Here is a 230,686-nt window from a genome sequence, read left to right on the forward strand (position 1 = left end):
AATTGCTTGAAAAATTTACTTGCAGTTTAATTTAAGGATTATTCAGGTGTTTTCTTACTCAGCTCTTGACCCCCTCCCTATTCAAGGGCAACATAAACTCAAATATGACGCAAAAAGCAGCATTATGACTTACCAATATCACGATGAAAGCATTGTTAAAACATTACCTGAAGATACGGTATTTGTGTTTGGTAGCAACCTCGCTGGCAAACATCATGGCGGTGCCGCCGCGATTGCAGTAGAACATTTTGGTGCACTTTTGGGTGTCGGGCGAGGCTGGTCTGGGCAGAGCTTTGCCATTCCCACCATGAATGAACATTTGCAGCAAATGCCTTTATCACAAATTCAACACTATGTGGATGACTTCAAGATTTACACCAAAAATCATCCTAAACAAAAATATTTTTTAACAGCAGTGGGCTGCGGGATTGCCGGTTATACCGTAGAAGAAATTGCACCGATGTTTAAAGGCATTTCACGTAATGTGATTTTCCCTCTCTCCTTCCGCCCTTTTGTCGAAAAAGCCTTACCCAAACTGAGCCAGCAATTCTTACAAACTATTTTCCGCGATGGAATTATCTTTTCTGAAAATAGCGAGCATGTCATTGAAGTATTGGCCCTCTCTGAAAATGAAAAAAGTTTGGCGCGGATTATTTTAAACACTCAAATGTACCCAACTGACAGTAATGGACGCGATCGTGTTTTTGAAATTGCTGATATTCTGCATAATCTAAACAATAAAGTTTTTGATTTTGACCGTAAAACTGAAGCACCTATGGTATTTGGCGGTGTCATTTTGGCTTTACTCGAACTCTATGGCATCAATGAGCAAGATTTTGCGGATGTTTGGCATGGACGTCGCGAAATTGCACCACCAAAAGCAGCGCACAGAGCAAAATGTTAATCTTCAACGTTTTGCTTTGTAGCCCTAGTCTAGATATCTGTAAAATAAATTTTATATAACAACAATAGCACTGGAACTTTCATGGAACGCTTTGATTCAGTGATTTTTGCGCTTGCACCAGTCCCCATGTGGCTTGAAGATTTTAGCCCAGTACTGGCACGGCTGGATCAATTACGCGCTCAAGGGATTAACGATTTAGCGGCTTACTTGGCACAGCACCCCGATGAAGTCTTGCACTGCGCTCGTGCAGTGAAAATTCTAGACGTTAATCAAAAAACCTTAGATTTATTTGCAGCTCAAGATATTCATCAGCTGCAAAACAATTTAACTCAAATTTTTCGTGAAGATATTGTGCCTTGGCATAGCGCACAGCTGCTGGCCCTCTGGCAACGACAGCTAGAATTTATTGGCGACACGATTCACTATACCTTAGAGGGCCAACGTTTAAATTTACAAGTCCGGGGTTGCGTTTTACCCGAACATCAGCATGACTTCTCAAAAGTTTTTTTTATTACAGAAGATATTAGTGCCTATCAACAGAGTTTAAGTTTAGAAGCAAAAAATCGTGAGCTTGCCGAAACCTTATTTCAAAGCTCGCCAGCAGCCTTATTGCTATACGACCTCACTGCCATTAAACAGTGCCTAGAACAACTCGATTTACAACAGCACACCTTAGCCGAGTGTACAACTCAGATTAGTAGCTGTTTAGATCAGCTTGAATTAATCAAGGCCAATCAGGCTGCTTTAGACCTCATACAGGTGCATCATATTGAACACCTTAAACAAAATTTAAATGTGATTTTTTGGCAGGAGGCATTAAAACAGTTTTTTTGCCAGTCATTATGGGCACTTTGGCAAGGTGCCGAACAACAACAAGGAGAAAGTTATTTTATTCGATTAGATGGCAGTTCATGCCACGTTTATATGCAATTTAATATTTTCCCAAGCCACCCTAAATGGCAACTATTACAAATTGCGCTAACGGATATTAGCGCACAAAAACAGGCGGAACATATTTTGGAACACTTAAGTCAACATGATAGTTTAACAGGCGTGTATAACCGCGGTTATTATACGCAAGAAGTAGAGCGACTTGAGCGCCAACCTCCTCAAGATTTGTCTTGCATTTACTTGGATTTAAACCATTTAAAACCCATTAATGACCAATATGGTCATGCGGTAGGTGACCAATTATTACAACGTGCCGGTCAATTATTACAGCGGTTTATCGCGGGCTATCCGTACCTTGCGGCCCGTTTAGGCGGTGATGAGTTTATTGTATTAATGCCAGAAGTCAACCAAGCGCAGTTGGCTCAACACTTAGCCCAGCTCACGCAACTGTTACAACGCGACCAACAACAATATCAGCATGGTTTAAATGTCTCTTTAGGGGCTGCCACCCTCTACCCCAACGAGAGCATTCACAGCATGCTACAACGCGCTGATCAAAATATGTATTTACACAAAAAACACTACTATCAACAAAATCCGAGTTATGAAAGACGTCAAAATGGCTAAAAAAAAAGCGCTCAATCGAGCGCTTTTTTTAACGTTTGCCCATTGAACGACGTGTACCACGTGGTGGCATCCACGTACGGTCAGCATATTGTTCAGGTTTAGGGCGCACATCATTATGTGCTTTTTCTAATTTGGCTTTTTCTTCCGCAGTTTGTGTCGGAAATGGGAGATTTACCAACGGCTTTTTTACAGCAGTTTGCTTAGTCATGACAACAGCTCATATCAAATTAAGCGTTATTTTAAGGTTTTTTTACTTTTGATGCGAGTGACTTAAACTTTTTCAAAAGAAAAGCTTGATATATCGAATTAAATTTCATTTTTTCTCTTTTTTTTCAGCACAAGCAATATTTTTGGGCTAAGATAGTATGCTTTTTATTTTTTAATCCCTATAAGAAGGAATACTGCCGTGGACGTACGTCTCTCTGATCGTGTAAATAGTATCAAACCGTCCCCTACTCTTGCTGTGACCAATAAAGCAGCAGAATTAAAAGCTGCGGGTAAAAACGTGATTGGTTTGGGCGCTGGCGAACCTGATTTCGACACACCACAACACATCAAAGATGCCGCAATTGCAGCAATCAACAATGGTTTTACAAAATATACAGCTGTTGACGGTACGCCAGGTCTCAAAAAAGCAATTATTGCCAAATTAAAACGTGACAACAACTTAGAATACGCTGCAAACCAAATCTTGGTATCTTGCGGTGGTAAGCAATCTTTCTTTAACTTGGCTTTAGCTTTGTTAAACAAAGGTGACGAAGTGATTATTCCTGCACCGTACTGGGTAAGCTATCCAGATATGGTGATCATCGCTGAAGGTACACCTGTTATTGTTAAATGCGGTGAAGAACAGCGTTTTAAAATCACCCCTGCACAATTAGAAGCGGCAATCACTGACAAAACACGTTTAGTGGTACTCAACAGCCCATCTAACCCAACAGGTATGATCTACACCAAAGAAGAACTAGAAGCCTTAGCTGAGGTTCTGCGTAAATACCCAGAAGTCTTTGTTGCCTCTGATGATATGTACGAACCAATCCGTTGGGATGATGAGTTCTACAACATCGCAACCGTTGCACCTGACCTTTACGACCGCGTTATCGTGTTAAACGGTGTATCTAAAGCTTATGCAATGACTGGCTGGCGTATTGGCTATGCAGCGGGCCCTGCAAAACTTATCGGTGCGATGAAGAAAATTCAATCTCAATCAACTTCAAACCCAACTTCAATTTCGCAAGTTGCTGCTGAAGCTGCATTAAATGGCCCTCAAGACGTGCTTGAGCCAATGATTGAAGCATTCAAACGTCGTCACGACTTAGTGGTTAACGGTTTAAATGCCATCAATGGTATTTCTTGCCTACCTGCTGACGGTGCATTCTATGCATACGCAAACATCCGTCCGTTAATTCGTGCTAAAGGTTTAAAATCTTGCACAGAATTCTCTGAATGGTTATTAGAAGAAACTGGCGTTGCTGTGGTACCTGGCGATGCATTTGGTTTAGGCGGTTTCATGCGTATCTCTTATGCAACAGCTGACGAAGTATTAGTTGATGCGCTTGCACGTATCAAAAAAGCAGCTGATTCAATCGAAGGCGTAGACGCTGCGATTGCTTCAATTGCTGCTGAAAAATAATTTAAATATAAAAAACCCGCGCCAGTCGCGGGTTTTTTATATTTTGGCTAGCTTCAATTGATTTCATTTAGATTAACTGCTTATTTTTTAACTGAGTTTTTAAAAAATAAATACTTAAATTTACCAAGCCTACATATTTTGCAACGTAATTTCGCTGTTCAGCTCAGCCACATCAGCCTAAGATAGCCCCATCTTTCCCATAACGAGCCTTTTATGCGTTATCAGGTTATTGATGTTTATCACAAACATAATCTTAAACACTATATTGCCAAGTGTTTAAAACCGCATTCCCCGCAATTTATTATTGTGCAAAGTCCAAGGATCTTATGCCTCGACTTAGATATCTTAGATGTCAGTGACGATAATCAACATGCCTCGTCTGCGATGGGTGAACACATTGGCATGAAAGTATTAAGTCATTTTGATAGCTTTGACAAAACTTATATGTCACGCCATTAACACTTGACCAAAGCTGCTTATTTTCATTAAGTTAAAAGCATAATAAAAATCATGAGTATAAAAATGAATATCAAGCAAATGACAGGCCTTGAGATGCTGACCGCGATGTGTCTGGGAAAACTACCTCGTGCCAGCATCAGTCAAACCATTCCCATGCAATTGTTTGCAGTCACAGAGGGTGTGGTGCGCTTTAAGGTCAAAGCAGATGAACGGCATTTAAACCCTTTGGGCGGAGTACATGGTGGCTTTGCCGCAACTGTACTTGATTCAGCCACAGGATGCGCCATCCATACCATGTTAGATGCAGGCGTGGGTTATGGTACCATTGACCTGAATGTCAAAATGTGTCGCCCTATTCCAAAAAATACCGAACTCCTTGCCACAGGCACAGTGCTAAATATGAGCAAAAACCTAGGTATTTCGGAAGCAAAAATCGTCGACCAAGATGGTAAAATTTATGCTTATGCCACAGCAACTTGTATGCTAATTCACCCTTAAGCCAAATTGGCTAAAAAATCCTGAATGGTTTTCAGGACATAATCGGGTTGTTCTTTATGCGGCACATGATGACAACCCGCCACAATTTTAACTGTGGCTTGTTCACCCATATTGAGAGCTAAACGCTGTGGATGTGCATTTGAGCCATATTCATCATGCTCACCATGCAAAATTAAGCTCGGTGCTTGAACCTTTTGAGCGTGTTCATCTAAATGCCAATCACTAAAGCCTGCACTTAACCATGTATTGACCCATGCATCTAATACCCACTGTGCTTTATCAGCATGATATTTGGCTAAACGCGCCAATTGCTCAGGGTCTTGAAAAATCTTTGCAGCAGCTTGAATGCCTTGCTTGGTTTGATCTTCATTAAAAGCTTGGGCAGCTTCGGTGATTAAAGCCACGCATTGGCTTGGATAAGCTGCAGCACAAGCGACCACCATCCCTCCACCCACACTATGACCAAGTACCACAAACTCTTGAAGATTAAAGGCCTTTAAAACAGCACTAAAATCTTGTGTTGCTTCAGCCACCACAAAGTCTAATGCTAAGGACTTGGGATGCGCACTCGATTGACCAAACCCCAAACGATCATAAGCAATCACGCTACGCTGGGTGACTTGTGCAAGTTGGGCTGGAAAATCCCGCCAAAGTGCCACACAGCCCAGTGAATCATGCAGTAAAATAATTGGGGCTTTTAAGCTGCCTTCAACTTGCCAACATTTGCTATACAGTTGGCCATGTTGAGTTTGAATATATTGTTCATGACTGATGGGCGTCATCGTTGCTTGGCTCTTGTTATTCTTGAGCAAACACCATAATCGAGCAGTTCTCGCTTGTAAAGCGTGCAGAAACCATGCGTCACGCCGCTTGCGGTGCGCTTAAACTCTTATAGATACTGTAATACTGAACTGCACTTTCGACTTCTACTTTAACGGCTTGATTTTGGCTGACTGACCACGCCCAAGCTTCATATTTTCCGTTTAAAATATTGCCATGAATATCATATAAATATAAATCTTGCTGCTGGGACAAATGGCGTTTTAATACAGGATCGGCATCAAAAATTTGTGCAGCAGGCTGAATCACCCACTTATTACCCAACCACAACTGTAACAATTCACCTAAACACAATTCAGCACGATTAAATGGCCATAGGTCGAGACTGGCCTGTTGCACAGGAGTAGCATATTGGGCTGGAGTATTTAAAATATTGAGATATTCGGCTTGATAAAAAGCAAATTGAGAGAAAATTTCTGAAATGGTAAGCGTCTGCATGCGCTGTCTCCGATTTAGCCATTTTAGTGCTGGCAAGTTGGTTTAAATCCACACTGTTTAGGTTAAACCTAAACGCTGTTGTTATTTTTAGACTAACAAGCAGCTTCACTTTTGACAAGTAGTCATACCCAAAAAATATGATATTTTTCAATATTGTTTAAATACTATACATTCACATGATTTTTCGTAGATTTATCTTGACCACTTGAAAAATCTCTCTATAATCGCACTCAGATTCTCCAATAGCTCAGTCGGTAGAGCGACGGACTGTTAATCCGCAGGTCCCTGGTTCGAGCCCAGGTTGGAGAGCCAAATATTAAAAAGCCCAAGCATTTAAGACTTGGGCTTTTTTTATGCCTAATCTTTTAAACAATCTGCTTCATGCAAAGGCAAGGCAACTTTTTCACCCTGCTCAATTTTATAATGTTCAATAGCAATATGACGTTGCTGCTGTTGATCATATTGACACATACTGCCAATACTGCCCTCATTATAATTGCCCCAGTACATCGAACAATAATTCAATAGTAACAATACGATGATTGCCAAAGCTGTGAGGAATAATATTTTGCTCAACCAAAGCAGATATGCCAATTCCTATCTCCAAAGCATAAAAAACCTGCCACAGCAGGTTTAGATTTTACTCAGTCACATTAAATGCCAAAGTATATTTATAACGCTTAAGCTGATCACCTTTTTGAGTCAAAGCTTGTTGATAATCAATGGTGAGTAAATATTGCCCTGTCTGCTCTACATTAAAATGTAGCTCACCTTTGGCATTCGATTTGAGTGTTTTTAACACTTTTTGCTCACGGCTAAAATCTGTGGTTTGCGCCAAGATTTTCGCTTCTACATTGGCCACGCCTTTTTTATTGTCTAAGACATTAAATTGCACCGCTTGGCCAGCTTTAATCGCATTTGGATGGCTGATAAACTGCACATCAAAACCATCATGAATATGATGAATCACATGGTTGGACTTTGCTCGACGCGATACAAAAGTTTCAATGATTTCAAATGTTTGAACAGTTTTTACTTGAGTGTTTTTCTTTAAATGTTCTGCATAAAACACTTTATCATTGGCTTTAGCAGGATCAAACTTGGCAGCAATAAGTGGCTTCCATGTTTTGCCATCTAAAGCAAAACGGCTAGTCGAACCTTGCTTTTCAGCGCGAATACGGTAAGTACCATCGATTTTATTTTCAAGACTAAAACTCGTCACAGTTTGGGTTTGGCTTAAGGCGTCATCTTGTAAGTAAATCTTTTTACCTTCTGGAGTATGGTAATGAAATTTAAAGTTTTTAATCGCCACTTCTGAAGCAAATGGATTGTCATAAAAGCCTGCAAGAACTGCCGTGTGATTATTAAAAGTTTGATAGCTTAATGGGGCTACAAAAGGATAATGCGCATGGCTATAAGTAGCGGCTAGTGTCGCCATAATAGCTAAAGAACGTGTGAAAATTTTCATAAAGTTTAAACTAAAATATCATTTAAACATTATGCTACGTGGCTTGCTTTAATTTTGCAAATAATTATTATTCTCAAATCTATACATTAAAAAATCCCCCACACGGAGGGATTTTGTATTAGGCTGCTTGTACTGGCACACCACTATGGAAACGGAAGGTATCATCTGGCGTTAATATCAGATTTTTTTCCACTTCACGGATATGATCAATACGATCTTGAATGGTTTCTTGCGGATTCTTGAGCTTGTAATTTTTGGCCACATCCACCGCAAGAGTCAAATAGTCTTCATAATGACGTGATTCAGATTTAAGTAGGTAACGGTAGTAACGCCCTAACTCTTCATCGACATGCGGTGCGAGCGCATAAAAACGCTCACAAGAACGCGCTTCTACAAAAGCACCAATGACTAAAATATCAATTAAGGCTTCAGGCTCATAGGTACGTACTTCTTTACGTAAGCCACCCGCATAACGTCCTGCGCTTAAAGAAATCCATGCTTGACCGCGCTTTTTCATCAGTTCCAGAACTTGCTCATAATGCAACATTTCTTCACGTACTAGCTGCGCTAAACGTACTTGTAAGTCCGAGAAGAAGTTATAACGGAACATGAGGTTCATAGCGGTGCTCGCGGCTTTTTTCTCACAGTTGGCGTGATCTTGCATTAAAATATCAAGATTATTCACTGCTTCATCAAGCCATGCTTTTGGGGTTTCACAGCCTAAGAAGCCAATGACTGGCTTCATTAGATCATCATAATCAATGTTTGACATAACAACTCTTAACGTGCCGCTTTAATCGCAGCTTTCATTTGCTGTACAGCTTGTGGTAGACCAATAAACACGGCATCCGCAATAATAGAATGACCAATATTTAATTCGTGGATTTGTGGAATAGCTGCAATTGGCGTCACATTGTCTAGGTTTAAACCATGACCAGCATTGACCACTAAACCTTTGGCTGCTGCGTATTCTGCGCCTTTAATAATGCGCTCAAGCTCAGCTTGTTGTGCCTCACCAGTTTCTGCATCAGCATAGGCACCTGTATGGATTTCAATGGTTTGTGCACCACAAGCCACTGCTGCATCAATTTGCGCGAAATCTGCATCAATAAATAACGACACATCACAGCCCAAAGCCACCAATTCTTGCGTGGCTTTTTTCACATCTTCAAAATGACCAACAACATCTAAACCACCTTCAGTGGTGACTTCTTGACGTTTTTCTGGCACAAAACACACATGCTGCGGTAAGATTTCTTTGGCAAAGGCAACCATTTCATCAGTCACTGCCATTTCAAGGTTCATATGCGTTTTGAGCAATGGACGCATACGACGTACATCATCATCTTGAATATGACGACGATCTTCACGTAAATGTAAGGTAATCCCTTCTGCGCCTGCTTGTTCACACATCAATGCAGCATTGACTGGATCTGGATAAGTCGTGCCACGCGCTTGGCGTAATGTTGCGACATGGTCAATGTTAACACCCAATAATGCAGCCATAATCTGTTCCTATTTATCCTGCGTTTGCGTATTTTGAATCCATAATTGACGACTCTTTAATGGACGGTCGCCAAGTAAGGCACTCAAGATTTGCCGATATAATTTCGACACCAATTGTAACTGCTGTGGACTAAAATCCCTACCTTTTTCATAAACACACAGGCTGAGTAAGTCCCGCCCTAAAAAACTATTTTGTGCTGAATGCGTCACCAAAAAACCATCACCCAGCTGAAAAATATAATAGTGTTCTGGCATAAGCGCCTGACCGTTGCTATCGACATTAAAATCGATGGCATAGCCGAGTTCTTCTAATAAAATATGCTCAAATTGGCGTAAGATTTGTTTTAAATAGTGCTTGGCATCGCTTTGACTAGCCAAATTTTGCAAGGCATTTAAGGTGATCCCATACTGAATAAACGTATTGGGCATTGGCTCTTCGAGTGGACAAAGTCTTAAAATCAGTTCGTTTAAATAAAAGCCAGCAAAGAAAGCATCACCAAAGAAAAAAATTGGCTGATGAATAATTTCGAGTTTAGAAAAATTTTTAAGTTCGGATTTTCCTGAGGCTTGTAAGCTAATAGGCTGATATTGTGGTGGTGGAGTTTGTCTAAGTACCCCATCGACACGGCCGTATTCTTGGGTAAATAAATGCACAATATGACTGCGTTCACGGTATTTACGGTGATGAATTAAATAACCATGCAATACTTGATTGCGCATGACCGTTTAGTCTCGCTGCTTATTTTTTTTATCGTCTTCGTCGTCATCCCCATCTGGGATAACAGCACCCACCACGGCCGCTGTGCCTTTGACAACGCCCTTGGTGGTTTTGTAGGCCACTTTCACGGGCACAGTGACCACTTTATGAATACAGCCTTGTAATAATCCCACAGACAATACAATTGCAATTATTCTTAACATCACTCTGCCTCGTTTAAGGTTTAGATATCGCTATAGCCCAAGCTCTTTAAAGCACGTTCGTCATCTGACCAACCGCCTTTGACTTTCACCCAAAGCGTTAGCATGATTTTTTGTTCGAACATTTTTTCCATGTCGACACGTGCATCCATACCAATCTTTTTCAGCTTCGAACCTTTTTCACCAATCACGATGGCTTTTTGCCCCGGACGGTCAACAAAGATGGTGGCATCAATATAGGTACACGGTGCTTTCATACGACCCGTTTTTTCATTTAAAGCTGCTTCTTCAGTTTTAAATGATTCGATCTGTACGGTTAAATCGTATGGCAGTTCTTCACCCAATTGACGCATGATCTTTTCACGAATAATTTCAGAGGCTAAGAAACGTTCTGAACGATCGGTTAATTGATCTAATGAGTAAAGGGGTGGCTGGAACGGTAAGTATTTGGCGATCGTGTCACGTAAGTGATCAAGATTAGCACCACGTAATGCCGATACCGGTACGATTTCTGCAAAATTCATGAGTTTTGCGCGTTCTTGGATCAGCGGTAAAGCATGGTTTTTGTTTTCTAGTGTATCAATTTTATTGATCACTAAAATCACAGGCATATCTGCATTTTTAAGTTTTTCCAAAACGAGCTCGTCATTTTGTGTCCACTTATCTGCATCTAAAACAAACAACACCACATTGACGTCACGCAGCGCAGAATGTGCGGCACGGTTCATCATTTTATTGATGGCACGGACTTCTTTTTTGTGCATACCTGGGGTATCCACAAACACCGCTTGCGATTTTTCGCGTGAATCAATCCCCACAATTTTATGACGTGTGGTTTGCGGTTTACGTGAAGTAATAGAGAGCTTTTGACCCAAAATATGGTTCATCAGCGTCGATTTACCTACGTTTGGACGACCCACAATGGCAACAAAGCCACTGCGGTAGTCTGACGGAATATCGGTACCTTGCTCGCTAAAAAATTGACTAATTAAGTCGTTCGAGCTGTCTTGCGACTCGTGATCAGCATCAATGTGATCGGAAGAATGTGTCATGGCAGATTACTGCTCCAATAATTTTAAAATATCCGCCGCTACTGCTTGCTCAGCAAAGCGACGACTTGCGCCCTCACCCATCATGAGGCCAAGACCCTGAACCTGACATTGCACTTTAAAATGCTGGTTTGGGGCATCGCCTTGAATATCCACCACTTCGTATACAGGGAGAGGTTTTTTACGGGCTTGTAGATATTCTTGTAAACGTGATTTTGGATCTTTGAGTTGATCAGTTGGCTCAATGTGATCTAAATACGGTTCATACCATTTTAGCACAATTGGACGTAGTACATTCAGGTCGTTACAATCAATGTAAATTGCGCCAATAATTGCTTCAACAGTATCGGCTAAAATGGATTCACGGTGATGACCACCCGATTTTAACTCACCCGTGCTTAAAATTAACTGTTGGCTTAGCTTTAAATCGTTAGCGATTTTACCCAAAGCTTCTTGGCGTACCAAGGTCGCACGCATACGGGTTAAACGACCTTCATTTTCAGTCGGATAAGCATGATACAAATAATTGGCAATGATCATGCCTAACAACGCATCACCTAAAAACTCTAGGCGTTCATAGTTGTATTTATGACTAACCGATCGGTGCGTCAGCGCCAGTTGCAGCAATTCAGGCTGTTTAAACTGATAACCGATACGACTTGCGAAGCGCATATCACTAATTTTTGACTGAGCTTTGATCAAAACTTTTCTCGAACTTTAATACCAAATCAACATTCAGTAAGAATGGTTTTCTTACTTCATAATTGGTTTTTACTTTTAAACCATCAGCATTCATTACACGAAGAATGTCGTCTGTTTGCACATCACGAACATTGTTCATGTCTAAACGTTGTTCCAACTGCGATTTAAATTGAGCAGGACTGGTGCGTGGATTAGACGTAGCTAAGACTTGCTCAATTTGTGAGTTAATTACGTGGTTGTCCCAATATGGACTCCACACCGCCACCAACACTTTTACAATAAACGCAAAAGCAATAATGACCAATAAAACTGCAATATAAGAGGTGCCCTGTTGTGCGCGACGCATGTTTTTATCCTAAAGTATTAATCAATACTCCCGTTACGACTAAATGACGGCAGCTTGAAACCTGGTTCTTTATGCATCCAAATATAAAATGCGCGACCAGTTAAATTTTCTTCTGGTACAAAGCCCCAAAAACGACTGTCAGCACTTTGATCGCGGTTGTCCCCCATCGCGAAGTAATGACCTTCGGGTACTTTGACTTCCCAATATAAACCTTGCATGTCCACATACTTACCATTTTCAACATAGTTGATAAAGGGTGCTTGACGTGCCACGTTTACGCCTTCAAGTTCACGCATAGTAAAGGTATGCGTGCCTAAAGTTTCTTGATGATAAATCGAATTTGGTGTGTCTTGAATATCTTTTTCACGGCTAAACTCAAATGGCACTTTTGCCACTTTTTCACCGTTAATGCTTAGTTGCCCATGATCATAAACAATATGATCACCTGGTAAACCCACAATACGTTTGATATAGCTAATACTTGGTTGGGGTGGATAACGGAACACCGCAACATCGCCACGCTCAGGTTCGCCCGTATCAATAATTTTTTGATTGATAATCGGCAAACGTACGCCATATTCAAATTTATTGACCAAAATAAAATCACCTGTTTCTAAGGTAGGTACCATAGAATCGGATGGAATATTAAACGGCTCGTATAAAAATGAGCGCAGTACCAGCACTACCGCCAGTACTGGCCAAAAGTCATATGCCCAGGTAATGATAAAATTTTCATTGCCTCGACCTTTAAGCTCGCGCTGTTTAAAGACAAACTTGTCGAGCAACCACACCACAATAAACAGTAATGTGACTGGAACGAGGATTAAATTAAAATCAAAATCCATGGGCAATACGACTCCTTTATGTTTTAGCGTTCTACTTTAAGCACAGCAAGGAACGCTTCTTGTGGGATTTCAACGCTACCCACTTGTTTCATACGTTTCTTACCTTCTTTTTGTTTGGCAAGAAGTTTCTTCTTACGCGACACGTCGCCGCCATAACATTTTGCCAATACGTTTTTACGCATTGCTTTTACAGTAGAACGGGCAATAATTTGCGCACCAATGGCCGCTTGAATCGCGACATCAAACATTTGACGTGGAATCAAATCTTTCATTTTTTCAACTAAAGCAATACCACGGTGACGTGCATCTTGACGGTGGCAAATCATCGCTAAAGCATCGACTTTATCACCATTGATCAGTACATCGACTTTCACCAATGATGATGATTCAAAACGCACAAAGTTATAATCGAGTGAGGCAAAACCGCGTGAACATGACTTTAACTTGTCAAAGAAGTCCATGACCACTTCTGCCATTGGAATTTCAAAGGTAATCGCTACTTGGTTACTCACAAACTTCATGTCTTTTTGCACACCACGGCGCTCAACACATAAAGTCATCACGTTACCCAAGTACTCTTGCGGCACCAAGATATTACATTCAGCAATCGGTTCACGTAGATCTTCAACAGTTGAACCATCTGGCATTTTTGATGGGCTATCGATGTAAATGGTGTCACCATTTTTCATCACTGCTTCATAAATTACCGTTGGTGCAGATGAAATTAAGTCTAAGTCGTACTCACGCTCTAAACGTTCTTGTACGATTTCCATGTGTAGCATGCCTAAGAAGCCACAGCGGAAACCAAAACCTAAGGCATCTGAACTTTCAGGTTCAAAGAACAATGCAGAATCGTTAATTTGAAGTTTTTGTAGTGCTTCACGGAACGGTTCGAAGTCGCTGGCATCAATTGGGAATAAACCAGCATAAACCTGTGGTTTCACTTTCTTAAAGCCGGGTAAAGTCGCCACATCTGGCGTACTGGCTAAGGTAATGGTATCACCCACTGGCGCACCAAAAATGTCTTTAATGCCGGCAATTACAAAGCCCACTTCACCTGCTTCTAAGATATCGGTTTCGGTGTGTTTTGGATTAAAGATACCTACAGAGGTAATAATGTGCGTTTGACCGGTTGATTTCATCAACATCTTGTCGCCTTTACGCACACGACCTTGTTTAATACGCACTAAAGACACCACGCCTAAGTAGTTATCAAACCATGAGTCAATGATCAAGGCTTGTAATGGCGCATCACGATCACCTGTAGGCGCAGGAATGGTATCCACCAGTGTCTCTAATACACCTTCAATACCTAAACCAGTTTTTGCCGAGCAAGTTGGCGCATGGGTGGCTTCTACCCCAATAATGTCTTCAATTTCTTGAATGACACGCTCAGGTTCAGCTTGTGGTAAATCAATTTTATTTAAAACCGGTAAAACTTCTAAACCTTGCTCAATCGCGGTATAGCAGTTAGCAACTGATTGGGCTTCTACACCCTGTGCCGCATCTACGACAAGGAGTGCACCTTCACAAGCTGCCAATGAACGTGATACCTCGTACGAGAAATCCACGTGTCCCGGCGTATCAATGAAGTTCAGCTGATATTCTTCACCATTTGGGTGAGTGTAATATAAGGTTACAGATGCCGCTTTAATGGTAATGCCACGCTCACGTTCTAGCTCCATAGAGTCTAAAACTTGAGCTTGCATTTCGCGATCTTGCAAACCACCACAGGTTTGAATAAAACGATCCGCTAGGGTCGACTTACCATGATCGATATGCGCGATGATGGAGAAGTTACGTATGTTTTTGATATTTACAGACTTTTTAGCAACTGCCATAAACTACTCTAAAAATGTGTACACATTCAGATCACAAGACTACATCAGCAATCGTAAGGTGCAAAAAGGATATTCCGAAGATGCTGCACAGTATAAGCAGGCGCGCGTTAAAAATACATAGAGCTAAACAAATATCGCTCGAAATCGTTCAGAAAATTGGCAGTCACGCATTTATACAGCAGTAACAAAGTGCATTAAAAACATACAATCATAGACAGGTGAAAATAAGACAGCGCTTATTTTTAAGTCTATGCCAAGCGAGAAGAGGGATGCTTGGCATAGACTTAAGGCTATTATAGATGATTAATTTTACTAACATCTATATTTAATCTAGCTAAATCATGCTCATTTGTTAATAAATGGGTAGTTTTTAAGCAGAATGTTGTTTTATGCCAAAGTCGTATGGATTTTCATCACCACTCAGCGGTTGGTAGGCTTGTAAAAACGTCGGTGACATCCGTTTTGGTCGACCTGTGGCCAGCTCAATACATGCCCATTTGGTTGATCCAGTAAAAAGAAGACTTTGATCTTTTTGACGATAAAATGCATATTGGCGAAATGAATATAAGCTGTTTAGATCGTTGAGCCATGTTCTTAAAATAATTTCATCGGCTAAAAATGCTGCCTTGCGATATTGCACATGATGCTCAACCGCAACCATGGCATGCTTAAGCTGTTGGTATTCTGTTAAGCCTAAACCTAAAGCTTCGATATGTGCTGTTGCCACATCTTGCATCCAATGCATATACACCACGTTGTTGACGTGACCTAAACTATCAATATGTTCAGGTTGCACCTGAATGGTTAAATCAAAAATATCACTCATTTGTGCCACTTCCTTTTTTTTGCTGCAGTGTAACGCGGTTGATAAAAAAAGCCATGTTTAACATGGCTTTTGATTTTAGCGAATCCGCATGCCTAAAATCATGGCTTGACCTTTACGTAATAAAGACACACGTACCACTTGTCCTGATTTTAATTGAGCAACTCTTTCAATAAAGGCTTGGCTATTTTGAATCGGCTGATTATTGAAAGCGGTAATAATATCACCCGCTTGAATTCTCGCCTCAGCTGCTATCCCACTGCGACTCACCTCTTGAACAAAAACACCGCCTTTTACGCCACTGCGACCTAACTCATCCACAGTTAAATTACGAATCGCAATGCCTAATACTGGACCTTTATGGCTGGTTTGACTGCTGCTTTGTTGCTTAGCAGGCGTATTATCAGGGGCTGTGCTTAATGTAGCCGATAAAGTTTGGCGCTTATCATTACGTAAGACTTGTAGTTGAATCACTTGCTGCGGTGCAGTGCGATTGAGCAGATTTAATAATTGTGAGGTTTCACGAATAGGATTGCCATTCAGCTGTAAAATCACATCACCCGCTTTAAGACCTGCCCGTGCAGCTGGTGAGTTGGGCGCAACTTGGGTAATTAAAGCCCCTTCAGGTTTATCTAGTTGGTAAGATTCAGCCAAAGTACGGTCTATATCTTGCAGTTGCACGCCTAAATAAGAACGAATCACGCGGCCATTTTTCTTAAGCTGTTCTGCCACATCCATGGCTACATCGATGGGAATCGAAAAAGATAGGCCCATATAACCACCAGTACCACTAAAGATCCGAGAGTTGACCCCAACTACTTCACCGCGTTGGTTAAACAGTGGCCCACCTGAGTTACCCGGGTTCATCGCCACATCAGTTTGAATAAACGGTACTGCATTTTCACCCGTCACATTGCGCATTTTGGCACTGACAATTCCAGCCGAGGCGGAGTAGTCAAAACCAAAAGGTGAACCAATGGCCAATACCGCCTCACCGACTCTGAGTTGATCAACATTGCCCATTTTAAGTTGTGGATAATGGCTGCCGGTCACCTTCAGCAAAGCAACATCGGTACGTTCATCACTCCCGACCACAGTGGCATCAATTTCACGCCGATCATTTAAGGTAATAGTGACTTTAGATGCATCTTCAATGACATGATGATTGGTTAATAAATAACCATCTTTGTCGATAAAAAATGCGGTGCCATAACTATTTTTTTCCTGTGGTATCGCCTGTTGCGGCACTACAATATTGGGACCAAAGAAACGACGCAGTAATTCAGGTACTTGCTGCTGCAACACTTCTTGCTCAGTCATTTTTTTAGTGACGCTTACACTGACCACAGCTGGGCTCACCTGAGCCACCAAGTCAGAAAAATCCACTGTTGCTGCTGAGGTTGTCATTGCTGCTGAGGTGACCAGCACGCCATAGAAACTTTGTTTTAACACGCGATTATTCATAGCAAGATCACAAATGTTTTTATCAGTTTGGGAGGAATAATTAAGGTTTTAACATAAACCAAGTCTTTATTTAGTAACAATATGTTGAATTAGTTATGAAGAAACAAGTAGTTATTTTTTATGTGACTACAGTCACATTTTCATGATTTTTCTTTTCGCCGCTGTATTTTTGTACTTGCCTTTTGTTTAAAAAAGCGCTGAGATGATCGGACTTTTTTTAAATTAGCGGATGGACATGTCTAATTTACCTACAACCCATCATTTTGATGTCATTATTGTCGGTAGCGGCGGTGCCGGTTTAAGTCTGGCCTTATCACTCCCCAACAGCATGCAAATTGCAGTTTTAGCCAAATCAGATTTGACTGATGCGAGTACCTTTTATGCCCAAGGTGGTGTCGCTGCCGTGCTTGATCAAACCGACTCGATTGAACAACACATTAATGACACCATGATTGCTGGTTCACAACTGTGTGAGCAAAATGCAGTGCGCCAAACCGTTGAAGGGGGCAAACCATCTGTTGATTTCTTATTAGATCAAGGTGTTCAATTTACTTTAGATGAACAGCAGCAATTACATTTAACTCGTGAAGGGGGGCACTCACAGCGCCGTATTATCCATGCAGCGGATGCAACAGGACGTGCTATTTCCACCACCTTGGTTGAACGCGCGCGCGAACAAGCCAATATTCACATTTTTGAAAATTTTATTGCCATTGATTTAATTACCACACAAAAACTTGGGCAAGCAGGTGAAAACCGTGCCTTAGGATTATATGCACTCGATGACAAAACCGAACAAGTACATAGCTTTTTAGCACCCTTTACTGCCCTTGCCTGTGGTGGTGCGATGAAGGCTTATTTATATACCTCCAATCCTGATATTGCCACAGGCGACGGCATCGCTATGGCGTATCGCGCGGGTTGCCGCGTGGCCAATATGGAATTTAATCAATTCCATCCGACTTGTCTTTACCATCCCCAAGCGCGTTCGTTTTTAATTACTGAAGCCATGCGTGGTGAAGGGGCTTATTTACGTTTACCTGATGGTGAGCGTTTTATGTTACGTTTTGATGAACGTGCCGAATTAGCTCCACGTGATATTGTAGCACGCACCATTGACCATGAAATCAAACGCTTAGGGATTCGTCATGTGTGGTTAGACATTACCCATAAACCTGCTGAATTTATCATTGAGCATTTCCCAACGCTATATGCACGTTTAATGGAACTGGGCATTGATATCACCAAGGAGATGATTCCTGTGGTGCCTGCGGCGCACTATACCTGTGGGGGTGTGGTCGTGGATGAGCATAGCCAAACTGATCTTGCAGGCTTGTATGCCATTGGGGAAACCTCTTATACAGGCTTACATGGTGCCAACCGTATGGCAAGTAACTCGTTATTAGAGTGTTTTGTCTATGGCATGGCGGCAGCACAACATATTCAAGCGAAATTTACCAGACCTGTTACTCTGCCCCAAGTACCAGCTTGGGATGACTCTCAAGTCATTGACCCAGATGAAGATGTGGTGATTTTACAAAACTGGGATGAATTACGGCAGACCATGTGGAACTATGTGGGCATTGTACGCTCCACTAAGCGCTTGCAACGTGCCCTACATCGTATCGAAATGCTCAAAAAAGAAATTGCAGAGTATTATCAAGATTATCAAGTCAGTAAGAATCTGATTGAACTACGTAATTTGGTGTTGGTATCAGAAATGATTGTACGTTGTGCTTTGGCGCGTAAAGAATCGCGCGGCCTACATTACACGCTTGATTATCCAGACCTTGCGCCTGAATTGCGTAAAACCGTACTCAATCCACCTGATTTTCAGGTCGATCAGCCTTTGGTGAATGTTGAACTGACGGCTTAAAGCCCACCAAAACGGATGCGCAAAGCATCCGTTTTTTTATTCATCTGGATAATAAACCGCTTGTGCAATCTCAAAGGTGCGTACATGCAGTGGGATCAGCTGAGCGAGTTGCTGATAGCCCCCTGCTAAGACAAACATCATTGGAATTTGACTGTTTTTCGCTAGACCAAAGACCAACTGTTCACGTTGTTCAATCAGATCGCGGCTAAACCACGTTGAGCCATGCGGATCATCCTGATGACAGTCCATACCTGCTTGATAAATGATTAAATCTGCACCCCATGCTTTGGCGGCTGCAAAACCTTCATGAATTGCCTGTTGATATTCAGTAAAGCTCCCTTGAGTTTGGTGAATATGCCGTGTCTCAGCACGCGTATAACTCCCACAGCCAAAGGCCTGACCATAGATGCTAAAGTTATATAAATTGGGCATTTTGAGCACAAATTCGGCAGTACCATTGCCACCATGTTGATCACAATCTAAGACAAAAATACGTTTATCTGGAAATTGCTGCGCAACCAAGGCAAGACCATTGAAAGTACAATAAGCACAGCCAAAATCAGGACTAGCATGGTGAAAACCTTGTGCAATATTGGCTGCCAAGCCATGTTTAAAGGCCAATTCAGCTGCTTTGAGTTGACCGGCATTTACTGCAAGCACTGCGTCTTTTAGCTGTGCATTCCAAGGTTTAAAGCCTTGAATAGTGGCTAATTTGCGTGGCTCTCCGGTTAAAAACGCCTCGACATAGCTTGCTTCATGCAATTGTTTAAGCATTGCAACATCTAGTTCTTCAGGCTCATAAAAGCGCACATAGTCATATTGGCTTAATGCCTCAGCCACTAAAGCCAATTTTTCCATACTATTGCTTGGAGTATGAGCAAAATACTGCGCTGAATAACACACATGAAGCACGGCGATTTCCCTATTGCGCTTGAGCGACCTGTAAAATTTGTGATAATTGCGTGGTTTCAGGACTATATAAACCATTTTGAACTTGCTGCTCAAAATGGCTACTAAACGCACGACGACGATTTTGTGATGAAATGGCCAACGTGGTCAAACGCAAAAAATGAAATCCTGGCATTTCATTCACAGGGGCTACAAAGCCGTTATAGCCTTTATTGCTGCGTTTATTGTCAATCGCGTCTGCATCGTAACGCACTGAAAAGAGCGAACCTTGTGGCAAACGCACGCCATTCATTAATACAGGCTGTAAACTAATACAAGAATGGTTATCGCCCATATTGAGCTTTTCCATTAATACCGGTTGTTGCTGATGATCGACAAAAATATTAATTTCACCACGACGTAACACTTGATTATGGGCAATTTTTAAAAAGAATTTCTCTGCCATTGGACAAGAACCGACTTTAGGCTTATCCATTAAGGTCTCGAGTTCGATATAACCCGTGTCCTGTGCTGTTTTGGGTAAAATAATATCTTCAATTAAATTGGCTAAAACTTTACTTTCTTCAAATTCAAGCAAGGCACTCATGTTACGTAATTTTTTTTGCCATTCTACCTGCTCGCTTAAGGCTTGTGCATAGTCATTTTGATGCTGAGCAAGATAAGCCAAGACATGAGGGTTTTGATCTAGGTTACGCCATGAATCTAAAATTAAACCCTGACTGGCCGCTTGTGAGATTAATTGCTTGAACGGCTTGCTATCAACATCTTGAAAAATGCGTAAATCTTTATATTCATCTGGATAACGTGGCACATTGACTGATTCTGCAATAACACGTGTGGCTTGCGTATACCCACAGCCGCGACGTTCGGTTTGATGGCTGTAATGTTCATTTAACATTTCAACCAGCGTTTCTGATAATGAGTAGCCCTGCTCGCGATAGCAGCGTACTAACTCATGATCTACATTTGACATGCTCGTCCTCAAATTCCCACATTAAAGCAGCGTGCTTGGTGATAGTGTTTCTGCCCAATCAGCACAGCAATTAGGCATGCACCTTAACATAGTGTAACTTTCAACTAAATCGCATATTCTGCCAATTATACGGCCTGAATATGCTGCATTGCCGCTGCAAATACTGCATCGGCGGTTTGTGTTGCATCTAAACGTTTGATTCTATTTGGCTCATTTTGACAAAGCGTGGCATAACCTGAACGCACTTTTTCAAAAAAAACTGCTTTTTCTTGCTCAAAACGATCCAATTCACCACGGGCACGGGCACGTGACATCCCCACTTCAATTGGTGCATCTAACCAAAAGGTTAAAGTTGGCATTTTGGCGACAAAGTTTTGGTTTAATAAAGCTAATTTTTCTGCACTTAAACCGCGGCCCGCACATTGATAAGCGAAACTAGCATCGCTAAATCGGTCGCACAACACGGTTTTACCGGCAGCTAAGGCAGGTAAAATCACCTGTGCGAGATGCTGTGCACGTGCAGCATACATCAGTAATAATTCAGTGTCATGGCTCATGGCTTCATCGTGATTGACACTCAGCAGTAGACTACGAATCTGCTCTGCCATAGGTGTGCCACCCGGCTCACGGGTTAAAATCACCTCTTGACCTTGTGCCTGCAAAGTATCAAAGATGCGACGAATGAGTGTGCTTTTTCCGACACCTTCGGTGCCTTCAAAACTAATAAACATGCTTATTCCTTTTTGGCGCGTAAGACTTGCAAATATTCTTGCACGGCACGATTGTGCTCTGCCAATGTAGCGCTAAATTTATGTCCACCATTGCCGGTGGCGACAAAGTACAGCGCATCAGAGTTATCTGGATGCATGGTTGCCTCAATGGCTTTTTTACTTGGTAAAGCAATTGGCGTTGGTGGTAAGCCATTGATAGTATAGGTGTTATATGCAGTTGGCGTGCGTAAATCTTTACGCGTGATATTGCCATTATAATTGTCACCCATGCCGTAAATCACGGTTGGATCAGTTTGTAAGCGCATCCCTATTTTTAAACGACGCGCAAACACGCCAGATACTTGTTGCAACTCACTGTCAATACTCGTTTCTTTTTCGATAATTGACGCCATAATTAAGGCTTCATACGGCGTTTTATACGGCAAGCCTTCAGCACGATTTTGCCATGCTGCATCTAAAGCCTTCATTTGGCGTTGATATAAATCGATTAAGATTTTTCGATCACTTTCGCCTTTGGCAAAAAAGTAGGTATCAGGGGCAAATAAACCTTCAGGATGAGCATAAGGAATATTTAAAGCGTGTAGCAGTTGATCATAGGGTAAATGCGATACTTCTTGCTTAACCAAATCGTCTTTTTTCAAACGCTCAATCAATTGCTTAAAGGTGGTGCCTTCAATCACTAAAATACGGTTCATTTGCGCATTTTTGGCATCTGAAATCATACCAAGTACATCACGCACACTCATTTGATCCGTGATTTCATACACCCCAGCTTTTAAAGAGTCTTTAATCACAAACTTTTGATAAAGTTTAAGCAGCACTGGAAAACTCACTTTGTCTTCTTTGGCCAATTGATCGATAAAGCCTGAGTAGGTATCCCCTTGATTAATCGCCAGCATTTGTTTTTTCCCCTCCAGTGGATAGGCTTTAAACAAACTTGACCATATCATCCCCAGTACAATCATCAACATAGCCAAGGCCAGCACAACAAACGCTTTTAAGCCAATATAAGATGATTTTTTTTTCGCTTTTGACGCCATAATTTAAGCAATTTGATTGAGTTGAAGTTGTGCGAATAAGGTCTGACAACTGTCGATCTGTAACTGTTGATCGGCAAATTGTGTCACCATTTTCATCGCGCTTAAGGCGTTACAGAAAAATAAACTTTGTAACTGCTGTAATTCGTCGTGATGCACCGAGCGCACTTCACAGGCAATGCCTTGTTGTTGCATCCGCGCTAGAATTTCAGCACGCATTACACCTTGGACGCCATTATAGCGAAGTTCTGGCGTCACCCAAGTATTGTTTAACTTTAAAAAACAGTTACTGCTCACCCCTTCAACAATTTGATCTTGATGATCTAAAACCAAAGCTTCACTGAAACCACGTTCATCAGCTTCGGCTTTGAGCATGACTTGTTCTAAACGGTTTAAACTTTTAATGCCGACTAAAGCTGGCATGGTCTGTCCCAGTCTTAGATTCAACACGTCGCTTTGAATAGTTTCAGGGGCAAAAGGCTGTACCTGTTTAGGATAAAAAAACAGCCACACATCCGCATCTTGATCAGGCAAGCTATAACCACGCTGTCCCACACCACGACTAATCACAATTTTTAAGGTACCAGTGGCTTTGGGTAAATGAGCCAAACTCACAGGTAAAGAGACTAAATTGGCGCGCAGCTGTAAGGCTTGGCAGGCTTGCTCTAGCCGTGCAATATGCCGTACTTGTAGTTCAATTTGACCGTCAATCATACGTGCGGTGCTAAAACAACCATCCCCATAATGAAAGGCACGGTCATTTAAATCGAGCTGTGTAACTGCTTTGCCGTTTTTAAAACATTGCATTGTGGAAGCTCCCTCTTCTTTAAGTTTTATTGTAAAACGGCTTGGATTTAATCGAGTGCAGATTCTATTTCTTTTTTACTTATATAAAATTCATTTTTTATTATTTTTTATGCAAAAACACTCGCGCTATGCTGCATCCACTTCAACAGCACCAACTTTTTTTGAGGAAGACTATGCGCTTAGCTACATTAAAATTAGGAATTATCGCCGCGCTTGTATCTGTTTCTAGCCTTGCTGCAGCCAAAGACTTCCTCAATGTGTCATATGACCCCACACGTGAGTTATATGAAGACGTCAATAAACAATTTGGTCAATACTGGCAACAGCGTACCGGTCAAAAAATTAACTTTAAGCAATCACATGGTGGCTCAGGTAAACAAGCCCGTTCTGTGATTGACGGTTTATCTGCCGATGTGGTGATTTTGGCTTTGGCTGCTGATATTGATGTCTTAGCACAAAAAGCCCAGCTATTACCGCAAGATTGGCAAAAAAAATTACCGCATAACTCGACGCCTTATACCTCAACTATCGTGTTTTTAGTACGTAAAGGCAACCCGAAAAATATTCAGGATTGGGGCGATTTAGTTAAAAATAATGTGGGGATTATCACGCCTAACCCAAAAACTTCAGGGGGCGCACGCTGGAACTATTTAGCGGCATGGGCTTGGGCTAAACACCAAGCGGGTGGCAATGAGCAAACTGCACAAGAATTTGTACGTAAAATTTATAAAAATACCAAAGTATTGGATTCTGGCGCGCGTGGTGCCACCACGACCTTTGCTGAACGTGGCATTGGGGATGTTTTATTGGCTTGGGAAAACGAAGCATATTTAGCGGTACGTGAGCAACCGGGTAAATTTGAAATTATTACTCCAAGTTTATCGATCTTGGCAGAGCCGCCAGTGGCCATTGTTGAGAAAAACGTGGTTAAACACGGCACCCAGCATTTAGCCAAAGGTTATTTAAACTTCTTGTATTCACCTTATGGTCAATATTTAGCAGCCAAACATTATTACCGTCCGCGTGATGTCGCCACCTTAGAAAAAAATAAGCATATCTTTAAGCCATTAAAGCTGGTCACCATTGACCAAGAATTTGGCGGATGGAATAAAGTACAACAAGCTCATTTTGAAAATGGCGGCATCTTCGACCAAATCGTGAAAGCCAACAGCGCTAAATAAACGCTGAGATTGAATAAGGAGCATCCGCATGATTCATACCGTGATCGTCCCTGGCGTTGCAGGTAGCGAAGCCCAGCATTGGCAAACATGGTTAGAAAATCAATTGCCAAGATGCTCCCGCGTTCAACAAAATGACTGGAATCATCCTGTGTTACATGAATGGGTTCAACAGTTTGTCAACACAGTGGTACCGCTTCAAGCACCGCTTCAAATTGTGGCGCATAGCTTCGGCTGTTTAACCACTATGGCCGCGCTGCATATGTTTCCTGAGCTGAATGCCAAGATTCAACATGTCGTGTTGGTGGCGCCTGCCAATCCTACCCGTTTTGGTGACAATGGTTTTGCTCGCGATAGCCTTAATCATTATGCGGATTTTTTCCATAATATTTCGCCACAAGCGCCGACCAGCATGCTGATCAGTGAAAATGATCCATGGTTACAATTTGATGATGCCAAACAGTTGGCCAAATCATGGCAAATCAAGCCTGTGAATCTCGGTCAAGTCGGTCATATTAATGTTGCTTCAGGCTTTGGACCTTTTCCGCAGATTTTTGATTATCTGATCTCAGAAAACGAGATGTCTCATATCAGCATTACTGATGATGGCAAGTATTTTTTTAAATTTGCAATTTAAGCATGGCTCTCTATGCTTATGACAAAGTTCGATTTTTATTTTGCGTTGATTGATTTGGGTCAACATTCTCTCTTTGAGGAGTAATCATGTCGCAGCGATCCCGAGTGCTGCCAGGATTTGGTCTTTCCCTAGGCTTTACCCTAGCGTATCTATCCTTAATCGTTTTGATTCCTTTGTCTGCAGTGTTTATTAAATCACTGGGCATTGGTTGGGACGGTTTTATTGAAATTATTAGTTCAGAGCGAATTTTAAAGTCGCTGCAACTCAGCTTTACCACTGCGCTATTGGCCGCGTTTATTAACGTGGTGTTTGGTTTATTACTGGCGTGGTGTTTAGTACGTTACCGTTTTCCAGGCAAACGTATTGTCGATGCTTTAGTCGATTTACCCTTTGCACTCCCTACTGCGGTTGCAGGTATTGCCCTAACTTCTTTATATGCGCCAACCGGCTGGATTGGTCAATATTTAGAACCGATTGGTATTCAAGTGGCGTATACCCCAATTGGTATTACGTTAGCCTTAATTTTTATTGGTATTCCATTTGTGGTGCGTACCGTCCAACCGGTACTGGCAGATTTAGAAACCGAGCTTGAAGAAGCAGCTTCAGCACTCGGTGCCACGCGTTTTCAAACCATCACTAAAGTGATTTTACCCATTTTATTCCCAGCGCTGTTAACCGGCTTTGCTTTGGCCTTTGCACGTGGTGTGGGTGAATACGGTTCGGTGATCTTTATTGCCGGTAACCAACCGTTTGAAACTGAAATTGCGCCGTTAATGATTATTTCGCGTTTAGAAGAATATGACTATGCCGGTGCCACCACCATTGCAGTGGTCATGCTTGTGATTTCTTTTGCGATTTTGTTCTTGATTAACTTAGTACAAGCATGGGCCAGCCGTCGTACTGGGAGAACTGCACGATGAATATCAATGCCAATGCTTTGGCCGACAAGTTGCAATCGCGTGATGCGACCCGAGAACCGCTTTGGGTACGTTATACCTTAATTAGCATTGCCTTAATTTTCTTTGTCAGCTGCTTATTATTGCCACTGGTTTTGGTATTTGTAGAAGCATTTAAACAAGGTCTTGGTGTATATACTCAAGCCTTGGTGCATCCGGATACCTTATCGGCAGTGAAACTGACTTTACTCACTGCAGCAATTGCGGTACCACTCAACGTGGTGTTTGGTGTGGCCGCAGCATGGTCTGTAGCCAAATTTAACTTCCGTGGTAAATCGATCTTAACCACCATTATTGATATGCCGTTTTCGGTATCACCTGTGATTGCAGGTTTAATGCTGGTGCTCATGTTTGGTACTCAAGGTTGGTTTGGCGGTTGGCTGATGGACAACGACATTAAAATTTTATATGCCGTACCTGCCATTGTCTTAGCCACTATTTTTATTACTGTACCTTTTGTAGCGCGTGAATTGATTCCTTTAATGGAAGCACAAGGCACTGAAGAAGAAGAAGCAGCGATTGTTTTAGGTGCTTCAGGTTGGCAAACTTTTTGGAAAGTCACCTTACCCAATATTAAATGGGGTTTGATCTATGGCGTGATTTTGTGTAATGCGCGTGCCATGGGTGAATTTGGTGCAGTATCGGTGGTGTCAGGACACATCCGCGGTGAAACCAATACTTTGCCTTTACATGTAGAGATTCTCTACAACGAATATACCTTTAGTGCCGCATTTGCCGTATCTTCGCTGTTGGCTTTATTGGCGATTGTGACCTTAATTTTAAAAAGTTGGGTTGAAATTCGCCAAGAAAAACAAAGCCAAAAAAATGACGATTCAGCTTCTTAAGGAATGACCTCATGAGTATTCAAGTTAAAAATATTGAAAAACACTTTGGTGCATTCCATGCACTCAACAACATCTCTTTAGATTTTCCAGACGGTCAATTGGTGGCGCTACTTGGCCCATCGGGCTGTGGTAAAACAACATTGCTGCGTATTATTGCCGGTCTTGAATCTGCGGATTCTGGTCAAGTGATTTTGGAGGGCGAAGACGCCACCAACGTACATGTACGTGAACGTGAAGTCGGCTTTGTGTTTCAACATTATGCATTGTTCCGCCATATGACGGTCTTTGACAACATTGCTTTTGGTTTACGGGTACGTCCGCGTGCAACACGTCCAAATGAAGCTGAAATTAAAAAACGCGTAACGCGTTTGCTTGATTTAGTCCAACTCGGCTTTCTCGCAGATCGTTATCCAGCGCAGCTCTCGGGTGGTCAGCGTCAACGTATTGCACTCGCACGTGCCTTAGCGGTTGAACCACGTGTCTTGTTACTTGATGAACCGTTTGGTGCCTTAGACGCCAAAGTACGTAAAGAATTACGTCGTTGGTTACGCACACTACATGATGAATTACATATTACGTCTATCTTTGTGACTCATGACCAAGAAGAAGCTTTAGAAGTAGCTGATCAAATTGTGGTCATGAACAAAGGAAATGTCGAACAAATTGGTTCGCCGCGTGAGGTCTATGAGCGCCCTGCAACACCGTTTGTATTTGACTTCTTAGGTCAAGCCAACCGTTTTGAAGGCACGAATCAAGGCGGCAGTATTCAATTTGGCGCAGACCGTATTCAATTGGCGAGCGCTAAAAATGGACCACAAGGCGATGTGATTGCCTTTGCGCGTCCAGATGAGCTAAAAATCCATGCTCAACCTCAAGACAATGCCATTCAAGCCACATTTATTCGTGAATTGTGGATTGCAGGCAAAGTTGTGGCAGAACTTGAAGGTCGTGAAGGTAATCTGATTGAGATTTCTTTGACCCCTGATGAAGCTAGACTGCATCAGTTCCGCCCAAATCAAACTGTATGGCTCACTGCATCGGCCTTACACTTATTTGCAAATCAAGTCGCATAAAACCAAAAAAGATGGGGCAATTTTAGCCCCATGTATCAAAGGGTAAACAACATATGAATTTCCAGCAATTACGGATTATTCGCGAAACCGTCAGACAAAACTTTAATCTGACTGAAGCTTCGGCTGCGTTGTATACCTCGCAATCAGGCGTTAGTAAGCATATTAAAGATTTAGAAGATGAACTTGGCGTACAACTTTTTATTCGTAAAGGTAAACGCTTACTGGGTTTAACTGAACCCGGTCAGGCGCTGCTGGGAATCGTAGAACGAATGTTGGTGGATGCAGATAACATCAAACGCTTAGCCGACGATTTTAACAAGGTCGATGAAGGCACCTTAACCATTGCCACCACACATACCCAAGCGCGTTATGTGTTACCCCCAATTGTGAATAAGTTTAAAAAGGAATTTCCAAAGGTTCACTTGATTTTGCAACAAGCGAGTCCAGTGGAAATTACCGATATGTTGTTACAAGGTGAGGCGGATATTGGTATTGCCACCGAGTCTTTAACCACAGAAGATAACTTAGCCAGTGTGCCGTTTTATAATTGGCAGCACAGCATCATCACCCCACAAAATCACCCACTGGCGCAAAAAAGCAATATTGGCATTCGCGAACTAGCGCAATATCCAATTATTACTTACCATGGGGGCTTTACCGGGCGTTCTAAAATTGACAAAGCGTTTGAAGAATCAGGTTTAGATTTTGATATTGTGATGTCAGCCCTGGATGCCGACGTGATTAAAACTTATGTGGAACTCGGTATGGGGATTGGGATTGTGAACGACGTGGCTTACGACCAAGAACGTGACTATCGTTTAAAACAAATCCCAACCGACATTTTTGGGGTGAATACCACTTGGCTTGCAGTACGTAAAGGTCACTTGCTGCGTGGCTATGGTTATGAGTTTATTTCACTGTGTTCACCAGAAGCTGATATTCGCGCCTTAAAACGTGTCGCTTACCCTGAAGATTAAATCTTAAAAAGAGCAGCGTTCAGCTGCTCTTTTTTTTAATGTGATACGGCTTGTTTAGCATCCAACACGCTATTTTTTGCCCCACGATTTAATAATAAATTCAGTAAAATTGCCGCCAAAGTTGCGGTTCCAATCCCACCCAAATCAAAACTGCCAATTTTAAGACTTAAATTACCTGCACCCATAATTAAACTCACCGCTGCAATAATTAACGTGCTGTTTTGCGTAAAATCAACTTTATGATCAATCCAAATTTTCGCCCCAGCAATGGTAATCAACCCAAACACCACAATTGAAGCACCGCCTAATAATGCCACAGGAATGGTGCTAATCACGGCGCCAAATTTAGGCGATAAACCGAGTAATATGGCAAAACAACCTGCAATCACGAAAATGGTGGTGCCATACACTTTGGTGACAGCCATCACCCCGATGTTTTCCGCATAGGTGGTCATACCTGTACCCCCCACCGAACCTGACAATGAGGTACATACGCCATCGGCAAAAAAAGCCCGTCCCATATAAGGATCCAAGTTTTTACCCGTCATGGCAGACACCGCTTTAAAGTGACCTAAATTTTCTGCCACTAAAATGAGAGCCACAGGTGCAATCAGTAAAATAGCATTGGCTTCAAACACAGGACTGTAAAAGTTAGGCAAACCAAACCACGCAGCATTGGCAATTGGTGCAAAATCAATAGGCTTACCTAGCCCTAGAAGATTAGTTAACACAAAGTACAGCACATAAGCCGTCACTAAACCGACCAAAAGCAGTAAACGTCGTAACATGCCACGGGTAAACACTGCAACAAGGCTAATACATAAGATGGTCACGACAGCCATCCAACTATCAAAGCTATTACTCGATACACTTTGAATGGTCACAGGCGCTAGATTTAAGCCAATAATCATCACAATGGCGCCAGTGACTAAAGGTGGCATCAGTTTTTCAATCCATGCCGTGCCTATTTTCATCACCACTAAACCTATTGCCGCATAAATTAAGCCACAGACAATGGTACCGCCTAAGGCTAAGGCAATATTGGGGTTAGAACCTGCGCCAGCATAACCTGTTGCCGCAGCCACTGCGCCAATAAAGGCAAAGCTTGAGCCAAGATAACTTGGCATACGCCCACCCGTCATGAGGAAAAATAAGATGGTGCCGATCCCAGTAATTAAGATCGTCAGATTCGGGTCAAAACCCATCAGTAATGGTGCCAGCACTGTGGCACCAAACATAGCAAAGGCATGCTGCAAGCCAAGCACGATGCTTTTGCCTGCGGGTAAATATTCATCCATTTGCACAGGCGTAGTATCTAAATTGCCTTGATAGGGTTTAAATTTTGCAAACCAAGCTTCTTTTGACATCGGCTGCCCTCCTAATGTGGCATTGCAATGGGCGCACAATATTGACGATTAAAATACACTAAAGCATTCGTGTCTTTGGGGCTTTGCATGGCCTGTACTTCACAGATGAGAAGCAGATGACTGCCTACTGCATGTCGCTCTCGAATGAGACAATCAAAGGCCACTAAAGCCTCTTGCAGTACGGGTGCACCTGTTTGCAGTGTGCCCCATACATGTGAGTTAAAACGTTGGGCTTGTGCGGTCTTGCTGGCAAATAAATTGGCCAGTGCTTGCTGCTCATGGCTTAAGGTATTGACACATAACACGTCGCTATTTTGAAAATATTCAAACACCGAAGAATTCTGATTTATACAGACCAATAAGGTGGCAGGTTGGTCAGTCACACTACAGACTGCCGATGCGGTAAAGCCTGCCTGACCGTGTGCTGTACGTGTGCTAATAATATTCACAGCCGCAGCTAAATGTGCCATACCCTGTCGAAAACTTAAAGCATCTAGGCTGTTCTTGAATTGCAGTTTACTGTTCATGACTGACCTCTGTTTTTTATTTTATAAATGTGCAGTTGAGGCAATTTCAACCAAAGCTTCAGGTTTGACTAAACCCACTTGAATGCAATAACGTGCTGGCTTATCTTCGGGGAAATATTCGGCATAAACTGCATTTATCGCAGCATAATCGGCCCAATCTTTGACAAAAATATGATTAAAGGTGATGTCCTCCATGCTGCCGCCCGCCGCCGCAAGCACACCTTTAATGGTGTCTAAAATATGGCGCGTTTGTGCTGCGGCATCGCCGACATGCAGTACGTTGTTATTTTCATCAAAAGCCAAGGTTCCTGACACATACACAATATTGTCGGCTTGGGTGGCAGGCACATAAGGCGCTAGCGGCTTGGCAGTTCCTGCGGGAATAATCACTTGTTTTGGCATGTTGTCCTCGTTATGCAGATTATTTTAAGTTATTGTTTTGAAAGGTGTTGCAGAATTTTTCGGTAGTACTAACCCACCCAAAAAAGGTTTCAATATTATAAATACTGGCAGCATGTGCTTCGCTTGGCCCTGCTTGATGGCAGGCGTCGTCTAACACCACACCAAAATATTCTAAAAAGAAACCATCACGTAAGGTCGATTCCACACAAACATTGGTGGCAATACCCACAAAGACCAGATTACGAATACCACGGCAACGTAACATGCTGTCTAAAGCCGTATTAAAGAAGCCACTGTAACGCGGTTTTTCAATAACTAAATCCTGTGGCTGTGGCTTAAGTTGATCAATCAGTTCAAAATCCCACTCCCCTTTGGCCAATAACTTGCCATACAGCTTTGGATTTTGGCGCATGGTTTTGAGGGCATTGGATTTATGAAAGTTAGGCGAATTGATTCCGCCTGCTTCACGGTAGTCTTTGTCCCAACCATTTTTAAAATAAATCACTTGCATGCCTGCACTGTGTGCTGCATCCACCGCTTTTTGAATATTGGCCACTACGGGTGCCGTTTGTGATACATCAAAACCCGCCAAATCTAAATAGCCGCCTCGCGAGGTATAGGCATTTTGCATATCAACCACAATCAATGCGGTTTGCTCAGGCGCGAGTTGAATCGCTTCAGGACGTGCACTTAACACTTTGCCTGTGCCAATGGCTTGGGTAAATTCACTACAAATAATACTCATGCGGTTTTCTCCAAAGTTTGACCTTCCACTACAACATGCTGACGGCATTGCATTAAGGGCTGGATGCGTTGTCCAAAATCTTCCACCCCCTGAATAAAGTCATCAAAGGTGAGTAGGATGCCTTCTGTGCCCTGAATCTCCCCAATTTCATCCAACATTTTTGCGACATTGGCATAAGAGCCGACTAAGGTGCCCATATTGATATTCACCGGCGAGACACTCGATGCCATTTGGCGAATATTGGTGTCACTGCCAGATTTAGTGTCTTTACCACCTTGGTTCATCAGCCAATTAATCGCTTCTACATCGGCACCCTCGTTATAGTGCTGCCATTTCGCAAAGGCTTCAGCATCGGTTTCGGCTGCAATCACCATAAACAACACATAAGTTTGTACATCACGACCGGTTTGATCGGTATGGGTTTTTAAACGCTCGTTAATTTCGGCATAAGCCGTTGGGGTATTTAAACCTTTGCCAAATACAAAGTTATAGTCGGCATATTGCGCGGAAAACGCCAAACCTGCATCCGATTGTCCTGCGCAAATAATTTTCATATCGGCTTGTGGTTTGGGACTGACGCGGCAATCGTTCATCGTGAAATGTTCACCTTTAAAATCTGAACGTCCATCGGCCCACAGTTCACGTAAAATTTGCACGTATTCAGACAAATATTCATAGCGTTTGCCAAAATACTCATCGCCCGGCCACATGCCCATTTGGCTATATTCTGGTGCTTGCCAACCAGTCACCACATTTAAACCAAAACGACCATTGGAAATTGAATCAATGGTGGATGCCATACGCGCTACAATCGCAGGTGGCATGACTAAGGTTGCTGCAGTGGCATAAATTTGAATTTTTGAGGTCACAGCGGCAAGGCCCGCCATTAAAGTAAAACTTTCTAAATTATGATCCCAAAATTCTGTTTTACCACCAAAGCCGCGCAGCTTAATCATGGATAAAGCAAAGTCAAAACCGTAATGTTCTGCACGTTGCACAATCTGTTTATTGAGTTCAAAACTCGGCTGATATTGCGGTGCATTTTCCGAGAGTAACCAACCATTATTTCCAATAGGACAAAAAACGCCAACTTTCATCACACACCTCACTGTTTATTCTGCTTTTAATTTTTGACTGCAATTGCAGTTTTATTTTTCATAGTAGATTTAGCAAAGGCTGTGCCAACATATATTTAGTATATTTAAATCAATCAATTAGAAGATATTTTTTTGACTATTAAGTAAAATATACGATTTTCATCGCAAGGTGCTTTATGAAGCACAGATTTAAAGTGGTGCGTTTTTTGAACTTTTGGTAAAAAATGCGCCATAAAAAAACCGCCCATTGAGGACGGTATTAATCAAAAAGACCATCAAGCAAAACTGGGTTGTAAAAAGTTTAAAATCGCTTGATTGATCTGCTCTGTTTCTGTCACGGTGCAGGCATGTCCGCCATGATTAAAAATACTGAGCTTACCATGCGCTAAAATTTGTTTTAAATCCTCACTTTTTTGATATGGCACTAAAAAATCATCGCGATTGGCAATAAAATGCAGGCGAGTTTTAGCCAATGCAGCACGATGCTCGGCATTGACTTGAAAAGCACTTAAAGCCCGAATTCGTGCCAAAACATTGGCAGGCGGTGGAAAATCTTGTAACTGCTTTTGTTCTTGTTTGGCAATCGTTTGATGATGCGCAGAAATCCATGCCGGTGGATATAAAAACAAAGCTTGTGCTTCGACATAAGCTGTAGTCCCTGCATATTGTAAGAGTCGGGTTCTGGCTTGAAAACACTTGAGCGTATGTGGATCAGGGCGATCCCATGCATTAATTGCCGTTAAGCTTAAAACATCAATATTTAAACTTTGTGCTAAGCGTGCTAGTTCAATGCCTATTAAAGCGCCCAAAGCATGTCCAATAAAATGCAAACGCTGAATTTTTTCTTGTTGGATTAAATCCAATAACTCTTGTGCCATATCAGTCATGCTATAGCCATCTTTTAACACAGCGCTATTTGCATGACAGCCGGCTTGGTCATAGACCAACACATGAAAATATTGCTGTAGCGCAGCAATTTGCGGCTGCCAAAATGTGCCATGCCCGCCTAGCCCTGCGGACAATAAAATATATTCTGCCTGTGTGCGGTGGCAAGGATAAAGTCGTGTGTTCATATCTGTCCTGATTGTGATGCTAAGCAAGCTATTTGCAAGATATATGCCGCAGAATCGCATCTGCTTAGGCTTTCAAGATAAAAGAGTATGAATTTTTTAAGTTTTATTGGTAAAAACAGATAGGAAACATAAATAATAATTGTTATCATTTCGCAAATTTTATTCAGTGTCAGATTAAAGCCCCATGAACAATCCAGCCCAATTGGATTCATTTGACCCAATGAGTAGTCCACGCGTGAATGTCAAAAAGAAAACCAAGCCCGCAACTCCTTTAAGTTATCGCCTCATGATCCTCTATCGCTTTGTTTTAGCTTTAGTGGGGGGATATATTCTGGCTGCCTTAAGTGCAATGTGCATTGCCGATTTATTTTCTGCTACGCCTGCCAACGCTGCCATGAGTGCCACCTTAATTGCATTTTGTGTGTATTGCGGTGCATTTATTTGGGTGTTTATGGTGCAAAAAACCGTAAAAGCCAGTCTTGGCATTATTGTACCCAGCATGTTGCTGTGGATTTTAATTCAGTTTTTAGGGAACTAAAATGCGTGTAGATGGAAAAGCAGAAGGCCCACGCCAGTCAATGTCTTGGTTGCATACATGGGCCAGCCTTATTTTAGGTTGGCTGCTGTATGCGATTTTTGTGACCGGCACACTCAGTTTCTTCCAAAATGAAATTAGTGTGTGGATGAAGCCTGAGCTGCATCAGTCAGTACCAAGTCAATCGCAAATTCAGCAAACTCAAGTTGCCTTAAATTATTTACAAAAAAACCATCCTCAGGCAGGCAGTTGGTCGATTCAATTGCCGACATCACGGCAAAATACTACGGTTTTAAGTATTCGTGGTGCGAATGAAGACCCGCGCGCGCGTCGTGGTGGTCAACGCATTACTTTAGATAGTGCAACGGGTGAAGTTTTAGAAGCACGCGAAACCCGTGGTGGTGGCTTCTTATATCGTTTCCATTTTGAGCTGTACGGTTTAGATCGAATTTGGGCACGTTGGATTGTCGGCATCGCCACCATGCTGATGTTTGTGGCCATCATTAGTGGTATTATTACCCATAAAAAAATCTTTACAGATTTCTTTACCTTCCGCCCAGGTAAAGGTCAACGCTCTTGGTTAGATGCGCATAATGCCACTGCGGTATTTGCCCTACCGTTTCATTTAATGATTACCTTTAGTGGTTTGTTACTGCTGTTATTTACCCTCATGCCATGGGGTGTAGAACGAATTTATGAAAACCGCGGCGCATTTTTACAAGAACAACGTAAAGCATTAATTGAAACACCTGAACAAGCGCGTCCTGAAGGTCAACAAGCACGCGGTGAAAATCGCGGTGAACGTGCTGAAGGTCAACAAGCGCGTGGCGAAGGTCGCGGTGAACGTCGTCCTAAGGCCGAACCCAAACCTGCACCACTTACTGATCTTGCCCCAATCATTGCTGATGCACAGCAACAATGGCCAAACAATCGTGTCGGCACAATTACCATCGTGGCACCTAATACCACGAAAGCCGAAATTGAACTACGTGCTTTACATGGTGAAAGTGTTGCCCATCGTAATATTTACCAAACTTTAAGCTATAACGGGGTTACTGGCCTTGAAAATCCAGATGATGGTTCTAAGCTAAAAAATCCAACCATTCCTGCAGCAATTTATAACGTCACCACCACTTTGCATGAAGCACGCGGTGTAGATTTATCGTTACGTTGGATTCTGTTCTTATCCGGTATTTTAGGCACTATGATGGTCGCTACTGGCTTGTTATTGTGGTGTGTAAAACGTGCCCCGCAACAAGAAAAACAAGGTTATAAATCTTTTGGCTACCGTACAGTAGAAGTATTAAACGTCACTGCGATTATTGGTTTACCGATTGCCTGTGCAGTGTATTTTTATGCCAACCGTTTCATTGATGCTGAACTTGAAAAACGCAGTGCCTTAGAGATTCGAGCTTTCTTTATCGCTTGGGGCTTGGTGTTTGTCTATGCCTTAGTGCGTCAGCATCGTCAAGCATGGCTAGAAATGCTGACCCTTGCCACTGCTCTATTTGCATTATTACCCGTACTCAACGTTATCACTGGTGGTGCGCCACTCTGGAGCAGTATTGCCAATGGTCAATGGGTGATTGCATCGTTTGATTTAGCCATGTGGGTGTTGGCAGTCGTATTTGGATTTAGCTTCATCAAAGTTAAAAATCACCAAAGTCTAGCGGCAAAAAAAGCCAAAGCGGGCAAAGCACCACAGGAGAATAACGAATGAGTTGGTTTATTTTCATTTGGGCGCTATGTAACTTAGGTTTTATTGGCTTAGCCACTTCGATGTCCAAGCATCAAAAACAGATTTTTGGCAAAGAATTGAATGCCAAGCAAACCAAACTTGCGACCATCATGGGTTGGTTATTACTGATTGCGGGCTTAGTGGCTTGTATCATTCATGGCGATAGTATCAGTAATATGATCAGCTATTGGATTGGGGTACTGAGTTTTTCTGCGCTGATGGTCGGCCTAACGCTGAGCTATTTTGCCAATAAAGTAAAATTACTGGCTATTGTTTCGATTATCTTAAGTGGCTTAGCCTTGCTCATCCATTTGCTTTAATTGCTTAAGTCTAACAAAGCTCGCCTAGTGCGGGCTTTTTTGTTGTCTAGATTTTAATTTGCAGCGCATTGGTAAAAATTTATCTCACGATGATTGCTTTTTTTATAAAGCAGCTTAGGCTTAGTAGGTTTTCTATTGAGATCTTCCCATGACTACTCCAATTTCTGTGCCTAAAGCGCTATTAAACCGTGCCACTGCTGGTAACTTAGAAGCGCAATTTGATTTAGCTCAACTATATATGAGCAGCGAACACGATGAAGATATTGAACGTGCTGAAGAATGGGCGCTAAAAGCTGCCTCTTTAGGTCATGTTGAATCGATGTATTGGCTAGGCGAAGGTTATACCGTGTATGCCAAAGAAGTCGCAGAAGAAGATCCTGAAGAAGCGAAAACTTATTTTGAACATGCCCATAATTGGCTCAAACAAGCTGCAGAACGCAAGCACGCTGCTGCGATTTTAGAATTGGCAGGTTTTTACCGCCGTGGCGATGTGGTTGAAAAAGATGTAGTTAAATCTGTGGAATTGGTTGAACAAGCTGCAAACTTAGGCGAATTACAAGCGATGCGTGATTTAGCCTTTATTTATGCCAATGCTTTAGGTGTAGATGCCGATGAAGAAAAAGCCGACTTTTGGACCCAAAAAGCCGATGCTTTAGAAGCCAAAGATGCATAAAAATAAAGCCCTCAATTGAGGGCTTTTTGTTGCTCATGCACTTTACTCATCAAATATTGATAGATATGTTGCGCTTTCAGTTCATTCAAAATTTGACTCGCAGCTGTATTAGTTCGATTCAATGAAGGTTCAACTTCATAAGTATGTAGCTTAATACGCTTGCGTTTTGTTTTTTGAGCAAAGTCTTGAATTGCATCATATGTTTCACCCCGTGTACGACACGCACAAATAATGTAATCACAGCTATCTAATTCACTTATGCGCTCGAATAATTTGGTATCGGGATCACCCTTGGTATCCACAGCAACTTTGATATCACCTATTGCTACAATCAAACGCATATCTGCATTTTCCATCTTTAAACATTTGACCAAAGTATCAGGCTGTGCAAAAGCATCCTTGACCAACATCTCAATCAATAAAGTTAAAGTTTGTGTCTTTCCTGTATTCTCAGCACCAGCCAAGCTAATAATTAGTTTTTTCATTATATAAAATAGTTAAGTTACCCTACGCATAGAATAACTTAAACCTAAGTAATTAAAAACTAGATCTTATTTCTCCAAGCATTTTGTACTTGGCTTGCCACTTTTGGATAATCCAAAACAAAACGTATATGGCTTTCTACACCCGTTTTTAAAGTCGCATCATCCACCAAAAAGTAAGGGCTATGGTTTGGCGCGGCTTTTTTCATATCTTGATGGGCAGGCGTTGCCCCTAAAAACACAAATAAAGATGGCATCAGCTTGCCATAATAAGCAAAGTCCTCACTGGCACTGGCATTATTGGCTAAAATTTTCACATTGCCATTGGCTGCTTGTTTTAAAGTGGCTGTCATGGCTTCTGTTAAAGTTGCGTCATTCATGGTCACAGGTGCATAGGCGGCAATCTCAACCTGAGCCTTTACCTCATGTGCAGCCGCAGTATGTTCCACCACTTGTGGGATCGTTTTTAAAATATTCTCGCGAATACTTTCATTATTGGAGCGAATCGTACCCAGCATCGACACTTGCTCAGGAATAATATTGCCTGCGGTACCCGCTTGAATCTGTCCAATACTCACCACGCCCATGCCTTGGGTTAAATCTGTGCGACGACTAATAATACTCTGCAAATTGTTAATCATCTGCGCAGATGCAACAATTGGGTCACGCCCTGCCCATGGCATCGAACCATGTACTTGTTGTCCATTGACGCTAATTCTTAAATTATCAGCACTATTTAAAATCGCCCCCGACTTATAATGTAAATGTCCGCTTGGAATACCCGCAATCACATGCAAGCCAAAAATCACCTCTGGCTTCACTTGCTTAAATGCACCATCAGCAATCATTTTACGTGAACCAATTTGATCACCTTGACTAAAGTTATCAATATCAGCCCCGCCTTCTTCTGCAGGTTGGAACACAAACACCACTGTGCCTGCGATATTGGCTTTATTTTCCGCCAATACTTTGGCTGCACCTAACAACATTGCAGTATGTGCATCATGCCCACAGGCATGCATAACATGGCTTTCTTTGCCTTGATATATCGCTTTAACTTGACTTGCAAAACTTAAATTGGTTTTTTCTTGCATAGGCAATGCGTCCATATCGGCACGCAATGCCATCACAGGGCCGGGTTTAGCGCCTTTTAAGATACCAATCACCCCTGTTTTAGCAAAACCAGTCTTGACCTCAATACCATAAGATTTAAGTTCTTTTTGTACTAATTTTGAGGTTTCAAATTCCATATTGCCCAGTTCAGGGTGTTGATGAATATGCTGACGTAGCTGAATAGTTTTGCCTTCTACCGATTGTGCGGCATCTTTCACCCAATCCGCCAAAGCCAATGGGCTACTGGCAAATGTAAGTCCCATCACAGCATACTGGACAATTTTTCGCATTATGATCTTGTTCCTGTTGTTTTCGATCACTTAGCATAAGCGAAGTGAAGATCGGCCTGCGCCACTATTTAAGTATAGATTTAATACCTTAAAGATATAAAACAAAGCCCATTTAGTGCTTAAATATTCAACCAAAACTGAGGCACATAGCTTTCCCCTTGGCAGTTTTCCAAGTACAATACTTCGCTAGTCGAGGGATGCTGCGACTTATTTTACAGGCACTAAATGTAAGATTTGCCAGGCTCGACGATCGGTTAAACTTTTCTGGCTTAACCAACAACGGCATCCGCGAACTGAATGATCAATTTTTCTATGAATATTAAGGAGATCGTGATGAACGCGGTTAATGCTTCATTTACAGATTATAAAGTAGCGGATATCACTTTAGCGGACTACGGCCGCAAAGAAATCAAACTTGCAGAAGCTGAAATGCCAGCCCTTATGGGTTTACGTAAGCGTTATGCTGCGGCGAAGCCACTTGCAGGTGCAAAAATTTTGGGTTGTATTCACATGACAATCCAAACTGCGGTTTTAATTGAAACTTTGGTAGAACTCGGCGCAGAAGTTCGTTGGACATCTTGTAACATCTTCTCAACGCAAGATCATGCTGCTGCTGCAATTGCTGCTGCGGGTATTCCTGTTTTTGCTTGGAAAGGCGAAACTGAAGAAGAATACATGTGGTGCCTTGAGCAACAAATCAATGTAAACGGCACACCTTGGGATGCCAACATGATTCTTGATGATGGTGGTGATTTAACTCTCCTTGTTCATGAAAAATACCCGGAAGTGATTGCGAAAATCCACGGTGTAACTGAAGAAACAACCACTGGTGTGCAACGTCTGTATGAAATGTTACGTGACGGTACTTTAAAAGTGCCTGCAATCAACGTCAACGATTCTGTGACTAAATCTAAAAACGACAACAAATACGGTTGCCGCCACTCTCTAAACGATGCCATCAAACGCGGTACAGATATGTTGTTATCTGGCCGTCGTGCGCTTGTGATCGGTTACGGTGACGTAGGTAAAGGTTCTGCACAATCACTTCGTCAAGAAGGCATGATTGTACGTGTGACTGAAGTTGATCCAATCTGTGCAATGCAAGCATGTATGGATGGTTACGAAGTTGTATCTCCATACAAAAATGGCGTACAAACAGGTAAAAAAGAAGACGTCAATCTTGATCTTTTGCAAAACACTGACCTTATCGTAACCACAACAGGTAACTACCACGTTTGTGATGCTGCAATGCTTGATTCATTAAAAGCAGGTGCGGTTGTGTGTAACATCGGTCACTTTGATACTGAAATCGACACCAACTACTTACGTGGTTACAAGTGGGTTGAAGTAAAACCTCAAGTTCACCAAGTCTATCGTTCAGAAAACGAAAATGATTATTTAATCCTTTTATCTGAAGGTCGTTTAGTGAATCTTGGTAATGCAACTGGTCACCCATCACGTATTATGGATGGTTCGTTTGCTAACCAAGTACTCGGTCAAATGCACTTATTTGCTGAAAAATTTGCTGATCTTCCTGAAGAAGAAAAAGCGGCTAAAATCCGTGTAGAGCTTATTCCTAAGAAATTAGACGAAGAAGTTGCTGCGGCAATGGTTGCAGGTTTTGGCGGTGTGTTAACTCAATTGACTCAAGAACAAGCAGACTACTTAGGTGTAGCTGTTGAAGGTCCGTTTAAGTCTGACGCTTATAAATACTAAGTTTTTTTCACCTCTCCTAACCTCTCCTGTTAGGAGAGGGACTTCCTTACTTCTCTTAATGGAGTAGTGACCCCTCTTCTCCCTCTGGGAGAAGGCCGGGATGAGGGCAAACATAAAAAGTATTTATAAAAATAGGATTTAAAATATGTCTAAACAGATTCCAATTTCTTTCGAGTTTTTCCCCACCAAAACTGATGCAGGTGCGGAAAAATTAAAAGTTGTGCATCAAGAACTACAACTGCTCAATCCAGAGTTTTTTTCTGTGACTTACGGTGCAGGTGGTTCTACCCGTGAACGTACTTTGTCTACCTTAGCGGATTTTAACGGTAAAGGCACACCTGTTGCCCCGCATCTGTCTTGTATTGGTGATAGCAAAGCACGTATTGCCGAATTACTTGATTTGTACAAGTCACAAGGCATTGACCGTATTGTGGCACTGCGTGGTGACTTACCCTCAGGTCAAGTCGGTTTAGGTGAACTGCCTTATGCTACGGATTTAGTGCGTTTTATCCGTGAACATTCAGGTGATCATTTCCATATTGAAGTGGCGGCTTATCCTGAAATGCACCCACAAGCAGACAGCTTTGATTTAGATATCCAACGTTTCTGCGATAAAGCCAATGCCGGCGCTAATGCTGCATTAACACAATTCTTCTTTAATCCAGATGCGTATTTCTATTTTGTAGAACGTATTCAAAAAGAAGGTGTCAATATTCCTGTTGCGCCCGGCATTATGCCAATCACCAACGCCAGCAATTTAATTCGTTTTGCTGATGGTACAGGTGCTGAGATTCCACGTTGGATTCGTAAGCAATTGGCCACTTATGGTGATGACACAGCTTCGATTAAAGCCTTTGGTCATGAAGTGATTGTGAAACTATGTGAACGCCTGATTGCTGGCGGCGCACCAAGTTTGCATTTTTACACCATGAACACCACCGACCCAACGCGTCAGTTAGTTAAAGACTTAGGTCTCGCGTAATTTTATTGTTTTTAAAGTGAGTATTTTATGCCACGTTTTTATATGGAAGCGACGTTAACGGTTGATACGTCTGCCGATTTAACCGAGACCGTGTTTCATCATTGGTGTAAAGTACTCCGCGCTCAAGTGGGCGAAACAGCCACTTTGTTTAATGGACAAGGCGGTGAATACCAAGTCGAGCTGATTGAAGTCAATAAAAAAACCGCTGTTGTACAGGTAATGAGCTTTGATCCCGACAATCGTACCCCTGCGTTTACTGCCCTCTTAGGTCAAGTGATGAGTAAAGGCGATCGTATGGATTATGCTATTCAAAAAGCGGTGGAACTGGGTGTAAGCAAAATTCAGCTTTTAACCTCGGAACGCTGTGAAATGCGCTTAAAATATGATCGCGACCAAAAAAAGCTTGATCATTGGCAAGGGGTCGCGATTGCAGCATGTGAACAATGTGGCTTAAATCTTGTCCCTCAAATTCTAGCGCCAATGCCTTTAGAAAAATGGTTGGACAGCGCATTACCAGCCACCAAATTGGTGCTTGCACCCAATAAAGACCAATCAAATGTGCTGAACAAAGCCACTCCTGATTTAGCCTTACTGATTGGACCTGAAGGCGGTTTAAGCGAGGCAGAAATTGCGGTGGCCAATCAGAAGGGCTTTATCAATTGGTGTATTGGTCGTCGTGTTTTGCGTACCGAAACAGCGCCTGTGGTGGCACTCTCAATTCTTAATTATCATTTTGTCGCTTAAACACAGCAACAAGAAATTAGCAGCCTCAGGGCTGCTTTTTTTATTGGGCGTTTTGCAGCTCTTATTGCATATGATGAGATTCGCTTAAGACTTATTTTGACTTAAAGGGCTGACTTCGACTTGATCATTTCAGCAGTTTTCTCAACAACTGAATCCTGATTCAGTCAAATTCCAGCGCTGATCTCATTGCACTGAATGTTAGACTTTGCGCTAAAGTAATCAATCGCTGTGTTGGCATAGACTTGATAAATCTTAAACCACAAAGGTACTTTAGTCTAAGATCTCTACGCTTAGGCACTAAAACTGTTTATACTCCGTGCAATTCTGCATAAAGCAAGCTTATAATCTAGAAAAAAAATTTATAAAAATAATAACTTAGATTTATACAATTCTTTTAATACCATTTAACTATTAATTCATAGATCTACAATCTAAGTTTGTCTATAAAAGCAGCAAGCGTGTCTATTAGAACACTGTCACTAATGTTATATTCGATCAAATTTGGTCAAACACCACCAGTACGCTGGTCGGCAACTTTAAGGTAAAACGAGATTCAAATGGACGATCAATCATTAAAACAGCAAGCACTTTATTATCATGAATTCCCAACACCAGGGAAAATTAGCGTCACCCCAAGTAAGCAACTGATCAACCAACACGATTTAGCTTTAGCTTATTCTCCAGGTGTGGCTGCACCATGTTTAGAGATTGAACGTGATCCATCAACAGCCGCTTTGTATACTGCACGCGGTAATTTGGTGGCTGTGGTCAGTAATGGTACTGCGGTACTGGGTCTGGGCAATATTGGTCCACTGGCGTCAAAACCAGTCATGGAAGGTAAAGGCGTTTTATTTAAAAAGTTTGCTGGTGTTGACGTATTTGACATCGAAATTGCTGAAAATGATCCAGACAAAATTGTGGATATTGTGGCTGCACTAGAGCCAACTTTTGGTGGCATTAACTTAGAAGACATTAAAGCACCAGAATGTTTCTATATTGAACAAAAACTGCGTGAACGCATGAACATTCCAGTGTTTCATGATGACCAACACGGTACCTCAATTATTGTCGGTTCGGCATTACTCAATGCATTGCAATTAAACGGCAAAAAAATTGACGAAATCAAAATTGTTGCCTCAGGTGCTGGTGCTGCTGCCTTATCTTGTTTAGATTTGCTCTGTGCATTAGGTGCTAAAAAAGAAAATATTATTGTGGCGGACTCACGCGGTCTACTCACTACGCAGCGTACCGGCTTAGACGAATCAAAAAAACGCTATGTTCAAGACATTCAAGGCACGCAACTTGCTGATGTTATGACAGGTGCAGATATGTTCTTAGGCTTATCTGCTGCCGGCATTTTAAGTCAAGATATGGTCAAGCAAATGGCCAAAGATCCAATTATCTTTGCGCTTGCGAACCCAGATCCAGAAATCCTGCCTGAACATGCCCATGCTGCACGTGATGATGTGATTATGGCAACTGGTCGTTCGGATTATCCAAACCAAGTCAACAATGCCCTGTGCTTCCCCTATATCTTCCGTGGTGCGCTAGATGTCGGCGCTACCACCATTAATGAAGATATGAAGATTGCCTGTGTACATGCGATTGCACGTATGGCACATGTGGAAGCAGATGCCGCCTCTTATGGTGAAAAATCTGCCTCATTTGGTCGTGATTACTTAATTCCACGCCCACTTGATCAACGCTTAATTTTGGAAATCGCGCCAGCTGTTGCCAAAGCGGCCATGGATTCAGGTGTAGCCACTCGTCCAATTCAAGATTTCTCGGTCTATCGTCAACGTTTATCTGAGTTTGTGTATAACTCAGCATTTATGATGAAACCAATTTTTGCCCAAGCCAAAACTGATCCTAAACGTATTGCTTATGCTGAAGGTGAAGACCTACGCGTATTGCGTGCCGTACAAATTGCAGTCGATGAAGACTTAGCCAAACCAATCTTGGTCGGTCGTACTGCAGTCATTGAAGCCAACATTAAAAAATTAGGCTTACGTTTAGAAAATGGCGTCAATATTCACATTGTTGATCAAGAGAAAAATGCAGATTACGAGAAATTTGCGGATGACTATTACAGCATCATGCAGCGTAAAGGCGTTACACCCGAATATGCGCAGCGTGAAGCACGTCGTCGTTCAACCTTAATTGCCTCAATGTTGGTACGTCACGGTTTAGCTGACGGTATGTTATGTGGTACCTATTCAAGCTATGACATTCATTTAGACTTCGTGAAAAACATTATCGGTCTAAAACAAGGTCACAATACCTTCTTTACTTTAAATGCGTTGATGCTTGAAGATCGTAACTTGTTTATTGCTGATACTTACATTAACCGTAACCCAAGTGCTGAACAGCTGGCAGAAATGACTATTTTAGCCGCGGAAGAAGTGCGTCGTTTTGGTATGACACCACGTGTGGCTTTGGTTTCACATTCAAGCTTTGGTTCAGATCAAAATGATGCCAGCGCACAAAAAATGCGTAAAGTGTTTGATATCTTAAGTGAAATTGCGCCTGAACTTGAAGTGGAAGGTGAAATGCATGCCGATGCTGCTTTGGATGAGAATATTCGTCAGTTTGCTTTCCCGAACTCACGTTTTAAAGGTTCGGCCAACTTATTGATTATGCCAAATCTAGATGCAGCCAATATTTCGTTTAACTTACTCAAAGCCACTTCGGGTAATAACGTCACCATTGGTCCAATTTTATTGGGTGCGGCAAAACCTGTACATATTTTAACACCAACTGCCACGACGCGTCGTGTAGTGAATATGACTGCATTAACCGTGGCTGAAATTCAGCAAGCCGAGCAAGACGCGCTCTAAGCAAAATCTTGCAAAAGCGTATTTCTTGACTTGAGAAAACCTCTATTCTGTTGCATGATTGCCTCAAGAATAGAGGTTTTTTCATGCAAGTTTATTTAGTAGGCGGCGCAGTACGAGATCACTTACTCGGACACCCCTATCACGAAAAAGATTATGTGGTTGTTGGTGCGACACCACAACAAATGCTTGCGGATGGTTTTCAGCCCGTAGGCAAAGACTTTCCGGTTTTTTTACATCCAGAGACAAAAGAAGAATATGCACTAGCACGTACCGAACGTAAAGCAGGTCACGGCTATCATGGCTTTGAATTTTACACGGACCCTAGCGTTAGTTTAGAACAGGATTTAATCCGTCGTGATTTAACCATTAATGCCATGGCCATGGATGATCAAGGTCAGCTGTATGATCCTTACCAAGGCCAGCAAGATCTAGAACTTAGGCTATTAAGACATGTCTCGGATGCGTTTGTCGAAGATCCACTCCGGGTGTTACGTATTGCACGTTTTGCTGCGCGTTATCATGGCTTAGGCTTTAAGGTTGCCCCTGAAACGCTTACTCTCATGCACACTTTAGCAGCCTCTGGTGAGCTTGAAGCCCTGACACCTGAACGGGTTTGGAAAGAAACTTCGCGTGCCTTAATGGAACCACATGCCGATGTATATTTTGAAGTCCTGCGTGAATGCGGTGCTTTAAAAGTGCTGTTCCCTGAAATTGATGCCCTATTTGGCATTCCACAGCGCCCTGAATATCACCCAGAAATTGACTGTGGTATTCACACCATGATGTCATTACAGCAAGCCTGTAAAGCCGGTTACGATTTAGATGTCCGTTTTGCAGTATTGGTACATGATTTAGGTAAAGCACTCACTCCGAAGGATGAGTTACCACGACATATCATGCATGAAGAACGCGGTATTCAACCGGTTACCGAAGTCTGTGAACGTTTAAAAGTCCCGACCAATACTAAGCAATTGGCTTTGGCAGTCTGTAAAGAACATCTTAAATGCCATCAAGCTTTAAATTTAAAGCCAGGCACCTTATGGCGTTTATTACAGCGTTTAGATGTGCTACGTCGTCCTGAACGGGTCGAAGCTTTTGTACAAGCCTGTGAATGTGATTCGCGTGGTCGCTTAGGCTTAGAAGATCGGGCTTATCCGCAAGCGCAGTATTTATTAGATGCCATGCAGGTGGTGCGCAGTATTAAAGCACAAGATTTACCTGCTGATATTAAAGGCCCTGATATTGGAGAAATGCTGATTCAGCGTCGGATTGAAGCGCTAGATGGACTTAAAGCCCAGCAAACTATTCAGTCATAAAAAAAGCACCCTCGGGTGCTTTTTTTGTTTTAGGCGCGATCCGCAGGAAAACTTATCACCTGCTCTAAACGCATTTTTTGCGTGGCAATCATCAGTAAACGATCAATGCCTAAGGCAATGCCTGAACATTCTGGCATATGCGGTAAAGCTGCCAATAAATATTCATCAATCGGCATGATAGGTAAACCGAGTTTGTTACGCTCAAGATTATCCGCCTCAAAACGGCTACGCAGAACTTCGGCATCAATCAGTTCATCATAAGCATTGGCGAGTTCTAAACCTTCAATATAAAGCTCAAAACGCGCTGCCACTAACTCACCGTCTTCATCAATACGCGTTTTGGCCAATGATGCTAATTCTGGTGGAAAATCGGTTAAAAAGACTGGGGTATCAAAACCTAAACTTGGCTCGACCATATGCGAGAATAAAAGGTCGATATAACCTAAACGATCATCGCCTAAATCTAAATTTGAACCCACACGGCGCGCAGCATCTTTAAGCTCTTGTAAGGTGGCCTGCAACGGATTGAGATCTAAACGATCCATAAAGGCATGTTTATAGCTTAAAATGGTCGGACGTACTTCTCCAAAGCGTTGTTTTAACACTACATTGAGTAAATCAGTCACTTCTAGCATTAAATCTTTGAGACTAAAACCGGGACGATACCATTCCAGCATGGTAAATTCGCTGTTGTGTTTCCGACCATGCTCATCATCACGGAAGACTTTACAGATTTGGTAAATTGGCCCGCTGCCACTGGCCAATAAACGCTTCATGGCAAATTCAGGCGAAGTTTGTAAATAATGAGTGCGTGCTTTACCTTGTAGATGACGCTTAGCTTGCACCGAAGCTAAATACACATCAGTCACACCCGCCTGTGATAAAACAGGCGTTTCAACTTCTAATACATCACGTTCAGCAAAAAACTGGCGTAACTGAGCATACATATTGGAACGCGCACGTAAGGCATTTAAATCGCAAGTGGGTTGATAATCAATACTCATGCTTGTGGTCCTGCATGGGCTGCCCATTCACGGCGCAGCGGATAGGTTTTACGTAAATAATCAAAGGCTTTTTGTTCAACTTTGCCGTCTTTGACACAAGCACGTAAATTGGCATCATCACGCGCAATATCATAGATTTGGCGCAAATGCTGTGCTAAAACAGCTGTTAAATCTTGATCTTTAAAGTATTGGTCACACACTGGCAATTGGCTTTCAAAGCGTTTATTTGAACTAAAGCCAAAGGTTTGACAAAAGGCATCGTAAATCATTTTTGTACCACGCGCTTTGCCTTCTAAGCTATAGCCTGCAATATGTGGCGTAACAAGTGTGATTAAATCTAGGACTTCAGCCGTAATTTCAGGTTCGTGCTCAAACACATCTAGTACGACCTTACGCCCTGTTTTTTGAATATCTGCAATTAAATCAGCTTCTGCAACCACAGGCCCACGTGCTGAGTTCACTAAAATCGTATCTGCTGGCATCTTGGCCAAGGCTTTAGCATCAATTAAATGATAAGTTGGATGCATGCCTGTTTTGGTTAAAGGCACATGAATCGAAATGGCATTGGCACGTTTTAATAGGCTATCAAAATCAACTTGTTCTACCCCATCTAATTGTACAAATGGGTCATAGCCAAGCACTTGCCAACCCAAAAGTTTTGCCATTTTCACCAAACGCGAGCCAACATTACCTAAGCCAATAATGCCTAAAGTAAAGTTGTGCTTGGCATGTAAGAGTTGTGGTTGCACATGGAGGAGCGCCGTAATGACATATTCGGCAACGGCCTGGGCATTACAACCTGCGGCATTTGACCATGCAATATGATGAGCGTCTAAAGTTTGAAGATCTAAATGGTCAGTACCAATGGTGGCACTGCCCACAAATTTAACTTGGCTGTCTTTGAGTAACTTCGCATTGACTTGAGTCACTGAACGTACCAAGAGTGCATCGACATCTTGTACGTCTTGAGCTGTTAAAGTCCGTCCAGCTTTATGGCTGATCTCGCCAAATTCAGCAAAGAAATAATCAGTAAAGGCCAAATTCTCATCGGCAATAATTTTCATGCATGTCATCCAAAGCATATTTACGTCTATGATAACGCTTTGTCACAACCTCTGACTATTTGATTTCTCCGCGCCTATATTTAGCATGTACAGAAGCGTAATTTTTTAAAATATGTTCAAAACTCGGCAATTAAGGAAATAATGACTTTAACCTACGTTTTTCTTTTTTCTCTTTATATAAGTCTGGGTCAGTCACAATCAGTTTTTCTCGCAATTTTTTATAGTCTTCCCAATCAAATGGACAAATTGCATTTGCAGGTAATTTTTCCTTATCTAAAGTTTTATGATAAGAATCATTCCCGCAAATAAACTCATAGGCGGCTTGTGCACCCAAGGCAAACAGTGCCGCCTTTTTGGGATTCGACATGTTAAAATCTAAAGAACTAAATGTCTCACTCTCAGGCTGCTTAAATTTAGCCAAAATTTTCTTCAAAAAAGTGCCTTTTTTATCTTGCTCTTTTGCTTTATAAGGAGTGGATGTATCAATATAAGCAATTAATTTACTATAGTCTTCATTATGAAATAAAAAGCTGTAATCACTATTATTGGTCACTGTATCGAGCAATGCTGCTCCAAAATCCTTTATATCTTTAATCTTCAATGCGTGTTTTCTATCAATGCCTAATTTCACCCCAAAGGTCGGACATAGCGGAATCACATCATTGGCGTGAAAAACATCGATTGGGAAATTAGAAATAACTCCACCATCTACAAGATAAGCTGTTTCGGGTACTGCCCCCTGATAGCCAGTTAATATACGCCAATGGTCTCTTCTATCTTGAGGTAAATCTTTTATTCGTACCGGTTCAAAAAGTAATGGAATTGACATTGATGCGCGTACGTACTTTTTAGGATGGGTTTTTAACGGCTCATCCCAATATAAATACGCCATTTCTGGAAATATAATTTTGCTTTCTGTGGTGATATCCGCTGCAACAATCGCTAAATGATTGACTTTAAAATTCTGATGAAATCTGTCTGCATCTGCCTGTGTACGATGTGCATGCTTTCGAATACTTAAATTTTCATTCTTGAGTTTTTGAAATAGATCCGCTGTTGTATGTATTTGGCATTCTTTTATTGCTAAGGTGGTCTCAAGCCATTTTTCAAAAGCTTTCCCAGCGTTAATGCCCAATGTACTGCCACCAAATTTACCTCGTAGTCCTAACCAAAGCATTTTGGGAAGCATTGCAGTCCATACATTATCTTTTATATCATCTAATAAATTTTGAGCCGTTTTTCCGCTATCGATAAAGCTGTTAAAATCCATTTCAGAAAAAATTTCAATCAATTTCTCGCTTTTTGGCTCAGATGATGTACCTAAGGCTGCGAGTATCGTCGCATTAATTGCGCCTGCCGAAGTACCTGCTAAGTTTAGAAAACGAATACCTGCTTTTTCAAGCGTGTAGGTATAGCCAATTAATGCAATCCCCCAAACTGTACCGCCCTCTAAAACCAAGTCAATGTATTGATTGCCTTGGTGATCTACAATATCGGAGATGGGTTGTTGTTGAATCTGATGTCGAATCTTCTGTATATATCCGAGTTTTTCATTCTTGCCATGAATATCTTCATTCTTTTTAATTAAATCAAGAAGTATGTTCATTTCTCAGCCCTCTTTTTTATTATTTTAGTTTTATTTAATTTAGTGCACTCAAAATTAAATTTTTTCTTACATTAAAATAAGAGCAATAAAAAACCCCTGATCAATGATCAGGGGTTTTTTGAATTTGGCGGAAGCGGTGAGATTCGAACTCACGGAGGGGTATAAGCCCTCGTCGGTTTTCAAGTTATTGGGACTTACATTTTACTGGGCTTTATTAACATTTAGTAAGCCATACATTCCTTTACAAAACAATGCCTTGAAGCTATATTTTGTTTTATGTAGCTTGTTTATGCTTTCCCTGTATCGCTTACAAATTGCTTACGAGTTACAGTGCAAAAAAGGCAAGCGACTACGCCAATAGTCCTTGCCTGTGGTTATATCCCTACTAGGAAACAACAAATGAATCATACTACATTTATCGCCAACTACAATGTCGGTGAGGAGTTCTATCATGCCTAAGTTGACTAAGAGCTTCATCGACAAATACCCTGCACCAATCAGCAAAGATAAATTTGAATGGGATACTGAATTAAAAGGTTTCGGTATTCGAGTTACCCCTAAAGGTCGTGTTAGCTTTATTGTGCAAAACCGTGTTAATGGTCGCTCGGAGCGTATTACTATCGGGCAGTATGGTGTCTTTGCCCCTGACCAAGCACGTGACATTGCCCGCGAGCATTTACGCACAATGCGCATGGGTACAAGCCCAACAGCACAGGCAAAAGCACATGCATTAATGTCTATTACATTGCGTGAAGTTTGCGACTCTTACATTAAAGACAGATCGCTTAAAGCAAGTTCACAAAGTGAAATTCGCAGACATGTGACCACAAGTTTTGAAGCATGGCAGGATACCCCTATTGCAGCAATTAACCGTGAGGATGTGAATAAACGCTACAACCAACTTAAAGAACATGGTTTACGTGGTAATGCCCCTGCACCTGCCCAAGCTAATCAAGCATTCAGCGTATTACGAGCATTAATTAATTACGCAATGGATGAATATAGAAAGGAAGATGGCACACCATTAATTCAGGAAAACCCTGTAAATATTCTTAAAAAGAAAATGGTGAAATTAAAACCTCGTACCAGTCGTATTCCTGATTCTAAGGTAAATGATGTTTGGAAATACCTGTGGTCAACAAGGGAAACTGCTTTTAACCGTGAAACTCTAGCAAGCATTGATTTAATTATTTTCCTAATGCTCACAGGTGCACGATTAGGCGAAGCTCGTTCTTTAACTTGGGATAGAGTTAATTTAGAGGAAGCATGGTGGCATATACCCGACCCTAAAAACCACAATCCTGTCTATTTACCCTTATCAACTCAAGCAATAGAGCTGCTCAAAGCTAGACCTAGAACAGAGAGTTCACCTTTTGTTTTTGCTTCATGGTCAAAGTCAGGACACATTATTGACCCTAGAGATTCATTGAAACGTATGAGTGAAGTTGCTGGAACACCAATTACAGCACATGACCTTAGACGGACGTTTACCACAATAGGAGTGGCGCATTGTGGTATTGATTTAAACAAGGTTGAATTGCTGACAAACCATGTGCCTAAAGGGGTTACAGCAATTCATTATTTAGAAACTACGCACTTGCAATATTTACGCCCCGAAGTTCAGCAAGTAGCTGATTGGATTGATAAAAGTAAATCATAAAAAATCATTTGTGCATTAACATAAAACATAATATAGTTGTTTTTAACTGCAAACACCTCGCTTAATATTCACGTAACATGGGTTACATTATTAAGCTTGTATCTATCATGTGATAGAGGCTTCAAGGTTAATTTAAACTTGAGCTATCTGTCCCTTTTTTATTGCATGTCAGATAGCTCATTACTAAAGGAACTTTTGACATGACTATTTCAGCAAACAATCATAAAGATTTACTGACGACTAAAGAAGCCGCTTCATTACTTGGCTTTAAAAAGAATACCCTTGAAATATGGCGTACTAAAGGTAAAGGACCACAATTTATTAAAGTGGGATCTGATACCCAGTCACGTGTCCGCTATTTACGTTCAACCTTAATGGCATGGCTTGAAGCACAAGCGCATTCGAGTACGTCTTCGTATTCAGTTCAAACCTCCGACAAATAATTAATTTTCTGTTCTAACTCTTAAACGTATTGTGCTTATTGAAACCTGTGTCTAACACCTCTCCCGACCTAAGCCTATCGTAAACATACAATCAAAAAAAGACTGCCGAAGCAGTCTTTTTGATAGGAATAAACTGGCATGAATAGCTTAAACCGTACCCACATTTTACCACAGCAAACTACACAAGGCAGCCAAGCCCAACAGCAACCCTCTTTCATTATTAATGATTCAAATCAATGGGCTAACATTCCCGAAAAATTAAAAGAGCGTGCTCAATGGGCTGTAAGCGGAGCAAGCAAAGCTCCCCTTTACGTTGTAGACGGTTATGCCGTTCCTGCTAAATCAAATGACCCTACCACGTGGATGAACTTTAGTGATGCTTGTACCTTTGCATGGAATAATCGCGAACTTATTACAACAAATGTTGATAAAGATGGTATTAAGACAACTCAACAGGGTTATTCCATTGGCTATATGCTGAGTGCTGAGGATCCGTTTACATGTATTGACCTTGACGTTAAGGATGCAACTAACTGTACAGATGCTTCCAAATGGACTACACCAGAACAATTCGATCGCTTTGATAGCATTATTGGGAATTTCAATAGCTATACTGAATATTCTCGAAGTGGTAAAGGCTTCCATATATGGGTTAAAGGAAATATTGGCGAAGGCCGACGTCGTGATGGTGTTGAAGTTTACAGTCAAGAACGTTTTATTGTTTGTACAGGTAATACTTTTAAAAGTGAACCTATCAATGAACGTTCTGAATTATTGAATAATATGGTGACGCAATTATCATCATTAGAGCCATCAAGTAACATTGAGCTAGTAGAAAAATATGAAGTCGAAGATGATAATGTAATTGTTGAAAAATTAATGCAACAATCCAATGCCGAAAAATTTAATAATTTATGTAGCGGAAAATGGCAAGAGTATGATTACCCAAGTCAAAGTGAAGCTGATTTGGCATTAATGTCTATGTTTTGTTTTTATAGTGAAAGTAACGAACAATGTAGACGTTTATTCCGCATGTCTGAACTGGGCAAACGTGAAAAAGCAACTAAAAACGATACATCTTTAAACTACATGTTAAAAAAGATTCGAGCTAGGCAAGAAAAAGAAAAGAAAGATACGGATGCTTTCATTCAACAATTCAATAATCCTAGATTACCATTTTTTCTGACCGATGAAGATTTAGAAAAGCTACCTCCTCCGTCTTGGTTAGTGGATGATATTATCCCTGAAACTGGTATTGGTGCTATTTATGGCGCATCTGGCTCATATAAGTCATTTTTAACAATCGACCTATTAGCCCATATAGGCAATGGGAAAGCTTGGTTCGGAAAAGATACAAAGAAGAAACCTGTAATCTATATTGCTTTAGAGGGTAATGCAGGCATACCTAAAAGGATTAAAGCTTGGAAAATTCTTAACCATACTAGCTCAAATATCAATCACCTTAATCGTGACATTAATATCAATTTTAGAGACAACTCTAATATTGATTATCTAATAGAAAAAATTAAAGATGCTGGGTTAGATGGAGGTGTCATTTGCATTGATACTCTTGCTCAGGCAGGGGGCGACATGGATGAGAACAGTAGTAAAGATATGGGCTATATGATTAAAACTTTCCAATATATTCAACAAGAGCTTGGTGGCGTTGTATTGATTGTTCACCACACTGGTAAAGCTAATGATAAAGGTATGCGAGGACACTCCAGTTTATATGCTTCTTTAGACTTTGCTTTAGAATGTATTGCAGATAAAAAAAAGCGTAAAGCAAGTTTTAAAATTGCCAAATCTAAAGATGGCGATGATTCTTTAGATTATAATTTTACATTAAATATAATTAATACTGGCAATGAGGATAATGGTAAAGCAATTACTTCATTAGCGGTTTCCCCTGTAGTCGAGATAACCACAATACAAAAGTCAGAGCTAGAAAAACAAGAATTAGCTGAGCTCGATAAATCCGATGATATTTTTATTTGGAACTGGATTTCTCGTGAGTGTAGTCAAGGTAATTACCCAAGTAGGAATTCATTAAAAAACCAGTTGAATGGAATGAAAAATACTGGATATGAAATTACTCAAATAAGGATTGCAGGGGCAGTAGAAAGATTATTGTCACAAAACAAAATCAAAGACCAAGACCTTAGTCCAAATGGAAATAAATATTTAAGAGCTATATCGAACCAAGCACCACTAGGGGGTTCACCAAATTATTAGGGTTCACTATGGGTTCGCTAAGGGTTCACCTGTAGGTTAATTTGGTGAACCCGACCTACCCCCCGATACCCTAGCGAACAGGGTTCGCTAGAGGGTATATACCTTTAGGTAGCGAACCCTACTGGTGACCCCACCCCCCCTATACAAAATTATTTTTTTTCCTATAGGGGTTCACTAATTACTTTTAACCATTTATTAGTTCAATAGATTACATACTCAAAGTAATAATTATTAAGACTGTGGTTAAAAATACGAATACTTACTGCTAATTAAATTATTAAACCCTTTACCCCAAATACAGGTTTAAACATAGCGAAATTAGCACGACTTTCAGGGGTAAATAGCCTCTTAAAGGACTCGGTTGGTACAAGGGTACTGGCTACCCTAAAAACTCGCTTAAAACGGCTATTTTTCGCACTAAAAAAATGCTTGTTTATACCCCCATATAATTTGTTATTTGCTGTAAATAATTTGTATCTATTTGATTTCGTCGCCATTTTAATTTGTTTTTCGTATGTTGTAAGCAATAAGTAATTATGCAACCAGTATGCGAGTTCAAAATGTCTATATATCCTCTAATTACACCATCACTACATCCCGACAATATCAAGCACCTTCAAGGCTATGATGAAGAAACTGCTTCTTATGTTCACATTGCTGCACAAGCATTGAGTGAAGCCTACGAAGGTATCAATGATATTCATAAAGCACGTGAAGCAAGTAAGCGAAATCCTGTTTGGAATGAAGCAGCTCAATTAATCCAAACTGATGATTTTGCAAATAAGAAGCTTCTTAAAATTACTAAATCTATTGATTCTGCAAATGCAAACCTAAGTAAAAGCATTGCACATATTGAAAAGGAACTAACCACACCTTTGACAGCAGGTGCTAATGACCCTGTGGCTAATGAAATACGCTCGCATGTTAAAAATATGAATAACAGCAAGCGTCGCAAATTCATTGAAGAAGCACAGCAGAAAAAAGACTTGCAAACACTTCAAGCTCTTTTAGGTGCTCCATCATACCTTTCAGGCTTAACAGATCTTGAAGTTCAACATTACACACGTCAGCTCCATGAAATTCAAAATCCTGCCTTAGCTAAGCGTTTAAAAGTAATGAAGAATGCAGCAACGTTACTGGGTGAACGTGGTGGCTTGGTATTTAAAGAAGTAGAAAAAGCAGTGGGTAAACCATCACACGTTATTCAAAAACTTCGTAAAGCGAAAAACGAAGCAGAACAAGCGTTCATTTTAAAAGACCAACGTGTCGATCTTTGAAATTGATAATTAATAGTTTAGATCAAGGAATTGTAATGACCACAAATTCAAAGACTAAAACAGCAGGAAATCCAAATTGGCGTAAGGGGATGAACTCCCCTAACCCACAAGGTCGTCCAAAAGGGATTATTGATAAACGAATGAAAGTAAATCAATCCCTACTAGCTGATGCTGATGATATTGCCAAAGTAGTTATTCAATCTGCTCTTTCAGGCGATATGCAAGCCGCTAGCTTAGTCCTTTCCCGTATTGCACCAACTCTTAAAGCCCAAACAGAAACAGTCCAGTTCGAGTTAGATGCCACAGCAAGTGTTACTGAACAAGCCCAATCTGTTTTACAGGCTATTGCTGACGGCAATGTTGCGCCTGATGTGGGTAAACAAATCATTGAAGCGATTAATGCTTTAAATGGTATTCGTCAGATTGATGAATTAGAACAACGTATTAATGCTTTGGAGAAACACTAATGAACCTGCCTACACGAGAAGAATATGAATTTTTACGTTTTAAATTTACACAGGATATTGCACATGGTTCACCAAGTGAACGTTTGGTTGCAATGCATAATCTAATGCACATCATGGCTTTATATGCTTCCAGCGATGAACTTGAAGAAGTATTTATCAAACCTTTATTTGTAAAACTTGAAGAAAAGCTAAATAGCCCATTACACCCATTTAGCGACTATGTACCCCCTACAGTACCCGTAACGGTTAAAACCATGCTACAGGGGCAACCGTGGGCACAATACCCTGACCCTAATTGTGGTCATACCGATAATGGCTAAGGTATTAAAAGACTTTCAAAGGCGTTTAGCTAAAGTCGAAACCCACAGAAAGAATAAAGCGACTACTATTAAATTAGTAGCCGCTTTTCCACCTATTTTATCTTATGATGAGTGGGAAGCGATTGCTGTACCACATCAACAGCAATTAGTTGACGATACTAGGAATTAATTTAGTAAAACGTTGATATAAAAACTGCATTTGGATCCAACTGTGCTTGAACTTTATTTCTTATCTCTAAATCAATTGCACTTTGCAAATCTAAATGAAATTTAGTGGTAGTTTTAAAAATTTCGTTATCAACTATTTGTGATAATAATTCATGTTCTTCATCCTGTTCAAAATATTCTTCAATATTAATTTCAATTCTTTTGTTAAACTTGATTATTTGATTTTCTGGCTTCACATCAAAATTTTCATAATCTCTATACATATCTAACAAATAGTAATCTTCAAGATTATTTAAAATATAACCATCAGAATGAAATTGTATTGAATTTTCAATGGATTTACTAAAGATTTCTTTTGTTCTTTTATAATCAAAATCGTTAAAGTTTCCTATAAGACTAGGCCTTTCAATTCCACCTAATATTTCATACTCTCTCAAAGCTCCACCAGAATATCCATTCCACATAATATTAATAAAAGTCAAAGGTGATATTTTTATTAAACCAATCAATTCTTTCTTTTTATTTCTATTGTATGGATGATTGATATACTCATATGATCTCAAAATTGTATGAAAAGCTAAAATATGCCTTAATTGATTTCGACAAAGATCTGCTTTAACACAATATTTAAGTTCGGAGTTAATAAATTCAAATACTCTATTAGCAAGTATAGAAATACCACTGGAGTAAAGATTAAATGTAAATCCAGCAACTGCTGAAAAAAACTGAAGAATTTCTTTTCTATTTAATCCTAACTTTTCCATATGTATTGTTGCCAGCATTATAAGAATATTATATTCATGATTATTCGGATCATTGAGATATGAGTAATATTCACTCTCAATTAAATTAATAAATTTATTTTCAACATCTTTATTAGTAATTATTTTAATATCATTAATTCTGCGAAGTTCTTCATTACTAAATGCATGACCCTCAAACAAAGATAACATTGTTATAGGAATTCTTGATTGTTTACCTTTTTGATCAATCAGAACAATAAACAACAAAACCCCAAACTTATCAGAATACTCATACTCATGCTTAAAAGTTTCCACACTTTTATAACTAAAATTATTTAAATTTATTTGATGCTCGTTATGAATACACTGTAATTCTGAATAATTTAACTTAAAAACAGATACTCGGCTTTCTGAGATTTCATCCAATACCCTAATCTTTCTTAAATTGTATTCAATCCCCCACAATGAAGCGACTAAATCCAGAAAATGTGTTTGCTCATGTATAATTAATGCCCTAAAATCTGAAGCACGTAAAAAACTATAAAAATTACCACTAATTTTTTTTAAATACTCATCATAATTTCCACTCCTTATTGCTAGAAGTTCATCATCGAAATCAAATGATTCATATTTAAAAATATTACCAACAAACGTAATTAAATCTATTTCCCCAAAATTTTTAACACTTTTTGCTGTCGGCATTCTTATGTCCTATTGCTTATTATTGGCTTACGTTACCTAACCCTAGAAACAACAAAGCCCTGACATTGTCAGGGCTAAGTGCTTGATATTTGGCGGAAGCGGTGAGATTCGAACTCACGGAGGACTCACACCCTCGTCGGTTTTCAAGACCGGTGCATTAAACCGCTCTGCCACGCTTCCATGCGGTGTATATTACGGATAAGCCTTTTGCCTTGCAAGTAAAAAATGCAATAAATTGAATTAAATGCACAAGTTTTCATCAAATACTAAAGTTTTGCGGCTAATTCGGCACCTTCACGTATGGCACGCTTGGCATCCAGCTCGGCAGCCAGCTTTGCCCCACCAATTAAATGATAATTGACTTTGCCTTTTGGGTTATTTTTTGGCATTAAATCTGTGACGGATTCTTGCCCTGCACATACCACCACATGATCCACGCGTAATAATTGACTTTGCCCTGCCAAATTAATCCAGATGCCTTCATCCGTAATTGCTTGATATTGCACCCCACGTAGCATCCGCACGCCATATTTTTTTAATTCAGCACGATGCACCCAACCTGTGGTTTTACCCAGTCCTGCACCTAATGGCGTATTTTTACGTTGTAATAAATAAATCTCACGTTTGGACTGTGGCGATTTAGGGCTTACCACACCACCGGCAGTGCTGTAATTTGGATGGGAGTCGACTCCCCATTCTTGTTTCCACTCATCAATGCTTTGATGGCTGTCTTTAAGCAAAAATTCTGCTACATCAAAGCCAATACCACCTGCACCAATCACAGCAACACGTTTCCCCACAAAAGTACCTTGTAACACTTGTGCATAAGATAACACTTGCGGCAAAGCTGCACCCTCAATGGTTAAACTGCGCGGAATCACCCCTGTGGCAATAATCACGTCATCAAAATCAGCTTCTGCTAAAAGTTGTGGCGTGACTTGAGTATTGAGCTTTAATTCCACCTGATACTTGGCTAGTTGCACCTGAAAGTAACGAATGGTTTCATAAAACTCTTCTTTACCCGGAATCACTTTGGCTAAATTAAACTGTCCGCCAATTTCAGTTTTGGCCTCAAACAAAGTGACTTGATGACCACGGCGTGCCGCAACCGTGGCCGCAGATAAGCCCGCCACCCCAGCTCCAACCACTGCAATTTTCTTGAGCTTTTTTGCATGCAAATACAGTAATTCAGTTTCATAGGCCGCTTGCGGATTGACTAAACATGTCACACGTTGATTTTTAAAGGTATGATCTAAACACGCTTGGTTGCAGGCAATACAGGTATTAATTTCATCGACACGATTGCTTTGCGCTTTGAGCACCCATTCGGGATCGGCTAAAAATGGTCGTGCCATTTGAATTAAATCGGCTTGATCGCTAGCCAAAATCTGCTCGGCTGTGTCTGGCATATTAATGCGATTGGATGCCATCACAGGAATACTGAGATGTTGTTTTAATTCAGCAGTGTAGTCGACAAATGCCGCCCTTGGTACAGAGGTGACAATGGTGGGAATACGTGCCTCATGCCAACCAATGCCTGTATTTAAGATATTGATACCCGCTTTTTCTAAGGCCTGAGCAATCTCAACCACCTCAGACATGCGATTGCCATCTTGTACCAAATCTAATAAAGACAGGCGGAAACATACAATAAAATTTAAGCCTACCGCTTCACGAACTGCCTTAACAATTTCTACAGCAAAACGCATACGATTGAGCAGCGGCCCACCCCAACGATCTTTACGTCGATTCACATGCCGACTTAAAAATTGATTAATCAAATAGCCTTCTGAGCCCATAATTTCAATACCATCATAACCGGCTTTTTGCGCTAAGCGTGCGGTATGCGAATAATCTTTAATGGTGGCTAAAATATTTGCATGACTCATTTCACGCGGTTTAAACGGTGAAATTGGTGATTTGATTGGACTTGCGGACACGACAAAAGGCTGATAACCATAACGGCCTGCATGTAAAATCTGCAATAAAATTTTACTGTCATGTTGATGTACCGCACGGGTGACCATTTGGTGTGGAATGACATCAGCCGAGGTATTTAAAGTGCCACCCAAAGGCAATAACCAACCTTGTCGATTCGGCGAAATCCCACCTGTGATGATTAATCCCACACCACCTTTAGCGCGTTCGGCAAAATAAGCAGCTAATTTAGGATAGTTGTAAAAACGATCTTCGAGTCCAGTGTGCATCGAACCCATCACCACACGGTTTTTAAGCGTGGTAAAACCTAAATCAAGTGGCATCAATAAATGTGGGTAGGCTGGCTGCATGCTCGCTCCTTATTCTTGTTTATCTTTTATGATTTTCAATCAGTATAAAGTTAAATCTAATCAATCTTGTAAAATTGTTTAGCAATCGCGATACAGCTCTATCGATTGAGATTTATTTTGCAAATGAACTTGCTAATTTTAATCGATTGTCTTTTTAAAGCCAAACAACAGCAATTTATAGTGATACAATGCTGAGTTTAGATTTTCTCCTTGGCTGCCATCATGGTTGCCTATTTTTATAGTTAGGACGAGCAATGACTGATAATGCAACGATCTTGCAGAATGTACCAGTAGGCAAAAAAGTGGGTATCGCTTTCTCTGGTGGTCTAGATACTTCAGCAGCCCTTTTGTGGATGAAACAAAAAGGTGCAGAACCTTATGCATACACTGCAAACTTAGGTCAGCCAGACGAAGATGATTACGATGCGATCCCTAAAAAAGCTGAGGCGTATGGCGCAGTTAAAGCTCGCTTAGTTGACTGCCGTTTACAGCTTGCTTTAGAAGGTATTGCTGCAATCCAATGTGGCGCGTTCCACATTTCAACAGGTGGTATGCCGTATTTTAACACCACGCCACTTGGTCGTGCGGTAACAGGTACCATGCTTGTTACAGCAATGAAAGAAGATGACGTCAACATTTGGGGCGACGGTTCGACTTATAAAGGTAACGACATCGAACGTTTCTACCGTTATGGTCTATTAACTAATCCTGCGCTTAAAATCTACAAGCCGTGGTTAGACCAAACCTTTATTGACGAATTGGGCGGCCGTGCAGAAATGTCACAGTTCCTGATCGACAACGGTTTTGACTACAAAATGTCAAAAGAAAAAGCATATTCAACTGACTCAAACATGCTAGGTGCAACGCACGAAGCTAAAGATCTTGAATATCTTGATGCGGGCATCAAAATCGTTGAGCCAATCATGGGCGTTGCTTTCTGGAAAGATGACGTAGAAGTTAAAGCAGAAGAAGTATCAATTACTTTTGAAGAAGGCTTCCCTGTTGCCATTAACGGTCAACGTATCGAAGATCCAGTAGAATTCATCTTAGAAGCGAACCGTATCGGTGGTCGTCACGGTCTGGGTATGTCGGATCAAATCGAAAACCGTATCATCGAAGCGAAATCTCGTGGTATTTACGAAGCTCCGGGTATGGCACTGCTTCACATCGCTTACGAGCGTCTTGTGACAGGTATCCATAACGAAGATACCATCGAACAATACCGTATCAACGGTCTACGTTTAGGTCGTCTACTTTACCAAGGTCGTTGGTTCGATTCACAATCTTTAATGCTTCGTGAAACTGCACAGCGTTGGGTAGCGAAAGCGGTAACGGGTACTGTCACTTTAGAATTGCGTCGTGGTAATGACTACACCATTTTAAACACTGAATCTCCAAACTTAACCTACGAAGCTGAACGTTTAACCATGGAAAAAGGTGATTCAATGTTCTCGCCAATGGACCGTATTGGTCAATTAACCATGCGTAACCTTGACATCACTGATACACGTCAAAAACTGGGTATTTATACCAACTCTGGTTTATTGGCTGTAGGTACAGGTTCTGCTGTTCCGCAACTTAAAGACAAAAACAAATAATTTTGTCGACAAAAAAACCGCTCAGTTGAGCGGTTTTTTTATATTTAAAACGCAAACAAAAACTTAAATATATCAATTTTGTTTGAAAATTTAAGTTTCAGCGCAGTTAAAGATTATCATTTTTGTATTTATGGCTTATCATCTGAGTTATTTTTTAGCAGTATAGCCGTGACTACGATTACTCTTCTTCAGCCAGATGACTGGCACGCTCATTTACGTGATGGTTTAGCTTTACAACGTACTGTTCCAGATTTAGCACGCCAATTCTCCCGTGCCATTTGTATGCCTAATTTAGTGCCACCGGTTAAAACCGTTGAAGAAGCCAATGCGTATCGTGAACGTATCATGGCGCACGTCCCTGAAGGTTTAAATTTTGATCCACGCATGGTGCTGTACTTTACCAATCAAACTTCACCTGATGAAGTTTTAAAAATTAAAAACTCAGCACACGTTAATGCGATTAAACTTTATCCGGCTGGTGCCACCACCAACTCAGATAATGGCGTGAGTGACATTGAAAAAGTATATAATGTCATTGAACAGATGGAAGCCCATCAAGTGCCATTGTTATTACACGGTGAAGTGACGCATAATCATGTTGATATTTTTGACCGTGAAAAACGCTTCTTAGACGAAGTTTTAGCACCGCTGTTACAAAAATTTCCAAAACTAAAACTAGTTTTAGAGCATATTACCACAGCAGATGCGGCTGAATTTGTTTTAGCGCAAGGTGACAATGTCGCTGCGACGATTACCCCACAACATTTATTATTTAACCGTAATGACATGTTGGTGGGTGGAATCAAACCGCATTTCTATTGCTTACCGATCTTAAAACGTCAAACCCACCAAGCCAAATTACTCGAAGTGGCAACTTCAGGTAATGCCAAGTTCTTCTTAGGTACCGACAGTGCACCGCACTCGAAAGATGCTAAAGAAAATGCGTGTGGCTGTGCAGGTTGCTATAGCGCACCAACGGCAATTGAGCTGTATGCACAAGCCTTTGACCAAGTGGGTAAAATTGAACGTTTAGAAGGCTTTGCCAGCCATTTTGGTGCTGATTTCTATGGTCTACCACGTAATACCAATACCATTACGTTAGTCAAAGAAGAGCAAGTAATTCCTGAGAGTTTTGACTATTTGGATGGTGAAAAAATTATCCCACTTTATGCGGGTAAAACCATCCAGTGGAGAAAAGTGTGACAGAAGAAACAAGGCCGGTGATTGGTCAACGTTTCCGTGGTTTTTTACCTGTTGTTGTCGATGTCGAGACAGCAGGTTTTAACTCACAAACCGATGCCCTGCTTGAAATTGCTGCGATTCCCATTATTTATGATGAGAATGGTCAATTCGTACCGGGAGAAGCGCATCATGCCCATATCAATCCCTTTGAAGGCGCAAACCTAGACCGCCGTTCATTGGATTTTATTGGCGTTGATCCATTTAATCCGATGCGGATGGCGATGGCGGAAGACGAAAAAACCGCCTTAAAACGTATTTTTAAGTCTATCAATGAAGTGCGTCGTCAGCAAAACTGTACCCATGCCGTCTTGGTGGGTCATAACGCACATTTTGATTTGGGCTTTTTACAAGCAGCCATTGCTCGTAGTGGCACTAAAAATCAAAACCCATTTCATAGTTTTTCGGTATTTGATACCGTAACTTTAAGTGCGGTCATGTTTGGGCAAACGGTACTGGCGAAATCTTGTATTCAAGCAGGTATTGAGTTTGATGGTAAAGAAGCGCATTCAGCTTTGTATGACACACAAAAGACCGCTGAACTGTTTTGCTATATTTTGAACAAACTCGCTCCACATCTACTTGACACTTTGGTGGCGGATCAATAAGATACCGCCATCTTCTAAACGTCCCTATCGTCTAGAGGCCTAGGACATCGCCCTTTCACGGCGGTAACCGGGGTTCGAATCCCCGTAGGGACGCCATCTATTTTTTCTCTTATTTTATCCCAGAAGCATCCCCTTTATTTAGTTATTTTTTATCCACTCTTTGCTGAACTGTGTTGATTGTTTTAGATTTTTAATTGATAATCATTTTCCTTTAAATTAACATTTACTCAATATGCGTTTTGCTTATTCTGCCTTAACCGTGGCCATTGCGAGCATTTTAAATACTGCTGTATATGCTGAACAAAGCAGCCCAGAAAAGGAAGTGAATCTCACTGCAATTGTGCTTCAGACAGAAGATGAATCTAACAACACTTTAGGCAAAACGGTTTATCACAAAGCAGATCTAGAAAATATTCCCAATAGTTCTAAAAATATTACTGACTTTTTAAAAGTTAATCCTCATGTACAGTTTGATCAAGCTGCGCGTAGTGCCTTGCAACAAGGTGAATTAAACCCTAGTGATATTAGTATTAATGGCGGTTTAGGCTACGATAATAAATTTCTGGTCAACGGCATTAATACCAACAATAATATTAATCCTGTCGGTGCATCTAGCTCTAATGATCCCAATGATTTATTTGGGGCTTCGCAAAGCGTAGCCGTTAATACCGATCTGCTGTGTAATATTACTGTGCTTGATAGTAATGTCTCTGCCGAATATGGAGAATTTACTGGGGGGATAGTCAGTGCACAAACCTGTAAACCAACCACTGCTGTCGGTGAGCTACATGGACAGATCAATTATGACTACACCTCAGATCAATGGTCAAAAATTCAATTTCCAAATCCTGAAGATTTGGCAAGTTTTGAAGATTCAAGTTCTGAAAAGTCCCAACCTTTTTTTACCAAACAAGGGCTAAGCGCCAGTTTATATGGCAATGTCAGTGAAAGTTTAGGTTTTAATGCCATTGCATCTTATCGTCATGCACAGATTCCGCTAAAAACCTCGCTTAAAGACCCAACACGCTTTGAGCAAGAACGTGAAGCAAGTAACGCGGGCTTAGAGCTGTTTTACCACCCGTCCGAGAAGACTCGCCTGAAATTAGGCGCGCAGTTCTTTGAAAACCAAGGTTTATATTTTGTTGGCAATGTGAAGGATTCTGAATCTATCCATCTCTCCGACAGTCAAAGCTTTTATCTCAACTTAGAACAAGATTTCAAGCAATTCAATTTAGAACAACAATTCAATTATCAAACCCAAGCAGCACAGCGTACAGCCCGAGCATTGACCTATGTGTGGAACAGCTCGCTTGATAAAAACTGGAGCACAGATGGTTCTGCCCGTGAAGGTCATTTAGGTAACTTAAAGCAACAGGAACAACGTCTAGAATATGCTGTAAAAGCGACACTTAAACCGCTAGAATTTGCCTCGGCAACACACCAAATTAAACTCGGTGCTGGTCTTGGACATTATGAAGCAGATTGGCAACGCCCCCAAGATGTGTACAGTTACTCAACCCCTGTGGCTTTAAATACTGGCGATTGCCTTGGTCTGACTGGACCTGCAGCCGCATGTGATAGCTCAGCTGGCAGCAAAGCCAATTTTGCTCATGGTCAATATCTCTCTTTACGTAGCATTTATTCAGCTGGTCAGGTCGATGTACAGCAAGACCGTTGGCATGCCTTTATTGAAGACCAAATGAGCTTAAATGACGCTATTAAGCTAGATTTAGGGATACGTAGTGACTATGACTCGTTGACCAAAAATCTTAATATCGCACCACGTACCGCTTTACATTACGCCCCTTTTGGCGATCAGCGTTTGAGCTTTAGTACCGGTTGGAATCGTTATTACGGCATGAATGCCTTTGCGAATGAATTACAAGACCGCTTAGACCAACTACAAAAGCGTCAAAGACGCCAAGATTTAACAATGGGTTGGTTTGATGACCCTCAATATACAGGTGCAACAGCAACTTACCGTTCACAACTTGACACCCCATTTTCTGATGAAATTGTATTGGGCATGAATGCCCAACTGCGTAATACTCAGATTGGTTTAAAATGGGTGAACCGCGACAATCAAGACCAGTTACGTCAAACCAAAATTGAAAAACGCCCTGAGGTAACAGGTACTGAACAATTTAGTCGTAGCTATGACAACTCAGGTCGTTCAGAAGCACAGATCTATACTTTAACTTTAAGCACTATCGCGCCTTTAAATTTTAAAAGTACCCAACATCAACTCTCTTTGGCGGCAGACTACACAGACACCATTCGTAACTTTGAAAGCTATAACAGCTTGGCCTACTTTGGCACCCCATTTGTGATTTATGACGGCAAAAAAATCGATGCCGATTTTATTCCAGCCAGCAACTTTAATACCCCATGGACCATTCGTGGCACATGGCATATCGCCTTTAGCCAGATTCCACTGAACATAACCCACTTCCTTAGCTATCAAGCTAAGGTAGATGCCATGAAACGTAAAGCCAATGGTTATACAGATGAAACTGGCATTAAATATGATACTTATACCCCATACCAAACTCAGCCAAAATTTACTTGGGATGTACGTACCACCTATGCTGTCGTAAATCAGCAGCGTTATCAGGCTCTATTGGGCTTAACGATAAATAACCTGACCAATCATCGTAATACGTATGTAGATCGCACAGGTGTTGCCCAACCTGAAATTGGACGTCAATTTATTGCTGACCTAACATTTAAATTTTAAGAGCGCTAAAGCGCTCTTTTTATGCCCAAAATTTAAGCACATAAAATAAATAAGAATTATTTTCAATTATAAATAGTTGCCTTTTTATTTAATATTAATGATAATCCGTCTCGTTTTCGTTTGCATGTATTTTTATTATGCGCTTTACTTCCTCTACGCTTAGCACTGCCATATTAGCTATTTTAACCGGCTCAACTTATGCAAATACAGATTCGAATTCACAGGAAAAACAAGTTGCCCTTTTACCCATTGTGCTCGAAGCACAAGAAAATTTACAACTTGGTAAAAAGGTTTATACAAAAGAAGACTTAAAAAAGATCCCAAATAGTTCTAAAAGCATTACTGATTTTTTAAAAGTAAACCCGAATGTACAATTCAGTAATGACCATTTGGCGGCAAGCACTCAGGCAGATTTAAAGCCCGCAGAAATTTCGATTCACGGTGCACAAGCATTTAACAATAAATTTGTAGTTAATGGCGTGAGCAACAGCAATATCCTCGATCCTGTTGGCTCAGGCACAGCAATCTATGGTGCCCTATCTGGTGGTTCACAAGGGGTAGCAATCAATACCGATTTACTGTGTAATCTCGAAGTTTTAGACAGTAATGTCAGTGCGAAATACGGTGGATTCACTGGTGGCGTTATTCAAGCCGATACCTGTGCACCAAATACAGAAATTGGAAAAATTCATGGCAGCGTCACCTATGACTATACTGAAAGTGACTGGAATCGTTATCACATAAAAACCGATGCAGATAAAGGTTTATTCCAAGGTGAATCCACGCAATCCAACCAAAAAGAATATGTTCGACAAGGTGTAAGTACCAATATTTACGGTAAACTTTCAGAAGTCTATGCTTTTGATGCCTATGTATCGCAACGTCAATCTAAAGTCCCTGTCGCAAGCGGTTTACCATCTCCCACAGAAATTGAACAAAAAAAATTAAATACCAATATCGGTGCAACACTTTATGTCGATCCTAATGCACAAACCAAAATGAAATTTGGGTTCACCTTAGGCGAATTAGAAGACAATACGTATGTTGATAAACGACGCAATTCGCATAGTACTGTTCAAAACGAATCCGCATTAATTTTTGCTGACATTGAAAAGCAATATACTTGGGGTCAATTAAAACAAAAATTAAATTTTCAGCAAATTGATAACAATCGCGAATCTGCCTCTGATCGAGGGATCAATTGGATTTATGCAGCAGGCAGTAAAGACTGGGCGAATACTGAAAAAGTCTGGGAAGGTGCAATCTCAGCAGATATCACCTTAAAACAACAAAGCTTGAACTATGAATTAGACACGCTATTTAATCGCTTTGATTTAGGTGAAACCAAACATCAATTCAGTGCAGGTTTTGCTTATCACTATGATGATGTAAAGTGGCAACGTACCAAAGATTTTATTACCCACTATGGTGTCACATCAGGGCCTACCCAAAATTTATATGATTTAAATGGTCAATCCTGCCAAGTCAATGATCCACTTTGCGATGAAAATAGCACGGTTCAATTCACCAACAGTAAAGTCCCTACGGTCTTTAATGGTCAATATTTTGCTGGCGGCAACTTATATAAAGCAGGTAAATTTGAAGGCACATATCAACAAGCATCACTCTATATTGAAGATGCAATTCGTTGGAACAATGTAAGTGCACGTTTAGGTGTGCGTGCGGATTATGATGAATCGAATGGCAATTTAAACTTTGCACCTCGAACACGTCTTCACTATCAACCCTTTAACACTAACAGCTTAACCTTAACATCGGGTTGGAATCGCTACTACAATGCACCCACCTATATGACTGAATTACGTCAATCGGTGACTTCTTTAGATTTTAATATAAAGCGTGAAGATCAAAATTCTGAATGGATAGAAAGTCCAAAAACAAGTTGGAATACCGATACTCAGAAGAAAGACTTAAAAACACCTTATGCGGATGAATTTGTGTTGGGCTTGAATAGCCAATTTAAGAATACCAATCTGGGTATAAAATGGGTAAATCGTCAGTACAAAGATGAAATTTCCCGAAACCAAATCGGTACGGGCGTAAATCGTTATACCGTATATGACAATAGTGGTTACGGCGAGAATGATACGGTTACCCTTGAAATCAGCACGCTACAACCGCTTAAATTTAAAGGCAGCCACCATGATTTAGGCTTAGCAGTCAACTATACAGATTCTTATCGAAGCACACCTGATTACACAGAAGTGTTGATTGAAGAAGAATTACAAGAACTGATTTCTTATGATGGCAAAATCATAGAATTTGGAGACATGCCTGCAACAAACTATAACCAACCCATTACTGCACGTTTTTCTTGGGATATTGGTTTTGATGCAATTCCTGTAAAAATCTCAAATTTCTTAAGCTATAAAGATACCTATAAGCAAGTGTTAGAAGCAAGCTCTGCAGACAAAGTCGTGCACAATGGCGTTAAAATTGATACCTACACCTTACAGGATGTAAAACCTCGTTTTACCTGGGATATGCGCACCACGTATGATTGGCAAATTTCAAAAGATTATTCAGCTATTTTTGGCTTAACGATCAATAATATTACCAACCGCAATAATTTATACGTAAGCGGAAGCAAACTATACTCTGAAATCGGTCGTCAATTTATTGCCGATGTGACTTTCAAATTCTAATCTCACCTTAAATAGAGCACTCATTGAGTGCTCTATTTAGATTTAGGAACAAGATGATGCCGAATATAATAACTATGGTGTTGGCGATTATTGCCGTGTTAGGTATTATTTTTTTGAGTTTTCAACAACAAGAAGCCCCTGAAAGCCTACTAAAACCAGATATTCAACACGTTGAACACACCTTAACATCCGAACCACAGGTTACAACGACACTCCCTGCATCCGCTCAATCCACACCCCAAGCTTCAAAAATTTCTACCACTGCATCAATCTATTACAAACAAGCAGCAGAACATGGTTATGAAAGTTTAATCCCCTTCTTTGAACGTGGCGCAATTGCCAATAGCGATATGAGCCACAAAGAAAAACAAAAAATCTGTGAACTCACTTTAACTAGGGTACGCGTGGCTGAACTGAAACGCTTAGAACACACCGAATGCCAAGTGCAAAATGGCAAAATCAGCTTTATGTCAGTGAACGCCAGCTTAAAAACGCCAGATGGAAAAATTGATCAAGCAGCGATGATTGAGAAACTCGCCTATTTGCAAGAGCGACAGCAACTGCAAACCGATATGAGCTATACCATTGCAGGCTTAGAATATAAAGAACCAAATTCACTGTATAGTAAAGTGGTTGGTTTTGATTTAGATCAGGTTTTTGATTATTTACTCAGTATTGATGCACCACTGCCACAATATAATCTACTGCACGACCATTTACGTGGGCACAACCCTAATCTGAATATGATTAAAAAGTTGCAACAGCTCGGCTATACCGCAGATCACGCGAGTCTTAAAATTATTAATGACGCCACATATCAGCAAAAACATCCTGAAATTTATCAATATTTAAGTCATTCAAACTGATAGATTGCCATGCCTGCTATAGACTTAATTTTAGCGTTTCAATTTTGATAAAAAAACACCATTTACGCAAATATTTAGTCACAAAAAATCAATTAACGCAAATTTAAGACTTTTATAGAGCTAAAATATACGCCTTTAGTCTCAATTTTTATCATGCATGCTACTAAACACTCTGCCCCAAGTTTGAAAAGGGCAATGACCTCTCGTCATCTTATTATGCTGTCCTTAGGGGGTGCTATTGGTACGGGTCTATTTATGGGCTCAGGTCAAGTCATTTCACAAGCCGGCCCTTTAGGGGCAGTCCTTGCCTATATGATCGGTGGTTTAATTGCCTATATGGTGATGCTCTGTTTGGGTGAATTGGCAGTCCATTTACCTGTTTCAGGCTCATTTGCTGCATTTGCCGCGCAATATATTGGCCCTGGTACCGGTTATATGGTGGCATGGATGTATTGGCTAGGTTGGTCAGCCACCTTAGGGACTGAATTTACCGCTGCGGCCATCTTAGTTCAAGAATGGTTTCCACAAACTTCCATTTGGTTATGGACTTTAATTTTTGCCAGTGGCGTCTTAATTTCAAATTTAAGCTCAACCCGTGCCTTTGCCGAATCTGAGTTTTGGCTGTCGTTTATTAAAGTTGCCACAGTTTTAGTGTTTATTTTATTGGGCTTTAGCTGCATTTTTGGCATTGTACCTTTCCAAGGTTATACATCTGCGCCCATGTTTCATCATTTAACCGAACACGGTTGGCTACCCAACGGCTTAATTCCACTGTTTACTACGCTCTTAATTGTTAACTTTGCCTTTAACGGTACGGAAATGATCGGTATTGCGGCAGGTGAAACAGAAGATCCAGAAAAAAATATTCCTAAAGCCATTCATGCTGCAGTGTGGCGACTGATTATTTTCTTTGTTGGTACCATTATTGTGATTAGCTCTTTGCTTAGCTATAGCGATGCTGGTTTAAATATCGGTGGGCATGGCGGCTTAAGTAGCAGCCCCTTTGTATCGGTCTTTAATTTAATCGGCATTCCTTATGCTGAGGATATGATCCGTTTTGTAATTATTACTGCCCTTTTATCTACTGCAAACTCAGGACTTTATGCAGCTTCACGCATGATGTGGGCTTTGTCTGCCAAAAAACAATTGCCACGCATCTTTAGCAAATTGAGTCGATCTGGCGTGCCTTATGTGGCCGTTTTAGTCACCATGATTGGTGGTTTGCCGGGTTTACTGTCTGAACAATTTGGTGCGGATGTCATTTTTAAAAATCTGATGGGAGTTGCTGCCTTTACCATGGTGATTGTGTGGATGAGTATTTGCTGGAGTCAGTTTAATTTCCGTCGCCAATGGCTCAAACAAGGCCATACTTTAGCCGAGCTCAAATTCCGTACACCGCTTTATCCTCTAGTTCCTATTTTAGGTTTTATATGCTGTAGCGCAACGGGTTTAAGTATGGCGGCTGACCCTGAAATGTGGTCTGGCTTTATTGGCTGCTTGTTATTTATGGCTGCTTGTTATGCGGCTTATTATGCTTTTTACCATAGAAAAGACCACTAAATAAAAGGCATTAGGGTGCTTTTTATTTCAGTTATGTTTGAACTAGTTGATTGAAAATACATCACTTTTTAAAAAATATGCTATTTTTTAGGCAGTTAAACTTTAAATTAAACTTTATCTTTGATTTAAGTTTGACAGCCTTTAAAAAAATCCATAATATAGCCATCACCTCGCAACGTCCCTATCGTCTAGAGGCCTAGGACATCGCCCTTTCACGGCGGTAACCGGGGTTCGAATCCCCGTAGGGACGCCATCTATCACGCTCGTGATTTATAAATAAAAGTTTTCTTATTCATTATTTTATTGCAGATTTGCAGTTTTACACTACAATAGCCCGTTCCTATTCTTTTTTATTTTTCTGTTATGCAGCCATCTATGCAGCAGGGCAATTCTGCGCCTTTAAAACGCGCTATGAGTACCCGTCATTTGGTCATGATCTCACTCGGTGGTGCGATCGGGACCGGCCTATTTTTAGGCTCGGGTGAAGTCATTGCACAAACTGGACCGATTGGTGCCATTCTCTCCTATTTTCTTGGTGGTATTATCGCCTATATGGTGATGCTATGTCTGGGTGAACTCGCTGTACACATGCCAGTGTCAGGCTCATTTGGGGCTTATGCCAAACAATATATTGGCCCCGGTACAGGCTATACGATCACTTGGCTTTATTGGCTAACTTGGTCAGTCACTCTTGGAACCGAATTCACAGCAGCTGCACTCTTAATGCAGGAGTGGTTCCCTGACAGTTCTATGTGGATGTGGACCTTATTCTTTGGGGCATTCGTATTTAGCTTAAATATGATTTCCACCAAATGGTTCGCAGAATCAGAATTTTGGTTAGCTTTAATCAAAGTTGTTACCGTGGTTGCATTCATTTTGCTGGGTTTATTGGCAATTTTTGGGTTTATTGGCTATCAAGGTCAAGAAACTGCGCCATTATTCACCAACTTGACTGCACAAGGTTGGTTCCCTGAAGGTTTATTCCCTATTTTTGCCACTATGCTGATTGTGAACTTTGCCTTTTCAGGTACAGAGCTCATTGGGGTTGCTGCTGGTGAAACCAAAGATCCTGCGAAAAATGTACCTAAAGCGATTAATACCGCGATCTTCCGTTTATTGATCTTCTTTGTGGGTACAATTATTGTTGTGACTTGTCTTTTGCCACATCAAGATGCGGGTCTTGGCGGTGATGGCATCAGTAGCTCACCATTCGTTGCCGTGTTCCAGCACATTGGTATTCCATACGCTGAAGATGTGATTCGTTTTGTCATTATTACCGCACTTCTGTCTGCAGCAAACTCAGGTTTATTTGCAGCATCACGCATGATGTGGTCATTGTCTTATAACAAACAACTGCCTGCGGTGTTCTCTAAAGTGAATAAACGCGGTATTCCCTATGTTGCTGTTTGTGTCACAATGATTGGTGGTATGCCGGGTCTATTGTCTGAACAGTTTGCACCTGAAACCATTTTTACCAACTTACTGGGTATTGCCGCATTTACCATGGTGGTGGTGTGGATGAGCATTTGCTTAAGCCAATTTAACTTCCGTCGTCAGTGGTATAAACAAGGTCGTAAGAAAGAAGAACTTGGCTTTGCTGCACCATTGTTCCCAATCGTGCCTATTTTGGGCTTTGTGTTCTGTTTCATCACGTGTATGAGTATGGTGTTTGATCCAACCTTACAAGTCAGCTTTGTACTGTGTCTGCTTTTTATTGCGGCATGTTATGCAAGTTACTATGCGTTTTATCATAATAAATCTTAATTTTAATTAAGATGCAAAAAGAGCAACTTCGGTTGCTCTTTTTTATGTGCTGAAAAAAATAGACACCACGCCGAACAGATCGCTTAGAAAAACCACAATCAAATATTTCAGCATTTTTAATTTAAAAATTTAATTTTGATAAAAATAGCTATTTTTGTATTATTTTTCAGCAAAAATAACAGATTCGTTTTATTTTTATACGAACAACAATAAAATACCTAAATAAGTGCAAAAAAGCGTTTGACACACCCCCGTTCTCACCCTATTATACGCCCACCTCTGAAACGTCCCTATCGTCTAGAGGCCTAGGACATCGCCCTTTCACGGCGGTAACCGGGGTTCGAATCCCCGTAGGGACGCCAATTTCAGAAGTAACTATTTTATTCAGTCCCTATCGTCTAGAGGCCTAGGACATCGCCCTTTCACGGCGGTAACCGGGGTTCGAATCCCCGTAGGGACGCCATAAAATTCTTTGAGAATCAAATGGTTTAAAATAGCTTACTTCACACGACGTCCCTATCGTCTAGAGGCCTAGGACATCGCCCTTTCACGGCGGTAACCGGGGTTCGAATCCCCGTAGGGACGCCATCTAATGATTTAGATGCTGAAATTGAAATGCTTTATCTGTCCCTATCGTCTAGAGGCCTAGGACATCGCCCTTTCACGGCGGTAACCGGGGTTCGAATCCCCGTAGGGACGCCATATTCGAGCGTCAAGCTCTAAAAAAAGCCCAAGCATTTAAGACTTGGGCTTTTTTTATGTCTATACAATTTAGATTCATCACTTACTTTTTAAATGATGAATCTAGGTTTTAATTTAGCGTATGAGCATATTGACTGGCTTGAATCAAGGCTTGGCTATAAGCCGTTTGTGGTTTGTGAAATAAGTCCTCAGTGTTTTGCAGTTCCATGACTTTGGCATGTTGCAAAACCAAGACTTGCTGACACAGCGCACGTACCACATGCAAGTCATGACTAATAAACAGATAACTCATGCCATATTCTGCTTGTAAGCGGCGTAGAAGCGCCACAATGGCGCGCTGTGTGCTTCGATCCAAGGCTGAAGTGGGTTCATCCAAAATCATGAGTTTAGGCTGTAGCACTAAAGCGCGTGCCAATGACACGCGCTGGCGTTGACCACCTGAGAGTTCATGTGGATAACGTAATTTAAATTCAACGGGTAATTCAACGTCTATTAAGGCTTGTTCTATACGCTGCTCAACCTCTACTTGAGTTAAGTTTTGCAGCAATAAACCCTCACCCACAATTTGCCCAATATTTAAACGCGGATTTAAACTACTCAATGGATCTTGAAATACCATTTGCATATTAGAGCGTAAAGGGCGTAATTGTTTTTCGTTATAGGCATTTAAATCCTGTCCAAGTAATACGATCTTACCCTCGCTTGGAATTAAACGCGCGATGGCAAGGGCCAGCGAGCTTTTGCCAGAACCACTTTCGCCTACAATCCCTAAAGAGATACCTTGTTGTAACTGTAAATCTAAAGGCTCAACCGCAACCACATAGTCTTTGACACGATTAAGCAAACCTTGCTTAATGGGAAACTTTACCGCTACGTGTTGCAAGTCAAGTAAAGTCTGTTCTGCATCAAGTTGTAGCGCTTGCCCAAAATCGTGATTGAGTAAGTTTTGGGTATAGGCATGTTTAGGTTGGTTAAAAATCTCATTGACCAAGCCTTGCTCCACCACCTGACCCTGTTGCATCACCACCACTTGCTGGGCATAACGGCGTACTAAATTTAAATCATGGCTAATTAAGATCATCGCCATTTGGCGCTTTTGTTGCAAATGCTGCAATAAATCTAGAATTTGTGCTTGTAAGGTCACATCGAGCGCTGTGGTCGGTTCATCGGCAATTAAAATCTCAGGATCTTGCGCTAAGGCCATAGCAATCATGACACGTTGCCGTTGTCCGCCTGAGAGCTCGTAGGGATAACGTCTGAGCTTATCTTCGGGCTGTGGGATACCCACATCATGCAGCAGCGTAATGACGCGCTGACGCGTCTGTGTGGCGCTTAAACCTTGTAGTCTTAAACTCTCACCAATGATTTTTTCTACCCGATGCAAAGGATTAAGTGCAGTCATAGGCTCTTGGAAGATCATGGCAATTTTTTTACCACGAATGGCACGTAAGTGTGAGGCGCTTAATCCAAGTAAATCTTGCCCTTGAAACAGCGCCTGACCAGAGATGCTTAAGGTACTGGGTAACAAGCCCAATAGTGCCAAACTACTGATGGATTTACCCGAACCACTTTCACCTACAATCGCCAGCGTTTGCCCGCATGCAAGCTGAAAGTTTAAGTCTTGCACTAAAGTTTGCGTGGCGGTTTTAATCTGTAGGCCACGTACATCAAGTAAATTATTGACGTCTTGGGTCGAATGCATCGCGGGTCGCCTCGCCAATATAAATCAGTAGAGATAGCACAATCGCTAAAGTAAAGAAGCCAGATAGCGCGAGCCAAGGCGCATGCAGGTTGTTTTTACCTTGTAATAATAGCTCGCCTAATGAGGCTGCATCTGGGGGTAAGCCATAACCTAAAAAATCCAGTGCCGTGAGTGCCGTAATATTGGCAGTGAGCATAAATGGCAACTGCGATAAACTGGAGCTCATGGCATTGGGCAAAATATGCCGCAGCATAATGGTGTGATCAGAGACGCCTAAACTGCGTGCGGCACGCACATAGTCTAAATGCCGTGCGCGTAAAAATTCAGCGCGCACTAAACCCACCAAAGTTGGCCAGCCAAATAGCAACATAATTAAAAATAGCCAATACACATTGGGAGTAAACAGACTCACTAAGATCATCACCATAAACAGCATCGGTAAGCCGCCCCAGACTTCTAAGATACGCTGCCCGATGAGATCGACCCAACCGCCATAATAGCCTTGTATCGCACCCACCAAAATACCAAGGGCCGCCGAAGCCAAAGTTAAGGCAAAACCAAATAACAGTGACACACGTAAGCCATATAAAATTCGTGCCAGCACATCACGGCCTTGGTCATCTGTACCTAACCAATTGTCTGCTGTGGGCTTAGATGGCACTGGAACGCTTAAATCTAAATTGGGTGTTTGATAGGAGTATTCAATTAACGGCCAGACTGCCCAGCCATGGTCGGTAATTAAAGCCTGTACCGCAGGGTCTTTATAATCGGCTTCGGTTTCAAACACCCCGCCAAAGGTGGTTTCGGGATAAGTTTTTAAAACCGGGACATAGAATTGCTGCTGATATTTCACCAATAAGGGTTTGTCATTGGCAATCAGCTCTGCACCAAGAGACAAGATAAAAATAATGCTAAACACAATAAAGCAGCCAAAACCTAATGTATTGGCTTTAAAACGTTGTAACCGTGCTTGCATGATGGGTGACATTATTTGCTCCCTCGTGCATCAAAATTAATCCGTGGATCAATCACTTGATACAGCACATCACTGAGTAAGCGCAGCAATAAGCCCAATAAGGTAAATAAAAATAGCGTACCAAAAATCACGGGATAATCACGTTGTACAATGGCTTCAAACCCGAGTAAGCCTAAACCATCTAAATTAAAAATAATTTCAATAAATAAATTACCCACAAAGAAAATACCTACCAAAGCTTCGGGCAAACCTGCAATCACAATCAGCATGGCATTACGAAATACATGCCCATACAGCACGCGTGATTCGCTTAAGCCTTTGGCACGCGCTGCCAATACGTATTGTTTAGACAGTTCTTCCATAAAAGAATATTTGGTCAGATAAGTTAAACCAGCAAAACCACCTATCACCATAGCCAATAACGGCAAGCTCATATGCCAAAAATAGTCTTTGATTTTGCCCAATATACTGAGCTCGCTAAAGTTTTCTGATACCAAGCCTTGTAACGGAAACCATTGTAAATAGCTGCCACCAGCAAAAAAAACAATGAGTAAAATCGCAAAGACAAAGGCTGGAATCGCATAACCAATGGCAAGCAGCATAGACGTCGATTGATCAAAAATACTGCCATGTTGACGGGCTTTTTTAATCCCCAGTGGAATAGAGATTAAATAAATGAGTAAGGTGCTCCACAGACCCAATGACAAAGACACCGGCATTTTTTCCCACAACAAAGTGGTTACAGGTTTGTCTTTAAAAAAGCTAGTGCCAAAATCAAAACTGAGATAGCTTTTGAGCATTAGCAAAAAGCGTTCATGCATGGGTCGATCAAAGCCATATTGCGCTTCAATTTTTGCCACCATTTCATCGCTTAAACCTTTTGCACCTTGATAAGCGGTGTTGGTTGCTGCGGTTTCGCCGCTGGTTTGCCCCATCCCAGCAAAACTTTCTGCCTGTTGAATGGCTTGCTCAACTGGCCCACCCGGTGCAATTTGAATCACCACAAAATTGAGCAGCAAAATAAAAAATAAGGTGGGAATGATCAACAGCAGTCGCTTTAAAATATAAGTGCCCATTTCACTCCTAGCTGTTTATTATTTCTGACCTAAATATTGGCGTACTTTAGCGGCTTGTTGGGCATCGCTCCACCAATAATCAATGCCGGTCGATAATTTTGGTTTTTGTTTGGGTTGTTGATACATATTCCAATAGGCTAGCCAATTTTCGCCTTTACCATAAGTCGGAATTTGGTAAAAACCTGCCCGCAATAAACGATCCAGCACTTTAGTGCGTAACACCAATTGCTCACGATTTGGCGCACGAATCAGCTGTTGAATGGCATCATCAATCACCGGATTTTTAATGCCTGCATAATTGTAATTGCCCGGCTCATCAGCGGCTTTGGAGCTCCAAAACTGGGCTTGTTCATTGCCCGGATTTAAAGACTGCGGCAACACATTGGTGGTCATATCAAAATCGCTACGCCGCATACGCTCAATATATTGCGGTACATCAACATGCCGAATATTGACTTGAATACCCAAACGTTTGAGGTTGCGTACAAACGGCATTAAGGTACGCTGTAAACCATCTTGATGAATTAAAAATTCTAAGACAATCGGCTGACCTTTGGGGTCATGCAATTTGCCATTTTGGAAACGATAACCGGCTTTGAGTAATAAGCTACGCGCGGTGAGTAAATTATTGCGGTTAAAACCACTGGCATCTGAAACCGAATAACGCCAATTGGCAAGCACCCCTTGGCGCTGAATTGGATGCAGCTTGCTTAAATAGGGTTTTAAAATCGCAAGCTCTGCCTGACTTGGCGTGCCTTTGGCTTCAAGTTCACTATTGCTAAAATAGCTTTGTAGTCGTTGATATTGCCCATAAAACAAGGCTTTATTTTGCCATTCAAAGTCATAGGCATAGCTTAGCGCTTGGCGGAAACGAATATCTTGCATGGCTTTACGGCGGGTATTAAACACAAAGCTTTGCGTTGCAATTGGGTTTTGATGCTGGAAGCGATATTTGACCACCATGCCTTGCTTGATGGCAGGAAAATTATATTCCGTGACCCATTTACGTGCAGTATATTCTTCATGCAAGGTATATTGACCGGATTTAAAGCCTTCAAACGCCACATCTAAGTTGCGGTAATACACGTATTTAATTCGGTCAAAATTATAACGACCTTGATTGACCGCTAAATCTTTGCCCCAATAATTGGGGTTGCGTTTATAACTGATACTGCGTCCCGCATCAATTTTTTCAATCACATACGGCCCAGAGCCTAACATTGGTTGCATGGTAATGCGGCTAAAATCGCGCTTTTGCCAATCTTTGGCGGCATAAATGGGCATTTGCGCCAAAATTAGCGGCATTTCACTGTTATGTTTAGATTTTAAATGCATACGCACTTGATGGCGTCCCAACACCTCAACCCGTGCCAAATCTGACAAATACATCTGTAAACCAGGATTAGATTTGGTTAAATAGGCATCAAAGGTAAATTTTACATCATGTGCGGTGAGTGCGGAGCCATCACTAAACTTGGCTTTAGGATTTAAATCAAAAGTGACGGTAGTTAAGTTTTTCGGATCAAAACTGACCCGTTCCGCAAGTAACGGATACATCACCCCCGGTTCATCTAAGGATGAACTCATCAGGCTATCAAATAAATAATTGACCCCATCTGCCGCACTGCCCTTACCATTCATACTATTGAGATTATCAAAAGTGCCATTGGCGGCTGTCGTTAAGTAGCCGCCTTTAGGTGCATGAGGATTGGCATAGGGCATGGCACTACGCCCGCTATATTGCGGCTGACCATGCAGCGCAATATAAGGCGTCGTTTGCATGGCAGCCTGCAAGGGAGCTGCCACAACCAAAGCCACATAAGCCAACCAGCGCATCGCTATGCCTTAGAGATTTGGAACTTGAATGACTTGACCAATACGCAGCTGCGCATTTGGGGTCAGATTATTCAACTCAGCCAAAGCAGTTTGATCTAAGCCATAACGCCCTGCTAAACCAATTAAGGTATCCCCGCTTTTGACACGGTAATCACTGAATTTTTTCGGAATGTGAATGCTTTGCCCCACACGTAAACTCGCATTGCTGCTCAAATTATTTAAGCTGGCCAACTCGGAAACCGAGATACCTAAACGATTGGCAATAGCATATAGTGATTCACCTGCTTTGACCGTATGAGTTTCAGTATTGGTGCTTTTAATCACGGTTTTAGTGGCTATTGGCGTTGCCACTTGATCAGCTTTGCTGTCTCGCGCTTCAATCTCACCATCGAGTTTTAAACGCTGCCCGACCCGCACACTACTACTGGTTAAATTATTGAGCTGCATTAAGTAGCTGACTTGCAGATGATATTTGGCAGCAATACTACTCAGGTTATCGCCCGATTGGACCACATAGACCTCAGGCATTTTCACTGTGGTGGCGGTTTTATTGGCTATCGTTGTTTTGCTTGTGTTTTCAACTTTGGCTGGTGCTTCACCGGTCAATCGCAAACGCTGGCCTGCGCGTAAACCGTTACTGCGCTGAATAGCATTAAGATTGGCAATATAGTCCACGGTTAAATTATAACGACTCGCGATGCCACTTAAAGTATCGCCTGATTGCACGGTGTAACTTTCAGGCAGTGTATAGCCTGCAGGCACTGTTAAACTTTGGCCTGCACGTAAACTCGCATTCGTACTGAGCTGATTTAAGGCCGCCAATTCAGTCACAGAAATTTTGGCTTGCTGGGCAATACTGTATAAGCTGTCGCCACGTTGCACGCTATAAGACTCAACGTTGTAACTTGGCTCAAACTTAGCCTCTTTAACAGTTTCTTGAACAGCCTGATTTTCTTCTTTGACTGCTGTGGCAACAGCATTGACTGGCACATTAATTTTTTGTCCCGCCATCAAATTACTGCTTGCGCTTAAACCTGGGGTTAAATCTGCCAAGGCCTGATTACTCAAACCATAACGCGCTGCCAATACGCCTAGATACTCACCACGCTGTACAGTATACGTTTTGGTTTTTATACTACTTTTGCTCGAAGCAGTTTTTTCTCCTTCAAGCTTGGCTTTACTTGATGTATTTAGTTTAAGCTGCAATTTTTGACCAGTATAAATACCACTGGTCACGCTTAAATTATTGTAATCTGCTAACTCTTTTAGACTCAAACCATATTCATTGGCAATGCCAGTTAAAGTATCGTTGGCACGTACCGTATAGCTATTGGGTACAGTTTTTGGTTGAGGTTTTTCCAGTACAGGTGATTGTGGTTTAGCATCGTATAAATAAATGGTGGTTCCCACATATAACACGGCGTTGTCAGCAATTTGGTTCCATTTTGCCACATCACGCCAGTTGACCCCATGTTTCATGGCAATCATTTGCAGGTTGTCCCCTGGCATCACCACATAAGTCGAACGTTTACCTTTTGGTGCCACAACAACCACATCAGACTCGGTTTTAATGATGGTCTTGCCTTGGTTTAACTGTGCTTCCACAGAACTTGGACCGGTATTTTCGGCCACCCCTTTTGGATAAGAGAAACCTTTGGTCAGCTCTTGACCACTTTGTTCAGCAATGGATTGACTGGTTTGTAAAGCGGTGAGCTTAATTTTACCATCCACTGGATCAACAATTTCGGTGCCTTGTGGCGCCAGTTGTTTGAGCTCAGCCACCACTTGGGCTTGTTCAGCTTGTGAGGCAACAGGTTTTAACACCTCATCCACAGTTTTATTGTCACCCTCAGCGCGTACTGCCGCTAAGATTTGTTCACGCTCTTGCGAACTAATCGCAGGTTCGGTACGCACTGGCTGCACATTGGCAGCAGGAGTCACCGCTACAGGAATACGCGGTGCACTTGGAATATCCGTATTGGCAGCAAACGCAGCTAAAGCAGCCGAGCCTTGAGGCGTGGTGGTGCGTGTTGTGCTTGCTGTTGTCGTGCTTGGGGTCGATGTTACTGCGGTACTGGTCGGTTTTTGTGTATTGGCTAAAACCGGTGGTTGTGTTGTCTTGGTAGGTGTCACAGCCTTAAATGAACCACTTGGTGCTTTAGCTTGTGTGCTTGCCAACATACTACCGCTATGCAGGGTTTTTAAACGTGCATCAATTGTGGGACTCAGATCAGCTGGAATTAAAATTCGCATTGGGCTGCTGGCATCAATATGTTCACCACGATGGCCTGGGTTAAGTTGATATAACTCAGCACGGCTAAGGCCAGTAATACGGGCAATATCATTGAGTGCCACTGGGCCAACCTGAATTTCTCTAAAGTGCGGACGGTTAGCAATTGGCGGCAAGGTCACATTATAGGCACTTGGATTTTTAATAATTTGTGCCACCGCAATAAAGCGCGGTACGTAATACATGGTTTCTTGCGGTAATTTCAGTGACCAATAATCGGTAGGTAAACCTGCAGCCTTGTTACGGTTAATGGCTTGTTGAATACGACCTGGGCCTGCATTATATGAAGCCAGTGCCAATTCCCATGAACCAAACTGGTTATATAAACTCCCTAAAAACTCGTATGCTGCGCGGGTGGATTCCACCACATCACGACGACCATCATATTGACTGGTTTGTTTTAAACCATAAATCTTACCGGTACTTGGAATAAACTGCCACAGCCCTGCTGCTGCTGCCGAACTGGTGGCTGCTGGGTCATATGAACTTTCAATAATAGGTAATAAAGCCAGTTCTGTAGGTAAACCACGGCGCTCCGCTTCCTTAACCGTATGGTACAAATAGCGTGAGGCACGGGCGCTTAATCGATCAATATAAGGTTGACGCGAAATAAACCAACCACGCTGAGCATTAATGCGTGCATCGCTTCGGCTTAAATCCATTTTAAAACCGACCAGCATACGCTTCCAGACGTCGCCATGCTTTAATACCAACAAGCGGTCGCCTTCTACAGCACGCATATCGGTTGCCGAGAGTAAGTCTTCTAAGCCATCCATGCCTGTGGCACCGAGCATCTGTGATTGTTGTGCTTTAGTGGATGATGCTGAAGGTGCGGACGAACAACCGCTGATTCCTAATGCAACCAACGCTGAACCCAATACGGTCAGTTTAAAAAAAGGTCCTTTTGACTGCCACAGCTGCGTGGTTGCTTTATACATAAACAGAATCCAAAACTACGACTAAAATTATTGTTGAGAGTGGTCATTGTAGAGGAGCATGCCCCAGACTCAAGCGGATAATTTAGCGCGATTTGAGGATTAATGTTACAAGAATTTAAAAAAACTCCGCTTAAATGTATGCAAGCACAACACGCTCTGACTTTTCGGTTTACAATGTCGAGTTCTAAATTCTGCTGTTTTTGCCTACGGATCAAGTTATGACTGAAACAATCACTTTATATGTAGATGGCGCCTGTCGCGGCAATCCTGGCCTAGGTGGCTGGGGTGCCTATCTCATTTATGCTGATCAGTCTGAGAAAAAACTCTGTGGTGGTGAACATAATACCACCAACAATCGCATGGAGCTTACCGCTGCGATTGAAGGCATTCGTGCTTGCCCCAAAGAGGCGCACTTGATCATGTGGACGGATTCGACCTATGTACAAAAAGGTATTACCGAATGGATTGTGGGCTGGAAAAAGAAAAATTGGAAAGGCGTTAAAAATCCAGATCTTTGGCAAGCACTAGATCAAATTTGCCAAGGCCGCAGTATTGAATGGCATTGGGTCAAAGGTCATGCTGGACATGCCGGCAATGAAATGGCCGATCAACTGGCCAATTTAGGCGCAGACCAAACTGCACAAGGTCAAAGCACTACACCCCTCATAGCTCCAACAGCACCTGCAGCTGAACAGGATTGGCTCTTAGATGACCCTTTTGGCTTTGATTTGGCAGAAGATATGTTTGATGCCGAAGACCAATTTGAGCCAGAAACCGAAACGGAAACCGAAACCGAAACCGAAACCGAAACCGAAACCGAAACCGAAACCGAAACCGAAACCGAAACCGAAACCGAAACCGAGCCTAAAGCTCATTCAGCAGTTCATCCACAGATTGTCATGACTGAGGCCAAACTCGATTTACATGGCCCACGTCAGCTCATTTTAGATACTGAAACCACCGGTTTTTATTTCCAAGATGGTGACCGCATTGTGGAAGTCGGTGCAATTGAAATGATTAATCGCAAACTGACCGGTCGCTCGATTCATATTTATATCAATCCAGAAAAACCCGTGGGTGAATCAGAAAATATTCATGGTATTTCTGATGAATTTTTAAAAGACAAACCTAAATATGCCGAAATTGCGGATGTCTTATACGACTATTTAAAAGGCGCTGAAATTATTGCCCATAACGCAAACTTCGATATGAATTTCTTAGACATGGAGTTTGAGCGGGTCGGTTTAGGCAAGTTGTCTGCTGTCTGTAGCGTCACTGATACCTTGGCTATGGCCAAAGCCAAACATCCGGGGCAAAAAAACTCACTTGATGCTTTAGTGCGTCGTTATGAAATTCCAGAGCGTGACCGTACCTTCCACGGTGCCTTACTCGATGCCGAAATCTTAGCCGACGTGTATTTGGCCATGACTGGCGGTCAGGTTGCCTTTGATATTGAAGCACTCTCTCACAGCGAAGAATATAATGCTGGCGGTGGCCGAGTAGTTGAAGGAGATGGTTTGCCGGTGATTTTACCTTCTAGTCATGAATTAGAACAACATGAGAACTGGGTCAATAAATATTTAGAAAAGCATGGTCAACCTTGCTTTTTTGCTAAATAAAACTGCAATATTTGTAACTCTTTTGTATTTAAATACAAAGGAGTTACGTTATAGTGAAAGCAATAAACAAACAGTATGTGTGAGCATACCTTTACGGATAAAACTTTTAGGATAGGTGCAGATCCATGTCTTACCAAACCTCTATTCACTTTGACCCAACAGCCCTACTAATAATAAAAAATGAAGTAGATAGCTCAATTGATCTGGTTGAAGCTGCTGTTAGTAGCTTAGTTGAAGATCAAAACCTACCTTTTGGCATTGAAGACGCGCTGAATCAATTTGAACAATGTGCCCAAGTTTTGGCTCTGATTGACATGCCAAGTGTGGCAAACCTTGCACAATATTGTGCTGAATTAATGCGTAAAATTATGCACCAACCGGATGATATCCATCTACCGGATGTGGTGGCGTTAAGTGATGGAACCAGTTTACTCAAACGTTATATTGAGTTTATTTGCCTACGTGAAGTACAGATTCCACAGTTTTTATTGGCCACGCTCAATCGCCTAGAACTTGCCCTTGGCCGTCCACTTACGCAAGAAGGTCATCAACTGGCACCTTTATTGGCCTGTGTCACCCCAAACTTTCGTTTACCGGATGCACCAGATTTAGAAAAATCAGGCTATGTACAACGTCTTTACAAACTCTCTTTGGTTAAACTGCTGACTGAGCAACACAAAGCACTTGATTTACAAGCCATCAAAATCGTGGCCGCTTATCTTGCCTCTATGAGCACGAATACCCCAAGCCATCAATATTGGCAGCTGTTATTGGTGGCATTTAACTCTATTGAGCAACTGTCTTTAAATGGACCACGTTTACAGAGCATGATTGCCATTGAGCGTAATATTGCAGCGTTTTTAGCAGCGCCACAGCGCTATCAAGCTCCTTTGGATCAAGTGGCGAATGTTTTAAGCTTGTGTCTGAGCCAAGAAACGCCAATGTCCCAGCATATCCGTGAGCAACTTGGTGCTAGTGAAGATTTGCTTAGCGATACACAACTACAGGTCTTTAGCCGTCATTTATATGGTCCAGATTTTAATACTATCCATACCATGACTGAATTGGTTAGCCAAGAAATTAGCCAACTACGCAATGACATTGAATACAACTATCAAAATATGTCACCTGAGAAAGCCCAAGAATTGTCGGCCAAATTCCATGAACTGGCCAATATCTTTATGGTGCTAAATTTAAAAGACGCCGCTCAAGAACTACGTCGTCAAGCCCAATCACTTAATCCAAGCCATTTAAAAGATCCAAACTTTGCGCAGCAAGTCATGAATTGTATTCAATCAACCATGAACTCCATTGGAATTTTAGAGCGCCAACATACCTCTAGTCGTTTACAACTTAGCGTTAACAACATGAACATCTCTTTAGATCGTTTAGATGAAGCGCATGAAGTTTTACTCAATGAGACCAAAGCCTTGATTGAGCTGTCTAGTCAAAGTTTAGTCCAATATTTACAAAGCCAAGACTTAAGCACCTTAGAAGCGATTCCATCGCAATTACGTGAAATTGGGGGTGCCTTATTGTTCCTTAATGCAACATCAGGTCAACGTTCATTGAGCCTTACTGCTGATTTTATCCAAGCACGTTTAGCAGCACAGCAGCCTATTCATCCAACTGAAATGGATGCTTTGCTTGAGCCTTTAGCAAGTGCTGATATGTGGATTGACAATTTGAAAAATAAACAACCTGTTCTGCATAACATGTTTGATGTAGCATTACAAAGTAGTCAAAAACTGAAGAATGTTGCCTAATGTCAATCGCTTATATCTTTCATCAACAACAGCTGTTAGTCGATCAAAATTTTCAATTGCCTGAAGTTGAAAGACTCAGCAGCGATTTGGATTTAAATACGGGCAAGGATGTGATTGCCCGTGACTTACTGCCCGATGAAAGCATTCCTGAAGGTTTGCAATTGGTGCCCATTCGTCAATTGCTTACCCTCTGGAATAGCAAGCAGTTTGAGGATGCTAGCCGTGCTGTACAACTTCTAGAGTGGCGTCGTAATCATAAGTTTTGCAGCCATTGTGGCAACAAAACGGTGCCTCATAGCAAAGAATTTGCCATGATTTGCCCAAGTTGCAATTACCATCAATATCCACGGGTGCAACCTTGTGTGATTACGATTATTACTCGGGGTGATGACGAAGTGTTACTGGCACGTAATGCACGTAATCCACGCCCTGTATATGGTTTGATTGCAGGTTTTGTCGAAGTTGGTGAAACTTTAGAAGAAGCGGTACGCCGTGAAACTTTAGAAGAAGTGGGTATTGAAGTGAAAAACTTGCAATATTTGGCCAGTCAGCCATGGCCCTTTCCCAGTAATTTAATGTTAGCATTTCGTGCAGAATACGCCGGCGGCGAACTTCAATTACAAGAAGAAGAAATTGCCGATGCAGCTTTCTTTAAATTTGATCAACTGCCTGAAATTCCATTTGCAGGCAGTATTGCGCATGCCATGATCATGCATGTCACGCAAGGTCATCCTGTAGCAGACGACAGCAAAGCTTGGCTTTAAGGCAATGCTTGATCTAAAGCCTCTAGAATCTGCTTCTGGGTAGAAAAATAGCGGCAAAACAGCGGTGCCACCGACCCCATCAAACTAATATGCCCAGTACGCGGCACAGTAATAATGGCACTATGATTGCCTTTGGCTTTCAGTGCTTGATCAAAATCAATGGCATTTTTAGGATGCACGATGCTGTCATTGGCTGCCACAAATAAGTAATGTTGAATAGTATTCGCTTCAACAAAATAATAAGGCATGACATGGCGATAATGCAGCGTTTGATCAAAAGCATCCGCACATAAAGGATCACCTTTATAGTCAAAATGATATGGCCCTGCCAAACCAATGACGGCGCGAATATTCTCTCTACATGCCAGTGTATACGGTGTAGGATGATAAAGCGCCGACATGACATTAAATGCCCCTGCGGAATGTCCCATTAGCACAATATTTTGTGTAGAAATCTGATGCTGCTGTTGCTGGGCATGCAAATAGTTTAAAGCCAAGCTTAAATCATCAATTGAGCTTGGAAAAATATGGGCGGGTGCGAGGTGATAGTTAATCACCGCCACATGAAAGCCTTGCTCAGCAAAAGCCGCCCCGACAAAGCGATAATCTTGTTTATCCCCATGTGACCATGCCCCACCATGTACAAATACCAGTAAAGGCTGGCTTGGCCGAGGTTGGTGAGTGACATATAAATCCAGCATTTGCCGTGTGGCTTGCCCATATTTGATGTCACTTTGTAGCTGATAACCTGTTTTCGCAACAAAATGATTGACTGCGTAAGTGCCCAAATCATAAAGACGAAAATCTTTGTAGCGCTCGCGTGCTATAGCAAATTTTTGCTTAAATTGATGTAAATTCAATTTAGAGCCCATAGCTTGGCTCTTGCTGTTCAGGGTCAATCGCAACAGGTGTAGCAACACTTGGTTGTGACACTGGGGCAGTTAAATAATTACTGTTACTATTGGCTTGTTGTTCAATATTATCCACCAAGGTCACAATTTTACTCACGTTACCAACTTGCTGTAACACTCGATTCAAGTCTTCAATTTCAGGGCTATTTAAGCGTCCCATCACATACAAGACGCCATTTTCAGTATGTACACGTACTTTAGAATCTGCCACCACAGGTGCTTTCATCAGTAAGCCACGGGTATTAGCGGTTACAGTGGTGTCTTGCATAATGGTGCTATAACCAATTTGGCTGCCCACCGTAATAAAATTATGTACGGTTTTTACATCAGTCATGGCGCGTACATTGTCTTCTGCCAATTGTTTTAAATGCTGATCAGGCACTTGGCCAGTTAAAAGTACATTGCCATGAAAGCTTTCAACATTGACACGGGATTGATTAAAACGGGCATCGAGCTTATACAGATTAATTTTTGCTGTACGTTCAATTGAAGAGTCAATAAATACTTGACCCAGCGAACGCGCGCCACTGTCCACACCCACAGGCGCACTGCCTGTGCCTTGAGAAATAAAACTCGCACAGCCAGATAAACTGGCCACACATACTACAGTTACAGCAATACGGCTAAACACGCGATCCGTCTCCTCGTCCACTTGTTATTGTCAACATTTTCAAAGCCTAATCAAGTTTGTATCAAAAGTAAAAGCATTTTCAATCCAAGCCAAATCATAAGCGCTAGGCAAAAATGACTGCTGTGGTATTTTTGCAATAGGTTGTAAAAAGTCGATACAAATCACATCAAAACGCAGTGCATATGAGTTAAATTGTGGATATTGCTGTAAAAACAATAAAGCGGTATGCATAATTTTGCCTTGTTTGGCGCGGCTAATGACTTCATTGGCCATTCCCCACTGCGTAGGTTGACGCGCTTTGACTTCCACAAAAATTAATTCATCTTGACGGGTCATAATTAAATCAATTTCACCAAAACGGCTATGATAATTGCGCTGTAGCATCTTAAAACCGTGCCGTTCTAAGTAAGTTTGGGCGTGTTGTTCTGCCCATTGACCCAACATTTGGTTGAAGCTCATTCCTTGTTCCTTAGCAATTGCCTGTAATCTACACCCTCTCAGGCACTATTTTCGGGTAAAATAGCCGATTGCCTGTATTTTTATTGTTGAGGAGAGTTGCATGAGTGCTCAGTTATTTGTGGTCGCTACGCCAATTGGGCATTTAGATGACATCACCTATCGTGCGATTGACGTATTAAAGTCGGTCACTATTATTGCCGCTGAAGATACCCGCACCTCAGCGCAACTGCTGAAACATTTTAATATTAATACGCCTTTGACCGCCTGTCATGAGCACAATGAAAGCAACAAGATTGATTTGCTGATTCAGCGTTTATTAAATGGTGAAAACATGGCGCTCATTAGTGATGCAGGAACGCCTTTGATTAGCGATCCGGGTTTTAAATTGGTACGGGCCGCACAAGAAAACGGTATTCGTGTGATTCCTGTCCCTGGGGCATGTGCAGCCATTGCTGCCCTAAGCGCTGTGGGCCTACCAAGTGACCGCTTTAGTTTTGAAGGTTTTTTGCCCTCTAAGCAATCTCAACGCTTGTTACATCTCAATCGTTTAAAAGATGAAACACAAACTTTAATTATTTATGAAGCGCCACATCGTATTTTAGATTGTGTACAAGATATGGCAGATGTATTCGGTGGCGATCGTCCTGTAGGTTTTGCGCGTGAGATTACCAAAACCTTTGAAACCATTAAAAAAATGACTTTGGCTGACTTGGTAGAATTTATTAAGAATGACCATCATCAGCAAAAGGGTGAAATTGTGTTAGTCATTGGTGGTGCTACAGTTGAAAAAGATTTAGAACAAGAAAAACTCGATCAATTATTAACGCGTTTATTGCAAGATTTATCGGTCAAAGCTGCTTCGCAGTTGGCAGCCGATTTAACGGGTATTAAAAAGAAAGTCGCTTATCAACGTGCACTAGAGCTCACCGACAAAGCATAAAAAAAGGCCTCGCAATTGCGAGGCTTTTTTTAGTCACGTACATTTTCATCGGCAGGCACTTCGGTGATACGACCACCCCGTGCTAAGAATGCTGCCACTTCATCTTCTAAAGCTTGGCGTTGCTTTTGTTTCGCCGTTACAGTGAGTGTTTCTGCTTCAGCAAGATCTGTATCGCTTGGTGCATCTTCACTGACACTCGCGCCTTTTTCTGCGGCTTTCGCTTCGTCTTCGTCTACCGCAATTTCGTCTACTTCATCATAATCATTGGCATCAGTCATTATAATCTCCCCAGAATGACATCATCTTTAAATTATGAAGAAATTTAGCAAGCAATTGGCCTTTCGCCTAGTAGTATGAGTAACAAAATTGTACTTTTTTTAATCAAAATCGTAACCATTTCTTGATGACTGCACAAAAAACGAGTGACTTAGGCTATATAGCATAACGAGTATTTTTCAAACCATTTAAACCGGCCGCTTGCTGCATAAATAAATCTTTAGCTAACGCAGACTGCTCAACGGTTTTTAGCCCAAAATTACGTGCCCAAACCACAGGGGTCAAACGACTTGTTTCTAGCCAACCCAGTAGCGACATACTGTGCATCATGGCTTCATTTTGCCCTTTACGTCGATGTTCATAATGTCTTAAGGTTTGTAGATGCGCCCACACGCCACGTTCACGATCGCGTAATAAGGCATCACAGAGTACCGCAGCATCAAGGCAACCAATATTCACCCCTTGACCTGCCAACGGATGAATCACATGCGCAGCATCCCCAATCAGCGCTAAACCATCGCGTACATAGGTTTTGGCTGCACGGGCTTTAAGCGGGAAAGTCGCACGCGGTGTCGCTTGTAATACTGCGCCTAACATATGCTGACTTTCTAAGCTGAGTAATTGGCAAAATGCAGCATCATCTAAGTTGGCATATTCTTCGGCATAGTCATCAGGCAAGGTCCAAACAATCGATTGCCAATAGCCGTCTTGTTCAGGCTGCAAACTTGCCATAGGTAAGTAGGCCAAAGGACCCGTTTCTAAAAAGATCTGCCGTGCCACATGTTGATGTGGCTTTTCGGTACGAATCGCGCAGCTTAAACCAGCCTGTTGATAATCTAAGACATCTAAGTCTATAAAGGCCTGTTCACGCACAAAGGAATTAGCACCATCAGCACCAATCACTAACTTGGTGGTGAGCTTTGTGCCATCTGCTAAATGAATAAACCAGACGCCATTGCCCTGCTCAACGCGCAGCACCTTGACGTGGGTACGGTAATCCTGCACCGCGCTTTGCATTTGGCTTTGAATCGCGAGATTTAAAATGCTTGGCTCAACCATTGACCCTAAAATATGCGCTTGCCACGGCGTCTGAGCACTTGCTTGCCCAAACATAATCTCACCATAGCCATTTTTATTCCACACCTGCATGCCGCTATAGGGCATGTGACGTGCAATATGCGCCCATACGCCAGCGGTTTTAAGTAAATGAATACTAGCTTGGCTTAAAGCCAACACCCGTGAATTGGGCTGCGCTAACACACGTTTAGCCTCCAACACAGGCGCTGCATCTAAAACCGTCGCTTGTACCCCGCCCTGCGCCAGCAATAGTGTAGTAAGACCACCTACTAGACCACCGCCAATAATGACAACGTCTAAGACCTGATCTGTCATGCTTTAAGCCCCATGGCATAGTTGGCAACTAAGGGTTTAAAGCCCGGAATGGTTTCAAATGCCACAAGACCTGTGTTACGAATCAGTTTTAAAATAATATTTTGATTGCTAAAACCGCGCACCACTAAATCACAAAAACGGATCACGCGTTGTTGATCTTTGAGTCTGGCTTGCTCATAAGCTTTGAGCATACTTGGTTCACCAATATCGCGTTGCTCGGCCAATTGCTCGGTCAAGAAACGGCGCAACACATACGCATCACGTAAACACAAGTTAAAGCCTTGGCCTGCTACAGGATGAATAGTATGCGCTGCATTGCCCATCAATACCACACGCCCCACGGCTTGTTTTTCGGCTAACACTTGTGACAATGGATAACTAAAACGTTTACCGGTTTTTTCAAATTTACCTGCGCGGTCGCCATAGGTTTGCTGTAAAGCATTTAGGAACTGCTGATCATTTTCTTCACCCAGCCACTCATGCTCGGTGCCTTTTTTGACCGGCCACACCACAGAACGACGATATTCACCCGGTACAGGCAACAAAGCCAATGGCCCTAAGGCACTAAAGCGTTCAAAACCAATATGTTGATGTGGCTTTGAGGTTTGTACAGTCGTGACAATGGCAACTTGGTCATATTCATGGGTAGAAAAACCAATGCCTAAAGCTTTACGACAGAATGAATCACGTCCGTCGGCGGCAATCACCAATGGCGCTGCAATCTTTAACATTTCATCAGCACGTTTAGCTTCAATGTAAGCGTGGTCTTGATCTTGCGTTAATGCGGTCACTTGTACCCCATCAATCAGTTCAATATTTGCATGCTGCCGCGCTTGGCTGAGTAGAATACGACCAAGCCATGCATTTTCAATCACTTGACCAAAGCTTTCGACTTTTTCTTTTTCAGCAATTAAGCGTGCCTTACCAAAACTGCCTTGTTCGCTAATATCCACTTGTAAAATTGGAGTGGCATATTGTTGCAAGACATCCCATAAACCCAATTCTTGATAAATTTGTACACTACGACGTGACAATGCAGTATTTCGGGCATCAAAACTTGAGTGATACGGGGCTAAATTGGCATCATCATAATTTGGATATGAAATCGCTTCTAACAGCTTCACATGAATGTCAGCTTTGGCCAGCATGAGTGCCAAACTTAAGCCCACCATTCCACCACCAACGATGACAACTTGTTGTTGCAACATATGCATTCCCTAAAATAAAAAAGTCTTATTATGCTTGCGCCATCAGCGCTTCGATATCTTCTACTGTTTTGACCACAGCTTGAGTTAGTACCAATGGGCCATTGGCAGTTGCCACTACATCATCTTCAATACGAATACCAATACCACGCCATTTTTCATCGACTGTCTCATCGTCTGGCGCGATATAAAGTCCTGGCTCTACTGTGACCACCATACCTTCTTCGTAGTTACGCCATTCACCATCGACTTTATAGCGTCCAACGTCATGCACATCCATACCGAGCCAATGCCCTGTACCATGCATATAAAATTGACGATAAGTTTCTTGGGCAATAATTTTTTCTTTATCGCCTTGCATAATGCCTAGATCAAGTAAGCCTTGTACCAAAATATCCACTGCTACATGGTGCGGCTCTTTATAAGAATTACCAACTTGTACTGCATTAATCGCGGCAATTTGTGCATCTAATACAATGTTATACAGGGCTTTTTGTTCTGGGCTAAATTTACCATTCACTGGGAAAGTACGGGTAATGTCTGAGGCATACAGTTCATATTCACAGGCTGCATCAATTAAAACCAAATCACCGTCTTTCAGCTCTTGGTTATTTTCCACATAATGCAAAATACAGCCATTTTGACCACCACCGACAATACTGTTATATGACGGCACGCAACCATGTTGACCAAATACATAGTTGAGCTCAGCTTCCAGCTGATACTCCATCATGCCCGGTTTCACCGCTTGCATCGCACGGGTATGTGCTTGGGCAGAAATGTCTGAGGCAATTTGCATTAAGGCAATTTCTTGCGCGTCTTTATGCAGGCGCATTTCATCTAATAATGCATCAAGTTGCACAATTTTTTCTGGGGCACTGGTGCCACGGCGTGATTCACCGTTGGCACTGGCAATCCATTTGGCTACCCGTGCGTCAAATGCTGCATTTTGACCCACGCGATAATACAACTGATCTTTATCGAGAAACTTCTCAATGATTTCTTCGTCAAGTAGCTCAATGGCATAGGCTTCATCAGCCTCAAAGTCGTCAATCGCGCCATCGACCCCTGCACGATAACCATGCCAAATTTCCATGTCACGATCACGTTCACGGCAGAACAAGCTATAGCTATAACCTTCCTCGAGATCATCAAAGGTTTCAATCACTGCCACAGCTTCAGGTTCAGCAAATCCAGTTAAATAGAAAAAGCTACTATCGGCACGGAATTTGTAATCGGCATCACGGTTACGCATATACACCTGATTGGTGGCAATAATCGCAATACTACGTGGTCCCATCTGTTCGGCTAAACGATCACGACGGGCTTGAAAATCAGCTTGAGTCAGTTTTGTCATTGAGAAGTTCTTCTTAAAAAGTTGTGTTTGCCTTAGCTTGGACGATGCGGGGTAAACATTTCCACCACATCTTGTGCAGTTTCACCATTCATCGCTGCAGCAATACGAGATTTTGCTTGGTAATTTTGTAACAAAGAACTCTCAGCCACTGCAACCTTTTTACGTCCCATCGACAAGCTAATTGGAATTAAACGTACAAACTCATACAACTCAAGATAGCTTTGCTCACCCTCTTCGTCATTGTCTGATTCGTCAAATTCAACCGCCGCAACATCTTGCAGATGTTCAATTAATTCTAGTTCATCAGGACGGATATGACCTGATGCCAAACCAAAACCTAGCACCACGCCTGCAGCCCAATCCGCCAAGGCTTGTACACGCTCTGCGAGAGGATGTTCATCATCTGGCAGCAAAGGTAAATAATCCAGCTCATCTTCAGATAAAGCATGTGAGATATCTTCACCTTCTTGTGCCAATAGCTCTAAGCCTTCATCATCAAGTGCGGGCACATTGAGTGTAGCTAGGATTTGCTGCCATTCATCTGCCGTTGGTGACTCAGTCACACACACCACACCTGTAACTAAACCATGTAATTCGCTTGGGCTTGAAATTTCTTCAATCTCAGCAAAATTACCTTCCCACTCGTTCCAACCTGAAATATCGTCTTGCATTCGCTTATCCAATCTCTATACTTCGTATATATTACCTTTGTTTGCAATACTGTGCGACTCCGTTATGTTAGAAGAATTACAGCGTCTTCAGGCGCATATTGGTGCGTTAAAGACGCGCCTTGATCACTATGAGCAAGAAAATCAACTGCTGCATAGCGCCAAAGCAACCGAGGCCGAGCAACATCATGCCGAAATTGTGCAAAAAACTGGCATTATCACGCAAAAGCAGCAGGAAATTGATCAACTGACTGAAAAAGCCAGCCAAACTAATAAGCAATTGAAGCAAATGACTCACGATGCTGCCGCACTTGCTGATCGATATAATCGTTTAGAAAAAAGCTGTACTGATCTAAAAAACCGCTTTCAAGAGATTTTATCAGAGCGTAATGAGCTGCGTACGCTACAAGAAAAGTTACAAAATGAGCAGCGCCAAAGTCAGCTAGAAATTAATGCTTTGCAACAAGAACGTGGCCGTTTGCTACAAAAAAATGAATTAGCACAAGCCAAAGTGGAAGCCATTATTCAACGCTTAAATATTTTGGGAACTGCTCAAGATAAACATGCCGATGAAATTGGCAAATTAGCTGAACTCAGCGATCGGAATGAGGGCGTATAAATGAGTGAGCAAATTCCCGTAGAACTTCGTGTACTTGGACACAGTTTTCGTTTAGCTACAACACCAGAAAAACAGCCTGAGCTTGAACGTGCAGTTGAACTGTTAAACGAGAAATATGAAGAGTTTCGTCGTAAAGCACCACGCATGGAACCAAGTAAGTTGATTATTATGGTGGCCCTAGAATTAATGCAAGAAGTGTTATCATTAAACAAAAGTGTACAAGAATATGAACACTGCGAAATTTTGCTCAGCAATGTATTAGCTGAGTTGGATCAATATGTTGCTGAAAAAAATCCACTGCCACAAAGCAATTAATTTTGTACAAACTCTAGACAGTTGTAATGCAAGTTTACATTGTTTGGCATACAAAAAGTTGCCAAGCGCATAACTTCAGTTATACTTGCCCTACGTCTGAGGTGTACGCCAGCGGGTCTATTCCCCTGAGCCGATACTTAAACTTACGGATTGTGTTCTGCATATTTAGAGCGTATGCCCACCTCGAGTGGGAAACCCAGCAAGTATGCGTCGCGTCCACCTTGAACTCTTCGGGTTCAAGGGTAATGACATGCAGCGGCACCGTCGGATAAAAAATTCTGTAAAAATCCCAGCATCTACAGCTGGGATTTTTTTGCCTTATACAAAACGCGGCATACCTATCTTATGGGGCTCACTAAAAGTTTAACCCCCTAGCATACGGTGGTGCTCAGCTTCAGCTTGACGTAATTCATCATAATAAGCAGGGTTAAAACTACATGCACTGAACAATGTTGCCAATAATGCAACGTAAATCACCTTTAACATAGCTCGACCTATCTGAGTTCATGAGAAGACTTTTCTTGACTACGCAATATAAATAAAACACAAAGATAGGTAAAACCATTTAATTGAATAAAATTAATCTAAAAAACAAATTAAACCTTTGCTACATTTTTGTGACTTAACTCAACACAATCATGGCTTAAAATAAATGCTCTGTTAAATACAGAAATACAGTAGGCAAGGATTGTCCTACATGAGTAAAACAACAATCAAACGCTCAAACTTCCTTCCACACTTCTGACTTTATAAACTTTGTTATATTTTGAGCGCTATTGATACCAACTGTATAGGTGGATCTATGTTGAACTATAAAATATTACTCCTCACAGCCTCAGTTTTGGCTTTAGCCGGTTGCCACAAGCAAGTTAAACCACCCTCCTACATTGAAGTTCCACCCACTCAACCTGGTTCACCACCAGTTGATTACATTAACTTAACTTCAGATACTTTATTTAAATTTAATGGCTCGAGTTCAAACGATCTATTACCTGCAGGCCGCGCCAAATTAGATGAAATTGCCCAAGGTCTAAAAGCGCGTTATGTCTCGATTCAACATATTGAATTGGTGGGTCATACCGATCGCCTAGGACAGGCTCAATACAACTATAACTTAGGAATGAAACGTGCTAAAACTGTCTATGATTATTTACACAGTCGTGGTATTCCAACCACCATCATGTCCTACAAGAGTGCGGGCGAGAATCAACCTGTAACCGATGGTTGTCCAAATGTCAGCCCACGCGCTAATTTAATTCAATGCTTACAACCAGATCGACGAGTTAGTATTGGAATTCAAGGGGTTAAACGTTAATTTTCATGTAAAAACTCAGCTAATTTAGCTGAGTTTTTACTTTAATATTCAAGTTAATCATTTCACAGCATTTATTTAAAATTGTTACATACATCACAATAAAAGGCTTTTTTTTTAAGATTAAGTCATTTTTTTCTGCTTAAGCTTATTTTTTTTACCAAAATATTTTTTTATTTTACATAGACTTATTTAGGTATCTACATTTTATTCAGTTTTAGCTAGTGTTCATAATTTATACATTGATCTAAAATAATCACAAGGTCATCAGACTGTAATCTTACGAGAGCATTTTGTTAAGCCAAGAGCTAGAAAAAATCATTTAAATAAGTTAACCATACTTGGCTATAAAATGTACTAAAAACTATAAGCGGATGCGCGCAGCATTGCAGTGTATTCAAGTGAAAATAACAACTATAGGTTGAACTATGTTAAATAAAATCATCATTGCTTCGGCGCTCGTCGTGGGACTGTCTGCCTGTACGAGCAAGCCTTATGACTATAGCCAGCCCCCTAAACCGGCTGATTATAGTAAGCCGGCAAACATCTATCCACCGTTTCAAGTTCAACATGCAGGCGCTAAGCCGCTTTATGTACAACGTGATAGTAAGCTATGCCCACCTGATACTTTAGATAAGCAAAAATGTCCAACTTATTTTTATATCAATGATCATAAAGTTGCCGACTTTTACGCCAACAACACCGGTTCTTTCTACGTTAAGCCAGAAACGTATACCTTAAAAGTACGTAACTGTAACACGGGTAAATGTTTGGTGGATGAAGTCAAAATCTGTGTCAATGATGGCTTACGTGACAATAAGCTTGTGTTATCTTTAGACGAAAATAACCGTCCAATTATTAACCACAGCAGTGGCAGCAAAAATATTAACTGTGAAAAACCAGTACCACCACCACCGCCACCACCAGAGTTCATCAACCTAGCAGCAGATACCTTGTTTAAGTTTGACAAATACAATGCTGAAGACTTATTACCAGCAGGTCGTGCTAAGTTGGACGAAGTGTCTGATGTGATCCGCAATGGTTATGTTTCTGTACATTCTATTGAGTTAATTGGTCATACTGACCGTTTAGGTTCAGATCAATACAACTATACCTTAGGTATGAACCGTGCTAAGACAGTACGTGAATATTTAGCAACACGTGGCGTACCTGCGCATTTATTAACCCATTCAAGTGCTGGTGAAACTCAACCTGTAACCAATGGCTGTCAAGGTGTAGCACCACGTGCGAAGTTAATTGAATGTTTACAACCTGATCGCCGTGTAACCGTCGCGATTCGTGGTGTAAAAAAAGTAAAATAATTCTATGATCCTGAGTTTAGCTTTAAGCTCAGGATTTTCTTCTCAGGCTATAAAGCTTATATTGGCTTTATAGCCTTATGATTTCCGCCCTGTTCTATGTCTTTAACACTGTCTCAATTACGCCGACAATTGCGTCAACAACGTCGTCGCATTTCTTCTTTCAAACAACGTCAATCTCAACAACAGACTTTTGCACGCTTACGCCGTCACGCTATTTTTAAGCACAGTCAGCATATTGGGGTGTACTTGCATGCTTTTGGTGAAATTCATACTCAACAATTAATCATGGAATGCTTTGCTTTAGGCAAACAGGTGTATTTACCGATGATTTGCAATATGAATCAGCATTTGGTGTGGGTAAAAATTTCTAAGCAACAATATATCAATCGACGCTTTGCCATGCATCGTTTAGGCATGCAACAAGCCATGCAAAACCGCGCTCGTGCTGTCACTCAACTAGATTTACTGATTATGCCCTTATTGGCTTGTGACCTGCTTGGGACACGGCTTGGCATGGGGGGTGGTTTTTATGATAAAACCTTATCACGCGCAGCGAAAAAACCCTATCGTTTGGGTTTAGCCCATGATTTTCAGCTACTCACGACTCCCCTGCAACGAGAAGCTTGGGATCAGCCCTTAGATGCCTTAGTTACGCCACAACGTTTTCTCACTTTTAAGCGCTAATCTTAAGATAACACTGCAATTTTTATGATTTTCATAGAAATTATTACATTTTACCCTTGTATTTTTAAAATTACCCATCACTATTAAATCATGGCAACACCGTTGTCACCTAGGAGTGCCCATGTCTGAAATTATGATGAATGAAGAAACCTTAGCACTAGAGGTGCCAAGCATATTACCTCTTTTAGCGCTACGTGATGTTGTGGTGTATCCACACATGCAAATTGCGCTGTTTGTTGGTCGTGAAAAATCGATCAATGCAGTTGATGTGGCGCGTAACAGTGACAATCTTGTATTTGTAGTTGCACAAAAAGATTCGCTTACAGAAGAAATTGATCACGATAATTTATATCAATACGGTACTGTCGCGAAGATTGTGCAAGTTGTAAATCACGAAAATGATGAAAACTGTATTAAGGTCCTCATAGAAGGCCTACACCGCGCCAAACTAGAACGCATTATCGACCAAGACAGCTATTTAACTGCTGAGCATAGTTTAAGCCCAATGAGCGTGACGCTTGAGCAAGAAACTCAAGAAAACCATCTGCTTGAATTACGTGCTTTATTTGCCCAGTATGCAGAAGCAAAATTACGTAATGCGCGTGAATTGATTGCAGCTGCCAATAAAATTGATGACTTATTGCAGTTATTGTTCTTTGTTGCGACTCGTGTTCCACTGAATATTGATGTAAAACAAAAGTTCTTAGAACATGACGAGTTTGCAGCACATTTAACTGAACTGATGACTTATTTGCTACAACAATCTGAAGAACAACAGATTGAGCAAACTTTGCATGATTCAGTGAAACGCCAAATGGAAAAAAATCAGCGCGAATACTTCTTAAATGAAAAAATGAAAGTCATTCAGCGCGAACTTTCTGATATGAATGGCGGTGCTGAAGATGATGTCGCTGAAATTGAACGTCGTTTAAGCGAAGCAGATTTACCTGAACATGTGCGTAAAAAAGCTGAAAATGAATTCCGTAAGTTAAAAGCGATGCAACCTGCTTCAAGCGAAGCAGCTGTGGTGCGCAATTACTTAGAAGTGATTCTTGATACCCCTTGGAATAAAGCCAGTAAAGTTAGTATTAACTTAAACAAAGCCCAAGAGATTCTAGATTCAGATCATTACGGGTTAGACGACGTGAAAGATCGCATTGTCGAATATCTTGCAGTGCAATCACGCGTGAAAAAATTACGTGGCCCGATCCTATGCTTAGTGGGTCCTCCAGGTGTGGGTAAAACTTCACTGGGTGAATCTGTAGCAAAAGCCACAGGTCGTGAATTTGTGCGTATGGCACTTGGCGGCGTACGTGATGAAGCCGAAATTCGTGGTCACCGTCGTACTTATATTGGTGCGATGCCAGGTAAAATTGTGCAGTCACTCAGCAAAGTTGGTGTAAAAAACCCACTGTTCTTACTCGATGAAATCGATAAGATGGCGCAAGACTACCGTGGCGATCCTGCATCTGCCTTACTTGAAGTACTTGATCCATCACAAAACAGTAAGTTTAACGATCACTATCTTGATCTAGATTTAGACTTATCTGAAGTGATGTTTATCTGTACTGCCAACAGCATGAATATTCCTGAAGCACTGCTTGACCGTATGGAAGTGATTCGTCTACCGGGTTATACCGAAGATGAAAAAGTCAATATTGCTGAACGTTACTTAGTACCAAAGGCTATTAAGAACAATGGCCTACGTGCTAAAGAGCTGACTGTGCATGAAGAAGCGATCCGTGACATCGTACAACGCTATACCCGTGAAGCAGGTGTACGTAGCTTAGAGCGTGAAGTCTCAAAAATTGCGCGTAAAGTGGTCAAAGAAGCGGTTAGCAAGAAAGCTAAAAATTTACAACTTGAAGTCAACTCAAGCAATCTGCCAGAGTATTTAGGTCCACATAAATTTGACTTTGGTATGGCGGAAGAAACTCCAGAAGTCGGCCGTGTCAATGGTTTAGCATGGACTTCTGTAGGTGGTGAGTTACTCACTATTGAAGTTGCAGCAGTTCCTGGTAAAGGTAAATTTATTACCACAGGTTCTTTAGGCGATGTGATGAAAGAATCCATTACAGCAGCGATGACTGTAGTGCGTACCCGTGCTGAAGAACTGGGCATCGAAGCATCACGTTTTGAAGAAACCGATGTGCATGTACATTTACCCGAAGGTGCGACCCCTAAAGATGGTCCATCAGCAGGTTTAGCATTAACCACTGCGCTGGTATCAGCATTTACCAAAATTGCGATTCGTCCAGATATCGCGATGACGGGTGAAACCAGCCTTGGTGGCCGTGCGATGCGGATTGGTGGTCTAAAAGAGAAGTTATTGGCTGCACATCGTGGTGGTGTGAAACTGGTGTTTATTCCGCAAGATAACGTGCGTGATTTAGCGGAAATTCCAGACAATGTTAAAGCAGGTCTTGAAATTAAAGCGGTAAAATCAATTGATGAAATTTTACCTTTGGCTTTAGTGGAACAACCGAAACCATTGGCCAAAGCACCTTTAGTCAAGGCAACTAATGAAGAGAAAGTTGCGCGTCATTAATTGAGACATCATGTTAAGCAAAAAGAGCGCCACGGCGCTCTTTTTTTATGTAACTTTTTATTTTCTAAACTTGCAATCTAACCTATTTAACCGCACTTTATAACAGGTAATCAAAATACCTTGTTGTATTGTTTTGGTCATCTGTGTCTCCAGACAGATGATCTTTTTAATCGCAGTCCTTTGGCTTTTAAGGACTGCGTTTTTTATGCTTACTGGCTGATACTTTTCACCAAAGCATTGACCAAATTTGCCATTTTTTTATAATCCAAACGTTGAATTTCTACTTCAGCACGGTATTGATTTTTATTACGATATTGACCGGTATCGGTAATTAAAACTGCTGGTAAATCATGTTTCCAATAGCTCAGATGATCCGAATCTTCAAAGATCTTCAGCACAGGTAAACTAAAGCGTTCACATGCCAATTGTTGCATATTTTGACAATACTGCACTGCAATATCACGTGAGGTAATATTGCTCACAACTGCTATAAAATTAGCATGTTCTGGATACAGCCATTTGAGTCCAATCGGATATTCTTGTACGGCAGCATGCTCATAAAACCCAATTTGGTCCAATACATAAATGGCTTGAACGGGTTCCTCGCTCGCCACTAAAGTTTTAGCATGGCGCATACTGCCCATTTGTTCAGTATTAACATACGGTGCAGCGCCCAAGGTATAAAATACAAATTCAACATTATGCTTTAAGCTATTTTTATTTTGACTTAATACGTGTGCAGCCTCGACCACACCTGCCACGCCAGAAGCATTGTGATTGACACCACGGCTTTCACCTTCCACATCGTAATGCGCACCAATAACCACCTTATTGGGATGACCGGCATTTAAACGACAAATCACATTACGATATTGCTTTTGATTCAAATTAAAATTTTGATAATGACACGGAATCGCAAATAATCTCATTTGCTCTGTCAGCCATGCTGCTGTGCGATTGAGCTCCTGTGGATGTTTATAATTTCGTGCATATTGCATTGGTCCTACTACTTGAGTGAGGAATAACTTAATATTGTCTGCGTCTGCTTGGGGGGCTACAGCGTGGGCTGTGGCTAATGTTGCAGCCCAAACTCCAATAAAACATCCGATAATCAAACGCATTTGTTTTTATTCCATGATCAATGTTGTTGCTTTTTTCTTCTATAAAACATAAATCCTGCCTGCTTTTCAAGAGGCTTTTTCCTAAAGTCGCACGCGCGGTATATACTGAGCATTGGATTGATAGGCAAGCATTACGTATGAAAATTCGTATTTTAACCATTGGGCAAAAAATGCCAGCATGGGTTCTGACTGGTTTTGAAGATTATTTCAAACGCATTCAACCATTTGTACAAACACAAATTGTTGAACTACCAATGGCCAAACGCGGTAAAAATGATTCTGAGGCGGACATTTTAAAATACCGTAATATTGAAGGTGACAGCATTTTAAATGCCATGAAGCACAATGAAGTTTTGATTGCTTTAGAGGTGGGTGGTCGTGAATTTAGCACCGAAAAACTGGCTGAAACTATGAAAGGCTGGATGCTTGAAGGCAATGATATTGTACTGGCGATTGGTGGCCCAGATGGTCATTCTGAGGCTGTCCGTAAAGCCGCGGCATGGCATTGGTCGTTATCTAAGCTTACTCTACCGCATCCGATGGTACGGGTGATGCTGATTGAACAACTGTATCGTGCTATGAGCATTAACAATAATCACCCTTATCACCGTGCTGGGTAACGTTTTATATTTAGAACGATATGTTGAAAAACTCACGCTTTCTTGCAACGCAGACATTTGACACAATCCTGTTAATGATTGAATTTGGTATTTAAGTATGCAGCGACACACTCTCCCCGGCTTATTTATTTCTCATGGCTCTCCAATGCTTGCGATTAATCCTGAGCAAGTCGGGCCTGCATTACAACGTTTAAGTCTGAATTTACCTAAGCCACAGGCCATTATTGTGATGTCTGCGCATTGGGAAAGCCAAGCGTTAGAAGTGAGTACAGCAACGCGCCCTGATACATGGCATGATTTTCGTGGCTTCCCTGCTGAACTTTACGAGATTCGTTATCCCGCGCCCGGTGCTCCAGAAATCGCTGAGCAGATTTTACAGCGTTTCAATCAAACAGGTTTAGCTGCGCATGCCAATAGCAGTCGACCCCGTGATCACGGAGTATGGATGCCACTTTTACATCTGTATCCTGAGGCAGACATTCCGGTCATTGAAATCTCTTTACCCATGCACATGAGCAGTCAAGAGATTTATCAAATTGGACAATGCTTAGCAGAGTTTCGTCAACAACAAATACTCTTAATTGGTTCTGGCAGTATTACCCATAATTTACGTGAATTGGCCTGGGATGGACGTCCTGCTCAAGTGCCGGAATGGGCTTCGACTTTTCGTAACTATGTGGTGCACAAGTTACAACATCACGATATAGATGCAGTGCTCGATTGGCAGAACATTCCCTTTGTCGCTCGAAATCACCCGACTATTGAGCATTTTGCACCGCTGTTTTTTGCTATGGGCACCGGGCCACGCTTTAGTATTGTGCATAGCAGCTTTAGCATGGGTGCCTTAGGCATGGATATCTATCGTTTTGACTAAGCTTAAACCCAAGCTGAGAACGGATACATTTTGCTACTAAATCAGGCAGAGTATCCGTTTTTTTTTGATTATATTAAAATCTATACATTCAACATAATAGAAGACGTATCTCATGCGCTTATCTTATTTCGCTATTCTTTTATTGCCCTTGTCTTTGGTCGCTTGCCAAGCAAATGACATTCAAACTGTACGAGATCATGCCGTGCAAATTTTACAACATCAAAATCCAAGTAAAACACTGAGCGCCTATACTTGGCAAACAGACACTGGGGCAAAAAAGCCCATGTTGTTACGCTTTGGTTCAGATGGTCGCTTAACTGTTAGCACCACCTGTAATACGCTCTCTACCGCATGGCGAGTAGAGAATAACGAGGTCATCACAGGCAATACCATGATGACCCAAATGGCCTGCTCAGCAGCAGACATGCGTCAAGAAGCAATTGCTGCTAAGTTGCTAAACGATCGAAAAGTACCTTTTATTTTAGATGCTACAGATCGTCAAAAGCCCACCTTAACTTTAATGGATGCCACCGGACAGCGTTATGTATTTAGCGGCACCATGACTGCGGAAACACAATATCAAGGTGAAGGTCAAACCATGTTCTATGAAATCCATCCCAATACCAAGGCCTGTACAGGGGTGGTACGTCAGCAATGTTTACAGGTCAAAGAAATTCGCTATAACCCACAAGGCCTAAAAACCTATCAAGATGCCAATTGGAGTTTGTTCTATGGACAGATTCAAGGCTATGAGCATCATCCAAAAGAACGTCAAGTGATTCGGGTTAAACGTTATGAGATTAAAAATCCTGCTGCCGATCAATCTAAATATGCCTATGTGTATGATATGACCATTGAACGCAGCTTAATCAAATAATCGAGCTATAAAAAAACCGCTCTAATGAGCGGTTTTTTTTCAGATATCAACTAATTCAAAATTAGTAAACACCTTGCGCGAGCATCGCATCAGCAACTTTTACAAAGCCTGCAATGTTCGCACCATCAACATAGTTCACAGTACCGTCTTCTTTGGTACCAAATTTCACACAGTTGCGGTGAATTTCTTTCATGATCGCATGTAAACGCTCATCAACTTCTTCAAAAGTCCAACCTAAACGCAATGCGTTTTGAGACATTTCAAGACCAGAAGTCGCGACACCACCTGCGTTTGATGCTTTACCTGGTGCATAAAGAATTTTCGCTTCTACGAATTTCTCAACGGCAGCCAAAGTTGATGGCATGTTTGCGCCTTCAGCAACACAGATGACACCATTTGCAAGAAGTTTGTCTGCGTCATCAGCATCTAACTCATTTTGAGTTGCGCATGGCAATGCGATATCGCATTTGATACCCCAAGGGCGTTCGCCTTCAAGATATTCAAAGCCATGTTTAGATGCGAACTCTGAGATACGACCACGTTTCACATTTTTCAGTTCCATCACTTCAGCTAAAAGCTCTTCTGTGAAACCATCTTTCACATAAACAGTACCCGCTGAGTCAGATAATGATACTACTTTAGCACCTAAATACATTGCTTTTTCAGCAGCATATTGTGCAACGTTACCTGAACCTGAAATGGTCACGACTTTATCTTTAAAGCTTTCACCGCGAGTTTTTAACATTTCTTCAGCAAAGTAAACTGTACCGTAGCCTGTTGCTTCAGGACGTGCCAGTGAACCACCGAAAGTTAAACCTTTACCTGTGAATACGCATGAAGTGTCATTGCTGAGCTTCTTCATCATACCCGCCATGTAACCCACTTCACGGCCACCTACACCAATATCACCGGCTGGGATATCTGTGTTTGAGCCTAAGTGACGGTATAATTCGATCATTAAAGCTTGGCAGAAACGCATGATTTCGCCTTCAGACTTACCTTTAGGGTCAAAGTCTGAACCGCCTTTACCACCACCCATAGGAAGTGTTGTTAAGGCATTCTTAAAGGTTTGTTCGAAACCTAGGAATTTTAAAATTGAAAGGTTTACAGATGGATGAAAACGCATACCACCTTTAAACGGACCAATTGCTGAGTTGTACTGTACACGGAATGCACGGTTTACATGGGTTTGACCTTGGTCATCTACCCAAGAAACGCGGAACTGAATCGCACGTTCTGGCTCGACTAAACGCTCAAGCAAACCGTGGTCTGCGTATTGAGGGTTTTTTTCAATGAATGGCCAAAGACTGGTCATTACTTCTTCAACGGCTTGAAGAAACTCTGGTTGATGTGCGTCACGTGTTTTAACGTAATCTAGGAAGTCGTTAAGGCTGTTGTATTTCAACGCTTAATCCTCAGCAGATAAATGGATCAAAATTGGTCAAAATTTCAATCAATGATGTATTTTGGCGCAGACAATTTAATATCTTTTGTTAACAATCAGCAATAGTTTTTTGAAAAAAACTTTTTTTTAGATTTAATTACAACCATTTAAATTAATTATTGCGACTTTTTTTCATAAGTTATACAACTTTTTCTTATTAATTTTTTCCGAAAAATCGCGCATTTATAAGGCACAAGTTGACCCATTTTTGCGCAAAACATTTCATTTAAAAACATGCTAATATGCACACTTTCTTCTCCTGATTAATTCTTGTTGCGCCGATGGGCAAGATCACGCTATGAACGCTCAAATTTCTCTGATTCAACATCTCGATGCTCAATTACCGCAAACCCAATGTGGACTCTGTGGTCACCGTGACGGCTGCTTACCGTATGCCAAAGCGATTGCCGAAGGAGAAGATGCCAATAAATGTGTGCCTGGTGGCCAGCCAGTGGCAGATGCGTTGGCCGAAATTTTAGCCCGCCCTAAATTAACTGCAGCGCCAAGTGTTTGGCCGATTCAAAGCGATGGTCGTCCACAGCAAATGAAAGCCGTGATTCGCGAAGATGAATGTATTGGCTGTACCAAATGCATTAGCGCTTGCCCTGTAGATGCAATTTTAGGTGCAGGTAAACTGATGCATAGCGTGTTAAGTGATTTATGCACCGGCTGTGAACTATGTATTGCACCTTGCCCTGTCGACTGTATTGACCTAATCCCTGACCCCAAACCTGTACCTAATGAGCGTGAGCGTGCGCAACAACAAAACGACTTACGCGCGCGTTATTATGCGCATATTCAACGCGAGGAAAAACGTCGTTTAGATCGTAAAGGCCCTGTAGTACGGGCTGAAATTGATACCCAACTGTTTGCACAATTTTCACAAGTCAGCGATCAAGTTCCTCATATTCAAATTATTGAAAAGAAAAATGATTTAGTTAAAATCTTGGATGCCAAAAGCACTATTGAGCTGGCCAAAGTACGCACCCAAATTAAAAAGTTAGAAAAACAATTGAGCGTACGCGAAGATGCCAATAAACGTGCTTTACTGGCCAATTTAAATCAACAGCTTTTAGCATTACAGGGAGAATAATATGCTCACCAGCAGCGGCAAACCTGTAAAAAATATGACTAAAAAGCAAGTGCAAACTTTCTTTGAACGCTTACGTGAACAACGCCCAAACCCCACCACTGAGCTTAATTTTTCGAGCCCATTTGAACTTTTGGTGGCAGTCACTTTATCGGCACAAGCCACAGATGTCAGCGTCAATAAAGCCACGGATCAACTGTTTAAAGTAGCCAATACACCAGAAAGCATTTATGCCTTAGGCGTCGATGGTTTAAAGGAATATATTAAGACCATTGGCTTATATAATTCCAAAGCCGAAAACGTCATTAAAGCCTGTAAAATGCTGATTGAGCTGCATGGCAGCCAAGTGCCTAACAATCGTAAAGACTTAGAAGCTCTGCCTGGTGTGGGGCGTAAAACTGCCAATGTGGTGCTGAATACTGCTTTTGGACAACCGACTATGGCGGTCGATACCCATATTTTCCGTTTAGGTAATCGTACTGGCTTAGCTTTAGGTAAAGATGTACTTGAAGTCGAGCAACGCTTACTCAAAGTGATTCCAAAAGAATTTATGTTAGATGCACATCACTGGCTGATTTTACATGGGCGTTATTGTTGTATTGCACGCAAGCCCAAATGCCATGAATGTGTGGTGAGTGATGTATGCAACTGGCCTGATCGGTTTGATTTTGGTGCCAGTAAACCGATTTTGGTGAAAAATATCGATGCATAAGCATCGATATTTTTTTGAAGCTTATTTTTTCTTATTTTTTTCTAATTCTTGTTGTAGTTTTGGGTGCAGTTGATAGTCTTTATTGACGCCTTGTTCACGCTGCTGATGCTGCGTTTGACGTAACATTTTAAAGCTGACGTAGATCAAGCCCAATAATAAAATGATGCCGATCACTACCAATAAAATCGCGCCAATTTTTAGCACATCCAATTCTCAACACAAAAAAAGAGCCCTAATATGACTTAGGACTCTTTTAATGTCAAAACAAGTCAAAAAACTTATTCTGCTTCACCTAAAATCGCAAAAAGATCGGCTTGAACTTCTTCGATTGGGCGTAAACCGTTTAACTTGTCATAAGTTGGTGCATTCTCACCAGATGCTGCACGACCTTGATAGAAGCCAACCAATTGTTCTGTTTCAGCGTGGTATGAACCTAAACGCTTACGAATGGTTTCTTCTTGGTCATCAGCACGTTGTACCAGGTCTTCACCTGTTTCATCGTCCTTACCTTCCACTTTTGGTGGGTTATAAACGATGTGGTAAACACGGCCAGATGCAGGATGCTGACGACGACCTGAAAGACGTTGTACGATTTCTTCGTCAGGTACATCAATCTCAATCACGTGATCAATATTAATACCTTCTTTTTCTAACGCTTCGGCTTGCGGAATCGTACGTGGGAAACCGTCAAAAATACAGCCATTTACACAGTCAGGCTGCGCAATACGTTCTTTTACTAGGCCAATGATGAGTTCGTCTGAAACTAAACCACCACTTTCCATCACGCTTTTAGCTTGTAGACCGAGTTCTGATCCTTCACGAATTGCAGCACGGAGCATATCACCGGTTGAAATTTGTGGGACATTGTAGCGCTTACAGATCAACTGAGCTTGTGTACCTTTACCTGCTCCAGGTGGTCCGAGTAAGATAATGCGCATAATAAAAACATCCTCATGTTTAACATGTATATGACACTTCAAGCGATTGGCCTGTCAGCATCGATTTTATAAGAAAGCCACAAACAAATGTATTAAACCGGCGAAAAATCCGGTCACTCCCCCCAATACAATCAAAATCCACTCATCTTCCTGAAAAGCAGGGCGCAATAGATTTTGAAACTCTTGTGGCGTTAGGTCTCGAATACGATCGCGGAACATTTGATAGATTTTCTGTGCACGGCTCGCATTAAAGGCTGGGTCGCATACAGGCACCATCGTAATTTCAATTGAGCGATCAATCAAGTCTGTCTTGAGTTTTGCGTACTCTTTTGGCCCTAAAGACAGCTGCAATGTTGTGCGTACCAGTGGGGTGTCCATAATTTGGTTAATATGACGCTTAACGATACGGCGTGTGCGATCCTTGCGACTACCATACATCATTTCGGTCATAATTGTTTTTAAGGTAATGAGCTCTTCGGTCACGATTTTGGCAAATACCGTAGACACTTCATCTTGGCGTTTCATAAAGGCGCCTTGAATATTGTAGCTGCCTATACGTGGTACGACGGGTTTAATCCAAGGGAAACTGCGGTCTTGCGTCCGTTCAAAAAACTGTGGATAACGCACTGGATGTGGCAACATTGGATTAAACACCATCCAAATGGCAATCCAATTGGTCAATAAGCCCCATATGGCCGCCCAAAAGGGAACCGTCCAATGCCAAGGCACCACAAACCACACGATCATTTGGAACAAACCAAACACCATGCCAATCAAGGCACTAATATGCCAAATAAAATTAATCTCTTTTTGACCCACCGTTAAAAACATGCGCACCATTAAACGGCGATCGCTTTCCATACGGCGCACAATCATCTCACGCATATCGACTAAACTTTCAACATTCATGGTCAGTTCAGTCACTAATTCTTTTAAAATCGCGGGTAGCTGTTTGTGAGCCTGCGCAAAAATACGACGTTTAATGGCATAAGGGACGTTTTCCCACAAAATAGGATTACGCTCCATCATCACCTCTTCAATGAGGTTTTCTAGGTCAGCATCAACCTGCACACCAATAATTTCTGCCATTTCTTCAGGGTCCATGGCTTGTAAAAATTCTTGTAGTGAGCCAAGTTTAGACAAGGCATTATCGGTAATGACGCCAGAGATGTGTCCCGCTTTACGCGGCACGATCCCCTGCCAACCCACCGGAATTGGCCCAAGATGAAAACCCCAAAAGTTGACGGGGAAAAATACCATTTTGAGTGCCATCCACACATGCGCCCAGGTGACAAATGCAGTCACCGGTACAATACTCAGTACTGCCCAAAAATCGGGTCGATTTAAAAACGCAAGCCACAATTCATGGATGTGCTCAAGCATGTAAGAATTCCAACTATGGTTTGGGGTGGTTTAGGCCAAAAATTGCGCTAATGTCATCGGTAGTTCCATTAAGCTGCTCTATCATAACCATTTTTTTAAGCAGTCGTCACCTAGCTGTGTTGCGAAAATGTATAAGTCGAGCCAATTCATGGCCGAGGCTTGGCTGAGAAAAAGTAAACATTTTGCGTGACAGCGGCACAAAAGATATAGATATGCGCTAGAATATGCCTCTTCGTTTTTTCGATCCCCACTTCAAAGCCGATTGCGTATGAAACAGCACTTGCCCCTTAAAGATGTTCAATTAGAAAAGCGCATTTTTCGCAATCGCGTTTTTATTTCTATGGGGATTGTGCTGTTCTTTTTAGTGTTGTTGGTATCGCGTTACGCTTACTTACAAATTATCAGTTATGAAGAATTTAATACAGCCTCTGATAAAAACCGAATCCGCTTACAACCTCTAGCCCCAGCACGCGGTTACATTTATGACCGCAATGGGATTTTGTTGGCTGATAACTATCCGGTATTTTCAGCAACCCTCAGCCGTGCTGATGTTGATGACATTGACGCGACTTTGGCACGTTTGACGCCGGTATTAAATTTAACTGAAGAGGATATCAAAGGCTTTCAAAGTCGTATTAAAACCTCGCGTAAAACTGAGCGTGTCGCAATTAAGCTCAATTTGACTGAGCAAGATATTGCCCAATTTAGTGAAATTAAATATCAGTTTCCTGGGGTAAATATTGAAACTCAAATGACCCGCTATTATCCACATGGCGAATTATTTGCCCATGTGATTGGTTATGTCGGTCGCATTAACGATAAAGAATTAAAAAAGATTGATAAAGATGCCTACGCTGGAACCAACCTGATTGGTAAAATTGGCGTCGAAAAATCTTATGAAGATTTGCTGCACGGTGTACCCGGCAATGAATCCGTCGAAGCCGATGCCTTTGGTAATGTGCTGCGCCATTTAGGTCGTAAAGATCCGATTCGCGGTAATGATCTGTTTTTATCTTTAGATTATGGTCTACAAGTTGTAGCATCAGAGCAATTGGCCGGTCGTCGTGGCGCAATTGTGGCCATGGATCCCAATACCGGTGAGGTGTTGGCCCTAGTTTCAAGCCCAAGCTTTAACCCCAATTTATTTGTGACTGGAATTAGTACCACCAATTATTCAGCACTACGCGACAATCTTGATCAGCCACTGTATAACCGCGCGGTTCAAGGGGTATATCCGCCAGGCTCTACCATTAAACCAATGTTTGGTTTAGGTGGCATTCATTATGGGTATGTCAATTGGCAAACTGCCATTTCAGATCCAGGCTACTTTACTTTACCAGGTGATAGTCACCGTTTCCGTGACCATAAAAAAAGCGGGCATGGCAGTGTCAACATGCATAAGGCACAAGTGGTGTCTTGTGATACCTATTTCTATGTCTTGTCGTATCGCATGGGCATTGAAAAAATGAATGCGTGGATGCGCCAATTTGGTTTTGGTGAGAAGACTGGCATTGATTTACCAAGTGAAAGTAGTGGCTTGTATCCAAATCCAGAATGGAAAATGCGTACTCGCGAAGCCAAATGGCTCAAAGGCGAAACCATTTCGGTTAGTATCGGTCAAGGTGCATTTACCTCTACCCCACTGCAATTGGCCATGGCTACCGCCATTACCGCCAATCAAGGCTCTAAAGTGACCCCGCATGTGCTACGAGAGAGTCGCGGTGCCAAAAACTTTAAAGTGCATAATGGCACCAATGGCAAAATCAACTTTAATGGTCAACCTGAAGATTGGATTAAAATGCGCGAAGCCATGGTGGACGTGATTCAATCGGGCACAGGTAAAGGCATTAAAAGCGGTTTACAATACCAAATTGCTGGTAAAACCGGTACCGCACAGGTCAAAAGTATTGCCCAAGGTAAACGCTATAATGAAGCACTCCTCACCGACCGTCAGCTCGATCACGGTTTATTTGTGGGCTTTGCCCCAGCGGAAAAACCTGAAATTGCCATTGCAGTGATCTTAGAAAATGGTCGTGGGGGTAGTGCAGCCACTGCCCTTGCACGTCCGATCTTTGATTATTGGTTACTCAAGCGTAATAAAGATCCAATCCGTCCAAGTGGTGCGCAAATTAGCGGTGGCTTAATGACTGCAGGTCTTAAACCAAGTGATCTACCAAGTGGCAATAACATTTTACAAGCCGATCAAAATGCGCTGCCAAGCACGCCGGCTGCGACACAACGAGATTAACTGTTATGAAAAATCAATTGCGTATTATTGGTGGCGACTGGAAACGTCGCCAATTGCCTTTTGCCAGCATTGAAGGCTTACGCCCAACCCCAGACCGTGTCCGTGAAACCTTATTTAACTGGTTAATGTGGGATGTTCAAAATACTCGCGTTTTAGATGTATGCGCAGGTTCAGGAGCTTTAAGTTTTGAAGCTTTATCACGCGGTGCAGCATCGGTGGTGATGATTGAACCTAATTTAACCCAAGCTCAGTTTTTAAAAGATAATCTAGAACTGCTTAAAGTCACCAATCAACGCGCTAAACTCAAAATTAGCACGGCACAGCACACTTTAGCCAGTTTAAAAGAACAATTTGACCTGGTGTTTTTAGACCCACCTTATGGTCTTGATTTATGGACAGAACTGGCTCACTTGGCCGATCCATTAATCAACGATAAAGCCTTGATTTATGTCGAAGCAGATCGAGATTTAAACCAATTGCAATTACCAGCTACATGGCAATTGCTTAAAAATACCAAGGCAGGTATGGTACGTGCCGGTTTATACCAAAAACAAGCCTAAAAAAGGCTGCAGCTGCAGCCTTTTTTTAACGTCGATGTTCATTTTTGTGATTTTTATAACGTCGATCTGAATTATTCCAATCACGTTTATGTGCGTTTTTATAACGTCCTTCGCCTGGTGTTTTAGAGTCATATTTATGCTGATATTGACCACGTGGATGATCATCATAAGGGCTCACAACACAGCCGGTTAGCATTACACCCATCACTGAGCTGAGTAAAAGTGTTTTTAACATCGCAAGTTCCTTTTTTGATATGACAGCTTATTGTCCAGCTCAAAATGCGAGATTCTAAGTAGCTTATGTTGTGATCTGGTACAACACCTGCTGCTTTATATGTTTTGTTGCTGAGTATGTTCACAATTTGCTTAAAGACCAACGACAAACTCCATTACACTCAACGCTTTAGATGAGTGTACCGTATGTTGTGGAGCCTATTTATTCTCGGTGCGCTGGTTGCAGGCTTTATTCAAGGATTAACCGGCTTTGCCTTTGCGCTGATTGCTATGTCTTTTTGGATTTGGGCCTTGCCACCTCAATTGGCTGCGCCTTTAGTGGTCTTTGCTTCAGTATGGTGTCATCTGATTTCCTTATTACAGGAAAAAAGTGCCCCCAAATTGAACCCAAAATTGCTTGTGCCTTATGTTTTGGCAGGTTTAATTGCAGTACCTTTAGGGACTTATTTGCTTGACTTGGTCAATGCTCAGGCCTTTCGTTTGACACTCGGCATTTTTTTGTTGCTGTGGAGTCCTCTCATGTTATTTAACCCTCAAATTAAGATCTTGCAACATAGCGGACGCTATGCAGATAACAGCATCGGTTTTTTGGGCGGTATATTAGGCGGATTGGGCGGTTTTTGTGGCGCCCTACCTTCAGCTTGGGTAATGCTCAAACAGCTCCCAAAAGCTGAACAACGCTATATTTTAAGGCACTTTAATTTTGCCATTCAAATCTTCACTTTGGCTGTTTACCTTGCTCAAGGCACTTTAAACCCTAGCCATTTCCCCTATATTGGGGTGTTATTACTGAGCGTAAGCATACCTGCCATTTTAGGTGCACGTTTATTTTATAAAATTTCAGAACAACGCTTTAAGCAAGTTGTTTTGGCTCTATTATTTAGTTCAGGGCTGTTTCTAACCATAACCAGTTTATATAGCTTTATTCAATAAATAGGCAAGCCCTTGGACTTCCCTATTGGGCTTATTTTACTTTTGCAGTTAAATACTCAAGCTCATAGGCTTTTTGTTTTTCAGCATCAAACTCACCTTGCCACTTACTCATCACCAGTGCCGCCAAGGCGTTACCAATTAAATTGAGGACAGTACGCGCCATGTCCAAGATTCGGTCGATTCCTGCGATAAACGCCAAACCTTCTAATGGAATCCCCACACTGCCTAAAGTTGTCAGCAATACCACAAAAGATACACCCGGTACGCCTGCAATCCCTTTAGAGGTGATCATTAAGGTGAGGACCAAAACTGCTTGTTGACCCAGTGTCAAATCAATCCCGTACAGCTGGGCAATAAAGATGGCTGCAATACTTTGATACAGTGTTGAACCATCTAGGTTAAATGAATAGCCAATGGGTACTACAAAGCTGGTAATGGATTTTGGTGCGCCATAACCTTCCATTTTCTCCATCACACGCGGTAATACCGTTTCAGAGCTGGCAGTTGAATAAGCTAAGATCAATTCATCTTTTAAAATACGAATAATCGTCCAAATATTTAAACCACACATTTTGGCCACAAAACCCAATACACCAAAAATAAAGAATAAAATGGCGGCATAAACTAATGCAGCCAATTTTACTAATAGCAATAATGAGCTAAAACCAAAATTGGCCACAGTCGCTGCGATTAAACCAAATACACCAATCGGTGCAAAGAGCATAATCATATGTGTCACTTTAAACATGGTTTCAGACACTGTAACCAATACATTAATTAAAGGTTGTTTGGTGTCTTGCGGTAATTGGCCAAGACCCACAGCAAAGATCACCGAAAAGAAAATAATCGGCAACATCTGACCACTGGTTAAGGCAGCAAAAAAGTTAGACGGAATTCCCGACAAGACAGTTTGAATTAAACCATGAGATTATTTACTGACGTGATGGGTCGTATCTTGGTACTTTGAAATATCTACTTGAGTCAAGCTTGACATATCAATGCCGGCACCCGGTTGGAATACATTGGCCGCCACCAGACCCACTAAAATCGCAACAGTGGTAATGACTTCAAAATAAACAATGGTACGAAAGCCCAACTTGCCTAACTGATGACCATGATGGGTACTGGCAATACCCAAAATCAACATCGACACCACCAATGGCACGACGATCATTTTAATTAAGCTAATAAAAATAGAGTCTAATGGGTTTAAGACATTCGTAACAAGTGTTTCGCGATATTTAGATAATTAGTGCAGTACAGACCCAAGCACAATACCTAAAATAAGAGCAATAATGATTGGCCATGCCAGGCTCATCTTCAGTTTTTTCATACTTCGCTCTAGAATTTATACAATGGGAGAAAAAATGTCCGCAACTATCCGACAATTAAATATTTAGATTTAATCGCTCGGAAAACGGATTTTGGCTATCATAAAAGATAGATGAATTGTGCGGACAATACAGAAAATGAGCCGATAATTTTGGATAAATCGAATTTATTTGCCTAGATTTTTTTCAGTTTAAGTTAATAATTCAATGCAAAAATCAACATTCATTTAAAACACAAATACTTTCGTTTATAGGTTAATCAAAGTTTAGTGATTGATTTTACGAATTGTTATTCGGTAAATGGTTAATCTGATTCAACGGTATGTAGTGGTTACTCAGTGTTAAGCGCCAAAATACTTTTGTTGCAAGATAAATATTGTTATGGTGAAGTCGCTTAAGTTTTAAGAGATTGATGTCATGCAAATTCAGCAGCAAATTGTCTTGGTAACAGGGGGTGCACGCGGTTTAGGCTTAGCCATTAGCCAAGCGCTATTGCAAGAAGGTGCCCGTGTGGTGGTGAATTATTATCGAAGTGAAGCCAAAGCACAGCAATTACAGGCACAATTTCCGCAACAGGTTTTTATTTATCAAGCTGATGTTACAGATCAAGCACAAGTGATGGCATTATTTGCTGCAGCTAAACAACATTTTGGTCAAGCCATTAGCTCTATTGTAAATAATGCCTTGGTAAATTTTAGTTTTAATGGCGATGCGCGGCCAAAAATCCATGAATTAAAGTGGAGCACGATGCAAAATCAAATTGATGGCGCATTAAAAGCCGCCCTGCATACCACCCAAGCGGCTTTAACCGATATGCAAGCCCAACATTTTGGTCGCATCATTAACATTGGCACCAACTTAGTCCAAAATCCTGTGGTGCCTTATCACGACTATATCAGTGCTAAAGCTGCGTTGTTGGCGTTTACCCGTACCAGCGCACATGAATTAGGTGCCTTTGGTATTCATGTCAATATGCTCTCAGGTGGTTTGTTACAAGCCACCGATGCCAGTTCTGCCACCCCTGATGCGGTCTTTGATTTTATTGCAGCTGCAACCCCAATCCAAAAAGTCATTACACCTGAGGATTTTGCTGCGGCAGTGCTGATGTTTTTATCACCTTATGCACGCGCCATTACCGGACAAAATTTAATTGTCGATGGCGGCTTAGTCAAAGGGTAGCTGTTGATGTTGCTTTTATGTGAATAACATCCTATTTTTTGAGCAGTTGATAAACAAGAGCGTCTTTTTTAGCTATAATTATTTATACAATTGGCGCCATCCTTTTGTTTAACCTCTGCTCATGAAACTTAGCTTTATATTCAGCTTAACCTTGCTGCTGAGTGGCTGCATATTTGGTGCATCACACGAAGTTCAACGTGCAGAAGAGTTACTTGCACAGTTTCAATGCCGTAATGTAGAAAGTAATCAAATTGCACATAGTGCCATTACCACCTATCACCAACAAAGTTTAGCGGCGAGTCGCACTAAGGCTGAAGAATATATTCAAGCCTATAAACAAGGTGACTATGATTTACATCTTTCCTTGTCCAATATGGTTGAGCAACAATATAAAAAATATCATAGTGCATGTCAGGCTTTAGGTGGCATACCCGTAAAAACAGATTAAAAAAACAGGGCGATCTGCCCTGTTTTTTTATAAATAACGTTGATCGACACTAAAATCTTGAGGAAATTTAGGCGAGATCTGTGCATAAAACTGCATAATTTCACGCATATCATGTTCCATATTGCCACTTGGGTAAATGATTTTACCCACCCCTGTTTTTTTCTTATCATAATCCATATAGGCCAAAGCAATCGGCACTCCGGCATTAACAGCAATATGATAAAAACCAGTTTTCCAATGCGTTTGGCGTGCCCGTGTACCTTCAGGAGTCACCAACATCACCAGTTTAGGATGGGTTTTAAATAAGTCAGACATCACCTGTACCATACTTGGGCGCGCCTCACCGGCCTGTTTGGGCGCACGGTTAATGCCAATCCCGCCCATGGCACGAACAAAGGGACCAAACGGAAACTTCATATAACTGTCTTTAATGGTAATTCGTACATGAACGCCTAAAGCTTTTAGTGCTAAACGCGCATATAAGGCATCCCAATTACTGGTATGCGGTGCGGCAATCATCACACATTGATCTAAATCGAGTGGCCAATGATTGTCGATTTCCCAGCCGAGTGCATTTAAACTACGTTCTGCCAATTTTTCAAACATGATCCTACCTCAATTTTATTTCGCGCTGATTCTAACAGCTTGTGTTGAAAGATCACTGCATATTGTGCTCAAAAACCTTCCAGATCATTGCAACATTTAAAAATAACAGCCTAAATAAAATCAAATGAGTACAAAATTTGCACAAAAGCAACTGTTTAAATTAGACAATCTTCGCCAAAATTAGAGAGCTACAGACCAAAAACTAAATCAGGATAACCATAATGAAAATTCAACTGCTCTCTGCTTGCCTTATGACGATTTTGACTTTAACAGCATGTTCTAAACCTGCTGACAAAACCGAAGCCATGAATAACACAACAACCAACACTGAAAGCCAAGCTGCCAGCATGCCAACGAGTGCCAATGACTTAAATTGGGTCGGTGACTATAAAGGTGTATTGCCTTGCGCGGACTGTGAAGGGATTGAAACTGAGCTAGAACTCAAAGCCAATAATACTTACGAGCTGTCAGAAGAGTATCGAGGCAAACAAAGTAATGAGTTTAAAGCCAAAGGCAGTTTTACTTTTGATGCCGAGCAAAGCAATGTCATTACTTTAGATGAACAAGGTCAAAAGCGTAAATTCTTTATTGGTGAAAATTTTGTAGAATTACGTGATATGCAAACAGGCAAAAACTTGGATACTCAGCTGAACTATAAGCTCATGAAAAATATGTAATTTATCATAAGCATTAAAAAACCCAGCCTAGGCTGGGTTTTTTGGGTCCATCAATGCTTAAGATTAAGCAGAGAATTGGTTCATTGTATTTTTCGCGTCATCACCCGCTTTAAGCGCGTTGTCACCAGCGAAGATTTCTTTGTGGTCATCACCGATGTCAGAACCTGCCATTGCTTGGTGTTTCACGCAAGCGATACCACCACGGATTTCTTTACGTTGTACGCCAGCAACATAAGCCAACATACCTTCAGAACCAAAGTAACCTTGAGCAAGCTCGTGAGTAGAAAGCGCTGCTGTGTGGTAAGTTGGAAGTGTGATCAAGTGGTGGAACACACCTGCTTCGCGCGCAGCATCTGCTTGGAATGTACGTACTTTATCATCAGCTTCAGCAGCCAATTCAGTGTTGTCGTACTCAGCGCTCATTAATTTAGCGCGGTCGTATGCAGATACATCTTTACCTTCAGCAACCCAACGATCGTACGCTTGTTGACGGAAGTTTAAGGTCCAGTTGAATGAAGGTGAGTTGTTGTAAACAAGTTTCGCATTTGGCACTGTTTCACGTACACGGTTTACCATGTGAGCGATTTCAGCAACGTTTGGTGTTGCAGTTTCGATCCAAAGAAGATCCGCACCGTTTTGTAAGCTTGTTACACAGTCAAGTACAACGCGGTCAATTTGCGTGCCTTCACGGAATTGATACAAGCCAGAAGCAAGACGCTTAGGACGGTGAAGTTTACCATCACGTTTAATTAAGATTTCGTCTTCTTGCGCTTCTGAAATATCAATTTCAGTTGTGTCTAAATAGCTGATGTATTGAGAAGCGATGTCGCCTGGCTCTTTAACCACTGGGATTTTTTGAGTCAAGTCAGCGCCTTCAGAGTCAGTACGTGCAACGATGATACCGTCATCAAGACCCATTTCTAAGAATGCATAGCGAAGCGCATGGATTTTCGCAATGAAGTCTTCGTGTGGAACAGTTACTTTACCTGCTTGGTGACCACATTGTTTCGCGTCAGATACTTGGTTTTCGATTTGTAGTGCACAAGCACCTGCTTCGATCATTTTCTTCGCAAGTAAGTAAGTTGCTTCTTCGTTACCAAAACCTGCGTCGATGTCCGCAATAATTGGCACAACGTGAGTTTGGAAGTTGTCGATTTGTGACGTGATTTCAGCAGCTTTCGCAGTGTCACCAGCTTCTTGTGCTTTTTTAAGTGCACGGAATAAGTCGTTTAATTCTTTTGCGTCTGCTTGACGTAAGAAGGTGTAGATTTCTTCGATTAATGCAGGAACTGAAGTTTTTTCGTGCATAGATTGGTCAGGAAGTGGACCAAACTCAGAACGAAGTGCAGCAACCATCCAACCAGAAAGGTAGATGTAGCGACGTTCAGTTGTACCGAAGTATTTTTTGTTGGCAATCATTTTTTGTTGTGCGATGAAACCGTGCCAGCAACCTAATGATTGAGTGTATTTGCTAGAGTCAGCATCATAAGCAGCCATATCACGACGCATAATCGCAGCTGTATATTTCGCGATGTCTAAACCTGTTTTGAAACGGTTTTGCAGTTGCATACGCGCAGCATCTTCAGGAGAGATGTCTGCCCAAGTGTTGCCGAATTTTGCTTTTAATTCGCGGATTGCATCGATCGCTGTTTGATATGTAGTCATGATATTTCCCTGTATTAATTTTAGGACTTTTCCCAACGATTTGCTAAAATCTTACCCTCATGTACTTGTTTAGATTATGAGCGCTTCGTTGCATTGGATACAGATTAGTTTGCTTGAAAAATTTAATCCAATAGTCTGCAAGAATTATCATTATTTATTTAAAAAATATGTAGCTAAAAGTCGTATACTTTGCGTGATATTGATTTTTAAATATTTGTTTTTTATCATTTTAATTTTTTCAACTTTTTTATTTTTGTATTATTTTTAATCATTAGACCTAAGTCTTAAAGGGATTTTTTAATTTAATAAGTGCCTTTTTAGCTCCTTATCTTGGTCTTGCTTGTATTTTTTGCAGTTAGCTATCAGGATTATTTTTTAAACAAAAGGTAGATTATTTTTTTAGCTTATTTATAAGCCTATCACTTGCTCTTAACACCTTGTTAGCGCTGTGCTTATTGGCATTAATACAAAAAAAACATGGCTTTTTTTTCAGCATTTTCTTACACAAATTGGCCTGCTTATGGCATAATCTGAGGTAATTTCATAATTTTATTCTCGGTATTTTTTTTATGAATCTGGAGCGGGTCGACCTCAACCTACTGATTTATCTTGATGTACTTCTTCGCGAAAAAAATGTCACCCGTGCTGCAGAGCAACTTGGGGTTACTCAACCAGCCATGAGTAATATTTTGCGCCGTTTGCGTAATTTATTTAATGATCCTTTATTGATTCGTTCATCTGAAGGCATGACCCCCACTGAACGTGCTTTAGAGTTACAACCACGTATTCGTGATGCTTTATCCGATCTTTCCATGATTCTAGAGCCACGTACTGAATTCCGTCCTTATACCTCTAATCGTGTATTTAGAATTATGACCTCAGATTATGCTGAGGCAACTTTAGTACCACGTTTAGTCAAAGCATTGCGCTCTGAAGCACCGAATGTGGTATTGGACTTTTTGACCCCAAGTGATGTGTCTTATCGTGACATGGAACAAGGTAAGGTCGATCTTGCCATTAACCGCTTTAATGAAATTCCGCAAAGTTTCCACCAAGTATTAGTTTGGCGCGATAGTTTCTCTTGCTTACTCAATCCTAAACATCCTGCTGCCAATAACTTAAATCTTAAAAGCTATTTAGATGCACAGCATATTTGGGTGTCTAAAACGGGTATGGGCGTTGGCTTTGGCGTAAATCCAGAAAAACAAGCAGGCTTAGGTTGGATTGACCAAGCTTTAGAGCGAATTGGGCAAAAACGTAAAATTTCAGTATTTACCCGTCATTATCAAATGCCAGGCTTATTGGCGTCTAATGTAGATTTGGTGGCAACCTTACCAAGTCGTATTGCGCGTTTACAAGCTAAGAGCCAAAACTTACTCATTAAAGACCCGCCATTTTACATTCCAGAATTTGAGTTAAAAATGGCATGGTGCCCACTGCTTCATCATCATCCTGCACATCGCTGGTTACGCCAATTAATTTTATATGTCGCCCGCCAGATGATTGAAGAAGAAAATCGTGAGTATTTACTCAACAATTCACAATTTTCGCAGTATTAAACTGTTTTCAAACAGCATTTTTTAATGCTTGCATTTTTTTAGCCGCGTAAAGAAAATGTTCTGCGCGGCTATTTTTGTGTTAAAACTAGCAGTATAGATAATAATATTCTTATCACAGGTGGACCCGTGAGCCTCTTTCAAAACATCGTCATCATCATGCTGTTAATTGTCGGGGCAGGATTTTTGTCGTTAACCGAGATTGCCCTAGCTGGTGCTCGTAAGGTAAAACTCAAAATTTTGGCGGAATCAGGCGACACACGTGCACAGCGTGTTATGGACCTTCAAGAAAATTCGGCTGACTTTTTTGCCGCTTCACAAATTGGTCTGAATGCTGTCGCGATTTTAGGCGGTATTTTAGGGGAAGGCGCGTTTCGTCCTTACTTTATGGCTTTTGTCGCCAAGTTTTATACTGGCCCTTGGGCAGAAACGATTGGCTTTGCCCTCTCCTTTACCTTAGTGACCTCACTATTTATTTTATTTGCTGATCTCATGCCCAAACGTTTGGCCATGATTGCACCTGAAAAAATTGCAGTCAGCGTCATTGATCCGATTCAAATTTTTATTAAAGTTTGTCGTCCTTTGGCTTGGATCATTAATGCCATTGCCAACTTGCTGTTTCGTTTATTTAAAGTCAATACCAAACGCGATGACAATATTACTTTTGATGATATTTCTGCGGTCATGGATGCGGGCGCACAGGCAGGTGTCTTACTCAAACAAGAACATCACTTTATTGAAAACGTATTTGAACTTGAAGAACGTAACGTACCCTCAAGTATGACCACGCGGGAAAATGTGGTGTACTTTACGTTAAATGAGGCTGAAGAAAGTATTCGTCAGAAATTGGCTGAATATCCTTATTCTAAGTTTTTGGTGTGTAGTGAAGATATTGATAGCGTGATTGGTTATGTGGATGCCAAAGATATTTTGGTACGTATTTTAAATAATCAATCTTTATTGCAACTCAATGAATCGACTATTCGTACCGTACTGACGATTCCAGACACCTTAACCTTGTCTGAAGTATTAGACCGCTTTCGCTCGACCAAAGAAAAATTTGCAGTGGTCATTAACGAATATGCCTTAGTGGTGGGCGTAATTACCCTCTCCGATATTATGATTACTGTGATGGGCGATTGGGTGACACCGATTGATGCCGATCAACAAATTATTAAACGTGATGAAAACTCATGGCTGATTGAAGGCAGCACCCCCATTGAAGACATTAAACATGCCCTCGAAATTGACGAAATGCCAGATGAAGAAAACTATGAAACCTTAGCTGGCTTTATGATGTATCGCCTACGCAAGATTCCACGCCCTGCTGATTCAGTTGAATATTTAGGTTTTAAGTTTGAAGTGGTGGATGTCGATCATTTTAAAATTGACCAGCTCTTAGTGACGCGTTTATCGGCAAAAATTGTTGCCGATCTCCCACTAGGTGATGGCTAGAGCATGTCAATCTTGGCAATATTGGCGTGTTTCTGTGTCTATTCAGCGCTGTATTGTGTGTATTTTTTCTTTGTTCATAGCAATAATTGCTTGCTACTTATAGCCGCCATTGCACTGCTTATTTTAGCCGCCAAGATTAGCCCCTATGCGTATGAGCGAAAATCAAAACGCTTTAATAATACCTTAATGTGCGGCGATACTTGGTTTTGGCCACTATTTACATGGTGGCGACTGTTTATTTTGCCAGCCAAACTGCTGTTACGTTATTTTTATGATTAAAAAAAGCGCCTTTAGGCGCTTTTTTAGTGACTTATCGATTTGCAATTAAAGCATCTAAGACGGCTTGGTAGTGAATCGCAATATCATCTTCTAGCACTTTATAGGCATTATCCAATTGTACCATTGGCCAACCTTCTTTCCAAAACGGGAAGATGTTATGCAAATCACGCGTTACCGTAGCATCTTCACGGCTAATGGCTTGTGCCACCTGTGACAATACTTGCGCAGTTTCAGCGCCATCAATCGCTAAATAATCAATACCACGAACTTTTAAAATACGAATACGGTCTTTTTTATAGCGAATTTTTTTGGCTTGACCTTCGTTTAAGCCCAATGCCAAGACCACAGCTTCAACAAATTTCTCTTCAAAAGCTTGGTGTAATACCACCAATGCTTGTTTATGCGCTTCTTGACGCCCCGCTTTACCGCCAGCACGAATCACTTCTTGTGCTTGGGTGTTGAGCTCATCGCTTTTCATAGACTGCAAAATGTCTAAAATTTCGATATCGCTTAAGTTTGCAGGAGATTGTTCAGTCATAAACTGCCTTTGAAGAATAAGAAAACTAAAGCACTATTTTGGCATAATTTGCCGCTGAAATATATCGTGCTGGGTCATAAGCCTAAAATAAAAAATCCTCCAAAGCGGAGGATTTTGGCTGTTTATGCCTGCATGACTTCTACCACTACTTTACCGACATGCTCGCCAGTATCGAGTGCTGCATGCGCCTCTTGGATTTGATCAAAGCTAAACGTTTGATAAATCATCGGTAAACATTGCCCTTTTTCAAGTAATGGCCAAACTTTTTCTTGTAGACCTTGTGCAATTTCAGCTTTTTCTGCTGTGTTACGCGCGCGCATGGTGGAACCGGTAATGGTTAAGCGTTTCATCATAATCTGACCCAGCTTCACCTCTTTGGCTTTGGCACCACCTAAAAATGCAATATAGACTAAACGGCCATCACGGCGTAATAAATTTAAGTTTTGCTCTAAATATGGCGCACCGACAATATCTAAAATCACATCAACACCAGCATTTTCTGTTGCTGTTTGAATGACTTCTTCAAAGTTTTGAGTTTTATAGTTAATAGCTGTGGTGAGATGAGAAATCGCTTGTACTTTTTCATCCGAACCTACTGTTGCAAAAGTTTTTAAACCAAGTGCTTTTGCTAACATCAGTGCAGTGGTACCAATACCACTGGTGCCGCCATGTACTAATAAGGTTTCACCTGCTTTGGCGCGACCCATTTGGAACACATTGGCCCACACAGTAAAGAAAGTTTCAGGAATGGCTGCTGCTTGTACAAAGCTCACACCTTCAGGAATGGTTAGAGTTTGGCTTTCTGGCACCACGCAATATTCAGCATAACCACCACCATTGGTTAAACCACAAACTTGATCACCGACTTTAAATTGGCTGACTGCACTGCCTACAGCAGCAACTACACCTGATACTTCAAGCCCAGGTACAGGTGTCACCCCTTTTGGCATTGGATATAAGCCTTGACGCTGTAAGATATCTGGGCGGTTAATTCCAAACGCGTAAACTTGTACCAACACTTCATCCGCTTTTGGCGTTGGAAGAGCGACGCTTTCATAGGCCAACTTATCCACGCCACCTGGTTCGGTAATAATTACTTGCTGCATGCTGTTTGACATCAGTCATCCTTTTCATTTGATTTGTAATACGACTTGGTTAAGCAACATAAGATAAATTGCACTAAAAACCAAGTCTATCTTCAATTTTTCCCTGTTAACACGCCTCCTCTGCTAAGCAGAAATTGATGACAAATGCATGTATTTCATGAAAATTTAATATGTAATATTTCTTTTCCTTTATGACAACGCCATCACACTGTCATGTAGAGACGTTATTTTTCAGCTCTTATATATCAACAACTTGAGAATATAGACGCATGAAACGCGCTTACCTCTATGCCAGTATTTTACTTTGTTTAAACTTAGCCGCTTGCTCAGACGATGATGATCATCATGTCACAGACACAGCACCACCGGTCACTGCACCTGAGCCTAATCCTGAGCCGAGTGTGCCCGCTGAACCCGTGCCTGTACCTGAAATTTATCTCGATGAAAATTTCGACCAAATGACAGCGTTACCTAGCACATGGATGTTACCTAAAAATAATGCAGGCAGCGTGTATATCGAAAATGGCGACTTATACCTTGATGGACGTGCCAATGATACACAAATGACCTCAGTGCTGTTGCCTAAAGATTATCAACAGTTACGTAATTATCGTGTTGATATGGAATTTAGTTATCTTGACAGCAATAATGATGGACGCTGGGCCAGCATCATGTACCGTGCAGCAGATGAGTTTGCTGATCCAGCCTTTAGTCCTTACTACCAATTTGCCATGCGTAGTCAGACCACGAGTAGCAATGGTCTAGAACTGTCATTACGTATGCCAACCAATGCTTGGAACGTACTGCATAAATCAGCACATAATGAAAATATTGGTCTGAACACAACCCACAAAGCCAGCATTGTGGTGCATGGTAAACGTGTGCGTCATTATCTAAATGACCAATTGGTACTTGATACCACCTTACCTTATGCACTCGATCAAGGCGGCATTGGCTTGTCGGTCGCAGGGTTATTAATGAAGGTCACACATTTTAAAGTGACTGAACAAATCGAAGCGCTACCTGAAGCCAATAAAGTTACCGAACTGGTCGATCAAGCTTTACCCGTGTCGATGGCACCGACTTTGATTCAATCGGCAAAGGCCACAATAGCTGCTCAAAGTGCCACGCATGTTGCTTACCGTTTGGATGCAGATTTAAATCTATTCAATCATGATCAACAAAAAGTCATGCATCTGACGCAATATTTACAAAACAATAATCGTAACAGCTTAGCACTCCTCGAATTACACAATACGGCAACGATTGATGCATTAAAAACCATCAGTAATCAGTATGACCTTGCAGAGCTCACCTTATATTCAGATAACGTAGAGCTCTTACGTCAAGCACGCATTGCTTTGCCGCAATTACGCACAGCTTTAGATTATTCTAAAAAAACCAATCTAAGCCAGAGCAAGCAAGACCTCGTGACCTTGGTACATAATACCAATGCCTCGTTATCTAAGATTGTAATTTTACCACCACAACTGACTACACGAGATACCGTCAGCCATCTGCAGCGTTTACTGATTACAGCATGGGCCAAAAATGACAATGCTAGTCCTGTACAAGCCGCACAGATCTTAAGTAGTGGCGTCAACGGGGTCTGGAGTCAAAATCCAGATATTTATCAAAATATTATGCAGAATATGGCGCCAAATACCTTATTACGTAAACCACTGATTACAGGTCACCGTGGTATTCCTGCTCTAGATGATGAAAACACGTTGGAAGGTACCCTAAAAGCCATTGAAGTGGGTGCAGATGCTGTTGAATACGATGTGTATTTAAGTAAAGATGGTCACGTATTTTTAATGCATGATGGCACAACCACACGTACCACAGGCGTACAACGCAATACAGAAGATCTGACGCTTGCTGAAATTCGTGAGCTGCGTACCTTAGGCAAGAATCGTCCCGTACCGACTATGGATGAAGTTTTAAGCGCGGTAAAAAAATATCCGCATGTCACGAATTTCATTGAAGTAAAGAGTTCGAATCCTGCAATTATTCCAAAAATTAAAGAACTGTTAGATAAACATGATGCCTATGATCAATCGATTGTGATTAGTTTTAATGGCGAACAAATTCTACATATGAAGAATATTTTGCCGGGGGTCTCTACAGGTTTTCTCACCAGTACACCTGCTGCACAAAGTGATTTGGTTAACACACGTCGAATCTTAGATGCTACACAAAAATATTCATCGACCTTTAACCCATCTTTTAGTGGCTTAAGCAAAAATCTGATGCAACAGGCTGCTCATCGTGGTGTGACCTTCTGGCCATGGACATTCCGTCTCAATAAAGACGACTTTAACCGCATGTATGTGCAAGGGACACATGGTTTAACCACAGATTACGCACATGATGCCTCAGAATTTGTAGTCAAACTCAATGCGCCTAAGCAAGTGGTTGCCAAAGTAGGTGAGCCATTAAGTATTGCGGGTCAATTACAAAACCAAATTGGACAACGACAAGATTATGTATTTAAACAAATGCTTGTATTGCCAAGTTCGGCCAAGTATAACCAAAGTGGACAAGCTGTTACCTTTACTGAAAAAGGCAGTGCTTATGTGATGCCAAGTTATCAGTATCAAATTGCACCAAATTATAGTTATACCCTATATGCTGAACCTGTCACTGTAACCGTACAGTAAGCTTGAATTGATTGAGAAGGAAAGTCTAATGACTTTCCTTCTTTTATTTCGGCTGTTGTACAAATTGCATTAGAAATTTACGCACCAATGGCAGCATAATCATAATTAAAGGAAATGCCATCAGCCATGATAGGCTCCATGCGTGTAACCATATATTCAAAAAACCTTTTGCCGCACCAATTTTTAAATAAATGTTAAAACATGAAATTGCACCACTCATAATACCTGACAAGATCAAAGGCATCAGCCATGTGAGATGTTTAGGATGAATTTTTATGCTCATTGGCTGACCTCTTGGCTGGCTAAATGGGTAATTTCAACTGCGGCTTGATCAATTTTTTCTGCAATCATACGCACTTGTGCTTGGGTTAAATTTTCATGTTGAATTTTAAGACGTAGTGCCATTTTTAGGTTTTCCATGGCACGTTTTATATCTAAAAATTCGCTATTGTTTTGAATCTGATTACGGGTATTAAAACGTTCAAAAATTTTATCTAATTCGCTTTGATGATCTTGTAGATGCATTAAACCTTGCGGTGTAATGTGATATTGCTTACGCTCATCTTTGCTAATTTCCACGCGTGTATATTGTTTTTCCACGCGTGTATATTGTTGTTGTTCTAAGTAATTGAGGGTTGGGCAAATTGTGCCTGTACTGGGTTTATAGTTGCCACCAACTAAATTTGCTACGTCTTTAATAATGTCATAGCTAAATTTAGGGCTTTGGGCAATAAAGTGCAAGACAAGAAGTTTCATCTGCCCTGCTTCAAATAAGCGTTTTCGTGGTGCTGCTTCGGACATCCTAAGATATACCTTAAATTTAATTAAGATATATCTTAATACCAAAAAATCTATTTATCTAGTGCTATTTTTAGAATAGTCGTTGAGAATTACCCATTGTTCTGATTTATTCAGCCTTTTGTTCAAGATCACCCAATATAAAAACCCTTTAGAAAAATGGCTATTGGCATAATTTTTGCCAATGGATTAATTACTACAATAGCAATGGAAAATCTTAATGTTAAAAAAAATATTACTCGGCTTCGGCCTATGCAGTTCTTTATTTCTTTCAGGCTGCAATAATGATGATAAGCAAAAAATCGTCACAGAAACACCTGCAAAAACCTTACAACCGATTGTTATTCAGGGTGCTTTACCCATTGAAACACAGAGTTTGGCTGCCAAATTAACTAATCCATCTACAGAAACCATTGGCGGCTGGCAATTTTGGCAAGGAACATATCAAGGCTATCCTGTTATTATTTCAAAAACACGGATGGGAATGTCTAACTCGGCTGCTGCTACAGCTATTGCCATTGAGCGCTATAAACCTATTGCGATTATTAACCAAGGCACATCAGGCGGGCATGATCCTAATTTAAATGTTTATGATATTGTGATTGGTAAATACACCACCAATATTAATGCCTTTAAAACGCCTTATTTGCCTGTAGGTGCAGGTTCTCATCCGTTAAACTGGACAGAAGCTTTTGACGTTTTACCTGAAGATGAATCTGACCCTGAACCTATCGCGATTCGTAAATTTGCGGGCGATACTGAGTTAATTATGGCAGCGCACAAAGCCAAACCGCGTTATAGCAAAGGTGATGTAGTTGAAGGTACAATCGGTTCTGCCGACGTTTGGAACAGTGAATTAGACCGGATTGCTTTTTTCCGTGAGCACTATGGAACATCTGTAGAAGAGATGGAAGCGGCTTCTGTGGCTCAAATTGCCAGTCAGTTTAATGTACCGTTTATTGGTATTCGTGTATTGTCGAATAATATTACCAACAATAGTCCATATGATCCAAATACAGGTGAAGCGTGCCAAGAGTTTGTATTAGATGTAGTGGTTGAATATATGAAGCAAAAGCAAGTTGAATTAAATCAACAGAAATAATTCGCTCAACAATAAAAACCCGCCATCAGGCGGGTTTTTTTAAATTAATTCAATCTATTATAAACGAACCAATTCAACAATATTTTCAGCAAGCTCTTCAACAGAATCAACAGCAACAGTTGCATCTGTACCGTCAGTTGCATCTGTAATCACTACTACACCAGTTTCGCGTAGTAAGGCAACTTGCGCAGCATCTAAACCGGCTTTGGCAATTGCCACAATACCTTGTTGAAGCAATAAACTCTCTAAGGCTTGTGCATTTTCGATCGCAGCTTTTGACACTGTTACCGCAGCAGGTTTTTGACCTAAACGTGCAGCACGATCTTCCGCTGTGACAGGGTTACTATGCGCAGTCCATTCAACAGACTCTTCGACCATACCCGCACCAATCGTCACGTTGTTTAAACGATCAATGAAGATAAATGAACCTGTATAACGGCTGTCTTGGTAACGGTCAAAGACCACTGGTGCATCAAATTCAACGGTTACGTTGGCAATCGCATTCAGTTCTAAGTTTTCAACTTGAACTTTTTCCAGTGTATTGACGTTGGTACGGTAATTAATCCCGGTTACTTTTGCAGGAACAGTTTGTGTACCCACTTTTAAGTTATATAACTTCCCTAATACCAATGGCTGATCTGCCATCCATACCAGAGTCGCATTCACCGCACGTGAAATATACGGCGCAGCTTGATCCGCACGTACAAGGACGTTACCACGAGAAATATCAATTTCGTCGTTTAGTGTTAAAGTGACTGCTTGACCTGCAACTGCACGCTCAAGGTTACCATCAAAAGTTACGATTTCTTTCACCGTAGATGACTTACCTGATGGTAAAGCAGTGATAGTATCGCCAACTTTGACTTCACCAAGCGCCACCGTACCACAGAAACCACGGAAATCGAGGTTCGGACGGTTGACATACTGCACAGGGAAACGGAAATCTTGCTTTTGGCTACCGCGGCTAATTTCTACCGATTCAAGCGTACCCATTAGGGTTTGGCCTGTATACCATGGGGTATTGGCAGATTTATTCACCACGTTATCGCCATTTAACGCAGAAATCGGCGTAAAGATGATATTGGCAGGTTTACGATCACCCAATTGGCTCACGAAGTCAGCATATTCAGCTTGGATTTCATTGAAGCGTGCTTCAGAGAATTCCACTAAGTCCATTTTGTTGATAGCAACAATAATGTTCTTAATACCCAATAGGCTCGCAATAAAAGTATGACGACGCGTTTGCGTTTGAACGCCATAACGCGCATCAATTAAGATAATCGCAAGGTCACAGGTCGATGCACCAGTTGCCATGTTACGTGTGTATTGCTCATGCCCCGGAGTATCGGCAATGATGAACTTACGTTTTTCAGTAGAGAAATAACGATACGCGACATCAATGGTAATGCCTTGCTCACGCTCTGCTTGTAAACCATCTACCAATAAAGCTAAATCAGGTGCATCACCTGTGGTACCAACTTTTTTAGAGTCACGTGTTACGGCTTGCAATTGATCTTCATAAATCAATTTTGAATCGTAAAGCAAGCGACCAATTAAAGTCGATTTACCATCATCGACGTTACCGCAAGTCAAGAAACGCAATAAGTCTTTATTTTCGTGTTGTTTTAAATAACCCAAGATATCTTGGCTAATTAAGTCTGATTGATGAGACATTGCTCAGCTCCACAAATTCTTTGAAATCGGTTAAATCCGCCTATTTCCCCCTTTTACAAAGGGGGACATCCCCTCTCTTTTCTAAAGAGAGGTCGGGAGAGATTAGAAGTAACCCTCTTGCTTCTTCTTCTCCATCGAGCCTGCTTCATCATGGTCAATCATACGACCTTGACGTTCAGAGCTGGTTGCAAGCAGCATTTCTTGGATAATTTCCGGTAAGGTATTGGCAGTTGATTCCACTGCCCCTGTTAACGGGTAACAACCTAAAGTACGGAAACGCACCGATTTCATTTGTGGAACTTCACCTTCTTTTAAAGGCATACGTTCATCATCAACCATAATTAAGGTGCCACTACGTTCAACCACAGGACGTTCTGCAGCTAAATATAAAGGTACTAATGGAATGCTTTCTAAATAAATATATTGCCAAATATCAAGCTCAGTCCAGTTTGATAAAGGGAACACACGAATACTTTCGCCTTGGTTCACTTTACCGTTGTAAAGGTTCCAAAGTTCAGGTCGTTGGTTTTTCGGATCCCAACGGTGTTTTGAATCACGGAATGAATACACACGTTCTTTAGCACGTGATTTTTCCTCATCACGGCGCGCACCACCAAATGCCGCGTCAAAACCATATTTGTCCAAGGCCTGCTTTAGACCTTGGGTTTTCATGATGTCGGTATATTTTGAGCTACCATGATCAAAAGGATTGATGCCTGCATCACGACCTTCTTTGTTTTGATGTACGATCAAATCAAAGCCATGGGTCTTGGCCATATTGTCACGGAAGGCAATCATGTCTTTAAATTTCCAGCCCGTATCGACGTGCAGGAGTGGAAATGGAAGTTTGGCAGGATAGAATGCTTTTAGGGCTAAATGCAGCATCACTGCTGAATCTTTACCAATGGAGTAAAGCATGACTGGGTTCTCAAACTCAGCAGCAACTTCACGGATGATATGAATACTCTCAGCTTCAAGCTGTTTAAGATGAGTAAGTCTTTCCTCATTTAATGACATGGACAACACCAGCTTAGAATATGTGTACTTATTACACTTTTAAAGATATTTAGGCATTATAGTGATTTAGAATTCATAACGATTGCTTGTTTTATGATATTGATATGCAAAATCATCATATAGACCAAAACTGATATACCGTATAAGTTTTTATGAAAGAATCACTTAAATTAACCCCACTCACGCACCTCCCTCAGCCCTGAAAAAGTGTCCAAAGCGTCAGCATTTGATGATTATTGATTTTTCAACTCAATTTAAGCGCCTGATTCAGGATTTTTTTAGCCCATGGATTGGCAAAGAATCAAAATCTACCTAAATTAGAGTTTAACTTTGTCTTTGCGGTTATTCTCTCCTATGTTGAACTATGATTTAGAGACTTTAAAACACAAAATTGAAACTGCAAAACTGGCAGGCTTCATTTACCAACATCAACAACATATTTTGGTGTTACAAGAACCCTTAACAGATCAAGGCGAAACCTTAAGCTTCTTTGCCCAACATGAAACCAGCAGTGATCAAATTGGTTTGCAATTTGCGATCAAACTGATTGACCAACAACTGACGTTTTTAATTGGGGTCACCCACAGTAACCAAGAGCGTGGCTATGAAATTGGTGCAGGTAATTTAAAAGGTGAACAAAAAGCCTTTAACCTGTTATATGCTTTTTATAACTACCCTAAAGCATTTTATTTGGTCGAATTGCCGCTGTTTTCTAATTCAGCTCAACTCGAACAGGCTTTAACAGCACAACTATTTAAGCGTCCTGAATTGGCATTTATTCACACGGCAACTAAAACCAATCCACGCGGTGTGCAGGTACAATGGATTAAAGACTATATTGTGCAACAAAGTTTAGATATGAAAGTACGTATTCAAACCGCGTTACTTTAAAAAAAGCCCCGCTTTGGGGCTTTTTTTAGTATTTAAATAATGCGCTGTTTAAAGGAATCTCTAGCCCAAGTGAGGCGCCGACATCTTGACCATGCATATCAGAATCACTCACCCATGCATTGAGTTTTAGAGGCAAATCTGCTCGAAGCTGATGCTGCCAACTGACATCAATGGCATGAATGGTGTCTTTGGCTGCAAAGGCTTGGTTGGTGTCTCGATCGGATTGATTGACCTTAGCTGACAAGACACGCGCTTGAATACGATTAACTGGGTCAAGATGTACATGCCCACCTAGCGATAACATTTCTGCATCCCCACCTAAGGCGTGCCCTAGAGAAAAGCCATGCTGGTAAAAACCGTCCGTATATCTGCTGTGGTTATAAGAAATACCGCGTGCTTTACCATTGGTGCGTGTATCAGCCCATTCAGCATAAACTTGATAGGGTCGATTGGCGAAGCTTGAGGAATAATCCACACCTGCCAAGTACATCTTTTTAGATGGCAATAAACCGGCTTCATCTTCACCGACATATTGACCATAAACACCAATCGGCAAATCGACTAAAGTGTGCAGATTCAGACGTGCATCAAAACCAGCGATTTGATTGGATGGATCAGGCTCACCTGTACCGCCATTGTCTTTATGACCAAGCATCGCATCCCAAAGTGAATTTAAACTCTCTGGACGCCCTTCTCCACCCCATTGAATAGCACGTGATGCACCTAACTCTAAATAGGGAAGAGGTTGTGCTGTAAGGCGTAAAGCAATTAATTTTGCCTCTGGAATGGCTTGATAGTCATCTAATTGACCTGCAAAAGCTTGATATTGCCAAGGTCCAAGCCATGCTAACCATGGCGTCTCAAAAGCACGTTGTTGATCCCGTTGCATGGTGACGCCATAGACAGGACGACTTGCATCCCCTCGAATTAGACTCCCCTCATGTCCTGGCCCCCAATAGCTTGGAATTTGCCCTGCAATCAGCCATTGATTCCAAAGCTTGCCAGCCAAATATGATCCTTCTAAATTTATCTCTTGATCATGGTCAATCTGTAAATCTTTTTCAGCATTCACACGCAAGCGAGCGTCCCAATTTTCACCACCAGCATGACCTGCTATACCCAGTTGATATTGGGCTTTGACCTCATCAGCAAATTGTTGCGGCAAGTTTTTTTGCTCACTCTCTGCAAATAGGTGTAGTTTTAGCGGCACTTTATCCTGCTGTAACGCTGCTTTCACTGCCGCTATCACTTTGGTTTGGGCTTGATTTAAGTGATCACTTTTAGCTTTGCTTAAAGCATACTCCACTTCCTGAGCACTCAGTGGCCAAGTTGAAGTACTGATTTGAATGACACCCTGTTGATTGAGCCAATTTAAATCTTGGCGTAATTGCGCATTGTTTAAAATAATACCTTGCGCGTGTAATTGTGTGACACTGACACAACCTAAACTAAGTGCGACCATTAGTCTTTTTATAAACATGAATTTATCGTCTGAAGTGTAAATAAGCCTATTCTTATTAAAGTTATTATTAATAATGAGTTTATTAACACTACACTGTAAAAATATAACAATAGTCTCTAGACAAATTACATAAACTTTCAAAAGATGACTGAGCAGCGCATGATTATTGATTTAAGCATAAAAAAACCCGCACATGGCGGGTTTCTTTAGATTTGCTCACTTAGGCGTTTTTATGACGCATATGTGGGAACAAAATCACATCACGGATACTTGCAGCATTGGCAAATAACATCACCAAGCGGTCAATACCAATACCTTGACCTGCTGTTGGCGGTAGACCATATTCAAGCGCTTCAACAAAGTCTGCATCGTAATGCATCGCTTCATCATCACCTGCATCTTTTTCTGCAACTTGCGCTTGGAAACGTTCTGCTTGGTCAATTGGGTCATTTAACTCTGAGAAGCCATTGGCCAACTCACGACCACCGATGAAGAATTCAAAGCGGTCAGTGATGTGCGGGTTGTCATCGTTACGACGCGCAAGTGGCGAAGTTTCCGCAGGATATTCAGTAATGAATGTCGGTTGGCGAAGCTTGGTTTCTACCGTTTCTTCAAACACAATCGTTTGTAGCTTACCTAGACCAAAACCAGGTTTTACTTGCTCTTTCAATTCGTTTTGAACGAAGTTTGCAAGGAATTCACGATCTGCCACATTTTCAGGGGTAAATTGTGGGTTATGTTCAAGAATTGCATCAAACATTGAGATTTTCTTGAACGGACCTTTAAAGCTATAGACTTCATCGCCATATGGCACGTCTGTTGAACCCAAGATATCAATCGCTAACTTCTCAAGCATATTTTCAGTCAGCTGCATTAAATCTTTATAATCAGCATAGGCTTGGTAGAATTCGATCATGGTGAATTCTGGGTTATGACGTGTAGATACACCTTCGTTACGGAAGTTACGGTTAATTTCAAACACACGTTCAAAACCACCCACCACCAAACGTTTTAAGTAAAGCTCAGGCGCAATACGTAAGAAAAGTGGCATATCTAACGCATTGTGATGCGTTTCAAATGGACGCGCAGACGCACCACCTGGAATCACATGCATCATTGGCGTTTCAACTTCCATAAAACGCTGTTCTGTTAAGAAGGCACGAATACCTGAAACCACTTTGGCGCGGATTTCAAAGGTCTTACGGGTTTCTTCATTCACAATTAAGTCTAAATAACGTTTACGGTATTTCACTTCAGTGTCAGTTAAACCGTGGAATTTATCTGGGAGTGGACGCAATGATTTGGTTAACAATTCAAAGTGTTCGATATGCACATAAAGATCACCTTTACCAGAACGACCAATATAACCTTTGACTGCAATAATATCGCCTAAGTCTAAGCCTTTGATCGTTGCAACAGTATCTGCATCTAATTCTTTACGTGCCACATAAAGTTGAATACGACCTGTCATATCTTGGATCACGATAAATGAACCACGATTGAGCATCACACGACCCGCAACCGATACATAGACTTTTTCACCCGCTTCGATATCTTCTTTAGACACCTCAGCAAATTGGTCTTGTAAATCTTGTGCGTAATGTTCGCGTTTAAAGGTATTTGGCCAAGGGCTCGTACCAGTTTCTTGTGCCTTGTCTTGAATTTGTTTTAACTTGGCATGACGCTGTGCAATTAAATCGTTTTCGGAAATGGTTTGTTCAGAAGTCGACTGAGCGTTTTGTTGCGTCATCTCTGCCTCGAAATAGCAATAAAATAGAAGTTGCATAGCATAGCAGATTTACAAGAAATTGCGTAAGTGTTCAGCGCGCAGCAATTAATTTTTTGCTTCGCCTAAAGTCTATACGACCAAATGTGAACTTTTTAAAAGTTAAAACTGACCTAAAATAAAACCAAACAAATAAATGAACAATCACGTATTTTCTGATTGAGACAATCATAATGCCAAAGCCCAAAATTTTATTCTTCCATGGACTCGATTCATCAAAAGAGTCTACTAAGTTTTATGCGATTGATTCTGATCATAAATTTTGTTTAAGCGTTGATTATCGTGCTTTGAGCTTTCAAAGTGTTTATCAATTTTATCAAGATTTAATTCACACCTTAAAACCCGATTTAATTATAGGCCATAGCTTAGGCGGTTATTGGGCGCTTAAAATGTCTTTTTGGTCAAAAATTCCTGCCATTGTAGCTAACCCAAGTCTAAGTCCTCGCTTTCGTGATGATTATCCCGCCATCTGTGAGCATGATTTAGAACATGATATTTTGCAACTGGCCTATTTAGAATTGGATGATGAAGTGTTAGATATGCATGCAGTGCGCGCCCAGCTTGAACCTTATATGCAAGTGGCTGCAGTGGCAGGAGGACATCACCGTTTGGCCCGTCCTGACAATATCAATGTCTTGATTGAGCAAATACAACTATTACAACAAGCATAAAAAAGCCTTGGCAATGCAAGGCTTTTTTATACTCAAGACAACAACTTAAGCCACGTCTTCTTGCGGCTGTGATTTATCGTCTAATACAGACCAGATGTTTAAGCCCAAATCGGCATGTAAATCTGGTAAGTCGAGGAAAATACTCGCACCTAAAATTTCATGATTACATTTTTCAGCCAACTGTTTCACTGCTTTTAAAGTACCACCTGTTGCCAGTACGTCATCTACAATAATAATTTTTTGTGCTGGCACTTCTGCAGACATTTCTAAACGATCTAAACCGTATTCTAAGCTATAACCCACACCAACTACAGGTGGCGGCAATTTACCTGCTTTACGCACCAAGACCAAACCTTTGCCTAGACGCTGAGCCAATAAGCTCGCTAGCACAAAACCACGGGCTTCAACGGCTACAAAACTATCAACCGCTTCAAGTTGCTCAGCTGGAATGCTGGCAATTAATGCATCAGTTAATGGCTCAATGTTGCTCATAAATAATGGCGTTAAATCAAAAAATTTAATGCCTGGTTTTGGGAAATCTTGAACCGTGCGAATATGAGACCACAACGTTGTAGACAAATTGCTCATGGGAGAAATAATCAATAATAAGAAAGAACGGGCCGAATTTTAACGCCAATTCATAGGCATAGCTAGAGCAATCAGCTGAGATTTGCTCAATTAAAAAACAGACTTTTTTTATAAGAATTTGATTTATTTATATTATTTTTTAAATAAATATTAATAATATCTATGAATTATTACATTGTAATCAAAATACAGGAGTTTTTCTGCCCGACTTTAGTCTAAATCTTCAAATCTTATTTTTTGGTGTTTAGATTAAACACAGCACTATGTGAAAATTTGCTGTTTTTAGCCATGATTCAGCTGAAAAAATCGCTGAAACGTATATTTACTTTACTTTGATGCTTTAAGCACGTAAGAATTTCTATAAATAGCCTTATAATAACGATCTTTATTTTTCGCTGACCCAGTGTTGGTCAGCATTGGAGAGTCAGATGAAAAAGTATCAATGTATCGTATGCGGTTGGATTTACGATGAAGCTGCAGGTTGGCCAGAAGATGGTATTGTAGCTGGCACCAAATGGGAAGACATTCCAGACGATTGGACTTGCCCAGATTGCGGCGTATCAAAAGCTGATTTTGAAATGGTTGAACTATAAGCCACACTAAAAAGACCATATCGATGGTCTTTTTTGTTTTTTATATTGAAAAGAGAGATTGATTTATGCATCCCATCGTCATCATTGGTTCAGGTATGGCAGCTTATGCCCTCGCGCGTGAGTTTCGTAAACTCGATCAAGACACAGCGCTTATGATGATTTGTGCCGATGACGCACGTAACTATGCCAAACCAACTTTATCCAATGCTTTAGTGGGTCATAAAGCACCTGCGCAAATTGCACTTGGTGATGCAGAAAAAATGAGCGCCCAGCTCAATATGCAAATTGTAAATCATACTTGGGTTAAAAGTATCGATCCCCACACACAAACACTTAAGCTAGAAAAAGATGGCCAAAACACCACGCAAAACTATAGCAAACTGATTCTGGCCCTAGGTGCCACGCCTATCCGTGTTCCCCTACAAGGCAATGCTGCCGATCAATTACATGTGGTAAACAACTTAAATGATTACACCGCATTTCGTGCTGAGCTGGATCAAAAAACTGCGCAACGTGTGGCAATCTTAGGTGCAGGTTTAATTGGTTGCGAATTTGCCAATGATTTACAACACACTGGTCATCAAGCGACTGTAATTGACTTGGCTGAGCAGCCATTAGCACGTTTACTACCTAGTCATGTATCCCAAGCATTCCAAGACAAATTACAACACGCTGGCATTGCTTTTGAGCTTGGCACTACCGTGAGTGCTCTTGATCAAGCAGCTGATGGCTACCAAGTCACCCTTGCCAATGGCAAAGTGTTAACTGCCGACGTGGTGCTCTCTGCAATTGGTTTACGTGCCAATACTGAACTGGCCCAAGCAGCAGGCATTACAACAAGCCGTGGCATTGTGACCAACACCCAACTTGAAACCAATGTTGCTCATATTTATGCGATCGGTGACTGCGCAGAAGTTAACGGTACTTTATTACCTTATGTAATGCCGATTATGCAACAAGCCCGTGCTTTAGCGAAAACCTTAAGCGGTACCAGCACACATGTATATTATCCAGCCATGCCGGTGGCAGTCAAAACGCCAGCCGCGCCTTTAACGGTATTGCCTATACCACATGAGGTTGAGGTGTCTTGGACGATCGAAACCCAAGAAGACGGCTTAATTGCTAAAGCCATAGATGCAACTGACACTTTACGTGGCTTTGTCTTATTGGGTGCAAGCGCAGGCAAACAACGTTTAAGCCTAACCAAACTTGTACCAGATTTAATCCCAGCACAGCTTTAAGGAATCTGCCGATGAGTCAAACACTTGAGTTTAAAGCTTCACCTTATACCGCTTTTATGCAAGAAACCAAAGTCGATTTAGGCAATGGCATTCAATTGCATGTCGAGGTGGGTGGCAAAGCCGATGATCCAGTCTTACTGCTGATCATGGGACTCGGTGCACAGTTACTCTATTGGCCGGATTTTTTTTGTAAGTCATTTATTGACCAAGGCTTTCGGGTGGTACGCTTTGATAATCGCGATATTGGTTTATCCTCTAAAGTACACTATCAAGGCCCAGCCTTGAGCCTGCCTAAATTGATGGGCCGCTTTGCCTTGGGACTAGAAAATCAAGGCGCACCTTATAATTTGTATGATATGGCTGATGATGTTGCGTGCCTAATTGAAAAAATGCACTTAGGGCAAGTCTATGTATTAGGTGCTTCGATGGGTGGCATGATTGCGCAAATTTTAGCGGCGCGTTACCCCGAAATGGTCAAGACTTTAGGCTTACTGTTTACCAGCAACAATCAACCCTTGCTGCCACCGCCTTTTCCAAAGCAATTATTTAGTTTAATTGGACGTCCCAAATCCAATGATGAAGATGCTATTATTGACCATAATCTACAAATCTTTAAAATTATCGGCTCGCCCGGCTACCTAAACCAAGTCGAGGCGGCACAAACGGTGCGAAAACTCTACCGAAGAAGTTACTATCCAACTGGTGTACTTCAACAGTTTTTCGCAATATTATGTACCGGTTCTTTACTTAAACTGGATCAGCAGATTCATCAAGCAACCTTAGTGGTTCATGGTTCGCGCGATCGTTTATTGCCACCAGCGCACGGTAGAGCCATTGCTAAAGCAATTTCAGGCGCTAGATTTGAATTAATTGAAGGAATGGGGCATGATATCCCTCCGCATTTTATTCCATATCTTAGCGGATTATTTGCTCATCACTTTAAATCTAATTAGGACACTATGGCTGCATTACCATCCTTAAGACAGCTGTCATACCTTGTTACACTGTCTGAAACGCTGCACTTCACTGAAGCAGCGCGTCGATCTTTTGTGACCCAGTCAACATTGTCTGGCGGGATCATGGAATTAGAGCGCTTACTTGGTGGCGTCCTCGTTGAACGTGATCGTCAAAATGTACGTTTAACCCCACTCGGCGAACAAGTTGTGGCACGCGCACGTGTTCTACTGGCTGATGCTCAAGACTTAATGCGTTTAAGCCGTGAGATGAGTGAGCCGCTAACTGGCGACTTACATTTAGGTATTATTCCAACCATTGCTCCATTTATTTTGGCGCAATTGTTAGATGAAGTACATAAACAACTGCCAAAAATTCAGTTGCATTTACACGAAGCCCAAAGCGAAAAAATTGTTGAAAAACTTGAACATGGTAATCTCGACATGGTGGTGCTTGCATTACCGTTTGATACCCGTGGTCTAAAAGTCGCTGAAGTGGCACGCGAAACGCTGTATTTAGTGTGCAATAAAGCAGATCAACACGCTTTGAATGCCAACTCACTGGATCAACTTGATTTATCGCGTTTAATGCTGCTTGAAGAAGGTCATTGCTTACGTGATCATGCTTTAAGTGCTTGCCCAATTGGTGAACGTAAAAATGATCATCGTTTAAAAGCAAGTTCACTGCCTACCTTGGTAGAAATGGTCTCTGCTAATCTAGGCTTTACCTTATTGCCAGCAATTGCTGTGCATACCACCATGATTAAAGCCAATCCAGAGTTAAGCGTCAAAGCAATTGAAGCGGGTCCTAGCCGTACTTTGGCCTTAGTCACACGTAAGAGCACCCCATTACAAAGCGAATTTGATGTGTTATTGCAAATCTTGCAAAAAATTACGCAAGATTTACACTAAGCCATAGATTAAAAAAGGAGCGCTAAGCTCCTTTTTTTTATGCATAAAAAAAGGCTTGTGTTTCGACAAGCCTAACTTGAATACCCAATCTCAACGACCTTCATTCAAGAGATGGAATGCCCTCTTATATGCCAGAATTTATAAGAGGAAGCTTGAGTTTATAAATAAAACTCAAATGCATCCATCCCTTAAATGGGGTATTTTAACGGTGTATTATTGAATATCTTCAATTAAAACACGCTGTGCATTATGGGCAACATCAGTCTCTTGAGCTTTAAAACGCACCCAAGTACCGTCGCTTTGTAGGTCCCAAGCTTGTTGATTATCTTCGAGATAATTAAGCAAGCCGTGTTGGTAAATCCGTTTTTTCAAAGCTGGATCTTCTACAGGGAAGCAGGCTTCCACACGATTAAATAAATTACGATCCATCCAATCAGCACTTGAACAATAAATACGTGCATCACCATTGTTGCTAAAGTAATACACACGGGTATGTTCTAGGAAACGACCGACGATTGAACGTACTCGAATATTCTCTGACAAACCTTTTAGACCTGGACGTAAGCAACAAATTGAACGAATAATAAGATCAATTTGTACACCGGCTTGTGAGGCTTCATATAGCTTATTAATCAGCTGCACTTCAGTTAAAGCATTGACTTTCACAATAATTTGCGCAGCTTTTCCAGCCTTGGCATTGGCAATTTCTTCATCAATAAAATGAATTAATTGGGCATGTAAAGTAAATGGTGCATGCAATAACTTTTTCAGTTTTGCCATTTTACCCATACCGGTGAGCTCTTGGAAAATGCGGTGTACATCTTCACATAGGTCTTTATCGGTGGTCATTAAGCCGTAGTCAGTATACATACGCGCATTGCCAGCATGGTAGTTACCTGTACCTAAATGCACATAACGCACCAGTTTATTGTTTTCACGGCGCACAATGAGAATCATTTTGGCGTGGGTTTTATACCCCACAATACCATACACCACCACAGCGCCTGCTTCTTGTAAAACATTAGCAACAGCAATATTGGACTCTTCATCAAAACGCGCGCGCAATTCAATCACCGCAGTGACTTCTTTCCCATTACGTGCCGCTTCTGCTAAGACCTGTACAATTTCAGAATCTGGGCCACTACGATACAACGTTTGCTTAATCGCTAAGACTTGTGGGTCACGTGCAGCTTCGCGCAACAGTGAAATCACCGGTGAAAAAGATTCAAACGGATGATGCAACAAAATGTCTTGTTTTTGCATGGCGCTAAAGGTGTTATCGGCTTTTTTCAGCACCTTTGGAATGACAGGCACATGCGTGTCATAGCGTAAATGTGGGCGTTTAAAGTTGGACAATAAACGCGCTAAATTCACAGGCCCATCGACTTTATAAAGTTGCTCAAATTCGAGGTCAAATTCATCTAACAAATATTGATAAATATGTTTTGGACAGTTTTCTGTGACTTCCAAACGTACCGCACGACCAAAACGACGTGAGCTTAATTCACCTTTTAAGGCTTTGGCTAAGTCTTCAACGTCTTCATTTAAAGCCAAGTCGGCATTACGGGTCACACGGAACTGATAACAACCCGTTGCGGTCATACCCGGGAATAAATCTGATACATGCTCATGAATAATCGCTGATAACATCACATGGTGTTCTTTACCACCCGTCAGTTCATCAGGTAAACGTACCACTCGCGGCAACGAGCGCGGTGCAGGCACCACTGCTAAATCAATTTGACGACCAAAGGCATCTTTACCTTCTAAAGTCACAATAAAATTCAGTGATTTATTAACTAAACGTGGGAATGGATGCGCAGGATCAAGGCTGATCGGGGTTAAGACAGGGGCAACTTGTTCTTGGAAATATTTTTTCACCCAAGCCGATTGTGCTGGGGTCAGTTCACCGCGACGTAAGAAGCAAATATCCTCATCACGCAGTTTTGGTAAGATTTCTTGATTTAAAATCCGGTATTGGCGTTCAATCGCTTCATGTGCGGTTTTAGAGATTTGATCAAGCACTTGTTTAGGCGTCAAACCATCTGGACTTAAGCTTTCATTGCCTAAATCGAGCTGTTCCATTAAACCGGCGACGCGAATTTCAAAAAACTCATCTAAATTACGCGAAAAAATGAGTAAGAAATTCATGCGCTCAAGCAATGGATGCAAAGGATCAACTGCTTGTTCAAGAACACGTAAATGGAAATCTAAAATTGACAGCTCACGGTTGATGTAGCGATCGTTGTAGCTATAATCCACTGGGGTTGGCAAGGTCTCTACTGAAGTCGTCATATGTCAACTGCGCCTATATTTTTTAAAGTCATCTTTACTCTAGTATGCTTGAAATTTATGACAAAAAGATAAAAAAAAGCGCAAACATTTGCGCTTTTTTGCAACAGTTAAAGCGTTAGGGGATTTGGCTATAACGCATATATTTACGAATCATCTGTTTACGTGCGTTTAGGCTGCGATCCTGACGATTGTTTTGGTAATATTTTGGATTGGGTAAAATCGAGGCTAAAAATACCGCTTGCTCACGGGTTAAACTGCGCGAGCTTTTACCAAAATAATGCTGGGTCGCCGCTTCAATCCCATAAATATTGTCACCAAACTCAACCGAGTTTAAATACACTTCTAAAATGCGCTGTTTGCTCCACATCCGCTCCATCATAAAAGTCGCGACTGCTTCTTGACCTTTACGTATAAAAGAGCGCTTATTATATAAAAATAAGTTTTTAGCCAACTGCTGTGAAATGGTGGAACCACCTGCGACTACTTTGCCTTGATCTTTATTACGCAATAAAGCATTTTGCATACCATCGAAATCAAAACCTTTATGCTGTAAAAATTTACCATCTTCAGCGGCAACTACAGCACGTTTCATATAATCACTGATCTGATCATAATCACGCCACTCATGTTTAAGCGGCTGGCTTGAATCAGCCCAATAATCGAGACGCATAAACATGGTGGTTTCTACGGGATTCGTGCGCCACCATGCAAGGCTGGCAAAGATCCACAGTTGGATCAGCAGCACAAAACTGATCAAAATAAGAAGTGTACGAACAATAAAGGCTTTCATGCTGCTGCATTTCCCCTGCAGGATAAAATTTTCGTGATAAGCTCAGACATAAGACTAAAATAGCACAATTCCAAGATGAGCCAACTTTCCCCACCTACCGTCAAGCACCAAGTCAATTTAAAGGGTTGGTGGCTGAGCGCCCTATTCATCACCCTCAATGTTGCCCTGTTTTTATGGCAAATTAGCACAGGTGTGGATGCGAGTCGCCCAAGCATTCAAGATGCCATCGCTTGGGGTGCAGATTATGCGCCTCTGAGCTTTTTAGTGGAACCCATTCGTTTATTAAGCAGTATGTTTTTTCACTTTGGCTTAATTCATTTAATGCTGAATATGTGGGCCTTATATTTATTTGGTCATATTGCTGAACAAATGTTTGGCCGTGTCTATTTTTTAGGGCTGTATGTCTTAGCAGGTCTCATGGGCAGTTTACTCAGTGGTTTTTTAGATTTACAAAATTCATTGTCTATGCTGCAAAATGCTGCCATCAATGCGGAACAACTGCCCAAAGTGGGTGCTGGTGCTTCAGGTGCAGTCATGGGTTTAGGCGCTGCTTTAACCGTTATTTCCTTGTTGCCTGTGCTGAAAAAACAGCGTTTTATTTTAGATAAAAAAACCTTAGTGATGGTCATGGGGATTAACCTATTTATTGGTTTTATGACCGCAGGAATTAATAATGCTGCCCATATTGGCGGTATGCTGATGGGAGCTGCATTAGGCTTGGTTTGGTATCTTTCAATGCGTGTCAATAAAGCAGTTTTGCTGTGGTTAGGGCTAGGGCTAGGGCTTGGCATGGTGCTGTGTGGCGCTTTATATAGTTATTGCCTAATGCTATTAGAACTGGTCGCACCGCTGTGGCAAGAATTACTGGCAGCGATGCGACAACAATTTAATTTTTAATATCGCGCAGTGCACTTAAAGGTGCAATTTCAGCTAAATAACTTAGGCGATAGCGTCCAATCAAGGCACAAATCAGCGCCATCGCCAGTGGTAAAATCAGCCATAGGCTCATATGCAACTGCCATGTCATCCCCATTTTATACGCGACAATAGCACTTAGCACTTCAGCAAAGATACACGCTGCTATACCTGCCATTAAGCCAATCAAACCGACCTCAATGCTGAGCATGTTTTTCAGCTGCGCTTTAGCACCACCAAACGCACGTAATAAAGCCACTTCTTGCTGACGTGCATCCAGCATAAGGTTTAAACATGCCAATAACACCAAGAGCCCGGCTATGGCCACCAATACTGCCAACACACTTATAATATTGAGTAACACATCCAATAAGCGTTTGACCTCAGCAAGCATTAGCCCGACATCAATAAATACAGTATTACTAAAACGTTGAATCACTTCAATGAGTTGCGTTTGCTGTTCGGCCGGCACATAAAAGCTGCCTAAATAGCTGCCTGCATTAGCATCCATACTGTTGGGGCTAAAAATAAAGAAGAAATTAGGGCTAAAGCTTTCCCACTCGACACTGCGTAAATTAATCACCTCTGCAGTTAAATCCCCTTCAGGTAAACGAAAGGTTAAACGATCACCAATTTGAATCCCCAATTCTTGCGCAGTTTTAACTTCGACTGAGACCTGATTCACTGCACTAAACCTAGCTTGGCCTTGGATAATTTGATTATCTGCAGGAAAATGCTCAGCTTGGGTTAAATTGAGCTCACGACGTAAGGAATTACTTTTAGCTCGGTCGGCTTCCGTAAAGTCTTGAGCATTTTTAGCCACTAAACGACCACGAATATTTGGATATAAGGTGGTGCTTGACCACGCATTTTGCGCTAACACGGCTTCAAAGTCGGCCAAGTCAGTTGGTGGTAAACCATAAACAAACTGATTGGGGGTATCTTGTGGTAATTGCTGTTGCCAACGCTCTGTGAGATCGGTTTTTAACACCAACAGCACACTCATTAAACTTAGGCCCAAGGCCAAAGCAGTAATTTGCAATGCCATTTGTGGTAGTTGACGAATATAAGCACTTAAACGAGTTTTACGCTGCTGTATCAATTTGAGTAAGGCATAAATCAGTACATAAAGCATGACACATAACAGCGCTAAAGCTCCAATCACTACTAGACTCAGCGCGACATTTTGGGTGAGTAAAATACTAAATACAATTAAGCTTAAACCGCCACAGATTAAAGTACTTCGCATTTGGCTCAGGCTTTTATCTTGGCTGCGTAATACACGCACCGGCGCTGTATTCAGCAATTGCCATAAGCTCGGCAGCACAAAGCCAAGTAACACCACTAAACTGGTTAGCATGGCAATCGGTAGTGGCCCAAGCAGCAATTGCAGCACAGAAAATTCAATACTCAAATGTGGCATTAAAGTCAGCATCAACTGTAATAAGCCAAAGCCCATCAGCACCCCAAGTACGGCGCCAAATAATACAGCCAGTAGAAAAATCGCGGCCAATAAGGATATATATACACTTAAAATTTGTTGTTTAGATGCACCCATACAACGAATCAGCGCAATATGCTCTTGTTGTTGCTGAACATAACGCTGACTGGTTAAGGCAATGGCAATTCCACAGAGTAAAATGGTTAAAATATTGGCCAGCTGTAAAAAGGTATCCAAATTTTCAATTGGACGCATTAAGCGCTGATTACTTTCGCTGGCATTACGCAACCTTAAGCTACTGGCTTCATCTTGCTTGGCTGCATCAAGTTTTGGCTTTATGGCCTGTTCAAAGGCTTTCGTTTGCTGTGGTGCGCCGGACAAAAGCAGACGATATTCAATCCGACTGCCGACTTGAATAGCATTGGTTTTTGCCACATCAGCTTGGTGAATAATGACGCTAGGTGAAAAACCTGCAAAGCCCAATTCTTGATTAGAGTCTTGTTGAATCACTGCAGTAAATTTAAGCTGAGCATCAGCAATATTGACCCAATCGCCGAGTTGGACTTTGAGTAAATCTTGCGCGCGTGGACTAAGCCAAATGTGGCCTGCTTGTAATGGCGTGTCTGGCTGACTCTTTAAGCTTCCTCTTAAAGGAAAGTTATCTTCAATTGCTTTGACATTAACCATGACAAATTCTGCATCAGTATGTGCCATGGAGCTAAAGCTAGTCACTTCAGATTGCTGAAGATTATAGTGCTGAGCCTGTTCACGCCATGTTGGTACAAGTGGTGCTTGATCACTTAAGACCAAATCTGCGCCCAATAACTCAGCTGCTTGTAAGGCCACTGCATTTTGAATCTGTTGGTTACTAAATTTTAAGGCTGTGGTGGCACTAATGGCTAAAATTAATGCCACCAAAAGCAGGTAAATCCCGCTACTTTTAATGCTTTGTTGCCATAAGGGTCGAAATAAACTCATTCTTGCTCCTCACGCTCATGCAATTGCCCATCAATGAGCGTGAGATGGCGCTGACACTGGGCTGCCAATTGCGGGTCATGAGTCACCAAAATTAAGGTTGTACCCAATTCACGGTTTAAATTAAATAATAATTGCTCAATTTCGCGTGCTGTTTGTCCATCTAAATTACCTGTGGGTTCATCAGCAAAAATAATTTGAGGTTGACTGACCAAAGCACGTGCAATGGCAACACGCTGTTGCTCACCACCTGAAAGCACCTTTGGCGTTTGCTGGGCTTGGCGTGCTAAGCCAACTTTCTCCAATAATAACAACGCCCTTTTTTCGGCAGTTTTATACTCAAAATTAGGCTGCAAGCGTAAAGGCAGCAATACATTTTCTAAAGCACTAAGATGCCCAAGTAACTGAAAAGACTGAAATACAAAACCAATATGCTTTAAGCGCACCGCTGCGCGTTGTTCTTCATTTAAGTTATGAATTGCTTCACCACAGACATACAATTCACCACTTGAGGCCTGATCGAGGGTGGCTAAAATACCCAACAAGGTCGATTTACCTGAACCTGAACGCCCTGTAATGGCCACTTGTTCAGCCGCATGAATTTGTAGATTAAGCTCAGAAAAAATACTGAGCTGCTGGCTGCCAAGTTGTATCTTTTGTGTCAAATTTCGTGCACAAATAAGTGCTTGTGGCATGATAGTGGCATCATGGTGTAACGAAGTCATAGAATCCCTATTATGCAAAAGAAGCGAAGAATCATAGTGTTGGCTGCGGCTTTACTGGGTATAAGCTATGCAGAAGCAAAAACCGTCATGATTGTAGGTGATAGTATCAGCGCAGCTTATGGTATGCGCCCTGAACAAGGTTGGGTACATTTGTTACAACAACGCCTCAATCAACAGTATCCGAAACAACATAAAGTGGTCAATGCAAGTGTCAGTGGTGAAACTACAAGTGGTGCTTTGGCGCGTTTACCTAAGTTATTAACCACACATCAACCTGATGTAGTGGTAATTGAATTGGGGGGTAATGATGGTTTACGTGGTCAGCCACCACAAAATATTCAAAAGAACTTACGTCAGCTGGTACAAAAGAGCCAACGAGCCAATGCCAAAGTAATTATTTTGGGCATGAAAATTCCACCTAATTATGGCAAAGCCTATAGCCAAGCCTTTGAACACAATTACAAGGTGGTCAGTCAGCACTACAAAGTGCCGTTGATGCCATTTTTCTTAGAGGGTGTCGCGGGCAATAAAAACTTAATGCAAAGTGATTTAGTGCATCCAAATGCAAAAGCCCAACCCATTTTACTTAAAAATGCGTATTCTTATATTCAAAAAGCCCTATAAAAAAAGCCAGACTGATGTCTGGCTGATGACTCAGTCAAAATTTAGAAATCAAAGAAGGTTACTTCACCAGTTTCAAGTGAATATTCGGCACCTATCACTTTGAGCTTACCTTTTAAGATTAAACTTTCAATAACTGCAGAACCGTGACGTAATTGGTTGACTGAACCAAAGACATTGGCACGCACTGCATGATGTGAAAGTTTATCTAAATCATCTTTGAGTTCTGTTTGCATTAAAATTTCAACAGACGGACGAACACGGTTCACAATCGACATCAAATTTGCCGATGGCGGTTGCGATGGATTTTGTAAGGCTTCAATAGTGGAATGAATCGCGCCACAATGACTATGACCGAGTACCACCACTAAAGGGCAACCAAAACTGTCCGCGGCAAACTCTACACTACCCACTTGTGACGGTGCCACAATATTACCTGCTACACGAATCACAAATAAATCACCTAAGCCTTGGTCGAAGACCATTTCAGCAGGGACACGTGAATCTGAACAACCTAATACAATGGCAAAGGGCTCTTGGCTTTCTGCCATCTCAGCACGTTGTTGATGAGTAAGTAATTTTTGATGGTTGGTTTCACCATTTACAAAACGCTGATTTCCTTTTTTTAAGCGTTCTAAAGCTTCTTCTGCTGTAAGCATTTTCTACCACCCATATTAACGTTGCATTTAGTGTAATCGCATGAATTTTGAATGTCACTTGCAAAAAGGATTAGCTGTTTAATTTTTATATAATCTGTTACAAAAAAATAAAATTAAAATTAATTTATTAAAAAATAAAGTTTTATTTAATTTACAGCTGCTCTTTAATGCTAAAATTAGCGTTTTTTTATTGTATGGGCTGTGCTTAAAACTGCTCAATTAGTTGCTTGATCTGAAGTAAAAGCATTGAAAGCCAACTCTGCTACTGTCATCCTTAAGCCAATTTAAATTGGTTGTAGAGACGGTATGTACACCCATCCTTTGCTTGAGCAACTCATTGATGCTCAGCTTGATTTTTTAGACCAGTATTTTGCACAAGGCACTGTGGTCGAACAGGAATTGTTAAGCTTTTATCAATGGTTTAGAAAACAAACCTTAGCTGAGTTATGGTCCTTTGATGCGCTGAATCAGCTGCTGCAACAACAAATTTTAAATACCCCAGCATCTGAGCCATTAATCAGCCAAATTGCCGAACATATCCGTTTTTTTCTGATTCATCCAAGCAATGATACGACTCAAATTCAAGATGTGATTTCGGTGCTCACGGTCGATCAATTGGCACAATACGTGGCCAGTAAACGGGGGCATCGTGAGCGTTTGATTAAAACTGTGGTCAATAACCAAGCGTTTTCAGCTATGCTGAGTCAACTCATTCAACATGCCATTCAAGATTATTTAGATAATTCGATGGTTAAACATGTGCCCGGTGTGTCGCAATTTATGAAAATGGGCCGTAGCGTATTAGAAAGTGTGACCGATCAAGATTTAGACAACACCATTCAACAGTATTTACAGCGTAATATTTTAAAACTCAGTCAAATGAGTGAAAGTGTTTTGAATCAACATTTTGATGACGATAAGCTGTATCACTTTCAAGCGGGTCTGTGGCATAAGATTAAAACCAAACCGTTAAGCGTACTACGCAATTACATTGAGGTCCAAGATTTGCCGCAAACTGGGGCTTTAGGACATCAAATTTGGGATCACATACGCCAAACGGACTATTTAAAACAGCAATTACGTGACGGATTGTATGCATGGTATAGCCGTAATCAACAGCATAGCTTTGATCTGTTATTACGTGATTTAAATATTGATGAAGCCCTTGTGACTAAAGAGCTTAATACTTTATTACAGGCTGTGCTTACAAAAATGATTGCTTCTGGTCACTTACGTGAACGTAGCCGCATGGTGTTACGTGAATTTTATTATAGAGACGCTACACGGCGCTTGCTCAATGTATAAGTGATCACCCTGCTACGGCAGGGTGTTTTATAGCCGATGGTTATACTGCACTGCAGTACCACATTGCGCAAGCAGTTGAAATGGGAGATCTAACTGTTTAAGGCATTGATTGATTTGCTTAATTTTATGCGCTTGTTGTGATGTTGGTAACTGTAACGCCGGATGAATATAGCCTGCCTGCATCAGTAGAAATAAGGTTTCCATTAAAAATACTGGATTTTGCGCAAACTCAGGCTGAGCTAAAAAATCCTGAAAACTGCAGGCTTGGCGCTTGAGCTGCGCAAACATGTTAGCAATCAATGCTTGAGGCGCTGCTATTTGACCTATCTGAGTTTGAAAATGGCTGATACCTTGCATCGGTGCATGGGGCAATAATTTAAACTGAATAGCAGCTAATTGGCTTAGATGCTGCTGTTGGCTTAAGGCTTGTGGTGTTTTTTGGAAAATATCAATACGTTGTTTAGCATCACGCGCCAAATCTTTTAAATACTCTTTTAAAGCAGGTATTTGCGTATTGTGTAGCAAGGGCTGTATTTGAGCTGGAATGCTAATACTGTCTAAATTTTCACATGGATTAGCACTGCCCAAATAGCTCAATTTGGCGTGTTGATACAGTTGTTGATGCACATCCACACTATACAAAGGTTGCCAATGATCGGTTAAAAACTCATGTGCCAAATAGGCATCGCTTTGCGTTAAGGTTTTAAGGGCCTGCTCAATTTTAGGTTGATGTATAAAAGCACCTGCCCGCTGTAAATCTCGACATAAGCCTTTGGCAATCTCTAGACTATGTGCTGTATGCTGTTGATCTACCAAATGAAATAGCTTCTGAATAGCATTTAAGTCAGCAGAACCGGGATAACACATATAGTGTAAATAAAAAATCCCTTGCGCTTTTAAAAACTGAGCCACAATGGCTAAGATCTCTTGTTGTTGCTCAGCGGCCACCCAAGCATAAGTGCCATGATTAACAATAAAATCAAAATATTGATGATTGGTTGCTAAAAAATTGGCAAAGTCACCCTGTATAAACTTAATATTATTTAAGCCAAGCTTGTGAGCACGCTGCTTTGCTTGTTGAATATGCTGGGCATTAAAATCAATACCAACAAAATTTGCCTGAGGATAATTCGCCGCACACAGCAGTAAATTGCTGCCTGTGGCACAGCCAATTTCTAAATAATGAAACTCTTGCTCTGCTTGAGGCGCTGCAAAACCTAAAAAATATACCACGCTACTGAGCCATAACGGGGTCATTTCCTTATAGAAAAAACTCGGATAGACAGTATCAATTACATAACCATTTTGTTTTTGCATGATTCCTCTCAAACTAAACATGTACAGCATACATATGGGGCAAAATGCCCCATATGTAGCGCTTTTAGAAGCTTAGATTTACTGCAAAACTATAACGTCGACCATCGAGCACCCAGTCATTGCCATCTTCCAACACGTTTTTATTTTGCACGTTGTAAATACCTGTCGAAAGTTTCAGCTTATCGCTGTATTTATACACTGCACCAAGGTCAACAAAGGTATAATCAGGGGTGGCATTATTGCCCACTGTTTTACCGCGATAGTTGAGCTGTGTCCAAAGTAACCATTGATCATTCACATCCCAATCCAGTCCTGCATTAAACATATGTTTAGGCAAGTCATTCAGTGGTTTACCTTTGTTCGCCCCTGTTTTTTGCTCACTGTTGGTATAGGTATATGAATGGCGATATTTTAAGTAATCGGTAATAAAGTAATCTGTGGTGAGTTCAAGTCCGCGAATTTGTGCTTCATCCACATTATAGTTATAGGTATAACCTGTAGCGCTATATGGGAAACTCGGATTCTGTTGATAGAACTGACTGTTGGCAACAAAGTCATCAATTTCGTCTTGAGTATATGATGGTTTACCGCCTTCTGCTTCTGTTGGCAAACGACTGCCCGCAACACGTGACGAACGAGTAATTTTGTCATTAAAGTCAGTTTGATAGACCATTAAGCTGGCCAATATACCTAAATCACGATTTTCAAACGCAAAACCCGTTTCATAAGTTAAGCTGGTTTCAGGTTTTAAGTCTGGATTTGGCATAATTGCCCCACCCATGGAGTTAAGCATATATTGCGGGGATGAGCTACGTAAGCTTGGTGCCTTATAACCTGAAATCACCCCACCTTTAACGGTAAAATTGTCATTGGCTTTATACACTGCATAGGCTTTAGGGCTAAAGTTATCGCCAAAGAACTCATTTTCGTCATAGCGACCGCTGAGCGTTAATGCCAATTTGTCGGTCACATTCCACGTGTCTTCTGCAAATAATGACCATTGGTAGCGATCCATTTTCGTTACTTTACCTGCCATATTTGCCTGTTGGTTGGTCGCACCATCTTCTAAGTTTTCTTCTAAGTAACGACCACCAAGCGTGAGGGCGTGGTCATCAAAGAAATACGTTCCTTGAGTATTCGCAGTCAGGGTTTCAAATAAAATCCCCCCTGGGTTTTGTACTTTATCAATTGTACGCCCAGTAATTGAATTATTTTCGTCTTGGTCAAATTGTAGGTAAGAGCTGCTGACCCATTTATCGTATTTTGCTTCGTGATTTAAGCTGATGTTATTTTTTTCTAACTCTGAATAGGTACGCGATGCATCTGGCAACAAACTAATACCTGGGTTATGAGTACGTTGCTGCTGTGTATTTGAGATTTCAGCCGTTAAAGTATTATTGCTATTTGGGGTGTAAACCAACTTTGCCGCAATATTCTTTTTATTAAAATCAGGCTCGCTTTCACCAGATTCAGTGGTTGTGCGTTGTAGTGAACTCTCTTCAATGGTCTGTACACCGCCTGTCACTTGCATCGACAATAAATTTGCAATTAGGGGTGCTGTGACATACACACTGGTATTGGTGGCATCATTATTCACTTGATTAGACTGAGCTGCTTTGATGTATTCAGTACGAATACTGGCTGTCATTTTGTCTTGATGCTTTTTAGTAATAATATTAATTACACCACCCATGGCATCGGAACCATATAAAGATGAAGATGGCCCACGAATGACTTCGATACGTTCAATGGCTTCGATCGGCGGTAAGAAATTTACCGATGCGCCTTGTACCCCACCATTGGTGGTGAGTAGGCTTCCATCGTTCATCGGCTTACCGTCAATTAAGAACAAGGTATATGCCGAGCCCATACCACGAATAGAAATGCTCTGATTGGTACCGCCCCCTTGTACAAACACACCTGGTACATTTTTTAAAGCGTCTGTCACATCACTATAAGATTTTTTTTCTAGTTCTTCTGCGGTAATCACCGAAATCGTGGCAGCAGCATCTGCAATATTTTGCTCATAACCACCCGCTGTGGTCACAACAATGGTGTCTAATTCTACAGGTTGCTTTGTTGCTGTATCTTGTGCGTTTGCCACAACACCCATGGCTGAAAGTACGGCAAAAGCCAAAGTTGATCGTATTAACGGCTGGTTCATGTGCGCTTTACTCAGAATGCTATGAAGAGATAATGTTTAATTTGTTGCGCATTGTAACAAACAAGAATAATTTGTAAATTGTTTTTGATAATTATTATCATTAGCCTTTAAATTTTAAGCAAAAAAAATAGCCCCAATTATGGAGCTATTGATTGAGCAAAGAAGCTTATTTCATATAAGCACCTTCTGACTGCGTGTGATCCGTTTGGTCAATCACACGAGCAAGCTCAGGGACGTGTTGTTTTAAAGTCACTTCAACGCCTTGCTTCAAAGTCACATCAATGGCTGAACAACCTTGGCAACCACCACCAAATTTAAGTACCGCAGTTAAACCATGTTCAGGGTCTTCCACCACTTCAACTAAAGCGCAGTTACCACCGTGACCTGCTAAACCTGGGTTAATTTCTGATTGTAAAACGTAAGTAATACGCTCTTCTACAGATGCATCTGGACCTACGCGTGGCACTTTAGAGTTTGGTGCACGGAAAGTTAACTGACCACCAAAACGGTCTTTGTTGTAGTCAATCACAGCATCTAATAGATAAGGGATTGATGGGGCATCCACATAAGCTGGAAAATCTGGATACTGTTGGACATAGTCCGTTTCAACCACTTCATCTGGTGCGCTATATGCCATACAACATTCAGCACGCGGTGTTCCTGGATGCTCAACAAAAACGCGCACACCAATACCCGGCGTGTTTTGTTTTGCCAATAAATCACGAAGGTACTCTTGTGCAGAAGGCGTAATTAATAGATTTGGAATTTCTTCTGCGGCTACTGTGCTGCTGTTCTCAGTCGACATAACAATCTTTCCTCAAGCTGAAGCGTTCATTTTAACTGAAGATGCGGGGTAATTAAAAAAAATCAACCAAAATTGTCGGATTTATTGTCTATACTGCCGCAAATTGCTGTTTTAATGGCATGATATCCTTTAAATCGTATTGGTAGCGCTGCAATCTATGTTGGATTTACCTTTTAATCATACTGTCACTTTAATTTTAATTACGGTGGTCATATCGCTGTTGGCGTTTTCTAATCAAAATTTGATGAATCGTCTCATTTTTTGGCCACCTGCCATGCAACGCGGCCAGTATGACCGTTTTATTGGCCATGGTTTTATTCATGCAGATGGTGCCCATCTGTTATTTAACATGATCACGCTGTTTTTCTTTGGTTCGATCATTGAACAATTTTACCGTCAGTATTTATATGATTTGGGCTTTGTGCTGTTTTATTTAGGCGGTTTGATTGCGGCGATTATTCCAAGTTATTTAAAGCATAAAAATGATCATCGCTGGGCCAGCCTTGGTGCTTCGGGCGCTGTATCTGCGGTGTTATTTGCTTATATTTTATTTGAGCCTTGGAAACTGATTTTTGTGTTCTTTATTCCTGTACCTGCGATTATTTTTGCGGTGCTGTATGTGGCTTATAGTATTTGGTCAGGTAAACGTGGCAATTCCAATATCAATCATAGCGCGCATTTATGGGGTGCCGCTTACGGCATCATCATGACCATTATTATTGAACCGCGTTTAATTGGCCATTTCTTAAGAAAATTGAGTCAAATTCCATTTTGATAAAGCTCAGGCGCATCAGAGTGGGGCAGCTGTTGTTTAGCATAAAAAGTAAAATATTCAGCATAAAAACTTGTTTTATTTTGCAATCAGCTTTGCTTTAAGCTCGGCGCAAAAATAAGCTCAAGTTTAAAACCATGCCAAAATTAAAATTACTAACTGCCCTCACTTTAGCTGCACTCAGCTTTGCGATCACGGGTTGTCATCATGATGAGCCTAAGTCCGCGGCAAACATGGTCACCAAACAGCCTAATGTGCTGTTTATTATGGCTGATGATTTAGGCTATTCAGACCTAGGGGCTTTTGGTGGTGAAATTTCTACTCCACATTTAGATGCGCTTGCCAATGAGGGGCGCATTTTAACCAATTATCACACCGCACCAACATGCTCACCCACCCGTTCGCAACTGATTTCTGGCGCCGATCATCATTTGGCAGGCATTGGCGCGATGGCAGAACTCACCCCTGAGCATCTGCAAGGTCAACCTGGTTATGAAGGCTATTTAAATGAACGTTCGCTCTCAATTGCCGAAGTGTTACGTGATCATGGCTATCGTACTTATATCAGTGGCAAATGGCATTTGGGCTTGACCCCTGAAAGCAATGCACACGCTAAAGGTTTTGATCGTTCCTTTACCTTGTTGCAAGGTCTAGATTTACATTTTAAAGATGCCCCAAGCGCCTATAAACGTAACGCTACTTATACCGAAGATGGTCAAGTTGTGCCTATCAGCCAATTACCAGATGACTTTTTCTCCACCGATTACTATACCGATAAACTGTTGGCTTACTTAGAGCAAGATAAAGATTCAGACAAACCCTTTTTTGCCTATGCAGCTTACACCGCACCACATTGGCCTATTCAAGCTCCAACAGCATATAGCGATAAATATAAGGGCCGTTATGACGTCGGTTATGATGTCATTCGTGAACAACGTATTGCCCGCCTTAAACAATTGGGCCTGATTGATGCGAACTTCCAAGCTGCGAAACCTGTCACGACCGCACAAATTGGTTATGGCACATGGCAAGAACTTACACATGAGCAACGTGCCATCGAAGCACGTAAAATGGAAGTCTATGCAGGTATGGTGGAAAACCTAGATGCCAATATTGGTCGTATTATTGGTTATTTAAAAGCCAACAACCTGTATAACAATACCTTAATTTTCTTTGTCTCTGACAACGGTGCTGAAGGTGCTGTACGTGACTATAACGACCCAAGTTTTGATAGGTCTTTGGCTGCAGTCGGTACAGCCCAGTCTTATCATTATATTGGCCCACGTTGGGCAGAAGTGAGTGCTGCACCGTTCCATTTATGGAAAGAAACTGCAGCTGAGGGTGCAACCACAGCCCCTGCCATTGTCAAAATTCCACATCATCAGCAACGCCAAAATAGCTATGATGGTTTTACCTCTGTGCTTGATGTATTGCCCACCGTGTTAGACTATGCCCAGATTGCTGTACCACAAGGTCAATACAAAGGTCGCAACATTCATACCCCATCAGGCTATTCATGGAAAGCTAAACTTGAGAATAAAGCCGCTCAGGTACGTCCAAGCGATTTTAGTTTTGCCGATGAATTACATGGCAATATCTATGCCCGTCAAGGCGATTGGAAGATTGCTCGTCAAGCCAATGCCAAGTTGGGTACAGGTGAGTGGGAGTTATATAACTTAAAAAGCGACCGCGCTGAACGCCATAACTTAGCTGAGCAATATCCTGAGCAAGTGGCTAAATTGGCTCAAGTTTACGATCAATATCGTCGACAAAATGGCGTATTGAGTTACCAATAATGCGTTTTTTTTACTTGGCGCTGGCTTTACTACTGAGTGCCTGTCAGCAGCAACAACCGAAAAGCCAAGCCTTAGCGCTTGGCAATTTAACGCGTTGTCAGGATTATTCAGGTTTACCTACAGATTGGCAACGTAGCGCCACAGCAGGGATGCAATATATTCCTCACGGTCACTTAATGCTTGGTTCAGCGCTTGCTTATGCTGATGAGCGTAACTTTGGCGAAAAACAGCGCACTGTACAAGGGTTTTGGATCGATCAAACTGAAGTGACTGTGGCACAGTTTAGAAGCTTTGTTGAAGCTACTGGCTACGTGACAGACGCGGAAAAACAACACGCTGCCGCTATTTTTAGTCCAGACCCGAAGCAACCTAATACTTGGTGGCAACTGAAACATGGCCACAGTTGGCAATATCCTGAAGGCAAAGATCAAGCGGCAGCCAAAGAGCATGAGGCCGTACGTTTGGTTACTAAAAATGATGCCGAACATTATGCGCTATGGTTGGGGCGTGAGTTGCCTACTGAAATTGAGTGGGAGTACGCCGCTAAAACCCAACATTACCACGACCAAGGTTTAAAGCATGAACCACGTAATGCTCAGCATCAACCCAATGCCAATTATTGGCAAGGTGGTTTCCCCTTTGAACCGCAAGTTGAAGACCATTTTCAAGGCATTGCACCGGTTGGCTGCTATGCACCCAACGCATTTGGCTTATATGACATGATTGGCAATGTCTGGGAATGGACCGCATCTCCTTATCAAGGTGCTCATGACCATCATATGGGCAATTATGCGGCGCTCAGATCTAAACATAGCCAAAATTTTGTGCTCAAAGGCGGTTCGTTTTTATGTGCCAGTCAATATTGTGCCCGCTATCGTGCCAGTAGCCGTCACCCACAAGAATTTGATCTGGCCACCTCACATGTTGGTTTTCGTACCGTTTTACGTGGCAAACCTTAAAGGCATATCGCAAGCATGACATTTTTTCTCTACAATCTGATTTAAAATGCTAGCCCAAAACTGTTTGGGCATGGCTAATATAAGCAGCATAGAATTGAATATAACGAGATTTTTTATGTCACATGCCTTAGACGGTTTACAGTTTCCCATTGATCCCAAAACTCAAAAACCCAGCAGTACTAAAATCGGCAAGGAAATCATTGCCGAAGCCTTATCTTTAATTGATAACAAAACAGCTCAAGCCTTATTGGCCGAAAAAAACTGGCGTAAACAATATCCTCACTATTTTAAAGCGCTCGTTAAAGGCGCGATTTTAAATTCCGCCCATACCCTCATTATTGCCGAACAAGGCTTACAAAAAGCACGTAATAGTGTAGATTTTTATCGTTATGGCGAGCGTTATCATCTTAAAGATGCCATAAAACTCAATGCGCAAAATCTCTACACTGTTAAAATTCAAGGCAAAAGTCAGGCTGCACCTGCGTGGTATGTGCCTTATCAAGGGCAAAAGCTACAAGGCGCTGCGCTGCTCAAACAACTCGATGCTTGGCAAGCTGCTGGCATTATTGAGTCCAGTCATGCCGATGCCATGCGCCTGTGCGTCGCCCATCCAGAATGGTTTGATTTATCTGATCGTAATATGGTGCTGTTTGGTGCCGGCTCTGAAGCAGGACCTTTAACCTGGCTATGTCAATGGAAAGCCAATATTGTGGCTGTAGACTTGGCCAATGAAAAAGTATGGCAAGGCATTTTAGATAAAGTCCACGCTGGTAATGCCACTTTATATGCGCCAAGTCATCAAGCTGTTCAAGCCGATGCAGCTGATTTAGCCCAGCATTTAGGCGCCAATTTACTGAACGAAATTCCAGAGATTATTAAGTGGTTAGTGCAAAATCCCCATCCGCTAGATTTGGCCGCAATTGCCTATTTAGATGGTGAAAAACATGTGCGTGTATCAATTGCCATGGACAGCATTATGAGTGAAGTGAGTGCACAAAAAGCCAATACTAGCTTAATGTTTATGTGTACGCCAACTGATGTCTATGCGGTACCGCCTGAGGTGATTGAAGCTTCTAAAAGCAAATATCAACAGCGCGCTAAAATTCACAGCCAACTGAGTAAAGCGCTGGCCTTACTCAGCCAGCAACATTTATTTAAAGCCAATGATCACAGCTTAATTCAGTCTGATAATGGGCAAAAGTACGGTATAAGTGACTGTCTGGTGATTGAGCAAGGGCCAAACTATGCCTTAGCCAAACGCTTACAACAATGGCGTGCCACACTGGCACGCAGTCAGGGTCAAGTGGTCAGTATTAATATTGCCCCATCTACCACCACCCATTCTGTGGTGAAAAATCCGCTCCTCAAAGCCGCTTTTGATGGCGCACAATTATTTGATGTTGAAGCATTTGCACCTGAAACCACCAACGCATTAATGGCAGCACTTTGGGTACATGATTTACGTCATGCTCATTCTGTGGCACAGCCAACCACCGAGCTTCCACATCCTTTAGAACTGATGATGTCTGGTGCCAACCATGGCGGTTTATGGCGTGTGCCTTATTTGGCGCGCACTGCACTGCCTTTGGCTGCCGTATATGGTATGGCCAAGTCCAAATTACCGCTTAAACTGCTGAGCAAATTAAAGCCATAAAAAAACGCAGCCTTGGCTGCGTTTTTTTATGCTTAAGCTTAGAAGACTTTAAGCAATAACCAATACAACACACCTGATAAACAGATGGTTGCAGGTAGCGTAAAGATCCATGCCGACAGAATAGTTTTAACGGTATTAAAGTTTAAACCTGACTTATTGGCCACCATGGTACCTGCCACCGCAGAATTTAAAACATGTGTAGTCGACACTGGCATACCAAAGCCATCTGCTGCTGCAATGGTTGACATTGCCACCAGTTCAGCTGACATGCCTTGACCATACGTCATATGGTTTTTACCAATACGCTCACCTACTGTGACCACAATACGCTTCCAACCGACCATGGTTCCCAGACCCAATGCCAAGGCAACCGCCACTTTGACCCAAGTTGGAATGTATTGTAAGAATGAATCAAGGTTGTCGCGGTATTCATCCACGGTTTTTTCTTGGGCTGCCGTCATGGCCGGCAAAGCTTCCGCTTTATCCAAACGTTTGAAGGCTGTGGTGCTTAAATACATGTCATTACGGAATTCAGACACCAACTCTTCTGGTACATCTTTAATGTTGTTATAGCTACCTACTTTTTCACCCAAGTGATCGGTTAGGCTAGCTAAAGCCGGCACCACTTCAGGTGTAATTTCTTTGGTTTGTACATATTGCGTGATGATGGCACGTGCCTTTTCATCGGCAATATCTTCATGATTTGGATAAATGAGATCTGCTGTTTGTGCAGATAGCTGCCCGAAGGATTGCATATGCGCGCTATCGACATTTTTATTGAGCGAATACGCCAGCGGCACACAGCCAATTAAAATCAGCATGATTAAACCCATACCTTTTTGACCATCGTTTGAACCGTGGGCAAAACTCACACCGGTACAAGTAAAGATCAAAATAGCACGAATTAAAGGCGGTGGTGGCTTATTCCCTACAGGCGGTTGGAATAATTCCATTTGTTTCTTAAAGATTTTTTTCACCAATAAGAACAACACTGCCGCAAAAGCAAAACCAATTAACGGTGAGAATAACAGGGCTTTACCCACTTTCATCACCTGTTCCATATCTACACCTGATGCACCGCTACCTGCGTGCAAGATGTAGTTCATGATCCCAACCCCTAAGATCGAACCAATTAAGGTGTGCGAACTTGAAGCCGGAATACCTAAGAACCATGTGCCTAAGTTCCATAAAATGGCGGCAATCAGCATGGCAAAGACCATGGCAAAACCAGCACCTGAACCGACATTCATAATCAATTCGACAGGTAATAAGGCAATAATACCGTAGGCGACCGCACCACTTGCCACCATAACCCCTAAGAAGTTACAAAAACCCGCCCACATCACTGCCACAGGTGCCGGTAATGCATTGGTATAAATTACGGTTGCAACTGCGTTGGCGGTATCATGAAAGCCATTGACGAATTCAAAGCTGAGCGCAATAAATAAGGCGCTGGCCAATAAAATCACCGTATATAGCCCCAATGCCGGAACATGAGCTAAATCTGCAGACAATTGAAAGCCAATATAAATTAGCGTAGAAACAATCAGAGTCAAAAACACCGGCATAAAGAATTTCGGTGTCGGCACATGAACATTGGTCGACTGATCAGCCGAATGTTGTGCTGAGTCTTGGGGAGTTGGATTAGAATTCATGCAAGCAGGAATAGAGGATTCAAGGATCCCCATATTGTTCAATTAAATTATGACAATTATATGACAAAGAGACCCTGATCGCAGGCTATTTTAACTGCAATTGCTTGGTTTTGGTCGGTGGCGTACACATTATCGTCAAATAATGATCAAGATTTACAAGCGAGCATGATTTTTGGTCCTATCAATTAATAATGTACTGCACTCGTTGAAAGCACAGTTTTGATTTTTATTTAATCTAAGCAATAAATATGACAACAACATGAAAAAATTTCATTTCTTTGTATTTTCTGCATAACAATTCAACTGCTTAATTTGAATACTGCTTAATTTATAGCGAAGTCTGCTAATATATTGTCGATTTTCTATTCCATCGGATTGGGGTTTTGTATGTCCACACTCGCCACATTAAAAGAGCTTCTTGCCAAGCGCATCCTGATTATTGATGGTGCAATGGGCACCATGATTCAACGTCACAAACTCGAAGAAGCCGACTACCGTGGTGAACGCTTCGCTGACTGGGCATCTGACCTTAAAGGCAATAATGACCTTTTGGTGCTCACTCAGCCACAAATTATTCAAGGCATTCATGAAGCGTATCTTGAAGCGGGTGCGGATATTATTGAAACCAATACCTTTAACGGTACCCGTGTGTCGATGTCTGATTACCACATGGAAGATTTGGTTCCAGAAATTAATATTGCTGCTGCTCGTCTTGCTAAAGAAGCGTGTGCAAAATACTCAACGCCTGAAAAACCACGTTTTGTAGCAGGTGTACTTGGGCCAACATCACGTACAACCTCAATTTCACCAAATGTAAATGACCCTGCCTTCCGTAATATTACGTTTGATGAATTAAAAGAAAACTACATCGAATCGACTAAAGCGTTGATTGAAGGTGGTGCGGACATCATCCTCATCGAAACCGTATTTGATACGTTAAATGCTAAAGCTGCAATTTTTGCAGTCAAAGAAGTGTTTAAAGAGTTGGGCTATGAACTGCCAATTATGATTTCAGGCACGATTACTGATGCTTCAGGTCGTACTTTAACAGGTCAAACCGCAGAAGCATTCTGGAACTCCATGCGCCATGCAGAGCCACTCTCTATTGGCTTTAACTGTGCGCTGGGTGCGGATGCAATGCGCCCACACGTCAAAACCGTGTCTGACGTTGCCAACACCTTTGTTTCAGCGCATCCAAACGCAGGCTTACCTAATGCCTTTGGTGGTTATGATGAAACGCCTGAGGAAACAGCAGCATTTATTAAAGAGTTTGCAGAAAGTGGTCTAATCAACATCACAGGTGGTTGTTGTGGTACCACGCCTGACCATATCCGTGCCATTGCACAAGCGGTTGAAGGCATTGCGCCGCGTCAAATTCCTGAAATCGAACCTGCGTGCCGTTTAAGTGGTTTAGAGCCATTTAACATCACTAAAGATTCATTGTTTGTGAACGTCGGTGAACGTACCAACGTGACAGGTTCTAAAAAATTCTTACGTTTAATTAAAGAAGAAAATTTTACCGAAGCTTTAGATGTTGCACGTCAGCAAGTTGAAGCAGGTGCACAGATCATCGATATCAACATGGATGAAGGCATGCTTGATTCGCAAGGTGCGATGGTGCATTTCTTAAATCTCATTGCATCTGAACCTGATATTTCACGTGTGCCTATTATGCTTGACTCTTCTAAATGGGAGATTATTGAAGCAGGCTTAAAATGCGTACAAGGTAAAGCGGTGGTGAACTCAATTTCCTTAAAAGAAGGTTATGACGAGTTTGTAGAACGTGCGCGTCTGTGCCGTCAATACGGTGCGGCTGTCATTGTCATGGCATTTGATGAAAAAGGTCAGGCTGATACCGCAGAACGTAAAAAAGAAATCTGTAAGCGTTCTTATGATGTGTTAGTAAATGAAGTCGGCTTCCCTGCTGAAGACATCATCTTTGACCCGAACGTGTTTGCGGTGGCAACAGGGATTGAAGAACACAACAACTACGGTGTGGACTTTATTGAAGCAACCGGTTGGATTAAACAAAACCTTCCACATGCAATGGTATCGGGCGGTATTTCTAACGTATCGTTCTCTTTCCGTGGTAACGAGCCTGTACGTGAAGCCATCCATGCGGTGTTCTTGTATCACGGTATTCAACAAGGCTTAACCATGGGCATCGTCAACGCAGGTCAGCTTGCAATTTATGATGACATCGATGCCGAGCTTAAAGAAGCGGTTGAAGATGTGGTGATGAACCGCAACCAAGGTGAAAGCGGTCAAGACGCGACTGAAAAACTTTTAACGGTTGCAGAAAAATATCGTGGTCAAGCAGGTGCACAAAAAGCTGAAGAAAACCTTGAGTGGCGTAATGAGAGCGTTGAAAAACGTCTTGAATATGCATTGGTTAAAGGCATCACCACGTATATTGATGAAGATACCGAAGAAGCACGTTTAAAATCTGCACGTCCTTTAGATGTAATTGAAGGGCCACTCATGGCAGGTATGAACGTGGTCGGTGATTTGTTCGGTTCGGGCAAAATGTTCTTACCACAGGTGGTAAAATCTGCACGTGTGATGAAACAAGCCGTTGCGTGGTTAAATCCATTTATCGAAGCTGAAAAAACTCAGGCTGAAGCAAAAGGTAAAATCTTACTTGCAACGGTAAAAGGCGACGTACACGACATCGGTAAAAATATCGTGGGTGTAGTTTTGGGCTGTAACGGTTATGACATCGTTGACCTTGGCGTGATGGTGCCTTGCGAGAAGATTCTTCAAACTGCGATTGATGAAAAAGTCGATATCATTGGTTTATCAGGCTTAATCACACCGTCATTGGATGAAATGGTGTTTGTTGCCAAAGAAATGCAACGTAAAGGCTTTAACATTCCACTGATGATTGGTGGTGCAACTACATCGAAAGCGCATACTGCGGTGAAGATTTCACCACAATATCAAAATGATGGCGTGTTCTATACGGCTGATGCTTCACGTGCTGTGGGTGTAGCAACACAACTTCTTTCTGCTGAAATGAAGCCAAAATTGATGGCAGATTACCAAGCAGATTATGAAAAAATCCGTGAGCGTTTAGCCAACAAACAACCGAAAGCTGCCAAACTGTCTTATGCAGACTCAATTGAACATGGCTTTAAGATTGATTTTGCTAAAAACGCACCTGTTAAGCCAAACTTTATTGGTTCGCAAACCTTTACCAACTATCCATTAGACACCTTAGTTGAGTATTTTGACTGGACACCATTCTTTATCTCTTGGAGTTTGGCGGGTAAATTCCCTGCAATTTTAACAGATGAAGTGGTAGGCGAAGCTGCGACTGATTTGTACAACCAAGCACAAGAGATGTTAAAAGACATCATCGAAAATAAACGCTTTGACGCACGTGCAACCTTTAACCTCTACCCTGCAAACCGTGTTGCGGCGGATACTGTTGCAGTCACCGATGAAAATGGTAATGTGACGCATCGCTTTAACCATATCCGTCAGCAGTCTGACAAAGTAACAGGTAAAGCCAACTTCTCGCTTGCTGACTTTGTTGCGCCTAAAGATGTGGCTCAGGATTATTTGGGTGGCTTTACGGTTTCAATCTTTGGTGCGGAAGAACTGTCGCAAGAATATAAAGCCAAAGGTGATGACTATAATGCCATTTTAGTACAAGCCTTAGGTGACCGTTTTGCCGAAGCCTTTGCCGAGCATTTACATGAACGAATCCGTAAAGAATTCTGGGGTTATCAAGCTGATGAAAACTTATCTAATGATGAGCTGATTAAAGAGAAGTATGTCGGGATTCGTCCTGCACCGGGCTACCCTGCTTGCCCAGAGCACTCTGAAAAAGCGCCTTTATTTGACTGGTTAGGCTCAACTGACAAGATTGGTACGCAACTGACCAGCAGCTTTGCGATGTGGCCACCTTCATCAGTCAGTGGTTTCTACTATGCCAACCCTGAAAGCCAGTACTTTAACGTGGGTAAAATCGCAGGCGACCAGCTTGAAGATTATGCGCAGCGTAAAGGTTGGACACTGGATGAAGCGAAACGTTGGTTAGCGCCAAATTTGGATGATTCGATTGTTTAAGAATCCTCTAATTTAGAAATAAAAAATCCCCTCGAGTGAGGGGATTTTTTAATCACCATTCAAATCGCTCATTTCGTTGTTTTTCATTTTCTTCATCTCTTTGAGCTTGTCTATCAATAGCAATTATCCACTCTTTTTCTTTAGCAATGATCAGCGACTCTAATTCTGGAAATATTGGTACTATTTTTTCTTTCAAACTTTGTATAGATGGTAATCTTCTAGACATTTCTTGTGACCAACTACCACTTGCTTGTGTAACCTTAAATATTGATTCATTAAACAAGTGTTCTAGCAGGCTTCCCCTTTCTTCTGACAATTTTAATAACTCCACTAATAAATCTAGCCATACAATCTTACTTTTTGTTTCACCTGTAGTTTCCTCTTGATAATTTTTAACACAAAATAATCTAGCATTTTCTATCCAGAATTTGATTTTGTCTTGATCTTTATCTATCCACTTCAGTACATCACTTGAATCAGCAAAAAACAAAACTTTATTTAAATCACCCTTCCAAAATTTTGATAAAAACTCCTCACCCTCTAAAAATTCTTTTATAAATTTGATTGTGTTCGTCTTTATTAATAATTTTAATATCTTAAATTTTTTATTCTCCCTATAAAGAGAAATGTATCGCTCACCATTAAAATAATCTCCAACATCTTTAAATATTTTATCTTCAAAATCCTCACCACAACCTAATAATACTTTTAAACCATCCTCATAGTGATTGAAGTTACTCTCACTACTAATAAATTCAGGAACATTGCCTAATAAAATAGGTTGATATTTCTCTGATAATTTTTTTTGAAAAAAACACTCCTCAAGTAACTCATAATGAGCTCTATCCCATTTTTCTAAATCAATTAGCCTATCTATAAACAGCTCAAATATTTCATTACTTATTCTATTATGATATTTAAAACCTGCCAATCTTGGCAATTGAGCGATATTAATTTTATCTTGCTTGAAAAGTTGGTAAAAATACTTAAACTCTTCATCATTTTGACAACTATCAAAAATCATATGAGGAGCTATATTCCTCAAAATAGTGTGATCCAATAAAAAATCTATAAATTTTTCATAATCTTTCTTTGAATTATTTTTAAAACCCTTTAATAATCCCAATAAAAACTCAGAACTCTTTATATCTGCTTCTATATATGTATGCTGAATTATATCAATACAATTATCAACATTCTCAAATATATGAACTGTACTTTCACCTAACTGAATCAAATATTGATGTGCTAACCATCCACTACTTGCTTTAATCAATAAATCCAAATTTTCTTTTAAAACCTCAATATCCTTTAAATTTTCACCTAAATATTGGATTAACTTCTCATAAGAATTAAATTCAGGAATTTTAATTGCATGTTCATCATTTTCACTTTTACTCATTCTATAGATATCATGATCTGGAGCTAAAATATAAGTCTGTAATAGCTCTCGAACCCTATTTTTATTAGGTCTTAGCTCTTTTTCCAAATTTTCTAATTCTTGTAATAATTTAGGTGAATTTATTTCTAATTCATCTTTATTGAGGTTAATAATACTTAGTAGTTGTCTATGAGCTTCAGGAAAATATTTACGCTCATTAAATTGCAGTAAAAACTTTCTCACAAACTCAACTTTTCCACATTTCCAAATAATAGCTTTAAGATTGTGCGTAAAAATCTGTCGAACTTTATCAACATTTCGATTATCTAGTTCATCTAATATACTAAGTAAAAACTCAACCCAACTCCAAATCTCTCCATAAGTTTTCGGCTGATAGCCATATTCACTTAATTGAGCTCTTTCAGAATAATCTCTCAGTAGAAAGCCATAATCATTGAAATTAAGTGCTTTAGATAAGCAATCTAAAAGGATTGACTCGTAATCAGGCTTCATTTTTAATTGAGTGACAACTTCTTTTTTTTGCTCTAAATCAGCCATTGTTTCTGATGTATAGAGCCTAAATAATGGAGTTACTAAATCTCGAATAGAGTTGTTTCTTTCACCTTCTTTTTCATCTTTAGCAAAATAAATGAGTAAATCAAAAGCTTTTTTAAAGTTATGTGATTGATAAGATAAAGATCGAACTAATCTAGAAATTTCAACAAAATGAGTATTTTCCCTAGTTAGAAAACTAGGATCAGTATTATGCTTTTGTTCTAGTAATTCTAAAACTTGATCTTCAGCAATATGAGCAAGTAATCTAAATTTAACTAAATCCTGTGAATCATATCCATCATTTAAAAGTTTCTCTCCCAACCATCCACTAGAAGAAAACCATGATGTCACTAACTCTTGTACTTTTGGAACATCATGTAAGTAACTTAAACGTTTAATACAGGACATCTGCAAACGTACAGGCATATTTTGAATAAACTCATCTAGATGTCTAACTAACTTCTTTGAAATACATTCTTTAGCTAAATGATTTGCTAGTACATGCGGTAAAATAGCACGCCATGTCCCACGCTGTTGAACAATGTCTTTACTTTTCAGCTCTTCGATTTTTTCAATAGCATCATAACTATCAACTCTTGCGAATCTCGACACACAATCCAATTCAGAATTTTCTTCACCTACATCCTCTAAATTAAAGGAATAAACTAAAGCAAAATTTTGAGCAACTTTATATAACTCATCATCTCGCTGTCCTCTCTGCCAAAAGAGTCGTTCAAATAACTCAGAACTTGTAAGCAATGCTAAGTTATCAGTACGTTCAATATTTGAAGCAACTGCCAAAGCTAATCGATAGTTACCACCTGAGAACTCAGCAATTTTTCTTGCGTTTAAATCATTAATATGTGGGTAATGTCGCTCTATAACTTTTTTAATAATTTCAGGGCTATTTGGCTTTAATTTATAAACTTCTGTACTTTCTGGTAAATCGTCCTGAACATCATATTCAATAGTTAATAACGAAATTTGAGTATCTTGAATTTTTTTCGTTAAATTGCCATGTGTATCTTGGCCACAATTATCGACAATTAAAATATAGGGTTGCTTTTTTTGAATCAGCTCTTCAACAAAATGCTGAGGTTGTGGGTTAGGTGAATCACCAAAATCACAATACCAAACATTTTTAATATCTAGGCTATTGCTTCCAATGCGCTCATCGAAAAGAGCTTGAGCAAAGCGTGTTTTACCTACACCTGAGAGACCAACCAATCTTATAGAAGATCCGCCTACTGATAGTTTTTCTCGAATTGTATTGATACCATCAGTCACACTAATTTCATTTTTGTTAAAATCTTTAGGTACAATAACTTTAATATCTTCATCAACTAAATATTCTGCTTCAACTTTATCCTTTGTATTTGACCAATCATCGTAGCGTTGCCAACCTTCTAGCTTTTGCTCTGTAAAAAAGTATTTAGCTAAATCATCATGCTCTAAGCACACAAATTCAGATTCAAAAAATGAAGCTTCTCTCCATTCAAGCTCAATCATTAATTCTTTAGCTTTAGCATTTATATCTATTAAAGCCTGAGGGGACATCATCTTTTTTTCAGCTTTATTGTATGCTTCTCCCCAAAACTGATTTGTATATACCAATATTTTGGTTAGTGTGGGATGATCTCTTCTAGCTTTCTCTAGCATTTCTAAAAAGTCATCTTTATGGCTAGAAAGACTTGTAGAGTAAAACTTGGCTTGAAAGCCTATGACTTCACCCTCTTTTTCAATTGGATTTTTTTCAATGCCTGACTGATTTTTAAACCCAAACCATCCTTTTGGTAAATCAAATTCTCGACAAAATAATAGATAAGCAAACCATTCGAATGTCACTTGCTGATTATTTGAAAATTTTGCTGAAAAAATTTCCCAATTCGGTTGAATCATTCTATTTATCCTTTTTACTAGCTTAATGAAATTAAGTTAATTCAACTAAATATACAAGATACAAAAAATAGAACCTTTTCTAACCCATCACACCCAAATTATCCGTTTTAACATTATTCAATCAGCAAATTTCTACAAATTCCTGAATAATAGACTGCAAAATCTCCCCCGTCTAAAAACAGGTTAAATCCATGAAAAAACTCATGAACAACCCAGAACATCTGGTTGTCGACATGTGCCAAGGCTTTGTCCTTGCTCACCCAGAACTGACATTTGATTCCAACTATAAAATCATCGCAAAAAAACAAAAACACCAAAATGTGGCACTCATCAGTGGCGGTGGTAGCGGTCACGAACCTGCACATGCAGGCTTTGTAGGTCAAGGCATGTTAGATGCTGCCGTGTGTGGTGATGTCTTTGCATCGCCGTCGCAAATTCAAGTCTATAAAGCCCTACAGCAAGTTGCCACTGACAAAGGCGTGCTGATGATTATTAAAAACTATTCCGGCGATATGATGAATTTCCAGAACGGTGCAGCTTTAGCCACTGAAGATGGTATTAAAGTCGATTACGTCAAAGTGGCTGATGATATTGCGGTAAAAGATAGCCTCTATACGGTAGGTCGTCGTGGGGTAGCAGGCACAGTATTTGTGCATAAAATTGCCGGTGCTGCTGCAGCACAAGGTTTAGAACTGAGTGAAGTCAAAGCTGTGGCACAAAAAGCCGCGGATAGCGTTACCAGTTTAGGCTTTGCCTATAGCTCTTGTACCGTTCCTGCCAAAGGCACGCCAACCTTTACCCTTGCCGATGACGAAATGGAATATGGCGTAGGCATCCACGGCGAACCGGGGATCCGCCATGAGAAAATCTTGCCAGCAAAACAATTGGCACAGCGTATGGTCGATGATCTGTTCCTTGATCGTCCAGAACTCAGCGAAGTTGCCGTTATGATCAACGGTTTTGGTACTACCCCACTGCAAGAGTTGTATCTCTTTAACCAAGATGTTTGCCAATATCTCGCCAGCAAAGGCATCAAAATTTATCGTACTTTTGTGGGTAACTACATGACCAGTATTGATATGAACGGTGCTTCCGTATCCTTATTGGCATTGGATGATGAGCTCAAAGGCTATTTAGATGCACCTGCCAATACCCCTGCCTTTAAAATGGATGGTTCAGCTGCGCTGCCGCTGAATTTTGCTAGCGCTACAGATGCCAATGGCCTCAGTTTAAATACTGCTGTGGAAACGCATCCTGAACATGCCATCATTAGCAATGAACAATTTAGCATTGAAAATATGCGCTATGTGGTCGATGTAATGAGTGCCTGTATCATTAAAAATGAAGTGCCATTTTGTGAACTTGATGCCCATGCCGGCGATGGTGACTTTGGCATGAGTGTGGCCAAAGGCTTTAAGCAACTCAAACGTGAATGGCCAAGCTTATTGCAATACCAACATATGGATGAGTTTTTAGATCACTGCTCCATGATTATTATGCAACATTGTGGCGGTGCATCAGGACCCATCTGGGGGTCTGCGTTCCGTGCTGCAAGTAAAGCGATTGCAGGCAAAACAACACTATCAACGGCTGATTTTGCCGATATGCTCCAAGCGGCGGTCAAAGGCATTCAAACTACAGGTGAGCGTTCCTTTGGTCGTGGTGCTGTGGTGGGTGATAAAACCTTAATTGATGCCTTGGTACCATGTGCTGATGCTTGGTCTGCCAATACAGATAAAAGCTTTAAAGAGAATTTTATGCTTGGTGCACAAGCTGCGGTACAAGGTGCTGAAAATACCAAAAATATTGTGGCACGTATGGGCCGCGCCGGTACTGTTGGTGATCGTAGCCTAGGTTATCCAGATGCAGGGGCACATGGTTTGGGCGTCATCTTTAGCGATATTGCCAACCACGTTCAATAACGTGTTTGAGCAAACAAGCCTTGAATATTCAAGGCTTGTTTGCTTTAGGCCATAGTGACCCTCGTAAAAAATCCTAAACACATTAGGCTTTTTTATGTTTAAGATATTCCTCTAATGTCTGCTGAGTCACCTGACGTTTATGGCCTTTCAGCTGCGCTTCACTGAGTATGCCTTCGGCGTCAAGCACAGTCACAGGATGACCATCTGCTTGTAAGCGTTTTAACCCTTCAAACAACATACGTGCCCCCACATCATGCACCAAACTTACATTCGTTAAATCTAAAATAATGGCATGATCTGCCACAGGTTCAGCTTGCAAGATACGTAACAGCATTTCTGATTCGGTGAATTGCAGCACACCGCGTAGTTCAAACACCACGGTACCGTCAGATTGCACACTGCGGCTCTGTACAATGGTTTGTGCCGATGGTGTCCCTTGCATCAGATGTAAACCCATGTCATGCGATAAACGCTCAAATATTTTCACGCCACGGACACTGTTGCCATGTTCATCGATTTTGGGTGAAAACACGGCAATCCCTACTTGCCCAGGCAACACCCCAAAAATCCCACCCGCCACACCACTTTTGGCCGGAATACCAACGGTACTTAGCCAATCTCCGGCAGCATCATACATACCACATGTCATCATGACACTTAACACTTGGCGCACCACAGCGCCATCAAGCAAGCGCTCACCTGTAATCGCGTCAATTCCACCATTGGCAAGCACACTGCTGATACGGGCTAAGTCTTTGACCGTGACTAAAATCGCGCATTGCTTGACATAGCCATGCACAATCTCCACAGGATCTTCTGTTAACACCCCAACCGTCCGCAACATATAGGCAATGGATAAATTACGAAATGCTGTCTGAATCTCAGATTCATATACGCTTAGATCAAATTTTAATTCACGCCCTGCCAACCGACTTAAAAATTGGCGCAGTTTTTCTGCCCGTTGTTGGCCTTTTTGCACCGTAATTAACGCATGGGTGGTAATGGCACCTGAGTTAATCATTGGATTTTTGGGGCGTTTGGTTTCTTGGTCTAAAGAAATTTGATTAAATGCTTCACCTGAAGGTTCAACATCAACTTTCTCCAAAACCGCTGTTAAACCCAGTTGTTGCAGCGCTAACGCATAAGCAAAAGGTTTAGACATCGACTGAATGGTAAATTCAACCTCATCATCACCACTTGAGTAAATGGTGCCATCAACCGTGGATAACGCCAAAGCCAAGCGCTCAGGATTGGCTTGCGCCAGCTCTGGAATATAATCTGCCAACGCACCTTGGCTGTTGCAATTGCATTGGGTTAATACGTGGGCGAGGTAATCAGGGACAGGCGTTTGCATCGTTCATCATCATTATTGTTATGTATTTAACATAAACCCTGACTTAAGCTGTGCCAATAGCTACAAGGCTGGACTTACAATTTTATCACATGGCTATAGCGCTGCTTCAGTCAAACGCTGGTGAAATAAAATCCCATCTAAATGATCAATTTCATGCTGCACCATTCGTGCAGGAAAGCCCTGATATTCAGCGCTATGCATCTGCCCGTTTATGTCCGCCTAACACACTTGAATAGAGGCACTACGTGCCACCTGTCCACGCTGCATGGCACACTTAAACAGCCCTCTGCAGCTAACAACAGCTCATTTGAGCGATGGGTAATCACTGGATTAATCATCACCACTGCTGCCATTTCTGGTGCATTTGGGTAACATGGATTAGGGGATGAAGCTACAATAATAATGCGTTTGGAAAGATACACTTGCGATGCGGCAATACCACCCCCATGACGTACAGAGTACTTTGCATTTGTGCCACATAAGCTCGCAGCCCAGCACTATTAAATTCGTCTTGACTCAGCGCTTGTGCAAGCAGCGTTAAAATCGCTTCGCCTTGTTGGGCAACGTGCATGTCAATCTGCTTTTTTTAGTCGGTCAGCGCTTTATATAGATTTAATATGATATTAATTTGCACTTTGGCTTCGTATTTCCTACATGTTTTGTTGGTATAATCCAAGTGCTTATTCGATTGTAATGTATTTTTAGAATGCTCACGTCACAGTTGCATGCTTTTGGTTTTATTATTCCTAGTTTTTTGCTGTGTCTAGGCAGTGGAATTTTATGGATAGGACGTAGCAAACATATTGCCCCTTATGTGCGTTATTTTGCCTGCGTCATTGTGATGGCGGGTATCTTACAAATCGCTCAAGCGATCGCTATTCCGCAGCAGATGATCGACGTGCTGCCTTGGCTATGTGTATGGTTTCTACTGGCCATTAGTCTGATGACACATAGCATTTATTTACGTTTTAAAATTCGAACCCATTGGCCTTATGTAGTCAGTGTGATTATTTTAAGCATCCCGATCTTTTTATATTTTACGTATATTGACTATAGTTTTGAATCTCGTCTGAGTGCCACTATGGTGGCAACCTTACTGATTTTTGGCAATAATTTACGCGGCATTTTGACCAACCGTTCCCAACATTGGTTAGATCATTTGCTTAAGATCATCATTATTCTGATGTTGAGCTTTTTTGTCTGCCAAGTGATGTTTTTGGTGCTGATGGCCAACACGCTATGGTTAGATGCTTATGTGACCCTATTTTGGTCGAGCACACAATTTACCAGTCTATTTTTTAATATGGCAATTTTTTCTTTATTGTCAGGCTGTGCCGTGCATGATTCAATGCGCACCTTAAAATATGAGCTTAGCATTGATCCATTAACTGGCTTATTTAATCGGCGTGCCCTCCATGAAAAACAAAAATTATTTCGTGCTTTACCTGAGGCACCTTATGCCTTGTTATTGTGTGATTTAGATCATTTTAAAAAAATCAATGACCAGTATGGGCATGCGATTGGTGATCTTGCCCTGCAGCACGTCAGTCAAATTATGCGCACGACTTTACGCCAAAATAATCGTATTATTCGTTTTGGTGGTGAAGAGTTTCTTGTGGTGTTGGCGGCCCCAGCTGATTTAGCCTTAGAAATGGCTGAATGTCTGCGTCATAATATCTATCGTCAGCCTTTATATTTACCCGAACAAGAAATTAGCATCACCATTAGCATTGGGGTAAGTTTTTTTGACGCGCCCTGTGATTTAGAACCTGCCTTACAAGATGCTGACCTGATGCTGTATCAAGCGAAAAAAATGGGCCGCGATCAAGTGGCATGGCAAATGGCCAGTTAATTCAAAAAACAGTTGTCGTATAAAAAATAATCCATCATGATTCAAAGCGATATGATTTCGTTTATCTTATAGAGAACATGCATGGACGCAAAAGATCGTCACACCCTTGGCTTATCGTCCTTAGGGGGCGCTTTAGAATTTTATGACTTTGTCATTTATGTCTTTTATGCCAAGATTATTTCTGAGTTGTTTTTCCCTAGCGGCTTGAGTCCGTTTTGGGCCATGCTCAACACTTATGGCATTTTTGCCGCGGGCTATTTTTTCCGTCCTTTAGGTGGTGTGGTGATGGCACATTTTGGTGACCTGCTTGGGCGTAAAAAGTTGTTTAGTTTATCTATTTTACTCATGGCCTTACCAACGCTTGTGATTGGCATCATGCCCACTTTTGAAAGCATTGGTTATGCAGCACCACTGTTGTTATTGCTGATGCGTGTGGTACAAGGCATTGCTATTGGTGGAGAAATTCCTGCTGCATGGACCTTTGTCTCGGAGCATGTACCGGCATCTAAAGTGGGTTTTGCTAATGGCATTTTAACCGCCAGTTTATCTTTGGGGATTTTACTGGGTGCGTTAATGTCCTTATGGATTTCGCTGCAATTTAGCGAAACCCAAATCTATGATTGGGCATGGCGTATTCCGTTTATTGTCGGGGGAGTATTTGGGTTATTGGCGATGTATTTACGTAGCTATTTAAAAGAAACCCCAGTATTTCAAGCCATGCAAGCCAAAAAACAATTAGCCAAAGAATTGCCAGTTAAACAAGTCTTAGCCTCGCATAAAACCGCAGTGGGGATTGGTATGTTAATGACTTGGTTTTTAACCGCGTGTGTGGTGGTGCTGATTTTAACCATGCCAAATCTACTAACCACTCACTTTGGCTATAGTCGTAGCCAAGCATTTAGCATGCAAAGTTTAGCCATTGTCATGCAAATGATAGGCTGTGTTGCTGCCGGTGTTTTGGCAGATCGTTTGGGTGCTGGGCGAGTCCTACTGGTCGGGGCAATGTTCGTTGCCACTATTGCCGGCATTTTCTATCAAAGTTTAGGCCATGCCAGTGAAACCAGCATCTTTATGCTGTATATGCTGCTGGGTTTAGCCTCGGGCACAGTGGGCATGGTGTCTTATGCCTTAGTCAAAATGTTCCCTGCAGCTATTCGTTTTTCTGGGATTTCATTTTCCTATAATGTGGCGTATGCCATTGCTGGTGGCTTAACCTTACCTGTGGTGCAATGGCTGAGTTTATATAGCAAAATTGGCGCGCTATATTATATTTGGGTGGTCTGTCTAGTCAGTGGATTTACGGCGTTGATTTATCGTCAATGCTTTGAAAAATCGAACAATGCGGTTCAGACAAAGTCAGCTGAGTATGATCACCAACCTTAAAATTTAAACGATAATGACGAAATTCCACTACGGCGTAGAATTGTTCTGCGCCGTCATCTAAACCACTTACATGCCATGTCGTGCCTGGTGGAAAATCGTGTAGCCACGGCGCAGCATAAAAATCTGCCACTGAAGCGAGTGCTAAATCAGGCGTTTCCATCAGCTTATGACAGACCTGTAAAAACTGCTGAATATGTTTGTGATGAAAGTCGATCAGCATGCTTATTCCAATAACCGTAATTTCTTTAATCGCGCTCGAATTGCGCCCACATTACGTTGCAAGCGCTGGGCAATTTCCTTTAATGGCAATTGTTCGAGCATAAAGGCATCAATTAAACGTACTTCTTCATCTTCATCCCAAGGTTGATAGGCCTTGGCTGCTGGCTGAATGCTTTGAATCTCGCTGGCTGCCAAATTAACCGTATTGCTTGCTTGTGGCTGTTGCATATGTTGATGCTTATGTACCAAATCGGTAATTTCTTGATAGAAGCCTTGGCTGTGACTGGCCAGAAGATATAAATATTCCTGCGCACGGGTCAGTGCGACATAGGCCAATTTACGTTCCGTGTCAGGCTCACGTTGAGCACGCGGCATGTGCTCTAACCCTAAGCAAAATACATGTTTAAACTCGAGACCTTTACAGGATTCTAGATTCAACACCTTAATGCTATTGCTGTCTAAATTGAGTTTCTTTTTGGCCTGTGAAGTCATCACCCATTCTAGTGGGGCTTGAGCACAATGCTGACTAAACGCTTGATTAAGCCCCTGTTCATCTTGTTTGTGTTCGCCATGATAGGCTCTTAAAATAGCAATCTCTTTGGCTGCGGTACCTTGCTGCAATAAACGTGCAACTTTTTTGGCAATAATTTCGAGTAATTTATGGCGGGCCGGCTCGTAGTGACTCATAGGATATTGCCCCATGCGGCATTCACCAGTATCTGGATTTAAGACCCGATCATAAATGTCTTGGCCTTGTAAGCTACCAATCTGCTGCGGATTCAAAAACTCACGCGCCACATCCAAAATCTCTTTGGTATTTCGGTAGCATTTAAGCAACTCAATCGGGCGTTTGCCTTGTACTTGTAAGCCCACCGACTTCCAACTCGGTTTGCTACGATTGAAAATATTTTGTGCAGGGTCATAGCAAAATAAAATGCTGTTGCTGACAGGATTGACCAATTGGGTTAACAGTTGAATCCACGCTTGGGAAAAATCCTGCCCCTCATCAATTAAAATCGCATCATAAGGATAAGTATTGGGATGCTCGGTTAAATAATCTTGCAACAACTTGACAATACGCTGCTCGTAATCTTCAGACGCCTCGCCCTGTTTAAAAGCAACATTCGCTTGGGTAATGCTTTTCACCACGCCATGGAAATTTTGTACGTCAATCGCTTGCGTCTCACCCAACATGTTTTTAATGTGGTTGCATAAGGTATTGTTAAAGCACACCACCAAAATTTTCCAGTCTGGGTAGATTTGGCGTAAATAACGTGCACGACTGGCCAATACCAAAGACTTACCACTACCCGCGACGCCTTTTAAAATACGATGCCCTTCCCCTATGTTTTTGGCCACACTTTCTTGTTGTAGATCGAGCGCTTTAAAATCTTGCGCTTGTGCTGTAAATAAATCTTCTTGTGCCAAATGATTGACTCGAATTTCAGGAAAAATCATATAGCGCAGCGCTTTTTCTTGCGCATAGCTCAAAGGATTAAACTGAAAGCTAAACCCCTCAAAAGCTGACTGCAAACGCTGTTTGGCTTGCTTACGTCGCTGTGCATCATTAAGATCTAATTCTAGCTCATCTTTAAATAAGGCTTTTTGTGTAGGCGTAATGGCCGGTGCTAATAAACCCATCTCATTGGCATCATGACGGGTGATGTTGGTATAAAACACAGCATAGGTCACCGGAAAAATCAGCTTACCTTGGTATTGCCCATGCGGATTAATAAAGGCGGCATTTTGTTTACACTGATTCATCAGTTTTAAGCTAAATTGACGCGCTTGTACATTGGGATTCGCCACTGAGGTGACTTGGCCATTTTTATAAAAAGTGCCGGAAAAATACAGCTTATCCAATTGTCTAAAATTGCTTTTTGACCAGTCTTTGACTTCAATTGCCAATAAACCCCACGCTGGATGCCAAATTAAAAAATCCGAATAACGCCCCAGTGCTTCAGGTTCATACCAAATGCAGACCTGATCCTCATCGCTAAATAAGTGTTCTAAAAATTTAAAGACTTTCTTTTCGCCAGCAGTGGCGTCAGTTTGGTTTAAGCTGCTTGGTATAAATTCGGCCATGATCGAAACACTGTATTTTCCCCACGCGAAATATACGCTAATTTTGCGTTTAATTTAAGCGGCTTTGCTGCCATTGCTTTAAGCCCCAAATGGCCAGTCCCACAAAAGCTGCATATAAGGCTGCGGTTAAAAAAAGTTGCTTATACATAAACATGCCCACATAAATCACGTCTAATACAATCCATAACCACCAAGTGGCAAGATATTTACGACTGGCCCAATACGTAGCCAATAGGCTAAACGCCACCAATTGTGCATCTAATAAAGGTAAGGCAGCTTGGGTAAAATAATGCAGGCTTAAACCAAAAGCCAAGCCCAATACAAAGGTAATACATAACTGCACTCGCGCAGTTTTGAATGCAATATGCTGTACCTGTTGGTTGTTGTGCGTTTTATGCCACGTTGCAAAACCATACATGGCCATGCCCATAAAAAAGCCTTGCAACACGGTTTCGGCATAGAGTTGATAGGTATAAAACAAATAGCCATACACGGCTGCGGCAATAAAATTAAACAACCAACATAAAATATGTTTTTTTACCGTTAAAGAGACTGCGATGACACTTAAAATGACCGCAAAGATTTCTAAACTGCTCATTCTAAATGCGCCATGGGCAATTTGAGGCGTTCATCCATATGTTGGCTGCTATATTCAGGATGAAACTGGGGTTTCCATAAACTCAGTTTATGCTCTTCGCCAAAACGATCGACATGTAACTGGAAGATGCCATAACGGCCAATATAATATTCATAAGATTGGCTGGCAAAGGTCAAATAAATGGACCATTCTTCTAAATCTAAACGACGCACTTCATGCTGAGTTTCTAGCGGCAATTTACTCAGTAAGTCATCCCGCATGGCAAACACGGCCCGCGAATCACGTTGCTCGATACATTGCTGCATAAAAAGGCGTGCTACTTCATCAAAGAGGATTTGTTTTTCTAAAAAAATTTGCGCCAATACATCGTCAATAAAACGCGCAGGCCCAGCCGTTAAAGGCGGGGTATAAGGCGCTTGTGTCATTGTACGACTGGTCAATTCTAAGTAGTGATACATCAATATCGCCAAGACCACAATTACAACGAAAATCAAGAGCATATGACCCATTGGGCAACCTATGTTTATCGCAAAACTTTATGGCGCTACTATAACGATTCTCAGGCAATAAAATAAACCTTATTTCAGCCTATCAGCGAAATATAATCCGCTTTAAAGGCCTAAGATCCAAACGGATCTTAGGCCTTCATGCTTAGTCGCGTGTTTTTACATCATACAACTCAATTTCAAAAATTAAGTTTGAATTGGCAGGAATTACGTTGCCCATTTTGCGCTCGCCATAAGCCAAATGTGCCGGCACGATCAGTTTACGTTTGCCACCCACTTTCATGCCCATAATGCCTTGATCCCAACCTTTAATGACACGACCTGTACCAATCACGCATTCAAAGTAGTTACCACGATCAAGTGATGAGTCAAATTTGGTGCCATCTTCTAACCAACCGGTATAATGCGTGGTAATTAACGCACCTTTGACCGCTTCTTTACCTGTCCCTTCAACTAGGTCAATGATTTGTAATTCGTTGCTCATTTCATATACCTCAACAAAAACGCTAGTATAAACAAGATTAGAAATTCAGTTCTTGAATATCCGGATCATTGAGTAAATATTCGGTTAAGCGTTGATGATTTGTTGCTGAACCAATCAAAATCCAACGGCCGCTAATACGATTTTGAGTTTTATGTTGGCTATTGCGAATGACTTTCAGCTGATAGGTTTTAAATAAATCTTCGTATTTGTCTAAGGTTTCTTGGTTATAGATACACACAATACGGTAAGGTCTGGCTTGGTTTAAATCTTCTATTTGTTCTTGCACATAAATTAAAATCGCCAGCACCATCATCACAATCACAGCGCTAAATACACTTAACATTTCATAACCTGCACCTACCGCCATGCCTAAAGCGGCAGTCATCCAAATCGTGGTGGCGGTGGTAATACCTGAAATGCGATTTTCTTCTTTAAAAATCACGCCTGCGCCTAAAAAGCCTAAACCAGTTAAAATATTGGCAGCTAAACGATCGGGATTGTCTACCCCAATTTTGATCGATAACATGGTAAATAAACAGGAGCTGACGCTCACCATAATCATGGTACGTAGCCCTGCCGATTTACTGCGATATTCACGTTCGGCACCAATGACCGCACCAATTGCTAAGGCCAGCACTAAACGATACATTTCTGCATCTGTCATGTTGTTCTTCTTATTGTGGATTTTCTTATAGTAGATATACAAAGCTTGGCGTTAAGATGCAAGTTTGCCTTAACGCCCAAGGCTTTATTTCAGCTGAGTCCATTCAATTGTGGCTTGCGCGTTGTCACCAATTAAGGTCCATTCACCATCCATGACATTGAGCTGTAATTGCATGGTACGTTCACACAGCGCTTGAATGGCGTTGGTTGTCGCTTCCGATAACTGCCACACTTCAACGTTTTTTAAAGTTTTGATTTTACTGCTACGCTTATACCATTCATCCACTGCTGAACCGTAGGCAATAACCGCCACTTGGTCGCAGCGTGCGCTGGCTTTTTTGACTTTATCTTCATCTGGCAAACCTACTTCAATCCATTTTTGTAATTGACCCGTAAGGTCTTTTTGCCACAGAGCTGGTTCATCAGTTTCAAATAAATCTTTGGTAAATTCTAAATGCTCATCAGCATAACGCGCATACGCCAAAATACGCACCATTAAACGTTCAATGGTTTCTGATGGGTGCAGTGCCATGGTCAGTTGGTAGTCGCCATACTGATGCACGTCCATATTGGCGATATTTAAGTCTGCCTTGTAAATGGTTGCTTTTAAAGCCATTGCTAAAATCTCCTGTTTGAATTGCCGCTAGGATACTCGATTTAAGCGGCAAACCTACGCTTTGGCGAAGTTTTTGCATGGTGTCGAGATAAATTTAAGTACTAGAGATAACCGCATGTGGCAGCGCTTTAAACAAAATTTATTTTTACAGGTGGTATTGGCCCTAATATTAGGGATTGGGATGGGGTTGCTTTGGCATGATGGCGCCTTAATGCTCAAACCCTTAGGTGATGGCTTTATTGCCCTGATTAAAATGCTCATTGCACCCATAGTCTTTTGTGTGGTGGTGTTAGGGATTTATGGCGCCCAAGATATTAAAAAAATGGGAAAAGTCGGCACCAAAACCATTATCTACTTTGAAATTGTGACCACACTTGCCCTGGTTTTAGGCATCGCGATTGCCTATATCTTTAAACCCGGTGCCGGTATGAATATTGATGTGGCCAGCTTAGATCAGCAAGACTTTAGTGTTTATGCCGAACGCGCTGAAGGCATCAGCTCTGGGGCAGAGTTTTTATTTAACTTGATTCCTAAAACTTTAATCGGTGCATTTAGCAATGGTGACATTTTACAAGTGCTGCTAATTGCCATTTTATTTGGCGTGAGCATGTTACTGATTCCCAAAACACTGGCCGAGATTGTATGCCAAGCGTTAGAAGCCTTTTCTGAAGTGTTTTTTAAAATGATGGGCTTAATTATTCGCCTTGCACCACTTGGGGTGTTTGGCTCTGTGGCCTATACCACCGCTAAATTTGGTCTAAATTCCTTTGCTCAGTTAGGTTATTTGGTGTTGCTGTTTTATGTCACTTGTATTTTATTTGTGCTGATTTTATTGGGCAGTATTTTAAAATTGAGCGGCTTAAATATTTTTAAGTTTTTAAATTACTTTAAAGCTGAGTTGTCTATTGTCATGGGGACCGCCTCTTCAGACTCAGTTTTACCGCAAGTCATGAAAAAACTTAAAAATTTAGGTATCAAAGACTCAACTGTAGGTTTAGTCATTCCGACTGGCTACTCATTTAATTTAGATGGTTTTTCAATTTATCTGACGTTAGCAGTCATTTTCATTGCCCAAGCCTGCAATATCGACCTATCCATGACCGATTTACTCAGTATTTTATTGGTATCTTTAATTACCTCTAAAGGGGCGCATGGAATCCCAGGCTCTGCTTTGGTGATTCTCGCCGCTACCTTATCAGTCATTCCAGCCTTACCAGCAATTGGGTTAGTCTTATTGCTGTCTGTCGATTGGTTTATTGGCATTATGCGTGCGTGCACCAATTTAATTGGCAATTGTGTGGCAACCGTAGTTATTGCGGATTGGGAAAATGATTTAGATCATGCCAAAGCACGTGAAGTACTGCATCAAGGCGCAACAACTCCACGCTCGGTTTAATCAATCGTGCTGATCAATACGGCAGGCCAAAAGCGCCGCTTCAAAGGCCTGCCAATCTCGCGCGCTTTGGTAAATCACTTCAATGCGGTTGTCGATATGTTCAGCACTGCTTTGGTAGTTAAATTGCTCAGGATTAAAATTAAAACTTTTCCAGCCTTGCTCAGTATTAAAAATTGCTTTAATACGTAACCAATCTTGCTGTTCACAAAGTAAATCTAATACATCATAAAAATTAAATTGCCAACGCTTGGAAAATTTCCAACCAGCTACCGCATAGCCTTGTGCTTGCTCAACATAGTGATACGGCAATTGTTTAATCTCAGGTAAAGCTTGATTAACTAAAGTCTTTTGTATTTTGAGAAGTGGCTGTACTTGACGCTTAGGTGCACGATAAACGTGATCAATGTCAGCCAGCTGAAGATTACCGTTTTCAGCAAGAAGCCACGTTTGTCCATAGGCTTGATATTCTTGCTGCAAGGCCTGTAGCGCCTGTTGATCGGCTGCTGTCATCAGATCTTGATGCGAAATCACAATCATCTGTGCAGCTTTGAGTTGATCTTGATAGAGGTGTTGTGTACTCCATGTGGCATCATGCAAACGTGAACCATCCACCACCGTAATTGGACTGCGTACAGCTAAATGCGCTTGCCAGTGAGGTTCGGTGAGTTGCTCTAACAACTCGGCAGGATGGCCCAGCCCTGTAGGTTCAATAAACAAACGATCCGGTTGTTCTTCGCTAAGTAAGCGCGACAAAGCAATTTGCATCGGTAATTGACTACTACAACATAAACAACCACCCAATAACTCTTTGACCGCATAGCCTGCATCTTGTGGCAGTAACGCTTGATCAACGCCAATTTGTCCAAACTCATTCATGAGCACTGCCCATGTTTCACCTTCAGGTTTTTGCGCGAGAAGTGCTTTTAAAAGTGTGGTTTTACCTGCGCCTAAAAAACCAGATATCACATGTGTGGCTACAGCTTGTGGCACAACGATTTGCATATCCACCCCCAATTTAAAATTGCCCTCATGCTATGCAAACTCAAGCTAAGTTGCAATACAAGCATTAAAATGCCAACTCAGACAGGCTGATGTAAGATTTGCTTACATTTTTAGTCGTCGCGTTGTATAGCTGCTTACTGCCTAAAAGGACTTCTTTGTTAAGTTATATTAAATTTTACGTTTAATTTCTAAGCGATTTTTCATATTTAGATACAATTTGAGCAAAAGTAAATGAATTTTATTTACAACAACTACACAGCTCAGACCTTATTGTATTTTTCACGTAATCATTAAATGACTTCTTTGTCACGCACCTTGCCCAACTTCACGGCAGCCTCGTAGTATGAGCTGCGTTGCACTGCTGCCCCCACATGAAGTGCAACATCTACTCTTTTTATTTTCAAGGATGCCAAATTATGAATATCAAAACCTTAACGCTAAGCGCCTTACTCGCTTCAACAGCAACTTTAAGCTTTGCCGATGTCAATGTGAATGAAACCCAGCAACCTGCTTCAGAAGCAGCTGCACCTATAGTGGTCTCTGATCAAGAACAAGTCGAAACACCGACGCCAATGCCAGCGCAAGAGACCCAATCTCAAGCGGAGTAAACCGGGCTTTTTTAACAACGCTGCCTCCAGAGTGCAATTGACTCAAACAGCGTTGAACATAAGGTCAAATTGTGCTGCGCAATTTGACCTTTTTTTATGTGCTCTTGGTTTTACTATAGAAAATAATGATGATTAAATCAAAAAACGATATGCCTATAAAATTAAAATTATCAATTAAAACAAAATATTAAATAAAAACCATCATTTCAAACCGATAAGATTTAGCCTAGCTATCCACTATGGCATAGCTTGTGAAAGAGCATTTTTAGGTCCTTAATAGGGCTATTGTGAATGGATTGAATGGATATTCGCTGTGACGACAAACAAAACTGAATATACGACTGAAGTTGCCATTTTAGGCGCAGGTCCTGTGGGTCTTACCATTGCTAACTACTTAAGTAAACAAGGCGTACAGGTCAAAGTGGTTGAGCAACTCGACAGTTTAATTGACTATCCACGTGCGATTGGTATTGATGATGAGTCTTTACGTACCATTCAATCTTTAGGTTTAGTTGATCAAGTTTTACCGCATACCACGCCTAATCATGCGATGCGCTTTTTAACCCCAAAAGGTCGCTGTTTTGCTGACATTCAGCCTATGACCCGCGAATTCGGTTTCTCGCGTCGTAATGCTTTTGTACAACCACAAGTTGATAGCATTTTATTAAATGGTTTAGCGCAGTATCCACACACTGAAGTGTTATTTGCCCGCCATTTAACCCATTTTAATCAAGATGCATCAGGGGTGACTTTAAATGTCACCACTAAAGATGGTGGCGAAGAAAGTATCCGCGCGCAGTATTTAATTGCCTGTGATGGCGGTAACTCAATTGTGCGTCGTACTTTGGGCATTGGTTTCGATGGTAAAACTGCGCCTAACCAATGGATTGTAATTGACATTGATAACGACCCACTGGCGACACCACATATTTACTTATGCTGTGATCCGGTGCGTCCATATGTTTCGGCAGCCCTACCACATGGTATCCGCCGTTTTGAATTTATGGTGATGCCAGGTGAAACTCAAGAAGAGTTAAGCAAACCTGAAAATATTGCCAAACTTCTTTCTAAAGTATTACCAACGACTGATGGCATTGAAGTGATCCGTCAACGTGTCTATACCCATAATGCCCGTATTGCCGATAAATTCCGTGTAGATCGCATTTTACTGGCAGGTGATGCTGCGCATATTATGCCAGTTTGGCAAGGTCAAGGTTATAACAGCGGTATGCGCGATGCGTTTAACTTGGCTTGGAAAGTCGCTCTAGTGGTACAAGGTAAAGCTCATGCTGCTCTACTGGATTCTTACCAAGTGGAACGTAAAGATCATGCCAAAGCAATGATTGATTTATCGGTAATGGCAGGTAACGTACTTGCGCCACCAAAGAAATGGCATGGTATTGTGCGTGATGGTATTGCGTATGCCCTTAACTATATCAAACCGATCAAGCAATATTTGCTAGAAATGCGTTTTAAACCTATGCCACAGTACCATGATGGTGCTTTAATCAATAATGGTGCCAAAACTACACCTGTGGGCAAAATGTTTATTCAGCCAAACGTACAGCTAGAATCTGGCGAAACAGTATTGCTTGATGAAGTTATTGGCAACGACTTTGCCATTGTGGCTTGGGGTGTTGATCCGAAATGGGGTATTTCAGATGCAACTATGCAAACTTGGCAAAAACTTGGGGTTAAATTTATCCAAGTGATTCCTGTGGTACAATTATCTAATAATAAACGTAAACACTATGACGGTGTGATTACCATTGGTGATCCTGCGACTGAGATTCGTAGCTGGTTTGGTAAAACCTCTGAATCTGTAGTGATTTTACGTCCAGACCGCTTTGTAGCAGCACTGGCTATTCCGCAAACTTTAGATCATGTCAGCCAACAATTATTTGCTAAGCTGCATGTCAACTAATCAAAGCTTTAAAAAAAACCACGCGCTCAGCGTGGTTTTTTTATGCGAATTTTATACTCCCTATACGGTTTTGATCTCAGCTATTAAATTAAAAAAATCCCATATAAAACTGTTCTTTTAAGATTTTTAAAATTAGGTGAATGGCATCGTTTTTATGCGCTTTACGATAGCTGGCATATAAGCCAATCATTGGTAAAGGCTCAACCGTATTTTTTACCACAATTTTATCGCCTAATAGCGGAATCACATAGGCCGGCACAATACTCCAGCCCACACCCATACCGACCAAATTCACATTCAGCAAGATATTGGTAGAGTGCTGCACCACGTTGACATTCAGCTTGGCATCTTTAAAGTAATTGGTAATTAATTTATGCAATTGCGGTGAAGCATCCTCATCACTAATCACAAAGTTTTGCCCATTAAAGCTTTTAATGCTGACATGACGTTGCTCAGCTATCGGGTCATCTTTGGGCACAATTAAAGCCAAAGGCTCACTAAAGATTTGCACGCATTCAATGTCAGGTGATTCATCTTGATAGCGCGTAAAGGCAATATCAAGCTCAGCTTTTTTTAAGGCTTTAAACTGATCAGCATCGGTAAAACTATGAAAATGAATTTTCAACTCAGGAAAATGCGCGCGGATATTGGGCATAATGTAGGGAAAGATTTTCATTTCTGCCACCGGCACAAAGCCAATATTCAGCTGATCTTTTTGTAAATTTGCCACGCGACGTGCATCTTGAATGGCGAGTTCTGCATGCTCTAAACTTAATAACGCTTGTTTTAAAAAAGCTTTACCTTCTTCGGTCAGTTCCACTTTACGATTAGAACGAATCAAAAGCTGCACACCAACTTCTGTTTCTAAGTCTTTAATTTGCTGACTTAATGACGGTTGCACGGTACACATACGCTGTGCGGCCTTGGTAAAATTCAGTTCTTCAGCAACTGCAACAAAATAGCGTAAATGGCGTAATTCCATAGCCGTATGCCCCCTAAGATAAACGAAGTTTGGCAGCAACTGTAGCCTTGTAATACAACAATGTTGCCAAAACAATTACAGCACAACCTAAATAAGTCAGTTGATAGTCAAAATAAGCAATGCAATAGCCCATCACCACTGAGCCTAGCGCAAGCCCCACATCAAATAAGGTAAAGAAAGTAGATACCGCATGCCCTATACGTGCCTTGTCTACCGATTGAATGGCCAGTGTTTGCATGCAAGGGAATAAAGAACCATAGCCCAGACCAATAAAGACCGCAGATAACCACAGTGTCCACTGATTTTGCACAAAACTAACAATTACCAAGCCAGTGGCAAAGGCAATAAAGGAAGGATAAATCACAAAGCTTGGACCTTTTTTGTCATAGAACTTACCCACCCATGGGCGTACCAACAACATTGAGGCAGCAAATACAATAAAGAATAGACTGGCGTATTGCAGCAAGTTTTGACTTTGCGCAAAAGCGGTTATAAAGCTGGTGATACTGGAATATGCAAAGGCCGTGAGTAAAGCCACTAAGCTAATACTAACCACTTTAAGCTCCACCACATCATGCAAACTGAGTCGCTTGCTAGCGACCTGATTTGTAGGGGTATGCTCAGGTACTTGAAGAGTTAAAGTAAAGAGATAACCAATAGTCGTTACAATGGTGAGCAGACCAAATAATGCATTAAAACTCATATACTGGATGGCGGTTAAGGCCAAAAGTGGCCCAAAGACCACGCCCAAATTGGTCGACATGACAAAATATCCCATGCCCTCGCCTTTACGGGATTCTGGGATAAACTCATTCACCACTGGCACATTGACCGTGGTTAAAATGCTAAACCAAAAGCCGTGTAAAAAGCGCACCAACAGCAGTGACCATAAACTATCAATAAAAATATAGCTAAAGGCAAACAGTAAAAATAAGATACCCGAACCACGTAGCGCCATTCTTTTGCCCAATTTCTCAATGATCAAACCTGAAAACGGTCGAATCATAATCGAAGACAGTAAAAATAACGTCAGTGCCAAACCGGCATCTTTCACCGTACCGCCTAAATCTTGCAAGATATAAATGGGCAAGATGGTTAAGGTGGCAAAGTAATAGATAAACAAAAATAAGTTATTACACAGACATAAGACAAAGGCGCGGTTCCATAATGACTCATGCATGAATCTGATCCTGCGGCAATTGAACGGGCGCTAAAACCAGCTGGACTAAATTTTCAATATAGCTTTGATCAGGCACCGCATTAAAAAAGATAATTTGATAATGAATCGGCGCATAGAGCGTATCTAGCATTAGCTCAAAAGCATAATCGGCGCGAATTTCTCCGCGCTTAATGGCCAGTGCAATCAACTCACGGGTTTGTTCACGCCGTGGTAATAAATACTGTTTAAAAAAATCAGCCGCGGCTTCACGATTTTGTGCCATCACCGCAAGTAAGGCACGACCAATCGGATGTTGCAAGGCACTTGCTAATTTAATCAGCTGCTGTTGTAAATTAAAGCTTAAAGATTGTTCAAAATCCAATTCAAACACTGAGGCGGTATGCTGTTTGAAACAATCTAAGACCAAGTCAGATTTATGTTTCCACCAACGATAAATCGTCGATTTACCTACACCTGCGCGACTGGCAATATCTTCAATGGTCATTTGGGCATAATCATGCTCAGTTAAGGCTTCAGCCACTGCATTTAAAATACACAGTTTACGGCGACTGGTTTTTTCTAAGTCCATGCTAGATCCAAAACGAAACGCTACGTATCGTTTTATTGTAGTGCAATTGCTATACAGTTGCCATAAAAAAAGACCTCTTCCGAGGTCTTTTTTTTTAGATCTTAACGATCTGATTTTTTATAAATACTACATGAAGGATGATGGTTTTCTTGTAAACGCGCCACCTTACGTTGTTCTGCAGCTTCAAAACGGCAACGCTTCCAATCATTGTCTAAGTTTAATGGTGGAATTTGTTTTGGCTTGCCTTGGTCATCTACTGCCACCATAGTGAAATAACAGCTATTGGTATGACGTACGGTACGTTTTTGAATATTTTGCGCTTCTACACGAATGCCAATTTCCATAGAAGTACGCCCAACATGGTTAACACTCGCCAAGAAAGTGACGAGTTCACCCACGTGAATTGCTTCTTTAAAGGTGACTTTATCTACCGACAAAGTGACCACATAACTGCCCGAATAGCGACTTGCACATGCATATGCCACTTGGTCAAGTAGCTTTAAAATGGTACCACCATGCACATTACCAGAAAAATTCGCCATATCAGGGGTCATTAATACGGTCATGGTCAGTTCAGATTGGTCATCTAACATTGGAGCAAGTTGGTCAAGTGGGGACATCGTGTTCTCAAGACAAAGGATGAATCATATTAGTTGAACGTCATTATACCTGCTTTAACAGAAATATCAGGTAAATTTGCCCAAAATACCATCACTATTATTTATATTAATTATGTCATCATTTAGATAAATATATAATAACTTCATGAGCAAGGTCTGCGCTGGCTACTAGTGAACAAGCGCACAACTGCTTTTAAGCTGAATGATGGACCAGACGTAGCATTTCAGGCGCAATATTGCCATAGCTAATATGCTGATTACCAAAATGTGCTTCAACTTCAAAGGAGCCATCGGCATTTTGCTTAATAATTTTAAAAATCACATCAGGCATCACTGCCAGTTTAACTTGCTGTCCGACTTGCATGCTCATCGTTGTTCCCCTCATTATATTTTGATGCTTTATCTGATTTCAGTATAGGTATTTTTTAGCATCTGGTAAATATAAACCCCTGAATCAGAAGGATTATATTGATAAATTATAAATATTAGATGATCGAAATTAAATCTTAATATTTTTTTATTTTTTGATATACATCAAATAATTAGCATTTTGAGGATTATTTTTTCAGCTAAATTTTTTGGGTTCTGCGACTTTTCAGTTACAAAAAAAGCCAAGTAAAACTTGGCTATAGCGCGTCCTTTTAATCAATATTGCACATGAAATTGTTGCAGACTGTGCTGCTTTTTGCTGGCCAAGACTTTTTGTAAAGCTGCCAACTGTTGCTGTGCTGCCTCTGCTCCAGCCTGCATAGTCATTTCACGACCGCGTACATCAAAAATATGTACCTTTTCACGTAAGTCAGGCTGAATCACAATATCAGCATGCTGTAGTTCTTGCTGTGCTAACTGCTGCTGCATGATATTGATGTTTTGGTTAAATAATCCCCATACATGATTGGTTTCGGTATACGCAGGCTGCGCTAGAATATCTACGGCAATAATGACATCCGCACCTAAATCACGCGCGACATTGACAGGTACTGGGCTAACCAAGCCGCCATCAACATATTCCATGCCTGCAATGTTGGTTGGAATAAACATACTTGGAATAGACACTGAGGCACGTACCGCCTGCCCAGTATCGCCATAGTTAAACACTACCTTTTGACCATGTTGTAATTGCGTGGCCACCACATACATCGGGATTTTCAGTTGATGCAGTGGTGTTTGATGAACCAGTGCATTGACATAGTCTTCAATTTTTTTACCGTCAAAAAAGCCCTTTTTATCTAAGCGGATATCACGTACATCATTGGCTTTCATATTTAGCGCAATGTCACGCAGTTGTGCAGCGTTTTTACCTTGTGCATATAAAGCACCTACTAAGCTTCCTGCACTGGTCCCTACAATAAAATCAGGTTGAATGCCAGCTTGTTCAAGTACTTCAATGGCACCAATATGGGCATAACCACGTGCGCCACCACTGCCTAAGACCAAAGCGACAATCGGACGCTGTTGTGTCTGTTTTAATTTTTGAAAATCAACACGATCAGGTTGTACCTGTGCCACTGCTGTTTTTGCATGGCTTGAAACAGCATTCAAACTTAAACACACAGCCAAAAACAGTTTGCCAGATTTCATCATGGGAGTTTAAAAATTAGCTAAAAATGTGGCGCAAGTGTATGCGATTTTCAAGCGCTGCTGTGTTGTATTTCATTTACCTGCAGCATTTAGATTTTATACTCGGAGAAAAAAAGCCTCCGTTTCCGGAGGCTTTGAATATCACCAAATATCAGAATTAACCTTGTCCTTAAACTTAGGATGGCGGTCCATTTTAAATTCTGGTTGTTTTACCCCTGCCTTGAGCTGTGAGGTGTAGTCTTTAAGCAACATCATCACAAATGGCATGAGCAGCAGAATTGCAATTAAGTTAATGCTGGCCATCACGCCCATAAATAAATCGGCCATTGACCAAATCAGCGGTACACTTGCAATTGAGCCAAAGTACACCATGATTAAGACAAAAACTCGGAATACAAGCATGACCCGTGGATTGTTATTTATAAATTGTACGTTGCCCTCTGCATAGGCATAGTTACCAATAATAGAGGAATAGGCAAATAAGAATAAGATTAAAGCTAAGAAATCATCTCCCCATGCACCAATCTGACTTTCCAAGGCCATTTGGGTTAAGGTCACCCCTTCAAAGCCTGCATTTTCGTACAAACCTGAAGCTAAGATGATAATTGCGGTACAAGAACATACCACAAAGGTATCAACAAACACGCCTAGCATTTGCACTAAACCTTGATTCACTGGATGTTTAACATCTGATGCCGCCGCCGCATTGGGTGCCGACCCCATACCTGCTTCATTGGAGAATAAGCCACGCTTAATACCCATCATCATTGCCATAGATATCATGGCACCAAAGAAACCACCTGCAGCCGCTTCAAACTCAAATGCTTTACTAAAAATGAGCTGAAACATACCTGGTAAAGCATCAATATTAAGAATAGCAATATACACAGCAACAGCTAAGTATAAAAATGCCATAAATGGCACAAAGCTTTCGGCAACTTTAGCAATACGTTTAATACCGCCAAAGATGATCAAGGCCGTCATAAAGACTAAAGCTAAACCTACCCAAGAAACTTCAAAGCCACCTGGCAGCATGATATTGGCTTGATCCCACCCCCAAGCATGCGAGGTTGCGCCAGTAATAGCATTGGCTTGTACCGCATTAAACACAAAGCCATAAGTAGAAATTAAAGCAATTGCAAAAACTACACCTAGCCATTTTTGCTTTAAACCTTGGGTAATGTAATACGCAGGACCACCACGGAATTGTTGGTTTTGATGATCACGAACTTTAAAGAGCTGTGCTAATGACGACTCAACAAAGGCTGAACTCATGCCTAAAAATGCGGTAAACCACATCCAAAATACTGCGCCAGGTCCACCAATGGCAATCGCAATCGCAACTCCGGCCACATTACCGACACCCACGCGGCTGGCAAGACCAGTCACGAAGGCTTGAAACGGGGTAATACCATGCGCATCATCACCAGGTTTACGGCTGTTTTTCATGACCTTAATACTGTGCAAAAACAGACGAACCTGCACAGCACCTGTTGCAACGGTATAAATAACACCGACTGCAACCAAGAACACCACCAAGAAGTCCCAAAGCGGACCATTTAGGGCATTAACCCCATCAAGTAGGGTCTGATTTAAACTTTCATTCATGTTGTTATCCTTATCCCATCAATCGTTGATGCGGGAGAAAAAAAGCAAAAAAGCCCCACATATATGGGGCTTAAATTTAAATACTGTCTAGCTTATCCGAAAAATCTTAAGATAGATTGAATCACCACAACGTTAATTAAATCAACGAAGAACGCACCACATAGCGGTACAATCAAGAAGGCTTTATGCGATGGACCATACATGTTGGTAATGGCTTGCATATTAGCAACAGCAGTTGGCGTTGCGCCCATACCAAAACCACAATGACCTGCAGCAAGTACTGCGGCATCATAGTTTTTACCCATTAAACGGAAGGTAATAAACGCAGCATATAATGCCATGGTAATGGTTTGAGCACCTAGAATCACCATTAATGGACCAGCAAGATCTGCCAACTGCCACAATTTTAATGATAACAAAGCCATAGCTAAATAAAGTGACAGCGAGGCATTACCAAATACATCAATCGCACGATCAAAGATAGTGACTTTAAAACCACCTTCTAACACGTTACGTAAAATTACACCACATGCCAACGCCCACACAAAAGTTGGCAGTTCAAACATAGTGCCTTTAGCATAACCTGTCATAAATTCTGCAAATGCTAAACAGATCGCGAAAAGACCTAAGGTAGTAATCGCATTATCAGCAGTAATCAAACGCACGCGATGTGGATATTCAAATGGTACATATTCATTACCACCTAAATCACCCACAGGGCGATTATCACGCTCTTCAATCTGTGCATTAGTACGTGGTGTCGCTAGCTGGTACTTATTAATTAAAGTTTTAGCTAATGGACCACCAATAATGCCCCCGATAATTAAACCAAAAGTGGCACTGGCCATACCCAGTGCTAAAGCCCCATTAATGCCGTGTTGGGTTTCTAAAATTTCACCCCAAGCACCAGCGGTACCATGCCCACCGGTTAAGGTAATCGAACCTGCAATTAAACCAATTAAAGGATCAATACCCAGTAAGGTAGCAAGACTGATACCTACTGCATTTTGCACCACAATAAATGAAGCAACAGCAGCTAAGAAAATAACTAACCCAAGCCCACCTTCTTTTAATTTAGAGAAGTTGGCACTTAAACCAATAGAAGCAAAGAAAATCAGCATAAAACTGCTTTGCAATGTGCTACTGGTCGTGATGCTATAGCCCCAAACGTTGTATACGATGAGAGAAATAACAGCCGCTACTAGACCACCTGCCACAGGCTCTGGAATATTGTAGCGTTTTAGAAAATCAATTTTATTGACCAAAAAGCGGCCCAGTAACAGCACAATGACCGCAGCAATAAGGGTATAAAATGCGTCGAAAGTAAATTCCATAGCCATGATATCCGTTAGAATGGTGAATTACTGTTATTGTTCTCATGGGGGCAAAGCACTGCCTCTAGAGTTACTTTAAATCAACTCTATTCAACCACAAGATAAATAATGTAAAGACCAATTTTGCAATAACACGTGATTCATTGAAGAATGAAAACAACGCAAAAAATAATAATTTGAGATCAAACCTTAGCGATCTGTCCCATCTAATCGGTAAAAAACGCGGTTATTATGCAGTTTTAATCTATCAAGTCCTATGCTTCAGGCTCAGTTTTTTGTTTAATTTGTTTCTTTTTTCAGCAAATCATAAAAAAAACCGAGGTGATATACCTCGGTTTGGTTATAAATCTAATTTTAGAAACTGTAACGTCCCATTAAACCCACACGGTTATCTTTAAATGATTTACCCTTAAAGTCTTCGCGCTTACCATTGACATATTCAATGCCTAAATCCACTGGCTTGACTGGTGAGTAAATAAAGTTGATCCATGCTTGCTGTACTTCTTTATTTGGTAGTATAGGTGTTGCTGAGTTGCTCTGAATATTCGCATAGCTATTCTCATCATCCGCAAATAACGCACCATAAGCTAAAGTTGAACGCCATTGTGGTGAGAATTTATAAGTTGCCCCCACTTGCACAGCATGGAATTCATTTTGTTCAATGTCTAGGTTGTCATCTAGAGCAAAAGCAGTGTTACTGCCGTATAAATACTTACTGTTACCTTGGACATAAGAATAGTCAGCAGAGAGTTTTAATGGTTGGCTAACTTGGTAGTTTAACCCTACCGCTGCGCCCCAAGCGATTGCATCATCTTTACCCACGTTTGCTTTGTAATGTTCAACTAAAGCACGCGCTGAAAGCGAGCCTTTACCTTCATCAAAGCCTTGCACTACTTTGGCAGCCAATACAGGAGCACTGTATTTCACACCTACCTCTTGATCATTTAGTTTGGATGCGCTGCTATCACCTTTTTCTAAGGCTAGCATCACTTGCGTTTGCGGTGCGACTTTATGGCTATAACGCACCATTGGAACACGTGATGTGCCACCCCCCACGTTAGTACCAAAGTCAATCATTTCTGGCGCATGATTCGATAAGAAGGTTGATGTAGTTTGACCAATTAACCAGTCATTGTAGGTTAAATAGGCATGGCGAATACGTAAGCTATCATTGCTACCTGCAAAGTCGGTTTCAACTTTACCTCCGAGTTTGCCATTTTCAAGTGGCGTAGAGAAATCGACGCCAATACGTGTGGTTTTTAAAGTTGAACGTAGTTTGTCCGAGGCCTTTTCATCACTATTAGCTACGCTGTTAAAGTCGTTATCAGCACCTTCAATAATATAGTTGGCATCAGCACGAACCGAACCATACAGCTTAAATTCAGCCCCATTGGCTGTGGTAAGTTTTAAAGCTTCTGGTTTAACTTTTTCAGCCGCAACTGGCTGTGCAACTTGCGTGATTTGTTGCTGTTGTTGCAATTGAATGTGTTGTTGTTGCTGAACTAAGCTTTTTAAAGCGGCAACTTCTTGGCGCAATTGCTCAATTTGTTGTTGCTCAGTTGCTGCTGATGCATTTGACCACATCAGGCTTGCGACTGCTGACACTAAGCTGATTTTTATTAAAGATTGCGCTTTATTGTTCACTTAAAACTCCAATTTTCTTGTTGCCATTGTTATGCATCCTTCTAAGCAATTGTTGTACCAGATCAAATCTGCTGAGGATGAATGTTTATGCGATTAAAATGGCATACTTTGTTACTTTTTTAAACAATCCAGTTACATTATTTTTTGACAAGTATATGCGTAGGCGTGCTTAGGCACAAAAAGAGGTCATTAGACCTCTTAATTGGCATGTGATTTAGAAATTATAAATGGCCATCATATTGACGCGCTGATCATCGCCACTACGGCTAACTTGGTTAGGTGTGGCAAAGGTTTTACGCTCCCCCATGGTGTACTCTAAACCAAAACTAACGGGTTTGATTGGGCTATAAAACACATTGGCCCATGTCTGCCATAATTCTTTATTTAAGTTACCGTTGGCATATTGCAGATAGTTGTCATTGTCATCTGCTTTCATAAAGCCATAGCCTAAAGTACCGCGCCATTGCTCATTAAATTTCTGCGTAATACCGACAATAATCGAGTCAAATTCGTTTTCATCGACAATGTTTTTATTGCTATCTTGAGCAAAGCCTTGGTTACTTGACAGTACAAAACTGCTGTCGCCTTTTACGTGGTAATAATCGGCTTTTAAAGTGGTGCTTGGGGTAATATCTAATTTTGTACCCAATCCCACACCCCATGCAGTGGTGGTATCACTGTCGGTGCGTTTTTCATTAACCATCCCCCGCAGACCAACTTGCATATTGTCAAGCACTTGATGGTTAAGACGTGTGGTGAGTGCCGGTAAACGCATGCTACTGCTGGAATCTTTAGGATCTTCAAGCGCCACAACAACATTGGTTGCTGGGCTAAATTTGTGTGTATAACGTACTTGTGGGGTACGTTTAATTGAACCACCGGTATAGGTCATGGCATCAACGGTGTCTGGAATATAATCAGGTGGCGCAAAGTTTGACCATGTTTGCCCCACCAACCAGTCGTTATAGCTTAAATATGCATGACGAATACGTAAGGCATCATTACTGCCTAAGAAATCTACTTCAACTTTACCAGTAACCTTGGCATCTTTGACTGGTGCAGCAAAGTCTAAGCCTAAACGTGTGGCACTTAAGGTGGTTCTTAAACGGTCTTTGTAACCCGGTTCACCCTCTAAAGCCACATTGGCAATTTGGTTATAGGGATTAGAGCCAGGTCCGCCTTCAATTTGATAACCGCCATCAGCACGGATGTTGCCATAGAGTTTAAATTCTGCACCACCTGTTGTAGTCATACTCAGCGGAGATTTTTTCTCTGCTGTCACGACTGGAGTGGCTTGCGGAGCCTGTACTTGATACTGACTCAAGCGTTGCTGTTCGGTATATTGCTGTACCAATTGACGCAGCTCTTGTACTTCTTGGCGTAACTGCTCAACTTCACTTTCCCCATTGGCATGTGCCAAAGAACTACCCGCAATTGCTGCACTTAATAGCAATAATTGAAATTTTGCTCGCATAAACTATCCTTTCACTCTTTTTGTTTTGGCATCCATCCTGATGCTGGCTCAAATTTGAACGATTTTTAGCTTTTGTAATAGCTATGCTTTAGTCGAATTTATCTTTTTAAATTTTCATGAATGAATTTTTGAATATTGATTCATGATTTGAAAACACTCTACAATGAATGGCACAAAAATAAGGATATAAGATGAATAATTTAAATCGTGCCGTGGTCGACCACGCCATTTGTTCACGGCGCTCGATTCGCGCTTTTTTAGCAGACCCAGTCCCTCAAGCTGTCATTAAAGAAATTTTGGCGGTCGCCAGTCGCGCACCATCAGGCAGTAATACCCAGCCATGGAAAGTGTATGTGGTGACTGGCCAAACACGGCAAAAGGTGATTGATACTGTTTGCCAAACCCAGCTTGAATTGCAGCAGCACCCAGATTTGGCGCAGCGCTATGTGGCCAGCTTCGACTATTACCCGAAAACTTGGTTTTCGCCTTTTATTGAACGGCGCCGCGAAAATGGTTTAGGGCTATATGGTTTATTGGGTCTAGGCAAAGACAATAAGGCGGGTATGGCTGCACAGCATTTACGTAACTATCAACTGTTTGATGCTCCTGTGGCGCTGTTTTTTACCACACATCAAAATTTAGGCGTTGGAGCGAAAATGGATATTGCCATGCTCATGCAAAATGTAATGACAGCTGCGCAAGCACGAGGCCTAGCGACGTGTCCTCAAGCAGCATGGAATCATTTTCATGCCTTGGTATTGCCTATTTTGGGCGCAGACGCCAATGAAGAGTTGGTGTGTGCGATTGCACTCGGTTATCCAGATGAGACCGCTTTAGTGAATGACTTTGTTACACCACGCGTCCCCGTTCGGGAGTTTACTGTGTTTTTAGATTAAGACAAACGCCCGAGTTGAATATGGCGCATCGCCCAATTGGCACCGCCAATAAACAGCAACATCATCAGTGCCATATTCAACAAAGGTGACCACATCAAAAAATTCAGTAAAACGCCACCAATCAAACCAGCACTAAATTGCATACTGCCCATCACGGCGCTCGCGGTCCCTGCACGGCTGCCTTGTTCTGACATGGCTAAAGCCATCGCATTAGGGCCAGTCAAACCAATGCCTGCCACAGTTAAAAATAGACCTAACAGTACCAAGGCCAAAGGGGCAGTGACCAAACCACATAACAACAAAAGTAAAGCGCCACCCGCTTGAATCATGCCACCGAGTTTTAAACGCGCTAAAATGCCATAACGCTTGACTAACCGTTTATTTAACGTAGAAAACAGCATAATCCCTACAGCATTACAGCCAAACACATAAGCAAACAACTGCTGCCCTAAGCCATAACTGTCCATTAACACCGCAGCGGAGCCACTAATATAGGTAAATAAAGCCCCACTACTTAAACAACCCGCCAGCATGGCATAGCAAAATAACGGATCTTTAAAAATGCTGGCATATAAGTTTAAGATTTGGCTAAAACTCAAATTTAAACGCCGTTCAGGCACTAAGGTTTCTTGAAAAAAGAAATGCACACAAAGTGCTGCGATGATACCAATTGCTGTTAAAAACGCGAAAATGATATGCCAATCAAAAAACAGGAGCACCCAAGCCCCTAAGGTAGGCGCCATAATTGGAGCAATTGTACTCACAATCATCATACTGGCAAAGGCTTGCGCTGAGGCATTGAGATCCAAGCGATCACGAATCGCTGCCCGTGCAATCACCACGCCAACACATCCCCCTAAAGCTTGTAATACCCGCGCGGCAATCAAGCTCCACTCACTATAGGCAAAGATACAGATTAAGCTTGCCAGCACATACAAGCTCAAACCAATATACAACGGTGGTTTACGTCCAATACGATCACTTAACGGACCATAAATTAACTGTCCAACGGCTAGACCTAAAAAATATGCTGGCAAACTGTTGGCCACCATTTGAGTGCTGACCCCAAAATCATCTGCCATCAGTGGCAAAGCCGGTAAATACATATCAATACTTAGGGGACCTAAAGCAGTGAGTAAGGCCAGCAGTAAAATCCAAGCATTCGAGTATTGTTTTGGTGCAGCATGTGACATGGCTATATTTATTTTTTAAATGGCAAGCGTGCAGACAATTCTACACCCTCATAGTATGATTTGCGTGGCAACAATGTTGTATTGATTGCAAAAAAACAGATCAACATAGATTAGGGATTCATCTTGAAAGCTTGGTTCTTAAAATTACAACAAGCCACTTATAATTCCACCTTGATGTATAACATCAGGATGTTAATCGCTTTTGCAGGTACAGCCTTTGTGCCCTATGCTCTGGATATGCAACTGGCAACTATTCCTTTAACTTTGGGCGTAGTAGCCGCCGGTTTAAGTGATATCGATGATCGTTTCTCAGCGCGTATCCTCAATCAGTTGTATACCTATTTAGGTTTCTTTATTACCGCTAGCTCGATTTATTTTTTATTCCCTTATCCGATCTTATTTGGCATCGGTTTAATTATTTCTTGTATTGGTTTTATCTTACTTGGTTCACTCGGGCGACGTTATGTCACTATCTCCTATGGCTGCTTGGTAGTGTCAGTGTATGCCATGCTGGGCGTGGATCTATTTGATGAGTGGTATAAACAGCCTTTATTGTTGGTAACAGGTGCACTGTGGTATGGGGTAATTTCTACCATTAGCTTTTTATTGTTTCCGGTGCGCCAAGTACAAGATCAATTGTCTAAAAGCTATAGTGCCTTAGGGCATTTCTTGTATGCCAAATCAAATTTATTTGATGTAGATATGACGCCTAAAAGCTATCAGCAAAGTATGATTGATTTATCGCTTGAAAACGGTAAATTGGTGGCGATTTTTAATGATTTAAAAACAGCGCTGCTGACCCGACTTAAAGGCGACCGTGGTCAAAAAGATACTCGGCGCAGCTTACAATATTATTTTGTCGCCCAAGATATTCATGAACGTGCCGATTCCGCACATATTGATTACCAAAAGCTCGCCAAGATTTTTGAACACAGTGATGTCTTGTTTCGCTTGCAACGGATTTTGTCTTTACAAGCCAAGGCCTGTCATGATTTAAGCGAAAGTCTGTCACGCCGCCAACATTATCAACACAATAAACGCTTTAAACATGCTTTTGCCAACTTAAAGCAGTCCTTAGAAAAGTTGCGCCAAGATCAACATTATGACCAAGTCTGGATTAATGCCCTATTTAGCCTGTATCAAAATTTAAAATCCATTGATGGACAATTGCGTAACCTAGAAACCGAACAAACCATGAATGAAGAAAAAGCCCGTCAAGCAGAAAATCAGCTTAAAGATGACGACTTAAAAGGCTTAGATGACATCATGATTCGGATTAAACAGCATTTAACCCCTGAATCGGTGTTATTCCGCCATGCAATTCGTTTGTCATTGGTGCTGCTGGTGGCTTATATTTTTGTCCAAGTAACCAATATCGAATATGGTTATTGGGTCTTGCTGACCGCTTTATTTGTCACTCAACCCAACTTTAATGCCACCAAACGTCGTTTACGCTTGCGTGTGATTGGTACGTTAATTGGGATTTTAATTGGCTATGCCATTTTATACTTTATTCCATCAATTGAAGGTCAGTTATTACTGTTAGTGTTCAGTGGTGTGTTGTTTTTTGAATTGCGTAGTAAACAATATGCACAAGCCACCGCCTTTATTACTATTTTGGCCTTACTGAATTTTAACCTCGATGGCATGGGTTTTGAGGCCGCAATTCCGCGTATGATTGATACGCTCGTGGGCTGTTTTATTGCATGGCTTGGGGTGTATTTTATTTTCCCAGACTGGAAATTCCGCCGCTTACCCCGTACCATCCGCCGTTCACTCGAAGCACAGTGTAACTACTTGGCGGAAGTGGTCACCCAATATCAAACTGGACGCAACAACGGTTTAAATTACCGCATTGTACGCCGCGCCGCGCATAACCGTGATGCCGATGTAGCCTCGTTAATTTCAACTTTAGCCACTGAACCAGATTTTGATCCCGATCAAAAAGCTTTAGCCTTTGAGTTTTTATGTTTAAGCCATACCTTTTTAAGTTATATCGCCGCTTTAGGTGCACATCGTGCACAGATTCAAGATCAAGAAGTTTTAAGCTTACTTGAAAATGCCTTGCATGATATTCAAGGGGCATTACTTGAAGATAAAGCACCCGATTTAACTGCACAAAATATGCTGCAAAATATTCGTCAGCGTCTGGTACAAAACCAAGATGAAGATCAGATCTCGTTGATTATTTTGCAACAACTGTCATTAATGCTGAGCATTTTGGAGCAGTTAAGCCATTTAAAACAAAGTTTAAGTCATGAACGTGATCAACATGCCACCGAACTTGCCTCGCTTTAGTTGCTATTTTTCGCACAATAAGTTCACGATGCTATGAGATTTAATGCTAAACTTTTCGCAGTTTTACATCTGTTATTTTCACTATGACCGCGAAAAATTTATACGCTTATACGCTGCAGCCTGTTCCGTACGAAGTGAGTGCCGATGAACAGCGCGAAATTCAATTAAAAATGTGGCGCAGTACCAATACTATTGGTACAAAAGCTTGGGCAATTATGGCTGCTGTGGTGGCTTTGTCTATTCTGGGTATTATTTTACTGAAAAACTATTCCACTATTTTTTGTTGGGTGGCAATTGTTTCAGTGGTGATTTACTTTTTAGTCCGTAAATTTGGCCTTGAATGGTACGTTAAACGCAAAATGAATGAATTTCCAACACAGGAAATTAAAGGCATTAAATTAGGTGTACAACCACACGGTTTAGTGATGCGTCAGCAAATGGGCGTGCAAGAAGGGGTGGCTGTGATTTCTTGGAAAGACATTTATGAGTGGTATAACACCCCTGAATATATGTTGGTCAAGTTTAAAGTCAAAGGACAAGAAGGTGCTTATATCCTGCCAAAACGTATGGATTCTAAGAACTTTTCTTTTGCTACTGTACGTAAGCATTTACAAGAAACAGTCGGCGCTCCTAAAACACTTTAAGTTTTAAGCTTTTTAAAAAACCTCCTAAATAGGAGGTTTTTTTATTTAAATGATAATGAGAATAAATATTAATACTTCACACATTCTCTATTTTCTTGAGATATACTCTACCGCATTCTATAAGCCTTATTTTTCGTCATGTTCAAAAAAATATTTTTCCAGATTCACTGGTTTTTAGGGATCACGGCTGGCCTTATCCTCTCCATTATGGGGGTAACAGGTGCGCTGTATTCTTATGAACCGCAAATTTTAAAATGGATCAACCAAGACAGCTATGTGGTTGAGGCTCAAAATAAAGCCACACTCAGCCCTGCTGAGATCTATCAGCGTTATGCTACTGCCCATCCTGATGCCAATATTAATAGCATTACCGTAGCCAAAGACCCAACTACGGCTGCTAGTATTAATGTGGCCAAAGAAGGTGAGCGTCGTGGTCAAACCATCATGCTCAACCCCTATGATGCTTCTGTATTGCCTGAAATTAAAGGTAAAGAGGTATTTCGCTTTATCGAACAATTGCACCGTAATTTAACTGTTGGCCCTGTAGGCAAACAAATTACCGGCGCCTGTACTTTAATGCTGATTTTCTTTGTGCTGAGTGGTCTGTATCTACGCTGGCCTAAACGTCATAGTATTAAACAGTGGTTATTTGTCAAACCACAACTGAAAGGTCGTAACTTCCTTTGGGATTTACATGCCGTTGTGGGAACTTGGGTGGTTGTGTTTTACCTGATTTTGGCATGTACCGGTTTGTACTGGTCATATGACTGGTGGCGAAATGGTATGTTTAAAGTGTTAGGGGTAGAACGCAGTCAAACTCAAGGCGGTCAAGGCGGTCAAGGCGGTCAAGGCGGTCAAGGCGGTCAAGGCGGTCAAGGCGGTCAAGGCGGTCAAGGCGGTCAAGGCGGTCAAGGCGGTCAAGGCGGTCAAGGCGGTCAAGGCGGTCAAGGCGAGCGTATGCAAGCGCGTGGTGCAGATCAAGCTACACGCAATCAACGTGCTGAAAAGATCAGCCCTGAACAAATTAATGTGGCTCTTAGCCAAGGTTGGCAAGGTTTTGGTCAAGTGGGACGTGATTTCTCGACCTTAACCATTAATATCCCTAAACGCGCCGATGGCGAAGTTTCAATGAGCTTCTTTGATGCTAATCCACAGCATGAACGGGCACGTAATAACTTCACTTTTAACTATCAAGACAACAGCATCGCTAAACTTGAGCTCTATGAAGATAAGAAGCTCAATGAAAAAATTATGAGCAGCATGCTGCCTGTTCATCGTGGTAGTTTCTTTGGTCCAATTTACCAATTTATGGCCATGCTGGCCGCTTTAGCCATGCCGCTGTTCTTTGTGACTGGTTGGATGCTGTATCTAAAACGCCGCAAACAAAAAGCATTAACTTTAGCTGCACGTCAGGGCGCCACCGCATTGGCTGTCAATGCAAATCAAAAACCATGGCTGATTGCCTATGCAACACAAACAGGTGTGTCCGAACAAATTGCTTGGCGGACTGCAACCAGCTTGCAAGATGCCAAAATTCCAACCCAAGTCAAAGCTGTACAAGATTTAAGCCTTGATGATTTCAAACAGGTTGAGCATGTATTGTTTGTTGCCAGCACCTATGGCACGGGTGAAGCACCAGACTTAGCGACCGGCTTTGCTAAAAAAATCTTAACTCAGCAGGCTGATCTACAGCATCTCAATTATGCAGTTTTAGCTTTAGGTTCAACAGATTATCCAGACAGCTACTGCTGTTTCGGCCATCAAATTGCTGCATGGTTACAACACAATGGTGCGCAAGCCCTGTTTGAAACCCTTGAGGTGAATAACGCCAGCAATGAAGATATTGCTCGCTGGAATAGTGCTTTAGCACAAAGTACCAATCTTGATTTAGCCAGCATGCACGTGGACAAGGTCTACGATGTTTGGACGCTCAAAAAACGTGAGCTGCTCAATCCTCACAGTTTAGGCCAAGGCGCATTTAATTTAGAACTGATCACCACGCATGATATTAGTTGGGAAGCCGGTGATATTGCCGAGATTCAACCGGGTAATAGTCAAGCGCGTCTTGAGGCATTTTTACAACAGCACAAACTCACAGCAACACCTGCGCTGTTACAGGCCTTACGTTATAAAGATCTGACGCAAAGCGTCAATGGTTTCTTTAGTGCTGAAGAATTATTAACACATCTCGCTGATTTACCAGCACGCGAATACTCGATCGCCAGTATTCCAAGCCAACAAATGCTACGTTTAGTGGTCCGTCAGCAGCGCCAGCAAGGTGAGCTGGGCTTAGGTTCAGGTTGGTTAACTGAGCATCTAGGCGTGGGTGATGAAGTGTTATTACGTATTCGCAGTAACCCATCTTTCCACTTAATTGATGATAATCGTCCAGCGATTTTCATTGGCAATGGTACCGGTATTGCTGGCCTCATGAGCTTAATACAAGCGCGTGTGCGCCTCGACTATACTGAAAACTGGTTAATCTTTGGTGAACGCCAACGTGAGCATGACTTCTTCTATCAAAAAACCATTGAAGCTTGGCAGACCACAGGCATGTTGAGTCGTTTAGATGTAGCCTTCTCACGTGATCAGACTGAAAAAGTCTATGTGCATCATAAATTGCGTGAACAAGCAGCTGAGCTACGTAGTTGGATTGAGCAAGGTGCCGTCATTTATGTATGCGGTAGCATTCAAGGAATGGCAAGTGATGTAGATGCCGCACTCATTGAAATCTTGGGTGAAAATACAGTTGATCAATTACGCGAAAACGGACGTTATCGTCGTGATGTATATTAATTTTTAAATCTGTTTTAAAAAACCGAAGCTTAGGCTTCGGTTTTTTATTATAGGATTTGTGCAAGGAACAAATTTAGCATGTCAAAATGGCTCAGTCTGGTTTTAGCAATTGTGTTTTTCAGCAATGCCTTATATGTGACTGCTATTACACAGCCTGATTTTGCAGTTTATTTATCTTATGCCTTAGCACTACTTTTAGCCAGTTACAGCTATTTTGAGCAGAAAATATTTCAACTAAACATTAAATTACAACGTGGCATGCAGCTTGTAAAATTTGGATTCATCGCTTGGCTGCTCAGTTTTATTGTCTTTTGTGTTTATTTACAATAACTGCCACATACGTCACCTTCACAGCCTTTACAAGCATTGATGATCTTTGGAGGTGGCATTGAAAATCATCAGCCTAGTCCAGCCCTCAAAATGCGTTTAGATCGCGGCCTGCAACTTGCTCAGCATCATCCTGCTCTACCGATCCTGGTCACAGGGGGTCAAGCATCGTCTAAGACACCTAGTGAAGCATGGGTGATGAAAAATTATTTGGTCGAGCACGGCATTCATGCGTCTAGAATTGTTATGGAACAACACAGCAGCAGTACAGAAACCAATTTAAGCTATAGCAGTGCATTGTTAACAACACTTGGTTTAAATCGACAAAGTCATATTGCATTGATCAGTAGCGATTTTCATTTGGCCAGAATCGCAGCAATTGCACGTCAGCAAGGTTATCGTCACTTTAGCTTAGTCCCTGCCCCAACACCTCATACTTTAATGTTTAATGCTTATCTGCGTGAATATTTTGCCTATGTCAGTGGCTTTATACTCAATGAATATTAATGCAAACGAATTTTACGTGCTTTTGGCAAACCTGCTGCCTTAAATTGCTGGGGTTGCAAACGCTCTAACTCATATAAATAGTTCTTTAAATCGGTGAGCAGTTGCTTGGGTGGGACTAATAGATGTTGGCCATCAGCGGCTAAATTTAGCGACAGTTGTTTTTTTTCACGCACGAGCACTGGAATAATCTTATCAATTAATTCATGTAATGAGATTGGAAATACGCGATAATTGGGCCAGTGGCCAATCACGGCTTTAATTAAGGAAGGATGTTGCCACAAGGCCAAAGCTTGCATTTCGCCATTATCTGACCACGCCCAATGCTGCTCAGGATTCACTAAAGCCATCACTTGTTGCTGCGAAACTAAAGCGAAAATAAATTGCTGATAAATCAAAGCTGCAGAAGATGCTAAAGGCGTAGATACAGGAGAATCAGATGAGGGCTGCATAATTTTGCCAAAGGCAGAAATAAAAAAACCCTACATAAGTAGAGGCCATTGTTTATTTTAAAATATATGGTGGGCGCTGACGGGATCGAACCGCCGACATTCTGCTTGTAAGGCAGACGCTCTACCAACTGAGCTAAGCGCCCTGAGCGAAGAGTAATAAAGCATCGCTTTGTCTGAGCGCAAGAGAAAATCTATGATTTTCTAAAGGCTACTCTTTTTACAGAGTTTTTTAAGATAAATGGCGCAGCGGACGGGACTCGAACCCGCGACCCCCGGCGTGACAGGCCGGTATTCTAACCAACTGAACTACCGCTGCATCACGATGTTTCTTACGAAACACAACCAACATCTTAAAAGATATGGTGGGCGCTGACGGGATCGAACCGCCGACATTCTGCTTGTAAGGCAGACGCTCTACCAACTGAGCTAAGCGCCCTTAAAGGGTGTTAATTATTCTTTGGGATGGCGCAGCGGACGGGACTCGAACCCGCGACCCTCGGCGTGACAGGCCGATATTCTAACCAACTGAACTACCGCTGCATCACAAAAAATATGGTGGGCGCTGACGGGATCGAACCGCCGACATTCTGCTTGTAAGGCAGACGCTCTACCAACTGAGCTAAGCGCCCTGATTCTAGATTGTCAATCTATTCGGTTCAGGAACCGAGTATTCATCTTAAAATGGCGCAGCGGACGGGACTCGAACCCGCGACCCTCGGCGTGACAGGCCGATATTCTAACCAACTGAACTACCGCTGCATCACAAGATGTGGTGGGCGCTGACGGGATCGAACCGCCGACATTCTGCTTGTAAGGCAGACGCTCTACCAACTGAGCTAAGCGCCCTCAAAAGTTTTACTGTATTAAATGGCGCAGCGGACGGGACTCGAACCCGCGACCCTCGGCGTGACAGGCCGATATTCTAACCAACTGAACTACCGCTGCATCTACACAATATTACGATTGTGGCAAGCAATGTTTAATCTCTTAAGTGGCGCAGCGGACGGGACTCGAACCCGCGACCCTCGGCGTGACAGGCCGATATTCTAACCAACTGAACTACCGCTGCACTTAAATCAATTAAACCATGAAAAGGATTTGGTGGGCGCTGACGGGATCGAACCGCCGACATTCTGCTTGTAAGGCAGACGCTCTACCAACTGAGCTAAGCGCCCTTTTCAAAACGTTTCATCGCTTGATGAGGTGCATTATAGAGAAACTTTTAAGTGTGTCAAACGCTTTTCTATAAGTTTTTCGCTTTTTTGCATTGAGTGATTAAAAAATAAGTTATTTTGACCAAAAAAACTAAAAAATGCCTAATTTTCACCCAAATATTTAATTCTAGGTGATTTTTTTAACCGTGATTTTTTTAGGTTTTTAAAGTTCTATGAAAAAATTTCACCGACTGCGCCGCTCAATCGGCAATTTTATCTGCACAGATATACACCAAAGCGTCTATATCCACTAAATCATACAGCTCAATCACATCATCATTTTGCATACGGATACACCCATGTGACAAAGGTACGCCCATTTTTTCTGTCTCTGGTGTGCCATGAATATAGATGTAACGATTAAAGGTATCCACCCCCTCACCTAAGTTAAAGCCCGCTTCTAATCCTTGTAACCATAAAATTCGCGATAAAATCCAATCCCGCTCAGGGAATTGCAGGGCTAAATTGGCATCGTAAATTTCACCGGTCGGCACACGTGCCTTAAACACTGCATTTTTAGGCTGATTATCACCAAACTTTTGCGCAATTTTATGCCAGCCGCGCGGGGTTTTACCGCTATTTTCGGCCTCCCCAATGCCATTTTTACCTGAAGAAATCACATAACATTTGCCCAATTTAGGCAAGCTTAAAGTTTGTTGAGCCAAATCAATTAAAATATCTGCGTCTTGTCTTTGCATTTATTGGATCTCATTTACGCTAATGCTTGACGCATGCGGTTCTGGACGTAACCAAAGCCAAATTGCCACGCTTAACATACTAAAGTTGGTAAAAACTTTTACCCAAAATGGTGCTGGGGTAAATAGCATTAGCATTGCACTGAGTAACATCATGATCGATGCCCACCATTTGGCTTTACGTGGCACAGTGCCGTTTTCACGCCACGCGCGAATGGTCGATCCATATTTGGGGTGCTTTAACAGCCACGCATCCATTTGTGGCCAACCTTTAGAGGCGGCCCATGCGGCTAAAATTAAAAATACAGTGGTGGGCATGCCCGGTAACACGGCGCCAATACAACCTAAGATGACAAAGATCACCACCAAAGCGCGCCAAAATAGGGTCTTCATTGCACGGTCCTAAACTGTCATTGAGCTAGTATAAAGTGTAATGTAGAGGAATTGTGCTGTTTACCCAAGGAATGTTGTGATGACGCTGCATCTTGTAGAACCCTGGCTGCAATTTTCCACTCCGATTGTGCGTCAACTTGGCTTTGCCATCGCCAGTCCCAATATTTTGCGCCAAATTCCTCAAGACCTTGTTTTGGAAAATCATTTTGCACTACATAATGATCTACTTTGGCAGCAGCATTTTTTGGATTATTTACCTAAATTAAAGCAATTAGACGCTGATCCGCGGCCTTTGTTAGATTTTGTTGCTAAACTTAAAAGTACACGCCTAGGCTTACGTTTTGAGATGTTGGTGTGGTTTTGGCTACTCGATGATGCTTATCATCCCTATCAACTTTTAGGCCACAGTATTCAAGTCATTGATGGGCCACGTACAGTCGGGGAATTAGATTTTCTGATTTTTAATCGAGATTTAAAACGCATTGAGCATTGGGAAATTGCGGTTAAATATTATTTGGCTGAACATGATTATGCGTTGCAACATTGGTATGGCCTCAATCGTTCTGACCGTTTAGCACGTAAGCTGCAACACTTTACCCAAAAACAATTTCAATTTCAGCACGCCATGCAACACGACATTGAGGCGCGTTTTTGTATGTTAAAGGGTCAGCTGTATTTGCCTGAGCACGCCTCACTCCCAATGCCTGAGTGGGTCAATCCTACACGGCGTTTAGGTCATTGGGGACATCAGATCCCTAATCCTGAGCTGCACTATTATCGCCTACAACGACATGAATGGATTTGTGCCAATGCAAAGCCCACAAGCCAAGTCGCCACCTGGTGGACCGATGGTTTATATAAAATGAGCGCTGATGAGAGCTATTATATGTACCGCCAAGCGCCACATTTAAGTCGCAGTATCGCTTAGATTTTACACAGGATTACATTTCACTACACAATGTTTATATTTTTTTCATGAAGCCAAATTTAAGCTCAATTGAGCAAAAACAGCTTAAAAATAATGTTAACGATGGAGCTTCCTATGAAAAAAATTCTTGCTGCCACACTATTGGTAACCTTTGCTTTAACGGGTTGTAATACCTTTAAAGGGGTGGGTAAAGACGTTTCTAAAGCAGGTCAAGGTATCACCAAAACTGCAGAGCGTACTCAAGACAAACTGTAAGTCTATTTCGTGAAAAAAACCTTAATTGTTTAAGGTTTTTTTCATTGTAAACTTCGCATCTTTTTTATCTTCCCCTATTATAGTTGCACTTTCTCCATAGATTTGACCCGCATGCAACCCTCAGATACTTTAGAACTTAGCTTACAATTATTACGCCAACCCTCTGTCACCCCCCTTGATCATACTTGCCAAGACATTATGGCAGAGCGCTTGAGCAAAATCGGCTTTAACATTGAAGCCATGCGTTTTGAAGATGTTGATAATCTTTGGGCACGTCGTGGGACTGAAGCACCGGTGTTTTGTTTTGCAGGGCATACTGATGTGGTACCTACTGGGCATTTAGAGGCATGGAATTCTGATCCATTCTTGCCTGAAATTCGTGATGGTAAGCTCTACGGTCGTGGTAGTGCTGATATGAAGACCGCTTTGGCTGCGATGGTAGTAGCTTCTGAGCGTTTTGTGGCTAAACATCCAAACCATAAAGGTTCTATTGCCTTTTTAATTACCTCAGATGAAGAAGGCCCTTCAATCAACGGTACAGTAAAAGTGGTTGAAACTTTAGAAGCACGTAACGAAAAAATGACGTGGTGTCTGGTGGGTGAACCCTCAAGTACCAATACCTTAGGCGATATTATTAAAAATGGTCGTCGTGGGTCTTTAAACGCCAAACTTACCGTCAAAGGCAAGCAAGGTCATGTAGCTTATCCACATTTAGCCATTAACCCGATTCATACGGCCTCTAAAGCTTTGGCTGAACTTTGTGACACGGTATGGGATCAAGGCAATGAATACTTCCCTGCCACTTCATTCCAAATTTCTAATATTAATGCAGGTACAGGTGCAACCAATGTTGTGCCGGGTAGCATGAGTATTTTAATGAATTGGCGTTATTCAACTGAAGTGACAGCGGATGAGTTAAAAGCACGCACGCTTGAAATTTTACAGCGTCACCATGTGGACTATGAAATTGAATGGACTTTATCAGGTTTACCTTTCTTAACCCCAGTGGGTGAATTGGTCAATGCAGCAACCCAAGCCATTAAAAAGGTGACTGGTACAGATGCTGAGCTGTCAACTTCAGGAGGCACCTCTGATGGTCGCTTTATTGCACCAACTGGTGCACAGGTGTTAGAACTTGGTGTGCTCAATGCCACGATTCATCAAATTAACGAACATACTGATGTTGCTGATTTGGAACCATTGGCTGAAATCTATGAGAAAATTTTAGAAAATCTCTTAACTTAACAGTGCATTGCCATAAAAAAGGAACTCTATGGAGTTCCTTTTTGCGTTATAGACCCAAACTTTTTTCAATCGCAGCTAAATTGGGCACATGAAACAATTGTTCGCCCACTTTGACATATTGAAAGACCTCTTCAGGACAAATCGCCTGTTCACTATCCACCACTTCAGAAATACGTAAACGCATACTTTGTGGCATTTCGTTGCACATTAAAGCAAAGCGCTGCTTACTGTCTTCGCCTTCAATCACCAAAGCTACGCCTTTAGCTTGACTCGGATGATGTATGGCATATACCGGTAATTCAGTATCATGCCAATCGACACTGCTCACATCAGTTGCACTGTCTAGCGCCGACAGTACAATGTTTTGTGGTAACAACATGGCTGGTTGGTTGTAGCATTCAATGATATAAGTATCAATAAAACCTGTCGATACCGAAATTAAATGCTGTAGTTCTTGCTGATTGACCTGTTGCATAACCGCTCCTTAGGCAGACGCGAGTAAAAGTTGTTGGATATATGCCAACAAATCTGCTTCTTGGAATGGTTTACCCATGTAATGATTCACTCCAAGGCTAAAGGCACGCTCACGATGTTTTTCACCCGTACGCGAGGTAATCATAATGATCGGCAGCGCTTGATGCAGGTCATGGTGACGAATTAAATTCGTCACCTCAAAACCGTCCATACGCGGCATTTCAATATCAAGTAACATCAAGTCAGGACGATGGTTTTCTAGTTGCTCCATGGCATCTACACCATCTTTGGCAGTCATAACCTCATACCCATGCCGTTCTAACAGACGTGAAGTGACCTTACGCACGGTCACCGAGTCATCCACAATCATAATCAAACGGCTGTGTTTGGTTGGTTCATGGACATCACGACTTGGTACAAGTGCCACTTTGTCACGTAATGAGGTTTGAACCTGACGGGCAATGTTTTGGCCATCTAAAATCAAGCATACTTGTCCATCACCTAAAATAGTTGCCCCAGCAATTGAAGCGACTTTGGAGAATTGCTGTCCAATGGATTTGACCACAATCTGCGAACGTGAACCAATCAGTTGGTCAACCAATAAAGCAATGCTTTGTCCGCCACTGCCTTTAATGAGTAGAACCGGTAAAGGATGTGAAACATGGTTAAGGCGTGGGATGTTTTGATTGCCTACAAATTCGGCCAAATAGCGTAATTTATACTCTACATGGTCAATGCTAAAGTAATCACTATCACTGGCAAAATACTGTTCTAAGGCACTTGGGACAATCCGTACAATACGGTCAATTTGGGCCAAGGGTAAGGCAAATTGTTGGTCGCCCACTTTAACCATTAAGGCATCGCTTACCGCCACTGTAGTCGGGACACGAATACTAAAAGTGGTGCCCTGTCCTAACTGTGATTCAACCGTAATATGTCCGCCTAGCTCACGAATCTCGCTTTGCACCACATCTAACCCCACCCCACGACCTGAGATTTGGGTGACTTGTTCTGCGGTACTAAAACCGGGATGGAAAATAAACTGCATGATTTCTTGTTCATCCAGCTCCTGCTTCATGCCAATCAAGCCTAGATGTTCTGCTTTAGCACGAATTTTCTGGGCATCAATTCCTTTACCATCATCACTAAAGGTCACCACCACATCTGTACCTTGGCGACTGATGTTGAGCACAATTTGTCCCACCTCAGGTTTCCCCAATTGCATACGCTCTTGAGGGCTTTCAATCCCATGATCAACTGCATTACGTAGCATATGTTCAAATGGTGTAATCAAACGCTCTAAAATAGTTCGGTCTAATTCACCTTCGCTATTATGTACCATTAGTTCTGCAGGACGGTTTAGTGCCGCTGAGGTGGTGCGCACAATACGTTGTAAACGTGGCAACATACCAGTAAATGGCACCAAACGAGTTCGCATCAGGCTTTCTTGAATTTCAGATTGAATACGCGATTGTTGCAATAACAAACCTTCAGCATCACGGATTTTCTCGGCTAAGGTCACTTTAAAATCAACCAAATCCGAAGCAGATTCACTCAAAGATTTAGACAACTGATTCAAGGACGAATATTGATCCATTTCTAAAGGATCAAAGTCAGCGTAAATGGCATGTCCGTCTTGGCTATGCTTGGCGATAATTTGTGTTTCAAGCTCACCTTCCATACGACGTAACTGATCGGCCAGACGATGGATGGTTAAATCCATTTCATTGAGATAGTTGCCCAACTGGGCCAAGTCCATCTCAATACGCGAACGGTTAATCGAGTTTTCACCCGAGAGATCAATCATTTTCTCAACCAAATCGGCTGAAATACGAATCATCTCATTGCTATGATCGCTTTTTTTGCTCTCTGGCCATTCACCTTGCATAGATGGCGGTACTGTGCCATCACCTTCAATCCACTGCTCTTGAGGCTGCGGCGTAAAGAAATCCACTTGAGTGCTGTGATTCGGCAAACGCACTGTACTATTGGCATATTCAATATGAGCCAAACGCTTGGCTAAAGTCTCGACATGACTATAATCACGCTGATCTAAAGCACGTTTTAACCATGCCAATGTACTTTCTAATAAGCTGTCATGGACGTTAGAGCTGACTTGGTGTATTGCAAACTGCTCAAATACTGTTTCTAATTCATAAGCAATTTGCGCAATCGGTTCAATCTGTGCCATACGTGCACCGCCTTTTAGGCTGTGCGCTGCACGTTGTAATTGTAATAGTAGGCTACGATTATTGCGTTGCTCAAACCAGAAGCTTAATAAGGTCTCTGCCCGCTCAAGCAGTTCTGCAGCTTCTTCATAGAAACTTTGTTCGACAATATCTTCTAAACTCGGCTCAGGCACTGATGATATGAGCGCATTACTCACCTCAAACAGCGCTAAACTATCCTGCTCATCAAGTCTGTCTTGGAGCTGCGTGACTGTTGCAAGGTGATCTGTAGGCGTTGCTTCAACTGCTTCAACTGCTTCAACTGCTTCAACTGCTTCAACTGCTTCAACTGCTTCAACTGCTTCAGGAGATTGCATCACTGCTACAGCTGCCTGTGGAAGCGTGACAGGTTGGTCTTGCTGACTGCTATGACCTTGTGCCAGTTTTTCAATATTGACTAAAATATCCACCGCATGGTCTGCAGGGTAATCAATGTGTTGTGTTTTGATCAGCTCTAGACGTTCAGCAATATTATCCTGTACCAATTGGATAATCTTGATGATCTCTGGACTTACTTTGAGCTTCGCTTGAATGACGCGCTCATAAATACTTTCTAATTCATGCGCAATTAAACCAATATGGGTGGCTTGTACCATATTGGCACCACCTTTTAAGGTATGCAAATAGCGCATCAGATTCTTTAAAGCCGCAGTATTTTGCTGTTTGACCCAAGTGTTTAGATCTTGATCAATGACTTCAAAAAGCTCATCCGCTTCTTCTGTAAAGATCTCTAATAAATCTAAATCAAAATCACGATTGCTCTGTGTTGAATGAATTTGGCGACGATCTTCAGCCAAACGCTGGGATAAAGCCGCAAAGTCAACATTAGTGGTTTTATAAAGATTGAATTCAGGGAGATCATTAAAGCCAACCAACTGCTCGACTTCATGATCAATAAAGTCATGTAATTGCTGTAGGGCCGTTTGTGCAGCTGGTGACAAGACAACACGTTGCCCAGATGCCAACGTATCAAATAAGTGAATAAATTCAATATGGGCCTGATTAAATAAGGCTTCTGCGTAGCTTAGGTTGAGTAACTCAGGCTTATCCCAAAGTTTGTTATAAGCACTTTTAAGTGCCAAGGCATATTGATGAATGCCCACCGCAGCACGGTTGTCTGTATGTAAGCTCAGACGCTCTGCTTGTTCAGTTAAACTTCTTAGATAGACAGGGAAATTCAGTTGGGCACGTTGGATAAAGTCAACTTCGGTGTCGAGGAGTAGATCAATATCAAGCTGTAATAATTGCGCCACTAAACCATGCGGATTATCTTGCTCATTCATTGGTACAAGACGGCCATATAAGCCCCACACTGCCTCAAACTCACGACTGACTGCGCTGCAACGCACTGGGTCTTGGGCACGTAAAGCCGGTAGATAATGGCGAATAAAGTCAGCATATTGTTGTAATAATTTAGTTTCTGCTGATGTAGCAACCACATCTTCTTGCAATAAGAAACTTTTAAATAGTTTTTCGACTTTGGCACTGGCATTAAACACATCGTCAATTTGTGCCATGGCTGAACTGCCACGCAAGGTATGCAAGGCACGAATTAAGGCATTGTAATCATCGGCACTATTGGCTGCAGCATTTAACAAGAAGCGATCAATCGTCGCCAAATGCTCTTCGGCCTCTTCAATAAATACTACTAAGGTTTCAGCCAAATCATAAGCAGTATGCTGAGCTGATGTGGTCTCAGCTAAAATTTCCTTATGAGCAGTTGACGCAATTTCTAAACCACTCAAGCCAGCTATAGTTGCTTCAGCTTGAATTAAGGTCAGTAATTCTGGCGTAATGCGTTGCTGTTGTTGTAATTGTTGTCCCAATAAAATCAATGGGCGCACATCATGCTGTAAGGCCTGAACTTGCTTAAAACAAGGATAGAGTTTGGCTTGATAAAACTGATATACATACTCAGTATAACGACGCAGTGTGCTAGTTAACTCAATATTATCAGCTAAAACACGGTTTAAGGTATCTTCCACTGCCCACGCTAACTCGCCTGCCTGTAAGGCCCCGACCATACGTCCAGAGCCTTTTAAGGTATGAAAATGGCGACGAATCTCCACTAAGCACTCAGGTTGATTCGGCCATTTTTGAAACAGAACCTGCAGCTCCTGAAAAATTTCTTCAATTTCTTCAACAAAAATTTCTAGAATTTCTGCATCTTGTTGAAGATAACTGTCTTCGGGAAGCGTCATCGGGGCAACTAAATTTTTTAATATTTCTTTCATAGCTCAGCTTCTTAAGTTTTACCCTCACTCGAGACAAGTACATGGTCAATCAACCGGAGACTTAAAGTGTTGAGTCTCCGTTACCGGGTTATTCTGGTAATTTAAAGTCAGTTACAGACTCACGTAATGACTCTGCCATGCTTGCCAACTCCGACACCGAACGTGCAGTATCAAAGGTCGCGCTTGTGGTTTGTGAAGTAATTTCTTGCACAACATTCATGGTCGTTGCGATATGACCTGCTGATGCTGACTGCAATTTCGCAGCATCGGAAATGTTGGCAATCAGTTTCGCTAAGTTGTTAGATACGGTTTGAATCTCACCCAAAGCCACGCCTGCATCTTTGGTTAGACTTGCTCCTTTGACCACTTCAGAGGTGGTTTGTTCCATCGAAATGACCGCTTCATTGGTATCAGTTTGAATGGTTTTGACCAAGGTTTCAATCTGCTTAGTGGCAGAGGCTGAGCGTTCTGCAAGACGCTGAACTTCATCGGCAACCACAGCAAAACCACGACCTGCTTCACCCGCCATCGACGCTTGAATTGCAGCATTTAAAGCCAAGATGTTAGTTTGGTCGGCAATATCGTTAATTAAAGCAACGATGTTTCCAATTTCTTGTGATGACTCACCTAAACGTTTAATACGTTTTGAGGTTTCTTGAATCTGTTCACGAATAATATCCATACCTTGAATCGAACGCTGTACTACATCAGCACCATTTGATGCAATTTGTACCGAACGCTCAGCCACCTGTGCTGATTCAGAGGCGTTAGAAGATACTTCATCAATCGAAATTGCCATTTCGTTAATCGCAGATGAAGCCCCCGCAATTTCTTGCGCTTGATGTTCAGATGCTTCTGCTAATTGATTGGTAATGTGTTGCGTGTTGGCGGTATATTGCGCCACTTCCTGTGAAGTTTCATTAATACGCGATACCAAATCGCGCAGCTGATCAATGGCAAAGTTAATCGAGTCTGCAATTGCACCCGTGAAGTCTTCCGATACCGTCGCATAGGAACGTAAGTCACCATCCGCAAGATCAGCAATTTCATCTAATAAACGTAAAATCGCGTTTTGGTTGCGGTCATATTCTTCTTGTAAACGTGCTACACGCTGCTTATCTGCTTCACCACGCAAGGTCAGCAGCTTGAATACCCCAACCAAAAAGCCAATTAAAGATAAAATTAAGCCAATTGCAGGAATCCATAGTCCTAACGATGAACTGTTTGATAACTGTTTTAAGTTATTTAATAGTGGCGTAGATTCATTATAAATGACACTTGAGGCTTGACGCACTTGAGCAATCGGTTCAGCATTTTTTTGCACCACAGTAGCAGCACTTGCCATCACCTGATCGTATTCAGCTTTAATATTGCTTAAGGCAGCACGTAAGTTGGTATCTTCGACCCGCGCTACGCCTAAGGCAGCATTACCATTGAGCTGACCATTTAAAAAGGCCGCAAAATTACGCACATCACTATTAAAATCTTCGGCAGAGGACTTTGAGTGTTGCGAGCCGTTCATTAAACCATTCATTGAGTTTAAAATACGTTCAGCTAAAAACACTTGGTTTTTGGCAAGAGCAATTTGGCTCCCGGAACTGCCTTGACGCGACATTTGCTCAATAATTAAATTGTACTGTGCTTGAATGCTAGGAATGGTTTCACTTAACGCCAAGTTGGCATCATATAACTGATTAATCAGTGGTTGCTGCGCTGTAATGATCTCCACGTTGCTGGCCACTTTAGCCCAGCTTGCGTCAATGTTTTGTAAAGCATCGCCATTGCCATAACCACTTTGCACACGCTGTAAATGCTCAGCAAACTCATCTTTGACTAAAGTTAGTTGTTTTAATGCTTCAGGTGTACCCGCTGCAGTGGTCATCGCTGCTTGGTTTGGCAGGGTTTGCGATAACAAACGCAGTTCACCTAAACTTTGCGTATAGGCATTATTTTTTGGCACGCTATAGAGCAAATACGCTAAGAATACTAAAGCCAAGAGCAAGCTAAATGCAGCACCATAAATATAAGGTTTGGATTTTTCACTATCACCAAAGACACGTGAGGCCTCATCAACCTGTTTTTGGACTTTGTTGAGCAAACCCGCGCCTTCGCTCGCACTTTTCTTAATATTAAAGCCCATTTAGCTTCTCCCAATTGCGTGTACGTCTGTCTGCATTTAATTCAGACGCTTAAATATTATAAAATAGAGGCATTCATATATTTTGGATGTTGCAGTAGTTGACTGAATAAGAACACCTGCCATTTTTGGTTATGTTGCTGAAAATAACCACGGCAATACGGGTGTAAAACGTCTTCTATTGCATCTTGATTGGAAAAAAAGCTCTTCTTATTAAAATGTTGAATCCCCAATACTTGATCTACAATCAACCCAACATAATGATCGTCATGCTGAATGCATAACACTTTTTGTGCACTTGAGCTTTGGCTTCTGTGCCCAGCTAAATAGTGACTTAAATCCGAAACGGAGAGTAATCGACCACGAATGTTGGCCACACCCCGTACCCAAGCTTGTGTATTGGGTACAGGTGTACATTTTGGTGGATAAATGACTTCTGAGACTTCCCCCAATGGCGCAACAAAGTATTGCCCCATGATCTCAAAAGCAATTCCTGACCATCGATTTACTTGATTGTCTTGATTGACATAGTGTTTATTGCCACGTTTTGCCAAACGAAGTAATTCGATAAATCCATTGGCAGCCATAACTTATTCCACAGTCAAATGTTGCTTAATGACATCAATTAATTGCTGTTCATCCACAGGTTTAGTCAAATAATCACGTGCCCCTTGACGTTTACCCCAAACGCGGTCGGTGGCTTGATCTTTGGTGCTAACAATGACAATCGGAATATGTTGGGTGCTGGCATTACGTGCAATCTGACGTGTGGCTTGAAAACCATTCACCCCAGGCATCACCACATCCATCAGTACCATATCTGGTAACTCAGCTTGTGCCATCGTTACCCCATCAGCGCCATTTGATGCCTCAAGCACCTCAAAACCGTGTTTAGTCAGAATTTCACGAAACCGAAATGTTTCAGTCGGTGAATCATCCACGATTAGGATACGTGCCATAGCTTTCCCCAATAAAAAATTAAATTAAAATCGTTATACTTTTGCTTTTACATGTGTGCGAATCGCACCTAATAACTCGTCTTTACTAAAAGGCTTAGTTAAATATTGATCCGAGCCCACCACACGGCCTTTGGCTTGATCAAATAAACCATCTTTACTGGAGAGCATAATCACCGGTGTGTTTTGATATTGCTGTGAATTTTTAATTAAAGCACAGGTTTGATAACCGTCTAAACGTGGCATCATGATGTCAACAAAAACGATGTCTGGATTCGCATCAGCAATCTTAGATAAGGCTTCAAAACCATCTACCGCAGTGACTACATTGCAGCCTTCGCGTTGTAATAATGTTTCTGCGGTACGGCGGATGGTCTTTGAATCATCAATCACCATTACTTTTAAATTCTGAAATTTTGCGTCCATTTCATGACCCCTGCCCATTTTTAGACTGCATGTAATATGCTTTTATAGAAATTATCTGCATTTTTAACACAGATTTACCTTTGGTTTCAACGAAGTGAGTTTGAAAGAGCTTGCATTTGCAAGGCTTTATGACAACCTTATCACACCCCTGTTGCAACAATATTTTTTTTTTAAGTTTGTCAGGGTTTTTAAAACAGCAGCACATGATAAGATAGTGTAATTATTTACTTAAAAATGAGTAATTTAGTCAACTTTATTTGGGTAAGACTAGGATGACAAAATTAACACACCCATGGACTTTTTTAAGCCAATTGGGAAAATTAAAATGGCTTATTTTTGTGACACTTAGCGCATTTTCACTGCCACTTTTAGCCAATAGCGTTAAGCCGGCGTGGTATCGTTATTACGATAGCAAGGGGGTCGCCAACGTCAGTACAACGGTAAGTCCCAATCATATTCGTTATGGTTATGAAGCATTGGACCGTAATATGCAGGTGATTCAACGCACCAAACCGTTTAACCCAGATAAAGCCTCATCACATATCAGTACAACCAATACAGTAAGCAAGCAAAAAGAAGCCGATCAACGTCTTAAAAAAGCATATGGGTCAAGTCGTCTAGCCACGCAAAAACGTCAAGAAAGCCTATCGCACATTAATAAACAGATTCAGTTGCAACAACAACAATTGGCCCAACTACAAAAGGACCGAATCCTGTTTAAAAAACAAGAGCAGCAATACACTAAAAAGGGCCTTGCTATACCACAAACCCTGCAAAACACCCTTAAATATAATCAACAATATATTCAAAACGGACACAAACAATTGCAATCGTTACAGATGCAATATCAAAAATGCCAAATAGAATACGATAGAATCATCACGCGTTTAAAAGCGCTTGAATAATTTTGTTTTAGCATATCTAGGAATGATGCATGCGACCTCATCAATTTACTGCAACCTCTGTTTTATTGTGTCTAAGTTTGACTTTAAGCCTCAGTGGTTGTGGTCAAGAGGAACCTGAAAAACCTGTTTCTAGTCCTGCTAAAATCGAGCTCATTGCAGCTGACTTAGTGGATATTGCCTATGGCGAAGCCGTCAATAAAACCCGTTTTAGTGGCACCATTCGCGCGGTTAATCAAAGTAGTGTCCAAGCACAAGTCACCGCAACTGCGACGCAGGTGAATGGCAATATTGGTCAACGTGTCAATCAAGGCCAAGTTTTGGTGGTGCTTAACAACCAAGATAACGCGGCGCGCCTTGCACAAGCTCAAGCCAATTTAGCTGCCACACAGGCGCAGGCCAATCAAGCCAAGTTGATGATGCAGCGTAAACAACGCCTATTACAGCAAGGCTTCATTTCTCAAGTAGAATATGAGCAAAGCATGGTCGACTATCAAGCGCAGCAAGAAAATGTAGCGGCACAACGCGCCAATGTGGATATTGCCCAAAAAGCCAATCAAGATGGCGTGATTAGAAGCCCGATTTCTGGCGTCATCACGCAACGTCAGGTCGAACCCGGTCAAACTGTCGCTGCAGGTCAAACCTTATTTGAAATTGTTGATCCCGATCATTTGGAACTACAAGCACAGGTTCCTGTCGAACAGCAAAGTGCCTTAGCTGTGGGTAATCACATTGAATATCGTCTTCAAGGTCAATCCACGCTGTTGAGCGCCAAATTGACCCGTGTCGCACCGGTTGCCGATATCGCTAGTCGTCAGATTGAGTTTTTCGCTCAACCCCAACAAAATATGCCAAGTTTAAGTATTGGTGCTTTTATTGAAGGCGATATTATTTCTGGTCAAGCTGTTGCAGGTCAGTTAGTGCCTTTAGATGTGATTCACAATATTGACAGCCAAGCTTATGTTTGGGTAGTACGCAATCAAAAACTACATAAAGTTGCGATTACCCTATTGCAGCAAAATCCAAGTTTAAATCAAGCTGTGGTCAGTGGTTTAAGCGCCAATGACCGTATTAGCCGAGTCAAATTTAACGATAAACAAATCAATCACGCTGTTAGCATTAGCCAGTAACAGGATTTACGCGCATGTGGTTTACCCGAATTAGTGTCAAATATCCTGTTTTTACCATTATGATGATGTTTTGCTTAATGGTTTTGGGTGTTGCATCTTGGCAGCGCATGGGGGTTGAAGAATTCCCTGACGTCGATTTCCCATTTGTGGTGGTGTATACCAATTATGCTGGTGCATCACCTGAAGCGGTTGAATCCGACATCACCAAAAAAATTGAAGATCAAATTAATACCATTTCTGGGGTTAAAAAAATCGTTTCGCAATCCAGCGAAGGTTTATCGACTGTGATGGTGGAATTTAATTTAGATACCTCTTCGACCACGGCGGCACAAGATGTACGTGATAAAATTGCCGTGGTCAGCGCTGATTTTCGCGATGAAATCTCTGATCCGATTGTTGAGCGCTATGACCCCACTGCCAATGCGGTAATGTCGATTGTCTTTGAATCAGAAAATCTCGCCTTACGTGATTTAAGTTCTTATTTAGAGCAGCGCATTGTGCCACAACTGCGTACCGTCGCTGGTGTTGGTTCGGTGAATTTATTGGGCGATGCACAGCGCCAAATTCGCATTGCGGTGGAACCCAGCAAAATGCAAAGCTTGGGCGTCGGTATCGATCAAGTCATCAATACCTTAAAGTCAGAAAATATTGACTTACCAGGGGGAAGCTTAAAAAATGCCAACACTGAGCTCGTGGTTGAAATTCAATCCAAAGTGATCTATCCGCAAGGTTTTGGCGATTTAATTGTCGCCAATAAAAATGGCGTACCCATTTATCTAAAACAAGTCGCCACGGTCACCGACAGCCAAGCCGAAACCGATTCAGGTGCGTTTTTAAATGGTCAAGCTGCGGTCGCAGTCGATATTTTACGTAGCTCAGATTCTAATATTATTGAAGTCGTAGATAACACCTATAAAGTCCTCGATAAAATTCAAGCTCAATTGCCTGAAGGCACCAGAGCCAAAGTGGTGGTCGATTCGTCTAAAAGTATTCGTGGCAGTATTGATAACGTGGTGCGTACCATTATTGAAGGTGCGATTTTAGCCGTTCTGATTGTCTTATTATTCTTAGGTTCATTCCGCTCCACCATTATTACAGGTCTTACCCTACCGATTGCGCTACTCGGGACACTCACTTTTATTTGGGCCTTTGGTTTTAGCATCAATATGATGACGCTATTGGCGCTGTCTTTAAGTATTGGTCTTTTAATTGATGATGCGATTGTGGTACGGGAAAACATTGTCCGTCATGCCGATATGGGCAAAGATCATGTCACAGCAGCATTAGATGGCACCAAAGAGATTGGTTTGGCAGTGCTTGCCACTACCTTGACCATTGTGGCGGTGTTTTTACCGGTGGCCTTTATGGGCGGCATTATTGGACGCTTTTTCTACCAGTTTGGGGTAACGGTCAGTATTGCGGTATTAATCTCGATGTTTGTTAGTTTTACCCTCGATCCGATGCTCTCAGCGCATTGGGCAGAAAAACCAAAAACCAAGCAAAAACCCAATAAAGTTCAACGCTGCTTAGATTGGGTGTCTACACGCTTAGATCATTTAAGCGTGATCTATGAAAAGCTACTTAAACTGGCGTTACGCTTTCGCGTCATGACTTTAGCCTTAGCGGTTGCTTCACTCTTTGGCGCTTTGGCTTTATCTAAAATGATTGGTACAGAATTTGTGCCTGTACCCGATAAAGCCGAAATTCGAATTAAGTTTGAAACCCCAGTCGATGCTGCCATTGAATATTCTGAAGCCAAGCTCAAACAAGTGGATGCCATTATTCGCGAGCATCCGGAGGTGATTAGTACCTATGGCGTGATTAATAGTGTCACCGATCGTGGTAAAAACCATGTCAGCTTACGTGTCACAGTGACTCCGCGCCAACAACGTGAGCAAAGCTTAACTGATCTCACCAATCAATTCCGTCAGCGTTTACAATCTGTCGCTGGAATTACGGTCACTTCAGTGGCTTCTGCCGACGAAACGGTATCTGGTGGTCAAAAACCGGTGATGATTTCAATTCAAGGCCCAGAGTTGGATGAATTACAAAAAATCTCCGATCGCTTTATGGCAGAGATTGGTCAAGTCGAAGGCATCGTTGATTTAGAAAGCTCATTGAAAGAACCAAAACCGACTTTAAGCATCCAAATTAATCGGATACTGGCTAGCGATTTAGGTTTATCAGTCAGTCAAATTGGTAATGCTATTCGTCCACTCTTGGCAGGTGATGATGTCACCACTTGGGAAGATGATAAAGGCGAAACCTATGACGTTAATGTGCGCTTAGCGGATAGCCAGCGCGGCTTGCCAAATGATTTAGAAAAGCTGTACATCGGTTCACAAAAACTAGATGCCAATGGTCAGCCGATTTTAATTCCGCTCTCCACTGTAGCGACCTTGCAACAAGATTTAGGCGCTTCACAAATTAACCGTCGTTATTTATCGCGTGAAGTGTTGGTTGAAGCCAATACTTCTGGTCGTCCCGCAGGTGATATTGGTGCCGACATTCAAAGGATTCAAGATAACTTTGAATTACCTGCTGGCTATAGCTTTATGACGCAAGGTTCCAATGCTGATATGGCAGAATCAGCAGGTTATGCGCTCACAGCTATTACTCTTTCAATTGTGTTTATCTATATTGTGTTAGGTTCGCAGTTTAATAGCTTTATTCACCCTGCCGCGATTATGGCCTCACTGCCTTTGTCGTTAATTGGCGTGTTCTTGGCTTTATTCTTATTTAACTCCACCATGAACTTATTCTCCATTATCGGGATTATTATGCTGATGGGTCTGGTCACTAAAAATGCCATTTTGCTGATCGACTTTATTAAAAAAGCCATGGATCGCGGGGTGGATCGTTACACTGCGATTGTGGAAGCTGGCAAAACCCGTTTACGTCCAATTTTAATGACCACCAGTGCCATGGTCATGGGCATGGTGCCCTTAGCCTTGGGCTTAGGTGAAGGCGGTGAACAAAGCGCACCGATGGCGCATGCGGTGATTGGTGGCGTGATTACTTCTACCCTACTGACCTTAGTGGTTGTGCCAGTGATCTTCACTTATTTAGATGATTTTAAGAATTTTATGCAGCGAATCAGCAAAAAAATTCTCTCTTAACACAAAAGCGCCGACATTCAACATGCCGGCGCAGTTTTTATTGTATAATTTCGCCCTTAATTACTCATCTTTGCTTAGGACAGTTTCCATGCGCGCGAGTCGCTTTTTATTTGCAACGTTAAGAGAAACCCCAAATGATGCGGAAGTGATCTCGCATCAGTTGATGCTACGTGCCGGTATGATCCGTAAACTGGCATCTGGTTTATATAGCTGGTTACCAATGGGTGTTCGCGTCTTAAATAAAGTGGAAGCGATTGTCCGTGAAGAAATGGACCGCGCAGGTTCACTACAAGTATTAATGCCTGTGACTCAACCTGCCGCTTTATGGGAAGAATCAGGTCGTTATGTGCAATATGGTCCAGAATTACTACGTTTTAAAGACCGTCATAACAACGATTTCGTGCTTGGCCCAACACACGAAGAAGTGATCACTGATCTTGCGCGTAACGAATTAAAAAGCTACAAGCAACTTCCTGCCAACTTCTACCAAGTGCAAACTAAATTCCGTGACGAAATCCGTCCACGTTTTGGTGTCATGCGTTCGCGTGAATTTGTCATGAAAGATGCTTACTCTTTCCATACCAACCAAGAATCATTGCAAGAAACTTACGACATTATGTATGACGCATACTGCCGTATCTTCACTCGTTTAGGCTTAAACTTCCGCCCTGTACAAGCCGATACTGGTTCAATTGGCGGTTCAGGCTCACACGAATTCCACGTTTTAGCATCAAGCGGTGAAGACGATATCGCCTTCTCAACTGAATCTGATTATGCGGCTAACGTGGAAATGGCTGAAGCGGTATTGGTTGGCGAACGTGCTGCCCCTACGCAAGAACTTCAAGTTGTCGATACACCAAACCAAAAAACTATTGCTGATGTATCCGCATTCTTAGGTACAGATCCAGCCCAATCAGTCAAAGCTTTACTGGTACAAGGTGTAGCTGAAGAAGGTAAAACTGCACCTGTTGTCGCGTTATTCTTACGTGGCGACCACGAACTAAATGAAATTAAAGCGGAAAAACACCCGCAAATTGCTGCTCCTCTTACATTTGCCACTGAAGCGCAAATTGCTGAGCTTGGCTTAACCGCTGGTTTCGTTGGCCCACAAGGTTTAGTTGAAAAAGGCGTGACAGTCATTGTTGACCGCGCAGCGTCAGTATTGTCTGACTTTGTAGCGGGTGCAAACGAAGCTGACAAACACGCAACGGGCGTGAACTGGGAACGTGATGCCAAGTTTACCGAAATATATGACTTACGTAATGTCGTTGAAGGCGATCCATCTCCAGATGGTAAAGGCACACTACAAATCAAACGTGGTATTGAAGTCGGTCATATCTTCCAATTGGGTCAAAAATACTCAGAAGCTTTAGGCTGTAAAGTATTGGGTGAAGATGGTAAACCATTTGTCGTGACCATGGGTTGCTACGGTATTGGTGTAACGCGTGTAGTTGCCTCTGCGATTGAGCAAAACTACGACGAAAAAGGCATTATTTGGCCGACCGCGATTGCACCATTTGAAGTTGCCATTGTGCCAATGAATGCGCATAAATCACCACGCGCTTTAGCTGCAGCTGAAGAATTGTATGCAGAGCTACAAGCTGCTGGATATGATGTGTTATTAGATGACCGTAACGAACGTCCGGGGGTGAAATTCTCAGATCTTGAGTTAACCGGTATTCCACATCGTATTGTGATTGGTGAAAAAGGTTTGGATGCAGGTACTTTTGAATATAAAGGTCGCCGTGACGCTGAATCTGTAAATTTAAGCAAAGCAGAATTATTAGCAAAAATTGCCAAATAATTTAATTTGTTTGATTTAGAAAAAATCCCGCGCCATGCGGGATTTTTTTGTATAGCATAATTAAGATAAAAATTTGCAGCAAAATAAAAATACTACTCCAACAAGGAGCTGCCTTATGCATGGATTACGCACATTAATGGTCTTGAGTCTTGCCTTTAGCTTGACCGCCTGTTCTAAACCTCACCCCTCATCCACCGCTCAACCGACTGAATTTAATCCTGAGCTAAAACTTGATGCACAACATTTAACCATTGCCACAGCGGATGCCTCGAGTCCGTATACCACAATTGGGCAAGCACTCGCTGAGCTTTATCAAAATCAATATCAAATTCCAGTCGATACAAAAATTACCCAAGGATCAGCCGAGAATTTACGCTTATTAAAGGACAAAAAAGCTGATTTAGCCTTAGTGATGAGCGATGTTTTACATGATGCCATACAGGGTAAGGCTGAATTTCAACAACCCGTTTATAATGTAGTGCAAATTGCGGCGCTATATCCAAGTTATATACACATCATTGCCCCCAGCCAATCCAGCATTCACACGCTAGCTGACTTAAAAAATAAAAGAATTGCGGTCAGCGCTCAGTCATCACATAGCGAAACCAATGCCAAACGGATTTTAGCCAGTGTGGGCTTAAAGCGTAATGATTATAAAATGTGGTATTTTGGCCATGCTGAAGCCATGGATGCCTTTAAAAATGGTCGTATTGATGCTGCTATTTTGAGTGGGCATATCCCCAATCAAGCCTTAAATCATTTGATGCAAGATGGCTTTAACTACAAATTTATTGGCTTAGAACCGCAACACATCAAAGCGTTACAACAGCAACACCCCTATTTTGTTGCCACAAACATTGCAGAAAATAGCTATGGTCGCCATGCAGCCGTACCCACAGTTGCGGTAATGCATACTTTAGTGGTGCGTCAAGATATAAGCCAACAAGATGTCTATGCGCTGACCCAAAGCTTTTTTCATCATCTGCCACGTTTACAACAATTGAGTCGCGCTGCTCAGGCAATTAATGTACAGCAATCACAACAAGGTTTAGTGTTTGCTTTACATCCCGGTGCTATTCAATACTATCAACAACAGCAATAACCCAAAAAAAGCCCAACCGAAGTTGGGCTAACGCTTAAACTTAAATTATTGACCGAGTACTGCTGTTTTTAGATTTTTGCAGCTTGTACTTGGCTCGCCACCTGAGTCGCTTCTTTATTTAATTTAGCATTTTTTGCCGCTGCGGCTTGTTGTGCTTTTGCTGCTTTTTCTGCAGCATTGGCCTTTTTGGCTGCTAATTTTGCCTGTTGCTTTTTAGCTTTCGCATCTGCTTTAGCTTTTAATTTAGCGGCTTTTTCTGCCGCCTTGGCTTTTTGCTCTTTTTCGCTTAAAACCACTTTGCTGGCATTGATTTTTTGTGCTGTTTGGGCTTTTTGAGCTGCGAGTTTTTTCGCTGCATCAGCTTCAGCAGCTGCTTTTTTTTGCGCTGCAAATTGTTGTAAAGTGACAGGCTGTGTTTCAGCAGCCATTACAGGTGCAGCCATCACAGCTGTAGCCAAACCTAGAACAATAGCTTGTGTTAAAGTTTTCATGTTTTTCCCCCTATAAAATCTAAGTACATTAAGCACTTAAATTAAGAATTACATATGGAAACAATGTAACCAGATTGTAACAAAAATAATTGATTGCTAGAAATTTCAACAAAAAAAAGCCCAAAGCTTAAACTTTGAGCTTTTTTTAAATTGTACTTAGAAAATACGGCTTTGATCTTTTTCAGCTTTAGGTAAAGCTTGCGCCAGTTTTTCTGCAATTGCCATATAACTTGGCGCTGCTGTATCTTCGGCTAAGACAGATGGCTTACCTATATCCGCATTTTCGCGAATTTGCGCATTCAACGGTAAACGACCTAATAATGGAATTTGGTATTGCTCAGACAGTTTGTCACCCCCACCTGTACCAAAAATCTGCTCTTCGTGACCACAGTTTGAGCATACATGGGTCGACATATTTTCAACCACACCCAAAATTGGAATATGCACACGGTTAAACAACTCAATGCCTTTAGTCGCATCCATAAGTGCCACGTTTTGCGGTGTGGTGACAATCACTGCGCCAGTGACTGGAATGCGCTGTGCCAAAGTTAACTGAATATCCCCTGTACCTGGTGGCATATCAATTAATAGTACATCTAAATCAGGCCAAAGCGTTTGGTTAAAGAGTTGCATTAAAGCGCCAGTGGCTTTAGGCCCACGCCATGCCACAGGGGTATTATGATCCCCCGTTAAGTGACCAATAGACAAAACCGCCAAACCATAAGCA

At 41.5% G+C, this 230,686-nt stretch carries 202 protein-coding genes, 18 tRNA genes, 1 other RNA gene and 2 pseudogenes (1 of these 223 running past the window's edge); 104 read left to right on the forward strand and 119 right to left on the reverse strand.

Features of this window, described 5'->3' with window-relative positions; all coding sequences use genetic code 11:
* Window positions 1–124 precede the first annotated feature (124 nt).
* Together AC5YCD_RS02665 and AC5YCD_RS02670 are read left to right on the forward strand one after the other, a co-directional pair.
* Window positions 125–904 carry an A1S_2505 family phage non-structural protein gene (locus AC5YCD_RS02665; RefSeq protein WP_496128775.1) on the forward strand — a complete coding sequence of 260 codons (780 nt, stop codon included), beginning with the start codon at window positions 125–127 and terminating at the stop codon, window positions 902–904.
* Window positions 905–985: 81 nt separating this feature from the next.
* Window positions 986–2,422 (forward strand): sensor domain-containing diguanylate cyclase, encoded by a 1,437-nt coding sequence (locus AC5YCD_RS02670; RefSeq protein ID WP_496128579.1) that lies wholly within the window; start codon window positions 986–988, stop codon window positions 2,420–2,422.
* 28 nt (window positions 2,423–2,450) lie between these two features.
* On the opposite strand, the gene AC5YCD_RS02675 is transcribed toward AC5YCD_RS02670, so the two are convergent.
* The gene (locus AC5YCD_RS02675) at window positions 2,451–2,630 is read right to left on the reverse strand and encodes a hypothetical protein (protein ID WP_496128580.1); all 180 of its coding nucleotides are present in this window, start codon (window positions 2,628–2,630) and stop codon (window positions 2,451–2,453) included.
* 198 nt (window positions 2,631–2,828) lie between these two features.
* Between AC5YCD_RS02675 and AC5YCD_RS02680 the strand changes: the two genes are divergently transcribed.
* From AC5YCD_RS02680 to AC5YCD_RS02690, 3 genes are all read left to right on the forward strand, one after another.
* Window positions 2,829–4,055: a pyridoxal phosphate-dependent aminotransferase gene (locus AC5YCD_RS02680; RefSeq protein ID WP_496128581.1), complete on the forward strand. Its 1,227-nt coding sequence runs from the start codon at window positions 2,829–2,831 to the stop codon at window positions 4,053–4,055.
* 213 nt (window positions 4,056–4,268) lie between these two features.
* Window positions 4,269–4,514, forward strand: a complete 246-nt coding sequence (locus tag AC5YCD_RS02685; protein ID WP_496128582.1) for a hypothetical protein — start codon at window positions 4,269–4,271, stop codon at window positions 4,512–4,514.
* 63 nt (window positions 4,515–4,577) lie between these two features.
* Window positions 4,578–5,012: a PaaI family thioesterase gene (locus AC5YCD_RS02690; protein ID WP_496128583.1), complete on the forward strand. Its 435-nt coding sequence runs from the start codon at window positions 4,578–4,580 to the stop codon at window positions 5,010–5,012.
* Here AC5YCD_RS02690 and AC5YCD_RS02695 read toward each other — a convergent pair.
* Together AC5YCD_RS02695 and AC5YCD_RS02700 are read right to left on the reverse strand one after the other, a co-directional pair.
* Window positions 5,009–5,794 (reverse strand): alpha/beta fold hydrolase, encoded by a 786-nt coding sequence (locus AC5YCD_RS02695; protein WP_496128584.1) that lies wholly within the window; start codon window positions 5,792–5,794, stop codon window positions 5,009–5,011. The genes AC5YCD_RS02690 and AC5YCD_RS02695 overlap by 4 nt on opposite strands.
* Window positions 5,795–5,873: 79 nt before the next feature.
* Entirely contained in the window at window positions 5,874–6,290 is a 417-nt protein-coding gene (locus tag AC5YCD_RS02700) for a hypothetical protein (RefSeq protein ID WP_496128585.1), read from the reverse strand.
* 236 nt (window positions 6,291–6,526) lie between these two features.
* Here AC5YCD_RS02700 and AC5YCD_RS02705 point away from each other — a divergent pair.
* Window positions 6,527–6,602, forward strand: a tRNA-Asn gene (locus AC5YCD_RS02705).
* 45 nt (window positions 6,603–6,647) lie between these two features.
* Here AC5YCD_RS02705 and AC5YCD_RS02710 read toward each other — a convergent pair.
* From AC5YCD_RS02710 to AC5YCD_RS02770, 13 genes are all read right to left on the reverse strand, one after another.
* Window positions 6,648–6,866 carry a hypothetical protein gene (locus AC5YCD_RS02710; RefSeq protein WP_496128586.1) on the reverse strand — a complete coding sequence of 73 codons (219 nt, stop codon included), beginning with the start codon at window positions 6,864–6,866 and terminating at the stop codon, window positions 6,648–6,650.
* Window positions 6,867–6,930: 64 nt separating this feature from the next.
* On the reverse strand, window positions 6,931–7,758 hold the full coding sequence (locus AC5YCD_RS02715) for a DUF4198 domain-containing protein (protein ID WP_496128587.1): 828 nt from the start codon (window positions 7,756–7,758) through the stop codon (window positions 6,931–6,933).
* A 118-nt stretch (window positions 7,759–7,876) separates the two neighbouring features.
* Entirely contained in the window at window positions 7,877–8,530 is a 654-nt protein-coding gene (locus AC5YCD_RS02720; RefSeq protein WP_496128588.1) for a MiaE family protein, read from the reverse strand.
* A gap of 8 nt (window positions 8,531–8,538) precedes the next feature.
* The gene (gene pdxJ, locus AC5YCD_RS02725) at window positions 8,539–9,264 is read right to left on the reverse strand and encodes a pyridoxine 5'-phosphate synthase (RefSeq protein WP_496128589.1); all 726 of its coding nucleotides are present in this window, start codon (window positions 9,262–9,264) and stop codon (window positions 8,539–8,541) included.
* 9 nt (window positions 9,265–9,273) lie between these two features.
* Window positions 9,274–9,984: a DNA repair protein RecO gene (gene recO / locus AC5YCD_RS02730; protein WP_496128590.1), complete on the reverse strand. Its 711-nt coding sequence runs from the start codon at window positions 9,982–9,984 to the stop codon at window positions 9,274–9,276.
* A gap of 6 nt (window positions 9,985–9,990) precedes the next feature.
* Window positions 9,991–10,185, reverse strand: a complete 195-nt coding sequence (locus tag AC5YCD_RS02735; protein ID WP_496128591.1) for an NF038104 family lipoprotein — start codon at window positions 10,183–10,185, stop codon at window positions 9,991–9,993.
* A gap of 20 nt (window positions 10,186–10,205) precedes the next feature.
* Complete coding sequence (gene era, locus AC5YCD_RS02740; protein WP_496128592.1) at window positions 10,206–11,234, reverse strand: GTPase Era; 1,029 nt, start codon at window positions 11,232–11,234, stop codon at window positions 10,206–10,208.
* A gap of 6 nt (window positions 11,235–11,240) precedes the next feature.
* Window positions 11,241–11,933 carry a ribonuclease III gene (gene rnc, locus AC5YCD_RS02745; protein WP_496128593.1) on the reverse strand — a complete coding sequence of 231 codons (693 nt, stop codon included), beginning with the start codon at window positions 11,931–11,933 and terminating at the stop codon, window positions 11,241–11,243.
* Window positions 11,908–12,279: a DUF4845 domain-containing protein gene (locus AC5YCD_RS02750; protein WP_496128594.1), complete on the reverse strand. Its 372-nt coding sequence runs from the start codon at window positions 12,277–12,279 to the stop codon at window positions 11,908–11,910. Before AC5YCD_RS02750 ends, rnc begins: the two co-directional genes overlap by 26 nt.
* Before the next feature lie 17 nt (window positions 12,280–12,296).
* A complete protein-coding gene (gene lepB, locus AC5YCD_RS02755; RefSeq protein ID WP_496128595.1) occupies window positions 12,297–13,124 on the reverse strand; it encodes a signal peptidase I in 828 nt (275 codons plus the stop codon).
* Window positions 13,125–13,147: 23 nt separating this feature from the next.
* On the reverse strand, window positions 13,148–14,965 hold the full coding sequence (lepA, locus tag AC5YCD_RS02760; protein WP_496128596.1) for a translation elongation factor 4: 1,818 nt from the start codon (window positions 14,963–14,965) through the stop codon (window positions 13,148–13,150).
* 370 nt (window positions 14,966–15,335) lie between these two features.
* Complete coding sequence (locus tag AC5YCD_RS02765; RefSeq protein WP_496128597.1) at window positions 15,336–15,791, reverse strand: acyl-CoA thioesterase; 456 nt, start codon at window positions 15,789–15,791, stop codon at window positions 15,336–15,338.
* 75 nt (window positions 15,792–15,866) lie between these two features.
* Complete coding sequence (locus AC5YCD_RS02770; RefSeq protein WP_496128598.1) at window positions 15,867–17,252, reverse strand: Do family serine endopeptidase; 1,386 nt, start codon at window positions 17,250–17,252, stop codon at window positions 15,867–15,869.
* Window positions 17,253–17,481: 229 nt separating this feature from the next.
* Between AC5YCD_RS02770 and nadB the strand changes: the two genes are divergently transcribed.
* Window positions 17,482–19,128, forward strand: coding sequence for an L-aspartate oxidase (gene nadB / locus AC5YCD_RS02775; RefSeq protein WP_496128599.1), 1,647 nt, complete (start codon window positions 17,482–17,484; stop codon window positions 19,126–19,128).
* Between the two features lie 36 nt (window positions 19,129–19,164).
* Here nadB and AC5YCD_RS02780 read toward each other — a convergent pair whose 3' ends face one another.
* The 5 genes from AC5YCD_RS02780 to pabC form a co-directional block, all read right to left on the reverse strand.
* Entirely contained in the window at window positions 19,165–20,040 is an 876-nt protein-coding gene (locus AC5YCD_RS02780; RefSeq protein WP_496128600.1) for an arginase family protein, read from the reverse strand.
* A gap of 10 nt (window positions 20,041–20,050) precedes the next feature.
* Window positions 20,051–21,010 carry a hypothetical protein gene (locus AC5YCD_RS02785; protein WP_496128601.1) on the reverse strand — a complete coding sequence of 320 codons (960 nt, stop codon included), beginning with the start codon at window positions 21,008–21,010 and terminating at the stop codon, window positions 20,051–20,053.
* A gap of 125 nt (window positions 21,011–21,135) precedes the next feature.
* On the reverse strand, window positions 21,136–21,741 hold the full coding sequence (gene tmk, locus AC5YCD_RS02790; protein ID WP_496128602.1) for a dTMP kinase: 606 nt from the start codon (window positions 21,739–21,741) through the stop codon (window positions 21,136–21,138).
* 2 nt (window positions 21,742–21,743) lie between these two features.
* Window positions 21,744–22,781 (reverse strand): endolytic transglycosylase MltG, encoded by a 1,038-nt coding sequence (gene mltG, locus AC5YCD_RS02795; RefSeq protein WP_496128603.1) that lies wholly within the window; start codon window positions 22,779–22,781, stop codon window positions 21,744–21,746.
* Between the two features lie 3 nt (window positions 22,782–22,784).
* Window positions 22,785–23,585 carry an aminodeoxychorismate lyase gene (pabC, locus tag AC5YCD_RS02800; RefSeq protein WP_496128604.1) on the reverse strand — a complete coding sequence of 267 codons (801 nt, stop codon included), beginning with the start codon at window positions 23,583–23,585 and terminating at the stop codon, window positions 22,785–22,787.
* 173 nt (window positions 23,586–23,758) lie between these two features.
* Here pabC and AC5YCD_RS02805 point away from each other — a divergent pair, with 173 nt between their 5' ends.
* The 6 genes from AC5YCD_RS02805 to AC5YCD_RS02830 all read left to right on the forward strand — a co-directional run bounded on the left by AC5YCD_RS02805 (window position 23,759) and on the right by AC5YCD_RS02830 (window position 29,251).
* Entirely contained in the window at window positions 23,759–24,766 is a 1,008-nt protein-coding gene (locus AC5YCD_RS02805) for a sulfate ABC transporter substrate-binding protein (protein ID WP_496128605.1), read from the forward strand.
* Window positions 24,767–24,794: 28 nt separating this feature from the next.
* Entirely contained in the window at window positions 24,795–25,400 is a 606-nt protein-coding gene (locus AC5YCD_RS02810; RefSeq protein WP_496128606.1) for an RBBP9/YdeN family alpha/beta hydrolase, read from the forward strand.
* 86 nt (window positions 25,401–25,486) lie between these two features.
* Window positions 25,487–26,320 carry a sulfate ABC transporter permease subunit CysT gene (cysT, locus tag AC5YCD_RS02815; RefSeq protein WP_496128607.1) on the forward strand — a complete coding sequence of 278 codons (834 nt, stop codon included), beginning with the start codon at window positions 25,487–25,489 and terminating at the stop codon, window positions 26,318–26,320.
* Window positions 26,317–27,201 carry a sulfate ABC transporter permease subunit CysW gene (gene cysW, locus AC5YCD_RS02820; RefSeq protein WP_496128608.1) on the forward strand — a complete coding sequence of 295 codons (885 nt, stop codon included), beginning with the start codon at window positions 26,317–26,319 and terminating at the stop codon, window positions 27,199–27,201. Before cysT ends, cysW begins: the two co-directional genes overlap by 4 nt.
* Window positions 27,202–27,212: 11 nt before the next feature.
* Window positions 27,213–28,274 (forward strand): sulfate/molybdate ABC transporter ATP-binding protein, encoded by a 1,062-nt coding sequence (locus AC5YCD_RS02825; RefSeq protein WP_496128609.1) that lies wholly within the window; start codon window positions 27,213–27,215, stop codon window positions 28,272–28,274.
* A gap of 53 nt (window positions 28,275–28,327) precedes the next feature.
* On the forward strand, window positions 28,328–29,251 hold the full coding sequence (locus AC5YCD_RS02830) for a CysB family HTH-type transcriptional regulator (protein WP_496128610.1): 924 nt from the start codon (window positions 28,328–28,330) through the stop codon (window positions 29,249–29,251).
* Window positions 29,252–29,286: 35 nt separating this feature from the next.
* Here AC5YCD_RS02830 and rutG read toward each other — a convergent pair whose 3' ends face one another.
* The 6 genes from rutG to rutD form a co-directional block, all read right to left on the reverse strand.
* Complete coding sequence (gene rutG / locus AC5YCD_RS02835) at window positions 29,287–30,618, reverse strand: pyrimidine utilization transport protein G (RefSeq protein ID WP_496128611.1); 1,332 nt, start codon at window positions 30,616–30,618, stop codon at window positions 29,287–29,289.
* 11 nt (window positions 30,619–30,629) lie between these two features.
* Complete coding sequence (locus AC5YCD_RS02840) at window positions 30,630–31,145, reverse strand: flavin reductase (RefSeq protein WP_496128612.1); 516 nt, start codon at window positions 31,143–31,145, stop codon at window positions 30,630–30,632.
* A 21-nt stretch (window positions 31,146–31,166) separates the two neighbouring features.
* Window positions 31,167–31,547, reverse strand: coding sequence for a pyrimidine utilization protein C (rutC, locus tag AC5YCD_RS02845; RefSeq protein WP_496128613.1), 381 nt, complete (start codon window positions 31,545–31,547; stop codon window positions 31,167–31,169).
* Between the two features lie 19 nt (window positions 31,548–31,566).
* Entirely contained in the window at window positions 31,567–32,292 is a 726-nt protein-coding gene (gene rutB, locus AC5YCD_RS02850) for a pyrimidine utilization protein B (protein ID WP_496128614.1), read from the reverse strand.
* Window positions 32,289–33,389, reverse strand: coding sequence for a pyrimidine utilization protein A (gene rutA, locus AC5YCD_RS02855; protein ID WP_496128615.1), 1,101 nt, complete (start codon window positions 33,387–33,389; stop codon window positions 32,289–32,291). Before rutA ends, rutB begins: the two co-directional genes overlap by 4 nt.
* A 275-nt stretch (window positions 33,390–33,664) precedes the next feature.
* A complete protein-coding gene (gene rutD, locus AC5YCD_RS02860) occupies window positions 33,665–34,462 on the reverse strand; it encodes a pyrimidine utilization protein D (protein ID WP_496128616.1) in 798 nt (265 codons plus the stop codon).
* 184 nt (window positions 34,463–34,646) lie between these two features.
* On the opposite strand from rutD, the gene AC5YCD_RS02865 reads away from it, so the two are divergent.
* The 4 genes from AC5YCD_RS02865 to AC5YCD_RS02880 all read left to right on the forward strand — a co-directional run bounded on the left by AC5YCD_RS02865 (window position 34,647) and on the right by AC5YCD_RS02880 (window position 37,728).
* Window positions 34,647–35,000, forward strand: coding sequence for a hypothetical protein (locus tag AC5YCD_RS02865; RefSeq protein ID WP_496128617.1), 354 nt, complete (start codon window positions 34,647–34,649; stop codon window positions 34,998–35,000).
* Between the two features lies 1 nt (window position 35,001).
* Window positions 35,002–36,717, forward strand: coding sequence for a PepSY-associated TM helix domain-containing protein (locus AC5YCD_RS02870; RefSeq protein WP_496128618.1), 1,716 nt, complete (start codon window positions 35,002–35,004; stop codon window positions 36,715–36,717).
* Window positions 36,714–37,055, forward strand: coding sequence for a DUF3325 domain-containing protein (locus AC5YCD_RS02875; protein ID WP_496128619.1), 342 nt, complete (start codon window positions 36,714–36,716; stop codon window positions 37,053–37,055). Before AC5YCD_RS02870 ends, AC5YCD_RS02875 begins: the two co-directional genes overlap by 4 nt.
* 148 nt (window positions 37,056–37,203) lie before the next feature.
* Complete coding sequence (locus AC5YCD_RS02880; protein WP_122898280.1) at window positions 37,204–37,728, forward strand: tetratricopeptide repeat protein; 525 nt, start codon at window positions 37,204–37,206, stop codon at window positions 37,726–37,728.
* 11 nt (window positions 37,729–37,739) lie between these two features.
* Here the strand turns inward: AC5YCD_RS02880 and AC5YCD_RS02885 are convergent, their stop codons facing one another.
* Entirely contained in the window at window positions 37,740–38,213 is a 474-nt protein-coding gene (locus tag AC5YCD_RS02885) for a hypothetical protein (protein ID WP_496128620.1), read from the reverse strand.
* Between the two features lie 59 nt (window positions 38,214–38,272).
* Entirely contained in the window at window positions 38,273–39,586 is a 1,314-nt protein-coding gene (locus tag AC5YCD_RS02890; RefSeq protein ID WP_496128776.1) for an amidohydrolase, read from the reverse strand.
* A gap of 360 nt (window positions 39,587–39,946) precedes the next feature.
* Here AC5YCD_RS02890 and ahcY point away from each other — a divergent pair, with 360 nt between their 5' ends.
* The 5 genes from ahcY to AC5YCD_RS02915 all read left to right on the forward strand — a co-directional run bounded on the left by ahcY (window position 39,947) and on the right by AC5YCD_RS02915 (window position 47,208).
* The gene (gene ahcY / locus AC5YCD_RS02895; RefSeq protein WP_496128621.1) at window positions 39,947–41,329 is read left to right on the forward strand and encodes an adenosylhomocysteinase; all 1,383 of its coding nucleotides are present in this window, start codon (window positions 39,947–39,949) and stop codon (window positions 41,327–41,329) included.
* 145 nt (window positions 41,330–41,474) lie between these two features.
* Window positions 41,475–42,311, forward strand: coding sequence for a methylenetetrahydrofolate reductase [NAD(P)H] (gene metF, locus AC5YCD_RS02900; protein WP_496128622.1), 837 nt, complete (start codon window positions 41,475–41,477; stop codon window positions 42,309–42,311).
* Between the two features lie 27 nt (window positions 42,312–42,338).
* Window positions 42,339–43,055, forward strand: coding sequence for a 16S rRNA (uracil(1498)-N(3))-methyltransferase (locus AC5YCD_RS02905; protein ID WP_496128623.1), 717 nt, complete (start codon window positions 42,339–42,341; stop codon window positions 43,053–43,055).
* A 557-nt stretch (window positions 43,056–43,612) separates the two neighbouring features.
* A complete protein-coding gene (locus tag AC5YCD_RS02910; protein WP_496128624.1) occupies window positions 43,613–45,892 on the forward strand; it encodes an NADP-dependent malic enzyme in 2,280 nt (759 codons plus the stop codon).
* An 83-nt stretch (window positions 45,893–45,975) separates the two neighbouring features.
* Entirely contained in the window at window positions 45,976–47,208 is a 1,233-nt protein-coding gene (locus AC5YCD_RS02915) for a multifunctional CCA addition/repair protein (protein WP_496128625.1), read from the forward strand.
* 29 nt (window positions 47,209–47,237) lie between these two features.
* Here the strand turns inward: AC5YCD_RS02915 and epmA are convergent, their stop codons facing one another.
* From epmA to AC5YCD_RS02930, 3 genes are all read right to left on the reverse strand, one after another.
* Window positions 47,238–48,212 carry an EF-P lysine aminoacylase EpmA gene (gene epmA / locus AC5YCD_RS02920; protein ID WP_496128626.1) on the reverse strand — a complete coding sequence of 325 codons (975 nt, stop codon included), beginning with the start codon at window positions 48,210–48,212 and terminating at the stop codon, window positions 47,238–47,240.
* Window positions 48,209–49,276 (reverse strand): 4-phosphoerythronate dehydrogenase, encoded by a 1,068-nt coding sequence (locus AC5YCD_RS02925; protein ID WP_496128627.1) that lies wholly within the window; start codon window positions 49,274–49,276, stop codon window positions 48,209–48,211. The genes epmA and AC5YCD_RS02925 overlap by 4 nt, the downstream gene beginning before the upstream one ends.
* A 130-nt stretch (window positions 49,277–49,406) precedes the next feature.
* Window positions 49,407–50,882 carry a patatin-like phospholipase family protein gene (locus AC5YCD_RS02930; protein WP_496128628.1) on the reverse strand — a complete coding sequence of 492 codons (1,476 nt, stop codon included), beginning with the start codon at window positions 50,880–50,882 and terminating at the stop codon, window positions 49,407–49,409.
* A gap of 451 nt (window positions 50,883–51,333) precedes the next feature.
* On the opposite strand from AC5YCD_RS02930, the gene AC5YCD_RS02935 reads away from it, so the two are divergent.
* The 7 genes from AC5YCD_RS02935 (at window position 51,334) to AC5YCD_RS02965 (ending at window position 57,453) form a co-directional block, all read left to right on the forward strand.
* Complete coding sequence (locus tag AC5YCD_RS02935) at window positions 51,334–52,542, forward strand: tyrosine-type recombinase/integrase (RefSeq protein ID WP_496128629.1); 1,209 nt, start codon at window positions 51,334–51,336, stop codon at window positions 52,540–52,542.
* 200 nt (window positions 52,543–52,742) lie between these two features.
* Window positions 52,743–52,985, forward strand: coding sequence for a helix-turn-helix transcriptional regulator (locus tag AC5YCD_RS02940; RefSeq protein WP_000155629.1), 243 nt, complete (start codon window positions 52,743–52,745; stop codon window positions 52,983–52,985).
* Between the two features lie 138 nt (window positions 52,986–53,123).
* The gene (locus tag AC5YCD_RS02945) at window positions 53,124–55,220 is read left to right on the forward strand and encodes an AAA family ATPase (protein ID WP_496128630.1); all 2,097 of its coding nucleotides are present in this window, start codon (window positions 53,124–53,126) and stop codon (window positions 55,218–55,220) included.
* Window positions 55,221–55,780: 560 nt separating this feature from the next.
* Window positions 55,781–56,497: a hypothetical protein gene (locus AC5YCD_RS02950; RefSeq protein WP_496128631.1), complete on the forward strand. Its 717-nt coding sequence runs from the start codon at window positions 55,781–55,783 to the stop codon at window positions 56,495–56,497.
* Window positions 56,498–56,532: 35 nt separating this feature from the next.
* The gene (locus tag AC5YCD_RS02955; RefSeq protein WP_004998933.1) at window positions 56,533–56,964 is read left to right on the forward strand and encodes a DUF5681 domain-containing protein; all 432 of its coding nucleotides are present in this window, start codon (window positions 56,533–56,535) and stop codon (window positions 56,962–56,964) included.
* Window positions 56,964–57,284 carry a hypothetical protein gene (locus AC5YCD_RS02960; protein WP_496128632.1) on the forward strand — a complete coding sequence of 107 codons (321 nt, stop codon included), beginning with the start codon at window positions 56,964–56,966 and terminating at the stop codon, window positions 57,282–57,284. The genes AC5YCD_RS02955 and AC5YCD_RS02960 overlap by 1 nt, the downstream gene beginning before the upstream one ends.
* A complete protein-coding gene (locus AC5YCD_RS02965) occupies window positions 57,277–57,453 on the forward strand; it encodes a hypothetical protein (RefSeq protein WP_167353087.1) in 177 nt (58 codons plus the stop codon). The genes AC5YCD_RS02960 and AC5YCD_RS02965 overlap by 8 nt, the downstream gene beginning before the upstream one ends.
* 1 nt (window position 57,454) lies before the next feature.
* Here the strand turns inward: AC5YCD_RS02965 and AC5YCD_RS02970 are convergent, their stop codons facing one another.
* The 3 genes from AC5YCD_RS02970 to AC5YCD_RS02980 form a co-directional block, all read right to left on the reverse strand.
* Window positions 57,455–58,897 carry a hypothetical protein gene (locus AC5YCD_RS02970; RefSeq protein WP_496128633.1) on the reverse strand — a complete coding sequence of 481 codons (1,443 nt, stop codon included), beginning with the start codon at window positions 58,895–58,897 and terminating at the stop codon, window positions 57,455–57,457.
* Between the two features lie 90 nt (window positions 58,898–58,987).
* Window positions 58,988–59,077, reverse strand: a tRNA-Ser gene (locus AC5YCD_RS02975).
* Window positions 59,078–59,163: 86 nt separating this feature from the next.
* Window positions 59,164–61,185 (reverse strand): FAD-dependent oxidoreductase, encoded by a 2,022-nt coding sequence (locus AC5YCD_RS02980; RefSeq protein WP_496128634.1) that lies wholly within the window; start codon window positions 61,183–61,185, stop codon window positions 59,164–59,166.
* Window positions 61,186–61,439: 254 nt separating this feature from the next.
* On the opposite strand from AC5YCD_RS02980, the gene argG reads away from it, so the two are divergent.
* The 14 genes from argG to AC5YCD_RS03050 all read left to right on the forward strand — a co-directional run bounded on the left by argG (window position 61,440) and on the right by AC5YCD_RS03050 (window position 74,925).
* Window positions 61,440–62,783 carry an argininosuccinate synthase gene (argG, locus tag AC5YCD_RS02985; protein ID WP_122898260.1) on the forward strand — a complete coding sequence of 448 codons (1,344 nt, stop codon included), beginning with the start codon at window positions 61,440–61,442 and terminating at the stop codon, window positions 62,781–62,783.
* A gap of 168 nt (window positions 62,784–62,951) precedes the next feature.
* Entirely contained in the window at window positions 62,952–63,986 is a 1,035-nt protein-coding gene (gene pyrC / locus AC5YCD_RS02990; protein WP_496128635.1) for a dihydroorotase, read from the forward strand.
* Window positions 63,971–64,630, forward strand: coding sequence for a ribonuclease T (rnt, locus tag AC5YCD_RS02995; protein ID WP_496128636.1), 660 nt, complete (start codon window positions 63,971–63,973; stop codon window positions 64,628–64,630). Before pyrC ends, rnt begins: the two co-directional genes overlap by 16 nt.
* A gap of 20 nt (window positions 64,631–64,650) precedes the next feature.
* A tRNA-Glu gene (locus AC5YCD_RS03000) sits at window positions 64,651–64,726 on the forward strand.
* Between the two features lie 136 nt (window positions 64,727–64,862).
* Entirely contained in the window at window positions 64,863–67,367 is a 2,505-nt protein-coding gene (locus AC5YCD_RS03005) for a TonB-dependent receptor plug domain-containing protein (RefSeq protein ID WP_496128637.1), read from the forward strand.
* 137 nt (window positions 67,368–67,504) lie between these two features.
* The gene (locus AC5YCD_RS03010; RefSeq protein ID WP_496128638.1) at window positions 67,505–70,033 is read left to right on the forward strand and encodes a TonB-dependent receptor plug domain-containing protein; all 2,529 of its coding nucleotides are present in this window, start codon (window positions 67,505–67,507) and stop codon (window positions 70,031–70,033) included.
* A 56-nt stretch (window positions 70,034–70,089) separates the two neighbouring features.
* Window positions 70,090–70,899, forward strand: coding sequence for a hypothetical protein (locus tag AC5YCD_RS03015; protein WP_496128639.1), 810 nt, complete (start codon window positions 70,090–70,092; stop codon window positions 70,897–70,899).
* Window positions 70,900–71,052: 153 nt separating this feature from the next.
* On the forward strand, window positions 71,053–72,459 hold the full coding sequence (locus tag AC5YCD_RS03020) for an amino acid permease (protein ID WP_496128640.1): 1,407 nt from the start codon (window positions 71,053–71,055) through the stop codon (window positions 72,457–72,459).
* Between the two features lie 177 nt (window positions 72,460–72,636).
* Window positions 72,637–72,712: transfer RNA gene (locus AC5YCD_RS03025), tRNA-Glu, on the forward strand.
* Between the two features lie 110 nt (window positions 72,713–72,822).
* Window positions 72,823–74,223, forward strand: coding sequence for an amino acid permease (locus tag AC5YCD_RS03030; RefSeq protein ID WP_496128641.1), 1,401 nt, complete (start codon window positions 72,823–72,825; stop codon window positions 74,221–74,223).
* A 286-nt stretch (window positions 74,224–74,509) separates the two neighbouring features.
* A tRNA-Glu gene (locus tag AC5YCD_RS03035) sits at window positions 74,510–74,585 on the forward strand.
* Between the two features lie 25 nt (window positions 74,586–74,610).
* Window positions 74,611–74,686 (forward strand) — tRNA-Glu (locus tag AC5YCD_RS03040).
* 49 nt (window positions 74,687–74,735) lie between these two features.
* Window positions 74,736–74,811: transfer RNA gene (locus AC5YCD_RS03045), tRNA-Glu, on the forward strand.
* 38 nt (window positions 74,812–74,849) lie between these two features.
* A tRNA-Glu gene (locus AC5YCD_RS03050) sits at window positions 74,850–74,925 on the forward strand.
* A 109-nt stretch (window positions 74,926–75,034) separates the two neighbouring features.
* Here the strand turns inward: AC5YCD_RS03050 and AC5YCD_RS03055 are convergent.
* Genes AC5YCD_RS03055 through AC5YCD_RS03075 form a run of 5 tightly spaced genes read right to left on the reverse strand, consistent with a single transcriptional unit; the run spans window position 75,035 to window position 83,743 of the window.
* Window positions 75,035–76,627: an ABC transporter ATP-binding protein gene (locus AC5YCD_RS03055; RefSeq protein ID WP_496128642.1), complete on the reverse strand. Its 1,593-nt coding sequence runs from the start codon at window positions 76,625–76,627 to the stop codon at window positions 75,035–75,037.
* Window positions 76,602–77,615: an ABC transporter permease gene (locus tag AC5YCD_RS03060; RefSeq protein WP_496128643.1), complete on the reverse strand. Its 1,014-nt coding sequence runs from the start codon at window positions 77,613–77,615 to the stop codon at window positions 76,602–76,604. Before AC5YCD_RS03060 ends, AC5YCD_RS03055 begins: the two co-directional genes overlap by 26 nt.
* Complete coding sequence (locus AC5YCD_RS03065; RefSeq protein ID WP_496128644.1) at window positions 77,615–78,679, reverse strand: microcin C ABC transporter permease YejB; 1,065 nt, start codon at window positions 78,677–78,679, stop codon at window positions 77,615–77,617. Before AC5YCD_RS03065 ends, AC5YCD_RS03060 begins: the two co-directional genes overlap by 1 nt.
* 18 nt (window positions 78,680–78,697) lie before the next feature.
* A complete protein-coding gene (locus tag AC5YCD_RS03070; RefSeq protein ID WP_496128645.1) occupies window positions 78,698–80,515 on the reverse strand; it encodes an extracellular solute-binding protein in 1,818 nt (605 codons plus the stop codon).
* A gap of 9 nt (window positions 80,516–80,524) precedes the next feature.
* Window positions 80,525–83,743, reverse strand: coding sequence for a lytic transglycosylase (locus tag AC5YCD_RS03075; RefSeq protein ID WP_496128646.1), 3,219 nt, complete (start codon window positions 83,741–83,743; stop codon window positions 80,525–80,527).
* Between the two features lie 218 nt (window positions 83,744–83,961).
* Between AC5YCD_RS03075 and dnaQ the strand changes: the two genes are divergently transcribed.
* From dnaQ to nudC, 3 genes are all read left to right on the forward strand, one after another.
* Window positions 83,962–85,362, forward strand: a complete 1,401-nt coding sequence (gene dnaQ / locus AC5YCD_RS03080; protein ID WP_496128647.1) for a DNA polymerase III subunit epsilon — start codon at window positions 83,962–83,964, stop codon at window positions 85,360–85,362.
* Window positions 85,363–85,487: 125 nt separating this feature from the next.
* Window positions 85,488–87,128, forward strand: coding sequence for a chemotaxis protein (locus AC5YCD_RS03085; protein WP_496128648.1), 1,641 nt, complete (start codon window positions 85,488–85,490; stop codon window positions 87,126–87,128).
* On the forward strand, window positions 87,128–87,892 hold the full coding sequence (gene nudC, locus AC5YCD_RS03090; RefSeq protein ID WP_496128649.1) for an NAD(+) diphosphatase: 765 nt from the start codon (window positions 87,128–87,130) through the stop codon (window positions 87,890–87,892). The genes AC5YCD_RS03085 and nudC overlap by 1 nt, the downstream gene beginning before the upstream one ends.
* Here nudC and AC5YCD_RS03095 read toward each other — a convergent pair.
* Genes AC5YCD_RS03095 through AC5YCD_RS03105 form a run of 3 tightly spaced genes read right to left on the reverse strand, consistent with a single transcriptional unit; the run spans window position 87,889 to window position 89,893 of the window.
* Complete coding sequence (locus tag AC5YCD_RS03095; RefSeq protein WP_496128650.1) at window positions 87,889–88,764, reverse strand: alpha/beta hydrolase; 876 nt, start codon at window positions 88,762–88,764, stop codon at window positions 87,889–87,891. The genes nudC and AC5YCD_RS03095 overlap by 4 nt on opposite strands.
* Window positions 88,754–89,434: a BON domain-containing protein gene (locus tag AC5YCD_RS03100; protein ID WP_496128777.1), complete on the reverse strand. Its 681-nt coding sequence runs from the start codon at window positions 89,432–89,434 to the stop codon at window positions 88,754–88,756. The genes AC5YCD_RS03095 and AC5YCD_RS03100 overlap by 11 nt, the downstream gene beginning before the upstream one ends.
* 39 nt (window positions 89,435–89,473) lie before the next feature.
* Window positions 89,474–89,893 (reverse strand): YraN family protein, encoded by a 420-nt coding sequence (locus AC5YCD_RS03105; RefSeq protein WP_496128651.1) that lies wholly within the window; start codon window positions 89,891–89,893, stop codon window positions 89,474–89,476.
* Between the two features lie 100 nt (window positions 89,894–89,993).
* On the opposite strand from AC5YCD_RS03105, the gene rsmI reads away from it, so the two are divergent.
* A complete protein-coding gene (gene rsmI, locus AC5YCD_RS03110) occupies window positions 89,994–90,833 on the forward strand; it encodes a 16S rRNA (cytidine(1402)-2'-O)-methyltransferase (protein WP_496128652.1) in 840 nt (279 codons plus the stop codon).
* A gap of 29 nt (window positions 90,834–90,862) precedes the next feature.
* Here rsmI and AC5YCD_RS03115 read toward each other — a convergent pair whose 3' ends face one another.
* From AC5YCD_RS03115 to AC5YCD_RS03135, 5 genes are all read right to left on the reverse strand, one after another.
* Window positions 90,863–91,111 (reverse strand): hypothetical protein, encoded by a 249-nt coding sequence (locus AC5YCD_RS03115; RefSeq protein ID WP_496128653.1) that lies wholly within the window; start codon window positions 91,109–91,111, stop codon window positions 90,863–90,865.
* A 154-nt stretch (window positions 91,112–91,265) separates the two neighbouring features.
* On the reverse strand, window positions 91,266–92,501 hold the full coding sequence (locus AC5YCD_RS03120) for an FAD-dependent monooxygenase (RefSeq protein ID WP_496128654.1): 1,236 nt from the start codon (window positions 92,499–92,501) through the stop codon (window positions 91,266–91,268).
* A complete protein-coding gene (gene ubiH / locus AC5YCD_RS03125; RefSeq protein WP_496128778.1) occupies window positions 92,498–93,706 on the reverse strand; it encodes a 2-octaprenyl-6-methoxyphenyl hydroxylase in 1,209 nt (402 codons plus the stop codon). The genes AC5YCD_RS03120 and ubiH overlap by 4 nt, the downstream gene beginning before the upstream one ends.
* A 31-nt stretch (window positions 93,707–93,737) precedes the next feature.
* A complete protein-coding gene (pepP, locus tag AC5YCD_RS03130; protein WP_496128655.1) occupies window positions 93,738–95,063 on the reverse strand; it encodes a Xaa-Pro aminopeptidase in 1,326 nt (441 codons plus the stop codon).
* Between the two features lie 32 nt (window positions 95,064–95,095).
* Window positions 95,096–95,734, reverse strand: a complete 639-nt coding sequence (locus AC5YCD_RS03135) for a UPF0149 family protein (RefSeq protein WP_496128656.1) — start codon at window positions 95,732–95,734, stop codon at window positions 95,096–95,098.
* 64 nt (window positions 95,735–95,798) lie between these two features.
* Here AC5YCD_RS03135 and AC5YCD_RS03140 point away from each other — a divergent pair, with 64 nt between their 5' ends.
* From AC5YCD_RS03140 to ssrS, 3 genes are all read left to right on the forward strand, one after another.
* Window positions 95,799–96,350 carry a hypothetical protein gene (locus tag AC5YCD_RS03140; RefSeq protein ID WP_496128657.1) on the forward strand — a complete coding sequence of 184 codons (552 nt, stop codon included), beginning with the start codon at window positions 95,799–95,801 and terminating at the stop codon, window positions 96,348–96,350.
* The gene (locus AC5YCD_RS03145; RefSeq protein ID WP_496128658.1) at window positions 96,351–96,665 is read left to right on the forward strand and encodes a cell division protein ZapA; all 315 of its coding nucleotides are present in this window, start codon (window positions 96,351–96,353) and stop codon (window positions 96,663–96,665) included.
* A gap of 90 nt (window positions 96,666–96,755) precedes the next feature.
* Window positions 96,756–96,940, forward strand: a non-coding RNA gene (gene ssrS, locus AC5YCD_RS03150) — 6S RNA.
* Window positions 96,941–97,028: 88 nt separating this feature from the next.
* Here ssrS and AC5YCD_RS03155 read toward each other — a convergent pair.
* Complete coding sequence (locus AC5YCD_RS03155; RefSeq protein ID WP_496128659.1) at window positions 97,029–97,151, reverse strand: hypothetical protein; 123 nt, start codon at window positions 97,149–97,151, stop codon at window positions 97,029–97,031.
* A 316-nt stretch (window positions 97,152–97,467) separates the two neighbouring features.
* Here AC5YCD_RS03155 and AC5YCD_RS03160 point away from each other — a divergent pair, with 316 nt between their 5' ends.
* The 4 genes from AC5YCD_RS03160 to lon all read left to right on the forward strand — a co-directional run bounded on the left by AC5YCD_RS03160 (window position 97,468) and on the right by lon (window position 102,531).
* Complete coding sequence (locus tag AC5YCD_RS03160; protein ID WP_496128660.1) at window positions 97,468–97,980, forward strand: OmpA family protein; 513 nt, start codon at window positions 97,468–97,470, stop codon at window positions 97,978–97,980.
* Between the two features lie 425 nt (window positions 97,981–98,405).
* Window positions 98,406–99,299, forward strand: coding sequence for an OmpA family protein (locus AC5YCD_RS03165; protein ID WP_496128661.1), 894 nt, complete (start codon window positions 98,406–98,408; stop codon window positions 99,297–99,299).
* A gap of 96 nt (window positions 99,300–99,395) precedes the next feature.
* Window positions 99,396–99,983: a 5-formyltetrahydrofolate cyclo-ligase gene (locus AC5YCD_RS03170; RefSeq protein ID WP_496128662.1), complete on the forward strand. Its 588-nt coding sequence runs from the start codon at window positions 99,396–99,398 to the stop codon at window positions 99,981–99,983.
* 121 nt (window positions 99,984–100,104) lie between these two features.
* A complete protein-coding gene (gene lon, locus AC5YCD_RS03175; protein ID WP_496128663.1) occupies window positions 100,105–102,531 on the forward strand; it encodes an endopeptidase La in 2,427 nt (808 codons plus the stop codon).
* Window positions 102,532–102,740: 209 nt separating this feature from the next.
* Here the strand turns inward: lon and AC5YCD_RS03180 are convergent, their stop codons facing one another.
* On the reverse strand, window positions 102,741–103,652 hold the full coding sequence (locus tag AC5YCD_RS03180) for a M28 family peptidase (RefSeq protein ID WP_496128664.1): 912 nt from the start codon (window positions 103,650–103,652) through the stop codon (window positions 102,741–102,743).
* 137 nt (window positions 103,653–103,789) lie between these two features.
* On the opposite strand from AC5YCD_RS03180, the gene rlmH reads away from it, so the two are divergent.
* The 3 genes from rlmH to AC5YCD_RS03195 all read left to right on the forward strand — a co-directional run bounded on the left by rlmH (window position 103,790) and on the right by AC5YCD_RS03195 (window position 106,023).
* Window positions 103,790–104,272, forward strand: coding sequence for a 23S rRNA (pseudouridine(1915)-N(3))-methyltransferase RlmH (gene rlmH / locus AC5YCD_RS03185; protein WP_496128665.1), 483 nt, complete (start codon window positions 103,790–103,792; stop codon window positions 104,270–104,272).
* A gap of 97 nt (window positions 104,273–104,369) precedes the next feature.
* A complete protein-coding gene (locus AC5YCD_RS03190; RefSeq protein WP_496128666.1) occupies window positions 104,370–105,146 on the forward strand; it encodes a dioxygenase family protein in 777 nt (258 codons plus the stop codon).
* 112 nt (window positions 105,147–105,258) lie between these two features.
* Complete coding sequence (locus AC5YCD_RS03195) at window positions 105,259–106,023, forward strand: DUF4377 domain-containing protein (protein WP_496128667.1); 765 nt, start codon at window positions 105,259–105,261, stop codon at window positions 106,021–106,023.
* Window positions 106,024–106,084: 61 nt separating this feature from the next.
* On the opposite strand, the gene gdhA is transcribed toward AC5YCD_RS03195, so the two are convergent.
* Window positions 106,085–107,428 (reverse strand): NADP-specific glutamate dehydrogenase, encoded by a 1,344-nt coding sequence (gene gdhA / locus AC5YCD_RS03200; protein WP_496128668.1) that lies wholly within the window; start codon window positions 107,426–107,428, stop codon window positions 106,085–106,087.
* Between the two features lie 337 nt (window positions 107,429–107,765).
* On the opposite strand from gdhA, the gene AC5YCD_RS03205 reads away from it, so the two are divergent.
* A complete protein-coding gene (locus tag AC5YCD_RS03205) occupies window positions 107,766–108,560 on the forward strand; it encodes an RnfABCDGE type electron transport complex subunit B (protein WP_496128669.1) in 795 nt (264 codons plus the stop codon).
* A gap of 1 nt (window position 108,561) precedes the next feature.
* On the forward strand, window positions 108,562–109,269 hold the full coding sequence (gene nth / locus AC5YCD_RS03210) for an endonuclease III (protein WP_496128670.1): 708 nt from the start codon (window positions 108,562–108,564) through the stop codon (window positions 109,267–109,269).
* A 21-nt stretch (window positions 109,270–109,290) separates the two neighbouring features.
* Here the strand turns inward: nth and AC5YCD_RS03215 are convergent, their stop codons facing one another.
* The 3 genes from AC5YCD_RS03215 to AC5YCD_RS03225 form a co-directional block, all read right to left on the reverse strand.
* A complete protein-coding gene (locus tag AC5YCD_RS03215) occupies window positions 109,291–109,473 on the reverse strand; it encodes a hypothetical protein (protein ID WP_496128671.1) in 183 nt (60 codons plus the stop codon).
* Window positions 109,474–109,547: 74 nt separating this feature from the next.
* Entirely contained in the window at window positions 109,548–110,207 is a 660-nt protein-coding gene (gene adk / locus AC5YCD_RS03220; RefSeq protein ID WP_496128672.1) for an adenylate kinase, read from the reverse strand.
* 66 nt (window positions 110,208–110,273) lie between these two features.
* Window positions 110,274–111,590 (reverse strand): hypothetical protein, encoded by a 1,317-nt coding sequence (locus tag AC5YCD_RS03225; protein ID WP_496128673.1) that lies wholly within the window; start codon window positions 111,588–111,590, stop codon window positions 110,274–110,276.
* A gap of 268 nt (window positions 111,591–111,858) precedes the next feature.
* Between AC5YCD_RS03225 and mrdA the strand changes: the two genes are divergently transcribed.
* On the forward strand, window positions 111,859–113,838 hold the full coding sequence (gene mrdA / locus AC5YCD_RS03230; RefSeq protein ID WP_496128674.1) for a penicillin-binding protein 2: 1,980 nt from the start codon (window positions 111,859–111,861) through the stop codon (window positions 113,836–113,838).
* Window positions 113,839–113,843: 5 nt separating this feature from the next.
* The gene (gene rsmD, locus AC5YCD_RS03235) at window positions 113,844–114,398 is read left to right on the forward strand and encodes a 16S rRNA (guanine(966)-N(2))-methyltransferase RsmD (protein WP_496128675.1); all 555 of its coding nucleotides are present in this window, start codon (window positions 113,844–113,846) and stop codon (window positions 114,396–114,398) included.
* Window positions 114,399–114,423: 25 nt separating this feature from the next.
* Here the strand turns inward: rsmD and AC5YCD_RS03240 are convergent, their stop codons facing one another.
* Window positions 114,424–114,633 (reverse strand): hypothetical protein, encoded by a 210-nt coding sequence (locus AC5YCD_RS03240; protein WP_496128676.1) that lies wholly within the window; start codon window positions 114,631–114,633, stop codon window positions 114,424–114,426.
* A gap of 185 nt (window positions 114,634–114,818) precedes the next feature.
* Here AC5YCD_RS03240 and AC5YCD_RS03245 point away from each other — a divergent pair, with 185 nt between their 5' ends.
* Window positions 114,819–115,565, forward strand: a complete 747-nt coding sequence (locus AC5YCD_RS03245; RefSeq protein ID WP_496128677.1) for a sulfite exporter TauE/SafE family protein — start codon at window positions 114,819–114,821, stop codon at window positions 115,563–115,565.
* 31 nt (window positions 115,566–115,596) lie between these two features.
* On the opposite strand, the pseudogene gltP reads toward AC5YCD_RS03245, so the two are convergent.
* A pseudogene (gltP, locus tag AC5YCD_RS03250) lies at window positions 115,597–116,898 on the reverse strand (glutamate/aspartate:proton symporter GltP).
* A 415-nt stretch (window positions 116,899–117,313) separates the two neighbouring features.
* On the opposite strand from gltP, the gene AC5YCD_RS03255 reads away from it, so the two are divergent.
* Together AC5YCD_RS03255 and AC5YCD_RS03260 are read left to right on the forward strand one after the other, a co-directional pair.
* Window positions 117,314–118,075 carry a 3-oxoacyl-ACP reductase gene (locus tag AC5YCD_RS03255; RefSeq protein WP_496128678.1) on the forward strand — a complete coding sequence of 254 codons (762 nt, stop codon included), beginning with the start codon at window positions 117,314–117,316 and terminating at the stop codon, window positions 118,073–118,075.
* 121 nt (window positions 118,076–118,196) lie between these two features.
* Entirely contained in the window at window positions 118,197–118,523 is a 327-nt protein-coding gene (locus tag AC5YCD_RS03260; RefSeq protein WP_496128679.1) for a hypothetical protein, read from the forward strand.
* Window positions 118,524–118,550: 27 nt separating this feature from the next.
* Here the strand turns inward: AC5YCD_RS03260 and AC5YCD_RS03265 are convergent, their stop codons facing one another.
* Window positions 118,551–119,129 carry a 1-acyl-sn-glycerol-3-phosphate acyltransferase gene (locus tag AC5YCD_RS03265; protein ID WP_496128680.1) on the reverse strand — a complete coding sequence of 193 codons (579 nt, stop codon included), beginning with the start codon at window positions 119,127–119,129 and terminating at the stop codon, window positions 118,551–118,553.
* Window positions 119,130–119,350: 221 nt separating this feature from the next.
* Between AC5YCD_RS03265 and AC5YCD_RS03270 the strand changes: the two genes are divergently transcribed.
* Window positions 119,351–119,806 (forward strand): copper resistance protein NlpE, encoded by a 456-nt coding sequence (locus tag AC5YCD_RS03270; RefSeq protein ID WP_496128681.1) that lies wholly within the window; start codon window positions 119,351–119,353, stop codon window positions 119,804–119,806.
* A gap of 63 nt (window positions 119,807–119,869) precedes the next feature.
* Here AC5YCD_RS03270 and AC5YCD_RS03275 read toward each other — a convergent pair whose 3' ends face one another.
* Window positions 119,870–121,471: an isocitrate lyase gene (locus AC5YCD_RS03275; RefSeq protein ID WP_496128682.1), complete on the reverse strand. Its 1,602-nt coding sequence runs from the start codon at window positions 121,469–121,471 to the stop codon at window positions 119,870–119,872.
* 569 nt (window positions 121,472–122,040) lie between these two features.
* Between AC5YCD_RS03275 and AC5YCD_RS03280 the strand changes: the two genes are divergently transcribed.
* From AC5YCD_RS03280 to AC5YCD_RS03290, 3 genes are all read left to right on the forward strand, one after another.
* On the forward strand, window positions 122,041–123,030 hold the full coding sequence (locus tag AC5YCD_RS03280) for a LysR family transcriptional regulator (RefSeq protein WP_496128683.1): 990 nt from the start codon (window positions 122,041–122,043) through the stop codon (window positions 123,028–123,030).
* 126 nt (window positions 123,031–123,156) lie between these two features.
* A complete protein-coding gene (paeA, locus tag AC5YCD_RS03285) occupies window positions 123,157–124,482 on the forward strand; it encodes a polyamine export protein PaeA (protein WP_496128684.1) in 1,326 nt (441 codons plus the stop codon).
* A 90-nt stretch (window positions 124,483–124,572) separates the two neighbouring features.
* Window positions 124,573–124,761 carry a hypothetical protein gene (locus AC5YCD_RS03290; RefSeq protein ID WP_496128685.1) on the forward strand — a complete coding sequence of 63 codons (189 nt, stop codon included), beginning with the start codon at window positions 124,573–124,575 and terminating at the stop codon, window positions 124,759–124,761.
* A gap of 31 nt (window positions 124,762–124,792) precedes the next feature.
* Here AC5YCD_RS03290 and AC5YCD_RS03295 read toward each other — a convergent pair whose 3' ends face one another.
* Together AC5YCD_RS03295 and AC5YCD_RS03300 are read right to left on the reverse strand one after the other, a co-directional pair.
* On the reverse strand, window positions 124,793–125,299 hold the full coding sequence (locus AC5YCD_RS03295) for a hypothetical protein (protein WP_496128686.1): 507 nt from the start codon (window positions 125,297–125,299) through the stop codon (window positions 124,793–124,795).
* 122 nt (window positions 125,300–125,421) lie between these two features.
* A complete protein-coding gene (locus AC5YCD_RS03300) occupies window positions 125,422–126,417 on the reverse strand; it encodes an NAD(P)H-quinone oxidoreductase (RefSeq protein ID WP_496128687.1) in 996 nt (331 codons plus the stop codon).
* 257 nt (window positions 126,418–126,674) lie between these two features.
* Here AC5YCD_RS03300 and AC5YCD_RS03305 point away from each other — a divergent pair, with 257 nt between their 5' ends.
* Complete coding sequence (locus AC5YCD_RS03305) at window positions 126,675–129,068, forward strand: glycerophosphodiester phosphodiesterase family protein (protein WP_496128688.1); 2,394 nt, start codon at window positions 126,675–126,677, stop codon at window positions 129,066–129,068.
* 43 nt (window positions 129,069–129,111) lie between these two features.
* Here the strand turns inward: AC5YCD_RS03305 and AC5YCD_RS03310 are convergent, their stop codons facing one another.
* Both AC5YCD_RS03310 and AC5YCD_RS03315 read right to left on the reverse strand, forming a co-directional pair.
* Window positions 129,112–129,351, reverse strand: a complete 240-nt coding sequence (locus AC5YCD_RS03310; RefSeq protein WP_496128689.1) for a DUF2798 domain-containing protein — start codon at window positions 129,349–129,351, stop codon at window positions 129,112–129,114.
* Window positions 129,348–129,869 carry a PadR family transcriptional regulator gene (locus tag AC5YCD_RS03315; protein WP_496128690.1) on the reverse strand — a complete coding sequence of 174 codons (522 nt, stop codon included), beginning with the start codon at window positions 129,867–129,869 and terminating at the stop codon, window positions 129,348–129,350. The genes AC5YCD_RS03310 and AC5YCD_RS03315 overlap by 4 nt, the downstream gene beginning before the upstream one ends.
* Window positions 129,870–130,086: 217 nt before the next feature.
* On the opposite strand from AC5YCD_RS03315, the gene AC5YCD_RS03320 reads away from it, so the two are divergent.
* A complete protein-coding gene (locus AC5YCD_RS03320) occupies window positions 130,087–130,968 on the forward strand; it encodes a 5'-methylthioadenosine/S-adenosylhomocysteine nucleosidase (RefSeq protein WP_496128691.1) in 882 nt (293 codons plus the stop codon).
* A 57-nt stretch (window positions 130,969–131,025) separates the two neighbouring features.
* On the opposite strand, the gene cysN is transcribed toward AC5YCD_RS03320, so the two are convergent.
* Both cysN and cysD read right to left on the reverse strand, forming a co-directional pair.
* Window positions 131,026–132,642: a sulfate adenylyltransferase subunit CysN gene (gene cysN, locus AC5YCD_RS03325; RefSeq protein WP_496128692.1), complete on the reverse strand. Its 1,617-nt coding sequence runs from the start codon at window positions 132,640–132,642 to the stop codon at window positions 131,026–131,028.
* Between the two features lie 102 nt (window positions 132,643–132,744).
* Window positions 132,745–133,659: a sulfate adenylyltransferase subunit CysD gene (cysD, locus tag AC5YCD_RS03330; protein ID WP_496128693.1), complete on the reverse strand. Its 915-nt coding sequence runs from the start codon at window positions 133,657–133,659 to the stop codon at window positions 132,745–132,747.
* A gap of 354 nt (window positions 133,660–134,013) precedes the next feature.
* Here cysD and AC5YCD_RS03335 point away from each other — a divergent pair, with 354 nt between their 5' ends.
* Complete coding sequence (locus AC5YCD_RS03335; RefSeq protein ID WP_496128694.1) at window positions 134,014–134,550, forward strand: hypothetical protein; 537 nt, start codon at window positions 134,014–134,016, stop codon at window positions 134,548–134,550.
* Window positions 134,551–134,575: 25 nt separating this feature from the next.
* On the opposite strand, the gene AC5YCD_RS03340 is transcribed toward AC5YCD_RS03335, so the two are convergent.
* Entirely contained in the window at window positions 134,576–136,030 is a 1,455-nt protein-coding gene (locus tag AC5YCD_RS03340) for a capsule assembly Wzi family protein (protein WP_496128695.1), read from the reverse strand.
* A gap of 202 nt (window positions 136,031–136,232) precedes the next feature.
* Complete coding sequence (gene lysS, locus AC5YCD_RS03345; RefSeq protein ID WP_496128696.1) at window positions 136,233–137,762, reverse strand: lysine--tRNA ligase; 1,530 nt, start codon at window positions 137,760–137,762, stop codon at window positions 136,233–136,235.
* A gap of 209 nt (window positions 137,763–137,971) precedes the next feature.
* Between lysS and AC5YCD_RS03350 the strand changes: the two genes are divergently transcribed.
* Window positions 137,972–138,469, forward strand: a complete 498-nt coding sequence (locus AC5YCD_RS03350) for a YqiA/YcfP family alpha/beta fold hydrolase (RefSeq protein WP_496128697.1) — start codon at window positions 137,972–137,974, stop codon at window positions 138,467–138,469.
* 45 nt (window positions 138,470–138,514) lie between these two features.
* On the opposite strand, the gene AC5YCD_RS03355 is transcribed toward AC5YCD_RS03350, so the two are convergent.
* Window positions 138,515–139,057, reverse strand: a complete 543-nt coding sequence (locus AC5YCD_RS03355) for an adenine phosphoribosyltransferase (RefSeq protein WP_496128698.1) — start codon at window positions 139,055–139,057, stop codon at window positions 138,515–138,517.
* Window positions 139,058–139,485: 428 nt separating this feature from the next.
* Between AC5YCD_RS03355 and rubA the strand changes: the two genes are divergently transcribed.
* The 4 genes from rubA to oxyR all read left to right on the forward strand — a co-directional run bounded on the left by rubA (window position 139,486) and on the right by oxyR (window position 142,756).
* Entirely contained in the window at window positions 139,486–139,650 is a 165-nt protein-coding gene (gene rubA, locus AC5YCD_RS03360; RefSeq protein WP_496128699.1) for a rubredoxin RubA, read from the forward strand.
* 65 nt (window positions 139,651–139,715) lie between these two features.
* Window positions 139,716–140,891 carry an FAD-dependent oxidoreductase gene (locus tag AC5YCD_RS03365; RefSeq protein WP_496128700.1) on the forward strand — a complete coding sequence of 392 codons (1,176 nt, stop codon included), beginning with the start codon at window positions 139,716–139,718 and terminating at the stop codon, window positions 140,889–140,891.
* A gap of 11 nt (window positions 140,892–140,902) precedes the next feature.
* Window positions 140,903–141,844, forward strand: coding sequence for an alpha/beta fold hydrolase (locus AC5YCD_RS03370; protein ID WP_496128701.1), 942 nt, complete (start codon window positions 140,903–140,905; stop codon window positions 141,842–141,844).
* Window positions 141,845–141,850: 6 nt separating this feature from the next.
* Window positions 141,851–142,756 (forward strand): LysR family transcriptional regulator OxyR, encoded by a 906-nt coding sequence (gene oxyR, locus AC5YCD_RS03375; RefSeq protein ID WP_496128702.1) that lies wholly within the window; start codon window positions 141,851–141,853, stop codon window positions 142,754–142,756.
* Window positions 142,757–142,969: 213 nt separating this feature from the next.
* On the opposite strand, the gene ppk1 is transcribed toward oxyR, so the two are convergent.
* Both ppk1 and mtgA read right to left on the reverse strand, forming a co-directional pair.
* A complete protein-coding gene (ppk1, locus tag AC5YCD_RS03380; RefSeq protein WP_496128703.1) occupies window positions 142,970–145,051 on the reverse strand; it encodes a polyphosphate kinase 1 in 2,082 nt (693 codons plus the stop codon).
* 115 nt (window positions 145,052–145,166) lie between these two features.
* Window positions 145,167–145,841, reverse strand: coding sequence for a monofunctional biosynthetic peptidoglycan transglycosylase (gene mtgA / locus AC5YCD_RS03385; protein ID WP_496128704.1), 675 nt, complete (start codon window positions 145,839–145,841; stop codon window positions 145,167–145,169).
* 75 nt (window positions 145,842–145,916) lie between these two features.
* Here mtgA and AC5YCD_RS03390 point away from each other — a divergent pair, with 75 nt between their 5' ends.
* Window positions 145,917–146,738, forward strand: coding sequence for a rhomboid family intramembrane serine protease (locus tag AC5YCD_RS03390; protein WP_496128705.1), 822 nt, complete (start codon window positions 145,917–145,919; stop codon window positions 146,736–146,738).
* Here AC5YCD_RS03390 and AC5YCD_RS03395 read toward each other — a convergent pair.
* Both AC5YCD_RS03395 and AC5YCD_RS03400 read right to left on the reverse strand, forming a co-directional pair.
* A complete protein-coding gene (locus AC5YCD_RS03395) occupies window positions 146,728–149,175 on the reverse strand; it encodes an ABC transporter permease (protein ID WP_496128706.1) in 2,448 nt (815 codons plus the stop codon). The genes AC5YCD_RS03390 and AC5YCD_RS03395 overlap by 11 nt on opposite strands.
* Window positions 149,172–149,897, reverse strand: a complete 726-nt coding sequence (locus tag AC5YCD_RS03400) for an ABC transporter ATP-binding protein (protein ID WP_496128707.1) — start codon at window positions 149,895–149,897, stop codon at window positions 149,172–149,174. Before AC5YCD_RS03400 ends, AC5YCD_RS03395 begins: the two co-directional genes overlap by 4 nt.
* 12 nt (window positions 149,898–149,909) lie before the next feature.
* On the opposite strand from AC5YCD_RS03400, the gene AC5YCD_RS03405 reads away from it, so the two are divergent.
* On the forward strand, window positions 149,910–150,521 hold the full coding sequence (locus tag AC5YCD_RS03405) for an arylesterase (RefSeq protein ID WP_496128708.1): 612 nt from the start codon (window positions 149,910–149,912) through the stop codon (window positions 150,519–150,521).
* A gap of 41 nt (window positions 150,522–150,562) precedes the next feature.
* Here AC5YCD_RS03405 and AC5YCD_RS03410 read toward each other — a convergent pair whose 3' ends face one another.
* Entirely contained in the window at window positions 150,563–151,177 is a 615-nt protein-coding gene (locus tag AC5YCD_RS03410) for a carbonic anhydrase (RefSeq protein WP_496128709.1), read from the reverse strand.
* A gap of 306 nt (window positions 151,178–151,483) precedes the next feature.
* On the opposite strand from AC5YCD_RS03410, the gene AC5YCD_RS03415 reads away from it, so the two are divergent.
* Complete coding sequence (locus AC5YCD_RS03415; protein ID WP_496128710.1) at window positions 151,484–152,482, forward strand: hypothetical protein; 999 nt, start codon at window positions 151,484–151,486, stop codon at window positions 152,480–152,482.
* 27 nt (window positions 152,483–152,509) lie between these two features.
* Here the strand turns inward: AC5YCD_RS03415 and AC5YCD_RS03420 are convergent, their stop codons facing one another.
* The 3 genes from AC5YCD_RS03420 to nfuA all read right to left on the reverse strand — a co-directional run bounded on the left by AC5YCD_RS03420 (window position 152,510) and on the right by nfuA (window position 156,768).
* Entirely contained in the window at window positions 152,510–153,799 is a 1,290-nt protein-coding gene (locus AC5YCD_RS03420; protein WP_496128711.1) for a class I SAM-dependent methyltransferase, read from the reverse strand.
* A gap of 64 nt (window positions 153,800–153,863) precedes the next feature.
* Window positions 153,864–155,963, reverse strand: a complete 2,100-nt coding sequence (locus AC5YCD_RS03425; RefSeq protein WP_496128712.1) for a TonB-dependent receptor domain-containing protein — start codon at window positions 155,961–155,963, stop codon at window positions 153,864–153,866.
* Window positions 155,964–156,129: 166 nt separating this feature from the next.
* Window positions 156,130–156,768, reverse strand: coding sequence for a Fe-S biogenesis protein NfuA (gene nfuA, locus AC5YCD_RS03430; RefSeq protein ID WP_496128713.1), 639 nt, complete (start codon window positions 156,766–156,768; stop codon window positions 156,130–156,132).
* A 157-nt stretch (window positions 156,769–156,925) separates the two neighbouring features.
* Between nfuA and AC5YCD_RS03435 the strand changes: the two genes are divergently transcribed.
* From AC5YCD_RS03435 to AC5YCD_RS03450, 4 genes are all read left to right on the forward strand, one after another.
* Window positions 156,926–157,543: a rhomboid family intramembrane serine protease gene (locus AC5YCD_RS03435; protein WP_496128714.1), complete on the forward strand. Its 618-nt coding sequence runs from the start codon at window positions 156,926–156,928 to the stop codon at window positions 157,541–157,543.
* 134 nt (window positions 157,544–157,677) lie between these two features.
* Window positions 157,678–159,336, forward strand: a complete 1,659-nt coding sequence (locus AC5YCD_RS03440) for a sulfatase family protein (RefSeq protein WP_496128715.1) — start codon at window positions 157,678–157,680, stop codon at window positions 159,334–159,336.
* The gene (locus tag AC5YCD_RS03445; protein ID WP_496128716.1) at window positions 159,336–160,295 is read left to right on the forward strand and encodes an SUMF1/EgtB/PvdO family nonheme iron enzyme; all 960 of its coding nucleotides are present in this window, start codon (window positions 159,336–159,338) and stop codon (window positions 160,293–160,295) included. Before AC5YCD_RS03440 ends, AC5YCD_RS03445 begins: the two co-directional genes overlap by 1 nt.
* Window positions 160,296–160,410: 115 nt before the next feature.
* The gene (locus tag AC5YCD_RS03450; protein ID WP_496128717.1) at window positions 160,411–161,949 is read left to right on the forward strand and encodes a hypothetical protein; all 1,539 of its coding nucleotides are present in this window, start codon (window positions 160,411–160,413) and stop codon (window positions 161,947–161,949) included.
* 38 nt (window positions 161,950–161,987) lie between these two features.
* On the opposite strand, the gene AC5YCD_RS03455 is transcribed toward AC5YCD_RS03450, so the two are convergent.
* Window positions 161,988–163,604, reverse strand: coding sequence for an inorganic phosphate transporter (locus AC5YCD_RS03455; protein ID WP_496128718.1), 1,617 nt, complete (start codon window positions 163,602–163,604; stop codon window positions 161,988–161,990).
* A gap of 387 nt (window positions 163,605–163,991) precedes the next feature.
* Between AC5YCD_RS03455 and metH the strand changes: the two genes are divergently transcribed.
* Entirely contained in the window at window positions 163,992–167,678 is a 3,687-nt protein-coding gene (metH, locus tag AC5YCD_RS03460; protein ID WP_496128719.1) for a methionine synthase, read from the forward strand.
* A 52-nt stretch (window positions 167,679–167,730) separates the two neighbouring features.
* Here metH and AC5YCD_RS03465 read toward each other — a convergent pair whose 3' ends face one another.
* On the reverse strand, window positions 167,731–171,513 hold the full coding sequence (locus tag AC5YCD_RS03465; RefSeq protein WP_496128720.1) for a hypothetical protein: 3,783 nt from the start codon (window positions 171,511–171,513) through the stop codon (window positions 167,731–167,733).
* Between the two features lie 191 nt (window positions 171,514–171,704).
* On the opposite strand from AC5YCD_RS03465, the gene dhaK reads away from it, so the two are divergent.
* A complete protein-coding gene (gene dhaK, locus AC5YCD_RS03470; RefSeq protein WP_496128721.1) occupies window positions 171,705–173,435 on the forward strand; it encodes a dihydroxyacetone kinase subunit DhaK in 1,731 nt (576 codons plus the stop codon).
* A gap of 82 nt (window positions 173,436–173,517) precedes the next feature.
* Here the strand turns inward: dhaK and AC5YCD_RS03475 are convergent, their stop codons facing one another.
* The gene (locus tag AC5YCD_RS03475) at window positions 173,518–174,789 is read right to left on the reverse strand and encodes a glutaminase (RefSeq protein WP_496128722.1); all 1,272 of its coding nucleotides are present in this window, start codon (window positions 174,787–174,789) and stop codon (window positions 173,518–173,520) included.
* A 93-nt stretch (window positions 174,790–174,882) separates the two neighbouring features.
* Window positions 174,883–175,360, reverse strand: a pseudogene (locus tag AC5YCD_RS03480) (peptide deformylase).
* A 135-nt stretch (window positions 175,361–175,495) separates the two neighbouring features.
* Here AC5YCD_RS03480 and AC5YCD_RS03485 point away from each other — a divergent pair.
* On the forward strand, window positions 175,496–176,641 hold the full coding sequence (locus AC5YCD_RS03485) for a GGDEF domain-containing protein (protein ID WP_496128723.1): 1,146 nt from the start codon (window positions 175,496–175,498) through the stop codon (window positions 176,639–176,641).
* Window positions 176,642–176,722: 81 nt separating this feature from the next.
* Window positions 176,723–178,024: an MFS transporter gene (locus AC5YCD_RS03490; RefSeq protein ID WP_496128724.1), complete on the forward strand. Its 1,302-nt coding sequence runs from the start codon at window positions 176,723–176,725 to the stop codon at window positions 178,022–178,024.
* On the opposite strand, the gene AC5YCD_RS03495 is transcribed toward AC5YCD_RS03490, so the two are convergent.
* The 7 genes from AC5YCD_RS03495 to AC5YCD_RS03525 form a co-directional block, all read right to left on the reverse strand.
* On the reverse strand, window positions 177,939–178,244 hold the full coding sequence (locus AC5YCD_RS03495; protein WP_496128725.1) for a hypothetical protein: 306 nt from the start codon (window positions 178,242–178,244) through the stop codon (window positions 177,939–177,941). The genes AC5YCD_RS03490 and AC5YCD_RS03495 overlap by 86 nt on opposite strands.
* A gap of 2 nt (window positions 178,245–178,246) precedes the next feature.
* The gene (locus AC5YCD_RS03500) at window positions 178,247–180,328 is read right to left on the reverse strand and encodes a DEAD/DEAH box helicase (RefSeq protein WP_496128726.1); all 2,082 of its coding nucleotides are present in this window, start codon (window positions 180,326–180,328) and stop codon (window positions 178,247–178,249) included.
* Window positions 180,329–180,377: 49 nt separating this feature from the next.
* Entirely contained in the window at window positions 180,378–180,926 is a 549-nt protein-coding gene (pnuC, locus tag AC5YCD_RS03505) for a nicotinamide riboside transporter PnuC (protein ID WP_496128727.1), read from the reverse strand.
* Window positions 180,923–181,435 carry a hypothetical protein gene (locus AC5YCD_RS03510; RefSeq protein WP_496128728.1) on the reverse strand — a complete coding sequence of 171 codons (513 nt, stop codon included), beginning with the start codon at window positions 181,433–181,435 and terminating at the stop codon, window positions 180,923–180,925. Before AC5YCD_RS03510 ends, pnuC begins: the two co-directional genes overlap by 4 nt.
* Before the next feature lie 142 nt (window positions 181,436–181,577).
* Window positions 181,578–181,916, reverse strand: a complete 339-nt coding sequence (locus AC5YCD_RS03515; RefSeq protein WP_496128729.1) for an FKBP-type peptidyl-prolyl cis-trans isomerase — start codon at window positions 181,914–181,916, stop codon at window positions 181,578–181,580.
* A 37-nt stretch (window positions 181,917–181,953) separates the two neighbouring features.
* Window positions 181,954–182,580, reverse strand: coding sequence for an MgtC/SapB family protein (locus AC5YCD_RS03520; RefSeq protein ID WP_496128730.1), 627 nt, complete (start codon window positions 182,578–182,580; stop codon window positions 181,954–181,956).
* Window positions 182,581–182,664: 84 nt separating this feature from the next.
* Window positions 182,665–183,195 (reverse strand): YaeQ family protein, encoded by a 531-nt coding sequence (locus AC5YCD_RS03525; RefSeq protein ID WP_496128731.1) that lies wholly within the window; start codon window positions 183,193–183,195, stop codon window positions 182,665–182,667.
* A gap of 115 nt (window positions 183,196–183,310) precedes the next feature.
* Between AC5YCD_RS03525 and dctA the strand changes: the two genes are divergently transcribed.
* The gene (dctA, locus tag AC5YCD_RS03530; protein WP_496128732.1) at window positions 183,311–184,591 is read left to right on the forward strand and encodes a C4-dicarboxylate transporter DctA; all 1,281 of its coding nucleotides are present in this window, start codon (window positions 183,311–183,313) and stop codon (window positions 184,589–184,591) included.
* Here the strand turns inward: dctA and AC5YCD_RS03535 are convergent, their stop codons facing one another.
* Window positions 184,592–185,593 (reverse strand): CobW family GTP-binding protein, encoded by a 1,002-nt coding sequence (locus tag AC5YCD_RS03535; RefSeq protein WP_496128733.1) that lies wholly within the window; start codon window positions 185,591–185,593, stop codon window positions 184,592–184,594.
* A gap of 416 nt (window positions 185,594–186,009) precedes the next feature.
* On the opposite strand from AC5YCD_RS03535, the gene AC5YCD_RS03540 reads away from it, so the two are divergent.
* Both AC5YCD_RS03540 and AC5YCD_RS03545 read left to right on the forward strand, forming a co-directional pair.
* Complete coding sequence (locus tag AC5YCD_RS03540) at window positions 186,010–186,201, forward strand: hypothetical protein (protein ID WP_496128734.1); 192 nt, start codon at window positions 186,010–186,012, stop codon at window positions 186,199–186,201.
* Between the two features lie 313 nt (window positions 186,202–186,514).
* Window positions 186,515–188,125, forward strand: coding sequence for a bifunctional 3-(3-hydroxy-phenyl)propionate/3-hydroxycinnamic acid hydroxylase (locus AC5YCD_RS03545; RefSeq protein WP_496128735.1), 1,611 nt, complete (start codon window positions 186,515–186,517; stop codon window positions 188,123–188,125).
* Window positions 188,126–188,213: 88 nt separating this feature from the next.
* Here the strand turns inward: AC5YCD_RS03545 and AC5YCD_RS03550 are convergent, their stop codons facing one another.
* The 10 genes from AC5YCD_RS03550 to AC5YCD_RS03595 all read right to left on the reverse strand — a co-directional run bounded on the left by AC5YCD_RS03550 (window position 188,214) and on the right by AC5YCD_RS03595 (window position 199,116).
* A complete protein-coding gene (locus tag AC5YCD_RS03550) occupies window positions 188,214–189,107 on the reverse strand; it encodes a LysR substrate-binding domain-containing protein (protein WP_496128736.1) in 894 nt (297 codons plus the stop codon).
* Between the two features lie 13 nt (window positions 189,108–189,120).
* Window positions 189,121–190,287: an MFS transporter gene (locus tag AC5YCD_RS03555; RefSeq protein ID WP_496128737.1), complete on the reverse strand. Its 1,167-nt coding sequence runs from the start codon at window positions 190,285–190,287 to the stop codon at window positions 189,121–189,123.
* Window positions 190,280–190,855, reverse strand: coding sequence for a TetR/AcrR family transcriptional regulator (locus AC5YCD_RS03560; protein ID WP_496128738.1), 576 nt, complete (start codon window positions 190,853–190,855; stop codon window positions 190,280–190,282). Before AC5YCD_RS03560 ends, AC5YCD_RS03555 begins: the two co-directional genes overlap by 8 nt.
* 101 nt (window positions 190,856–190,956) lie before the next feature.
* Window positions 190,957–191,475 carry an acyl-CoA thioesterase gene (locus AC5YCD_RS03565; RefSeq protein WP_496128739.1) on the reverse strand — a complete coding sequence of 173 codons (519 nt, stop codon included), beginning with the start codon at window positions 191,473–191,475 and terminating at the stop codon, window positions 190,957–190,959.
* Between the two features lie 193 nt (window positions 191,476–191,668).
* The gene (locus AC5YCD_RS03570) at window positions 191,669–191,845 is read right to left on the reverse strand and encodes a lipocalin/fatty acid-binding family protein (RefSeq protein WP_496128740.1); all 177 of its coding nucleotides are present in this window, start codon (window positions 191,843–191,845) and stop codon (window positions 191,669–191,671) included.
* A gap of 275 nt (window positions 191,846–192,120) precedes the next feature.
* Complete coding sequence (locus AC5YCD_RS03575; RefSeq protein ID WP_496128779.1) at window positions 192,121–193,056, reverse strand: patatin-like phospholipase family protein; 936 nt, start codon at window positions 193,054–193,056, stop codon at window positions 192,121–192,123.
* A gap of 141 nt (window positions 193,057–193,197) precedes the next feature.
* Window positions 193,198–194,664, reverse strand: coding sequence for an alanine/glycine:cation symporter family protein (locus tag AC5YCD_RS03580; RefSeq protein ID WP_496128741.1), 1,467 nt, complete (start codon window positions 194,662–194,664; stop codon window positions 193,198–193,200).
* Between the two features lie 92 nt (window positions 194,665–194,756).
* Window positions 194,757–195,998, reverse strand: a complete 1,242-nt coding sequence (gltS, locus tag AC5YCD_RS03585; protein WP_496128780.1) for a sodium/glutamate symporter — start codon at window positions 195,996–195,998, stop codon at window positions 194,757–194,759.
* Window positions 195,999–196,352: 354 nt separating this feature from the next.
* Complete coding sequence (locus AC5YCD_RS03590; protein WP_496128781.1) at window positions 196,353–197,582, reverse strand: DcaP family trimeric outer membrane transporter; 1,230 nt, start codon at window positions 197,580–197,582, stop codon at window positions 196,353–196,355.
* 274 nt (window positions 197,583–197,856) lie between these two features.
* Entirely contained in the window at window positions 197,857–199,116 is a 1,260-nt protein-coding gene (locus AC5YCD_RS03595; protein WP_496128742.1) for a DcaP family trimeric outer membrane transporter, read from the reverse strand.
* A 191-nt stretch (window positions 199,117–199,307) separates the two neighbouring features.
* Between AC5YCD_RS03595 and AC5YCD_RS03600 the strand changes: the two genes are divergently transcribed.
* A complete protein-coding gene (locus tag AC5YCD_RS03600) occupies window positions 199,308–200,012 on the forward strand; it encodes a nitroreductase (protein ID WP_496128743.1) in 705 nt (234 codons plus the stop codon).
* Here the strand turns inward: AC5YCD_RS03600 and AC5YCD_RS03605 are convergent.
* Complete coding sequence (locus AC5YCD_RS03605) at window positions 200,009–201,205, reverse strand: multidrug effflux MFS transporter (protein WP_496128744.1); 1,197 nt, start codon at window positions 201,203–201,205, stop codon at window positions 200,009–200,011. The genes AC5YCD_RS03600 and AC5YCD_RS03605 overlap by 4 nt on opposite strands.
* Before the next feature lie 123 nt (window positions 201,206–201,328).
* On the opposite strand from AC5YCD_RS03605, the gene yccS reads away from it, so the two are divergent.
* From yccS to AC5YCD_RS03630, 5 genes are all read left to right on the forward strand, one after another.
* A complete protein-coding gene (gene yccS / locus AC5YCD_RS03610) occupies window positions 201,329–203,503 on the forward strand; it encodes a YccS family putative transporter (RefSeq protein ID WP_496128745.1) in 2,175 nt (724 codons plus the stop codon).
* An 83-nt stretch (window positions 203,504–203,586) separates the two neighbouring features.
* Window positions 203,587–204,147 (forward strand): hypothetical protein, encoded by a 561-nt coding sequence (locus tag AC5YCD_RS03615; protein WP_496128746.1) that lies wholly within the window; start codon window positions 203,587–203,589, stop codon window positions 204,145–204,147.
* Between the two features lie 138 nt (window positions 204,148–204,285).
* On the forward strand, window positions 204,286–206,943 hold the full coding sequence (locus AC5YCD_RS03620; RefSeq protein ID WP_496128747.1) for a PepSY domain-containing protein: 2,658 nt from the start codon (window positions 204,286–204,288) through the stop codon (window positions 206,941–206,943).
* A gap of 78 nt (window positions 206,944–207,021) precedes the next feature.
* Complete coding sequence (locus AC5YCD_RS03625; RefSeq protein ID WP_496128748.1) at window positions 207,022–207,273, forward strand: hypothetical protein; 252 nt, start codon at window positions 207,022–207,024, stop codon at window positions 207,271–207,273.
* 39 nt (window positions 207,274–207,312) lie between these two features.
* The gene (locus AC5YCD_RS03630; RefSeq protein WP_496128782.1) at window positions 207,313–207,777 is read left to right on the forward strand and encodes a YdcF family protein; all 465 of its coding nucleotides are present in this window, start codon (window positions 207,313–207,315) and stop codon (window positions 207,775–207,777) included.
* Here the strand turns inward: AC5YCD_RS03630 and AC5YCD_RS03635 are convergent.
* The 13 genes from AC5YCD_RS03635 to AC5YCD_RS03695 form a co-directional block, all read right to left on the reverse strand.
* On the reverse strand, window positions 207,774–208,226 hold the full coding sequence (locus AC5YCD_RS03635) for a DUF2750 domain-containing protein (protein WP_496128749.1): 453 nt from the start codon (window positions 208,224–208,226) through the stop codon (window positions 207,774–207,776). The genes AC5YCD_RS03630 and AC5YCD_RS03635 overlap by 4 nt on opposite strands.
* Before the next feature lie 67 nt (window positions 208,227–208,293).
* Window positions 208,294–208,369 (reverse strand) — tRNA-Val (locus tag AC5YCD_RS03640).
* Window positions 208,370–208,465: 96 nt separating this feature from the next.
* Window positions 208,466–208,542 (reverse strand) — tRNA-Asp (locus AC5YCD_RS03645).
* Between the two features lie 44 nt (window positions 208,543–208,586).
* A tRNA-Val gene (locus tag AC5YCD_RS03650) sits at window positions 208,587–208,662 on the reverse strand.
* A 27-nt stretch (window positions 208,663–208,689) separates the two neighbouring features.
* Window positions 208,690–208,766 (reverse strand) — tRNA-Asp (locus AC5YCD_RS03655).
* A 13-nt stretch (window positions 208,767–208,779) separates the two neighbouring features.
* Window positions 208,780–208,855 (reverse strand) — tRNA-Val (locus tag AC5YCD_RS03660).
* A gap of 53 nt (window positions 208,856–208,908) precedes the next feature.
* Window positions 208,909–208,985: transfer RNA gene (locus AC5YCD_RS03665), tRNA-Asp, on the reverse strand.
* An 11-nt stretch (window positions 208,986–208,996) separates the two neighbouring features.
* Window positions 208,997–209,072: transfer RNA gene (locus AC5YCD_RS03670), tRNA-Val, on the reverse strand.
* A 22-nt stretch (window positions 209,073–209,094) separates the two neighbouring features.
* Window positions 209,095–209,171: transfer RNA gene (locus AC5YCD_RS03675), tRNA-Asp, on the reverse strand.
* Window positions 209,172–209,218: 47 nt separating this feature from the next.
* Window positions 209,219–209,295, reverse strand: a tRNA-Asp gene (locus AC5YCD_RS03680).
* Window positions 209,296–209,325: 30 nt separating this feature from the next.
* Window positions 209,326–209,401: transfer RNA gene (locus tag AC5YCD_RS03685), tRNA-Val, on the reverse strand.
* A gap of 239 nt (window positions 209,402–209,640) precedes the next feature.
* Complete coding sequence (elsL, locus tag AC5YCD_RS03690; protein ID WP_496128750.1) at window positions 209,641–210,138, reverse strand: cell wall-recycling L,D-carboxypeptidase ElsL; 498 nt, start codon at window positions 210,136–210,138, stop codon at window positions 209,641–209,643.
* Window positions 210,139–210,528: a YbaN family protein gene (locus AC5YCD_RS03695; protein WP_496128751.1), complete on the reverse strand. Its 390-nt coding sequence runs from the start codon at window positions 210,526–210,528 to the stop codon at window positions 210,139–210,141.
* A gap of 79 nt (window positions 210,529–210,607) precedes the next feature.
* On the opposite strand from AC5YCD_RS03695, the gene AC5YCD_RS03700 reads away from it, so the two are divergent.
* The 3 genes from AC5YCD_RS03700 to dapE all read left to right on the forward strand — a co-directional run bounded on the left by AC5YCD_RS03700 (window position 210,608) and on the right by dapE (window position 212,956).
* Complete coding sequence (locus AC5YCD_RS03700; RefSeq protein WP_496128752.1) at window positions 210,608–211,456, forward strand: DUF1853 family protein; 849 nt, start codon at window positions 210,608–210,610, stop codon at window positions 211,454–211,456.
* 114 nt (window positions 211,457–211,570) lie between these two features.
* Window positions 211,571–211,711 (forward strand): entericidin A/B family lipoprotein, encoded by a 141-nt coding sequence (locus AC5YCD_RS03705; RefSeq protein WP_496128753.1) that lies wholly within the window; start codon window positions 211,571–211,573, stop codon window positions 211,709–211,711.
* Window positions 211,712–211,822: 111 nt separating this feature from the next.
* Window positions 211,823–212,956 carry a succinyl-diaminopimelate desuccinylase gene (gene dapE, locus AC5YCD_RS03710; RefSeq protein ID WP_496128754.1) on the forward strand — a complete coding sequence of 378 codons (1,134 nt, stop codon included), beginning with the start codon at window positions 211,823–211,825 and terminating at the stop codon, window positions 212,954–212,956.
* Window positions 212,957–213,002: 46 nt separating this feature from the next.
* Here dapE and AC5YCD_RS03715 read toward each other — a convergent pair whose 3' ends face one another.
* The 6 genes from AC5YCD_RS03715 to pilG all read right to left on the reverse strand — a co-directional run bounded on the left by AC5YCD_RS03715 (window position 213,003) and on the right by pilG (window position 221,411).
* Complete coding sequence (locus AC5YCD_RS03715; RefSeq protein ID WP_496128755.1) at window positions 213,003–213,431, reverse strand: hypothetical protein; 429 nt, start codon at window positions 213,429–213,431, stop codon at window positions 213,003–213,005.
* A 9-nt stretch (window positions 213,432–213,440) separates the two neighbouring features.
* Window positions 213,441–217,892 (reverse strand): hybrid sensor histidine kinase/response regulator, encoded by a 4,452-nt coding sequence (locus AC5YCD_RS03720; RefSeq protein WP_496128756.1) that lies wholly within the window; start codon window positions 217,890–217,892, stop codon window positions 213,441–213,443.
* 88 nt (window positions 217,893–217,980) lie between these two features.
* A complete protein-coding gene (locus AC5YCD_RS03725; protein WP_496128757.1) occupies window positions 217,981–220,032 on the reverse strand; it encodes a methyl-accepting chemotaxis protein in 2,052 nt (683 codons plus the stop codon).
* Between the two features lie 56 nt (window positions 220,033–220,088).
* Window positions 220,089–220,616, reverse strand: a complete 528-nt coding sequence (locus AC5YCD_RS03730) for a chemotaxis protein CheW (RefSeq protein WP_496128758.1) — start codon at window positions 220,614–220,616, stop codon at window positions 220,089–220,091.
* A 3-nt stretch (window positions 220,617–220,619) separates the two neighbouring features.
* Window positions 220,620–220,988 (reverse strand): response regulator, encoded by a 369-nt coding sequence (locus AC5YCD_RS03735; RefSeq protein WP_496128759.1) that lies wholly within the window; start codon window positions 220,986–220,988, stop codon window positions 220,620–220,622.
* A 33-nt stretch (window positions 220,989–221,021) separates the two neighbouring features.
* Window positions 221,022–221,411, reverse strand: coding sequence for a twitching motility response regulator PilG (pilG, locus tag AC5YCD_RS03740; RefSeq protein ID WP_496128760.1), 390 nt, complete (start codon window positions 221,409–221,411; stop codon window positions 221,022–221,024).
* Between the two features lie 338 nt (window positions 221,412–221,749).
* Between pilG and AC5YCD_RS03745 the strand changes: the two genes are divergently transcribed.
* The 5 genes from AC5YCD_RS03745 to AC5YCD_RS03765 all read left to right on the forward strand — a co-directional run bounded on the left by AC5YCD_RS03745 (window position 221,750) and on the right by AC5YCD_RS03765 (window position 229,468).
* A complete protein-coding gene (locus AC5YCD_RS03745; RefSeq protein WP_496128761.1) occupies window positions 221,750–222,316 on the forward strand; it encodes a hypothetical protein in 567 nt (188 codons plus the stop codon).
* A gap of 29 nt (window positions 222,317–222,345) precedes the next feature.
* The gene (locus AC5YCD_RS03750) at window positions 222,346–223,443 is read left to right on the forward strand and encodes an efflux RND transporter periplasmic adaptor subunit (RefSeq protein WP_496128762.1); all 1,098 of its coding nucleotides are present in this window, start codon (window positions 222,346–222,348) and stop codon (window positions 223,441–223,443) included.
* Window positions 223,444–223,457: 14 nt separating this feature from the next.
* Window positions 223,458–226,562 carry an efflux RND transporter permease subunit gene (locus AC5YCD_RS03755; RefSeq protein ID WP_496128763.1) on the forward strand — a complete coding sequence of 1,035 codons (3,105 nt, stop codon included), beginning with the start codon at window positions 223,458–223,460 and terminating at the stop codon, window positions 226,560–226,562.
* An 88-nt stretch (window positions 226,563–226,650) separates the two neighbouring features.
* Window positions 226,651–228,366, forward strand: coding sequence for a proline--tRNA ligase (locus AC5YCD_RS03760; protein WP_496128764.1), 1,716 nt, complete (start codon window positions 226,651–226,653; stop codon window positions 228,364–228,366).
* Between the two features lie 115 nt (window positions 228,367–228,481).
* Entirely contained in the window at window positions 228,482–229,468 is a 987-nt protein-coding gene (locus AC5YCD_RS03765) for a TAXI family TRAP transporter solute-binding subunit (RefSeq protein WP_496128765.1), read from the forward strand.
* A 68-nt stretch (window positions 229,469–229,536) separates the two neighbouring features.
* On the opposite strand, the gene AC5YCD_RS03770 is transcribed toward AC5YCD_RS03765, so the two are convergent.
* Together AC5YCD_RS03770 and apbC are read right to left on the reverse strand one after the other, a co-directional pair.
* The gene (locus AC5YCD_RS03770; RefSeq protein WP_496128766.1) at window positions 229,537–229,959 is read right to left on the reverse strand and encodes a hypothetical protein; all 423 of its coding nucleotides are present in this window, start codon (window positions 229,957–229,959) and stop codon (window positions 229,537–229,539) included.
* 156 nt (window positions 229,960–230,115) lie between these two features.
* Window positions 230,116–230,686 carry the 3' end of an iron-sulfur cluster carrier protein ApbC gene (gene apbC / locus AC5YCD_RS03775; RefSeq protein WP_496128767.1) on the reverse strand. It continues 704 nt past the right edge of the window, so only the last 571 of its 1,275 coding nucleotides appear in the window; its start codon lies beyond the right edge, outside the window; it ends in the stop codon at window positions 230,116–230,118.

It is taken from the genome of Acinetobacter sp. CY05 (genome assembly GCF_059515805.1).

What these genes read in the sequence shown, in the direction of transcription:
- metH (WP_496128719.1), top strand. Translation starts at nt 163,992, where the DNA reads ATGTCCACACTCGCCACATTAAAAGAGCTTCTTGCCAAGCGCATCCTG.
- rsmD (WP_496128675.1), top strand. Translation starts at nt 113,844, where the DNA reads ATGAAAAATCAATTGCGTATTATTGGTGGCGACTGGAAACGTCGCCAA.
- AC5YCD_RS03715 (WP_496128755.1), bottom strand. Translation starts at nt 213,431, where the DNA reads ATGCAACAGGTCAATCAGCAAGAACTACAGCATTTAATTTCGGTATCG.
- tmk (WP_496128602.1), bottom strand. Translation starts at nt 21,741, where the DNA reads ATGTTTATTAGTTTTGAAGGCACCGAAGGTGTCGGAAAAAGCACACTC.
- AC5YCD_RS03055 (WP_496128642.1), bottom strand. Translation starts at nt 76,627, where the DNA reads ATGCATTCGACCCAAGACGTCAATAATTTACTTGATGTACGTGGCCTA.
- AC5YCD_RS02925 (WP_496128627.1), bottom strand. Translation starts at nt 49,276, where the DNA reads ATGAAAATTATTGCCGATGAGAATTTGGCCTTTACTGATTATTTCTTT.
- AC5YCD_RS02830 (WP_496128610.1), top strand. Translation starts at nt 28,328, where the DNA reads ATGAATTTCCAGCAATTACGGATTATTCGCGAAACCGTCAGACAAAAC.
- AC5YCD_RS03145 (WP_496128658.1), top strand. Translation starts at nt 96,351, where the DNA reads ATGAGTGAGCAAATTCCCGTAGAACTTCGTGTACTTGGACACAGTTTT.
- pabC (WP_496128604.1), bottom strand. Translation starts at nt 23,585, where the DNA reads ATGCAATGTTTTAAAAACGGCAAAGCAGTTACACAGCTCGATTTAAAT.
- rubA (WP_496128699.1), top strand. Translation starts at nt 139,486, where the DNA reads ATGAAAAAGTATCAATGTATCGTATGCGGTTGGATTTACGATGAAGCT.
- AC5YCD_RS03170 (WP_496128662.1), top strand. Translation starts at nt 99,396, where the DNA reads ATGTCTTTAACACTGTCTCAATTACGCCGACAATTGCGTCAACAACGT.
- AC5YCD_RS03760 (WP_496128764.1), top strand. Translation starts at nt 226,651, where the DNA reads ATGCGCGCGAGTCGCTTTTTATTTGCAACGTTAAGAGAAACCCCAAAT.
- era (WP_496128592.1), bottom strand. Translation starts at nt 11,234, where the DNA reads ATGACACATTCTTCCGATCACATTGATGCTGATCACGAGTCGCAAGAC.
- AC5YCD_RS03355 (WP_496128698.1), bottom strand. Translation starts at nt 139,057, where the DNA reads ATGAGCAATTTGTCTACAACGTTGTGGTCTCATATTCGCACGGTTCAA.
- AC5YCD_RS03405 (WP_496128708.1), top strand. Translation starts at nt 149,910, where the DNA reads ATGCAAAAGAAGCGAAGAATCATAGTGTTGGCTGCGGCTTTACTGGGT.
- AC5YCD_RS03555 (WP_496128737.1), bottom strand. Translation starts at nt 190,287, where the DNA reads ATGCATGAGTCATTATGGAACCGCGCCTTTGTCTTATGTCTGTGTAAT.
- AC5YCD_RS03600 (WP_496128743.1), top strand. Translation starts at nt 199,308, where the DNA reads ATGAATAATTTAAATCGTGCCGTGGTCGACCACGCCATTTGTTCACGG.
- rutC (WP_496128613.1), bottom strand. Translation starts at nt 31,547, where the DNA reads ATGCCAAAACAAGTGATTATTCCCGCAGGAACTGCCAAGCCGCTAGCG.
- AC5YCD_RS02890 (WP_496128776.1), bottom strand. Translation starts at nt 39,586, where the DNA reads ATGGGACTTACATTTGCCAGTAGCCCATTGGCTTTGGCGGATTGGGTG.
- AC5YCD_RS02970 (WP_496128633.1), bottom strand. Translation starts at nt 58,897, where the DNA reads ATGCCGACAGCAAAAAGTGTTAAAAATTTTGGGGAAATAGATTTAATT.
- AC5YCD_RS03700 (WP_496128752.1), top strand. Translation starts at nt 210,608, where the DNA reads ATGACGCTGCATCTTGTAGAACCCTGGCTGCAATTTTCCACTCCGATT.
- AC5YCD_RS03155 (WP_496128659.1), bottom strand. Translation starts at nt 97,151, where the DNA reads ATGTTAAAGGTGATTTACGTTGCATTATTGGCAACATTGTTCAGTGCA.
- AC5YCD_RS03410 (WP_496128709.1), bottom strand. Translation starts at nt 151,177, where the DNA reads ATGCTTACAGCAGAAGAAGCTTTAGAACGCTTAAAAAAAGGAAATCAG.
- AC5YCD_RS02950 (WP_496128631.1), top strand. Translation starts at nt 55,781, where the DNA reads ATGTCTATATATCCTCTAATTACACCATCACTACATCCCGACAATATC.
- AC5YCD_RS02885 (WP_496128620.1), bottom strand. Translation starts at nt 38,213, where the DNA reads ATGAAAAAACTAATTATTAGCTTGGCTGGTGCTGAGAATACAGGAAAG.
- AC5YCD_RS02840 (WP_496128612.1), bottom strand. Translation starts at nt 31,145, where the DNA reads ATGAACAGTAAACTGCAATTCAAGAACAGCCTAGATGCTTTAAGTTTT.
- AC5YCD_RS03465 (WP_496128720.1), bottom strand. Translation starts at nt 171,513, where the DNA reads ATGATTCAACCGAATTGGGAAATTTTTTCAGCAAAATTTTCAAATAAT.
- AC5YCD_RS02785 (WP_496128601.1), bottom strand. Translation starts at nt 21,010, where the DNA reads ATGTCAAATGTAGATCATGAGTTAGTACGCTGCTATCGCGAGCAGGGC.
- AC5YCD_RS03335 (WP_496128694.1), top strand. Translation starts at nt 134,014, where the DNA reads ATGTTGAACTATGATTTAGAGACTTTAAAACACAAAATTGAAACTGCA.
- AC5YCD_RS02875 (WP_496128619.1), top strand. Translation starts at nt 36,714, where the DNA reads ATGAGTTGGTTTATTTTCATTTGGGCGCTATGTAACTTAGGTTTTATT.
- AC5YCD_RS03730 (WP_496128758.1), bottom strand. Translation starts at nt 220,616, where the DNA reads ATGGCTGCCAATGGATTTATCGAATTACTTCGTTTGGCAAAACGTGGC.
- AC5YCD_RS02930 (WP_496128628.1), bottom strand. Translation starts at nt 50,882, where the DNA reads ATGAACATACTTCTTGATTTAATTAAAAAGAATGAAGATATTCATGGC.
- AC5YCD_RS03010 (WP_496128638.1), top strand. Translation starts at nt 67,505, where the DNA reads ATGCGCTTTACTTCCTCTACGCTTAGCACTGCCATATTAGCTATTTTA.
- AC5YCD_RS03440 (WP_496128715.1), top strand. Translation starts at nt 157,678, where the DNA reads ATGCCAAAATTAAAATTACTAACTGCCCTCACTTTAGCTGCACTCAGC.
- cysW (WP_496128608.1), top strand. Translation starts at nt 26,317, where the DNA reads ATGAATATCAATGCCAATGCTTTGGCCGACAAGTTGCAATCGCGTGAT.
- AC5YCD_RS03280 (WP_496128683.1), top strand. Translation starts at nt 122,041, where the DNA reads ATGAATCTGGAGCGGGTCGACCTCAACCTACTGATTTATCTTGATGTA.
- AC5YCD_RS03060 (WP_496128643.1), bottom strand. Translation starts at nt 77,615, where the DNA reads ATGTCACCCATCATGCAAGCACGGTTACAACGTTTTAAAGCCAATACA.
- AC5YCD_RS03370 (WP_496128701.1), top strand. Translation starts at nt 140,903, where the DNA reads ATGAGTCAAACACTTGAGTTTAAAGCTTCACCTTATACCGCTTTTATG.
- adk (WP_496128672.1), bottom strand. Translation starts at nt 110,207, where the DNA reads ATGCGCATTATCTTACTCGGACCACCTGGAGCAGGTAAAGGTACACAA.
- AC5YCD_RS02770 (WP_496128598.1), bottom strand. Translation starts at nt 17,252, where the DNA reads ATGAATAATCGCGTGTTAAAACAAAGTTTCTATGGCGTGCTGGTCACC.
- mltG (WP_496128603.1), bottom strand. Translation starts at nt 22,781, where the DNA reads ATGGCGTCAAAAGCGAAAAAAAAATCATCTTATATTGGCTTAAAAGCG.
- AC5YCD_RS03520 (WP_496128730.1), bottom strand. Translation starts at nt 182,580, where the DNA reads ATGACAGATGCAGAAATGTATCGTTTAGTGCTGGCCTTAGCAATTGGT.
- AC5YCD_RS02955 (WP_004998933.1), top strand. Translation starts at nt 56,533, where the DNA reads ATGACCACAAATTCAAAGACTAAAACAGCAGGAAATCCAAATTGGCGT.
- AC5YCD_RS02690 (WP_496128583.1), top strand. Translation starts at nt 4,578, where the DNA reads ATGAATATCAAGCAAATGACAGGCCTTGAGATGCTGACCGCGATGTGT.
- AC5YCD_RS02670 (WP_496128579.1), top strand. Translation starts at nt 986, where the DNA reads ATGGAACGCTTTGATTCAGTGATTTTTGCGCTTGCACCAGTCCCCATG.
- AC5YCD_RS03085 (WP_496128648.1), top strand. Translation starts at nt 85,488, where the DNA reads ATGTCTTACCAAACCTCTATTCACTTTGACCCAACAGCCCTACTAATA.
- AC5YCD_RS03435 (WP_496128714.1), top strand. Translation starts at nt 156,926, where the DNA reads ATGTTGGATTTACCTTTTAATCATACTGTCACTTTAATTTTAATTACG.
- cysN (WP_496128692.1), bottom strand. Translation starts at nt 132,642, where the DNA reads ATGTCTCATCAATCAGACTTAATTAGCCAAGATATCTTGGGTTATTTA.
- AC5YCD_RS03245 (WP_496128677.1), top strand. Translation starts at nt 114,819, where the DNA reads ATGTTGTGGAGCCTATTTATTCTCGGTGCGCTGGTTGCAGGCTTTATT.
- AC5YCD_RS03115 (WP_496128653.1), bottom strand. Translation starts at nt 91,111, where the DNA reads ATGACTGATGCCAATGATTATGATGAAGTAGACGAAATTGCGGTAGAC.
- AC5YCD_RS02720 (WP_496128588.1), bottom strand. Translation starts at nt 8,530, where the DNA reads ATGTCAAACATTGATTATGATGATCTAATGAAGCCAGTCATTGGCTTC.
- AC5YCD_RS03750 (WP_496128762.1), top strand. Translation starts at nt 222,346, where the DNA reads ATGCGACCTCATCAATTTACTGCAACCTCTGTTTTATTGTGTCTAAGT.
- AC5YCD_RS03475 (WP_496128722.1), bottom strand. Translation starts at nt 174,789, where the DNA reads ATGCAAACGCCTGTCCCTGATTACCTCGCCCACGTATTAACCCAATGC.
- AC5YCD_RS03515 (WP_496128729.1), bottom strand. Translation starts at nt 181,916, where the DNA reads ATGAGCAACGAATTACAAATCATTGACCTAGTTGAAGGGACAGGTAAA.
- AC5YCD_RS03575 (WP_496128779.1), bottom strand. Translation starts at nt 193,056, where the DNA reads ATGAAATCTGGCAAACTGTTTTTGGCTGTGTGTTTAAGTTTGAATGCT.
- AC5YCD_RS03140 (WP_496128657.1), top strand. Translation starts at nt 95,799, where the DNA reads ATGTTAGAAGAATTACAGCGTCTTCAGGCGCATATTGGTGCGTTAAAG.
- AC5YCD_RS03455 (WP_496128718.1), bottom strand. Translation starts at nt 163,604, where the DNA reads ATGAATTCTAATCCAACTCCCCAAGACTCAGCACAACATTCGGCTGAT.
- AC5YCD_RS03165 (WP_496128661.1), top strand. Translation starts at nt 98,406, where the DNA reads ATGTTAAATAAAATCATCATTGCTTCGGCGCTCGTCGTGGGACTGTCT.
- AC5YCD_RS03540 (WP_496128734.1), top strand. Translation starts at nt 186,010, where the DNA reads ATGAATATCAAAACCTTAACGCTAAGCGCCTTACTCGCTTCAACAGCA.
- AC5YCD_RS03565 (WP_496128739.1), bottom strand. Translation starts at nt 191,475, where the DNA reads ATGTCCCCACTTGACCAACTTGCTCCAATGTTAGATGACCAATCTGAA.
- AC5YCD_RS03020 (WP_496128640.1), top strand. Translation starts at nt 71,053, where the DNA reads ATGCATGCTACTAAACACTCTGCCCCAAGTTTGAAAAGGGCAATGACC.
- AC5YCD_RS02805 (WP_496128605.1), top strand. Translation starts at nt 23,759, where the DNA reads ATGCGCTTAGCTACATTAAAATTAGGAATTATCGCCGCGCTTGTATCT.
- epmA (WP_496128626.1), bottom strand. Translation starts at nt 48,212, where the DNA reads ATGAGTATTGATTATCAACCCACTTGCGATTTAAATGCCTTACGTGCG.
- AC5YCD_RS02700 (WP_496128585.1), bottom strand. Translation starts at nt 6,290, where the DNA reads ATGCAGACGCTTACCATTTCAGAAATTTTCTCTCAATTTGCTTTTTAT.
- AC5YCD_RS03510 (WP_496128728.1), bottom strand. Translation starts at nt 181,435, where the DNA reads ATGGGTCATATGCTCTTGATTTTCGTTGTAATTGTGGTCTTGGCGATA.
- ahcY (WP_496128621.1), top strand. Translation starts at nt 39,947, where the DNA reads ATGAACGCGGTTAATGCTTCATTTACAGATTATAAAGTAGCGGATATC.
- AC5YCD_RS03005 (WP_496128637.1), top strand. Translation starts at nt 64,863, where the DNA reads ATGCGTTTTGCTTATTCTGCCTTAACCGTGGCCATTGCGAGCATTTTA.
- lepB (WP_496128595.1), bottom strand. Translation starts at nt 13,124, where the DNA reads ATGGATTTTGATTTTAATTTAATCCTCGTTCCAGTCACATTACTGTTT.
- AC5YCD_RS03445 (WP_496128716.1), top strand. Translation starts at nt 159,336, where the DNA reads ATGCGTTTTTTTTACTTGGCGCTGGCTTTACTACTGAGTGCCTGTCAG.
- lepA (WP_496128596.1), bottom strand. Translation starts at nt 14,965, where the DNA reads ATGGCAGTTGCTAAAAAGTCTGTAAATATCAAAAACATACGTAACTTC.
- AC5YCD_RS03630 (WP_496128782.1), top strand. Translation starts at nt 207,313, where the DNA reads ATGATCTTTGGAGGTGGCATTGAAAATCATCAGCCTAGTCCAGCCCTC.
- AC5YCD_RS02765 (WP_496128597.1), bottom strand. Translation starts at nt 15,791, where the DNA reads ATGAGTGATATTTTTGATTTAACCATTCAGGTGCAACCTGAACATATT.
- dnaQ (WP_496128647.1), top strand. Translation starts at nt 83,962, where the DNA reads ATGACTGAAACAATCACTTTATATGTAGATGGCGCCTGTCGCGGCAAT.
- cysT (WP_496128607.1), top strand. Translation starts at nt 25,487, where the DNA reads ATGTCGCAGCGATCCCGAGTGCTGCCAGGATTTGGTCTTTCCCTAGGC.
- AC5YCD_RS02810 (WP_496128606.1), top strand. Translation starts at nt 24,795, where the DNA reads ATGATTCATACCGTGATCGTCCCTGGCGTTGCAGGTAGCGAAGCCCAG.
- AC5YCD_RS02870 (WP_496128618.1), top strand. Translation starts at nt 35,002, where the DNA reads ATGCGTGTAGATGGAAAAGCAGAAGGCCCACGCCAGTCAATGTCTTGG.
- AC5YCD_RS03595 (WP_496128742.1), bottom strand. Translation starts at nt 199,116, where the DNA reads ATGCGAGCAAAATTTCAATTATTGCTATTAAGTGCAGCAATTGCGGGT.
- AC5YCD_RS03015 (WP_496128639.1), top strand. Translation starts at nt 70,090, where the DNA reads ATGCCGAATATAATAACTATGGTGTTGGCGATTATTGCCGTGTTAGGT.
- AC5YCD_RS03315 (WP_496128690.1), bottom strand. Translation starts at nt 129,869, where the DNA reads ATGTCCGAAGCAGCACCACGAAAACGCTTATTTGAAGCAGGGCAGATG.
- AC5YCD_RS02735 (WP_496128591.1), bottom strand. Translation starts at nt 10,185, where the DNA reads ATGTTAAGAATAATTGCAATTGTATTGTCTGTGGGATTATTACAAGGC.
- AC5YCD_RS02825 (WP_496128609.1), top strand. Translation starts at nt 27,213, where the DNA reads ATGAGTATTCAAGTTAAAAATATTGAAAAACACTTTGGTGCATTCCAT.
- AC5YCD_RS02750 (WP_496128594.1), bottom strand. Translation starts at nt 12,279, where the DNA reads ATGCGTCGCGCACAACAGGGCACCTCTTATATTGCAGTTTTATTGGTC.
- AC5YCD_RS02910 (WP_496128624.1), top strand. Translation starts at nt 43,613, where the DNA reads ATGGACGATCAATCATTAAAACAGCAAGCACTTTATTATCATGAATTC.
- AC5YCD_RS03485 (WP_496128723.1), top strand. Translation starts at nt 175,496, where the DNA reads ATGCTCACGTCACAGTTGCATGCTTTTGGTTTTATTATTCCTAGTTTT.
- dapE (WP_496128754.1), top strand. Translation starts at nt 211,823, where the DNA reads ATGCAACCCTCAGATACTTTAGAACTTAGCTTACAATTATTACGCCAA.
- AC5YCD_RS03260 (WP_496128679.1), top strand. Translation starts at nt 118,197, where the DNA reads ATGAAACTTAGCTTTATATTCAGCTTAACCTTGCTGCTGAGTGGCTGC.
- nth (WP_496128670.1), top strand. Translation starts at nt 108,562, where the DNA reads ATGCTCACCAGCAGCGGCAAACCTGTAAAAAATATGACTAAAAAGCAA.
- AC5YCD_RS03340 (WP_496128695.1), bottom strand. Translation starts at nt 136,030, where the DNA reads ATGTTTATAAAAAGACTAATGGTCGCACTTAGTTTAGGTTGTGTCAGT.
- AC5YCD_RS03365 (WP_496128700.1), top strand. Translation starts at nt 139,716, where the DNA reads ATGCATCCCATCGTCATCATTGGTTCAGGTATGGCAGCTTATGCCCTC.
- AC5YCD_RS03525 (WP_496128731.1), bottom strand. Translation starts at nt 183,195, where the DNA reads ATGGCTTTAAAAGCAACCATTTACAAGGCAGACTTAAATATCGCCAAT.
- AC5YCD_RS02675 (WP_496128580.1), bottom strand. Translation starts at nt 2,630, where the DNA reads ATGACTAAGCAAACTGCTGTAAAAAAGCCGTTGGTAAATCTCCCATTT.
- ppk1 (WP_496128703.1), bottom strand. Translation starts at nt 145,051, where the DNA reads ATGACGACTTCAGTAGAGACCTTGCCAACCCCAGTGGATTATAGCTAC.
- AC5YCD_RS02665 (WP_496128775.1), top strand. Translation starts at nt 125, where the DNA reads ATGACTTACCAATATCACGATGAAAGCATTGTTAAAACATTACCTGAA.
- AC5YCD_RS03535 (WP_496128733.1), bottom strand. Translation starts at nt 185,593, where the DNA reads ATGCAAATCGTTGTGCCACAAGCTGTAGCCACACATGTGATATCTGGT.
- AC5YCD_RS03070 (WP_496128645.1), bottom strand. Translation starts at nt 80,515, where the DNA reads ATGCGCTGGTTGGCTTATGTGGCTTTGGTTGTGGCAGCTCCCTTGCAG.
- AC5YCD_RS02865 (WP_496128617.1), top strand. Translation starts at nt 34,647, where the DNA reads ATGAACAATCCAGCCCAATTGGATTCATTTGACCCAATGAGTAGTCCA.
- AC5YCD_RS03605 (WP_496128744.1), bottom strand. Translation starts at nt 201,205, where the DNA reads ATGTCACATGCTGCACCAAAACAATACTCGAATGCTTGGATTTTACTG.
- pdxJ (WP_496128589.1), bottom strand. Translation starts at nt 9,264, where the DNA reads ATGGCTGCATTATTGGGTGTTAACATTGACCATGTCGCAACATTACGC.
- lon (WP_496128663.1), top strand. Translation starts at nt 100,105, where the DNA reads ATGTCTGAAATTATGATGAATGAAGAAACCTTAGCACTAGAGGTGCCA.
- AC5YCD_RS03195 (WP_496128667.1), top strand. Translation starts at nt 105,259, where the DNA reads ATGCGCTTATCTTATTTCGCTATTCTTTTATTGCCCTTGTCTTTGGTC.
- AC5YCD_RS02940 (WP_000155629.1), top strand. Translation starts at nt 52,743, where the DNA reads ATGACTATTTCAGCAAACAATCATAAAGATTTACTGACGACTAAAGAA.
- AC5YCD_RS03500 (WP_496128726.1), bottom strand. Translation starts at nt 180,328, where the DNA reads ATGGCCGAATTTATACCAAGCAGCTTAAACCAAACTGACGCCACTGCT.
- rutA (WP_496128615.1), bottom strand. Translation starts at nt 33,389, where the DNA reads ATGAAAGTTGGCGTTTTTTGTCCTATTGGAAATAATGGTTGGTTACTC.
- AC5YCD_RS03135 (WP_496128656.1), bottom strand. Translation starts at nt 95,734, where the DNA reads ATGCAAGACGATATTTCAGGTTGGAACGAGTGGGAAGGTAATTTTGCT.
- AC5YCD_RS03395 (WP_496128706.1), bottom strand. Translation starts at nt 149,175, where the DNA reads ATGAGTTTATTTCGACCCTTATGGCAACAAAGCATTAAAAGTAGCGGG.
- AC5YCD_RS03735 (WP_496128759.1), bottom strand. Translation starts at nt 220,988, where the DNA reads ATGGCACGTATCCTAATCGTGGATGATTCACCGACTGAAACATTTCGG.
- nfuA (WP_496128713.1), bottom strand. Translation starts at nt 156,768, where the DNA reads ATGTCGACTGAGAACAGCAGCACAGTAGCCGCAGAAGAAATTCCAAAT.
- AC5YCD_RS03275 (WP_496128682.1), bottom strand. Translation starts at nt 121,471, where the DNA reads ATGACTACATATCAAACAGCGATCGATGCAATCCGCGAATTAAAAGCA.
- rlmH (WP_496128665.1), top strand. Translation starts at nt 103,790, where the DNA reads ATGAAAATTCGTATTTTAACCATTGGGCAAAAAATGCCAGCATGGGTT.
- AC5YCD_RS03755 (WP_496128763.1), top strand. Translation starts at nt 223,458, where the DNA reads ATGTGGTTTACCCGAATTAGTGTCAAATATCCTGTTTTTACCATTATG.
- AC5YCD_RS03615 (WP_496128746.1), top strand. Translation starts at nt 203,587, where the DNA reads ATGACCGCGAAAAATTTATACGCTTATACGCTGCAGCCTGTTCCGTAC.
- AC5YCD_RS02905 (WP_496128623.1), top strand. Translation starts at nt 42,339, where the DNA reads ATGCCACGTTTTTATATGGAAGCGACGTTAACGGTTGATACGTCTGCC.
- AC5YCD_RS03490 (WP_496128724.1), top strand. Translation starts at nt 176,723, where the DNA reads ATGGACGCAAAAGATCGTCACACCCTTGGCTTATCGTCCTTAGGGGGC.
- AC5YCD_RS02685 (WP_496128582.1), top strand. Translation starts at nt 4,269, where the DNA reads ATGCGTTATCAGGTTATTGATGTTTATCACAAACATAATCTTAAACAC.
- AC5YCD_RS03725 (WP_496128757.1), bottom strand. Translation starts at nt 220,032, where the DNA reads ATGGGCTTTAATATTAAGAAAAGTGCGAGCGAAGGCGCGGGTTTGCTC.
- elsL (WP_496128750.1), bottom strand. Translation starts at nt 210,138, where the DNA reads ATGCAAAGACAAGACGCAGATATTTTAATTGATTTGGCTCAACAAACT.
- oxyR (WP_496128702.1), top strand. Translation starts at nt 141,851, where the DNA reads ATGGCTGCATTACCATCCTTAAGACAGCTGTCATACCTTGTTACACTG.
- lysS (WP_496128696.1), bottom strand. Translation starts at nt 137,762, where the DNA reads ATGACGCAACAAAACGCTCAGTCGACTTCTGAACAAACCATTTCCGAA.
- dhaK (WP_496128721.1), top strand. Translation starts at nt 171,705, where the DNA reads ATGAAAAAACTCATGAACAACCCAGAACATCTGGTTGTCGACATGTGC.
- AC5YCD_RS02915 (WP_496128625.1), top strand. Translation starts at nt 45,976, where the DNA reads ATGCAAGTTTATTTAGTAGGCGGCGCAGTACGAGATCACTTACTCGGA.
- AC5YCD_RS03720 (WP_496128756.1), bottom strand. Translation starts at nt 217,892, where the DNA reads ATGAAAGAAATATTAAAAAATTTAGTTGCCCCGATGACGCTTCCCGAA.
- nadB (WP_496128599.1), top strand. Translation starts at nt 17,482, where the DNA reads ATGGACATGTCTAATTTACCTACAACCCATCATTTTGATGTCATTATT.
- recO (WP_496128590.1), bottom strand. Translation starts at nt 9,984, where the DNA reads ATGCGCAATCAAGTATTGCATGGTTATTTAATTCATCACCGTAAATAC.
- AC5YCD_RS03450 (WP_496128717.1), top strand. Translation starts at nt 160,411, where the DNA reads ATGTCACATGCCTTAGACGGTTTACAGTTTCCCATTGATCCCAAAACT.
- AC5YCD_RS03570 (WP_496128740.1), bottom strand. Translation starts at nt 191,845, where the DNA reads ATGAGCATGCAAGTCGGACAGCAAGTTAAACTGGCAGTGATGCCTGAT.
- AC5YCD_RS02880 (WP_122898280.1), top strand. Translation starts at nt 37,204, where the DNA reads ATGACTACTCCAATTTCTGTGCCTAAAGCGCTATTAAACCGTGCCACT.
- mrdA (WP_496128674.1), top strand. Translation starts at nt 111,859, where the DNA reads ATGAAACAGCACTTGCCCCTTAAAGATGTTCAATTAGAAAAGCGCATT.
- rutG (WP_496128611.1), bottom strand. Translation starts at nt 30,618, where the DNA reads ATGTCAAAAGAAGCTTGGTTTGCAAAATTTAAACCCTATCAAGGCAAT.
- AC5YCD_RS03590 (WP_496128781.1), bottom strand. Translation starts at nt 197,582, where the DNA reads ATGTGGTCAAATGCATCAGCAGCAACTGAGCAACAACAAATTGAGCAA.
- AC5YCD_RS03095 (WP_496128650.1), bottom strand. Translation starts at nt 88,764, where the DNA reads ATGGGCTCTAAATTGAATTTACATCAATTTAAGCAAAAATTTGCTATA.
- pilG (WP_496128760.1), bottom strand. Translation starts at nt 221,411, where the DNA reads ATGGACGCAAAATTTCAGAATTTAAAAGTAATGGTGATTGATGATTCA.
- rutB (WP_496128614.1), bottom strand. Translation starts at nt 32,292, where the DNA reads ATGAGTATTATTTGTAGTGAATTTACCCAAGCCATTGGCACAGGCAAA.
- AC5YCD_RS03620 (WP_496128747.1), top strand. Translation starts at nt 204,286, where the DNA reads ATGTTCAAAAAAATATTTTTCCAGATTCACTGGTTTTTAGGGATCACG.
- AC5YCD_RS03180 (WP_496128664.1), bottom strand. Translation starts at nt 103,652, where the DNA reads ATGCGTTTGATTATCGGATGTTTTATTGGAGTTTGGGCTGCAACATTA.
- AC5YCD_RS03305 (WP_496128688.1), top strand. Translation starts at nt 126,675, where the DNA reads ATGAAACGCGCTTACCTCTATGCCAGTATTTTACTTTGTTTAAACTTA.
- AC5YCD_RS03625 (WP_496128748.1), top strand. Translation starts at nt 207,022, where the DNA reads ATGTCAAAATGGCTCAGTCTGGTTTTAGCAATTGTGTTTTTCAGCAAT.
- rutD (WP_496128616.1), bottom strand. Translation starts at nt 34,462, where the DNA reads ATGAACACACGACTTTATCCTTGCCACCGCACACAGGCAGAATATATT.
- AC5YCD_RS03350 (WP_496128697.1), top strand. Translation starts at nt 137,972, where the DNA reads ATGCCAAAGCCCAAAATTTTATTCTTCCATGGACTCGATTCATCAAAA.
- AC5YCD_RS03695 (WP_496128751.1), bottom strand. Translation starts at nt 210,528, where the DNA reads ATGAAGACCCTATTTTGGCGCGCTTTGGTGGTGATCTTTGTCATCTTA.
- AC5YCD_RS02935 (WP_496128629.1), top strand. Translation starts at nt 51,334, where the DNA reads ATGCCTAAGTTGACTAAGAGCTTCATCGACAAATACCCTGCACCAATC.
- AC5YCD_RS02945 (WP_496128630.1), top strand. Translation starts at nt 53,124, where the DNA reads ATGAATAGCTTAAACCGTACCCACATTTTACCACAGCAAACTACACAA.
- AC5YCD_RS03495 (WP_496128725.1), bottom strand. Translation starts at nt 178,244, where the DNA reads ATGCTGATCGACTTTCATCACAAACATATTCAGCAGTTTTTACAGGTC.
- AC5YCD_RS03065 (WP_496128644.1), bottom strand. Translation starts at nt 78,679, where the DNA reads ATGGGCACTTATATTTTAAAGCGACTGCTGTTGATCATTCCCACCTTA.
- AC5YCD_RS03415 (WP_496128710.1), top strand. Translation starts at nt 151,484, where the DNA reads ATGTACACCCATCCTTTGCTTGAGCAACTCATTGATGCTCAGCTTGAT.
- AC5YCD_RS02695 (WP_496128584.1), bottom strand. Translation starts at nt 5,794, where the DNA reads ATGACGCCCATCAGTCATGAACAATATATTCAAACTCAACATGGCCAA.
- AC5YCD_RS03120 (WP_496128654.1), bottom strand. Translation starts at nt 92,501, where the DNA reads ATGACAGATCAGGTCTTAGACGTTGTCATTATTGGCGGTGGTCTAGTA.
- argG (WP_122898260.1), top strand. Translation starts at nt 61,440, where the DNA reads ATGACTGATAATGCAACGATCTTGCAGAATGTACCAGTAGGCAAAAAA.
- AC5YCD_RS03425 (WP_496128712.1), bottom strand. Translation starts at nt 155,963, where the DNA reads ATGAACCAGCCGTTAATACGATCAACTTTGGCTTTTGCCGTACTTTCA.
- AC5YCD_RS03075 (WP_496128646.1), bottom strand. Translation starts at nt 83,743, where the DNA reads ATGTATAAAGCAACCACGCAGCTGTGGCAGTCAAAAGGACCTTTTTTT.
- AC5YCD_RS03320 (WP_496128691.1), top strand. Translation starts at nt 130,087, where the DNA reads ATGTTAAAAAAAATATTACTCGGCTTCGGCCTATGCAGTTCTTTATTT.
- AC5YCD_RS03295 (WP_496128686.1), bottom strand. Translation starts at nt 125,299, where the DNA reads ATGACTGAACAATCTCCTGCAAACTTAAGCGATATCGAAATTTTAGAC.
- AC5YCD_RS03635 (WP_496128749.1), bottom strand. Translation starts at nt 208,226, where the DNA reads ATGCAGCCCTCATCTGATTCTCCTGTATCTACGCCTTTAGCATCTTCT.
- AC5YCD_RS02980 (WP_496128634.1), bottom strand. Translation starts at nt 61,185, where the DNA reads ATGCAGCCAGCCTACCCACATTTATTGATGCCACTTGATTTAGGTTTT.
- AC5YCD_RS03225 (WP_496128673.1), bottom strand. Translation starts at nt 111,590, where the DNA reads ATGCTTGAGCACATCCATGAATTGTGGCTTGCGTTTTTAAATCGACCC.
- AC5YCD_RS03580 (WP_496128741.1), bottom strand. Translation starts at nt 194,664, where the DNA reads ATGAATGAAAGTTTAAATCAGACCCTACTTGATGGGGTTAATGCCCTA.
- AC5YCD_RS03705 (WP_496128753.1), top strand. Translation starts at nt 211,571, where the DNA reads ATGAAAAAAATTCTTGCTGCCACACTATTGGTAACCTTTGCTTTAACG.
- AC5YCD_RS03105 (WP_496128651.1), bottom strand. Translation starts at nt 89,893, where the DNA reads ATGAGCTTCAACCAAATGTTGGGTCAATGGGCAGAACAACACGCCCAA.
- rsmI (WP_496128652.1), top strand. Translation starts at nt 89,994, where the DNA reads ATGAGTGCTCAGTTATTTGTGGTCGCTACGCCAATTGGGCATTTAGAT.
- AC5YCD_RS03550 (WP_496128736.1), bottom strand. Translation starts at nt 189,107, where the DNA reads ATGGAATTACGCCATTTACGCTATTTTGTTGCAGTTGCTGAAGAACTG.
- AC5YCD_RS03030 (WP_496128641.1), top strand. Translation starts at nt 72,823, where the DNA reads ATGCAGCCATCTATGCAGCAGGGCAATTCTGCGCCTTTAAAACGCGCT.
- metF (WP_496128622.1), top strand. Translation starts at nt 41,475, where the DNA reads ATGTCTAAACAGATTCCAATTTCTTTCGAGTTTTTCCCCACCAAAACT.
- pnuC (WP_496128727.1), bottom strand. Translation starts at nt 180,926, where the DNA reads ATGAGCAGTTTAGAAATCTTTGCGGTCATTTTAAGTGTCATCGCAGTC.
- AC5YCD_RS03420 (WP_496128711.1), bottom strand. Translation starts at nt 153,799, where the DNA reads ATGCAAAAACAAAATGGTTATGTAATTGATACTGTCTATCCGAGTTTT.
- dctA (WP_496128732.1), top strand. Translation starts at nt 183,311, where the DNA reads ATGTGGCAGCGCTTTAAACAAAATTTATTTTTACAGGTGGTATTGGCC.
- cysD (WP_496128693.1), bottom strand. Translation starts at nt 133,659, where the DNA reads ATGTCATTAAATGAGGAAAGACTTACTCATCTTAAACAGCTTGAAGCT.
- AC5YCD_RS03240 (WP_496128676.1), bottom strand. Translation starts at nt 114,633, where the DNA reads ATGTTAAAAACACTTTTACTCAGCTCAGTGATGGGTGTAATGCTAACC.
- AC5YCD_RS03255 (WP_496128678.1), top strand. Translation starts at nt 117,314, where the DNA reads ATGCAAATTCAGCAGCAAATTGTCTTGGTAACAGGGGGTGCACGCGGT.
- AC5YCD_RS03270 (WP_496128681.1), top strand. Translation starts at nt 119,351, where the DNA reads ATGAAAATTCAACTGCTCTCTGCTTGCCTTATGACGATTTTGACTTTA.
- AC5YCD_RS03190 (WP_496128666.1), top strand. Translation starts at nt 104,370, where the DNA reads ATGCAGCGACACACTCTCCCCGGCTTATTTATTTCTCATGGCTCTCCA.
- AC5YCD_RS03205 (WP_496128669.1), top strand. Translation starts at nt 107,766, where the DNA reads ATGAACGCTCAAATTTCTCTGATTCAACATCTCGATGCTCAATTACCG.
- AC5YCD_RS03160 (WP_496128660.1), top strand. Translation starts at nt 97,468, where the DNA reads ATGTTGAACTATAAAATATTACTCCTCACAGCCTCAGTTTTGGCTTTA.
- AC5YCD_RS03310 (WP_496128689.1), bottom strand. Translation starts at nt 129,351, where the DNA reads ATGAGCATAAAAATTCATCCTAAACATCTCACATGGCTGATGCCTTTG.
- pepP (WP_496128655.1), bottom strand. Translation starts at nt 95,063, where the DNA reads ATGACAAAACTGACTCAAGCTGATTTTCAAGCCCGTCGTGATCGTTTA.
- gltS (WP_496128780.1), bottom strand. Translation starts at nt 195,998, where the DNA reads ATGGAATTTACTTTCGACGCATTTTATACCCTTATTGCTGCGGTCATT.
- AC5YCD_RS03300 (WP_496128687.1), bottom strand. Translation starts at nt 126,417, where the DNA reads ATGTCAAACAGCATGCAGCAAGTAATTATTACCGAACCAGGTGGCGTG.
- AC5YCD_RS02960 (WP_496128632.1), top strand. Translation starts at nt 56,964, where the DNA reads ATGAACCTGCCTACACGAGAAGAATATGAATTTTTACGTTTTAAATTT.
- AC5YCD_RS03400 (WP_496128707.1), bottom strand. Translation starts at nt 149,897, where the DNA reads ATGACTTCGTTACACCATGATGCCACTATCATGCCACAAGCACTTATT.
- AC5YCD_RS03770 (WP_496128766.1), bottom strand. Translation starts at nt 229,959, where the DNA reads ATGAAAACTTTAACACAAGCTATTGTTCTAGGTTTGGCTACAGCTGTG.
- mtgA (WP_496128704.1), bottom strand. Translation starts at nt 145,841, where the DNA reads ATGAAAGCCTTTATTGTTCGTACACTTCTTATTTTGATCAGTTTTGTG.
- AC5YCD_RS02715 (WP_496128587.1), bottom strand. Translation starts at nt 7,758, where the DNA reads ATGAAAATTTTCACACGTTCTTTAGCTATTATGGCGACACTAGCCGCT.
- AC5YCD_RS03265 (WP_496128680.1), bottom strand. Translation starts at nt 119,129, where the DNA reads ATGTTTGAAAAATTGGCAGAACGTAGTTTAAATGCACTCGGCTGGGAA.
- AC5YCD_RS03390 (WP_496128705.1), top strand. Translation starts at nt 145,917, where the DNA reads ATGAGCCAACTTTCCCCACCTACCGTCAAGCACCAAGTCAATTTAAAG.
- AC5YCD_RS03765 (WP_496128765.1), top strand. Translation starts at nt 228,482, where the DNA reads ATGCATGGATTACGCACATTAATGGTCTTGAGTCTTGCCTTTAGCTTG.
- AC5YCD_RS03560 (WP_496128738.1), bottom strand. Translation starts at nt 190,855, where the DNA reads ATGGACTTAGAAAAAACCAGTCGCCGTAAACTGTGTATTTTAAATGCA.
- AC5YCD_RS02965 (WP_167353087.1), top strand. Translation starts at nt 57,277, where the DNA reads ATGGCTAAGGTATTAAAAGACTTTCAAAGGCGTTTAGCTAAAGTCGAA.
- nudC (WP_496128649.1), top strand. Translation starts at nt 87,128, where the DNA reads ATGTCAATCGCTTATATCTTTCATCAACAACAGCTGTTAGTCGATCAA.